We start from the raw sequence: 230,686 nt of genomic DNA on the forward strand, positions 1-230,686 counted from the left end.
CAGTCTACGCGACGCGCGGCGGGCGGCGCGTCGAGCCCCTTGCCCGCGCGGCGGCGGCCACCACAGCGATGGGCGCCGCCGCAGATCTGGCAGCCCGGTGGCCGGGGCGCGTGAAGCGCCAGCGCCGCGTGGCGGCGGCGTAGGTCACTGGGTCGCCGGGGATGATGGCTCTCGCAACGCGACCAGCAAGGCGTCGAAGTGCGCCTGAGCGGTGGCGGCCTCCTCGGCGTACCAACCCGCGTTGACGGAGTCTTCGGCGTTCTGGGCAAATTCGCGGCAGGCCAGCGCGTAGAACCCCAACGCTTGCTGGACCTCCGTGTTGGCCTGCTCGGCCTGCCCTGCGCCCCGATGCGCTTCGGCGGCGGCCGCGCAGCGCTGTCCGAGCGCCAGGTAGCACTGGCCAGCCGCGCCGTGATCTCCTGCTATCTTGAAGTTCTCGGCGGCCTGCTCGTAGTCGAGCACCTTCATTAAGGCATGCCCTGCGCCCACGTAATCTTTCGCCGCCCAATGGGCGAACGCGGCGTTCTGGCGGGCACGCCAGGCTTCCATGAGGGCGGCCTCGGCCAGCGCGCGTGCACCGGCCTGATGATGCCCTTGTGCGATGTCGACCCAGATGTCAGCGATTGCCTCGAGGACGGTCGCGGTCTGTGCATACATCTCCAAATCCGCGAAGGCTGAGGCGGCGACTGCGCCCACGACGACGGCAACCGTGGGCAGCCCCAAATCTCCGTAGAGGGCGCTCACTGCCGCAAAATCGTGGGCGGCCCGCGTCATGGCGTCCAGAGACGCCGCCGCGTCGCTGGGTTGAGGCTGCGCGTGCGCGGTGAGGACGAGCGTCTGCTCGAGATCAAGCCTGCTGGCCGTCAGGAATTGCTCGACGGCGGCCATACAGTCACGGCCCTGCGCGTGCGCGTCGCCGGCGTAGCGATGGAGGTCGGCCACCCACGTAGCCTTACCCGGCACATGCGCGAAGCGGTTCGCCGCGCTCTTGAAGCAGGTGGCAGCCTGCGCGTACTCGCCTCTGGCCCGGCAGGTCTCCCCGTCTTGGCGCCACACCTCGCCATCCAGATGCCACCGGTCCTGTTCCGCAAGGTGCTGGGCGAACGTGTTGGCAGGGGCGCTGGGGTCGAGGCTCCGCCGCAGCGCCTCCGCGCCGGTGGGCGAGAGACGGCGCGCCAGCCTCGCCAGCACGGTCTCGCGCAGCTCCAACGCCTCGCCCGGCGGGTGCCCGTCATCGGCGTGCTTGTGGAGCATGAGTTCGACAACGTCGGCGCGGACTTGGTCGACATTCGTGCCGTCAAAGGCCTCGTCGCACCAGCTCCGCAGCGCAGGCGCCTGCAGGAGCGCCTGACGCACCGCAGTCAGCGCCTCGCCGTCTTGGAAATTCAGGCTAGAAGGGATGACCGGCATCGCGCCCGGGTCGGCGACGGGGGCGTCGATGGGCATGAGCTGGCCAACCGGCGGGGAGCCGGGACCGGTGACATTGTTGTTCCACATTGGAAAGCTCCTAGGGCAGGCCTCAGCGAAAGCCGCAAATAGGCGGCACGCGGCCGCCGACAAGTCTGACAGCATAGGGGGCACCGCCGGTCGCAGGCTTCCGGCCAACACCTGAAGTCATGCCCGGCCGAGACGCTCACGTGCCGCAGGCCGCCTCCCCGGCGGGGCGGGGTGACCGGCCTACCTTGTCATGGCGAATCCGCTCGGACAAGGCGTCCTCATGGCCGTCCCACTGTGGTCCAGCACCTAAAGGTGGCACGCAGCATAATCATCGTCGCCATACTGGAGGCTGCGGATCCGTCGCGAATGATCTGCGATGTAAGGAACGTCATGCTCCAACCAATTCAGCTGCTGTCGCTTCCGCTTATCGGCTACCGGATGGCTGGTGCGCCGCCATCCTGCTGCGCGTGCGAAGTGACGTCGCTGAAGCAACGTCAGCCGCCTATACGCTCCATGCGCTCGACTATTTCGATAACGAAATGCAGGCGGTTCCGTCGCAATAGGGGTAGTCAGGTAGACTCCAAGGTTTCGAGCGCCGGGAACCCAGTCGATGAAGCGCGCAGCCAAACCGCCGAGAAAGCCCTTGCCCGCAGGCATCGCCAAGGTCCTGAAGCGGTTACACTACCCGTTGGAGGTTATGTTGCAGTGCGTGCGCTGGTACATAGCCGATTCGCTGAGCTCGCGAGATCTGGAGGAAATGATGGCCGAGCGAGGCGTGGCGGTGGACCACTCGACGGTCCATCGCTGGGTGATCAAGTGGCTGCCGGTTTTCGAGAAAGCGATACGTCGCCGCCTGCGCCCAGTCGGTGAGAGCTGGCGCATAGACGAGACCTATATTCAGGGCAGAGGCCAGTGGAAATACCTCTACCGGGCGGTGGACAAGGCGGGCCACACCATTGATTTTCTGCTATGCGCACGCCGCGATACCGCCGCCGCGCGCCGGTTCTTCGAAAAAGCCACCGCCGGGCGGGGCACGCCGACGACCGTCACCGTTGACAAAAGCGGGGCGAACCGCGCCGCGCTGCAGGCGCTGGGCGCCCAGCGCGAGACGCCCATCGAAATCCGCCAGAACAAGTACCTGACCAACCTTGTCGAGCAGGACCACCGCGCGATCAAACGGCGCGTCAGACCGATGCTGGGTTTCCAGAATTTCCGTTGTGCCCGCATCGTCCTGGGCGGCATCGAGGCCATGCACATGATTCGCAAGGGGCAGATGCTTGCCCCAAAGGGACGCCGTGCGTCCCCTGCTGAGCAATTCTATGCACTGGCCGCGTAAAAACCAACGCGCCCCTGGCTTCGCTTCCGCGCAACTTCGTTATCGCGACAGAACCCAAGCAACTGCATCTCAGCTACCGGGTCACTCATCGTTTTCTTCTTTCCTCGCTCACTTAAGCAGACGCATCCCGGCTACTCTCGCCGCAGTCCCGTCAAAAGTGACGGTGTATTCGCACTCGGCAGCGTGACCGGAACGTTCAATCAAGCAATCTGCGAAATCCGCCTTCGCAGACGCCACGAAAACGCGTAGCGCTTTGCGCACAGTGTCTGCACTTTCGACAACCAACTCCTTCGTGGCGATCATCGAATCGATGATGTCTTTCATCTGCTCCCGATCGACACCGTAGCAGCGCCCGAGCACCCACACGACCTCGACCAACGCAACCTGAGAAACATATCCCGGTTGTTCCGCCGTGAGAGACTCCATCAATGCCGTCGCCTTCCTGGACTGCGTGACGTCGTCCTGCGCGAAGTACCGGACCAGAACGTTCGTATCCAGTCCGATCATCGTGCCGATGCTCCCTGCTGGGCGATGGCAAGATTCATGTCTTCGACCGACACCGGTTTGGTGGGCTTCTTGACGACGCCTTTAAGCGACGTGAGCGAGCGCGTGGCGGGATAGACCTCGTACCGACCCGTTGCCTCGTTGAAGCTAAATTCGATCCGGTCGCCGGACTCTAGGCCCAACTGGTTCCGCACGTCCACCGGGATCGTGACCTGGCCCTTCGATGTGATTGTTGCTGCTGTCATTGTGACACCTCCGATATTCCTTACTCTAATGTAAGGAATATCAAAATGCAAGGTCCCGCCGCACGATGAGTAGGCTTGATCTTGACCATTTAGGCTTGTCAGCCCCAACCTTCTCCCAAAGCTGCGACGGCCTCTCTCGCCTCCCGTGACGTCATCTCCAAGGGACGGGAACACATGGTCCAAGTGGTGTGACCGAGAAGAATTTTCACCGTCTCAATCGCATGGCCCTGCGCCAATCGACGACTGGCAAACGTACGGCGTCCCGAGTGGCTGCTGTAACCCTTCCCAAGCCCTGCGGCGCGGTACAGGGCGGTAACATAGCTCTGCAAGCTGTCCGCCGCCAAGTACTCGACCTGCTCCCCGGCATCATTCGTCCGGCGCTTGACGCTCAATTCGTAACGGCTCCCTTTATGAGTCAGGATCAGCGACGTCTGAGACATCAAGCCGCGCCACTTCTGGCGATCCATCGCAGTGCCCTTGCCTTTCTCCCACCGCCATTCGATGTAGCGATCAAGCGCGGCAAGCGTCTTCGGATGGCTGCGGTACACGCAGCGCTGGCGACAGCCTTTCGTGATTGCGGCCCGCAGACTCACCTCTTCTCGAATCAGTCCCGAGGGCTGAAGCTGGTCGGCCACTTCGTTGCGGGCAATCTCGGAGATCCGCATGCCGCCGGCGTCACTGAGCCGCAGAATGAATGGGGCACGCTCAGGGTGGCGACTGGTCGCCTCTGTGACGCGGAGCAGACCGCGGATTTGGGCAGGTTTGAGGGTCTTGGCGCGTTTGCCAAGCATGGTTTCTCGGTCCTCGTAATGCGCTCGACATTGAGCCTGTTACGAGAGAGAAACGGCGGGCGCTCCTTTCCATCATAAACGCCCGTGTTCCCTGCCGTGCTCGGAAAATCGCGCTTCGACGTCGCGGCGCACGCGTCAATCACGCTATACACCCAGGATGAGCAGCGTCTGCATGCGCCGTATTGAGCCCATGGCCGCCTGCCCGTCACGGGATGTGACCATGTGGAACTTGCTGTATCACGTCGCGCGCGAGGTCTGGACCGTCTTGCGCTTTTTCGCCTTTCTGGCCGACGGACTCTTCGAGGGGCTGCGACTCGCGTTGCTCGGCTATGTCCTTTTTCTGACGTTACGCAGCGCTGTGCCGCCGCCGGGCTGATACAAGCGACCCCGTCATTTGGCGGGGTTTGATGAGACCGGCTTGCAAGACCACGCCTGGGGGGATACTTCAACGTGGCGCCGACGGATCTCGATCTCCTCGACGCCAGCGTAAATCACCCTTCATCGTTGAGTCGAACGGACTGAACATTGTGCAGTGTAGGCAACAAGGGCACGCCGGATGTCTGGCCGCACGCGGCCAGGGTCATGGCCTTGACACGCAGTTGTTTGCCCGACCGATAGCCACCGGCGTAGGACCAGCTGCACAGGTGGCCGCACACTGACGAACTCGCCTCGTAGTCCGCCTTGGAGAGCTTTTCGCCTGCGCGGCGAAGCCGTTTCACGTCGACGAGCATGATGGATACTGTGCACTTATACAGTGCTATATATAGGCAGCGGAAAATGGCAATCACAAGCGGCCGTTCGACGTGACCGAAACCGCCCGCCGGACGATGCTGCGTCCATAAGGAGGCTTAGATGCGCTGCTCGGCTCGAATTGTGGCGAGGTTCTGTCGGTACGAGCGCATGCCAATGAGGATTGCCGGCACCTCATTGAGAGTCGCAAATCACAGCGTCGCTCCTAATGAGTCGATTGACGCGGGGCAGTACGGCATATACAATCAGACATATACATAGGAGGGCCATGCCATGCCTACCCTACGGACGCCTTCCCGACCCAAGGAGGCCAAGCTGTTTCGCAACAACCGCAGTCAGGCGGTGCGGATTCCTGTGGAATTCGAGTTGCCAGGAGATCGTGTGCTAATCCACCGCGAAGGCAGCAAACTCATCATCGAGCCAGTGACTCGGCCAACAAACATCGTCGAACTGCTGGCCGAGTGGAGGAAAGAAGCGCCGCTTGGGCCAGAAGATCAGTTCCCGGCCATTGAGGACATTCCCGCCCAGCCGGAGGACATATTTTGAGCGGGTATCTGCTGGATAAGAACATCATCAGCGACGTGATCCGCAGCCCGGATGGGGCCGTTGCACGCCGCATTGAGCAGGTCGGACCGAAGAAGATTTTCACCAGCATCATCGTCGCAGCCGAGTTGCGCTACGGCTGCGCAAAGAAGGGCTCTTCCAAGCTGCTCACCAAAGTGGAGGGCATCCTTGAAACGCTCCCGGTGCTACCGCTGGATATTCCGGCTGACGCGGAATACGGTGCTATCCGCACCGAACTGGAAGCGGCTGGCCAACCGATCGGCATGAACGATCTGTTGCTCGCCGCACAAGCCTATGCGCTCGGCCTCACACTAGTGACGGACAACACGCGCGAATTCAGCCGCATTCGTGGCCTCAACGTAGAGAATTGGCTGGAAAGATAGCTACGCTGCACTTAGGCGCAACCTTGCGCCGCGTCAACTAGCTACCGAACACCTTGTCCATGTCAGCCGCACGCCGGCGCTTCTCCGGGCGCAGGTATTTCGAGGTGGTCGCAATGCTCGCGTGCCCCATCAACTTCTGCACCACTTCGAGCGCGGCGCCGTGCTCGAGCGCATGGGTGCCGAACGTGTGACGCAGCCAGTGTGGCGTGGCCACGGCGAGCGACGCGGCGGCTTCCGGTGAGGCCGTCGCCAACGCCTGCGCCGCGGTGCGGTAGCCGCGCTGGATCACCCGGCGCAGTGCAGCTGGCGTCAGAGGCGCGTGCTGCGAAATTTCCCCGTTTGCGTCAGGCGCCCCCCTGCCCGGCTTGCTCGGCCCGTCCTGGCGAACCTCTTCCGGAAGTCGGCCAATCAGCGCCACGCAAGCCAAGTCCGGATTCGTCACCATCTGGCGCAAGTCCGTGCCGAGGCTACGCCCGGCCAAGTGCGTCTCGATGCGGCGCACGAGCGACCCGGCCAGCTCGACATCGCGCCGCTTGCTGCCCTTGCCCACGACGCTCAAACTCCATAACGGCCCCGTGTTCGCCAGCATCGTACAGCGCAAATCGCCCACGGTCGCACGCGCGAGCTCGGCAAGACGCAATCCCGTCGTGCGACCCAGCTGCAAGACAAACAGCGTGCGCTCGGCCGACGCGTCGTGAATGGCCCGCGGCCGCCAATAGGCTTCGAGCGCATCCCACACGGCGTCGGTCAGCGCGTGCTCGACGTGCATTGTGCCGAACGCCGCTGCGTCCACCGCGCGCGGCTTGGCCACGAGTTCGAAGGGGTTGAAGCGCAGGTACTGAGACTTCACCAGCCAGCCACACATGCCCTGAAGCACGGTCATCGACAGGCGCACGCTCGCTTCGTCGAGCGGTTTCGAGAACGGTCGCCAGGCGGCCGTGAAGCGGGCGGTACCGCGCGGTGCGATCCAGTGCGCGGGTGGCGCGGCGAGGAACGCCCGGTAGGCCGTGACATCCTCGACGGTGAGCGCGGCAAGAGGCCGCCGGCACACGGAGGCGAGCCAGTTCAAAAAGCGCTCGGCGTGCTGCCGGTAAGACTGCACGGTCCCGGGAGCCCGTCCGGCCGCCACCGCAGCGAGCCACACCTTGACCGCAGCGAGATCGTTGCCGGCGCGGATCTGTCGGTTGGGCGCGAAGGCAGCGACATCCCCCCGAGCCGCGCGATCTCGCGCCCGGTACCACTGTCCGCCACGCTGTCTGACAGGCCGCCCGCCATCGCGTCCCCTAACACGGCCGCGCTCTGGCGACCGGCATTGGCGTCGAAAGATTCGACGATCGCGCGCCGATGCGGGAGTTCCCTCGAAGTCCGGCCATATCAGCCACTCGAGCGGCGCCACGCCGTCGACGTGAACACTGAGTCCCCTGATGGCGCGCTTGGCCTCGCCGCTCAGTTGGCGGCGCGGCGTGAGTGCGATCGCGGGCAGCGTGCGTCCCAGCGAGTCGGCATGATCGGCGAGCCATTGCTGCAAGCGTTTGGCCCCGATTTCACCCAGGCTGCGGACCTTGGTGTACCAGCGCGGACCACGTTGGGTGATGATGTCGAACAGATCTGCCAGTTGCACGACGCCGGCGTGTTCAAGGCGGCGTGCGAGCGCCGGATGAAACCAGCCTGCGCAGTGGTGGTGCTGGGCTGGCTCGACCGCGAGCAGCGCCTGCAGCGCCCGCAGCGCCGCGACCTGGCGGCGGCGCAGCCGCTCGTTACGCTTGGCGCGCCGATCGGGTCTGGCCTCGGGGTAATGCTCGGCGAACAGCGCCAGCAGCTCACGCTGGCTGTAGAAGCCGTCCGGATCATGCGCTTCGGCAAACTCTTCGAGGCTCGGTCGCGTGAGGGCCACGACTGACGGTCGACGAAACTCTGCCGTTGGCGGGGCGCCGTTCGCAGCCGCTTCCTCAGTCGAAGCCTGCTGCGCGGGCGCAATGGCGAGTAGTCGTGCAGCGCTGTAGTTTTGCGCGCGGCGCGCGCCGGCGATCAGTCGCTCCTGGATCCACACGAGCGTCGAGCGCGCCATGCGCAGATCGAGCCCCGTCTCGAGGTACTGGTCAGCCAGCTTGTCGAGCGGCAGGCGCTCCAGGTAGCCGCTGAAGAACGCGAAGTGATCGATGCCCAGGTGTTCGCGCCGCGCCCACTCGGCGCGTGTGCGCGCCCTGCCCCGCACGGCACGGTTCTCTGGTGTTGTATCCGGTGACGGCGTGCCGCGCGACTCGACATAAGCGACGTCTGTCACATCACCCGTGCGCGTGGCATGTCGCCCTGGCGTTAGATTGTCTTTCGCTACCTCTTGCATTTCGCCCCCCGATGCCTGCTATGCCCCGCGCGGCGTTGCCGAGCGTTCTAACTCTGCGATAACGGGGGCGAGGACAGCCCCAGGCACCACGCTCCCCCCACTCCGCGACCGAGCAACGCTTGCAGCCGTGCCTCGTCAAGTTGGCCGCTGGTAAAGTCCGCGATCAGTTGGCCCTCGAGCGCGTGCCGAGCGATTTGTAACGATGCCTCGGCCCCCTGAGACAATCCGGAGGGCGAGGACTTGTCGCGAGCAACCAATTGGTCGAATAGCCCGGTCGTGCCACGCAGGCCTTGCTGCTGTTGTTGCGCCTTTAGTCCGTCAATGCCAAAGGTCAACATGTTCCATACGCGCTGAATCTGTCGATCGACCAGTTCGCTCACCGCACCGGCCAACTTCGCGGGATCAGCCGCAGCCGCATCGGTGAGCCTGGCGTGCTCGACCTGTGCGGTACGCGTCAGTGCATGCTCCTGGATGCGTTCCAGCAACAAAAAAATCTCGTTCTCGGTCACCGTGCGGGCTTGCCTGATCTCCTCGGCGTCGGTCTGCGCGGTAGGCACCTCGCGGCGCGATGCCGCACTCTCGCGCACCACCGTTCTCCGATCGGCAGGGTGACCGGCCGCGAGCGGATCGATATCGACGCTCACCTCTCGCGATGCGCTTACCTGAATGCCGCGCGCAAAGACCATCGCGGCGTGGAAGGTGGAGAACAGTGACACTCACGCATACGCGACACCCCCGCCCTCTTCGGCCCCATCGGCCCGTTCGGCCGCACTGGCTCCCGCCTCGATGCCGACCGTCACGCGGTGGCCGAAGTCGTACGCGTTGGGTGCGCCGTGGGGATCGTCAGCGCACGATCCATCCGCATTGCCAGCGGGCCACCACCAGCCGATCGGCCAATCGCCGCCGAAGGCCGTCAGACTGGCGTCAAGTGCAGTCTGCGCCGCCAGAACCTCGGGGGTCGCGTCGACCTGCTGCGTGTCCAACGGATCGCCGCCGGCTTTCACGACGGCACCGCGCGCGCGTTCTCTGGCACGCTCGAGCTGCGCGGCCGCCCAGGTGAAGTCGATGAACGGACGAAACGCCGCGCTTCGCACCGCCTCGGGGAATTGCTCGGCGAAGTGGGTCTGGGCGATATAGGCCAGCGCCGCGAGGGTACTGCGGTCGAGGCGAAGCGCGATCGGCATCATGGGCAACAAATACTTGGTCCTCGTGCCCTTTTGCGGTGCGCTGGCGAGCGCCCCTTGTGATTCAAGCTTGGTGATCCAGTTCGTGCCGGCTGCGCGTGTGGCGAAGCCCATGTGCAGGGCCGTGCCTTCGGCCAGCGTTTCCTGATGAATTAGCAACGGCTGGGTAAGTTCGCTCGTCGCGGCCGAGAGCTTCACGCCTTTCGGCCCGTCGGGCACGTCAACCAGGACGGACTTGGGCGCCTTGGCACGGTCCGGCAGTCCGGCGCACGAATGCGAAGACAGATGGTGAAACACCTACCCGATTAACTCCCAAACACCTTATCCATGTCGGCCGCGCGCCGGCGTTTCTCCGGATGCAGGTACTTCGGGGTGGTGGCAATGCTGGCGTGCGCCATCAGCTTTTGCGCGACCTCGAGCGCCGCGCCGTGTTCGAGCGCGTGCGTACCGAAGGTGTGACGCAGCCAGTGCGGTGTGGCTCGGTTGAGCGTCGCCACTGTCCCGGCCGCGCCGGCCTGCTGCTGCGCAATTGCCCGGGCAGCGCCCCGATAGGCCCTGCTCAATGACCTGGCGCAACGCGGTCGGTGTGAGCGGTGCGTGCGGCGGAGAGCTGCGCCCCATCGTTTCTCTATTCGTTGGCCATGTAGTTCGTACGAGTACTCGAGATGGCAGCGGTCTGCGACGAACCACTGCCCTTGACTTCGCGGCCTCGGAAAATGGCACGAGCACGCCAGGTTTTGCCGACTTGCATCACCCACACGTCGATCGTCTCTTCAGCGGCTTGGATTTGAGGACTTTGCGTGCTGGCCGGTCATCTCGGAGTCGGTTGGCCTGATCGACTCGGGCCCGGTCGATTACCTCGCGCCCGTACTTGGCACCGACATGGAACAAGTCATAGACGATCTCGGCTTGCGGGCAATTCGCTTTGATTTCGAGTTCGTAGGCCGTTGTCATGTCAATCGCAACCGCCTCGATACGCTCGGCAACGCCCACTGGAAGCTGCTCAAAGAAGGCACGGGCAGTTTCGCGCGAACGGCCATTTCCATTCCATAGCACCTGCCGACTAAGCGGCTCGACCACGATCGTGGCATAACGATGGCCTTTGTGCAGAGCGAATTCGTCCATCGCCAAATAGCGAACCCGTGCCCAATTCGGTTCGGCAATACTGGCTTGCAGACCCGCCTTGTCGATGGCTTTAACGGTGTGCCAATGCAAGTCGTAGAACGCTGCTACGGCTTGCACATTGGTTGACTTAAGCAGAATTTCACACGCCTTGGCGAAGCGTGCCGTAACCCGCTGGTAGCGCCCGAGCCAGTCCAACTTCTCCAACCTCGGGCCACCACAGTGTTCGCACCCCAGCCGACGACGGAAGCGGCACATGCAGCACCACTCGATATTCAAACAGGGGAAGATCCCGAACCCGGCGCATCGTTGTCTCGTCGATCTGCGAGCAACGCTTGCCGCATTGCTCGCACAACAATATCACTCGACTTGATGGCTTCAGATACAACGACAGCGTTCGACTGTCCTGCGAAGGCCACTCCACTCGCTCAACTCGGTATCCCGTCCAGCAACCGAGGGCTTCCAGCGTTTTTCGATCTAGCAATTTTTCCTCCGAACACCGTCTCTACTGGCGTCAGATTTGCAATTGCATCGAAAACGTCCACGGTTTTCCACGATAAACCCAAATCCCGGTAAGGGCGGGATGAGGAGCGCCGCGAGTGCCGCTCATGCGATACATCGCGCCGTGCGTTCGCCGCGGGTGTCGGCAAATCGATAGTGACGTCGGCCGAGCGCCATGGCGCGCCCCGCGCCCGCTCAACCATCGGAGGGCCGATCTCGGCTTGTGCGCCATCGCAATATCGATGGGCACTGGCCGGCTTGCCGCTGTTTGTCGCTGCTTGCCGGGCGTTGATCCCGGCGCTCGCCCGGGCACCAGCCGGCCGTGAAAATCGGGTGTTCGCCCGAGGCGGTCTGATCCGGCGAGGTCGATACTTCACTCAACGACTAGCGCAACCCAGCGCAAGCCGCCCGATCAACCCGAACCACTGACTTGATGAAAAAGAACCCTCATGTTTGCACCCATCGTCTACGTCATCCTCACGTTCCTCGGTCTACTCGGCCTCCTCGCCCCGGAGTTCGAGCGCCTGCTCACCAACGACGCCTACGTCGAAACCGGCATGCACTGCGCAATCACGGTCGGTCATATCTTCAGCTACTGATCCCGGGTGGCCCATATGGATTTCGCTGACGCGGGTCTCAGCTAATACGCGAACTCTAAGTTCACGACTCTTCTCAGACGCGCCTCGACCCGGTCCGACCTGCTAGCCATCAGGCAACGCTTTGCTTGCGCTCCTTGGTGAGGGAACCTACCACCGGAAATGTGCAGCCGCGGCGCAGTTTTTTCGCGTCGACAGGCGCCTCGTACCGGGTTTGGCGGAATAGGACGGCCAAGACGGTCCCGGCCAATTTGTTGGCTACTGCGGCAACAACGACATTGAAGGGGCGCCGCGCCAGCAAGTCGTCGAGCCACGGTGTTCGACGGGCCACGGAGTATCACCGATCGCGCACCGTGCACCGGCAGCGCTCGAAGGTAGGTGTTACCTCGTTTGCTCAGGCCACGCTGTCGTATGCGAGCGCCACTTCCGGTTTGCCGCGGAACCAGGCCGAGCCACGCGGCAAAATCCCGGCCGCAGCGGAAGGTAGCGGGAGTGCCAAACGCAATCTCAGCCTGATACAGCTTCAGACGCACACGCACTCGTAAATTGATACACCGATGCCGGTGGTTATGCATCGAATGGCTGGGTGCTGCCTCCTTGAGATTTCGTTTTCGTTCGACGTCATCGGCCTCGATGGACGACGGTGGAATGCGGTTGATAACACCGGCTTGCCGCTCCTCCCTGAGTCGGTAGGAGTCCCCGGAGATGGGGATTACATGAGCGTGGGGCAGTAGCCGATCAAGGAGTGCCGCGGTGCGCGTCGCGTCGCCGGCAAGCGTTTGATCCCACTGGCCAAAATGCCGCTGCATCACTCGGGACCGATGGAAGGCGAAAAACCGAGGGAAGCTCCGCTCCCAATAAACGGATTTTTTCGTACGCTAGCAGACAGCGATTGCAGCGACCCCACCATCGTGGGCTGCCGGGCAGGCTCAATTTGCTTCTATTCGATACTTCGATTAATAGCGAACTATGCAAACGAAACCGGTTGTTGTGGCCTTGGCAGCCCTGGCCCCTGAATCCCGTCGGGCCGTGTTTCGTGCGCGGGTCCAAGCCGGCCCGGAAGGTTTGCCGGCCGGGCGAATCGCGGGCTGCTGGATGTTCCGCGCATTGCGTATCCCATCGCAGCCAGCGAAGCCGGCGCGGGCCTGCGCAGGCTCGCTGAGCCATGGGCCGACACGACAACGCCGGCCGCGTGGTGTCGACGGTATTCGAGAGCATGGCCGAGTTCGAACGCAGCCTGATTGTTGAGCGTACTAGGAGCGGCCGAGCTGCTGTAAAGGCGCGCGGCACGTAAGCGAGTCCAGGGTACCGTCTCGACGGTCGGCCCAGAAGTTGCCAACGTCGCGCTCACCGCACCGCGTGGCGGGAACTACGCCGAACACCGAAGCCCCAAAGAAAAGGAGCCACAAAGGCGTTTTCATGCGCCTGTGCATCACTCCCTTCACTGGGCCGCTCGCCAAGGCCGCTCCGTTATCCCCATCCCAATGTCCAAGGCACGTGCATTGACGATACACAGTTGGTCCTGCGAGACGATGGCCTCGACCTCCATGTGGGGCTGGCCCACAAACATGCCGAGCGCCCGGAGGAAGCCGTTGTCCTGCATGCTTAACACGCAGTTCGGCGCGAGCCGCGCCAGGTCCGGCCTCAGTCGGTGGCTCTGCTCGGGCTGCTTGCTTTCCTCGAGCTCCCTGCGCTCCGGGTCCATGGGGTGGTCGACCACTCCGAGCGCTTCGGCTAGCGCCGCGCGCGTCGCCGGAGCCGCGAACTTGGCTAGCAGGTTCTTTTGCGCCAGACTCATGCGCTCGAAAACGGAGGCTTCCGTGAAGTTGCCGGCCTGGAGCAGCGCCTCGACTTCGTCGGGTGCCGGGTCAGGCGCATTTCGGAAGTTCTCGGTGGCGGCCCTGGCGGCGTCCCTTGGCTCCACTTGCATGGTGAGCGGGGCGGCGTCTACGCCGCTGAGGGCGATCGTCACAGTGTCATGAGCAATTTCCTGGTACTCGAACTTGCTCTGATCTTCAGGAATCATTTCCCTCCTGACGCGCTCAAAGAGCTTGAGTACGTCGGGCAGGTCGTCGTTGCCCGGGTGAAAGAAGCAATACAGTAGCTCCCGAGTCAACGCCGTCTGGTGGGGCATCGAGGAGAACAGGTTGGCGAAACAGCCTTTCGAGCGATTGACGTCTTCGAAGGACGTAGCCGCGCGGGCATCCTCAACGTCGCCGACAGTGATCGGCGAGGAGGAGCCCTTGAATTTTAGAACCTCCTCTTTGCGTGACCTGACGGGTGCCGGGTGCCCTGTTCCAACGGTGGTCACAGGTCCGGCGGTGTTGAACTCCATGTGTGTTCTCCTGCAAGTTCGAGGTGGATGGCATAAGTTGCCGCGAAACAGAACGGCCGCGGCACCCGGCTCCCCCCACAAAGCCAATGGGGCGGCGTCAATGTGGACGGCCGCCACCCCGTATGCTCCCGAGGCGCCGCGTAAAATCGGCTGTTCACGTTTGGCGGCCGGCCCACAGCGGATGTTCTGCAGCCATTGTGGACTTCCCCCAGGAAGGCCGTCCTCAGGCGAACACCTGAGGTGGGCGACGGCGCGGAGGCGGGGTCCGGGGAGCAACGGAACAATGAGTCAGTTAAGCTCGGCGAGCTCGCCCGAGGCACTTCATAGATCGCTTCCTCTTGTCAAAGGGCGCAACGCTCCGCGCGTAACGGACCCGGGTACGCAGAACGAATAGCGCCCGAGCCGGTTGATGGGCTCATGGCCGAACGGCGACAGCCGTGCCTCGTTCTCGGGCAGCACCGGGTAGCCCTCGCTGCGCAATTGCGCCAGCACCGCGTCCATGTAAAGCGCGTTCCATAGCACGATCATGTTCACGACCAGGCCGAGCGCGCTCAGCTGGTCTTCCCGCCCTTTGCGGCAGCGCTGACATAGCTCGCCGCGCTTGCCATGGAAGACATCGCGCGCCAGCCTGTGGCGGCCTTCGCCGAAGTTGAGTTGCAGCAGCGTGGCGCGGCGACGGGACTTATCCTCGATGAAATTCAACGTGTAAATGGTGTTGTCGATGCGGCCGATTTCGGCGATCGCCTGATCCACGCTGTGGACTGCTGCCGGGATCGTAAGCACTTCTGGCCTATGATTTGAGCATAGGAGGAAGTCACTCAGTCTAAGATCGACTTTGAACGTCGCTCCGATCTGACCCGTGCTGGGATTGGCAAAATTGCCCTGGAGTTGACCTGTCGATCAGGTGCCGACGTTCCCCAAGCGTTGCTGGGCCCAGCGTCTGTGACCTGATAGGAGCCTTGTTCTGCACCGTGAGTGTCCTGTCCTGCGAATGGGGTTGGCGATGCGCCCACTACAAAGGATGCTCGCATGGACAATCGAACGACGGAAGCTGAAGTCATTCTCGGTGTCGACACACATCTGGACGTGCATGTTGGGGCCGTGATCAATGAGGCGGGAAAATGGCTCGGTACGTTGTCTGTGCCTGCCGATAGCGCTGGTTATCTAAAACTGTTGATCTGGGCAAATTCATTGGGGCGTGTGCTACGCGCTGGCGTCGAAGGCACGGGCACCTACGGCGCTGGCCTGGCACGTGCTCTGCGAGACCACGAGATTGAAGTCCTCGAGGTCAATCGTCCTGATCGAGCAGCTCGGCGATTACGAGGTAAGTCGGATCCGACCGATGCAGAGAGCGCCGCGCGATCAGTCCTTTCGGGAAGCGCTCGAGCTATCCCAAAGACGCAGTCCGGTGCCGCCGAAGCGATGCGTGCGGTCTCTGTTGCGCGACGCAGTGCCGTTAAGGCGAAGACGCAAGCGATCAATCAGTTGAGGGCATTGCTTATTAGCGCTCCCCAGGATATCCGTGAGCGCCTCTGGAAAAGCAAGCCGGCTGATTGTGTCGCGGCCTGCGCACGCTTGCGCTCACTAGGAAACACGCCCTTGCTGCAAACGCTAACGGCCACATTACGGCTGCTTGCCAAACGCTGGCTGGCACTGGCTGATAAACTCCATTCTCTTGATGAGATGCTCGAAAGCCTAACGAGTCAGCACGCCAAGCGACTGCGGGAGAGATTCGGCGTCGGGCCTCAAACCGCTGCAGTCCTAGTGGCCGTCGCGGGTGACAATCCGGAGAGACTGAGAAGCGAAGCTGCTCTTGCGGCACTCTGCGGTGTAAGTCCTTTGCAGGCATCGTCAGGAAAGACGGTTCGGCACCGATTGAACAGACGCGGCGACCGTTCTGCAAACAACCCGCTACGGACTATTGCAATGGTACGGATGCGCAGTGATCCACGAACACGCTAATATGTTGAGCGGCGTTCGAAGGAGGGCATGTCGACTAAAGAAATCCATCGCTGCCTGAAGCGCTACATCGCCAGGAAGTTGTACCCTCTCATCTTGGCGGATTTAGCGGATTCAACACGATGCTGTTGACATAGGAGCGTCAACGCGGTTGCCGAGTCCTTCTTCAGCAGTCTGAAGAAGGAACGCGTGCGAAAACGCGTCTACAAAACCCGTGATCTGGCGCGCGCCGACATCTTCGATTACATCGAAGTCTTTTACAATCGAACCCGCCGTCATACCCATCTGGGCGGCATCAGTCCCGAGGCCTTTGAACGTGCCTTGGCGTGAGGCTGGAAAGTGTCTTAATTCCGGCAGCAGCCCAATTCAACCGGTCAGTGCTACGCATCTCAGGTGTTCGCCCGAGGGCGCTCTTAGCGATGCGGACGACAATGACAACACGACGTCCGTCACGACTGAGGCGCACTCAGACCCACCCCCGGCGTCAGAATAGTCGTCGCCTCTGAACTTTCTTCTCAAGTAAGGTCATGCATGACAACGCCGACGTTTTCGATTTCATGCGTCGCGACGTGCGGCCCTGGCGCGCCCTGGCGCATCGCTACAACGGAGACATGCCTTGTTTCGCCTGGTCCTACTTCTACTCGGTGTCGACTATCTGCGCCGTCGTTCGCGCGCTCTGCGCTGGATCGGCGTGCTGTTCTTTGCTGCCGGCTCCGCGCTGATCTTCGATGCGCTCGATGGCGTGGTGCACTTCCCGCTGGAGGTGTTTGCGTGGATGATGCTGGTCGAAGGGCTCGCTACACTCTCCATCGTCACCATTGGCGTGGGGGGGCAGCGCCTCGTGCGCGCCGTTAAGGGTGGCACCTTCACGCTGACAGCGGTGCTGGTGCTGTTCTTCGACCAGCACGTGGGCAACTTCTGGCTGTCGATGCTGTTTGGCACGCTCTTCCTGGCCGATGGCCTGCTGCAAAGCGTGGCGGCGTACGTCGTGCGCTACCCGCGCTGGCCGCTCGCCTTCGCGGGCGGGCTCTTCCAGATCCTAATCGCTATCATCTTTTACCAACCCTACCCGACGCACTATCGCGGCACCCTGCCATACGCGCTCGGTCTGGGGCTGGTCTTCACCGGCTGGAATCTCCTACTGCTAGCGATGCGGGCGCGATCGATGACCTCGCAGATGCGCATGGAGGAGATTCTCGCCAGCCCCCAGGAGAAGCGTGAGCTGTGGCATCGGCGCAAACGTACGCCGGCGCCGCAGTGGGATGGGCCGCCGACTGCGGACGAACCCGCCCTGACGGTCCACGTCTGGACGCCGTCGGGGTCGTCACGGGCGCCTGCGCGCCGGCACCCGGTGATCGATCGCTACATCGCCGCGGTCGATCGCAATGGCGTGATCTCGACCGGCCACGCGGCGCTGGAGAGCCCCGAAGGCATCTACATCAGCCTTTACCCCGCCGTGGAAATCGATCGCTCCCCTGACGCCTTTGCGACGCTGCTGCGCGCCACCCATGACAACGACGTGGCCGGCATTTTCCAACCGAGCTATGCCCATGAATCGCAGGCGTGGTGTCCTTCGACGGTCAAGGTGCGCATCCGCAACTACAGCCCCGAACAACTGGCCACGTTCTGGCAGGAGTACCGCACCGATACCACCTACAACCTGACGCACCGCAACTGCTCCAGCAGCGTGGCGCTGGCGCTCGAAGCCGCGCTCGAGGGACGGATCGGACGCCTGACTGGCGGCGACGATGCTGGCTGGTGGACGTTCCTGCGCCTGTGGATGACGCCCGAATTGTGGGTTGCCGCGCAGTTGCGCAAGCGGGCACAGACGATGGCCTGGACACCCGGTCTCGTGCTCGATTATGCACGGGCGGTGAGCATGCTCGCCGATCCACGGCCGTTCGGGTGGTTCAAGATGGCGACCGTGGCACTGCGCCGCATGCGCAGTTCGCGACGTGCGTGGCGCGAGGCTGCCGATCAAGCGGCGCCTGGCGTGGCCCCGCCAGGCACCGGGGCCCAATAAGCGGCGTTCCCGCAGACCCCGTGACCTGCCGCGGGCGGGCCCGGTCCCTGATGGCTTTGCCGCAATAACGACGCGTAGGTGAACGAGAGCCGCGATCGCCTGGCGCGCTTAGAAGGCGAGGGTACGCACGAGTTGCAAATTTACTCCCCCAGGCACTGTCACGTTCGCGGAGAGTTAGCGTATCTATGGACTCCACCCGTTTTGCAAGGAAAGGGTAGTAGCGACTATTGCGTTCCTCGTCAACATCAAAACCTTCGTTATCCGAATATGATCGCCTCAAGTCGGCCCAACACTTCATCCATCACAAAGTCGGGATCGGTTTCCTTGAACTTGGCTTTACGCACGCCTCAATCCAGCGATTTAGCCTGATGACAACGCATAGCACCTTGCGTAGCTGTTCCGTTGCCCATGAGCGTTACCACGGTTCCATAGGTCCGACGTCTCCCCCGATTTGAGTAGCGCGGCGATTTAGAGTCCGATCACGTAGTTAGGAGATTGGACATGAAGAAGAGACTCACCGACGAGCGAATCATCGGCTTCCTGCGGGAAGCTGAGACGGGGATACCGGTGAAAGAACTATGCCGCCAGCACGGCTTCTCGGAGGCCAGTTACTACCTATGGCGCAGTAAGTTCGGTGGCATGAATGTCTCCAACGTGAAGCGGCTGAAGGATCTGGAGGCTGAAAACGCCCGGTTGAAGAAACTGCTGGCGGAATCGGTGCTGGAAAATGAGGTGACGCGCGAGGCGTTGCGAAAGAAGTGGTGAGCGCACTATCCCGCCGAGAGGTGGTGCGCCATATGACCGATAGTGGCTTGAGCGAACGCCGAGCCCTACGGGTCATCGGCATGAGCGCCAGCGCCTATCGTTAGGGGGTGCGGCTAAAAACTTGGACTGGGTTACGCCGCAGGGCCGAGGCTCTCTCGGTATTCGAGCGGACTGAGTGAGCCAAGAGAGACCTTGATCCGCTTTGCGTTATACCAGCGGATGTACGAGTCGACTACTTCGACGAACTCGTCGATGCTTGTGGCCCGCCAGTCCCGAGAATAGAACAGCTCCGTTTTCAGCCGGCCGAAGAAACCCTCGCACGCAGCATTGTCGGGCGAGCAACCTTTTCGCGACATCGAGCGAACCAGTCTGGCCTCGTGCATCCGCGACAGCCACCCGGGCCAGCGATAGTGGGCGCCTCGATCGGAGTGAAGGACAGGCTGGGCGTTAATATCCGCCACCGTCTCGACCGCCGCATCCAGCATGGTATTCACAAGCTCAGCGTCCGGACGCGTGCCGATCGACCAACTGACAACGAGCCCATCGAAGCAGTCGATCACAGGCGATAGATACACCTTGCCGGCTGGAATCTGGAATTCTGTAATGTCGGTAAGCCACTTTTTATTCGGCGCCGCCGCTCGGAAGTCGCGATTGATGAGGTTCTCTGGCGCGGGGCCTATTTCTCCTTGATAGGAGCCGTAGCGACGCCGGCGGACAGTGCCAGCGGCCAAGCCTTCTTGCCTCATCAAACGCCGTACGACCTTCTCCGATATGACGACCTGCTGCTGACCCAGTGCCGCGCGTATCCGGCGATAGCCGTAGCAACGGTAATTGAGTTGGAAGATGTCTGTGATGACACGTCGCACGCCAGCATACTTGTCAGCGACGAGCAGCCGCGCGCGATGGTAAAAATAAGAACTGCGGGCAAGGCCCAATACGGCGAGCAGCTCCGGCAGCGCGTAGGTTTGTCTCAGGGCGTCAACCAGCGTCGTCTTCTCCCGATTGCTCAGGAGCCGCGGATGGACGCCCAGGCCTTTTTTTAACAGTTCATTGGTAGGTTCAATGGGTCGAGGCAACACCTTCCTATTAATATCGAATGAGGGAGGGTTGAGGAATGGCACAAATGGGACGGCCAGGTTTGCCGCCGGAAGGCAAGTCAGAGGTTTGGCGACGGTGGCGAGCAGGTGAATCGTTTCTTGGCATCGGCAAGGCGTTAGGCAAGCCTGCCGGCTCCATCTACGGCGTGATCCGACTATGCGGAGGGTACACCCCTAGTGTTCGTAAGCGGTCGTTGCGGGCATTGAGCTTGAGCGAACGTGAAGAGATCTCGCGGGGCGTCTCGGCTGGGCTTTCAGTTCGAGCGATTGCCCGCCAGTTGAACCGCGCGCCTTCAACAATTTCCCGTGAGATTGCGCGTAACGGCGGAACAGGCCACTATCGAGCTCTGGAAGCGCAAGAGCGAGCCTTGCAGGCTGCTCTGCGACCCAAACGCTGCCTCCTGGAGCAGAACCGGCGCTTGCGCTATGCGGTCGAGCGCAAGCTCTACCGCGAATGGTCTCCGGAGCAAGTGAGCGGTTGGCTTAAGAACCGATATGCCGATGACGAGGCGATGCGCGTGTCTCACGAGACGATCTATCGCAGCCTGTTCGTGCAAGCGCGCGGCGTTCTCAAGAAGGAGCTGCAGTATCACCTGCGGACCCAACGGAAGATGCGTCACTCACGCTTTTCCAGCACGAAGGGAGCTCGCAATAAGATTGCTGACGCGGTTTCGATTCACGAGCGACCACCTGAAGCAGCCGACCGTGCGGTACCGGGGCATTGGGAAGGAGATCTCGTCAGTGGCGCCAACAATACTCATGTCGCCACTTTGGTCGAGCGGCGATCGAGGTTCGCCATCATCGTCAAGGTAAAGGGGAAGGACACGTTGAGCGTCGTGGCGGGCCTGAAGCGCGAGGTTAAGCGGTTGCCGCAGCATCTACGCAAGTCGCTCACCTGGGACCGAGGAATGGAACTGGCGAACCACAAAGACTTCACGATCGCCACGGATGTGAAAGTCTACTTCTGCGACCCGCGAAGTCCTTGGCAACGCGGCACCAACGAAAACACGAACCGACTCCTGCGTCAGTACTTGCCCCACGGTACGCAACTTGATCAATACTCGCAGGCGGAGCTGAACAAAATTGCAGCGCGGCTCAATGAAAGGCCCAGAAAAACATTGGGCTTCATGTCTCCGGCCGATAAACTACGCGAGGCTGTTGCAGCGACCCATTGAACCTACCTTGGCCTTCTTCAGGATGTCGTGTTCGAGTTGCAACTGCCGTATGTCCCGTCGAAGCGATTCGACCTGCCGCTCGAGCTCGGCCTGTTCAAGGACCGGTGTTGAATTCTTATCGCGTTTCATGGATGCCGGGGCCTCGCGGCCGAGTAATTTGTTTTTCCAGTTGTATAGCGTTGGCCTACTTACACCTATCTTCTCGGCGATCTCGCGCGCACCACCGTTTCTGGTGCATAGCTCAATGACCGCTTCCTGCTTCAACACCGGGGACAACGGCGCCTTCGGAGCATTGCTGACAAGGCGTTTCCGAACATCGGGGCGCAGCTCGTCGACCCACGCGGCCAGCACGGTGTCACACGGATATCCCAGTGCTCGGGTGGTCCCAGCAAGGCTACGGCCATGACTCAAATAATGCTCGACCGCGATCTCTTTCTGTTCGGCCGAGTACCTTGGCTTGGAGCGGCGATAGGCCGCCGGCAGATCGCCCGCCTCAATGAACGCACGGTACCATCGCGCCAAGTTCTTGCGCGAAGGATATCCCAGCTCGCGGATGGTCGCCGCTGCGCTCCTACCGTACTTGATGTAGAGCTGAACCGCTCGAACGCGGTCTTCGTACGAGTACATGAACTACCTCCAGGTAGTCCAAGTTTTCGTCCGCACGCCCTTATGCCGGAAGGTGGGTCAGATTTAAACCGGCGTTGACAACTACAACGAGCCAAGACCGCACAGTGCACTGAACTACCTTGCGCCGTCAGAGTTTGCGGCGAAACATCGGGCAACCGCGGAGGCTCCTGCCGCTTTCCAGGAGCTGGTTTCAAGGGACTTTGCTAGACGCCCATTGGCCCTAGACGGTGGCAGGTCACGAGGCACGCAGGTGTGCGACGGCGCGCGCTGTAGTCCCCTACGGTCCGGGCAGTCAAGTGCCGACACGTCGCGGATCCGGCGCGGGGCGGGCCGAGGCCGTCGCCGGACGTTGATGGCCCTTCGACTCGCCGTTCGCGATGCCGAATTCGCTCTTTCCGCTCGTCGTACGCACTTTCCACCCGCTGTGCGACAGGTGTGATTTCAATGAGCTCCGCGATGCGGTCAATAGGCATCTTTGCGCCCAAGGAGCCGTGTGGCCGACGCCAGTTGTCGTTGACCTGCCACTCTTCGATTCGCAAGACGACTCGATCGCCGAGTCGGCGGCACGGTCTCCAAAATCTCTTCCGCCTTTGCGGCCGAATCGACACCTGCGCCGTGCCACATGAAGATTATGCCAACTACGTTGACAAGCACCGGCGGAATTTTCGGTGCTGGTGGCATGGCCCCTCTTCTCGGCGCGCTGTTGATCGATGATCAGATTCCGTACGTTAGTAAGCGAGTCCCGAGCACCGTCTCGACGGTCGGAGGATAAATTGCCAGAGTAGAGCCCACCACTTCAAGTAGCGGGGACTACTTTGACCACAGAGGCACCGAAGAGAATCGGCCGCAAAGGCGTGCCGAATCATCCCATCGAATTCCGTCGGCAACTGGCAACGCTCGCCTGTGAGCCTGGCGTGTCGGTCGCACGCTTAGCGATGGAACACGGCCTGAACGCGAACCTGGTCTTCAAATGGCGCCGTTCGTTGCGCGCTGGCGAATATGATTCGATGAGCCTGCTGCCGGTCAAAGTGGAAACGCCAGCGACCGAGATCGCACTACCGGCGCCGACGCCAGTGCCGAGACCCGCGCCGACCGGCACCATCGAAATCAGCGTTGGCCATGCCCGCGTACGCATTGACGGCGTGCCCGATGAGAGCACGTTGACGCTGGTGCTTCGACTGTTGCGCGGCGGATCTGCATGATCGGCCTGCCCAGTCGCACGCGAGTCTGGCTGGCAGCAGGCGTGACCGACATGCGCTGCGGTTTCAACATGTTGGCGGCCAAGGTCCAGACCATATTGGAGCGAGATCCGTTCAGCGGTCACGTGTTTGTGTTCCGGGGCCGGCGCGGCGACCTGGTCAAGGTGCTGTGGTGGAGCGGCGATGGTATGTGCCTGCTGATGAAGCGGCTTGAGCGCGGTCGTTTCGTCTGGCCGCGCGCTGATGGCGGCGTGGTCTGCCTGAGCCAAGCCCAGCTGTCGATGCTGCTCGAAGGCATCGATTGGCGGCAGCCGGTCCGCACCACTGAACCGAGTTCAGCGTTGTAAACCATCCAGCGCCCGCGTAAACTGCGGGCATGACCACGGCGAACACCTATCCGGACGATATCGACGCGCTCAAAGCTTTGTTGCGTGAGCGCGATGCACATATCGGCCATCTGGAAGACCTGGTCGAATCGCACGAAGCTGTGGTGGCGACAGGCAAGGCCGAGATCGAACACCTGAAGCTGCTGATCGCGAAGCTGCGCCGCATGGCGTTCGGACGCAGTTCCGAGAAACTGGATCGCCAGATCGAACAGCTCGAATTAAAACTGGAAGATCTCGAGGCCGATGAAGGCGCCACACCCATCGAACTGCCGAAGACGCCGCGCACAGCGGCAGAGCAGATCCAGCGCAAGCCACTGCCGGACCATTTGCCGCGAGAAGTGCTGACGCATCTGCCTGAGTCAGGCAAAACCTGCACGGCCTGCGGTGCCACCATGAAGTTGCTCGGCGAAGACTTCTCCGAGCAACTCGAATACATCCCCGCCAGCTTCCGCGTGGTTCGTCATGTGCGGCCAAAGCTGGCTTGCGCATGCTGTGATCATATCGCCCAGGCACCCGCGCCGAGCCGCCCGATTGAACGTGGCCTGGCCGGCCCCGGCCTGCTGGCGCATGTGTTGGTGGCGAAGTTCGCAGACCACCTGCCGCTATATCGTCAATCCGTGATCTATGCACGCGAAGGCGTGGAACTGGATCGCTCGCTGCTGGCGAAATGGGTGGGCCACGGTGCGAACCTGCTGCAACCGTTGGTCGAGGCACTGCGCCGACACGTGATGGCGGCCACGAAATTGCATGCCGACGATACCCCGGTGCCGGTGCTCGCTCCCGGCAACGGCAAGACGAAGACGGGACGGTTGTGGGTCTATGTGCGCGATGACCGGAACTCGGGCGACATCACGGCGCCCGTAGTCTGGTTCACCTACACCCCGGACCGCAAGGGCGAGCATCCGCAGCAGCACCTGACCAAGTTCAAAGGCACGCTTCAGGCCGATGCCTATGGCGGCTACCAGAAGATTTACGAGCGCGGCGATGTCGTCGAAGCTGCGTGCTGGGCGCATGCGCGGCGCAAGTTCTACGACCTGCATGCCGCACGGCCGAATGCCCTGAATACCGAGGCGCTGGAGCGCATCGGCGCGCTGTACCGCATTGAAGACGAGATCCGGGGCCAACCGCTCGATGCCCGGCAGGTCCGTCGGCAAACGCATGCCAGACCACGGCTCGACGAACTCTACGCATGGCTAACCACCATGTCGGGAACGCTCTCGCGCAAATCCGACACGAGCCAGGCGATCCGGTATGCCCTGAACCGGTGGACGGCGTTGACGCGCTATTGCGATGACGGACACCTTGAAATCGACAATCTGCCTGCCGAGCGGGCGCTACGCGGTGTGGCTGTCGGCCGTCGCAACTACCTGTTTGCAGGCGCGGACTCGGGCGGCGAACGGGCCGCGGCGATCTACAGCCTGATTGGCTCGGCCAAGCTCAACGGCATCGACCCCGAGGCGTATCTGCGTCATGTGCTCGGGCGCATCGCGGATCACCCGATCAACCGGATCGAAGAATTACTGCCCTGGATGGTGACCATTCCCGTACAGTGAAGGGATAATGCCATCGACATTCCAGATACCGGAGATCAGATGGCCAAGTCGTTCCAGCGTTATACCCTGCACGTGCAATTGCTGCATATCGAGCCGCCCATCTGGCGTCGCGTCACGGTCGAGGGCCCCGACACCCTGCGCAAACTACATCACATCCTGCAAGCCGCCTTCGGCTGGGAAGACACCCATCTCCACGACTTCCTGATCGACGGCAAGACGTATGCCCAGCTCGATATAGACGCAGGACTGGAGTTCATGGACCTGACCAAGACGTTTGATGACCGGAAAGCCAAACTGAATAGAGTGCTCCGGCCTGACTCGCACATCATTTACCAATATGACTTCGGTGACGGTTGGTATCACCAGATCGTCGTCGAAGACATTGAAACGATTGAAGGCGAATCATGGGGCGAGTCCAGGGTTCTCGATGGCGCGCGTGCCTGCCCGCCCGAAGATGTCGGTGGTCCGCCCGGATATGAAGTGTTCCTGAGTACCTTGCGCGATAACCCGGACAGCGAGGAAGCCACACACTACCGCCAGTGGGTTGGTCCAGGGTTCGATTCAGAGCGACTCGATATACGTGCTGCCAATGCAGCATTGATGCGACTGGCGGCCAATCGATGGGGGAATCGATAGCCCGTCAAGACGGCTTGGGGGACACGCTTACCTTTTATCGCCGTCGATTTGCACATCTCACCCCAGGACGAATATGCGGTTCATCCCCTTTTCCCCTTTTGCACCAGACCAAGCGTCGCTGCTCCAGACGATGCTGAATGCTCAGCCAAAGCTTGTAAAAAACGAAAGTCTAGCCGGGGTCTGTGCTCACCTCGCTGAACGCTATCTCGGCAGCGCAGGCCACCCGGCAGAACCCTTGTCGATCTCGAGAGTCGGGGAGGATCAGCCCACGACCATCGATTTCACGGACATCTTAGACAAACCGTTCACGCCCGAGAAGCGCGGCCAGGCGGTGCTGGAGCGCATCGTTGAGCGTCTCATGCCGGCACTGCAAAGGAATGGTGCCGATGAGGAGGCAGCCCTTTGGGCAGCGCATCAAATAGCTGCCCAGTTGGGCGACCGGCAGTTCGCGACGCTGGAACAGACCGCCATCCAAGGCGCCACCGGTAATCGGATGAGGGGGGAGCCAGTCAGCGCAACGCACATTGCGCTCGAACCATGCGGTGAAGTACTAGTGCACAAGGCAACACATTGGGCGGGCTATGTCGATGACACAGGCAAGACCATCGAATTCGAAAGCAAGGGGCTTCCTGTGCTCAAGTTCAATTTTGTGACCGCCTTTTCCTTGTCGCTTGAGCGCGCCGATCGCCGCATACAACAAGCGGGAGATGGCGGAGCGGGAGCTCGCATGGTATTTGCCAATGCCGATGGGACGAAGCAGTTCGCACTGCACGCCAAGGTACAGCGCTGTTATCTGGAGACGCCTGACGCTGCTCTCAAAGCCATGCTCACGGGTCGCGCCACATCGCTTACGGATATCCTTCTCTACGGGACCGCGAGAATATTGGGTTGGGCGGGGATTTATATTGATCCGCCCGGTCCGCTCCATGACGCGCTCTGGGAACGTAGCCGTCCTCAAGATCCACGAGATGTCGTGCAGCAACCGCCTCTCAACCTTCTCAATGTTGCCACGCATCGGGTTCAGGCTTCCTATTCGGGTACACAAGAACGCGACGCAGCCCTCGCCCTAGGCGCGTACTGCCAATCGATGGCCAGCCGCCTGGTTACTCACTCACACACAAGAGCCCTCGTTGACGCTGGCAAAGTACAAGGAGAAAGAAAGGAAAAATTGCTGGCGAATTCTGGCGAGTATGGCGCTGACATCTATCGCGCCCGAAAAACAGCGAAGGAAATGGAATCGCGCACCGAACGAATGCTATACGTGCTGAAAAGTGCATTGAAAACTTCGTCGGGAGATTGCTTAGAGCTCGCATTGCTGACGTCCGTGATCATTCAGGAGAAAGCAAAACGCGTCCTGTCAGCACAAGGTTTTCCGAACGCAGACGTTCGCACTGAGATATACAAAGCCGATGAGCCCGGCGACCATGCATTTTGCGTCATGACCGTGCGGATCGACCCTTTCAAGTATCGGATTGCGGTCGATCCATGGGTACAGGTTTCCATGCCTTATGATCAATACGTGGATTATGTGAGGTCCCTTCCTGAGAATGATTTTCTTCGGAAAGACACCACTTTTTCCATCGCCGAAACGCAAAGCAAAATCATAAATTCCCCCGATTACAAGGCAGAAGCCTCAGCTGTTTTACAATATTATTTGTTGCGCTGGCGTAAGCCCCAATAAACGACTACCCGATTTCGGCTTTCATGAAGTCGTAAGCGATGCCATCCGCCCAATGGTATCGATTGTGGATTTAACCCGTTGCAGTTATCCGACACGCCCGTATGTCAACGACCGCGTCTCGACTTCCCACGTTTTTGATGATCATGTGGCGGTCATTGAGGAAAGCGCTAAATTATCACTGGGTTTCACCAAGTGAGAGGAGAGCTGAGATGGCGACATCGCTCAAAATAACGTGTGCGATCCGCAGACATCGTTTCACTTTTTGGAAGTCCGTTTCTCGGGTTCGACGGAAACCGTGTCGGCTATGGGGGCCAAGGTTTCCGACACGCGCCGATGATGTTCGCTGAGAATTTTGTCAACTCGCCATTCGCGGTGCCGAATTCGCTCTTTCCGCTCGTCGTACGTGCTTTCTCCCTGCTGTGCCAGAGGTGTGATTTCAATGAGCTCGGCGATGCGGTCAACAGGCGTCTTTCCGCCGAGTGAGCCATGGGGCCGACGCCAGTGGTCGTCGAACTGCTACGCTTCGATTCGTAAGTCGACTGCCTGCTCCGCCGGGGCATGCTGAAACCAGTACCCGTTCAGCTCAGTGAGCTGTGAGCGTTCGACTTTGCCATTGAGGTGCGGCGAACGCGGTGGAACTGGGCGGAATTTTATGCACTCGCTTATCCGACGCCGCTGCACCGATTCAGCGAAGAACTCCCCACCGCGGTCGGTCTGGAGACGTGGGACCGGAAACGGCCTCTCCTCAATGACGCGATCGAGGAATAACAGCGTATGTCGGGCGTTTCTAAGAGCGTAGACGGCCAGCACACGAAAGCGCGAACAGTCGCCGATGGCCGTGAACGGGTAGACGCCTCGCGCACGCTTCATCGTGTCCCTCTGGACGCGGTCTGCGGGAACCGGACGACGGTAGCGCTTCGGCCGCGCAGGCCTTCCGGGGCTGCCCAGCGGCTTCACAGACGCTTCGCACAGAACTTTGTGAATGGTCGCGAGGGATCGCTCTCTTTGCTCGTACAGACGCATTTCGCTCTGAATCCGCCGCGTCCCCTTGCGCTCAGTGCGCAGGCGAAGCATCGTTGCCCGATCTGCGTCAGAAACCTTTCGATTCAGGCGGCTCAGCGGGCGACGGCTTTGCAAGCGAAGACCGTCTTCTCCGACTGGCTGAGGCGGCGTAAAGTCGTGGACCAGCCAAGTGGTCGAGCGACGCGATGCGCTAAAGACGCGCGAGCGTTCAGAAGGACAGGCCAGTCTGCCCGCGCCAGCCGGATTGTTCCGCGTCTCGGCGTGCGTTTTTCGCCTTCTTCGCTTCCTCAGCCCGCGCACGGGCTCGTGCCGCCCGCTTGGGCAGACCAGCCTCGTCGTAAGCTTTTGCTGCCTTCTCGTAGGTTTCGACAGCTCGGTTGTCCTGAGACGCTCGCGCGGCGGCCTTCTGCGCCTTCTCGTTGGCTCGTACGGCCAGCAAGGAAACTGCTGTGGCCTGCTCGTGCAGACCAGCGTCCGCGTAGGCTGTTCTCGCCTCCTCGTAGATTTTCGCGGCCCGCGCGTAGCCTTTTGCGGCCTCCTTGGCGGCTTTTTCGGCCCGCTCGTAGGCTTCCGCCCTCGTAGGCTATTGCGACCTCGAGATACTTAGGCGCTCGCTTCTCATCTTCCGCAGCTCGCCTGTGACTTTCCGCGTCCCGCTGGTGGGTTTTTCGGCCTGCTCGTGGGCTTGCGCGAGCCGCTCGGTGGCTATCGCGGCCAGGTCGCGCCGCCCCGCGCGCGTGTAAGCTGTTACCGCCTTCTCGTAGACTTCGACAGCCCGCGTGTCGTGAGAAGCTGAGTAACCTTGCCCTGCCCTCATGTAAGCGTTTGCGGCCAACTCGTACTTGCCCGCGTTCTCGTAAGCTTGTGCGGCCCGCTCGTCGACTTGCGCAGCCAAACTATGCAGTCCGAGCGGCTTCGCCGCGTGCTCTTTTGCGGCCATCTCGTAGGTTGTTCCGGCCATCTCGTAGGCCGCGCGAGCGTCGCTGGCCATCGCGAAGGCCTTTTGGTCCAGACCAGCCCGGTTGTCTGCTTTCGCGGCCTGCTCGTAGGCCGTCGCAATTTGAGTGCAGATCTGCGCGACCCTCATGTAGGTGTTTGCGGCCTCCTCTTGCCGGCCGCCCTGCATATAGGCCGCTGCGGCCTGCGCATAGGCGGCCGCGACCTGCTCAGGCAAACCGGCGTCGTCGTAGATTCTCGCCGCCATCTCGTAGGCTTCTGCAGCCAGGCTGTGCCAATTGGGCCGGGTGCCGGGTGCTGCGACTTCCAAGTCGCTTTTTGCGGCGTGCGTGCAGGCTTGTGCAACGCTCAGGTAGATGGCTGCGGCCAGACGGGGTTCACCAGCCTGCGTGTAGACTCCCGCGACGCTCGCGCAGATTTCTAGGCCATGCGCGTACCGTCCGTCCCGCGTGTAGGCGACTACGGCCTGTGCGTAGGCGTCCGCGGCCAGCTCGTCGCACTCTGAGGAGGGGTCGTCCCCCCCCTTACCGAGATACATCGCGCCAGCCATACAATATCTGTCCGACTCCGCGAGGAATTGTAAAAACTCATGGTTTTTAGGCTTTGCGCCAAAGGTTTCCAGCAGCGCAGCTATCCCGCTGGGCGAGAGTCGTCCGGCCAGCGTGTTCACTGCCTCTTGGCGGCTTCCCGGAATCCAGTGAGTTTTCTGCTTCCGGTCATCCGCGAGCTTGCAAAGGGTTAAGGTGGCGAGGGCGCGCAGGTTCGTGGTTTTATCGCCGAGGTGGAACACCCAGTCGCAGAAGCTGTCAAACCCTCCCATGTGGGTGATTTTGTCATAAGCCGCGAGGACGGCGTCCTCATCATCGAATTTAAGGTCGGCCAGCGCAACCTCGAACTCCTTGTGCCGGTCAGGAGACACGAGGGGGACGGTACGAAAGAATCGGCGAATTGTGAGAAGACCGTCTACCATAAGTGAATTCTTGCACACGCCGCAGGAATGTCGATGGCGACCCACATGAGCCGCCATCCGCACGACGCCATCTTGGCGCCGCGCGTGTAACGCTTGCGAAAAAGCGCTGCTTCCGCGGTGCCGTTGCGCAGACCGTGACGACAGTCATGCGGTCATTGTCCACATCCCCGGTCCGCGCGGCCTCCGGCGGACACCTGAATTCGTTCCCGACGCGCGCTTCGGCCCGTGGGCATCGATGGCCTTCGTCTGCGCTGTGTCGGCGAAAAAGACGGCGCGAGGGCGTGCGGCCTCAATGATCTTCATTATGTCCAGTATTGGCGCGCGCGTTTCGCGCCCGCCTCGTCAATGAACACGACCGGCTTGCCGTCGATATGCTTGTCTTTGGCCTTGAGCATCGATTGCCGTGTGCGGGCCTCGATGCGTTCGCCTTCAAGGGCCGTCTTCTGGCTCCCGTAGGGCGCAAGCGCCGTCACGCGGTAGCCGCGTTCCTCGAGTCGCGCCTTTGCCGAATGTGTCATGAAACTTTTGCCAATGCCCGCGAAACCGGGCACGGCCATCCATCGGTTGCGCGTATCAGCGATGCGCACAACGGCCTGCGCCCGCTCGGGGATCCCGCAGGAAGGAGCCTCGACACGAGGCTCGGCGCGCCGCGCAAAAACCCGCCCCGACACTTTTGCGACCGAGACCGCCTGCACGCGGGTTTTACGCACGACTTCCAGGGGGTTCGCCCGCCGTACCCCGGCGAAGAGCGCGCCGTCCCGCTCTCGAGAGGCTGTCCAAGCCAGGGTGTGTGGGAACGTCGGCAGGCCACTCATCAGTTATACCGCACCGCCAAGCGGCGACAGCTGCCGCACCGAGGGGGAGGCCACTGTGATTTATCTCAGGTGACGGCGAGTGGGCCCCCCACTATTCTGGCGTCGCGTCAACAGCCACCGTCTTGAACCGCACGTCTTTGAAGTAGGAGATACCTCATGTCTGAACTCCTCATGGCGGAATCCACGCTCCGCGACGAACTTGGCAAGTTTTTCATCCCCACCGGAGATGCGTTCACGTCCTTTGTGCCAAGCGTCGTCGAACACGTCCAATATGCCGCTCAGTATGTGGCGGCCATGGGGATCGGCTGACGGGCACACGCACGCGCGTTGCGAGGCGAGCGGCGCGGCACCGTCGGCGCCGCGCCACTCACGACAGCCGGTGTGCGCCAAAGTATCGGCTCGCCTGATTGCAGGGGAAGAGCCAACCCGCTGGCGCGATAAGCAGCTTCGCCGACGGCTACGGGTCATCGCGCTAGCAGCACTGATGACCGTCGAATTCTATGAGGGTCTGGTATCTCTGCTGTTTAGGGTTAAGCAGACGCTTCACAACGATTCAACATCATGAGTATCAAATCAGCCGCACCCGCGGTAATCGCAATCGCCATTTTCGCGGCCGCATCGGCGGGATGCGCCAAAGACCCGTGCCAGTCCCTCCTTTGCATGACGGGGAAAGTGCAGGGTGGGATCATCGGCAATGGCAGCATCAAGGACGGTTGCGCCCAAGGCATCGCCGATTTCGAGTCCATCATCAAGATGCGCGACGGACACATGGACCGTGCCGCGACGGCTGATGCCCGCCGCGCCTATCTGAATTCGTGCGGCGACGCGGCGTCCAACGCGGCAGCCATCGACGAGATTATTTCTCGTTTCGGAACTGCCACCCTGGAAGGGGATCCAGGCCGGGACCGCCGATAAGGATATCGCCCTCGTCTGCCTCTTCGAGTCCGCGCTCGGCGCACGCAAAAGCGGGAAATGCCTGCCCCCGTCATCGAGGTCGCCACGCCGCCACTCGCGCACTTCGGACATTCACGCAGAAGCACCATCAAGAGCGTTTCGCGCCTGGGGCATACCAATGCCTGCGCGTCGCCTTCTCGAACGGCTTTCCAAAATCGCGGTTGACTGCGTCGCAAGCCGGGCACCGCGTCGCAGTAGTTTCGTGCTTCGACGGCTGCGACGCACACTGCGAGGCCACCGCCCCTCGTCAAGGCCTACTTCGAGCCCCACTTCGAGGCCCGCGCCAGCGCAGACCGGCAGGCCCCCCCCTCCTCTGCCTGTCGCGCCGGCCACTCACTTCAGGTGTCCACCCGATGGCAGCGACTCAGCGACGCCCGACAATAAGCGCAGGGCGTCGCGGCGTTTGCCGCGCGCGTCACCGCCATGGAGCTCGCGCACAGCGCCCGCGACCTCGTGTGCTCGACGCCAGCAGGCTTGGGCACCCGCACGCAAGATCGGCTGGCCGCCTTCGTGTACAACACGATCGCCACCGTGCTTGGCGGGCGTGCGTTGCTGCGCGACGACAAGCGCGCGCACCCCGGCGACGCTGCCGCGCAGCATCCACTCGGTGACCGGCGCCGCGCTTGGCGCCAGGCCGAGCGACCCGGCGAACACCGGGCGCTGTGAACAGCTTGCCGCCCCGCGGGGTTTGCCTGACGTCCCGCTGTGCAGCCGCGTATGTCGCGCCAATGGGCTGGGCCGTGCGTGCCTAGCGCCCGTTCTCTTCTTAGCATCCCTGACCCGAACCATGGACGTGGAGTTCAAATTGCACCGAGCGCCCCGGCTCCGGCCCCAGGAAGGCGAAAACCCTGACGAGTCGTATGCGAAGACAGTCGATGTGACCAGCCAGGCACTGAATGACCTTAAGTCGGAACTGCCCACGTTTGTCGCGCAATTACGGACGGCCCTGGAGGACGTGAAGGATGACGGGCGCAGCCACGACCTTGTCAGTCTGCAGGACTGCCAAGACAAGCTGGCCAAGCTCGAGGCTGCGCTCAAAGACGTGACGCCCGAGCACCCCATCGGTAACCGTGATGCGCCGGAGCGGGCCAAACCCACCTTTGAATCATTGTTTGAATCACTGTCTGGCGCGGCAGCCGCGTTGGACAAGGTTCGTCAGGAAATAATGGATAAGGGCAAGCAAATGGAGCCGCAGGCGCCGGGTTGGGCGACAAAGTTGCTCAAGAAGGTGGGCGCTTTCCTGGGTCTTGTCGTCGCCGCGTGTGTTTTCGTGGGCGTTTTCGTTGGTGTATCGCACCTCGCCATTCCGCTCACAGCGGCATACGCGCTCGCCGGCACGGCGGCGACGCTCATCGCTGCCGCGGGCATCGCGTCACAATGCAGCGCGGCGAGTCGCCTGACCGACTACGCCGCCCGTCAGGTCGAGTACGCCAACCGCCAAAGGGCGTACGCTGAGTACCAAATGGACAACGCCGAGCCGCTACAGGCGCGGGACGCGCAACTCAACAGCCTCAGAGCGTTAATGATTCGTGCGGAAAGGGATCTGACGATTGCCAATATTCAGGGCCTGCTGACGGAGAAAGCCCGCCAATATTTTTCCGCCCTGCTCACGCCCTGCGAAGTTGACTCGTTGGGCAACCCGTTGGCAGCGGGTGAGCGAACTGGCCGCGGCCCCAAGACGGTGGCGTTGGGTGATGGCGATGGAAGTGACTTTCGCGTGCTGCTGGCAGCGATTTTGAGCGGCCACGTGTCGCTCCCCGCAGAGGAGCAAGCTGTTTTGGCCAAGTGCCTGCAGGCGGAGGCGGATTGCCGACGAACACCTGACGGACTTATAGCGTTTCAGAAAAATGGAGACCTTCATGCGGCATTGGACCGCCTGGCGCACCAGGCGGTCTACCGAGACGGGCTCGATACCCTAATATTTATCGGTGATGTATGTCACGACAGATTTTCGACGAACAGGGACGCCAGTCGCGTCATCCGAGAGGCCCTGCACGCGCGTGGAGCCGTCTTTCTTCTGGGCAATCACGACGATTATCGCTCGACGGCGGCGAACGATTCCGAAAAAACGCCGATGTTTGGCGACTTTGCCAAGAATAAAGAAACCGCTAAGGTGTGGCACCAGCACCAAAAGGACGTCTTTGTACGCATTTATTACTCGCCGGACACCGGCCTGTTAGGCGTGCACCACGGACTACGTTTGGCACCGGGCCCTACCATCCAGACCCCGTGGGGCTTTGTCAAATTCACCGACAACCCAGAGGTGCTCGTGAGGGCCATTCAAAACAACGATTTTCTGCCCATGCCAACCGCCGCGCGCGATCTCACCCTCCACCAAAAAATCCAGTTGCTGATGTCGTTAAGCGAAGATGATGCGGAACGTCTGAACGTTGACTTGAATGACATGGAGCGCACGCTGCCCGCCTGCACGGCCGCCGGCTGGGACGAGAAGGCCGAGAAAGAGGTGAAAGAGTGGTTAGAGGACGCAGAGAGGAATTTGCTCGGTGGCTGGACAGCGGTGTTGGAGCGCTATCATTCCGACGAGCACAAGGTTTTCCAGCTAACCAATTTCCGGCCCACTATTGCACAGACTCGGGCACTGGCCAAGGCCTTGAAGAACCCCGACCGTCCGGTAACCTTTCTCAAAGGCCATCATGAGTACCAAGAAAGCGGCGATCAGGTGATATCGGGCAATGCGCGCGCAAAGGCTGTCGCGTTCCGTCCCGTTGCATACGCGATCCTTTGCGGCCCCGCCCCGCCGCCCGGGGCGGAGAACCCCCTGGCCAAACGCGCAGGCAATCCGTGGGAAGCATTGCCGCGCTTCCCCGCTGAGAAATTGGTCCGGGAGTCGAGCGGGAAGGTGGCCGGTTGACGCACAAAGCACTGCCGCCTTGACGGTATGCCAGCGCTTCATCGGGAACAGCCCCCGTGAATCCATGTCCGACGCCATCCTCAAGCAGGACACATCCAGAGCAACCCGGTCGGCGTGCCGGCCAGGATCCGGCAGACGGACTGCCGTGCAAAAGGCCCGCGACAAGAAAGAGTACACCGCCGCAATCCTCACGCCATCACGACGTACGGCTTTCCCTCGGGCTTGCCCCACAAGCGCGCTCCCCGGCTCCCACAGGCAAGCGCCGATGTGATGGCATGATGTGCCCCGCCACCCCTAGGCGGGTCGTGCGCGGCGAAATACGAGCCACGACCAGATCGCGCCCCCCGCCACCTTGGCAAGGAACTGTAAGCCTGCAATCGTCGGGAATACCGTGCCGAACGCGATCAGAGGGAAAATCAAAGAATCGAGCGCTGCGCCGGCAACGTTCGCGCCATTCGCACGCGCCAGCACCGGATAGCGCCGCGTACTTTGAAACACGACGGCACTCGCTGCGGCCGCCGCACTAAACGCCACGAGCGAGGCCACGGAAACGATCCCCGAGGCCGGATTGAGCAGATAACTGATGATCCCCGCACCAGCGATAAGGCCGGCCATGCGGGCCCACAGCGCACGCCCACGCCAGTCCAGATGCAGCCGGTCCCGGATAGCGAGGTCAAGACCAATCAGCAGGAAAGCGTTGAACGGCGTGGAGACAGGGCCGAAATGCGCTACGCTCAGATTGGCCGCGGCGACGGCCGTAATATAGATCAAGACGTACATAATTTCGTTGTAACCCTTCGTTTTCACAGACTGGTGGCGTGACGCGTGGGATTCGCGGGCGTCGTTTCGCTCAGGCGGTATCGGCAAGTCGGCGATTGGCCGAGCGCGGGAGCGCGTGATGTCGTGGCGAACGCGGCTGGCGTCCGACGGATGCACTTGGCCGCCGTTGCGTGTCTGCCCGCACGCCATCGGCCATCACATCGGCCAAAAAATCGGCACGAGCGCGACAGTGATAACCCCAGCAATCACCGCCATGGGCGTGCCGATCCTGATGAAGTCCCACAGCTTGTAATTGCCCGCACTGCTGACCAATGCGTTGACCGGCGTTGCGATGGGCGACATGTATGAGGCGCTCGACGCAATAGCCACGGTAATCGCGAACGGGTACGGCGACCAGCCCATATGCTCGGCCATCGTGACCGCGACCGGCGCCATGAGCACCACGGTCGGCGTGCTGGCGATCACCATCCCGACTCCGAGGGTCAGCGCAAACACGGCGGCCACCATGCTGCGCGGGCCCCACTGGCTCGTGACCTGCACCAGCGTGTTGACCACCAGATCGACACCTCCGGTGTGCTGCAAGGCGATCGCAAACGGCAGCATCCCGACGATCAATATGATGCTGCGCCAATTGATCGCACGATACGCAGAGTCCAGCGTGACACAGCCGAACAACCCCATAAGCAGGCAGCCCACCAGTCCCGCGAGCGCGGTGGGCACCCCCGGGGTGAGCATCAAAATTACCGTGAGCGCCAGACAGCCGAGCGCCTGAAGCGATTTGTGAGGCACGGGCACCAACGTTTCACTCTCGACGGGCATCGCCAAACATACGATGTCGCGCTCGACCGACTGCATCGCGAAGATGCTGTTCCATGTTCCCACGACCAGCAACGTGTCACCGACTTTCAGACGCACCGTTCGCAGCCCTTGTTTGATCGGCCCTCGCCTGCGACGCAGCCCCACAACGGTCACGCCGTGACGTTGCAACACCGATTTGCTCGCCAACACGCCGATCAGCCGGGAGTCCGGTGGCACGATCACTTCGGCCATGCCGACGTCGTGCGTCTGATCCATGAAGTATGCGCCCGACATCGGCAGTTCGGACAGGCCGTAATGTGCACAGAACGACCCGACATTGAACGCGGCCGCGTCCGCGTCGAGCAGCAACACGTCGTCCGCAGCGATCGTGGTCTGCGCCGTGCCCAACATGACGAGCTCGCCCATGCCAACGTATCGCTCCACGGCGACCACGTGGGCGCCGCCGTCCCCATAGTCCAGATCGAACGTGCCAAGCGTCTGCCCCACGAGCGGCGAGTCGCTCCCCACGCCAAGCCGGAACGCGCGACCGGCAAGCGAATAGCGCTCGACCCATGCTTGCATCGTCGGGCGCGGCTGGGGGCTTGACACCTTCTTGCCGCTCAGCGAGCGCCGGGTGACCAACATGTAAGCAATGGCGGCGATGAGAATCGGCCCCCCGACGCACGACAAGGCAAAGAAACTGACGCCTTCATGGCCGCGATAGATCAAGGCGCTATTGGCCACGAGATTCGACGACGTCGCCAGCGTCAGCATGCCGCTCGTCATTGCCGCAACCCCAATCGGCATGACGAGGCGGCTATAGGCGATGTTCGACTTGCGCGCGATGTTCAGCACGATGGGCAGGAAGATCACCACAACGGCCGACGGGCTCATGATGGCGCCCAGCATGCCGACGATGCCCATGAGCAACGCGACAAGCCGCGACTCGTTCGCCGCGCCGCGCCGCACCAGATATTCGCCGAGACGATGTGCGACGCCGGCACGAACAAGACCGTCGCCGATCACGAAAAGCGTCGCAATCAGCAGGACGTTTGGATTCGAAAAGCCCGCGAGCGCTTGCGGCAGGCTGACAATGCCCAACGCGGGCAGCATCACGATCATGATCAGCGCCACGGCATCGGCGCGCGGACGCCCCACAATAAACATTACGAGGGCGCTGCATAGCAGGCCGAAGGTCAACAGGAGATCGCTAGGCATGGTGGGATGAGCTGTTCGATGTCGCGAAATAAAGCGGCGCGATACTCACGGCATGGCCTTGCCGGTGCGCGTATCGACGTACGGTTCCACAATGCGGAATGGTACCCGCCCGTCTGTGTCGACGGGCCGAAAACCTTGTCCAGTTCGAGGGCTCATCGACGCTTCGCTGGCCACCCTGCCGTCAACGTGGTGGCGAGGCGCGAATGCCTACCACCTTTGGTACGACCTTAAGCGCGGCGCAGCGAATGTTGTGCTGTCATTGTGGGCAAACGCGCATTAGCCGCCCACGGGTAAATACTTGAGTGTCCGTCCTCGCGATCCCAATTCCCCCGATCGCGCGAAAATCCTGGGTCCCCATGCGCAGTCAGGCTCAACGTTTGTGTGGCAACGCCTGACCGGCGCTCAGTGCGGTCTGAGCGCGGCGCTTATGAACACGTGGAGATGATCGAGATAGGCGTCCACATCGGGATTGCGCTCCTCAGTCACGGCCTGCTGCACGGCTTCGGCACTCCAAGGAACCATCGTGACCGCGTTGTTGATGGCATTGAGAAGATCACGAAAAGCAACGCCGGCAAAACGCGAATGGAGTTGCTCGGTTCGCACGACATAGGCAACAAGCATCGGCGATAAGCATCCAATGTTCGTCAGGTCCGTCGGATCCTCGATCGCACCGAGTTCCTCGTACGTCATTTGCTTGATTTCCTCGAAAGTTAGCCGTGCCATATCGAATTGTTTTTTCGGTTAGCTGGGTTTGGCGAGCACTCGCGCGACCTGCGTTTCGCGCTCGCATTGTTAGGGGCAATCCCCGGGCCCCTCGGGTGTCATCTGGTCGTCTCGCCGCGCGCCGTCGCATTGTCCTGCGCGAGCCGAACCACGGTGGGGGACTTGCGGTTATTGTCGGCCGCCTCGCCAAGGCCACCATCAGGCGGACACCTGAAGTGAGCCGCGTCGGGTGAGATTTCCGAACCGTCGGAGGCTGGCCAGTATCGACGTCTTCGCACAGCGCCTCGGGCGCATCGCCCGGGGCCCCCCGATGGCCCGTCGAGCCCACGCCCGCGTGAGCCCGCCTAGGTGCGAACCGCAGCAGAGAGGCTGGATGACTTTTCTTCGGCATGAAGAACCGGATGGCAGAGAAACCGGTACCGAAAAAGCCCTACACGGGGGCGTCCCCGCCATTGCCACTGGCTGCTTGGCGTTTTTCCGCCAGCTCAAGCATGGAATGGCCAGAGATGGGATTGGCGGGATAGACCAAACTGAAACGGACACTCCGAATCACAGGTTCGCTCTTAGAAGCTCTAACAAAATGATTTCCTGAGATGGCGCCAGCAGATGATGCAACCAGCCATTTTCAGGAAATCATTTTGTTAGAGCTTCTTAGGGTGCGTCACTGACAGCGACCTGCCAGGCGGGTCATGCCACCGCTGCCCCCATGCGCCGCCGCGTGCGCTGGTGCCCGTGTGCAAGCGCGAGAGGCCCGAGGAGCATCGCGACGGCGCATCTCAGGTGTCCACCTGATGGTGCCCATGGCGGTGGCGCCGACAATGACAGCAAAGCATCCCCCGCCGCGGGGATGAAAATATCCCAAGAATGTTGTGCATTTTCGAAAGCCCGATGTCGTTACCGGGATTCGTCGCCCTCTGATGTCGCAACGAAGACATCGCAACCGGTGCACCAGCCATGGGAAGCCGACAATGCACGTCGATGGGCGGCTGGCGCGGGAAACCTACCGCGTCTTCAAACGATAAACTGTATTAGCTGAGACTTGATCTGACAGGTAGTCGGAAGGATTAAGCGGTCACGGCAGCTGAATGAGGAATGAGTTTCTCCTTGGCGAGCGAGAGAGAATCGAGGAAAGTCTGCATGGGCGTCTTGCCATAGCACCATCGACCTTGATGTTCTCGCCGCGTGTTGTACTCGTCAAGCCAGTGGTCGAGGTCGGCCTGCAGTGCGGGGATGCAGTCGTAGATTTTCCTGCGAAAGGCGATGCGATAGAACTCGTTGAGCATCGTCTTGTGCAACCGCTCGACGATACCGTTGGTCTGGGGCGACCTGGCCCGAGTACGGGTGTGGTCGATGTTTTCCACCGCCAGATAGAGCTCATACTCGTGATGCTCGGGGTTACCGCAATATTCGGTGCCACGATCGGTCAGGATGCGCATAAGCGGGATGCCGTGGCTATCGAAGAAGGGCAGAACGCGGTCGTTGAGCAGATCAGCCGCCGGCAGTGGCGTCTTGCGATCGTAGAGCTTGGCGAATGCGACCTTCGAGTAGGTATCGACGAACGTCTGCTGGTAGACCCGGCCCACCCCTTTGAGCGTGCCGACGTAGAAGGTGTCCTGAGCGCCGCAGTAGCCGGGACACTCTGACTCGAATTCGCCGTGCGTTTCTTTCTCAAGCTTGGCCCGCTCGAGCGAGGCGAGCTGGGTCTCGGTGAGCACCAGCCCTTCCTGCGCAGATTTGGCCTCCAACGCCGTCAGGCGTTTGTTCATGGTCTCGAGGTCGTGACGTAGCCAGATGCTGCGCACGCCCTGAGGCGAGACGTGCAGCGCATGACGCTTGAGCACCTCATTGGCGATGCGGATCTGGCCGTACGCGGGCAACTCCAGGGCCAGCTCGACCACTGCGGCTTCGACCTGCGGATCCACGCGATTCTTGGGCTGCGGGCGCCGCCGAGAGATTTCCTGCAGGGCGGCTTCGCCGCCCGTCTCGTACAGTTCTTTGAATCGGTAAAAACTGTCGCGTGAATAGCCCATCACGCGACACGCTTGACTGACATTACCGAGCTGGCGGGCTAGCTCGAGAATTCCGACTTTGGCACGAATGACTTTCTGATCTTGCGTCATGGTGGACTCCTTGCGGTTCAGGGACCGCAACGTTGCCGTCACTGGATGCGACGAACAACGCTGTGCCCCGGGAGAAACCGACAGCTGTCAGATTTAGTCTAGGCTATTACAGATAAACCGACCAGCCGGCGGTCCCGCGGACTCGCGGGCGGTAGCGCATTGACGCTATCAGCCTGCGTTCGCACCGCCCGCGAAGCCCGCGACATGAGACCAGAATTTAATCGCCTGCCAGGGAATGCCATGCCCAATGCTTCGATTCGAATTGCCATCGCTGACAATCATCCCGTTGTTTTGGTCGGGCTCGCGCAGGAGTTGCGGGCGCTCCAGGACGTCGAAGTCGCCGTCATGGCGCAAAGCTCGGACGAATTGATCCGGCAATTGAATGAACGCCCGTGCACCGTGGTGTTGACGGACGATACGTTGCCCGACCCTCAGGCCAAGTGCGGCGGGGGCTTGCTCGCGCTGTTGCGCGCGAGTTATGCCGCCGCCACGGTTGTTGTCCTCACCATGGCAGACCATCCGGAGGTGATTCACGCGTTACGCGAGCAGGGCGTGGCCCACATCGTCAGCAAGTCCGATGCCACCGTTCATATCGCTCGTGCGGTCGAGGCGGCACGTACGGGGCGTCCGTACTTGTCGCCGAAAATCACAAAAATCATCGACGAGAGCGGGCGGGCCGCCGCATAGAGGCGGCGTCCCCTTCGGCACGAGGCCGAAGTCTCGCGCTTGCCTGTCTCGGGCCTGACAGTCAACGCGCTGGCGGCGCGACTCAATCGCACGACGCGCCACGGAACGCGGCAAAAAAGACGGCAGTGAGAAGGCGCGGTCGAACACGTGATATCGATGGAAAAATAACGTTCCGAGATCGCTTCGCATCGCCTCGAGAGGGAACCCGTTCTCGTCGAAACTTGTGAATTTTCGATCTTTTTTCGCGAGCCCGATGAGAACCCTCTTCCCGCCAGGCAAGCGGCGAGTGTAGCAACGCAACGATAGCCGTGTCACCGGGACACGACAGCATCTCACACGTCTGACTAATCGTGCTGCGGCGGCTGGCGGCGTCTGAACACACCCATGCGCGCACGCTCGATGGCCCACCCTGGGGCAGGGGGGATCATCGGTGGCGCGACTTTCGACGACTTGTATTTATCGCAGTTTCGCACGCGACGGGCGACGAGGATACTTCAGGCAACGGCTAACGCAACACGCCAAAAGCCGCCCCATCCACACTGCACCACTGCCTTGATTCAGGAGAAACAGCATGCTTGCCTTCATCGTCTACGGCATCCCCGCCTGCCTCGGTCTGCTCGGCATCCTCGCGCCGGTCCTCGAGAACCTGCTCACCCCCGACGCCTGCATCGACACCGGCATGCAATGCGCCATCACGGTCGGTCATGTCTTTGGCTACTGATCCCGGCGGGGCCTCCCCCCACCGGCGCGCTGCGATCAGCGCTTGGCAGACCTCGTCCGGGGCCTCGTCCGACTCGCTCGCCTGATTTGCGTCTTATCGGGCGTGACCGCCTTGACCCCGCTTGTAGAGGCTGTGCGCCGAGACGCCAACACGGACAGATACCTCTGCTATGAAGTGGCCCCGCGCGACGGTCGAACGGACCGCTTCTTCCTCATGCTCGGGTGTCAACCGTTCTTCACTCATAGACTTCCTCCCAGGCGCACACCTTAGGCCAGGGGTGCTTACGCGCCCGCCAGCAGGTCAGTCGTTATTTGACCGGCTCCGGTTGTCAGACCGAGGGCGCGACCAGCAGTGTCAGAATAGGCTTGGGTTCACGCGCCGAGCTCGCGGTTCCCATCACGTCCACCCTAGTGTCTTCGGCCCAGGCATCCGTGGCCCTCAGAATCGGAACTGCGCCATGCGCCAACGCTGCGCTCAACGCGAGATTGAGGCCGTGCCGCCTCGTTCTGCGCGGCGGTGGCAGCAGTATTACGCACGCGGAGTATCCGCAGCTTCCGCCCACGTCGCTCACCGCCTGATCGGTGGTGTCGCCTGCGATGGAGAACTGCTCGGTTTGGCCTGGAAAAGGTCCGTGGACGACGCGTGGCCACTCAACCCTTTCGTTCATCGGGGAAACGGCTCGTCCGCATGAAGACTTGGCACGCTTCTCGTCAATCCGGCGCGCCTAAGGTCCTGGAAGTGGTCACCGATACCCCCGAATCAGGTCTCCGCGCGCGGCACGACCCCGGCATCGATCGGGCCTTCCTGCTGGGACACCCTACGGATCGCTTCCGACTGCGGGTAATACCTGGTTCGTGAGTGGAAACCAGCCGCCGAGGACCCGCTCATTCACCGCGGTCCAACGATCAAAAGACGCTCGGCATACGATGATGTCGGCTCCCTTACGCTCACGCACGATCCGGCAGCCATCGGGTAGTGGCGCCGTCACAAGAATCTTGGGAGGCACCGCAGCTGCGGCCGCATACGCGCTCAGAGAGATCGCCGCGTTGCCCGACCTGGCGCAAACGACGGCTGTCTTTCCGATGCCGATAGCTCTCGCCAGGGCCAGCGGCGTCATTCTCTCCTGGCTGCCCTTATTGACCAGATGCATAGTCTCGATGCCGGCGAAGAATTAGGCTGCCGGCTCGAAAGATTTGAACCCCCTCGTCGTTCTGACGCATCGCTTGATGGCTCGATGGTCCTGATCGACGAGGTGGTTGCGCTCGTTGTTCTGGCGGATTTCGTGGGGTGTCTTGCATGGGCGCCCCGCGCCTGTGGCGCGGCGCAGTTCATACCGCTTTCGTCAACGGTGCCGGCCTACGGCGCGCCCCCGCGTTGCCCGCCGCCCCGTAAAGGTATTTCCCCTGGCCTCGGGTCCGTACATAGATCTGCTCCATGCGTGGGCTGTCGCTGATGGTGCGTAGCCGGCCACGCATCGCCTTCTCGAAGACCGGCAGCGATTTTGTCACCCAGCGATGGTTCGTCGACGGATCTACCGCCACACCTCGCTCGGCCATCCTCCCCGCCAAGCCTCGCTAACTCCCCGCATCGGCTACGTACCGGCCACGCACTGAACACTCATGTCCAATGGATTGTCCAACCGCGACAAAACCCGTGGCGATGTCGGCGGACACCGGCTTTCTCGACGGTTTCGCTGCGCAATTCGTTGACTTACGCTTTCGACGCTCGCAATCGCTACGTCTACCCAGCTGTCGCTATTGCGGCACGACCGTGATTTTCACCCGGGCGCCCCTCAACCGCGCGGCCAGCCATACGACGAAGGGCTAATTGTAAATGATTCTCATTTTTATTTGAATACTTGCCCTTCCGCGGCCGACGAGCTATCGGGCGGCGCGCTCTCCCTTTCGCCCGTATTTATCTCAGTTATGCCCACCAAGGTCGACCTCGATGCTGCGGCGAGCCGTCAAGGCAACACGGCGAATGCCGTCCCGCGAAGCGGTGAAGGGAAATCTCTTGTTTAGGGGCCATCGGCGGGAGATGGGGGTGATGTCGGCCGCGGAGGCTCGATCGGGAACGTCACTTTTCGCTTAATAAAACCATTTCCCACAGGGGGACCGTATGACGTGGTTGAAAACATCGAAATCCGTTAGTGCACAACTATCGAAATAGGAGCGCTAGTCATCATGGATACGCTTCTCTCGATTCTCGGCATTGTAGTGTCGTTGATCCTATTCTTGACCGGCTATCGACACACGGTGGGGCTAAGAAAGAGCGCATCGCGACGTGTAACGCAGAGATCGAAAAAGTGCTTTTGCGCCGGCGCATTCTGGAAAAATACGAACCGGTTCGACTCGATATTGAACGGCTGCTGGAAGGAGAGTCGCGCGAATTTCGGTTGTTGACAAGGGACCTACGTTCAGTGGCGCAGGTGTTAAACGCGCTATACGCCCGTATCGTGGAAAGCGATTTGCTGCCGTCAGACGAAAGAGGCGCGATGGTTGAGCGTATTCTCCCAGCGTTAGCGGAAAGCGAGACCAAGCAGGTTGACGTGACCAAGCGCGACATTCGAAAGTACGAGACAAATTCGTCGACGGCCACGCGCTAGCGCACGGTAGCGGTGATGGGGATTCTCGCATCGCTGGTCGGCGCGCTAGTCGCCGTGATTCCAAGCGGGACGAACATGGAAGCAACGACGCGCAGTGAGATAGTCATGACCGTGCGCGTGACCGCGATCGTGAGCCTGGCGCTGATTTCGTTGGTCGCCTCGGTTTACCGCTTTCGCACCGTTCAAGAGGATCTAGATAGCATGAGCGCCGAAATGGCGCAGTCTATGATCTTTGAGAGAAGTGTCTTTAAAACGCTGAAGAAATCTGGCGTCCGCGAGGTCAAGTTGGTCCTCGGCGACGCGCTGGGGGACTTCCTGGTCGACACGGGCGGACGGAGGTATTTGATTGAGGTCAAGCGCTGGCGCCATAAGGCTCCGATCTCTCTGCTCGCGCAACTGGCCAAGCGCCTGAGCGTATCGGCCAACGAGTCGGGCGCTCAGGAAAGCTTGGTCGTCACACCGCGCTCCCTGGGCCCCGCCGCTAAGCCTGGCCAGTTTCCAGGGGTCGTTTTTGTGACCGAAAAGCGTTTGGCCGCATACTTGAAGCAGCCCCCCGACGGTGTGCAGACTCCGGCCAAGCCGAACAAGTTGGCGGTCAACGCTGAATAGATGGCCGCTTGCTTCGGTTTGCGCACGGGCTTGAACATCATACCGTCAGCCATCGATCTTTCGGAAAAAGGGGGCTGATTGCTTTTTGGCGCTCGGCGCCGCCACTGACCCACCCGATAGCAGGGTGCGTCAGAGCGTCGCCTGCGCTCGGACGGGGGGCGGTCGATTCCCGCGCTGAGCACGTGGCGCTGCGCTTAGAGAGAAGGCTCGGGGCCGCTCGGCCTGATCGCAAGGTCTCATGCGGCCTTGGTGCACGGGCTCAGGCACTCGCGTGTGGGTAGGTTTTTCTAATGCCGTGGGCGCACGGCTAGTTTCAACGAGAGGCTTGCGCTCTCGCTCGGGGTTGTGCCCGTCGGCGTCCATAGTATGGACGCAAGCCCCCAGGAGCCGCGACGCTCGTTTTTGTGGGACCCTCTCATCCCCCCAGAACCCACCCTGGGACGCCCAAGATTAGAGAGCCCGTCCATAGTATGGACGCGTCCCTCAACGAGCGATTCCACCGACATTCAACGGTGTCCACCAATCTCACGCGATATCGTCGCGCGCCCGGCGCCCTTCAACAACGACGCCTCACCGCGCGGAACCCGCCGTTCGCGACCGCGGTCCGCTGCGGTGGACTCGGATCGGGTCCCGCCCGCCCCTCACATGGCCGTCGCGCTACTCATCGATGACCATCGACCGCGCCGTTTTGCGTCATTCGACGGCCTGGAATCATCATGGCCCGCGTCACGGGACATCGCGCGCCCTGAGGCGCCTCGAGCCGGGGGGCCGTCCATACTATGGACTTGGCCATTCTCGGCCGGCCTTCCCCGAACCACCCTCGGAGAGCCGGAAATAACGCAGCCGTGGGCGACGCCATGACGCAGACCAAAAGCACTCGGTCCGAGTTGTCAACGCGCCCGCAGCGCATGGCACCGCAGCTACGCGATGCCATGCGCGGTAAACCAGGGGAGGCGAAAGATGCATGCCTGGCCGGCACGCACCGGCCGCGGTGGAGGGGGCGATGGCGTCTCGTGCGGTGCGCGCTTTCGCGGGGCGCCAACGAGCGAGAGAGTGGTCCAGCTGGCGATCAAGCGATCGCTGCGGGCAACGACGGCGGAGCGCGCACGTTGGGCTGTGCCCGCCGATCCTCTCGTCGACGCCTGCCCGCACTCTGTCGCAGACGCGCGAGTCTCCGCGCTCACACGGCAATGGCGCGCGGGATCGGGGCAGGGGCGTGGTGTCGGGGGCCGCGACGGTGAGCGGCAAGCGCGAGGCCTGAGCGAAACACCAAGAAAAATGGCCCGCTTCTGCGGGCCATGCATTTCCTGTCCGAGGTGTGGCCCCGCGCAGCGGGCGTTAAGCGCGCACGGCGTGGCTCATTTCGGCTGCGAGGCGAACATGCCGCTAATCAGTGCGCGAATTTGCTCCTCTTGCGCTTCGGTCAAGTAGCCGTCCTTGATCTTGATGGTAAAGCTATTCACGTCCTTGGTGATTGAGCCGGCGTGCTCCTTGCCGGCAAAGAATTTATCGATCGTGCGCCCCGTTGACGCGCCCGGCGCGCTTGCGCGACGCGTGGCAAGCGCTTTGATCGCGTTGGCGACTTTGCCCTGTTCAAGCTGCCCGCGCACCAACAACGGCCACACCGACTTTGCCGCCTCGATGCCGGCGTCACCGAGCTTGCGCAGGGCCGAGACGATGGCATCGGCAGCGTTGCCGCCGAGCAGTCGCGGGTTCACATTCAAATCCGCGAGCATGAACTCCGGCAACTTCTCGAACGACAAAAACTGATACAACCCGGTGCGCGAGAGCCCCAACGCTTCTTGAAGACGTTTGCGATTGGGAAACTCCTTTTCCGAGCGACGAAGCGACATGCCGATCTCGAAATCGGAGAGATCGTCGCGGGCGACGTTTTCCACCAGCGCGAAGATGACCATATCCTCGTCCGAGCACTCGGTGACGATGGCACGGATCTTCGGCAGTTGCAGCACCTGATGGGCTCGCCAACGGCGCTCGCCCGCGATGATCTGATCGCCCTTGGCCGTGCGTCGCACCAAGATCGGCTGCATCAACCCGATTTCTCGGATCGACTCGGCCAGCTCCGTCATCTTCTCCGGCGAAAATACCTTCCGAGGCTGCCACGGGTTCGGCGACAGTTCAGCGACGACCGCTTCCATCTCGACGCCCTTGGACTCGAGCTCCTGAATCCGCAGTTGCGCTGACGCGAGCGCCGCAGCCATCCCGGGCGCGGTGCGCGGCGCGACTTTGTGCGGCACATCTTTCGCTTCGATCTCAGCGGTGGAGCGCAGGTTGGCGGTTTTCTCAGCCATGCGAGCACGAATATTCATTGTCCAGTCCTCCACTTCTCGACATACATATCGTCTAACCACCGGCAGTATTCCATCAATGGCTGCCGTACCCGCTGCACCGTTTTTGCGACACCATCGGACTTGCTGATGTCAAACACGGTCGACAGCGCCAACGCTCCATTACTCATCACCGAACTGGCCGGAATCTCGATCGTGTTCAGCCACTCCCCATACGCGCGTTGCACCCAGGAGCGCACAATCGGCGCCGACGAGGTAGCCCCGTAGTCCACCTTAGAGAGCAACAGCGAAATGAAGTCATAGCTCTTGTTCGCCTCGAACTCCATGAAGTTGCGAGCGATGTCGGAGAACAGGCTCCAGAACGACACCGAACTGATGAAGTCGAGGCTCTCCGGGACGAGGGGCATCACCATCGAGTCGGCGGCCATGAGCGCATTGAGTGTCAGATAGGACAGCGACGGGGCGGTATCGAGGATGATGTAATCATACTGTTGCCGAAGCGGCGCCAAGCCGTTACGCAGGATCGCCCAAAACTTAAATGCCGGATTGAGCTTAAGCATTGCTGGCATGTGAAACTCAGCGCCGAACAGCGACGGGTGGGCCGGAATCACATCGAGACCGTCCCAATACGTCGGTTGAATGACGCCCGCGAGCCCGCCCTCGATGTTCTGATCGTAGATGTAGGGCAATACGGTCGCGTCCTCGTCGACCTCTTTTTCGGCATATAGGCCGCACAACTCCGAGAGCGACGCCTGCGGGTCAAGATCGATCGCCAGCACTTTGCGCCCGCGCAAGCTCAGCCCTTGCGCGAGACACATGCTCGTGGTCGTCTTGGTGGAGCCTCCCTTGAAATTGGCGACGAGAATGACCTTGCCGTCGGCCGGGCGTGAGCCCGTGACGAGCGGCGAGGGATAGATCTCCGCCACCTGCTGCACGTAGGCCCGCGTTTCCGCCAACGTGAAAACCCGGCTGCGCCCACTGCCCGATGCCGCGCCCGGCGGCAACGTGCTGCCTTCGCGCGTCGCGAGATAATGAATTTTGCTTCGATCCAAGCCGCAAAACTCCGCCACTTCGGACGTGGTGTAGACCGGCGCGGCCTTTCGTGGACGTGGGGCCAAGATTTGTTCGCGAAGCTCGTCAGTCAGCGTCGCGACCTTTTCCGAGAACTCCGCAATCTCGGCCAAACTCACGCGCCGATCAATCACTGGCAATTCGCTTTTTTTCTTCATTTCTACACTTTTCGCCAAAAATTTAATAAACCGTAGAATACTGCAAACGCTTTAAAAAGTCGTTGTTTGTACGCACGCCGCGCTCTCATAAATGGCGCCTGCGAGCCATGCCGCCGGCTTGCCCGGTCCAGGCGCCCGAGTCACGCGCTCAGTTCGCGGCATTTGCCGCACATCGCCCCGTCGTGGAACCCCAGCGGCCCCGCGGGCCGGGCCGGCGCCCCACGACCCTCAGGGTGAGAAAAATTGTGGTTTCCCAAGGCAACACACGCCCGCGCCGCACATTTTTTCCAACCGCAGCCCCGGCTCTGCAACAAAACCTCTCACCTTGCCTGAACCCAAAGGCCTCACCACAGGCAAAAGCCCTTGGCGATAGCCCGCCGGTCCACAATTCTCCTCACCTAGTCGCGCAGCGTCGCCCTCCTTATTTCATAATGCGGTAAATACAGCGTGGCGCACAAAAAGGCTCACCTATTTGCGGAATTATGCTCACCCCAAACACCCCCTTATCCACAGCAAATCCGTTGATCCATACGCCCAGCGCGCGCGCTGAGCCGTCTTCTCACAAATTACCTCACCATGAAGGAAAATCTGACGAGCCGCCACATTTGCTCTCACCTTGAACCGCAAAATAGCTCACCGTCATCGTGAAAAATGTCTCACCCTGCACAGGGAATTTGGCTCACCTCTGGCACAAAAAGGCTCACCTCAAGCGCTTTAAGTGCTTGAATTCACTCAATATGCGCTGTCCCTAGTTAGTCAGTTCGTAGGTTCTGTCTATAAAAACAACTTACTTACCCCACCCCACGTCGACGGTACCCCCGCCAGCGCGATGCCTTCGCGCGACCGCTCGCCCGCGTGCAAACCTAGGTGAGGATTTTTGTGGGTCATCGTGGACAACCAAGGTGAGGGAATTTGTATTTGTGTTCTCACCGACACGTGGTAGATTCCTCGGCATTGCGAAGGGGAGAGGACGATGACAGACGAAATCCAGGCGAAAGCGACGTCGCGTCAAATGTCATTGGCGCTGTTCGAGGATATGCTCGCCGAAGGCCTGCCCATCAGCGACGCCAAACAGGAAATTGGCTACCAACGCAACAACGTTTTCATCGACGTCTCGGACGTGGGCATCACGGCGCGCCGGCTGATCGATGCGGCGCACTTCATCGTCGCGCAAGAGACCACCACGCCGAAATACTACGATGTCGAGCTCAGCTTCTTTCGCTGGCTGATGCGCTACGACAGCTACAACTACAAGCACTTGCGCAAGGTGATTTCGGAGGCGCAAAAGGCGCTGGTGCAGGTGAGCGATACGCCTCCTGATCGCGCGCCGACCGAAGACGATCAATGGGTGTCCGTGCAGCTGCTTGGCATCGTGGCGATTCGCCGCGGACGGATTTCGTTCGAAGTGCCGGAGCCGCTGCTGCGTCACATCAAAGATCCGGACAAATCGCATTGGCTGAGCCTGCGTATCACGTCGGCCTTCACGCTCAGTTATGCGCGCGCGATTTACGATCACGTGTTGCCCTTCGTTGTTGAGGGCACGACCGGATGGATTGCGTTGGATGAGGTGCGCGCGTGGCCGGGAAAATCGGGCTCTGGGGGAGGGGCGTTCAAGTACTTCAAGCGAGATTCGCTTGAGCCTGCCGTTCGTCAGATCAACGAACTTTCGGACATCGATATTTCCTACGAAACCCGTACCGAGAGTCCGAAATCCAAAAAGATCGATCGAATTCGTTTCCGTCTGGCACGCAAGACGCAAGCGCATGCGATTCGCGCCAATTTGCAAGATGCAAAGGACATCTATCTCACGCTGAAGAACGAGTTCGGACTGACCGAGCGTCAGTTCGGCATCATTTCGCAGAACCGCGCGAGCTGGACCGACGATCGGATTTATTCGGCCATCGAATATACGCGCACGCGCCTGCTGCAAGGCAAGATCACGCAGAGTCCGTCAGGGTATCTGATGAAAGCGTTGCGCGAAGGGTGGAACATTTCCCCGGCCGAGAAGACGATGACGAAGGTGCTGGAAGAGAAAAGCGCGATCGTCAGCGACGAGGTCAAGAAAGTCGCCAAAGCGCAACAGGCGGTGCAGCACAGCAACGCGGTACGGGAAACCGAAGCGAAAAACAGGCTTGCCGAGGAAGTGGCGACGGGGCGCCAAGTGTTCGATCTGGCCGATGAAAAAGCGCGCAAGGAGCTGCTGCGGGCGTACTTCGCCTCGGCGGCAGGCAAGCTGACGGTCAAACGACTGAAGCTCGAACCCGCGAGCTTGAGCGAGAGCGACGTTCTGGCGCACCCCGACCTCGCGTGGGCGTTCTGCCAATTCGTCTATCTGCGCAATAAACCCAAGACCAACGCCGCCGGGGCTCGCCGCACACGCGCTGCCTGAGGGGCACGCTCGCTTCGCGGGCCCACGCGGCGCGCGGCGCGGCAGTGTCAGCGGCTGGCTGAGCGCTACCTACTACGAGAGAAACGCCCCGGCGAGGCGACCGATTTGAGCTCACAGGTGCACCGTGCGGCGCGCGCCGCCGCGTTCGATGGTAAGGGTCAGCGCGCCCACCGGCGTGGTGTTCAATTGGTCACGTGCATCGGCAATCGCCGCGGCTTCCAGCCGCTGGCCGTTGATGTCGATGAGCACGTCACCAGGTTGGAGGCCATAACGATCGAGGTCCTTGGGGCCGTTGCTGAAGAACTCGACATGGTCGTCAACGAAGCGAATCGCGATGCTGCGCAGCGGCTGTCGCTCCTCCTGGGTCACATGGCTCGCCTCGTAGCAAAACTCCATGGTGCTCGGCACGAACATGTAACGATCGAGCCGTGCGAGGAAATTCAACCCGAGCATGTTTTCGCTGCCTTCGCTCACGCGAAAGCGGCCCAGGGCTTGACCGTCGAACGACAACCCATTGACAAGATGGTCGCGCGACTGGGAAACGCCGTTGACGGTCGCCGTGGGCGCGGCGGCGCCCACAGGCGTCGTCGCCTTCTGGCTCATGAAATGCGCCAATGTGGGCTGCTCAGCCACGATCGAATAGCGCGCCCCGGTATCAAAGCGAAACGTTGCCCAAGCCTCACCAAAGTTGAGGACGATACCGGGCGACAGCCCGAAGCTGTCTTCGTAGGGCACGCAATGGCCGAAGCGCTCGGCGCCTGGGCGGTGGCGCCAGACCGTCAACACGCCGCTGCGATTATCGGCCACCCAGTTCAATTGACGAAAAGCGTCCATGCCAAGCATGCCGTCAATTTTTCTCCCGGCGGCCTGTGACACCAACGAAAGATCGAGGCCGATCCATGGCAGGACGCCAGGGATCTCGTAGCTGCCCAGTCCAATGGGGAGCGACTGCCACAGGCGGACCTGCGCGCGGGTAAGCTTGCCGTTCGGCGTTGACAAGCCATTCTCCAGCATCTTATGGAAAATGACGGGAATCTGCGCGTCGTTCGCCACGCGCGTGATCGACGCCGCGAGCTGGTTGTCGATCACCGAAAAGCTTGCGCCCGTGTCGATGAGAAAGTGATAGACGGCGCCGCCGATGGTGACGGGGACAATGAATCCGGTGTTTGCCTTGAACGAGGCGTTCATCACCGGCGTGGCGTCGCTGCGTGCCGGCTCGGTCCGCTCGCCACAGCCCGCTGTGAACAGTGCTACCGCGCCCATGAGCACGAGCGTGGCGAACCGCGAGCCGCGACGGCGGCCTGTCAGGGTGATGCTGTGGGTGGGGCGATGGCGTTGTTCAGGATTGACGGAAGCGTTGGTCATAACGGTGAAATGTCCGGAAATGCCCGCTAAGTGGGGCCTAAAAAATTGATTCGTCGCTCGACGGCGTGACCCGGATGCGGAAGTCACTGGGCGCCGTTTATTGGGGCCGCTCATTGGAGCAGCTCATCGGGGGGCGCCCGGCAAACTGCCCAGTGTACGCCCGACCGCGCCCGAGGCGCGGAGTCAATGCGGCCGAAATTCGGCATGACGTTTGTGCGTGTGACGGCCATTGTCTTGGCGACCCGCTATCGAGCCGGTGATTGCCCGCCGTATTCGTCATTCGGCGGCGCCGTACCATGTGGCCGTGTGGTGGCCACCGTCGGCGTCATCGGCTCGGTTGGCGCGACGTGGTTCGCCGGGCGGGCAGGGTCTCGGACACGGGGGAACAACGCGCTGCGCCTGGCCTCGCTGCCCGGCGCTGCCCGCCGCGCAAGGCCGTTGTCTGACGGCCTTACGCAAATCGGGCGCCCCGTGGAAGTGCCGGTGGCCACGAAGGCACCGTATCGCGGCTCGATGACTCTACCAGCTCGCGCTTGAGCCGGGCCCACGGCTGTGCCAAGGGCTCAGGCTCATTCTGGGACTCCTTCGTCGCTTCCCACTCGAGGGCGGCGCGCACCAGCCCGACGCCCTCCACCGGGTCGCCGCGGAACGAGAGGCGGCCGTCTGCGAGCGCGCGCATCAGGGTGCACTGACTGCTCGGGGTGATGTAGAGGCTCTCCAGCGTCGCGTTGATCTGCTGGTCGGTGGGCCGGGGCTGCGCGAGTAGGTTGTCCAAAGTTCTGTCCGCCGCTTGGGTCAGATCCTTGCGAATGGCGGCCATCGTCGTGGTGCCTATCACCGCACATTTCACGCGGCGGTTCGCGCACGCTATCTCGTTCTCAATCGATTCCAGCCACGTCTTCATCTCGCCATGATTCGACACGCGCTCGATCGCCGCGGCTTGGGCTAACATGCTCCCAGTGATGCCCCCGAGTAATGCCGCGACGCCGACGGTCGTCGTCCATGGCGGAATCACGCCATGCGCGACCGCGACGAGCACGGCAATGCACGCGGCCACCGAGAGCGCGAGACCGAGCCAAATGGCCGCCTTATCAAGGATGTCGAGCACCCGGCTCGGCTCGAATTTATGCTGGTTCTCCTGTATGTCCTCAACTAGTGAGTCGAACGCCGTTACCGCGCCAATCAGCGTCTCAAAGGTCGGCTCGCCCGCCGACGCATTTTTCAGCGCGGTTAGCTTGTCTTGACACACTTTCAAATTGTCGAGCTCGAGACCGCTGTCCGGCGTCTCTTTCAATTCCTGCGTCAGCGCATCCAGCGCATCCTGAAGCTTGCCGATCTCCCCGAAAATCTCCTTTTTGAGGCTTTCCGGCACCACCAGCGGGTCTGCGGGCCCTTTCACCGAATCGTGCGCATCCACGGTCGGTGAGCGGCTATCCGCTAACGGTGCGTAGCCGAATGCAGGCGGTAAGCCCACAGTTAATGCGTCCAGGTTCCCCATAGCGGTATAACTCCTGAAGGTCGGGTGCACGACAACGGTTTGCGCCGCGGGCGCGAGATGCGCCCGACCCGAGCGCGCCACACCTATCGGTGCGCGGCACGGCTTTGGCCACCGCCGCGGCGGATCGCGGACGGGCTCTGGCGCCGGCCTGGCGCAAACAGCGGCGTGCCGGCGGGGCGTTGGGACGCTGCCGGCGGGGGGGATCGTGCTGTCGATTATGGGCATCGGCGCGCCGGCTCGCCTAAGGTGAACACCTGAAGTTGACGTGCCCGGCGGTATATAGCGTCACGCCGGGGTTCGAGCCCGCCGCTCTGGCGCCGCGCGAGGAATTCCGGACCGTTGCGAGCGTGTTCGGCCAACCGTAACCTCGCAGCGACAGCGTTTTTCCGTCGAACCGAGGGGCGCGGTGCGCGAGCCCGCGGCGACCGGCATGCCGGTGGGGCATCGGCGTTGCCCGCCCGGCTGCGAGCCCACGGGCTGCCCGGGTAAGACGCCGTGCGTTGGGACGTCGTGGGAGCGCGCACGGGAGCTCACGCAGTCGCAGACCGTGTTGAGAGACAACCACAATGTCAGCCAACGTTTCGAGAACTCGCGACCCGACGGTACGGCGGAATCGAGGTCCCAAAGCGGACGATGCGAAGGCGCGCCGCGAGGCCCGGTCAACGCGGTATGGTCAACGTGGTACGGGAACGGCGCGAGGCTGTGTCGCCACCCGCCCGAGCACTACACTATCGCTCCCAAGGTTGACGTAGGCCCTCGGGGGGCGCGACGAAGGCGGGTAAGCGCTCCGTGCTGAAACCAGGAATCGCTCGCCGAAAATGGCGGCCGAGCTCGAGCGCCGTGCCAAGTGTGAAAGGCTCTGGGTGATCCGCAGCGTGACCCCGGCGGCGTCGCGCCGATCCGCAAGATCTTGCGGTCTGCCCTCGTCGGGTTACCGCCGCCGTGCGCTCCGTCGAGGTCCGTCTTGGCGCGGCGTGCGTGTGCAATGCGACGAACTTGTGCAAAGCGAAATCAAGCGCGTCTGACAGGCTGACCTGAAGGCGTATGGCGCGCCGAAGGGCTGCAAACCGATGAATCGGCATTTGCACGGCGTCCATGATCGACGTGTTGGCTCGCAGTCTCGTTGGCTGGCGCGTCGGTTCGCCGTTGACACGTCGCCTGTCGCGTGGCGCTGCACGGCTCGTGAGTGCCCGCGGGCCTCGGCGGCGCACGGCGGGAGCCGTCAAGCCGACGATCTTCCTCACGTTGGCCCGGAGTGGGGTGGGGCTGCCCCAAGCCAGTCACCGCTCAAGGGCTCGCGTGCTCACGCGCGCTCCGATGTTGATATCGGATATGGCTACAGGAGGTCCTCCGCCTGAAACGCCTGGTCCTGGCTGCGTGCCCGCCGGGCCGCTTCGGAATGCAAATACTGGGACGTGGTCGAGATATTCGCATGTCCCATCAGGTCCCGAACGGCATGCAGATCCGCGCCCCGCTCCAGGGTGTGGGAGCCGAACGTATGGCGCAGCCAATGGGGGGTTGCCTCACGCAGTCGGGCTGCGTCGGCCGCCGAGACAGGTTCGATGAAAGCGGCCGCCCCCGCAAAGCACTCACGAAACAGCTCGGCGATTCGATTGCGCCCCAGGCCGGCCGCAGGTGTGTACGCGCCGGACACGCGGTCATACGAGCCGGGCGCCACACGCGCCGCGTACGGCTCGCCGTCAGCGACCGCGAGCCGCCCGATGATCGGCTCGTCCTTGTGAAGCGCCGAAAGCACGCGACCCAGTCCGCGCGCCTCAAAATAGTCCTCCAACAGCGGCACGGCGGCGGTGGGAAGCTCGACTTCCCGCAGTTTGTTGCCCTTGCCGCGGACCACCAGCACCCATCGCTCGCCCAGATCGGCGAGAGACCGGCGCGCGAGCTGGCCGGCTTTGGCCGCTGAGATCTCGGCGAGCCGGGTCCCCGTGACATAGGCGAAGCGAACCAGAAAACGTTTGCGGATGGCCGCGGGATCGTCAGGGTTCAGGGTCTTGAGGTAGTCGCGCAATATCTGCCACTGTCGCTGGCTCAGGCTTCGGCCGACATCAATCTGGCCCGCCTGACGCGACGCGTTGGGCTTCTTCACGGCGTCAAACGGGTTTGACGCAAGATAACGGGTGGCCGTGAGCCATCGACACATGGAGGACAGCACGGTCATCGCGTGACGCACGGTCGTGGGCGAGGCCTTGCCGGCCAACGGCCGCCAAGCCGGATGGTAACGCGGCAGGTTTTTGCGAGTGGCCACCCACGTCGCATGGGGTTGCGGATCGGCTAAAAATTCGCGAAACGCGGTGATGTCTTCGATGCTCAGATCGGAGAATGCCTTTTTTCTCTCGAACACGGCCCACAGCAAGAGGCGCTCAGCGTGGCCGCGGTAGGAAATCCAGGTATTGCCGCCGGGATGGGCCAGTGTATTGAGCCAGGCCTGGATGGCGCCGAGATCGTCGGCGGCCGTCACTTGGCGAGCCGCCTCGCCGACATAGCGATTCCTGCCGCGCGCGCCGTTGAGCTCAGGAGGCAGGAGCAGATACTCCAGGGCGACGATCGCGGCCACGCGTGGGCGCGTCGCCCGTAACCGCTGGTGCTCCGCGCTTCGCGCGGGGATCAGCGCCTGGGCGCTGATGGCGCGCCCGAGCGCGTCCTTGTGCTCATCAAGCCAGCCACGGATGCGCGTCGCGGTGACTTCCCCCAGGCGGTCAATGGGGGCGTACCAGCGTGGCCCGCGCGATTCGATGAAATCGGCCAGTTCGGCCAGCGTGAAAATGCCGGCGCTCTCCAGCCGTGCCGCCACGGCCGGGTGAAACCACCCCGCGACATGGTGGTGCGGTTCAGGCCTGATCGCAAGGAGTTGCTGCAGGCGAAACAGCGCCTTGACTTGCTTTTGCCGCAGTCGCTCGTTGCGCGCTTGCGCCCGGTCGACGCTGCCGCCGGGAAATTCTGCTTCGAAAAGCGCGATCAGCTCGCGTTGGCTGAAGCACTGGTGAGGATCCCTTTCTTCGGCAAATTCCTCGAGCGTCGGCACGGCGCTGACGGTAGCAGGCCCGGCAGGGGCGGGGAGAGACGCCAGGCGTTGCGGCGCAATGGCGAGCAGTCGGGCGGCCGTGTAATCGCGCTCGCGGCGCGCCCCAGCGAGCATCCGGTCGCGGATCCAGCGCAGCGTGGACTTGGCCATGCGCAGGTCCAGGCCGGTCTCCAGGTACCGATCCGCCAGTTTGTCGAGCGAAATCCCTTCGAGATAGCCGCGAAACATCGCAAAGTGCTCGAGACCGAGGTATTCCCGGGTCGGCATGGCCCGGCGCGGCGTGCTTCGCACCGGCCTGGGCAGTGTCGATGCCGGCGCGTTGGCGCGGCGGGTTTCGAGGTTCGACATAGGCGAAGGTTTCGGATTCGAGGAGCAACGCACGTTTAGCGTCGGGTGACGCCACGTAAGTCGTTGAAAAGATGTCCCAAAAGTCGCCTCCCCCGGGGAAAAGCGTGAGCCGTAATTTTTTATGCCAAAGATACCACGCAAAACTCGCCATTGCCATAACTACAGTTATAGACAGAGCTGAATTTAATCCACTGGGGCCGCAGCGCGCGCTTTGCGGGTCGGCTCGCGAGAAGCGCTCGGCGTGAGGCCCGCCGGGCACACGCACCCCGAGCCGCTTTTGCGCAGGTCGTCGGGCGGGTAGGGGAGATCGGTAGACAGTCGCCCCAGCAGGGCACCTCCGATGGCTTGCCTCGGACCGGCAGGCCGTGCCGTTCGCCCATTGATGAAAAATTATCCTCAACAGACGATTTGCAGGACCCGAAACGACTGGCCGGTGCTCGTCAGTGACCGCGATGACGAATAGGCCACGATCGACCATTGGACGGCTGTGTGGGCCCGCGGCCCGCGGTGCCCGGCCGACGTCACTATCGGGTCGGCTATGCGAAATTTGGGCGAGCGCTTCGCGCCGCGCGCAGCCCAACCGTGTCGCGAGCCGAATCACGTGCGTCAACGCCGCAGCGCATCGAAATGGCGAGCACATGTACGCCAACCCGTTATTGCTCCGGGCGGGCTTAGCGACACGCACCCTCGATCCGTTGTCGCTGTTCTCGACCATCCCTTCAGGCGTTCACCTGATGTCGACCTTGCTTTGCACGCTGATAATGATGGCAAACCGTCAAACACCGCGTGACCGTAAAAACGCCGGGACGCCTCCATTCGCGCGTTCTCCCCGCTCAAGCCACTCACCTCCAGGAGTCTCGCCGTTATGCCAACTTTGGGAGAACTCATCAGCCCGAGATTAACGAAAAGCCCTACGGGCCCCGCGTCCACAGAGCCGAACGACCTCGTCATCGACCCACAGTACACCAACGCACTCGACACGTTATCGGAAGCGCTGGTTGCGTTGGAGGATGACATCAATCGGTCTGTGAAGAACGATTTTGATCGCGGAGGAGTGCGTCGTTGTAACGACACAATCGACAAGTTGAAAGCACAGTGCACGCAACCTGCGGTGAAACGCGACGCCCTAGTCACCTCCCTGGCGAGCGTGGCGGCATCTGTAGAGGATGTGCGACAAGAAGTACAGACCCGAAAAGACACGCTGGCGCCAGGCGTGGCGGAGAGGTTACTCGGGAAGCTGGGTATCCTATTGGGCATATTGGTCGGCGTAGCTGTCTTCACCGCTGCACCCTATTTGGCGCCAGGCGCGGCAATACTGGGCGTGGCCAAAGTGGGGGCGGCGAGCACGCTCGTGGCAAGCGTCATCGGGCAGGGCTGGGCGATGGCTCGCGCGAACAAGTACCAAAATGTTGCGGAAATTGAGTCCAAGCTGGAATCCATGAGAACCGCGATGATTCGCGCGGAAGCCGAGTGCACCATGGAGGGTATTAAAGCGTCTTTAAAAGATGATCAACAAGCTTTAACCTGTTTTGAATCACTGCTCGATATCCCTGACGTTGACAAGCCCCCGGGCAGCGTTGCCCCACCCAAGATCATCGTGAGCGGCGATACTGACGGCAGTACACTGCGCGCGATTTTGCTGGGCATTCAGGCCGGCGTGATCCACATAAAAACCGATGAAGGCCGGGCACTGCTATGCCGCCTTCTTAAGGCAGAAGCTGCAGCGGCGGCGCAGATTAACGCTGAAGGTACTCCGCTTAAGGATTTTCAGAAAAATGAAGATTATCAAAATGACCTTGCGGAACTGGAAAACCATCTGGATTTCCGCCGAGGCGTCACGGAACTCATATTTGTGGGCGATGTTTGCCACGATCGTTATTCTTTAAATAAAGATGTGGATTTCTCAATACGTAAGAAGATGCATGACTGCGGTGTTATTTACATTTTCGGCAATCATGACGATCCTCGGGTGCTGCAGCCTTATAGAAGACCGGATCGGCCAGATGCATTAGATGAGATGTTCGGAGAATACGCGAAGAATGGCATGACCGTCGACGCCATGGAAGCCCACGCAAAAGAAATATTCTGGCGGCGAGCTTACTGGTCGGAGTCCACGCAGACATTGATCACGCATCAAGGCTTGGAACCTGGCCCGGGCGGCACATTAAAGCACCCAGACGGGTATTTCCGCGCCGACAATTACAAGGGCAAGGGAAAAAAACTTGCTGACGATATTAACGCAAGGAAAGGCATCAATCTTGTCAAGAAAAATAACGATTATACCTTTGAGGAAAGAATGATGGTTCTGGATAGATTCTTTCAACATCCAGCATCATCTTGGTATCAAGCACGGGGAATTATTCCTTTTCCTCAACGAATGCCAAGCTACAATTGCCCAGTGCCGGGGATTCCTTGGTACCAAAATTTGGATAAAACGAAAAAGGGCCATGAGGAGTGGCCAGAGTTTTTAGAATGGGTGAAAACCGCTGACGGGATCGATTGGCGTGTTTGCGCACAACTTGCCGAGGACTGGGAGGCTCAGATTTATATCCAAACAGCCTGCCGACCTAGCTACGACCATATGACCTACCTTGGCGGTCTGATACAGGGCCGTGCGGTGCGAGGTCACGAGGGAAAAACTGTGTTCGGCGACGTCGCGGTGGACTTAAATGCGCGGGCTGGAGCTGACGGCAGACAAGTTAAGGCCAGCGCTGCCGCATTTTACGGTCCGCGCCCCCTCGCTCGCCCCGCTCCCCCTGTACACGGCTACGCGTGAACCGACCAAGGATCTGTGAAGCACCCCGTCCCCCATCTTCACATTATCCTCGAGCGTCGGCCTATTGCGACAAAACGTTGCTGACGCCTTGCTCTCAACTCCGGCGCTATCTGCTGAGAAATCCGCGGTTTGCATTCGAAAGCTCGTTGGCTTCTTCGGCGTGCTCATGCATTCCCGCAAGCATATAGCGGTGCCCTCAAGAAACGGATTTTTACGTACGTTAGCGGCAAGCTGAGACCACAGCTCGTCCTGACGGCCTGAAAAGATCCTTACTTCCCCTGACCGGCCGCCTGGCATCCTGTCCTGTCGCGCCGGCAATGTCCGACACAATCGTGTACACAGGGGTAGGCCGTACTGGATTCGAACCAGTGACCAACGGATTAAAAGTCCGCTGCTCTACCTGCTGAGCTAACGGCCCGGTTCGCCCCGATATCCATCCCCTACCGGCGATTTTCTTTGCCCCTAGCCGATATCGATGGTGCGGCTCGCGGATCTCGACGGCTCCGATTTCGGTACGGTCAACGTGAGCACGCCGTTGTTGAACTTTGCCAGGGCGTGATCAGGGTCGGTATTTTCCGGCATCGGGATCGTGCGCACGAAGCTTCCATAGGCGCGCTCAAGCCGGTAGCAGCCGTCTTCCTCGCTGTGCACGTCCTGCTTTTTCTCGCCGCGCAACACGAGCGCCCCATCCTCCACGGTGACGTTCAGATCCTCCCGCTCCATTCCGGGCAGTTCGACGGTTACGCGCAGCACCTGCCCCTCATCGACCACGTCGATGCGTGGCTGGAAGCGCGATGAACTGAAATCGCCAAACCATCGTTCGAGCGCACCACGGCCTGCAAACGGGTCATGAAAGAACTCCTCCACTGCACGCCACGGGTCGCGCGAGAAAAGTCGTGGAATGTCAGGCCACGAGGCACGCCACTGTTCGCTCGGTGGGGGACTTTCCGGTCTGTCCGCATCGGACTTGCGCCCCGCGCCACGAAGGAACTTGAAGGGGTTCCACTTCTTCAGGTCAGTGTTCATCATATCCTCCTCTACGGTCTGGCAGGGGGGGATATTGAAGCCGCGACTCCGCCGCCTACCGACACTTAACGTCCCGCATCCGGGCCTCCCCGGTCGGATGGTGGCGGTCAGACGACCGCCACCGGTTTTCTCCCTGTCATTGCTGCCCGCGTGCTGACTTCAGTTCGTACGCACTTCGATCCGGCGCGGACGGGCTTCGTCGCGGCGCGGTATGGTCAGCTTCAGCACGCCGTCCTTCAGGTTTGCGTCGATTTTCGTTGCGTCGAAGTCGGCCCCAAGAGAGAACGCCCGGGCGAAGTGAGGTTGGCGAATCTCCGCGTGTTGCAGGCGCAGCCCCGCCGGCGTGGGCACGACCGCCTCGGCCTCGATGTACAGGGTGCCATCGTGTACCTTCACATCGAGCCGGTCCTTTGTCACGCCGGGCAGATCTGCCCACAGGGTGACGCCCTGGCTATCCTCGAAGATGTCCACGGGCGGCGTTAGCGTGATCCGACGTTGCGACTGGTCGTCTTCGCGACGGGCCACCGCCGTTTCATCTTTCCTGGCAAGTTCTGTCGTGTCGTTCATGATGTCCTCCTCGGTTCTGCGACAGGTTTCATTGAACGGTGATGGCTCGCGGTTTTGATGTTTCCCGCTTGCCAATGCTCACGGTCAGGCAGCCATTGCTGTACTGCGCCGTGGCCTTGTCGGGGTCCGCATGCTGTGGCAGTTCAATGACGCGCCTGAAAGCGCCGACGAACCGTTCCTGCGCATAGGTACGGGCGTCGTCGCTGGCCGCGTCCGGCTGTGCGGTCTGGCGCTCGCCGCTGATGGTCAGCAGCCCCTTGTCGATCGATACGTCGAGGTTTTTGGGATCGACACCCGGCGCGAACGCGACGACCTCGATAGAGTCGTCAGTCGAGCCGATGTTGACCTGCGGGAAGGCACCGAGGCGCCCGGAACGGATGCTGGAAGGGAAACCGCCGAAGAGGCTCGCCATCTGCCGTTGCAGACGGTCGAACTCGCCGAAAAGGTCGGTCCCGAAGTAGAGATCGCTCATGGTCATTTCCTCCTTCAAAACCAGCAGGAAGACGAACCGGCCTACGCGCTCCAGTCCGTCTGCCGTGCTGCGGGCAAACAAATCGAAACACGCAGCGCGCCGAACTGCTGGCGCGACTGCCTGAACGGCATTCAAGATAGGATCTTGCGCGGAAATTTCAAGGGGTATTGTGATTTTCTGTTCTTGAATTCGGATGGCCAAATCCCTATCTTCAGGACGCTCCTGACGGACCATGCGAGGACACCATGGAATTCGAATACGATTGGCTGACCCTTGGCCAGCACCGAATCCGGTTGCGCTCAACAAAGGGTTTCCCGACCGAGACGATGCGCACGGCGGTTGAAGTAATCCGACTGGCGATCGACAGCAACATGAGCGCCCGTGCGCGGCTGGTTGAAGTGGTATTGCGGCAGGAATCCGCTTACGAGATTGCGGTTGGCACCACCTTCGCCGAGGACCGGCTATGCGCGCCGCAGCTGGAAGCGGCGATCGCGACGGTGCTCGGCCTGCAACTGGCGCAAATCAACATTGTTGTGACCGTCGTTACACAGGAGGAGGTCGACTTGCACTTCGGTGTGTACGAAAGGATGCTAGCGGAAAAGCTTGGCGTGGTGCCGCCGATCCAGTGACGCGCGCGGTAAGCATTGGAGCAGCGGATCGGCAAGAGGTCGATTGTCGGCGAGGCAGGCCGGCCCCCGTCCTGTGGCGAGCGTCGTGGGTCGGCTCACGGCCTTTGTCCGCAGGCAGTTGTCAGATGAAGCATAGCCTAACTGGACGTCAGGCGGGGCATGTCAAAGATGTCAGGATAGGGCCGTTCCTTCGATTGTTTGACGCCGGTCCGTCAAAGTCATAGATTCCAGCCTGACACCATTGCTGGAAACTCGCCATGAACGGTCAGCGCGTCGGCTACGTACGGGTCAGCACGTTCGAGCAAAACGCCGGGCGCCAGCTCGACGGCGTTGCGCTGGACCCATTAAACCTACCGCGGCCCTTTTTAAGATGTCGCGCTCCTCCTCGGTACGACGCAGTTGCGCCCGAAGTCGCAAAATCTCGCTCTTGGCCTCGACCAGCTCGCTCGCCTGCTTTTCGGTTTTGTCCGGGGTGACCGCCTTGACCCACTTGTAAAGACTGTGCGCTGAGACGCCAAGACGGGCGGACACCTCTGCAACGGAGTGGCCGCGTTCGACGATCTGGCGGACCGCCTCTTCCTTAAATTCCGGTGTAAATCGCTCTGCACTCATGGACCTCCTCCTATGCTCAAATCATAGGCCAGAAGTGCTTACGATCCCGGCAGCAGTTCACGCCGCGCTGCAGGCGCTAAACGCCGAGCGCGAGATACCCATCGAAATCCGCCAGAACAAGTACCTGAACAACCTCGTCGAGCAGGACCACCGCGCGATCAAACGGCGCGTCAGACCGATGCTGGGTTTCCAAAATTTCCGTGGTGCCCGCATCGTCCTGGGCGGCATCGAGACCATGCACCTGATTCGTAAGGGGCAAATGCTTGCCCCCAAGGGACGCCGTGTGTCCCCTGCTGAGCAATTCTATGGGTTGGCCGCGTAAAATCCAACGCGACCCTGGCTTCGCTTCGGCGTAACTTCGTTATCGCGACAGAACCTCATCTGCAGAACTCCCTCTTAACGAGAAAATTCTACTTCTCCTAGCCGTGGATTCCAGGGGGCATTACCGACGAACAAGCACGGCAAGCGCTATTTTGGCTACAAGCTCTCAGGCAGCGGGGCCAACGTTTAAATGATTTACCGAAGACAGTGCGCCACTAAGTTTATCGGTTTCGATTGTACCATCGGTCACAAGGCGCAATGACTCAAGGTTGTTTAGCTCCCGCAAAGGGCCTTCTAGGTGATCAAAGCCCTCTTGGGTGAGCTCTTTGCTGTCGCGCATATCGATCTCGACGTTTCTCAGGCTTTTTATCCCAGATATTCCGTTGAACAGAATTTTCATTTCATCGTCAGTTACGGAATTTTCCTCCATGATTATTTGAATTTTTTCTAAATTATTAAATTTCCCCAATTTTTCAAGTGACTTCCCCAAAGAACCAAAAACGTTTTTATCATCAAAAACGTAAGCCGTCCATTTAAAAACCAATATCAACTCTTTTAAGTTGGACAAATGCTTTAAACTATCAAAAACTAATTTTGAGCTTGCGAAATGATGTTCAGCGTGATATTTGGCGTTGCTACTCAAGCTAATATTCAAACCCAACCTTTCAATTTTTCGGCAGTCTGACCCCAAGATTTTCCCAAGCTCTTCATATTGCTTAGTCGAATTTATTTTTTCTGCTAATTCGACAAAAAGTTCGCGCAAGTTCGCCAATGAATAACCGGCGAAGAGTTGTTTTTTTAAAGTCTCTTTGTCGTTAAGCCAACCAGTACAGCACACCGCGGTCAGACTACTGACTTTCACTTGATGAATGGCGCGTCTCTTATCCATTGGCGGACTTGGCAACGCCATATCGCCCGGCGCCGGGTCAGTGTAGGCCTCCTTAACACCAGCCTCTCCTATCACAGCAAAATGGCCGTTGTGCTGCGGCGGAGCAGCTTCCCAGTTTTTACGGTTTATGGCTGCCTGTTCCAGGTCGTGTTTATTTTTCTCGTTCTCATCTACATCCGGCCCAGAAGTTTCGGTGGCGTTCTTGTTTTCTGTCGGGATGGCTAAATTCATCTGGTGATTAACAGCTTTGTATATTGTGATTGACATTTGTTTTATATGGCCTATTAAAAAACGAAATTTTTCAATGTGGTACACAACTCAAGCGACTGCCTGGCAACGCGGACATTGTCGTTAACTTCGCACTCACCATTAGAGGCCAGCACAAAGCCCTGCAACGGGGCGTTTAAATTTAACTTCAAGCTGTGAAGGACACCTGAAAAGCGAAAACCTAAGGATAGCAGCGCCAGATTGACGACATTCTGTGCCTCCTGATCGAACCTCTACTGCCAGCGGCGAAGCTCAAGCGAAAAGCAATCAACGTCGCCCGCGACTGCCCGATTGGGCAGCTTTGGAGAGCGTCCCGCTCGTACTCAAGGTCAGCAATCGCCGGGCATCTTTGCCGACTCGATTGTGCTTTAGCAGCGTCTCGGAATTTTTGTCAGCCAAGCCGCAGGCATGTTTTACAGCCATTGTCGGCCGCCCCGCTAAGGCCGCCATCAGGTGACCACCTGATATGACGCCGGTACCGGTGTACCGCGCGACGCCCCACCGGCCACGTTCGCGCGCTGCCGGCGTGAGCTCGATCCGATCCGGGCCGTCTCTGCCGGCTTCGCGGGTCTTCGTGGGGCTCCACGCCGAAACCGCCTATGAAAGGATCCTGCGTCGGATGTTTGTGACTTTGATTGGCACCGATTACGAGGACGGATCGAACGGCTTACATCACATCGTCCGTGATCGCCGTGGGCTTTGTTCAGATGGGTAAGAGTTTCCGTATTGCGGGTGCAACTATCCATTTTTGACGCAAACACAGGTTCCGTCGCAATAGGGGTAGTCAGGTAGACCCTACGATTTCGAGCACTGGGAACCCAGTCGATGAAGCGCGCAGCCAAACCGCCGAAAAAGCCCTTGCCCGCAGGCATCGCCAAGGTCCTGAAGCGGTTGCACTACCCGTTGGAGGTTATGTTGCAGTGCGTGCGCTGGTACGTGGCCTATTCGCTGAGCTCGCGAGATCTGGAGGAAATGATGGCCGAGCGAGGCGTGGCGGTGGACCACTCGACGATCCGTCGCTGGGTGATCAAGTTGCTGCCGGTTTTCGATAAAGCGATACGTCGCCGCCTGCGCCCAGTCGGTGAGAGCTGGCGCATGGACGAGACCTATATTCGGGTCAGAGGCCAGTGGAAATACCTCTACCGGGCGGTGGACAAGGCGGGCCACACCATTGATTTTCTGCTATGCGCGCGCCGCGATACCGCCGCCGCGCTGCAGGCGCTGGGCGCCCAGCGCGAGACACCCATCGAAATCCGCCAGAACAAGTACCTGAACAACCTTGTCGAGCAGGACCACCGCGCGATCAAACGGCGCGTCAGACCGATGCTGGGTTTCCAGAATTTCCGTTGTGCCCGCATTGTCCTGGGCGGCATCGAGACCATGCACCTGATTCGTAAGGGGCAAATGCTTGCCCCCAAAGGGACGCCGTGCGTCCCCTGCTGAGCAATTCTATGCACTGGCCGCGTAAAAACCAATCTGCCCCTGGCTTCGCTTCGGCGTAATTTCGTTATCGCGACAGAACCCTTCATCAGCGTGCCCACGTGCCGGCGCCCCACCTCGATGCCCTCGCGCCGCAGCAGACGAGCCAGCATGCGCGCTCCCGCGAACGGGAACTCAAGATGCAGCTCGTCGATACGACGCATCAAGCCGCGATCCCGGACATTGCCGATCCGACGGTAATCATTGCCATCCACGGTTGGCAATGTGTGAACTATGGATTACAATAACGGCATGATCCTAATCCGTACCACCGACGTATTCGACGCATGGTTCGAGAGCCTCAAGGACCGCATGGCAAAGCGCCGCATCCAAGCTCGCATTGATCGTTTGGCGATGGGCAATCCCGGCGATACCAACTCTGCCGGAGCCCCGATTACCGAATTGCGGGTTGATCACGGTCCCGGCTACCGCGTCTACTACGTGCAGCGCGGCGCTGTGATGGTCATCCTGCTGTGCGGTGGCGACAAATCAACGCAGGCATCGGACATCAAGGCCGCGCATCGGATGCTGCCCCACCTTGACATGGAGTGAGGGATGGAGAAAATCAAAACCCGGCCGTGGGATTCGGCCGAATATCTGAAGACCGAAGAAGATGTCACCGAATATTTTGAGGCATGTCTTCTAGAAGGCGGTGACGATCCCGCATTCATTGCTCAAGCACTTGGCGTGATTGCCCGCGCACGCGGTATGACGCAAGTTGCCCGCGATGCTGGTTTGACACGGGAAGGCCTGTACAAGGCGTTGTCGAGCGATGGCAACCCGAGCTTTGGAACCATTTTAAGAGTCATCAAAGCGCTTGGGTTGCAATTGCACGCAACGGCACATGCCTGAATGGCACTGTCACGTTATCGGTAAGTTCGCGTACGATGAAGCGATGAGAAAACCAAAATCGCTCTATCGCGGCCACCGATTCCCAGCGTCGGTCATCAGCCGTGCCGTGCGTTGGTACTTCCGATTTCAGCTCAGCCTGCGCGACATCGAAGCGTTGCTGTTCGAGCGCGGGGTGATAGTCAGCTACGAGACGATCCGCCGCTGGTGCGACAAGTTTGGCGCGGGTTTTGCCCACCGGGTCAAAGCGGCACGCTGCAAGCCCGGTAGCACGTGGCATCTCGACGAGATGTTTGTAAGCCTGCGCGGTGAGCAGTACCTGCTGTGGCGCGCCGTCGACGCGCATGGCGCGCAACTCGCATCCTGCTGCAGAAGCGGCGCGATAAGGCGGCCGCCAAGCGCTTCTTCAAGGGCGTGCTGCGCTCGAACCCGGTGCCGCACAAGATCGTGACCGATCAACTGCGCAGCTATGCGGCGGCTAAAGCCGACATCCCGGCGCTGGCCAATGTGAAGCATGTGTTTGTCAAAGTGTTAGCGCCGATGTAAAACTGACCCCCACGCGCCGAAGTAAACCTGACCCACCTGGGAGAGGATGGCGGTTTTTGCCGCCGATGCTGACTCAGGAGCAAGCAGTGGAAATCAAGGTATTGGCAAGACGCGGGACGTCGGTGCGGGAGATAGTGAGGCAGATGGGTGTCTCGCGCAACACGGTCCGGCGATACGTGCGTGACCAGCAAGCGAGCCGGTACAAAGAGCGAATGCCCCGGGCAACCAAACTGGACCGGTTCAAGGAATATGTGCAGGGTCGCATAGAGGCAGCACGGCCACACTGGATTCCAGCAACAGTATTGCTGCGCGAGTTGCGCGATGAAGGCTATGAAGGCGGCATCAGCCAGCTCAAGGCGTACCTCGCGCAATACAAGCTGACCCTGCCTCGATTTCACGTACACCAAGAAGTGGTTAACTTCTGAGGTACGGAGAATCGAAATGAAAGATGGGAAACTGCCCAAGCGGCAGTACACAGAGGAATTCAAGGCTGAAGCCGTCAGGCTTGCGGCGTCGGTAGGCGGGCACGAGGCCGCACGGCGCCTTGGTGTGCCGGTGGCCACGGTGGGCAACTGGTCAAGGCGCGGCGTTGCTTCGTCCGGCCCGGGCGGTGGGCCAGCCGCTGGAGAGGCGCCGGCCCGTCGCCCCGTCAGTGAGCTGGAGGCGGAGAACAGTCGCCTTCGTAGGGAATTGGCCGAAGCGAAGCTGGATGTAGAAATCCTGCGAAAAGCGACGGCGTACTTCGCCAAAGTGTCGCGATGAAGTACGCCTGGATCGACAAACATCGCGACCAGTACCCTGTCAACCGCTTGTGCCGCGTGTTGGGCGTATCGCGAAGCGGCTATTGCCAGTGGCGTGTGCGTCCACCGAGCTCCCGGGCGTTGGTCAATCAGGCCCTGGATGCCGAGGTGGCCGCCATCCACCAGGCCAGCCGCCGTAGCTAGGGCCGGCCTCGAATCGTCCAGAGACTGCGCCAGCAGGGCCAGATGGTTGGCGCCGAGCGGGTTCGCAAGAGCCTACGGCGCCAAGGGCTGAGGCCGGTGTACAGAAGGCCGTTCGTGGTGACCACCGACTCGGCACATCCTCTGCCGGTGGCCGCGAACCTCCTGGATCGGCGCTTCGACGGCTGGCAGCCCGATCAGGCCTGGGTGGCCGACATCACGTACGTGCCCACGGGCGAGGGCTGGTTGTACCTTGCGGCAGTGATGGACTTGGCTGGCCGGCGGATCGTGGGCTGGTCAATGTCCGAAGCGATAGATGCGAGCTTGGTGTGCGCCGCTCTGAAATCGGCATGGTGGCAACGCAAGCCGGACAAGGGCCTGCTTGTGCATACCGATCGCGGGTCGCAATATGCCAGTGGGCGCTACCGAGCGCTGGCTGGCGACCTGGACAACACGATGTCCATGAGCAGGAGAGGCAACGCTTGGGACAACGCGCCGATGGAGAGCTTCTTCAAGACGCTGAAGGTCGAGCGCATCTACCAGGTACGCTACGAAACGCGGGCGCAGGCCAGGCTGGATATCGTGGACTGGATCGAGGGTTGGTACAACCGCCAGCGCCTGCACTCGGCCAACGGCTTCCTTGCCCCTGTGGCGTGGGAGAATGCCTGCTTGGCTGCATGACTTGATGTACGTGGAAACGAGACAGGGTCATTAAGCCGGTTTAACCGATGAGCGCTGGGTAGCAGGACGATTAATTTTTACAGGATGACACGTCGAAAGGTTGCGCTGGCAATCGTATGTAATGACAAGACAGGTCGGACCGGGACTCGCTAAACCTGAATTTTCGGATGAGCTTCGAGCTCGCTAAGGAAATGAGGTGCGGGTCCGCGGATTTCATGGTGGGCCGCAGCGTATCAGGCTGCAAACAAGCCCGGATATGAAGCTGCAACCCCTCCTGTCACAGTCGGAACACACGAAAAACCGTCGCAAACGGGAGGCGTTCATATAAGCCGAAAATGAAAGTCGCCGTCTTAAATTTCAGCGGGAATCCGGGTAAGACCACGCTGGTTGATCACCTGCTCGCGCCGCGCATGAACGCGCCGAGGTTCGAGATCGAGACTCTCAATGCCGGCTCGGCCGACACCGGCGCGCTGCGCCTCAAAGGCCGCGACTACGGCGGGCTGCAAGAGGGCCTGATGACGCTCGACTCGGCCATCGTTGACGTGGGCGCGTCCAACGTCGCGGAATTCATCAAACAGATGGGCCAGTTCGAAGGGTCGCACGATGAGTTCGACTACTTCGTGGTGCCTGCGGTGAGCGAGAAAAAAGCAACAAACCGACACCGTGAACACGATTGAGACACTGGCTGGCCTCGGTGTGCCGGCACAGAAAATACGCGTGGTGTTCAACAAGGTCGAACTCGAAGACGCGAGCGACGTGCCGCGTCTGTTTCGGACGATCTTCGGCTTGCACGAGGGCACCCAAAGCTTCACGCTGCGAGCAGACGCCGTGGTGTTCAAAAACGAGATTTTCGAGCGGCTGCGGGGGCTGAACAAGTCCGTCGCCGACGTTGTCGCGGACGACACGGACTATCGGGCCATGCTGCGCGAAGCGAGCGACGACGCGGCCCGCTCGCGCGCGGTGAGCATGATCTCCGCTCAGCGCCTGGCCAGGTCGGCCCACAAGAACCTCGATAACGTCTACCGGGCGTTGTTCAGGTAATCGGGAGAATGAAATGAACGCGTCCCACCCCGTGACCGAGTGAGCAAAGGAAGGTGGATCCTCACGGGCCAACGGCATCGATGTGCCCAAAGTGGAAAATACGAAGTTTTCCAAAGCAACCGGAGGATCCGAGTGAATTGTACGGCAGTGGGTGTAGACATCGCGAAAAGTGTGTTCCAAGTGCATTACGTCGATCAGGAAACTGGCGAGATCGTGAACAAGCCGATCAAGCGGGCAAAGTTCCTTGAGCATTTTGCGAACCGAGCGCCGTGCCTGATCGGGATGGAAGCGTGCGGTGGTGCGCACCACTGGGCCCGGCAACTCGCGAAGCTGGGCCACGAGGTGAAGCTGATGCCGGGGGAGTTCGTAAAGGCTTTCAACATCAGGAACAAGAGCGATGCGGCTGATGCGAAGGCGATCTGGCTGGCCGTGCAGCAGCCGGGCAAGCCGGTCGCAGTAAAGACCGAAATGCAGCAAGCCATGCTGGGGCTGCACCGGATGAGACAGCAACTGATCAAATTTCGCACGATGCAGATTAATGCTCTGCGAGGGCTGCTAACGGAATACGGTGAAGTGATGGGCAAGAGTCGGGCGAAGCTCGATAAGGAAATACCCGCTGTGCTCGAACGGATTGCGGAGCGTTTGCCTGCCGTGCTGATCGATACGTTTCGCGCGCAGTGGAACGGACTGGAGAAGCTTGATGAGCAGATCGCTGAGATCGAGCGTCGGATGCGCGAGTGGAAGAAAGAGGATAAGGCGGTCAAGGCCATCAGCGAGATTCCCGGTGTTGGATTACTGACGGCAACAGCAGCTGTCGCGATGATGGGAGATGCGAAAGCGTTCAGTTCGGGACGAGAGTTTGCCGCGTGGGTTGGGATCGTGCCGAAGCAGACGGGTTCGGGCGGCAAGGTGAACTTGCATGGCATATCAAAGCGCGGCGACACATATCTGCGCACCCTGCTGATTCACGGTGCACGATCTGTGCTGACGCATGCGAAAGAGCCCGGTGAGTGGGTCGAACAAATCCAGAAGCGGCGGCCAAAAAATGTCGTAATCGTCGCGTTAGCCAACAAGATGGCGCGAACGATCTGGGCAGTTCTTGCCCATGACCGGCAGTACCAGAAGGGATACGTGAGCGTGAAACCCGTCTAAACGGGCAGCGCTTGCGTAGAGGATTAACGTTTAAACACAGGGTGAACGTCGAAAGGTTGCGCAGCAATCGAGTGTGATGACAAGCCAGGTAGGACCGGGACTCGCTAAACCTGAATGATGCCTCGAGCTTTGAGCTCGCCGGGAGAATGAGGTGCGAGTCAGCGAATTTCATAGGGGCCCGCAGCGACTGTACCGACTGCATCGAGGCCGGATATAGAGCTGCAGCCCATCCTGTCTATCAAAACACGCGAAAACTGTTGCAAACGGGACGCGTTCATATAGGTGTCATGGCCACTGATGTCTCCACCGCGCGCGAAGCGCTAATGGCCGAGTTGCTACAAGAGGCGGACGCGCTCGTGCGGCGTTTAGAGCAGGCTGACCAAGCGCTGGCCGCAAAGATGGAGCAGGCAACCACGGACGCGGCCGGTAAGGCGTTTCTGGCCGCCCGGCTCAATTTCGAGTCCGTCATCGACAAAAACGCTGCGAAGCTGACCGAGGCGGGCCGCCACGCGGCGGCGCAGATCGGCAACCAACTCAATCATGGCGCGGCGCAACTCGTCGCAGCGAACCTCGCGCTTGAGCGTAAGGCGCGGCGGTTCGTGCTGCTGCTCGGCGGCTTCGCGCTCGTTGCGGGAGCAGTGGGGGGATTCGTCGGGGCCTGGCTGGCGGGCTTTTAAGGCATGGATGCTGAACAGGTACGGCTACCATGCTGACGCCACATCCACGCCCCCATCTTTGCGAGTGCTTACTCACGTGCGAGGCATCGAGCGCCAGCCCTCCAGCCGGGTAAGGGAGGTGCGAGAAACGGACGCGCTCAGCCGCGTAAAGGGGGTGGGACAGTGCCGCTTCACCAACCACGAGAGGCCGGTGATGGCCTAAGGGGCGCCGCGCGTCCATGTGGCCGCGAGCACGTCAGCGCTAACTTAATGCGTGCTCGGCTCAAATCGCATAGCGGTCGAAAACTTTCTGAACGGGCTCGGTGAAATCCGGATGACTTATCGCATAAGTCATGCCTTTCTCCATTACGAATATAGTGTCCGGTTGGGTAATGGGGGGAATCGGATTGTCTTTCAAAGCCCTAATATAGGCGTCAAATGACATGAAATTCCACATCCATGGATCGACCGCCATCTTGTAGAGGTTCCCGTTCACCGCAAGATTTAACACGCAAAAGAAATGATCCGCTTTGCCTTCGAGCTGCGGGTCATAAGACTTCGGACCATAAATTTCCGCTTTCACGCCGTCAGAATGATGGCCTCGCATCGAAAAAAAATCCCGTGACTTTAACTGCGCAAATGCGGCGGCCGTCAACGCCATCTCCACGCAGTTACCCGTCGAATATTTCAATGCCCCTAACACGAAAGCCAGGTATTTTCTCGGCAGCGGGAGCAGTTCGGGAATGTCCTTCCGATAGGCAACGTTGGCCATGTTATAAAATTCAAATCGCTTCGTCGCAAATTGATGCTTCATTCCCCCTGAATCGAAGTCTTCTTCTGTAGCTGATTTCAAAATCAGTTGGCGAACCCTAGTCACGCAAAAGTCACAAAAGTCGTGAACGGCTAATTGTTCGTGGATGAGCGCGGGGACGCCCACGCCCCTTACACCCGAAGTTTCGGACGCCGTCGTGATTTCCACCGCGCGAGGGCGGGCGGACGTGCTCGTCGCGTAGGCCGCTATCCGTCGCGCGACGCCGTGCCGAATCGGTAAGGGCGTTCGCGACCAGCGGGCTTCGGGCGTCGGCGGCTCGAGGCGAATCCGCGCCTTGTCGAATACTCTGGCCAGACGATGGACGATGTCATCGTCAATCCTCGACGGGTAGCGCGTGAGCATCGCTTTGAGACCCGCGTCAAGCGTGTCCAGATAACAGTGCTGCATGTTGCCGTGCAAGGCAAACTGCTTCGTTGCGCTGGCGGGCAAATCGCTCGCAAGGGGCTCGACCCAGAAAGCGGCGACAAAACCGGCTTCGAGCACCGGCGCGCCCGCGTTCTCAGATTCGACTGCCTGTCCTTGCCCATCCAAATACGCGGCCCATTGCGAGCGCTGATGCACGAGCACTTTGCCGTCGCCCTCGAGTGCGATGTGCGTGGTGCTTAGCGGCCCACCCACCATGCGATCGTCCACCGCGCGCTGCACGGCAGTCGGCCCCAGCGCCGCGAACTCGGCGTCGCCCAATTGCGTCGCAATCTGAAGCGCTGCCGCGTAGGCGATTCCCATGTCGACGCAACTGAGTAGCAGCGGCGGCACGATGTGCTCGGCGATACGCTTGAGCACCGCCTTTCCGCCCGCCTCGTGCGCCAGCAACGGGTCGTTCGCAATGTCCGTGAAGTCGAGGGGACCGTCAGGCGCTTCGCCGGATATGGAAATCGTCAAGCACTCAGGCGCGCACGCTTCGGTGCCAAGAAAGCGATCGGCTAGACACCCACAGACCGCCGGGAGGTCCTCGATCGCTCCCAACGTCAAGGGGGCGGTCAGGATGTCGCGGAACACGGAAATCTGCTTGAGCTGGTTGAGCTGGTTGAACCGGTGGTTGCCCAGCGGTCGGGGGATGATGAAGGGCATCTCTTTCAGGGTCAAAGTCACCGACAATCACTGACTTATATACCTTAACCGCAAGCCCGAGACTTTCGAAATTAAGCGCAGACTTTTCGAATTCGACATGGGCAACACCGCCGAGCGGCTCACTGAAGTTAACCGGCATCGGCGGCACGGGAGCCTGTCGCAGCCAATGCCTCACGTGCGCCCTTAGCTGCGCACTTTCCCACCTGTGAGGCGATGCGAGCCACCGCCGGCCGGCTCCACCTAACTACACCTCATTTGGCCGCGCGAATGCGGGTGGGGGCACCCGTCGGATTCGTCAGGGTGCGTGCTGGCGAATTCCTCGTCGATAAAAAACCCGGCCGAAGCCGGGTAAGTCTCTATACGTCACGACAAGTTTCGCGGGATGCGTGTTCTCTTATTGCGCACAGCCCGGGCAACGTTATCCGGCGATTCCGCCAGTGTCCACCTCCGCGACAGCGATACGTGGCGTATGAGCATCGGCGTCCGAATTTGCGGCCACCTCCAAGTCGGCTCCGCCCCCCTCGGGCCCGTCTTCCGGCTCGGCGGGCTGCTCGGTCGGCTGTTGTGTTTCGAACATGGTGGGCATCCAGCCGGTGCCTTCGGCGAGCCGTTCCGCCTCGCTGGCCATGTCGGCCTTCTTCAACTTCGACAGACGGGTAACGTGCGCGGGCGCGTACTGGCTGACGGCCGCCAGCGTTGCCGCCTTTGGCACGTGCAGGAAATAGCCCTTGGCGGTTGGCTGCCACCATGCGGTCATGTCCAGCCCCACCGCCTGCGCCAGTGCTGCACCCGGTTGCGGCAGCATCGCGCATGGCGTCACCACATCGACGGCGGACGCCACACACACGGCTATCAGCCGCACCAACTCGTCTTGCGGCTTGCCATCAACGCGGCGAACAATTCTGCGCTGTCCTGCGGTAACGCATCTCTGAGGGTTTCCTGTAACGCACGCAACGCCACAGCGGCAGACGATTCCGGTTCCTCGGGCGTCAGCCTTTCGAGCCGGTCTTGCCCGGTCAGACTCACGCCTAGCGGAAAGTCGCCGCCTCGCAAGCGTCCTTGCAATACGGTCTGCACCATGTCATGCGCCAGCGCGGCCAAGGCGACGTGCGGATGGCGCGCCACTTCGATTTGCAGTGCCGCCGTGCGGTGGGCGCTTAACCGTTGCGCCAGCCGCTCGGACAGTCTCTCAACAGTGTACGCATTGTCACCGTTGTGGGCTTCCTCGTCGTTTTCGTCGCCCTCACCATTCACACCGTTCTTACCCCCACCTGCGCTCAAACCCTGCCGCAGCTTTTCCAGCGTGCGCAGCGCCTTGGCCTCGGGCTCGCGCAGCAGACCGCGATGAACCACGGCTTTGCCTTCGGGGTCAAGCGTCACAATGGCACCGGCCACGGCGCGCACGTCCGGGGCATAGTCTTGTAAGCCATCCTCCACAGCTTGCAGTTCCTTGGCCACCTGTTCGCGGCGCGATTCCACGTCGCTGACCTTATCCTCGTCCTCGGTGTCGTAAGCGCTTTCCAGTTCCCGCTCGATCTTCTCAAGCCGCGCTTGTAACGAGGCAATGCGGCGGGCTTGGCGTGCGCTCGGTTCGCGGCGCTGGCGCGGCGCGTTCTGAAACGTCTGGCGCTCGGCGTGGCTCATGTGCGGCATCGCTTGTACCCACGCCCAATCTTCGGCGCGCACCGCTTCAGCTAGAACGTCCAGCCGGTTACCCGCCAGCGTCTCCAACAGTCCGGGGTCGGTCAGATAGGTGCCGTCATCGCCTTCGGCGAACAAGTCGCGACGAATGCCGCCGCCCGCTGCGGTGTAGGCGTCCATGCCGACGAAACGCGCCAGCGGATCCGAGGCGTTGATTTCGCGCTCGGTCAGGCGTGCGCGCAGGGCGGATGCGCCTCGCTGCCACTGCGGCGCACCGTAGAACGCGGCTTCCGGTGCGCCGTGGTCATCGGTCATGGTCAGCGCCATTAATTGCTCCAGCGTCGGCGCGTCCGGCGTGTTGCTGCGATAGTCGTCCAGCAAACGCGGCGAGACGTTCGCGAGCTTCAGGCGTCGCTGCACGACCAGCGGGGACACACCGAAGTCAGCCGCAATGTCTTCCGCGGGGCGGCCTTCCTTGACGAGCGCGGCGAAGGCGACAAACTGGTCGGCCGGATGCATGGCCTCGCGCTGCCCGCTCACGTTACGGGCCGACGCATCGGCGACGAGCAGGCACGGCACGTCGTGGTCGGCGGGGATGCGCTTTTTCTTCGCCAGCAGTTTCAAGGCGCTCAAGCGGCGATCGCCCGCGACGACTTCGTATTGCTCACCCACGTCGTCGGCGCGGCCGGCGGCAATCACGATAAGGTTTTGCTGCAGGCCAATGCGCGAAATACTCGCGGCAAGTTCGTCTATGGACAGACGCGGCGTCGTGCGTACGTTGCGCTTGGACCGGCGCGAGCGCAGCCGGGACAGCGGAATCAGCATCAGGTGCTGGGTCGGGTCGAACGCTTCGAGCGCTTCGGCTTCGGCGTCGTGTTGGGTCTGGGAAATTGCGTTCATGGTGATATCTCCTAGCGGTTCAGTGGGCAGCACCGAGAGAAGCGGCAAGGGCGGCTGCCTGCCCCTGCCACATGAAGAAGACAGCGAATCAGCCTTTCAATCAGGACTTCAACTGACGCAGGCCATCGGCCAGCAACCACAAGGCACGATTGAGGCGAATACCGGTATCGATTCCCTGCACCGGGCGTGTGGTCTGGCGGCGACCGTTCGCGGCGCGCCCGGACAGACCGCCTTTGAGGAGATTTTCCTGCGTGCGGTTGAATACGTTCCACAGATCGCGGTGCTCGTCGTCGTGACGGCGGGGCGTGAGGAGTTGCGATGCCGTGATGGGGGCCGACTCGGCGTCGTCGTACTTCAATGCGAGCGCGGCACGGGCGAAAACGTCGGCCTCGCCGTCCTCGAGCGTGACGGCCTGCATGGCATCGCGGGAAGCTTGCGCCCGCTCGAAACCGTGCAGGATCTCGTAAGCGCCATCGATAACGTGCTCGGCTACGTTGCCCTTATGAGGCACGCGCACGTCAGCGATGCAGTCACCACAAACAAGGCCGTTGCTGCACACGAAACGGAGCATTCCCGCGAGCATTTGATAGCTGCTCGTGCCGTCATGCGAATTCAATAAAATGACCTCGTTCGCTTCGCGGCCGTTGATCTGGCTGGCGTGGCGCAGCCGGATCATGTGCTTGGTAGTGTTGCGGCGGTCGTCGTGCGGCACGCGGGTCTGACACACCATGAATGGCTCGAAGCCTTCGCCGCGCAGTGCATGCAGCACGGTCGCGGTGGGGATGTAGCGGTACCGCTCGGAACGGCTTTCGTGCGCGGCCGGTGCAAAAATGGACGGCGCAACGGCACGGATCTGGTCGTCCGACAACGGATATTCGGAGCGCAGCGCCGGTGAATGGGAAGCAAAGTGAGAAGCGAGTTGCATGGCATGTCTCCTGACAAAAATGGGGCCATAGCTTTCTGAGACGACTTCAAGTAGGAATGCGCCGCCTTGGCCAGCGCCATCGTTTGGGCGTTGGCACTGCCCGGGTGACGGAGGCGGCACGGTGGGTGCGGCCGCGCGGGTGCGGAGCTTGGTCGGCATGTCGAACGCTGCCTGTCAGCACCACACGACGTGGCCAAAATCGACGGTGCGGCGGTAGTGGTAGCGGCCATCCCAAGGCGTGAACGTGTATTCCATGTACGCGCAACTCAGCACGACGATCCAGTGATGCAGTGAGCGCGGTGGCATATCGGCCTCCATCAAAAAGGGGTGGGATTCACCGCTACCGGATTCCAAGATTCGGAGCCCGCTTTTTGGGGTTTCGGTGCGGTCGGCACGAGGAGCCCGGATGGCCTGTTGCCGCCGTCTTTCCTGAGTTCATCGCCCGCGACGGCCAGGGGTGCGCGGCGCGGCGCCGTCAAGGAAACCAGCGCAGGGTGGGTGCGGCCCGCAGGCGCAGCCGAGGACACGGCCCTGCGCGCCTTGAGGGCAGCGGGCCGTGCGCTACAGTCGCGGACAAGGGGATGAAGTCAGGAAAGATGGCTTAACGGGAATTGGCAGTGCTGCATGCCGAGCGCATGCAAGCGAAGCGCGCAGGTCCGGAGGGAAGCATCCGGGCCGTAGGCGTCATATCAGCCGAATAGAGTGAGGGACGAGGGAGGAATGCCGAGGCTAAGAGAATGTGGCCACCACGATGTATTACGCTATTTATCTTGGTCCCGTAATGGCGAGGATCAGGCCGAAGGTCGCGCAGGAAACCGTTTGGACATGTCCGCATCGGATGAGCTATCGCCAACACCGGTAGCCCTGGTGCCAAAAAATTCATTCAGATGGCGGTACTGGCGCGGAACTGCCCACCCGATTCTCACTCTCCTGGGGCGAGCAGCCCGACCAAGCGCTCCATTATGGTTGTGGGAGCACAGGATATTTTTTCGGTCGCCGAGCCGACGTTCGAGCCGCTCACTTGAAGGGTCACGCAGGTCTGCTGTCCGCGAGGGACGCAGACTTGTCTTGGAGCGCCGAGCCGCGCGGTGCCGTGCCCATCAAACCGAGGGCAGGACAGTGTCCTTTAAGATGTTTGATGATATTAATCATCGGTCCATAGACCAGGGAGCCTACTTTATGATGCTTACCCCTATCTCATCTGGGGTTGTTCGACACGCTGACCTGCGCCCCGAAGACCACGTAGCACGCAACTTATTCTTATCGCACGTCAAGTAAATATTAATTGATTGCTCCAAATTTACAAATCAAATCATCCTTGTATCAGACACCAAAGACACTGAAAACATTGATAAATTTCTTGAAAATTGTCATAACGATAAAGAAACCGCTTTACTTGAAGACAAAAAAACAAAGCACGAAGAATTCATAAAAAATATTAACTGGCAATCAGCCGATCTTGCCAATGAGGAATCCAAAGAAAACGCGTTCGTTTTATTGTTTGTTTTTTCGGCAAAAAATGTTTAAAATTCAATGTTTGGAACTGTATCGAACAGGCGATGATCAGTATGGCCCTCTGTAAATTGACTATCGAAACGCGCTTGTCGGCACAGGGATGCTCCGTCGATCAGATAAGAGACGCCAATATCACTACCTCCATTGCTGCGAATATGCAGGACGGAGGGAATCACGTGGTCGGAGTCGTTAAACTCTCAGTTAATGGTATGGAGGAGCAATTTATTATTGATCCCTGGAATGACGGTGCCATTATTACGCCAAGCGAAATCAAGAAATTCTACGGAGAAAACAGAAGTCGTTTCGCCGATGAAAATGCTAACTTTGAAAAAAATGACAGGCTAACTGATGTTATTAATGATTCATTGTATTTAAATGCCGTTGCCACGAGCATGCGTGAAATACATCGCATTGACATTGATAATACTAACTGGAGGGCACAACAGTTGGCGAGGTGAACGGTTCAAAGCCCTCGCCGCGCAGTTCTTGCGGCACGCCGGTGGTCGACGTCTGTCGGCAGCTTGGTGTGTCGGGGGCAACCTTCTACACGTGGAAGAAGAAATACGCCGATTTCGGCATTAGCGAGATGCGCAAGCTCAAGCAACTCGAAGACGAGAACGCACGCCTGCGGCGTATCGTCGCCGACCTGACGCTCGATAAGCAGATCCTGCAAGAGGTGGTGCGAAAAAAAGTCTGAAGGCCGCCAAACGGCGCGAGCTGGCGGCTTGGATGCAAGAGCGCTTTCAGATCAGCGTGCAACGTTCCTGCGCGCTGGCGTTGCTACAGCGTTCGACTTGGTACGCGAAGAGTCATGCGCGAGATCAAAGTGCGCTGCGCCAACGCATCCGGGACATCGCCTTAAGTCGCCCGCGGTTTGGCTACCGGCGGGTGCTGGTGATGTTGCATCGCGAGGGCTGGGAGGTGGGCAAAAAGCGCGTCTATCGGCTCTACAGCCTGGAGGGGTTGCAGTTGCGGATGAAGGTCAAGCGGCGCAAACGCATCGCCCTGCTGCGAGGCAAGCCGCCGGTGCCCACTGGGCCGAATCAGCACTGGAGCATGGACTTCGTTCATGATCAGATGCTTGATGGGCGCCGCTTTCGCATCCTGACCGTCATCGATCAATGGAGTCGCGAGAGTGTCTGTCTGGAGGCCAACTTTCGACAGACCGGCCGTGCGGTTGGCCAAGCACTGGATCGTTCTGCGCTCCTTCGTGGATGGCCCGAATCCATCACCGTGGACAACGGCACAGAGTTCACCTCCCGCGCTCTAGACGACTGGGCATACCGGCGTGGGGTGAAACTCGACTACACACGCCCCGGTAAGCCGACCGATAATGGACTGATCGAGTCTTTCAATGGTCGATTGCGTGATGAATTCCTTAACGTGCATGAATTCGTCACGCTATACGACCTCCGAGAAAAAATGACGGCTTGGCAGCACGACTACAACCATCATCGTCCCCACAGCTCGCTCGGCCATCTGACCCCAAGCGAGTTCGTCCAAAAGTGGTCAGTACAACCCAAAGAGGCAGCCCCTCTCCAGTTTTAAACTGTCCAGTTTCCGGGGACACGTCAGCCCGAAGATAAGCGCTAAGCGCCTGGTGTCCCAAAGGAACAGCCCATTCCCCCGCCTGGGGACACCTCGCATGCTCCCCTTGACAATGGGCTGCCAAGGATGGCAGCGCGTTGAACCATATTCAGGCTGGCAAGCCGCGGCAGAACGCCTACGTAGAGCGATTGAACCGGACGGTGCGCTACGAATGGCTGTCGCGATACTGCCGGGACGACCTTGCGCACGGGCAGCACTTCGCAACCGAATAGTAAGCGTGACTTGAAGGCCGCATGGACAAAGGTTCCTGCGGTATCCAAAGTGATGTCCGTTACTTCAAGTGGTCGGGACTACTTTGGACACACGGAATGTAAAGCCTTCGAACCGTAAAGGCAGAGCGACCTACACACCGGAGTACCGAGGGCAAGTTGCCGTCGCGGCGTGCGAGCCGGGTATTTCGGTGGCCAAGCTCGCGCAGGTGCACGGGCTGAATTCGAATAGGGTGTTCAAGTGGCGTCGGCAACTGCGGGCGGGACTATTTGAAGGGACGGGGCACAGCACAGCGGTGTTGCTGCCCGTAGCGCAACCTGATGCACCGAGCGGCGAGAGAGCAGAACCGGTGTCGCCCACTCTACAGTCTGTCGGGCCACATCGCGAGAGGGTACCGGCCGCATCGGGCATCGAGAATGAACTAAACGGTGCCCGTGTACGTGTCACGGGCATGGTCGGCCCCGTGCAGTTGCGCCTCGTGCTGCGCTGCCTGACGCCAGCATGATTGCGCCGCCAGGCGGTACCCGCGTTTGGCTGGCAGCGGGCATTACCAATATGCGCCGCGGCATGGATGGGCTTGCCGCACTGGTGCAGTCAGCACTCGGACGTGACCCCTTCTCGGGGCACTCGCGTCCTGCCTTTCTTGCTTCCTGCCAATGACCCGCTTGCGTCGCCGATCCGGGTGACCAATCGTGAAGCGAAGCGTGCGGGTGCGCGAGTGGCCTTTGGCCGCCGCAGAGCGAACCGTCGTCGGTGGGGCCGCCGGCGGGCTTCGGCTCGTACGTTGCGACTGGCCTGCCTTCCCCTCGCTTCTCTTGATTCTTCTCGGCTCTCTTTCATCAGCTTGAGTCAACTGCAATCGGCTTCGCGCGCCTGACGGGTAATGGTGGATTCACCATGCTCGCGTGCGGGAGCCATGCGGCGTAGGCAGTCGCTGTTCGCCGCAGGTGCCTACGTGACGCTGCGGCGCCGGCGAATGAGCGGAAATAACACTTCCTGAGCATTGCAGATTTTACGGAGCGCAGCGGTGTCTTGAGAATGATTTCATGGGAATTCCGGTGCCGGAATAGAAAAAACCTCCCAAGCGATTGGGACAGAAAGCGGCTGTCGACGCGTGTGCGCGCTCAGGAGAAAAATGCCATGAAAAGTATTACCTTCCGCCGCAAGTTCGGGACCCGCACGTTCGGGGCCAAGCGCAGAATTCCGCCGCGCTTGTTGTTGCTCATGCTGTGCAGCGCGGCTGGCGTGTTTGGGGGGGCGGGGAACGCGAACGCCACGACCTTCATCGTGTCGCCCGGCACCTCCCACACGGGCGGCACGTATGGTGGGATGTTCATCTACGCGGGTGGCACCGCGATCAATGTCAATCTGACCGGCTCAGGTGATGCGGGTGGATTTCCCGGTCCCTATGTGGGCGGGACCGTCTTTTTGGTGGTCAACGGCGTTGCCAGCGGCGTGAGATTTCATGATTTTGTAGACCCACCAGCCCCCTTGACTTATCCCACCATCGAGGTGAATTCGGGTGGGGTGGCGTACAACCTGAGTGTTTCCCAGACAAGTGGCGGAAGCACCAATACCCTAGTTGACATGATAGTGAGAGGTGGAACGGTCATTAACCCGTCCATTTCAGGCGATGTCCGAGTGAGCATTTTAAGCGGCGGTGTTCTCAGCGGGGGAACCATCAGCCGTGGCTCCATCGGAGTCGTCAGCGGATCAGGCGGCGCCCCTGGGGTGTTGAGCGATACGACTGTCGTCTCCAGCTTTTTTACCAATCTGAACGGGGGCGCATTCCTCCTTGGGAACCGGATCACGGGCAGTGGACCTATGACCTTGTTCCCGAGTAACGTCGTGTCGGGTAACACGATTCAGGGGATGGACGAAATTATCAATCCCGGCGTCAGTGCCACTGGAGAAACTATTCTGGCGGGCGGCTCGCAGACTTTGCGGGCGGGCGCGAGCGCCTCGAATACCGCCGTGGGTTCTGGCGGCACCCAAAGAATCCTTTCAGGCGGAATTGCCACTGGGGCTGCCATTCTGAGCGGCGGCGTGCAGGCGATTTCCGGTACGGCTAGCGGCACGCAGGTGAGCAGCGGCGGCACCGAGATCATCTCATCAGGCGGCCAGGCGGTCGGCACAATGGTCAGTAGTGGCGGCAATCAGGTGCTGTCGATTGGCGGTCTGGAGTCCAACACACAGATCCTCGCTGGGGGCAGCCAAACGCTCACCTCGGGCGCCGTGACGAACTCGACTTCGCTCGTGGGAGGCAGCCAGTTCGTGCAGGCGGGCGCCTCGGCGAACCGGTCGACGCTCGCAGCGGGTGGCTTGCAAGCCGTGCAGTCGGGGGGGACGGCCAGCGGCACTGTTGTGAGCAGCGGGGGCAACCAGAGCATATCGGCCGGGGGGACGGTGTTGAACGCACAGATCCTGACGGGCGGCAGCCAGACGCTGAACTCGGGTGTCACGATGACCTCCGAGACCCTTTCGGGCGGCAACCAGTACGTCCTAAACGGCGCCGTGGCCAACGCCACGGGCGTCACCAGCGGCGGCATGCAGGTGGTTTCCTCAGGCGGGCGCGCGAACTCCACCACCGTTTCGGCAGGGGCCTCGCAGCAGGTATCTTCCGGCGGGCAGGCCAGTGCGACGACGCTGCAAAACGGCGCGACGCTCGACGTCTTTGCGGGCGGCGCAGCGATGTCCGCACTGGTGGCCGGCGTCGAGAACGTGCGTAGCGGCGGGACCGATACCTCGGGCACAGTACGCAATGGTGGCGCACAGAACGTGGCAGGCACGGCGAACCAGACTGCCATCCAAAGCGGCGGGATCCAGACAGTGCAGTCGGGCGGGGTGGCTAATAACGGCACGGTCTCCGGCGGCGGCACGCAAACCGTGCTCGCGAGCGGACAGGCCAACAGCACCCTTGTCTCGAGCGGCGGTTTCCAGGTGGTAAGCTCGGGGGGCACGGCCAATGGAGCGCAGCTCTCGGGAGGCGTGCAGCAGGTCCAGGGCCTGGCCTCGAACACGGTGGTAGGCGCCGGCGGCGAGCAGCAGATCCAGGATGGTGGGGTCGCCAGCAACACCACCGTCAACGATCAAGGCAAGCAGACGATCAGTTCGGGCGGTTTGGCAGTGAGCACGACAGTCAACAGTGGCGGTCTTCAGACGATTCTCTCGGGCGGCTCAGCGAACTGGGTCAACGTCAACAGCGGCGGTGAGCAGCAGCTGTTCAGCGGCGCGGTCGCGCTTAACACCACGATCAGCGGCGGGGGCGCGCAAACGCTCATGTCCGGCGGTATTACCAGCAACTCGGTGCTCTCCTCGGGGGGCTTGCAGAACGTTTCCCTCGGCGGCCAGGCCTTCAGCTCGACGATCAACGCAGGCGGTAAGCAGCAAGTGTTCTCGGGCGGGCTCGCGCTTGACACCGTTATCAACAGTGGCGGGGAGCAGTTTGTTTCCTCCGGGGGGGTTGCCAGCGGCGGGGTGATTCATGACGACGCCAAGCAGCTCATCGGCGTGGGGGGCTCCGCACTGGACGCCTCGCTCGCCGGCGGCGGACAGTTGGTGGCGGGTTACTCGTGGCGCACGCAAGTCTCCAGCGGTGGTGTGGAAGGCGTGCTCACGAATGGTAAGGCGAGCGGCACAGTGGTCTCGGGGGGCGGTTCCCAATATGTGCAGGAGGGCGGCACGACCTATGACACTCAGTTGTTGGCAAACGGAAAACAGTCCGTTGAGGGCAACGCCAGCGGCACCGTTATCGGCAGCGGCGGTTTGCAGGAAGTCGACTCGGGGGGCGTGGCGTATCGATCCCTGATCAACGGCGGTGGCCTGCAAGACGTGCTCGCCGGCGGCACCGCAAGCGGCAGCACGGTCTCGGGCGGCAACCTCTCGGTTGCGGGGACGGCAACAGGTGTGTCGATCCTGGCGGGCGGGGTCGAGTCGATTACCTCGGGCGGCGTGGACACGGGCGCGAGCATCTCGGCGGGGGGTTCTCAAAACGTCTCCGCGGGCGGCAGCGCTCTGGGAGCGATGATTTACACGGGCGGCGTGCAGTCGGTGAGCTCGGGCGGCTTCGCCAGCGGCACAGGCATCGACAGCGGCGGCACCCAGCAAATCCTGGGCGGCGGCAGTGCGCGCGACACCGGGGTCAATACCGGCGGCTTACAGACGCTGACCTCGGGGGCCTCGGCATGGGGCACGACGCTGTTTGGCGGGCGACAGGAGGTGGGGTCAGGCGCGCTTGCGCAGAACACCATCGTTCACTGGGCAGGCGAGCAACTGGTCTCGGGCGGCACGGCCTCATCGACGACCCTCAATGCCTCGGGCACGCAGACGCTCAGCGCAGGCGGCGTGTCCTGGGACACCGTGGTCAATAACGGCGCCAGACAGGATGTCCTGGCCGGCGGTGAGGCGAACCGTACCACGGTGAACTACGGCGGCCTGCAGTACATCGACGGCGATACCGAGGGCGTAGCCAACGACACGGTGGTCAACGGCGGCGGCGAACAGCAGGTCGCCTCGGGCGGCACGGCCAACCGCACCACGCTCAATGGCGGCACGCAAACCGTATCCTCGGGCGGGCTGGCCAATTTCACGACCGTCAACAGCGGCGGCCTGCAAGACGTGCTCGCCGGCGGCATCGCCAGTGCAACGCAGGTCAATTCCGGCGGGATATTGACCGGCCTGGGCACGGTCTTTGACGCGTCGATCAACGCGGGCGGCGAGCTGCTGGCCGACCAGCTCGGCTCGGGGCTCACGGCGCAGAACAAGCTGACGTTTGGCGACGGCGGCGCATACCGGGTGGTAGTCGATGCCGACGGCAGCAACGGGCGCACGCGCGTGGTGGGCGACGTGTCGATCGGCAATGGCACGTGGCTGGAGGTCGCGCCCAAACCGGGCAACTACTCAGCCAAGACCGTCTACACCGTGCTGACCTACACGGGCGCGCGCACCGGCACATTCACGAACCTGAATTCGGACTTCGCGTACCTGACACCCACGGTGCTCTATCCGGATGGCGCGGTGCAACTTGAGCTCGATCGCAACGACATCCGTTACGGAGACGTCGGCAGCAGTTGGAACCAGCACAATGTCGGCGAAGCGCTTGAGGGCATCTACGCGCAGGGTGGCAATGCGGTGACGGACAACCTGAACGTGATGAACGTGCCGCAGGCACAGCAGGCGTTAAAGATCCTTGCCGCCGATGAAATACCGACCTATCTCGGCGTGGCCGAGCAGCGCATGAACACGCTGTACACGACGGTGGGTAACCGACTCGCGCAGGCGTCGCGCGAGCCGCAATCGGCCGCGGTACGCCACGGGCTGTGGGCGTCGATGCAGTACAACGGGATGCACACGGGCGGTCAGCTGCCACAGGGCTCGCCGTCGGTGACGGCGAATCTGGGCTCGATCGCAGCGGGCTACGATCGGGCGCTAAGCGATGAGTGGCGCGTGGGCGCGGCGGTATCGGTCGACCTGGGCGGGCTGCAATTTAAAGATCGCAACGCTAACGGGCGCAGCACCGGCGCACAGGTGCTGGCGTACGGGGGCTATGAGCCGTCGGCCTCGCGCTTCTACGCGAACGGTATGGTGGGCATGGGGGCGTGGGGCAACCGCCTGGATCGCCAACTGAGTGTGGCCGCGCTCTCGGAGAACCCGAGCGGCTCGTTTGTGACCGAGGCGGCGGGCGCGTACGCGGAAGGTGGCATGAAGCTGAATTACCGTGCGCTGGACGTCCGGCCGTATGTCGGGGCGCGGCTGAACTGGATCCGTCAGGGCGGCTTTAGCGAAAGCCAGGCGCCGCTGATGGGGGTCAATGCCGCGAGCATGAGTCAGACCAATCCGGCGACGCTACTGGGCATACGTGTGGCGCGTGAGGCGGGGATCGACAAGCTGTCGTGGGAAGCCAACGTGGCATGGCAGCACCGCTACGGCAGTACGGAGCAGCAGGCGCAGCTCGCGTTTAACGGCAACCCGGGTCAGAACTGGACGGTGTTCGCCACGCCGCTCGATCGCGACACGGCACACGTCGATGCGACCTTGCGGTACGCCGTCAAGCCGAAGTCGGTCGCGTTCCTGCGCCTGGCTACCGATGTGGGCGCCAAGAGTGCGGTGTACTCGGTCAACCTCGGCGCGCAGATCAAGTATTGAGCCCGGAAGTGCGCTATGGGGAGGGGCCCCCCGCCCGCGAGGGCACTCCCCGCGCCCCGGCCGCGTCGCGCTCGCGGGGCGCGGCTCGAAGCGCGCCGCATGCACGTCAACGCCTAAGACGAGGTCTGTGAGCGGCCCCTTGGCACGCACAGGCGCGCGTGGTTTGCGGCGCACGGCGTCCTTGGGCGATAGCGGTGGGGCGGCGACATCGGGGCGCGCAGCAGGGATCAACAGCGGTTTCAGAGGTTTTGTCATGTCCACAGACTCAGGCAGCGCACACGCGTGTGTGCCCGGCAGCACGCTTGAGGAGATGCTCGGTGCGGTCTTCTCGGGTTTAGCTCACCCCGTCATCATCAAGGATGCGCAGTTGCGCTTTGTCTATGTCAACGCTGCGGCGTGCGCGCTGCTCGGTCGCACCGCGCGCGACTTGCTCGGTCGCACCGACGAAGCGGTCGTGCCCGCCGCGCAGGCGCAGCGGATCATGGCCGTGGACCGCGAGATTCTGGCCAGTGGCGAGCCTCACATGTACGAGGAGTCGATAACGACACCCGAGGGCGGATGTCGGCAGCTTCTCACGCACAAGTACCGCATTGCGCTTCCCGGCGTGGGACCGAAACTCGTGATCGCGGTGACGATCGACGTGACGGAGCTTCGGCAAGCCGAGCGCCGGCAGCGTCGCAGCGAAGAGCACTACCGGGCGCTAGTGGATTTGCTACCGCAGGTGGTGTGGGTGGCTGATGCGAGCGGCGCGGTGATCGAGATTGGCCCGACATGGGGTCGCCTTTCCGGGCGAGCGCCTGAAGCGGCATATGGTTCGGGCTGGGAGGCCGCGGTGCATCCGGAGGATCTGCCGCGTGTGCGCCAGCAATGGCATACCTCGGTCGCCAGCGGCGCGCCCTTGGACGTGCAATGCCGGGTGCTTGCCGCCGACGGCAGCTTCCGTTGGGTGAGGAATCGTGCCGCTGCCCGGCGCGACGAACAGGGCCGCATCGTCAGCTGGCATGGGCTGCTTGAGGACGTTCACGAGAGCAAGAGCGCGGAAGAGGCACTGCGCGAGAGCGAGGGGCGGTTTCGGCTGATCGCGGACAACGTGCCGGTCATCATCTGGCTCGCCGACGCGCAGGGCGCGACCACCTATCTGAACCGAAGCTGGCAAGAAACCACGGGACAAACGGCGCAGCAGGCGTTGGGCCGCGGCTGGCTGGAGGCGGTGCATCGCGAAGATCGGGCGGCGCTGCTCGCGAGCATTGCGCAAGCCAGCGCGGCGCGCGAGCGCATGCAGGCGGAATACCGACTGCGGCGTGTAGACGGCAGTTGGGCCTGGGTCATCGATATCGGGCAGCCGCGTGTGAACGCTGAGGGTGATTTGCTCGGTTACGCAGGATGCGTGCTCGATCTATCGGAGCGCAAGGCCGCCGAGCTCGCGCTCGAGCAGAGCGAGGCGTTGGTGCGCAGCATCGTCGAGAGTACGCCGGACTGTATTCAGTTGCTCGATGCCGATGGCGAGCCCCTGTTCGTCAATCCGGCCGGGCGCAAGCTGTTCGGCCTGCCGGAGGCGGCGGATGTGCGTGGCTATCGCTGGGGCAAGACGTTGGGTGCCGGTGACTTTGCCAAAGGGGAGCAAGCGCTTGAGCAAGTCCGCGCCGGGCAGGTTGCTCGATTTGAAGCGTGGGTCACGACCTGCGAGCGGCAGAGCGTGTGCATGGATATCATCGCCGCGCCGGTATTGGGCAGTGATGGCAAGCCCGCTCGAATGCTCACGATCTGGCGCGACATCAGCGGGGCGAAGGCGGCGCGCGACGCGAGCGAGGCGGCGTGGCGCGCCGCCGAATCGGCGGCAGCCAAACTCGCCTTGGTGTTGGAAAACACACTCGATTGCGTGGTAGTGATCGATCGCGAATGGCACCTGACCTACCTGAACGCCAACGCGAGACGGCTGCTCTCGCTCGGCGACGAGGCGATCGGCCAGAGTTTGTGGACGCTGTACCCGCACGAGCGCAACGGTGTGTTTGCCGAATGCTACAGAAGGGCCTTTGCGACGAACCAGCCTGTCACCTTCGAGGAATACTTGCCGGCCCTTGGCCGATGGCTTGAGGTGCACGCGTCGCCCACCGACGAGGGGCTGTCGATCTTCTTTCGGGATACGTCCGAGCGCAGGCGCGCCGAGCATGAGCGCTTCCAGGCACAGGCGCAAGTGTTCCATATGTCGCGCCACGACGCGCTGACCAACCTGCCGAACCGCTTGCTGCTGCGCGAGCGGCTCGAGCGCCATCTGTCGGAAGTGCATGTGGGCGCACCACTGGCCGTACTCACGCTGGACTTAGTTGCCTTCAAGCAGGTCAATGACACTTATGGGCATCCGGTCGGGGACATGCTCTTGCGACAAATGGCCGACCGACTCAATGCCTGCGTTCGCGACGAGGACACCGTCGCGCGTGTGGGGGGGGACGAATTTGTGGTGGTCGCCCCGCGCGTGCGGTGCGAGGCCGATGCGGAGCTGCTCGCCACACGCATCATCGAGGCGCTGCAGCGACCCTTCGACCTGGAGGCGGTGTCGGTCGACATCGGCGCGAGCGTGGGCATCGCCTTTGCACCGGACGCCGGGACGAGCGTCGATGCGCTGCTGCGTGCCTCCGACGTGGCGCTGTATCGGGCGAAGGCGGAGGGCAGAGGCACGTTTCGGCGCTACGTGCCCGGCATGGATGCCCATTTGTTGACGCGCCAAGCGATGAAGGCGGCACTCAAAGGCGCGATCGCACGCAACGAGTTCGAGCTTTTTTTTCAACCGTTGGTGGATTTGCTTTCCCAAAAAGTGAGCACCTGCGAAGCGCTATTGCGTTGGCGTCGTGGTGATGCGGGCATGGTGTCGCCTGCCGAGTTTATCCCCGTGGCGGAGGAGTGCGGCCTGATTCATTCGATCGGCGAATGGGTATTGCGCAGGGCCTGCCATGAGGCGGTGAGCTGGGGGGAGGGAATCGCCGTGGCCGTGAATTTGTCGCCGTTTCAATTCAAGGACGTAAATCTGGTAAGCATGGTCGCCGAGGCGCTCACGCGCTCAGGGCTCGCCGCGGCGCGGCTGCAACTGGAGATCACCGAGTCGGTCATGCTCGACGAAAGCGATGCCAACCTGAGGACGCTGCAGGCACTCAGACGCCTGGGCGTGAAAATTGTGATGGACGACTTCGGCACGGGCTACTCGTCCTTCGGCTACCTGCGTCGCTTCCCGTTCGACAAAATCAAGGTAGACCAAGCCTTCGTCGGCGACTTGCCCGACGGGCGGGAGTCATTGGCGGTGGTGCGTGCGGTCGCCGGTATCGGACGCAGCCTTGGCATTACCACGGCGGTGGAGGGCGTTGAGACGCAGGCGCAACTTGACGTGGTGAGCGCCGAGGGCTTTGACGAGGTGCAAGGTTACCTTTTTTCCAGCCCGGTGCCGGCGGCCGAGGTCGGCGCGCTACTGCGACGACTGGTGCATCAGTGAGGCCGCCGGGGTCGACCCGGTGTGGCGAGCCCGACGAGTTACACCCTTCGGACAATTAAGAAGAATCCCCCGGACTACACGAATCGCACGAATGTCCCGAATGACGCTTCATTCAGCGTACCGCGCGACGCCCGCGCGGCAGAGCGCCTGGTTAAGGCGTGACTGTTTGACACGCCCTGCGACCGTCTTCGGCTACCTGCGAACAGCAGGGCAGCGCGTCTACCCCGGCCGTTGTCATTTCTCGCCCCGGATGCGCGCTCGGTAGGAGCGCTTCCCTCCATTGAAAGGCCTATTGTCCAATGACATTTCCCAAGCGTCCGCTCGCCTTTATTCTCGTCGCCTCGAATCACGGCCCTCTGATCGTCAATCGTCACGATTACAACATCCCCGCGTGCGGGAGCCCCTACGGCGTCGGGCACGATCTGTTGCAAGAGTCGAGTTATGCTGCACCGGAAGTCGCATTCGCGTGTGCGCTGCTTGCGCAGCGGCGGCGGTATTTCGGCGATGGCGTGGTTGCGCTCGATGGCGGCGCCAATATCGGCGTGCATACGATTGAATGGGCACGTCATATGCATGGCTGGGGGCGCGTGCTGAGCTTCGAGGCGCAGGAGGTCATCTACTACGCGCTGGCCGGCAACGTCGCCCTCAATAACTGCCTGAATGTCCGCGCAAGCCTGGCCGCGCTCGGTGAGTGCAGCGGCGAATTGACGGTGCCCCGGCCGGACTATTTCGCGCATGCGAGTTTCGGCAGCCTCGAGTTACGCCAGCGGGCGCACACCGAAGATATCGGACAGCGTATCTCGTACGATCCTTCGCAGGGAACGAGCGTGCCGATGATCTGCATCGATTCGCTCAGACTCGAGCGTCTAGATCTGTTCAAGCTTGACGTCGAAGGCATGGAACTCGAAGTGCTGCGCGGCGCGCGGCAGACGCTTTTGACATGCCGACCGATCCTGATGGTCGAAGTCATCAAATCGGATCGGGCCGCAATCGAAGGCATGCTCGCGGCACTGGGATACCGCTATTTTCCCGCCGGGATGAATCTCATCGCGGTCCATAGCGGGGACCCGGTACTGCAACACCTGAGTCATCGGGATGGCGTGACCTGCCTCGCGTGAGCGTCACGTGAGCACCCCACGGGTTCGGGGCCCCGAGGCGTAACCCGGCGCATGCGAACTCACTGAGCCGCTGAACGTGCACGGGGACGCCGCGTGCTTAAGCGAATCCTGCCGCAGCGCATACAGCGCAACACCGGTGAGCGTGGGCGAAGGTCGGCGGCAGACTTCAGGTGTTTACCGGAAGTCGACTTCCGGCACGGCGCCGATAATGGCAGTCAGACAAGCCGGGGGGCGAGACCATCGCAATTGACGACGCGGCGCATTTGTCTTTCAGCGCTGTCCGCGTGCGCGGCACTGCAGCTTTACCCACTGGGGAGCGTCGCCCGCTGCCCCGGTGAGGTGGTTGCACCAAAGCAATGTCATGCCGGCGCTTGCGCGAATCGAGAAGCTGGCGACGCGACACGACGCTGAACGCACGCTAATCGAACGCCAACTCACCGCTGACGTAAAGCGGGCCCGTCGCGGCGCTGCGATCGTGTGAGCCGGGGCCGATATGCTGCTCCGCCCTTTGGGTCAGAGGCGATCCGTGCGGACGATAAGACACTTAGGACGACAAGCAATGAACAATAAGCCAATTCTGGCGCTTTTCGAAAGCACGAACCGATGGCTTCCCGCCATTGATCGACGGATGACTGAGGCCGAATTCCACGAGATTGGCAACGCGCGACACTTCAGAGAGATCGCGAGCTGGACGAGCGCGCTCGCCGACTGGCTCTGCGGCACACGAAAGGAAGCGGCCAAGCGCTTGGCTTACCACATTCTGCACGCGAACGATCCGCAGGTCCGTATGACGAGCGGCGTCGCACTGCAGAAGCTGGTGGCCGCGCCCTACAAGGCGAATTTCCGATTCGAGAGTCTCGATGACGCGACCGTGAAGTTCCGTGTTGCGGGTCGGAGCGTGCGGCAAGACGTGACCGTCACGCCCGCGGGTACCTTGACCGCTGTGAGGGATGCGATCGTCAACGTCAGGAATGCCGCAGCGAGGCATGCGGCGGAGTTGGGGCGAATGGCAGTTGGCATGGGCGTGCCGACGGTCGAGCCGATTGAGCTGAGCGCATGCGCGCACTATCAGGACCTCAAGCGCGGCGGCGCACACGCAACGATCGTCGAGCTACTTGACTCGCTGGCATCCCCCGCGACATTCTGGGCCATCAAAGCCGCGCTCGAAATGCAACGCACGACGGCGATGCAGCGGGACTTGCACTGGCGAGAGTGGCCGGTGGCGGCCGGTGGCGTGACCCGCCGCGCGGTGCCTGACACGCTTCACTTCGCCCCCACGCTGGAGATCACGCAGCCGAGCGCAGGCGTGTTTCAACTGGCCTGGCACGCTGAGCCCGAGGCCCCGGCCCACAAGTGTGCCCATCGGGCGTTTGACGTAGTGCTGCTTGTGACCCGCGCGCATATGCACTGCATCTACGCCCGGTAGCCAACTCACGACGTCGCGCGCGAGCCCATCGGTACGATGCTTGAGTCAGACGCATTTCCACCAGAACCTTCTCGAGATTTTGCAGGGCAGCGCCTCTGCCAAAGCGCCGGTCGCCGTATCGCCGATGTCCTCGCAGCGGTCGACGCAAATGGCCAGCGCTTTGAGCCCATCCATACGCGTCAATTGAGTGCACATTTTTTCCAATACCCGCTCATCGAGTTGTTCGCTCGAACTCAGGTCGAGTCTGACTGGCTCAAGTTCTGAGAATTTGGAAATTTCGACGGCAAGTCACGCGTCGCGCGCGGTCGGGGGGCGTACACCGTCCAAGTGGCACGCATTTGAGGGCGCGCGCGTTTCGGCGCGTCGGGTCAGGGTGACGCTTCGCGCCGCATCGGCCGCGCTGGTGGCCTGCCATGGCGTGCTGACGTTGTCAAAACGTACTTGACGCATAGATGTACAACGCGTCCCTCCGGCAAGGCCTGGATGGACAGCGAGGCGGTATGAATGTCTTATTTATAGAAAGTGTTCGCGGTTACCTCTTTCGTAACGAGGCTACAACGCCCGTTTTCCGCATATCTCTGTTGCAGGCGCGCTATGCGTGCGCACGCGTGGAAGAACAGGGCCCGTCGCGCGCTAAACAGTGATTTTCTTCCCTAAGGCAAAACAATAGGGCCATGCAACAAAACGATGGCCTCGTGCGTGCGGGTTCAATCCGTACACTGGGTCGGGTTGCCGCGCCTGTGCGGCGCTGTGTGAGCCCTGGGGCAGCAAGCCCGTTGGCGCATGGCGGTCACGCCGCTCGCGCACCGAGCGAGGAAACCGTGGGACGACAGCGGCGCGCTGTGCACCGAGGCGGGGTTGTGCGTCCGCGCCATGGCGTACGCCGGGCCGAGGTCCCCGGGGGGCGGACTCACGGCGGCACCGCCCGCGGGCGCGGCGCGACGAGCGGCCCTAAGGCCCCAAACAGAGACAAATGAGGAAACACATATGCGGAAGTTTCTGCTGGCCATCTCGAACTGGAACTTCTGGTTCGACTTTCCGATTGCGACCCGCTGCCCATGTTGCGACGAAAGTAACATCCTGCTGTTCAGCGAGCTGTCGGCGAGGCGGCACGAACGATGGCGGTGTGTGCACTGTGGCGAGACGTATGCGCCGTCGTCGCACGAGCTTGATCACGCCATTACCGCGATGTTCAGTACCCTCTTTGGCATCTGAGAGACGCGCTACAAACGGCTGCGTGGGGGGCCACCCCGGTTCTGAGGTGGATGCGCAAGAGCGATCGCCGTGGACGCCTGGTGGACTGCCGATTCCCCGAGGTTGCCGCGCGATGGCCCCGCATCGCTGAAGTGATTTTATGCATGATTACGAGAGTCGAGTCACGTTTATGAATGCCAAACCACGTCCTGCACCTCGTTATGCGTTCCGTCGCGACCTGCTGGTGGCAACGGCACTCGGTGTGATGCTGATCGCGGTGGGTTACGCCGGGTATCGGGCGCATCTGGTCGGCACGGCCTGTGAGCGTACCGGTGCAACGTCGGCGAAGGCCCGTGCGGCCGCTAAGACGCCCAAGGTGCTCGCGACGATCTACTCGCGCGCCCAAATGAGCGCAGATCGCAAAGCGAGCGGGGAGGGGCAGCCGGTCGTGGCGCGCACACCGATGGGCGCGGATGGCTACTATATTCCTCCTTCAGAGGCGGACATCCCGGACGGTCCCTACGGGGATGCCATTCGGCGAGGGAGCAACATTTTTACGCGAACCGGATTGCATGTGAAAGACCACGTTGGCAATCAGTTGTCATGCGACAACTGTCACCTCGATGCCGGTCGCCGTGCGAATGCGGCGCCGATGTGGGCCGCATATGGCGCGTATCCGGCGTTTCGCGCAACGACGGGGTCAGTGAGTACGTTAGAAGACCGGATCGCGGCGTGCTTCACGTACTCGATGAATGCGCCCGGATCGGTGTCAGGCAAGGCGCCGGCGCCGGGGAGCCAGGTGTATCGTGACTTGGTGACCTACATGGCATGGCTGGCCAATGGGGCACCGGCGGGTGAGAGGCTGCGCGGTGCAGGGTATCCACGGATCAGTAAGCCGTCCGACGGTTACGATCTGAACCGTGGGCGGGTCGTTTTTCGACAGAACTGCGCGCAATGCCACGGTGTGGACGGTCAGGGCAGTCGCGACGGCCAGGGGCACACCACGTTTCCGCCGTTATGGGGGCGAGGGTCTTACAACTGGGGCGCCGGGATGGCGCAGGTTGATATGGCAGCCGCGTTCATCAAGGCCAATATGCCCTTCGGACGGCCAGGCTCGCTCACAGATCAGCAGGCTTGGGATGTGGCCGCCTATATCGATAGCCACGAGCGGCCCAAGGATCCTCGCCAGAACGGTACCGTCGCCCAAGCGGCAAGGAAGGACCATGCAGGGGAGGACAGCTTCTATGGGACGACGCTGCGCGGGCATTTGCTAGGGATCGGAGTCGGTGCGGGCGGGGCCGTTGAGCCGGGTTGATGTGGCCCGAACTCAGCGAGGCGCCCGCGCGTGCGGGGGCGCTTGCGCGGCCCTCCTTCATTGACGCACAAACGCCTTGGGCACCGGGTAGTGCGTCCCGTCGTACTCGATCGGTACGTTAGGGCGTTTCGATGTGTTTTCCTTGCTCTGGCAATCGCCGCGGGTGGGTCGGTTCGTCGTCGTGACGGTCTTCTCACTGACGACGAGTGTGGCATAACCCGATTGACCCGCCGGCCCCACTGAAATCACGCGGGCCGTATCGGTGAAGCTGCCCGCGCAATTGCCATCCCATTGACCGCCGCTGGTTTGTATCGCGAAATTGTCGACGACCTTGCGCAGTGTCGCGCCGTCAATCACGTAAAGGTCCAGTGTCGTTTGCGAGAACGGATTTACGCGCGATGTCCCCGCGTGTTCGGCGCGCACGCCGAACGCCACCACTTGCGGCGCGAGACGCCACGGCGCCGTGTCGAGCGCGAGGCTGCGCAGCACGGTCGCGTCGGACCGGAACGCGGCCTTTTCAAAGTGATGCGCCACGACTTTGCCCGACTCGCTGTTCGCGACCACGATTTCCACGTCATACACCGTGCCCTCGTCAGTGCCGCCCTTTTGCGGCAATGGCAGCACGGCGAGCGTCTGCGAAGGATTCGCTGGCCAGACCTTGCATGCAGCCAGTGCGGTGTCGAGCGCACGCCCGGGCTGCAGTGTGTTCGTCCAGGCGTTCAGGTGGTCCTTGCACTCGGCGAGCGCGAACAAGGGCAGGCAGAGCAGAGTGGCGGTAAGCACAGTACGCATGAGAGGCGGGCCCGTAGCAGAGTCATGATGGCTCTAGTGTGCATGCGAATGAGCTTGACCGGAAGCAAAATCGATGATCGCGCTGCCAGTGTTGCCACAGGCCGTCAGGCTAGGGGCTGCCGAGGGCAGAGATGGTGATGCATAGTGATAAATCGTGATGCGTGAAGATTTGCCGCGGGCTTCCCTATGCGAGAGCATGAGGGCTCCAACAGACAGCCCGTACCAGCGCGATCGTGATGTCGTCCGCAGCCGCCACGGTGGCAGAAAGGCGGGGGGCCTCTCCGCGACGAGACTGGTCGTGCCTACAGCGCGAGGAGCCTTTGATGTCGAGCGTCGATTCTTCCTCACCCGAGGCGGTTTCATTCCAGGGGCAATGTGTGCCGGCCTTTACGCAGGCCCCCGTCGTGCCGCAGTGTGCGAGTCCACTTGGCCCTGGGCAGGCCCCGGCTGCTTCGGCGCCGCTTGCTCCCGCGCCCGGCCCCGTGCTGACATCGGCGGGGGCGCCCGGCAAGGCACCCTATCCGCCGGCGCCAACGCTGCCCACGCTGTCCGGCCCGCAAGGCAGCGGCATTCGTTTCGATTTCAACGAAGGCTGCCGGGTTATGGTGCCCAAGGGCGACTGGAAAGTTTGTCTAAGTGATAGCCATACCGGCAATATCCTGTTCCACACGTCAATGGGAGAGGGCTGTGTGATGAGCGCGAAGAAGTATTTCGTGCCGTTCGAGATCGAGATCAGCAAGAACGGCAAGACAGTCATGCGTCATCGGTATGACGCGCGCGATAAGGACGTGTTGATTATGTTTCCGGTCGGCACGTTAGGCGACCTCGTCGGATGGTTTCCCTATGCCGTGAAGTTCCAGGAAAAGCACCAATGCCGGCTGACGGTATCGATGTCGCCATTGCTCATCCCGCTGTTCAAGGGCGCGTATCCGCACATCGAATTCACCACGCCCGAGCAAGTGAAGGTCGAGCGGTATTACGCGACGTATCGCATCGGCCTGTTCTTTGACGACCACGAATGCGTGTTTCAGCCAAGTGACTTTCGGCATGTTGGACTGCATCGCACGGCCGGGCACATCCTCGGCGTCGATCCCACGGAAATGCCGCCGCTCCTGTCATTGCCTGACGATACGCGTCCGATACAGGAAAAATACGTATGCATCGCGGTACAGGCGTCGACACAATGCAAGTACTGGAATTATCCGGGGGGCTGGAAGGAAATCGTGCAGTTTCTCAAGGAGGCTGGCTACCGGGTGATCTGCATCGATCAGAAATCGACGCATGGTGTGGGCACGACCTGGAACCACATTCCTTGGGGGTGTGAGGACGCAACGGGCGACAGGCCACTGACTGAGCGTGCGCGGTGGCTGCGTCATGCGGATTTTTTTGTCGGCTTGTCGAGTGGCCTGGCGTGGTTGGCGTGGGCGACGGGGACGCCGGTGGTGATGATCAGCGGCTTCACGCACGAGTCAAATGAGTTCGCGACGCCGTATCGCATCATCAACCATCACACCTGCAATAGCTGTTGGAACGACGTAAGGCATCGTTTCGACCATTTCGATTTCATGTGGTGTCCGCGACACAAGGGCACGGCGCGCCAGTTCGAGTGCACTGGCCTGATCACGCCGACCTATGTCAAGAATGTGATTCGTAGCATACCGACCTTCGTCGAGCGTGGTCGGCTTCATCCAACCAGCGTCATGCAGCGTGAGAGCGCTGACACGAACGCGCATCCGGCGCCATACCATGAGAAGGAGGAAGAGACCGTCCAGGCAGTCTAAGGCACGGGCTGCTTGGCATGGGCGTCGCGTCGCGTCCCGCCTGTGTCATTTCGCTCCCCCGTAAGCACGGGCGGGTTGTCGCGTGCACGCCCCCCGTGCACGCGACTTTTTTCGCGCATTCGCTGCGTCAGGCGCCTCTGCCACCCTTCGCCGCCGGGGGCTTTCGGGTCGGTGACGCGTCGGCCGCAGCGGGACGGCATTGTCGCGCCAGCCCGGGGGCACTCGTCCCCCCTCTTACTGTTCAGGATGTCTGCCGTCGTGGCACTGACGCGCGGTCGGGCAGGCCTTCCGGCCATGTCCGTCATACCGACACTTGTTCCGACGCTGACGGTCGGCGTCTCATCGGCGCGTGCGCCGCAGATCGTACCGCGTAGCGAAAACGACGGTTTTACCCGGAGAAGGACTTATGGGATTGCTCGATCACGGCGACTTCCAGTCGGAACTATCCGCAGCCCTCGGGACGCCGCAGAGTGCCGGCGCGCCGTTCGCGGTGTTCACGATTCGACTGCGGCGCGTGCGCCGGATTCGGTTGGCGCTCGGCGATGCCGTTGCCGATTCGCTGTTGCTGGAGGCGGCATTTCGGCTCAGCACGCTCATCGCAGGCACTTCGATGGCGCACCTCGAGGGTGAGCTGTTCTGCTTCTACCGGACACAGAGCGGGGAAGACGAAGCGCGACAGTTTGCGCGGGAGTTGCTCGCGGCATTCCACACGCCGCTGCACACGCATGGCATGGACGTCGTCATCGGCATCAACGTCGGTGTGAGCATCGCGCAGGCGGGAATGAACGGCGCGCAGGCGTTGATGCGCCAAAGCCGTTGCGCACTGGATCGCGCCGCGGCAGGTGGCGAATATTCGATGGAGATCTATACCCCGCGCTTGCAGGCATCCGCGGCACGCCGACTCACTCTGGAGATCGCCCTAAGGCAGGCCATCGAAAGCAATATTGGGCTGAGCGTGCATTACCAGCCGAAAGTTGGCTTGACGTCACGCAAACTATACGGCGTCGAAGCGTTGTGCCGCTGGAATTGTCCGCCGCTCGGCGCGGTGCCGGCAGACGAGTTCATCCCGGTGGCGGAGGAATCGGATTTGATCGAGATGCTCGGATGGCGGGTGTTGGACCAGGTGTGCCAACAGCTGCTTGGGTGGGGGGCCAGCGGTTTTGTACTACCGTGCGTGTCGATCAATCTCTCGGCCCGCCAGCTAAGTAATTCCGATCTGCCCTCAAAGATTCTGCAGTGCACGTCTCGCCATGGCCTGGTGCCGTCCTTGTTCGAGTTCGAGGTCACAGAGTCGGCCATCGTGGAAGATATCAATGTCGCCGCTACCACGCTCGCGCGCTTCCGGTCACTGGGCTTTCGAATTGCCCTTGACGATTTCGGGGCGGCGCACTCGAACCTGCACTATCTTCGAAAGCTCCCGCTCGATAGTCTGAAGATCGACAAGCAGTTCGTCGACGACCTGAGCGCGGAAGGCAAAGGCGAGGCGCTATGCCGGGCGATGTTTCTGATGGCGGACATGCTCAAGCTGCCGGTGATCGTGGAGGGCATCGAGACCGAAGCACAGTGCGCCACGCTGAGCCGGTTGGGGTTCGAATGGGGTCAAGGCTACTACTTCTCGGCCCCGCTGCCCAGCGAGGCGCTGGCGCAACGATGGCTGACGCGCCGCTGAGCATGGTCATGGACCGGAGTTCGACACTCGTTCGACGTGTCACGTTGATGCCGACATAGGTCGTACGATGCGCTCAGCGCCGCGAGCCTGGCGTGTCGTGGCCAGCGCTATGCGTCGTCGGTCCGCGCGGGGCCGTCGATGCGTGCCGTGGTGCCCGGCTTTGACGCCAAGTCGCCCGAGTGAAGTCCGAGCAGGTGCGCAAGCGTGCTTTGCAGCTCCGAGAAGTCGATCGGCTTGCGCAACACGGCGTCGAACGTCGGGCGGCGCAGCGGCGCTTCGCCGGCAACAGGATAGGGCAACGCAGATAACAGCACCACCGGCAGGTCTGGCCGCCAAGCTCGCGCGGCACCCAGTAGCTCGAGGCCGTCCGCGCGAGGCATCAAATGATCGGTGAGCAGCAAATCGGGTCGGCAAGTGAGCGGTGCCGACATGCGCTCGATGACCGCAAGTCCGTCTTGAAAAACCTCAACGGTAAAGCCCAGGGTGCACAGATGGTCTTCCAACAGATGGCGAATGTCGGCCGTATCATCGGCGACCCAGATGAGGCGCCCCGCTCCGTCGATGTCGCGTCCCTGCGCCCTGACGGCCGCGAGGTGATGCTGAGGGACGTCTGCTTCGCTCGCCACGCGTGAGCGTACCGTCACGTGCACGGTGGTGCCGGCGCCCAGCTCGCTCTCGATGCGCAACGTGCCGCCCTGTGCGCTGACCCATTGCTGGGTGATCGCCAGGCCCATGCCGATGCCCGGCTTCCCCTGAGCATTGGCGAGTCGCTTGAACGGCTCGAGTACGCTGCGATGATTTTCCGGTGCGATGCCCGGCCCCGTATCCGAGACCTGGAAGTGCAACGTTACCGAGGGCTCCGGTGCGCCGCCCTGATGGACCGCGACGGCGAGGGTAATGTCACCATCGCTGGTGTACTTGCTTGCGTTGTCCAACAAGTTGACAAGCGCGCGATAGAGACCCTCCGCGTCGAGCACCACCACGGGCGGCGCCTCGGCGTCGATGCGAAACGCGAAGCGATTGCCGTGCCGACGGGCCAGCTCGGCACCCGCCTGTGCGACCGTGTCGAGCAGCGCGTAAAGATAGACGGCGGCGCGTGCATGCGGGTCGGGCACGTGACCACGCGCATAGTCGATCAGATTGTTGACCATGGTCAGCATGTGTTGCGCGCTGCTGCGGATCATACGCGCGCGCTCGGCGCTCGCTGCGCCGTCGCACTGGAGCAGTTCGGCAAAGCCGAGGATCGTGGTGAGCGGCGTGCGAAGATCGTGGCTGATGCTAGCAAGGAAGTCTGCCTTGGCACGATTGGCCTGATGGGCCAACGCCAGCGCCGCGCGCAACTCGGTGGTGCGCTCGAGCACGGCATTTTCCAGGCGCGTTTGTTCGGCCGCGTGGGCGTCCAGAAAGGCATCGAGCGCTGCGGCGTGCGCCGCATACATTTGCGCGGAGCGCCGTGTCGCCAGCGCGCCGACCATCCCGATGACGCACAGTCCAGGAAGCCACGACGTATGCACCGAGCGCAAGGGTGGCCAATCGACGACCGCGTAAAGCTGCAGGAAGTTGAGGACGACGACGATCCAGACCGGGGCGTAGGCGATCAGGAAGACGCGCGCATTGGTGAGATGTCGCCGCCACGCGTCGAGCAGCGAGACGAACCAGCTCGCGTAGAAGAACAGGATGATGCCGTTGGAGTAAATGGTGCCGGAGCGGTAGTCGCCGAACGCGGTCCACAGTGCGCCAAGCAGCAGCAGTACGATAAAGAGTCGGTAGACCCAGTTCCACAGTCGCACGCGCTCCAGGCCGACAAAGGCGAGCGTGACCGCCGCGTAGCAGACGCTGGCGAGGGTGCCAAGCGTGGCCGGTGCGCGCAGCGCCCATGGGCCGCCGCGGTCGAAAATGAATCGATAGAGATATCCCTGCGAGGCCATCGCATACAGCAGCGCTAGCCCCATCCAGATTGCGAGCAGAAGGAAGCTTCGGTCGCGCCAGCTCCAGGCCTGCAAGACGGAGAACACCGCGGCCAGCAGCGCAATGGCTGTGAGCAGGGCGGCGCCCACCAGATCTTCGCCTTCACTCTGGCGATAGGCCGCGGGCTCCCATAAGGTTGGGATAATCTCCACTGCCGAGGCGCTGTAGACCTTGAGTACCCACTGGATGCGCTCACCTGGCGCTAAGGTGATGGGAAAGATGGGCAGCAACGCTTTCACAGGGCGCGCCGCGATCGGGCGCGTATTACCCGCCAAGATTGTCTGTGCCGGGCCGGTCCCGTTGGGGAGCATACGGAAGAAGCTGACGGACTGTAGCCGCGCGGCCCCAACCGCTAGCCAGCGCGTGACTGGCGCCTGGCTTGGGTTGCATAGTGTGCCGGTGAGCCAGATGGTGTCGGAGGTGAAGCCAATATTGAGCGCCGACGCAGGCACCACGCGCCAGTCCTCGCGTGCGAGGGCATCGGCTACCGTCAGGCCTTGGCCGTCGACTCGCAGCATCGCCATACGCGCCGGCGCGAGCGACGGTGCCTCGGTGACAACCGTGCACTCGGGCTGCGCCGGTGCGGCGGCCATCACTGCTGATGGCCACAGCCACAGGCCGATCCAAGCGACCCGGCGTGCCCAAACGAAGGCGTCGTAAAGCCGCCGAAGTCCACGGGGGGGGGGCGAGCGGGACGCAGTCGACGATGTGCAGCAGGCTGCAGGCGAGTTATCCCGGGGCGCTGCGCAGGTCCTTGCGGAATTGACTGGGGGCAAGGCCGAAGCGTTGGCGAAATGCGGTGGCGAAATTGGCCGCGCTGCCATAGCCGAGTTCATCGGAAATTTGTTGAACTTCCAAAGTGGTATCCGACAGCAGGCGCAACGCTGTCTTCATGCGCAACTCCCGCAGATAGTCGAACACGGTGACCCCGACACATTGTTTGAACGCCGCATTCAGACGCTTCGCGTTGGTACCGATCGATGCCGCGAGCGCTTGTAGCCCTGGGGGATCGGCGAGGTTCTCGAGCAGACGCGCGCGCGCCGCTTGGTAGAGCACAACGTCGAGCCGGCAGGAAGAAGCGAGCATCGGCGCCTGCGTGGTGTCGTCGGGGCTCTCGCTGGGGCCTGGTCGGAGGTGAATGCACAGGCGCAAACGCAGCTCTTCCAGATCGAACGGGCGGGAGATGTAATCCACCGCCCCGACCATCAAGCCGGCGACCCGTTCTTGGGGAAGCGTTGCCGCCGTCAGAAAGATCACGGGGATATCGCAGGTGGCTGGCGTCGCCTTGAGCAAGCGGCAGGCGGTAATGCCGTCACAACTCGGCATACGCACATCCATCAGGATGGCATCCGGGAGAAGGATCTGCGCCTTATGCACACCCTCGTATCCATCGCTGGCCAGCAAAACGCGGTATCCGAGCACCTCGAGGAACTCGGAGAGCAGTATCCGGCCCCCCTCGTCGTCGTCGACCACAAGGATACGCTGCCCCTGCGAAGCGCTTCGGGGGGGCAGATGGAGAAGTTCGCTCATCTATTGACTAGAACACATCTGGCACGGCCTTTCCCGGGCAATCTCAGCGTAATTGTCCAGGGTCATTCAGGCGAGCCGGGCGTCGAAATGAAGCGAGTATGGTCCGCCGCTGATCGATCCGAGGCCGGTGTGCGGGGCGCACCGAACCTTCGCGGCGCGCTTCCGGTTGGCGGCGCCGGCTTCCGCACGAGCTGCGCGAGCGGCAGAACGTCGTCGTGCGCGTGCCCGTTCCGCGCTCAGTCCCCGGCCCAGTTCCCGGCGTTGGCCACGCTCCAGCTTCGGCACCCACAACTCCCCCCCCCGACTTGACGCTCGACCCTTCACGCTCTGGCACGCCTGTCACGAGAAAGTTCAACCTCGGAGCTCACGGCGATCCATGTGACCGCCGCAGAGCCGCTCGCGCTGATGAGAAAAGATTGCCAGGCGCGCGGCGAGTTCGTGCGTCTCCCTGCGAGGGTTCGCAAAATATTTCCCCACCGCAAAAGTTTTCGACTTGCAGCAAAAGTCTGGGGTGCGCCTGCGCAAATTCGGCGCTTACGCTTGAGCTAGCACGAAACCGGTTGTGGGGCGTAGTCGCTGGCGGGGCGAACTTACGGTCGGCGAAAAAAGTGGAGAAGATCAACATGGATCGCGAATTTATGTCCGAATTCAGGGTGAATGGGAGTGCAGTTTTTTCCCCTAAAGATAATGTGTTCATCAGCGCTGGCATGGGCCGCGCCTTCCCGGTCGCACCGGTGGCGTCGAGGTTGATGCTGTTCCTGTGCTGCCACCCGAATTTGATCGTCAAGCGCAAGGACATTTTTCAGGCGGTTTGGGAAGACTTTGGTTTTGAGGTGTCGCAGGGCAGCATTAATCAGACGATTTTCGTGTTGCGAAGCACGCTCGACGATGTGGGGGTTGGTTCAAGGTGCATACGAACGGTTCCCAGGATCGGCTATTGCCTTCTTGCCGAGGTGGAAAAAATCACGAGCGGCGTCTGCAGCGCACTCTAGTATGCGTACGGCGCGCGAAGTCGTCCAGCAACAGGGAGCACGCCGAGGCGGCCGGGCCCGGGTCCGGAGGCACCGCTTGGCGAGGCGCGCATTACCGCAGGGTGCGAGAGGCACGGCTCACGGTCGACGGCGGCTGAGTCGACCACGGGCAACGCGCCCTGGCTCGACATCAGTCCCGATAACGGTCGACCATCTCGCACGGTAGCCCTGCAGACGACGCTTACAACGTAGCACCGCATAACAGCAAACCGTCGGAGACAAAGCGCGAGAGGCAAACCGCGTCCGTATCGACGCGGCACCGTTTTCAACATGTGTACGAATATACCCGAGCGCGCGCAGGCGGGCTCGAGCGTGCCGATTACGCGCGCACCGATGTATCCGGTGCCGTGCCGGCCTCACCGCTGCGTTGTCGCTACGTCGCGGCTGCCGCCGCGCCATGCCTATTACGCGTGCGTGATGGCTGCGTGAGTGCGTTATCGCCGCCAATTGATGCGAGTGCGGTGGCTGGTGCCGTTGCGGGCGCGCAGGACATTTGTTCGCCCGCGCGAGTTGTGTCAAGCCGCGCCAACGTATCCTCTGCGGCCCGAACGTTGGGAGTCACGTTCCGTGCACACCTTTTGCCGTCGATGGCAGGGCCCGTGTCGCGGCTGGGTAGCCATTTGCCGCGTGCAGCCGCGTGCGGTCGATCAACGGGAACACCCGCTGCGCGGCACGCTGGATGAGCATCATCCGATGCGCAACCGCTAGCGCTTGCGCCGACGGGGAGGTCTCGGGCATCGCCCGCGACGTCACCGGCGGGTCGTGCGCCATGCGGCGCGCTACATCTAACCGGCGGCATTGCAGGGCTATCGAGTCGGTGTTGCGCTGGACGGGACGTCCTTGGCGGATCGCTTCGATCATTGCGCGCGCGAACCAGTCAGCGATGGCAACGACATTCTGTCCTGCTGGCACCTGAACGAGTCCTTGCGCCCCCGAATGGCCGGTGGTCCGCATCATGCGATGCCCGGTGGCCTCTTGGACGGTGGTCTGCTCCGGCGTCGCGAACTCCTCGTCGCCGAACAGGGGAATAGTCCGGTGCGCCGCGAGCAAGGCAGCATGCGCATCGGCACCACTCCTTTGCAATGCCGGCACGAGGCACTCAGCGATTTGATGCACTATTGCGCGGCCGTGATCTTCGTGCGTGCCTTGATGGGACGCTTGGAGCTTCGAAAATTGAATGTCACGTACTCGTCTTCCTTGAGGCCCGAGAACGACAGAACTTCAGGAGGACGGTTTGAGTTTGGGTCGCCGACAAAGCGCCTGGCGAGATAAGCATAATTTTCGCGGCGATTGTTGACGACGCCAAGATTCGGCTGAGCCGTCAGAAGCGTGTGGCGCCTATCACCACGCTCGCTGCAAGGGTTTGCGCGCACGCCCGTCGGCCGTGGCGGCATTTCTGGGTCTATCGTCCGCTCATGAAGCCGGCCAGCGATTCGGCGACGTGACGCCGCGGAGCCCGTGCGCGACGCGAGTGGGCATTTCGGGCACGCGCTCTGCCGCGTCGTCTTCGCCGGAGCCATGCGCCAGCATGGCCGGCGCTTCAGGCGCAGGTGAGTCGGCGCAACGCATCTATACGAACAAAAACGCCGGTGGGCGCTCGAAGGGCGCCGCTGGCGAGAACGGGGGACGACCGCGACGCACCTTGGCGCCGACACACAGCGCGCGAGCACCGCGTGCCTTAATAGGTGCCTTGAGCAAGCTCGGGACGAAGCCCTCACGACGGTGGCCGCGCATCTCTCGTCCGCGGGGATACAGGCGGTGTTGGATAGCTATTGGAACAGACGCAGGAGCGAACTCCTTTTCCCAACATCTAGCACAACCGGACAAGCAATTGCGGGTCGGGCGTATGTTATGCGCACAAGCTGAGACCTACAATATCGCGGCCATCCTCCTGGATGCCGCGGCTAACGGCAGTACGCGCGAGAGGTCTTGGCACTGATCGATCCTGAGCGTGCCAAGCGCGTAGACGCTCTCAGTAGGGCGCAACACGCGCTCGTTCGGGCACAAACCGCTCGCGTTGAGCCCGAAACACCCCGCCGCCTGACGACGACTGCACAAGCCCACAGGTAGATACCTTCGCCAATCCTCCTTTGGCGCAGCGACCTTCGATCGACGGTGCAACTTCTCCTCGGCCACCACCGCCGTGATGCGAGGGATGGACCGGTTCGCCGAGATCTCTTCGCCACGGACTGAAGCTTCAATGAAGTAGATACATGTTGAAACATCGAGAAAATGCGTTTATACTTGTCGATACATTTGGAGGTGAATCATCATGGCAAAGACCGCAACCCTCACAATTCAACAGTGGGGAAACAGCCTGGCTGTTCGTATTCCTGCGGCAGTCGCACGCTCAGCGCACTTCGAAGTTGGACTTGAGGTGGAGGTAACGACCGATGAAGTTGGCGTCACCGTAAAGCCTGTTGGTCCTCGGAAACTCACGCTAGCTGAGAAGCTCGCTAAATTTGACCTGTCAAAGCATGGTGGCGAAGCTATGGCGGCGACACCGGTTGGTGCGGAGGTTCTTTGATGTCGAAGGTTGCTTGGGCACCGGATCGAGGCGACATCATCTGGATCGACTGCAATCCGCAGGTGGGCAGAGAGATGAAGAACATGCACCCGATGCTCGTTTTGTCACCCAAGGTGTTTAACGAGACAACGAGCATCGTCATTGGCCTGCCTATGACAATGGCCGAGTACAACGATACCAATCCGTTCGCGATCAAATTCAAGGGACCGAAGAACGTGACCAGTTACGTACTAGGTCATCAGCCCAAGTCGTTCGACTGGCGCGCTCGCGGTGCGAAGCCTCATCCGTGGAAACAAGCGCCACATGAAGTGTTCGTGGCCGCTTGTGAGCAGTTGAACCAGATCATTTCGATCTGCGAGTGAGAATCTGTCTGGCGTGACGTCGCCCCGCGCCGACCGGAACTCGGGTAATTTTTCCTCACGAGGATTCACATGCGTTTGCTGCTTGCTCTGATTCTCCCCTGGCTGCAATTCTTTACGATCGGACGACCGATGGCCGGGGTTATCTGTTTGCTGCTGCAGCTTACCGTGATCGGCTGGATTCCGGTCGCGATCTGGTCGGTGTATGCGTTGAGCCAGTACAAGGCCGACAAGAAGATCGAGCGCGCGCTCGCGAGCCGTGGCTAACCAAACGGGGAACAAAATGGAAAAAAGCCTTCGCTCACTACGCTGACATATTCGGGGTTTCCTGACAGCCACGCTGGACGCCGGTGACGGGGCGAATTTCACCTCTCAGCAGGTGTATCGTGGCATGGAGGATGGAACGTGGTCTGAGGAGCTGGATAGCGCTGTGCCTGTTGATTTGCGCCGAATGTTGCCCCCGGGGATGGGGCCCAGTTGAGAAGCGTCTGAAGGAGTTTCCGCGACGGGGGCGCTTAGCCCCGCCATCCGCTTCAGCCGTGCCGCTTAATCCAACTCGCGGCCATGCCGGTTTCGCGCGTGCGTTGCCAGATCGTGGTGCGGTGTTCGTCACTCAGTGGCGCAACTTTGAGCACGTCTTTCCATTTCCGCATCGCCGCGTCGACCGTCTCGGATATCGTCCGGCGAAGGATAGCTTCAGGAAGCCCCCACGCGTTCGCCCACGCGCGCACCACCTTTGGCGTGATGACCCGACTCGCCACGTCCGCAGCGAGCTTAAAGCCGTGACCGCTGAACCGGAGCCAGGCGCTGTAGGCAACCATGTCATAGGCTGGCGATAACTCGGCATCCCGAGAGGTGCGGTACAGGAAGCCAAAATTTTTGAGGTGAGCATCCGGGTTTCCCAGCAACTCGTTGACGGTCAGGCGACGAAGGAACTCATGCAGATCGTCCTCGCCCCGGACCGATCGCGCCAGCAGGATCGTGCCGATGTCGGTATAGGAAAGTGCCTTGCTGTACTTGTCGTGCGGCGAAACGGAGGTGACCTGAGCCATGTCCTCGGCGTGCAGCCGACCGTTATGGGTGTTCGCATCCCGATCGAAGCGATGGGCCAGCAGGAAGCGTGTCGAGTCGGTACGCATTTCCTGATCCAGTTGTCCTGCAATGTCACTAAGTGGCAGTAGCGCGTGCTCGCATGTTGCCACCCCCGCGGCCGCGGCTAACAGCAGCGACGTGTGCTCGACTTCCGGCATTTGCGGGTAGTCTGACGCGGGTAGTTTGCCGATGTAATGGCCTCCCTCGTACTTTGAGCGCATAACGTAGCGGCCACCGGCTTCACGCACGAGTGCCACCTTCGGTTGTACGCCTGACAATGAGGTCGATGTCGGCGCAGGCATCTGCACCAAACTCATTTCGTAGCTGTCTCTGCCCTGTGTCAGAAGACGCCCCAACGCCGCTTCGCTAAGCTGCTCTTGATGCGCCTGGACGTTGCCGGGCAGATCGGAACCACATAGGGATAGCAGGCCCAGACTGTCGCTCGGTGCCAGATTGGCCATGTCGACGAGCTGTTTGCGCAATCTGCCCTCGGGCAGCAGGTTTTCGAAGAAGGGGGGCAGCGCCCCCTTGCCATCCCCGCGCGTCTCTTCCAGTGCCGGATCGAGCAACTGGCGGCGGGTGGCAAGTTCGTTCTCGGCTTCGAAGGCCTGCGAGAGGACCGGACGATCGGCCGCTGGCATCTTCGCGTAAGCGTCGTCGAACCGGAAGTAGCTGCGGCCGTCATCAAGGGCGAACAGCGAGCCGACGTCGACGGTGTCAATCTTGATGCGCAGGGAACGGACCAGACTCATCGATAAATTCCAGGAGTAGAAATTGAGGGATACCGGCGCGGTGGGACGGGCGGACACTGGCTGGCCCGCCGGCACGCTCACGGAACTGCGGCTCGTGGGCCGTCGTCGTGGCCGTTGGGGTTGTTGCGCGGGTCGCCGTGGGGCAAAAATTTGGCACGGCTATTCCTCGTCATTTTCGGCCGGCGGCGCGCGTGTTGCGAGCAAGCGCTTGAGCGCGCCGGTGCGCAGGTTCTGGTCCTCGCGCACGATCGCTCCCAGCCCTTGGGGCAAGACCGTCAGATCGAGCTCCAGGGCGTGACACACGGCCAGCAAGGTGCTCAGGCGAGGATTACCCGTGCCGGCCTCCAGCTCACGCAGCGTGACTCTATTGACGGCAGCCTTGGTCGACAGTGCTTGAGCACTCATCTTCCGTGCTATCCGAACTCGCTTGATTTCGCGGCCCAGCGCCGCTGAAGTGGTCATTAGGATAACCAATAAATTGATATGGACATTATGATAACGGGGCTAATATAGTATCGAAATACTATTTTTGGCAAATATGTTGACCATGTTGAATGAAGTGCGCCGGGGGGCGCCCGAGATGTCGGCGCCCGACGGTGAGTTGGACGAACGGCCCATGACGACGATGATGGCAACCTTAGGCCTCTGCACGGGTCAGCAAGACTTCATACCGCAGCACGCAATAGACGCGAGCGGGCAGCCGTTGCCGGGGGGCCGCAAGTGTCCGTGAGCCCGCCCATCGCCATGCACACGGCGGCACCCAGGTGCCGGGTCCGGATCGAACGTCGGGCGTCGACGATGGACTTGGCGCCTAACAGCGCACGTGCATGTGAGCCGACAGCGGATCAGCCCATCCACACGACATTTCGCCACAACCGCTGCGGGAGAGCGGTCTGCCAGCCTTTTCCCGGTCATGCTGACTGTCGGGCTGGTGCGCCCGCGCCGCCCGGGCCACACGCAAGCCGAGTTGGCGAATGCTGCACGGAGCAACCCATGATGGGCGAGCGGGCGCAAAGTGGCTTCGGCTCCATTGGGCAGAGCGCCGTACGTCAACGTGTCGCGGTGCTGGTCTCCAACGACGGCCGCAGTTTCCGCCGCAGCGTTTGCCGCCGCGAGCGGCGCCTCGAGTCCGGCGATGTTCGATTCGAGTATGGCGATCTGCGCATCCGTGGCATCGGAATGGGAACTTGCTCCACGGGGCGAGGAGGACATCGCAATTCGGTGGCCAATCGCTGGGAACGAATAGCGGCGGAGTGACTGTGGCCCGGCAGGTACATTCGGGCGACGCGCGCCCGTGGTCACTGGCAAATACTCACGATAGAGAACACCCGTCGCGCGATGCGTCCCGATACGTCTCCCCGTCCAGCGTTGTTGGCTCCGGAGGACGCTGGCCGGTGGCGCGTCGGTGGGGCCCGCAGCGCGCCGGTCGCTGCCGCGCTGGCGTGCCAATTCCAGCTCGCGCGCGCAGAGCAGTGGGAGAGCAGTGCACACGGCTATATGCTTGCCGGCCTGAGTGAGCCGCAAGCGTACGAGGCGGCTGCAGACGAGTGCGTGTCGGCGCGTCGATTCAAGGCGGCCGCCGCGGCGCACTTACAAGCCGCGGAACGCTACACGTAGCACGGCCACTATTGGGCGGCGGTGCTCGCCTACAAGGACGCCGAAAAAGCCTACCAGTTGGCACAACTACCCCAGGAGGCTGCACCAGCCGCGCGTCAGGGCGTCGACGCCACCTTGAATCTCGCGCGCGCCTATGCGCGAGGCAGCTCGCACGAGAAGGCGAAAGGACTCTACTTTGAGCTCGCGCCAATGCTCGCGCAGGATGGCCAGTGGGAGCGCAGCGTAAACGTCTTTCAGCTTGCCGGCCTGAGCGAGCAGGAAGCCTACGAGGCGGTAGCAACAGCGTGCCGGTTGGATCACCAGTACCTATTGGCCGCCGAATCGTTCAGGCGTGCGGGGCGGCCCGATCTGGCCCAAGCGTGCATCACCGCCTCCCTCGACCGCATTGCATGAAGCATGCCCGGGAGACTGAGAAGACGGGGCGGCGGCGGGATGCTTGAAGTGATTTTTATGGCCACCCGAAGCGCCCCCGGGTTTCCATCGAACGAAAGGCGCCAAGCGAGAACTTGGTTCGTTTCTCGTTATAGTCGCGAATGTGCGAGTCCACGACCTCAATGGACTTGGTCGGTGCTAGCCGTCTGGCATCCCGAAAGTCACGCAGGTGCGCTGCTGACACCGTTGGCAGCCGCCCAAAGCATCCTTCGTTCGCCGCGTTCGGCTCCGGGCTGGACCGGCCAGCGTTTCGTCGACACACACGCGCTGTTTAGCCGAATTGGCTAGAACTCGGTTCGGCCCCATCGGTGACATCGCACCTGCTGAGGCCGAATCGAACGGCATATGGTCGTTACCCCGAAGGCAGTTCAGACCAACAAATACTGGGCGCTGATCGCCACCACCGGTTCCGCGAGATCCATCATCGCGAGACCGAAGTCCCTGCTTAGCGAGGGCTGCCCAGGATTTCCCTAATGCACTGAAGTAAGGCGTCCATTTCCATTCCTTTTCATCTGAAGTGAGTTCTCAGAACGATAGTTGCGCTCGAGATTTTGGCGCACACCGACCGTCGTCAGGGACGCGGCGCGCCGACGGTATCACCTGCTGGTCCCCTTGTGCGCGTTGGCCGTGAGTCAGCCGATCCCCATGGCCGTTACATACTGAGCGGCATACTGAGCGTGTTCGATGACGCTTGGCACCCAGGACAGCAGCGCGTCTCCGTCCGGAATGAAAAACTTGCTAATTGCGTCAGGAAGCGTGAATTCAGACATGAGGTATCTCCAGGTTCAAAGACATGCGGTTCAAGACGGTTGCTGTTGATGCGAAGCCAGAATAGCGCGGCGCCCCCTCACGGTCACCTGCGATAAATCGCAGCGACTGAATCCGCGACGCTATTCCGTCGGTGCTACTACAGGAATGGCAGCGACGCCGGCTTCATCCTGTACATGAGGACGCAGTGCAACGCCAGAGCGATGTCGACGCGCTGTGCGACGCTCTGAAGAACGCGAAGGGCAACTTCCGCAACCCATTCATGTACGCGCCGAACCGCAAGAAGGACGGCATCCGGATCCTGCCGCTGTTGGAGGTGGCTGCGAAGGATGAGCCGCTCAATATTACGAACGTGACGCGCGACGGTCTGCTCGCCGCGCATCGCGTGCCGCCGCAGCTAAACGAACCGCTCAGCGAAGCGCACCGGGCACGCCCACCGCGGCGCGAGGGTGGGAGAAGCGCGGAGCGGCCCAGACGGCAGGGGGCGCCGGGCTCGCCGGTGAGGCGCATTCCGAAAATGTCAGGTATTCACCGGAGTCCGGCCAGGCCGAGGATGCCGACAATGACAGCACCGCTGGCGTCACGGCCTGAGCGTCGGCAACCAAAGTACGGCGCGATTTCGCCCGCGCCGGGCGCGTCGGACACCGCCCTCACGCGCGGCTTTTGAACTCATTTCCCAGGACAGACACCGCATGCCAATCACGACAGGGATTCGCCCGTGGAACCCACCGGACATGACAGAGATCGAGAAAGCGCTGGTCCCGCAAACCGAACTCACCGCCCGGACCGACGCCCAGCTCGCCGACGAATTGGAGGCACGATATTTTGCGCCGCGGGATGATTTGCGTGCCCCGATCGCGTTGAGCTTGGATGGCGATCTGGTGGCAGGCCTGGTGGTTGGGCAGCCCGGCGAGCGCGGCGCCGCGCTCTTGCGCCTACTGGTCTCGCAGATTCGCGCGACCTTGGAGGAAGACGGGGTGCAATGCGACATCGCCCACGTTCAGGCCCGCGATATCGTGAGCTTATTGGCAAGCGCAAAGTTCGTTTCGGCGTATGAACCGCTGGTCACGCCGGATCCAACTGAAGCGCAAGTGAAGTATCAGCAGGCCATCGCCGTGAACCGCATCCGCGGCGCAGTCCGCTTCCACACGACGACCACGTACACGGACAACGCGGCACCGATTCGGGGTCAGGACACCCGGGTGACGCAGGTCGTGGACCTGGCGGTGCTGGTCACAAGCACGCCCGGTGGTTCCCCCCTCAAGCGGGGGCTCGAGGCAGAGGTGACCGCGGCCACAGTGCAACTGGCCGACCCATCTCAACGCGCGGCGATGATCGAGGAGACGGAGCGTCGACTCGGTGTACCGGCCCCGGCGAGCAGTCGCTGGGAACGCCTGACCCGAGCGCTATCCAAACTCTTTGGCGACCGGGGCATTCGGTTCGTCGTGGGCAAGGTGAACGAACTCACGGACCCGGAAATGCTCGCCCGCCCGGCCGGAATCGGTCTCAGCCTCGATGGCGTTTTCGACACACAGGCCTGGTTCGTGCGCTCCGACCTAGCCTACGGGCGCCGGAGACACCACGTGGCCGACTACCGCACCAACGACGTCTACGTCGTGCGCCGAAACGGTACGGAGGTGGACGCCGAGACGCAACGGGCAGTCAATGCCGTGTGCGCGAGCACAATTGCCGAACACCGGGCGGCCTATTTGCGCGACGATCGCTACTTGAACATTCCCGGTTCCTTCTTTCCCTCCTTTACCTGCTGCGTGCTTCCGCTTGAGCAGCGCACCACTCCGCGGGTGGCTTCGCTTGACCCGCGCACCTATGAGCCTGGCAACGCGCGTATCCAGGAGCTCGAACAGGCACAGCCACAGCCCGGCGCCGGGAACGACCCGCTGGTGCTCGCCGTGTGCACCACGCTGGTGGGCGCGCTGTTCCCCGCGCCTGACACGCTGCCTCTTGTCATCGAAGTCAACGGTGAGAACGTCGTGGACCCGCCGCTGCGCGCAGCCTGCACGGCGTTCCACAATCTGGAGCAGATGGCGCTGCCGGGGACACAGGACCACGCGGCCCTCCTTGAGCCGTGGCTGGCAAACCACCGCTTATCGAACTTCGTCGCGCCGGAGCCGCTTACTATAAGGGCGGTGAGAGCGGCTCTGTACGTGTGCGTGATCCATAAGATTTTGAGGGAGCTTCCCGACGACCTTGCGCTGCGACGGCAGGTGCTCGCGACGATCGCTGGCGTGAAGGACGCGGTGCGCCTCATCTGCGATGCCAACGGCCTGCCCAACTTTGTGAACGGGCGCACCCAGCGCAAAATTACGATCTTCGCGCCCCGAGCACATCCGCATCTGCTTGCCGGGCCGGTCAAGGTCAAGTTTAACGAGTCGCTGCACGGGCTCAAGGACCACGGCGGGGTGCGTTTCGGCGACAATCCGGCCAATGTCTTCCCGGAGAATTTGCTGCGCACCGCGATCCAGCTGGTTGCGGGCTCGTTTCGCGTCACTAGCGAGCGCTCCCAAACGACATCGATAAAGTACGAGGCGCGGATAGTGATGAACAACAATGTAAATAACGCCGCCCAACCCGTGCAATGGCGCGCAGGTTGACGACCGATCGACGCTTTCGCCGATGAGGCGAAATGAGGCAAAACGAGGGAAAGTTGACGCTGTGCGGCGCTCCCCTGAAGCACACCCCGAGGTGACCAACCCGCTGCGCGCACTTGTTGGGGCCACCGCCGGCATCTTGGCGGTTGCCCCCAGACGTCGTCAGCGGTGCGGTGACGGCACCGCATGGCTCGGCAACGCGCCACGGCTGAGCGCGTGGACGCCGTTGATTGCACGGTCCGCGATGCCCGCCCCGGTCGCTCGCCCGACGCTGCGACGTTCGTTCGCGCGGCAACCGCTGAACGACACGTCATTCGCCTGCTTCGGCAACGCTCGTACGCCGCTCCCGGCAACGACATTCCCCGTCCTACGATGGACTGCTGCCGGGATCGTAAGCACTTCTGGCCTATGATTGGACCGCTGCCGGAATTAAGACACTTTCCAGCCTCACGCCAAGGCACGTTCAAAGGCCTCGGGACTGATGCCACCCAGATGGGTATGACGGCGGGTTCGATTGTAAAAGACTTCGATGTAATCGAAGATGTCGGCGCGCGCCAGATCACGGGTTTTGTAGACGCGTTTTCGCACGCGCCCCTGTTCAAGATTGCCATTTTCTTTTTCTATGGCGGACGCGATGTGCACGTCTGGCCCACGCGATCTGGGGAAGTCCCATCCATTGACAACAGCGCGTGACACTGGGGGCAATTCAGGCGTTCACCCGGGTCCGGTCGGGGGGCGGGGACGCCCACAATAACAGTCTGACCGTCGCCCTGGTCTGCGCGTCGGCACCCAAGGCACGGCGCGATTTCGCCCACGCCGGGCACGTCGGACACCGCCCTCACGCGCGGCTTTTGAACTCATTTCCCAGGACAGACACCGCATGCCAATCACGACAGGGATTCGCCCGTGGAACCCGCCGGACATGACAGAGATCGAGAAAGCGCTGGTCCCGCAAACCGAACTCACCGCCCGGACCGACGCCCAGCTCGCCGACGAATTGGAGGCACGATATTTTGCGCCGCGGGACGATGTGCGTGTCCCGATCGCGCTGAGCGTGGATGCCGTGGTGGTTGACGCTGTGGGGGGGCTGATCGGCCGGCTGGCGAGCGCGGCGCCGCGCTCTTGAGCGCGCTGATCGTGCAGATCAGCGCGGGCTTGGAACAGGGCGGGGTGCGGCCCGACATCGCCTACGTCCAGGCCCGTGATATCGCGAGCTTGTTGGCATGCGGAAAGTTCCTTTCGGCGTATGAACCGCTGGTCACGCCGGATACAACTGGAGCGCAAGCGCCGCATCAGCAGGCCATCGCCGTGCGCATCATCCACGGCGCAGTTTTCATCCATACGACGGCGACGTTCAAGGACAACGCGGCGCCGAACCAGGATCCGCCCCGGTTGACGCAGGTCGTCGACCTGGAAGTGAAGCTCAGGAGCATGCCGGGTAGGTCGCGCAGCGTGGGGCGGCTCGAGGCAGAAGTGACCAAGGCCACGGTGCAACTGGCCCGCTCGTCTCGGCACGACGCGCTGATCGCAGAGACGAAGCGTCGACTCGGTGTGCCGGCCGCGGCGAGCAGTCGCTGGGAACGCCTGACGCGAGCGCTATCCAAACTCTTTGGCGACCGGGGCATTAGGTTCGTCGCGGGCAATGTGAACGATCTCACGGACCCGGCATTGCTCGCCCGCCCGGCCGGAATTGGCCTCAGCCTCGAGGGCATTGAGGACCCATCCTGGTTCGTGTGCGCAGAGCAAGCCTACGGGCACCGGCGCCATGCCGTAGCGAGCTACCGCAGCGACGAAGACGGTTACGCTTATGTCGTGCGCCGAAACGGTACGGAGGTGGAGGCCGAGACGCAACGGGCAGTCACTGACCTATGCGCGCGCATACTTGCCGCAGATCGGGCAACCCTGTTGCGCCTGGATACTTACGCAAACATTGGAGAACCCCGGTCTTTCTGCGGCGTGCCCGAGCTTGCCGATCGCACCTCTCCCCGGGCGACCCCGCTTCACCCCTACGCCTATGGCCGTGGCAACGAGCACGTCCGGGAGCTCGCAGAGCTCGGTGCCCAGAACGACGCGATGCTGCTCGACGCGGTATGCACCGCGCTGAATGGCGCGCTGTTCCCCGCTCCTGGCACGCACCGTCTTGTCATCGAGGTCGACGGTGAGGACATCGTGGACCAGCACTTGCTCAAGGCCTGCGAGGCGTTAAGCAATCTGGAGCAGCTGGCGCTGGCTAGGCCTCAGGAATTGGCGCCGTCCCTCGCCGCGTGGGTGACAGACTCCGGCTTACCGGGCCCCTGGCCGGATGAGCTTAACATGGCGGCGGTGAAAAGGGCCGTGGTCGGTAGCGTGATCGAGCGGATTAAGCAGGCGCTTCCCGACGACGTTGCTCTGCGACGGCAAGTGCTCGCAACGCTCGCTGGCGCGGACGTCGCGATGCATCGCGTCTGCCAAACGCATGGCCTGCCCACGTTTGAGAACGAGCTCGAGCGGCGCCAAATCACCCTCTCCGCCCGACGAACAAACCCGCGTCTGCTTGACGGTCCGGTCGATATCGCGTTTAACTCGTGGCAGCACACGCTCAGCCCGAACGGCCGGGTGTGTTTCGGCGACGAACCGAACAATGTCTTCCCGGCGCATATGCTGAGCACCGCGATGCTGTTGGCAAAGGCATCATTTAGAGTCACGAACGAGCACTCCAGACTTACCTCGGTCCAGTACGAGGCGCAGCTGGCGCTAGTCGTCGCGAGGAATAACGCCGCACAACCCGGGCAATGACGCCCCCGGTTGGCCGACCTCCGCGGCGAGGGCCGGCGTGCAGGTTGACGACCGTTCGACGCCTTGGCCGTTAACCGGAAATGAGGGGGAGCAGACGCTGCGTGAGCTGCCCCTGAAACTTCGCCTTCCCACCGCTCGAGGATAACCTCGACGCAAAGGAAGGGAATCAGGGATGGTCAAAGGACCGAAACAAATGTACACGGCAGAGTCCACGATGGCTCCGTCCAGCGCGTCAAGCAAGGCCCGGGCTTCATCTTAATGGGCCGGGAACGGGGCATGTCGGAGCAGACGCTTCGCAATTGGCTGAAGACAGACGCCGAAAAACTCGCTCTGGATTGGGTACAGAAAACCCAAGCGGATCACCGTCGATTCCTGCAGCGGTGCCCGGCTGATCCGGAAATCGCCGGGCAGGTCATCCGGGCAATGCGTGTTTGCGGGCAGTTATGGAGCGGCCCCACGTATCTGAGGACACGAGGACTCTCTTAAAATAAGGGATAGTCTCGTGCCTATCAGTCAGCCTAGTGATCACGTGGCGCCCGATCGACGCAAAGAACCTCCCGGCTTCGTTGTCTGGCCCATGTCGACGCGTTCGCGTGAGCGTCCACGCGAGCCCACCGGCACGGTCGTAGTTCCGAGCAAACCTTAAGCGTTGTTTCCCCGCGGTCAGGAGCCGAGTATGGAACGTACCGCTGTGCCCGTCGCGAACGTATCGCTGGTTGAGCGTCGCTCGATCGACGCCATTCCCGACGCCGAGCGCCACGGCCATCTATTCAGTCAATTCACCCTGTGGCTCGGCGCGAACCTGCAAGTCACCGCGGTCGTCGTCGGCGCGCTCGCGGTCGTACTGGGCGGCGACGTCTTATGGTCACTGGTCGGCCTGTTCGTCGGGCAGATTTGCGGCGGTGCGGTGATGGCGCTGCACGGCGCGCAGGGGCCGCAGCTTGGGCTGCCGCAGATGATCTCATGCCGCGTGCAGTTCGGCGTGTATGGTGCGATCGTGCCGCTCTTGCTCGTCTGCGTGATGTACGTCGGCTTCTCGGCCGGTGGAACGGTGCTGGCCGCACAGGCGGTCGCCGAACTGTTGCATGTCAGTCACGCCGCGGCGATTGTGATTTTCTCGCTGTTCGTGACCCTGCTCGCGGGGCTCGGCTATCGCACGATTCACGCGATGGGGCGCCTTTCGAGCATCGTCGGCACGCTCGCGTTCCTGTACCTGTTCGCGAGCCTGCTGAACGGACATGCGTTCGCCGCGCTGCTCGCTAACCGCCATTTCACGCTCGCGTCGTTCCTGCTCGCGATCTCGCTGTCGGCATCGTGGCAGATCGCCTACGGACCTTACGTCGCCGACTATTCGCGCTACCTGCCAAAAACCACGTCACCGGCAAAGACTTTTCTGGCAGTGTTCTGCGGCACCGTGATCGGCGCACAGGTGTCGATGACCTTCGGCGTGCTGGCTGCAGCGCTCGCTGGTGATCGCTTTTCGGGGCATGAGGTCGCGTTCATCGTACAACTCGGCGCAACAGGAGCCATTGCCGCGGTGCTCTATTTCACGGTTGCGCTCGGCAAGCTGACGGTCACGACGCTCAACGCATACGGGAGCGTAATGTCGGTCGCGGCTATCTTGACCGGCTTTGGCGGTCGGTGTGAGATATCACCGCGCACGCGGCTCATATTCGTGCTGCTGAGCGTCGCAGCGTCGAGCGGTATCGCACTCGCTGGTCAGCACGATTTCCTGAAGGCATTTTCGGCGTTCCTGCTGTTCCTGCTCGTGTTCTTCACGCCGTGGAGCGCGATCAATCTTGTCGATTACTACTGGATCACGCGCGCGCGTTACGACGTGCCGGCGCTGTTCGAACCGGACGGGCGCTATGGGCGCTGGAACGTGACGGGCCTTGCTGTCTACGTGGCCGGCGTACTTGTGCAGATGCCGTTTGTCGCGACCGGGTTTTATACGGGGCCGTGGGTCGACGCGCTGGGGGGCGTGGATGTGTCCTGGATCGTCGGCATCGTCGTGCCAGGCCTGCTGTACTACGCGGTGTTGCGCCGACCGCACCGGCGCGGGTGATCGACTGCTTCACGCGCGAATCGCTCGGCTGGCATCTCGTTTCACTCGCCAGCCTCGGTGAATCATACATCCTTGATCCGATTAAAGACCTTCGCCCCATTTGCCCTAACTGCATTCGAGGATCCACCGACCCGATCCACCATCAGCGCCAGTTGACCAGCCCTTGCTTTGTGCATGGGTGGTAAAGGCCTGGCGTCAGGCAACCGGTCGCGAGTGGTAAGCACCGAGCTGTCGCCAGTTCCTGCTTCGACGCCCGCGTCCCACTGATGTGCGTGCGGTCGGTGTCAATAATGTCGTCCACTTTGGCGTCTCGCGCCTTCTTGTCCGGTCCAGCGTGAGCTTTGTTGAAACGTGCGACTTCGCGGTTGTAGAAGGCGATCATGCGGCTCATGTTCGCTGCCATACCATCTTTTGATGCGTTGTAGCACCAGGACTCTCTCGCCGTCGTAACGCCCTGCGTGAAGTTGTGAAACAGTTTTTTGTTATCCCTCTGGACCGGACCCCCTTTCGTAGACATCTACGAGCCATCATTGACGGCCACCGAAGCGCTCAGTATGAGCGGCGAGCGGTATGCAAATGCGTTCAAGACTGAGGCAGTCAAGCAAGTCACCGAACGCGGACACTCGCCGGCGTGGTGACCGTCGCGCTCGTGCCGATTTTCTGGCTGATGAGCGCGCCTACGCGTGCGCGCCGACACGCGAATGCGGCCGGGCGCATCCCGCACGCGCGCCGCTTTCGCCCCGGCTTGCCTCGATGCGGTGCCCGTCAAGTCGCCCACCCACCGACCCCGTCTGCCCACGCTCGCCGTGAGCGCTGTACGCCGCGCGCGCCATTGCGCGCTGAAGCGCTCGGCGGAGGCAATTTCAGGTATTCACCGGAGTCCGGCCGGGCCGAGGACGCTGACAATGTCAGGTGTCATCACGGCCTCCGCCTCGGCATCCCAGATGCGGCGCTTTTTCGCGAGCGCCGCGCGCGCGGCCCTGAGGAGGCGTCGTCCGGTTGTCCCCGCGCGAGAGCGCGAGCGCTAAGTCGAAAACCACCTTGGCGTGGTGCTTTTGAACCAAGCGCCAAGCACAGGCGTGGCATGCCTACGGCGTCGGTGTCCCGCCGGCGCCAATCCAGGACACCGACGGCCCGGGTGCGAAACACGCCATTCGCATAGGGCGCACCGCACGACGCCGAGGTTGGCAATGTACTGAATGGGGGTGACGACGCCTAGCCGAGGGGGCGCCGGCCTGCCGGCGATCGGCGGTGCCCCCGAGCCTTGCCCCCGGTCGTCGCCCCGCGACGTTCAGGCGTCAATAGGAATACATGACAGTCCCGCCGAGACCGCTATGGAATGCGCGGACGACCATGCGCAAAATGCTCCGCCCTAATATCATAGGCGTGCAACCCGTCCATCTGAATAGGTGAACGCTACCGCCTCCGAACACTCGCAGCGCGCGCGGCAAGCGGCGTACGGAACTCGGGACGAGCAGGAAAGAAGCGCCGGCGCATGCGCTTTTGCGTCGGAATACGCATGTTTTGGCGGCACGGGGGAGAAGGGTGGCGGCTCACCGTGGGGGCCATCGAGCTCACGAATGCTTGTACAAGGAACTTTCTTATGACCGGTGGTGTTCACGGGCTCACAACTCACGCCGCCTCTAACGCCCCTCTCGTACCCGGAAATCGTCCCACGGACATCGATGCCGCGCTGAAGGCTGTTAACTTCGACAATGAGCAGGAAGTCAGGGAACTCCATCGGAAAATGTCAGACCAGATGGGAACGCTGGAGCGCTTTTTGGACTGGGCCTTTCACAACGGTGAGCAACGCAAGGCCATGGAGGCCTTCGCTACCCTGGCGCTTTGCAAGGCCGCCGATGACAGGCGGCAGCGGACTGACTTGATTCCGGGAAGCCGTAAAGACGCACTGACGACGTTGGCCGCCTGTATCACGTCCACCGGGGAAACCGCGCTGGTGCAAAGCCTGGACGACAACTATGCAGGCAATGGTTTCGCAAAATGGCTCGCTTATCCCGATCGACTTTGTATGGCCGGCCATGTGCACCGTGCACGAGTTGCTCCCAACGACGCGCAGGACGCGCAGAAGGCCGTGAAATACTACGGCGAGGCCGCAACACTATACGAGAAGGCGGATCGGCACGAGCAGGCGGCAGAGTCCTCCGCGGCGATCGCGGATGTCCACACACGCGCGGGTGCGTACCAGCAGGCCGTGGAAATCTACAGCGAGCTCGTAACAGTCCACACGCAGGCGGCCCGGCCGGTGCATGCCGCCGTCTTGGCGGCCCTCGGGGATGTTCACACGCTGCAGGGTGAGCATGAGAAGGCCGCAAGCGCTTACAAGCAGGCGGGTCGGCCCGAGCTGGCTCAAAAAGCTTTCGAGGCGGCCGCGCAAGCCCACATGGAGACCGCAAAAGTCCATGCGGCGAACGATTCGGTGGAGAAGGCCGCAGACGCCTGCGACGCGGCGGCGCGATGCTACCTAGAGGCGCGGGTGCCCGGGAAGGCCGCCCAAGCCTGGGACGCGGCCGCGCGACTCTACACGGCGATTCATTTGCCGGAGAAGGCCGCACACGCCTATGAGAAGGCCGCAGAGGTCTACATGCGGGCTGGGAAGTACGAGCTGGCCGCAGACGCTTACCACGCGGCCGCGGTAGCCTACAAAGACGGTGGTTTGGCCGAAAAAGCCTCACAAACGTACGCGAAGGCCGCACAAGCCTGGATGGCGGCCGCAGACGCCTACCTGCGGGCGGGTGAGCGCGCGCACGAGCGGGCTGCACAAGCCTACGAGAAGGCCGCCAGAGCCTACGTCGGGGCGGGTCCGCTCGTGCCGGCGGCAGACGCCTACGTCAAGGCCGGACAAACCTATGCGGGGAATCGTCAGCCTCGCCTGGCCGCAGTGGCCTTCGGGCTGGCCGCAAGAGGCTACGCAGAGGCCGGTTTGGACGAAAAGGCGGTAAAAGCCCGCAGGATGGCCGCAGACGCCTACGTAAAGGCCGGGCAAGCGTACGGGGGGAATCGTCAGCACGATCTGGCTGCCGACGCCTACGATACGGCCGCAAAAACCTACCAGTTCATGGGTGCGAAGGACGAGGCGCGTAACGCCTTCAAGATGGCCGGGCAAGCCTACGAAAGCGCGGCAGCAGCCTACGCGGCGAATCATCAGCCCGATCTGGCTGCCGAGGCCTACGATAAGGCCGCCAAAGCCTACGAATCGGCAAGACAGCCGGCGCTGGCTAAAGCAGCCTCACAGCGGGCCGCAGACGAATATGAGAAGGCCGCAGACACCTTTGCGAAGGACCACCAACACGGTGAGGCCGCAAAAAACCGCATCAAGGCCGCAGACTCTTATCTACGGCTGGGGGAACTCAAGAAGGCTATCGCCGCCTACAAGGGGGGCGCGCAAGCCTACGGAAGGGTCGCGCAGGCGTGCGAGAAGGAACATCAGTACAGTGCGGCTGCAGAAGCTCACGAGCACGCCGCCGAGGCCTACAAGCGGCTCAGTTGGTACGTGTCGACACCAGACGTTTCCAGGGCGGTCGCAGACGCTTACAAGGCTGCCGCAGCCGCTTACCAATTGGCTGGCGAGCACGAGCCGGCCGCCGATGATTACAAAGCGGCCGCCGACGCTTATCGGGAGATTGGCGAGCACGAGAAGGCCGCAGATGCCGACAAAATGGCCGCAAAAGCCTATTGGAGCGCTGCAGCCGATGCAGGGGCATTGGGTCTGAATGGTCTGGCCGCACCCGCCTATGACAAGGCCGGTGCCGCCGACACGCGCGCTGGAGAACACGCGCTGGCCGCCAAAGCCCACGAGGCGGCCGCGCGCGCTTACCGTGACGCGGGATTGCCCGAGAAGGCCAAGGACGCCGCCACGCGGGCGGCGGCAGCGTTGGTGCTCGCGGCGGCAAACCCACCCATCGAGAATCCGGACGTTATCGGCCCAGAGGCGACACCGCTGCACCGAAATGACAGGAGCGTGGAGTGGTAGCGAGTCAGGGAGAAGGGCAGTGCGGCGCCGATAGCGCCGGTCGATGCTGATCTGTCGTGGACCTTCTGCCCCCAAGGGCCGGCATACAGGCGTACGCGCTTGGCGTGCGCCCCGCCGCACACGACCACCACCCAGCCGTTTTTGCCCGAGTCCCCGAGGGGGCGACGGTAGGAAGTTTGCCAATATGGCACTCACGATGGCGCGCCCGGTCCTCCGTGAGCGAGTGATCGAGCCATGCCGGTGAGCGCGGCCCGCCGTTGGCGATCCGCCGCGTCATGACCTGGTTGCGCCGGTTCATGTCGTACCGGCAGACGTGGGATCGGCGCTGCCAGTTCTTGAGGAAGTTCCGGGTGGGGTCTGACGCGCGTGGCGGCTTTGCCCCCTGACTTACGGCTCGGCGTCTCCGCGGTCGTTGAGCAGCGTGTCAGCGGTGGCAATGCGAGCGCGACGGCGCGTGACGATGTCGTGGGGCCTGCTCGTTAGCGACGCGGCGGGTGGCGTGAGGTGCCTTGAGGGCGAACAGCGGTGCCGGCACGGCTTGGGAGCAACGCGGACCGCACCGTAGACGCCCAGGTCCCTCGAAGCCAGCATTTGCGCCGCACAGCGCCTTGACGTTCTCGTCGCTCCGCCCCCGAACCAACGTCGCGGTGGCCGCATGACAACCTCCTGTCAAGAGGCTTGAGACACGGGGTATCGCGCGCCGTGTGCCAGGGCACGACAACCCTCGAGACATTTGCCTGCCGCGACTCTCGGCAAGGCGCGGGCATCGCGGTTTGGGTTCCCCCCGCGGTGGCCCCCCGCCGCGTTTCAAATTTCACTAATCAATTTACTGCCCGATTTACTGCCCGATTCCTGGAGCGATGCAGCTCCCAGAATCTCCAACTCTCGTTTTACGATTTTGGAGAAAGCGCACGCCAGCAGTCCGTCATGGAGTGACCATTCTTTGTCAGCTTTGATCGCAGCTAAATTGGTTTCCAAGTTTTCGAAGTCGACGCGAGACAGGAGGGCATTTTGCATATCCGTGTCGTGGGGGCACAACTTCTTGCTATATTCCTTGAGAACCTCTTCGATAGGCTTGCGGGGAAACAGTTTTTCTGCAAGGTGTGTTATTTCCGAGAGTCTGATTATGGTTCCTGTCTGAACGTTTTCAATGACTTTCATATCTCTTTTATGTTCACCATGACTCAGAGTCGGCGCACCTATATTTTTCAATTCTGCATTAAAAGCATGCTCCATCAGCTCGTTGCGAAATTTATTGTAATATAACAAGCCGGAGTTGCCATGCATTTGAACGGCTTTATTCTTGAACACCGCCATCCAGCTTTCTATCGTGCAATTTCCGGAAACTTGAAAGGTTTGGTGCACAGTCCGGTAGTTAGGCTGCGCATCGTTTTTTTTGGGAGGCGCCTTGCTTTCATTGTGAAGAATGATATCGTAAAAACCTTTAACATCAAGTTCCTGGCTATTTACAAATATGTCATGGAGGTAATGAATTTTAGCGGCATCGTAATAAACGGTCAGGCGCGTTTCGAATTTTCTGGTATTGACAATGTTATTGTGATGTTCCAAGCCATCTCCGGAGTTGAAGATGGTAACGGCGTAGCGCCCGCCGTTTGCTTTGGGCGGCAATACTTCAACTTTTATCGAATGACGGGGAATAAGTGGGGTGAAGAGTATGCCATTGCCACTAAATTCCATATTCTTTTCCCACGCAGGCGAGCGGTCCTGTCGGTGGCAGAGCATCCATTGGTGGGCTTGATCGACAAAACCGAGCATGGCTTTCCGATAGCCGGTATACTCGTTAGGGCTTAGGTTGGTATTGAGCGATATATTGTCGGTTTCTTTTGCGATGTGAAGTATGGCGATTTCGGCATACCCACTCGGCGAACTATTGGTAGCGCCCAGCAACATTTGATGGAAGCAGTCGAAGTTTTCTTTGCCTTCGGCGATTTCGATGCAATGCTTGTTCTTTAAGGTTACGTCGATTTTTACACCATCACTGTTGTGAGCTACTCCCTTGCCTCGCGCCACGCCTTCAATCCACGTCCCTTCGAAGCGACTCCCATCGCGCAATACCTGGATGCCCGGCCCGTTCTTTTTGTCCGATCGCCACTCTCCCTTGTAGTGAGTCCCATCCGGATCAGTCTGGCTGCCCGATCCATGCCGAAGGCCATCAATCCAATGTCCTTCATACACGGTTCCATCATGAAAACGAAGCTCGCCGTAGCCGTGTGGTTTGCCGTCTTGCCATTCGCCTATGTACATGCCTGCCCCGGCGACTTTCGCGCGAACACGTTTTGAGGGTAAATCGAGCGTCAGAATTAACGATTTTGCTCCGGAGCGCGTAACATAATCTTGGTGATTTTCTGCGCTTGCGTAAGGCAATATGTTTTCAAGTTTAATTAAATGGTGTTCTGATGTCGATCGAAGCTGGCAATAGTCCTGATCAAGAAAATCCATCTCGTCGTCGTGAAATTCGGCGCCCGACAGGTAGGTGTCATGCAAACATTTATGTAAAGCTGTTATGGTTTCTAATTGACTTCTAGCGTCGGCAATGGTTTCCCTTACATCTTGAACGTCTATCGAACGACATTTGTTTATCATGTTGAAACATTCTTCTAGTGATTCATTCACATCTTTTTTGACGGCTTGATACGCGATTTTTGCCGCCTCGAACGCAGCCATGTTGGTCGTGCATGTTTGTGTTCTTCGGGAAAGCGCTTTTAGGTTTTTTGTAAAAATTTGTGTTTTATGGTTGAAGTCATATTCAACTTGATTCCGTTCACGAGCGTGAGATACACTTGCCGGGTCATCTGTGATGCCCAAGTGTTCGTAAGCCATGTGGGATGCCAACACGTTGTCATGCGCCGCTCTCAATTCGTCAAATTTTTCTCTGAAATCCATGAGAATAAAAAACGCTTCATTCTCTTGTGGCGGTATATCGTCGGCGGGCGGAAGATCGTAGAGTTTGATGGCTTCTATTTCGGCATTTTCATACCGGCTTTTGGCAGTTTTATACTGCGCAAATGATTCGCACAGTCTTTCATGTTGAGCTCGGCGGTTTTCTTCTACCGTAGTGTCATTTGTCGGGCCGCCCTGGGACAGTTGTTGAGCGGCTGCGAGACTTATGCTGTCTGTGATCACGGATCACCCCTTTGGATGGCGCGGGGGCGAAGGCCCGCGTGTTGTCGTGCTGTGCCAGAGCTCACTGCCGGATGCCCGGCGAGCTCCCGGCGCGAACCTTGCAAGTGACTTGCCTACGACGCGGCGGCTTCGGCGCGACAGCTCGGTCGCGGCGACTGGGATGCCGTCTATTGTCGGCATGATCGGGCCGCGCAACTTCGGGCGAACACCTGATTTTGGCGGTGGGCAGGCCGGTGCCTGGGCAAGTGCCGTCGTCAACGCTCGGGAGTCCAGCGGGGAAACCGGGAGCGGGTGGCGGCGAGTCGTGTCCGGCTTATCCGGATCCGCCCGCGAACCAGGCGCTTGCGGCTTTCCCAGCGGTTTGTTCGGTCCTCGCGTCGGCCCTCGTGTCGGCGTTTGTGAGCCCGTCCTGCCAGCAAGCCTTCATGCCGTTCTCTGCGGCCCACGCGGAGGTTAATACGTCCGGTGCCGGCCCCCTCACGGAATTTTTGAACTGGCCTGTTCGTCTCGTCAACGAGGCGTTCATCGAATCCGTGGCTGCCCGTCGTCGGGTTGGAGTAACGCACTAACACGACAAGGCGGCGACCCGGCGCGACGCGGGCACGACCGAAAGCGGAACTTATGGTACGCGACACGCAGTGAGGTCACCTCATGGCTCTGACGAGGCGGCGGTGCAACGGCGCTGGCGTTGGCATGGTGAGCGCGGATCGCGCTGGCCCGCGCCCACGGCGTCCAGAACCCAGCGGTCGCCGCGAAACCGCGGGTCACTGAGCCAACGGTGCCGACGCCGCGTGGGCACGACGGGGGAACCGGAAGGGCAGGGGCTACTCGACGCGTGTGCTCGGATCGATCGACGACGCACGGCGTGACACGCCGGCGGGCGCCCGCGATGCAAATGCGCCTCGCGCCGCGTGCGCCGTTGTGGATCCGGCGAGCCTTTGCGCCTGCCACCGCAGCGCCGAGCAACCTGCAAACGCGCGTGCGATGCGCTGTGCGTCGACACGGTTTGTGCGATCGCACGGCCTGTGCCTCGGTCCGCCGCTGAAGGTGAGGGGGCCGTGCGTCGAGCGGACGCGCGGGGCCCCGGCGTTGGACCGTACGCGGACCGGACTGCGTTAGCGCGCGGCGTTGCCTAGCGCCATACGCACGAGGTCATGTGCCCCGCCCCGCATGATTTGCCACGCTGGACACGACATGGGTGAATGACATCCGTGAACGACATGGGTGAACGACATCGGTGAATGGCCTCGGGTCGTGAATAACGACGGCACGCCTCAGACGCCTTCGATCCACAACGGCTCCGCTCGACATTCGCGTGTGCGTATTCACTTCCCCCCACATCCGCTTCTTGGCGCAACCGCGGGGAACGCGAGTTCGCGACGCTTCGGCCGTTCGTCTGGCAGTCGCCGAGTGTGGACGCCATTCACCGCCCCCGGCGATGAATGGCGCGGCTCACGCCGCAGGCGGCGCACGGGGTGGGCGTCAGAACGTCTGACGCAAGCGAATGGTGCCGCTTTGGGAAAGGTATCCCCCCCCCACTTGCAGCGTGTAGCCGAGGCTGAGCGACAAACGATTGGCCCGCACGAGCGCCACGCCGAGTGCAATGTCGGCCAGATTCGCCACGGGCGGTGCGCCCACCGTGGTGAAGGCCGTCTCGCCCAAAGGGTCGGCGACATAGACGGCGCTGACTTGCTGGCGCTTCGTCACGAACTCGTGCAGCCATTGCACGCGCGCGAACGGCACGATATCGCCGTAAGGACTCGCAAACGTATGCTGGATCTTTAACCCGAGCGCGCTGCGCAGCGAGTTCGTATCCGACGTGCCCACCGCGAGCGCGGCACCGTTGCCCCCCGTCTCCTCATACGATCCTTGCATCAGATAGCTGTAGGTCAGGCTGGCCAGCGGCGTGAGGGTCGTGCGCCCGAGCGCCAACGGAAAGCCGAATTCGGCGCGCGCCATGTATTGCTGTCCCATGAATGACGCATTGGCGCTGCCCTTGAACCCTGGGAAATCCGCCAAGCGAGTGCCGGTGTAACGCTGCCGCACGGCGCCTGCCGAGAGAGTCACATACCAGGGATTGCCGGTGAAGCTCGCATAACCGAGCAGGCCGTAGCCGGTCACCCGCGTCGTACTGCCGGAATTATCGTCCGAGCCCTTGATGACCGCACTGCTGAAGGCGAACGCGCCGCCAGCGACCCAGCGCCCGTCGAGGTCATGGTCGAAGCCGATCATCAAGCCGCCGTAGTTCGCACTGTAGCCACTGACCGAGTCGAGCATGCTCTGGCTCGCGTGGCCGCCGAGCGCTTGTCCCCACACGCCATACTGCGGCGTATTGTCTCCCGTTGCCATGCCGGAGCCAGCGCCGGAGAGGGTGCGCAGTTGGTCGATGTGAACGCCGAGCACGCCGAGCGTGTCGAGCGCGATAGCCCCCGCCGCGCGCGACGCCCCAGCGTGCTGGCCCGGTGCGAGTCGCGCGCCAGCGCGGTTGGCGTCGGCGGTGTTGCCAAGCGCGAGAGAGGCGTTGTACAAATTGAGCAACGCCAGATCCGAGACGCCAGTGTAACGCTGCAGCCCCCCCAGCGACGCCATCGCGACGGGCGTCGTCGGACGCGCCGGCTGCGGAATTTCGGGCACGGGCTGTACCGGGGGTGTCCGCGTCTTGATGGCGGTGTCATCCCCATTGTCGACGGTTTTTCCCGCCGCATTGCCGCCGGTGTCCGAATCGCCGTCGGTGTCTCCATCCTTATCGGCAACGGCTTTTCCATCGGTCTTGGCGCCGGTTTTTCCGTCGGCTTTCCCATCGGCCGTGGCGCCGGCTTTTCCGTCGGCTTTCCCATCGGTCGTGGCGCCGGTTTTTCCGTCGGCTTTCCCCTCGGCAGTGGCGGCGGCTTTTGCATCGGTGTTTCCGTCCGCATGGTCGGCGGTTTTTCCGCCCGGGTTGCGGCAGGTGCTGGCCAGCGGATTCGCGCTGGGGTTTCCTTCCGCGTTGGCGCCGGGATTTTTACCGGTGTCTGTTCCCGGCTTGCCGTCGCGGCTCCCCTGCGAATTGCCGCCGGTAATTTTGCCCGTGTTTCCGCTCGGTTTGCCGTCGGTGTTTCCCTCTGGAATCCCGCAAGGGAGTGCACCGGAAGTGCCGGCGGTGTTGCCATCCATTTTACTGCCGACGGTTGCGCCCGGCTTGCCGGCGATGTTTGCGCCCGGAGTGCCCCCGGGGTTTGTACTCGGGCTGCTGGCGATGGTTGCGCGGGGGCTGCCACCGATGTTCACATCCGGATTCTCGGTGGTGTTTCGCGCCCGCGTTTGCGGCACTTTGACCAGCATGAGCTCGTGATCTTGCGAGCCCGATACCGCGTCGCGCACGACTGCGGCAGCGCCGCTCACTTTCAGGCTGGCAATCCTGTCACTCGGATTGCCAGCCGTGTTCCCCCCGGGCGTTTGCGCAACGCTTTGAAGCGTAAGCACGAGATTTCGCGTCCCCGATGTCGCGTCGCGGACTTCTGCGCCGACGACCTGGGCGTTCATGCCGACAATCCCGTAATTCAATTGCGAGGCGCGGTAATTGACGTCGGGCCCGGCCGCCTGAATGGCCACATACCGTTGCCCTGCCGCGAAGCCGTAGGGCGCACCGGTGCTGGTCAACTTGACACTCGAACCAGGGTCGATCATTGCGTTGCCTGCGACCACGAGTTGCCCATACCCGGTGTCGGACCCAGCGCCTGTCGGCTTCGCCCCACTGGAAACCCCGATGAGCAACGTCGCCCCGCTGGCCTGCGTATAGTCCCCCTCAATGCGCGTCGGCTGGTTCACCTGCAGCGTCGCGCTGACGTTCCTGAGCGCGGGCGCACTGACCGTGTCGTTGAGCAGCAAGTTGCCCGAGGAGAAAAGTACATCCGAGGCGCTTTTGATTACGCCCACGCTCTGATTGAGCCCGGTCAGCGTACCGAACGTCGTGCCCGTTGCGCCCCCGATGGTGAAGGGGGTGGTGCTCTGGTTGACGATCGTCCCGGCGATCACGCCACTGTTGATGAGCTGGCCGATGGTGCCGCTAACGTTGTTGTAAAGGGCCGCCTTCGAGCCCAGCAGGGTGCCGTCATTGACAAACCGCTGTATCGTGCCCGAATTAACGACGCCGTAATCACCGCCTCCGATCACGCCCTGGTTGCTCACCGCACCGATGTTGGCCGTGGCGATGGTGCCGGAGCCATTAACGATAGCCCGACTCCCATTGATCGTGCCGGTTCGCGCGTTGAGGATCTGCCCGATCCCCCCCTTCTCATTGACGATGCCGACCGCATTGGCATGAATGGTCCCGGCATTGGTCAGGGTGTTGATCACTGCCTCGTTCCACACCCCGACCGCGCCCGCCGACGTTGTGTCGCTGCGCCCGATCGTGCCGCTGATGTCGTTGATGAGCGTTGAGATAGTGGCATTGAAGAGACTGCCGTTCTTGAGAGAGGTGCTTATATTTCGAATGGCAATGCCGCTCGCGTCGATTGTCCCGGTATTGATCATTTGCCCGATCGTGCCGGTATTGCCGATGCCCCGCCCCTGGGGGCCGACGATCAGGCCGCTGTTGATTAACGTCCCGAGTTTGGAACCTGTCTCGGCGAGGTGGATGGCGTAGGCGTTGGCGTCCGCCCCGTACCCTGCGATGGTGCCTTGATTGGTCAGTGCACCGATGGTCCCCACGTTCACCTTGACGCCCGCCGAGGTGCCCGAAATCGTGCCGCTGTTCGCCAGCGAATCGATGTTTGCATTTTTATAGATGCCGCTTGCGCCATACCCGGTGCCATCGAGCAGAACGCCGTACTGCGCGGTACCGCCGATGACCGCACCGGCCTGATTGTTCACGGAGGTGATGGTACTACGCTCGTTTACCGTCAGTCCGCTGACAGTGCCAAGAATATTCCCGGCGTTCGTCAGCGTCCCCTGCGAGCCCGAAGCGACGATGCCGTAGGCCACGTCGAGTGTCGAACCCATTGGCGTTACCACGAGCGTGTCGCCATCCCACGCGTACGATTCGAGTCGGTTATTGGAGATCGTCCCTCCTGAACTTCCACGCGTGTTGCCCCCCGTATTGGCGCCAGTACTGCCCCCGGTATTGCCGCGGGTGTTGCCCCCCGGCGTTTGCGAAACGCTCTGTACCGTGAGCACGAGATTTCGCGTGCCCGATGCCGCGTCGAGAACCTCCGCGCCGGCGACCCGGGCGTTCAGCCCGACAATCCCGTAATTGAGGTTCGACGCGTTGTAAATGACCGACGGCCCACTCGTGCGAACCGCTACAAACCGTTGCCCGGCCGCAAAGCCGTAGGGCGCACCGGTGCTGGCCAACTGCACGCTTGTGCCCGCGGCGAGCACGGTGTTGCCTTTGACCACGAGCTGGCCGTACCCCGTATCGGACAAGGCGCCTGTCGGCGTCGCCCCGGCCCAGACCCCGAGCAGCAACGTCGCCGCGCTGGTCTGCAGGTAGTCGCCTTGAATCGTCATCGGCCGATTCACCTGCAGCGTCGCGCCAAGGTTCTTGAGCGCGGGCGCAGTGACCGTGTCGTTGAGCAGCAAGTTGCCTGAGGAGAAAACAACATTCGAGACGCTTTTGATCACGCCCACGTCCTGATTCACACCGGTCAGCGTACCGAATGCCGTGCCCGTTGCCCCCGCGATGGTCAGCTGAATTTTGGATTCGTTGGCGATCGACCCGGCGATCACACCGCTGTTGGTGAACTGGCCGAGGTTGGCGTTAGCCGCGTTAAAGAAAGCCGTCGTGCCCTGGAGGGTGCCGTCGTTGACAAAGCGCGGCATCGTGCCCGAGTTGACGATGCCGAAAAGTTCGCCGCTGATCACGCCTTGGTTGGTGAGCGTACCGATGTAAGCCGAGGAATTCACGATCGCCTGACTCGCATTGATCGTGCCGGTTCGCGCGTTGACGATCTGCCCGATCGACCCCTTCTCATTGACGATGCCGACCGCCCTGGCATTAATGGCGCCGGCATTGGTTAAGCTACCTATGGTTGCCGCCTCATTCCACACCCCGACGCTCAACGCCTTGTCGCTGCGTCCGATGGTTCCGGTGACGTCGTTCACGAGCGACGAGAGCGGGCCCGAGTTTCGCACGCCGCTCACCCCCCCGGTGATCACGCCTCGGTTGGTGAGCGTACCGAGGGTGCCCGAGTTATCGATCGCCCGGTCCCCGTGGATCGAGCCGGTTTGCGCGTTGACGATCTGCCCGATAGTTCCCTTCTCATTGTTGATGCCGAACGCCCCAGCCTTGATCGCGCCGGCATTGGTCAGGGCGTCGAGCGCGCCCTGCTCGAGCATGATGCCTGCCTGGGAGCCGGAAATCGTGCCGCTATTGGCAAGAGAGCCGATCGTTGCGTATTGGTCGACATGAGACGATGATAGGAGGCCGCTCCTGAAAACCCGGCTGCGATGGTTCAGGATGCCGTATTGCCCGGTCCCACCGATGATCCCGCCGGCCTGATTGATGAGGGTCGCGATCGATTCGGTGTTCGTCAGCCCGGCGGTCGAGCCCAGCATCCTCCCGGCGTTCGTGAGCGTACCGCCGGTCGCTATCGTGCCGCTTGAGTTCGAGTTGACGACGCCGTTTGCCGCATCGAAGATCGCGCCCGACGAGGTAATCGAGAGATCCGTTTTGGCGTCCCACGTATAGGTTTCGAATCGGGAATTGACGATCGTGGCGGCAGCCTGCGCCGCGCCCGGCAGCATGACCAATACCGAAGCGGCCGCTACGCTCGCGAGCACGCGCGCCCCCCCCGGGCGTTGCCCCCCAGAACTTGTGCGCTCCGAGACGACTTGCCACACGCCCCGGCATGCATTCCACACCACTCCGTACGTCTTGTTCATCAATCAGGTCCGTTGCTGTTCTTGCCGTGAGAGCGTCGCTCGGACGCTGGTTTCGGGGTTCATGCCGCTAGATGACTTTAGGCAGCCGCCTGAGGACGACGCGCCATGCTCGCCACTCAGCCTTGTCTCATCGCCGTTGCGGCCGCTGCGACGACGACTTCCCATGACGGCGTTCCAGGCATCATGTCCAGCCTGTCTAGGTGTCCGAACCACCCTGCGCACGTCGACACCAAGAAAAAATTGAGTTTCAACGATCGGATTTGGCGCCGCGCGTGCATCAGCAAAACCGCCGGCCCTCTGTCGGCCCCGACCCCTTTGTTTTCCCCCGCTGCCGCGGCGCGCGGCAGCAGCGCAACAAGCGTAGGGACATAAAGAAGCCGTGGCTTGCCGGGGATCCCGCGCAAGTCGTGGCCACGCTCCCCCGCACCGCGGGCCTCGCCTCGCGCGAGCTTGCCTGGCGCTAGGCAAGGCGAATCCATCCGTCGACGCCCGACGATGGTTGCGTGGTTTTGCAGGCGTCGCCAGATGCCCAAACGCCACATGGGTTGCGCGCTCAGGCTCGCTCGCCTTGCGTGACTGCCCACGGCCCTCGTGTGTGGGCGCGGTGCGTCGACGCTTGCCAAAACGTAGGCGTTCGCGCGGGGTGGCGATGCACGCGTGCCCCATGAGCGCGTGCCAAGCCGCGGTGCATGTCTTGCCGCCATTGTCGAGGCAGTGCCACTCACGCCAGCATCAGGCGAACACCTGAAGTGCGCGCCGTTGCCGCTGAGATCGCCCGATCCGTGGCGTGGGCCGCTCGCGCATCGCACGGGGCATCTTCGCGCGCGGCCCGCGGGCCCTGCCTTGAGCGAGCGCATCGAATCCCCGCGTGCGTGCGATTCTCTCGAGTGCCGCGAGCCGGAGCGCGAGTCTGCGGCGGTAAAGCGCGCCTGAGGGCGTCAGCCGGCGTGGGAGCATCCAGCGGCCATCGTTATCGAAATGGAGCCCGCGGGGTTCGTCAACGGCGCTCTCGCGTCATTTCAGGGCCACGGCTTTCATGGGCGCCGTTAAATCGGCACACGCCAGCGCTCTCACCCCTTTGGGCGCGTTGTTCTCATACGCCAGTCAGCCGATGCCCATGGCCGCCACATACTGAGCGGCATATTGGGCGTGTTCGACGACGCTTGGCACAAAGGACGTACACGCATCGCCGGTGGGGAGGGAAAACTTGCCAAGTTCGTCGCGGAGCGTGAATTCGGCCATGAGGAGTTCAGACATGAGCTATCTCCCACTTCAAAGACGTGCGGTTCAAGACGGTGGCTGTTGACGCGACGCCAGAATAGTGGGGGGGCCACTCGCCGTCACCTGAGATAAATCACAGCGCCATCCCGCCGGGGAGACTGAGGATCATGCCCGGGCTAATGGGGCGGGAAAATATGCCAGGGCGAAAGCTTCGCCGCACCGGTGTCGGCGTGAGCGTGGCGACCACCACTCAGTGGGCGCAACGCAGGTGCTTGCTACCACGCTCGGTCGCTTAGAGCCGGTTTACGATCTCCTGAGCAGCAGTGCCAAAAAGGCGAGATGGACAAACTGCAAGCTGGTGTTGAGCAAACGCTCACAGTTCTTCCATAAGCGCCGGTTCTTCTCCAGCCAGGCGAAACTGCGCTCGACGACCCAACGCTGCGGCAGGACCTTGAAAGTATGCAGTTCGCTGCGTTTGGCGATCTGCACCGTGACCCGCTCGCCCAAGATCTCGCGCACGCCCTGCGCGAAGGGTTCGCCCACGTAACCGCCATCGACCAGCACACTTTGCACCTGTCCCAAGCGAGGCTTGCCGTGCTCGAACGCCAGCAACGCTCCTTTGCGATCGTTCACCTCGGCAGTGGTTACCGCCACGGCGTGCGGTAAGCCCTGCGTGTCTACGGCAATATGACGCTTGATGCCCGACACCTTCTTGCCCGCGTCATAACCCTTATGCGCTGCCGTGTCAGTGTTCTTCACGCTCTGCGCGTCCACGATCAAGAACGTCGTGCTGGCGCTGCGTCCCTGTCTTGTGCGCGCCGCGCCAACCTGATTTTTTGAGTGCCTGCTCCAGCACGCTCACGCCGTGCTGGTCAGGCTGACTCCATTTGCTGAAATACGCGTAGACGGTTTGCCACTTGGGAAACTCGCTGGGCAAGAAGCGCCATTGGCAACCGGTACGCAACAGATACAGCACCGCGCAAAACACCTCGTACAAGTCCACCGTCGTGGGCTTCGTGCGCCGGCGCACGCTGCGCAACAGCGGCTCGATCTCCGAGAACTTCTCTCGGCTTATGTCACTCGCGTATTTCTTTCTCGTCATCCTCGAATTATCAGGGATGACCAGAAGATCGCAAACACGTTCTTAGGCCCCTGAGCCTTTACCCCTGGATTTGCGCGTTGCCGCGCGTCCGCCGCTTGTATGACGCCGCGCGCGTCACAGGCCCCGTGTCGGACCCCCGGGAGCGACCTGCACGCGCGCCGTTCGGCGCGATCAAACCACCCGCATATGCGCGGCGATCCGCTTGCCGTCGCCGTAAAAGGGACCGTGCCCGTTGGACGGGACGTGCCGCCCGCAACGGGCGATATCGGAGTGAATCTCGCTAACGCCGGGGCGTGCACGCGTGTCTGCTCCCGCGTCATTCGAGGTGCGCGCGCGCTCACGGTAGTGGCCCCCGCCAAATTCCATAAATCCGGCTTTCCCACCGAATTCCGAAAGAAATGCCCCGTGTCATGGCGTAGAACGGAATCACATGCCGTGTGTCGTGTGTCGTGTATCGCGCATCACGGGCTACGGGTTACACGCTGAGTGCCTGTCGGCGCCCGCCAGCGCCTTGCCGGCCCGAGCGCCGCACTGGCGGCGCGCTGAACAACGCGCGGTAGTCCGCGCGCCTCGGGCATGGGAATCGGATCGTGCCGAAGGCGCTATCGCTGGAGCCTGACGTTGATCAATCGGGCAAAACGCAACGATGGACGGGCCCGTCGAAAAATCCCGAAATGAGGAAACGTGTAATGGGCACTTGGCTGGCAAGCACAAGACTTACCAACTTTTCTGTTCGGGTTGGGGCAATACCGGATACGGCAAACTTGGTTGGGGTTTGCCTCGAGGGGGCACGCGATGTGGGTGTCCGAGGCGTTGCCGGCGACGAATTCAGGTCTTCACCTTATGCCGTGCGCCTTGGTAACGCCGACAATGGAGCATAGGCCATTGAACGCGGCCCGCGCTTCACTGAGTGCTGCGTCGGGGCTACGGCCCGGCGCCGGACGCGTGTCCAGCATTCCCCAGAACTGAGACGAAGGAAGGAACCCCAATGCGTAAATCCCCTCAATCGGTACAGCCCCTGCTCCAGGAAGTCACTAAGCAAGCGCACGTCATCCAGACGCTGATGAATAACATCGAGGGCTTGCAGCAGGAGCTCGTGCAGCTTCAGGAACGTGCCAAGACCGACCCGCAGGCCCGTGCCCGCTTCGAGCGGGTGCAACACGCGTTGAACCACGGCGAACTGGCCGCGGTGTTTCATCGGCTGTCTGCGTGGGCGGACGCCCTTGAACAACATCTTAAGACGGCGCCGAAACAGCTGTCTTCCCCCACTGCCGCGACGCCTGACACGCCGGCGCCGGCGCGCAAGTCCGGCGCCAAGTCCGGCCCCAAGTCGGGCCGCACTTTCGTTTAACTGCCTCAGGAGCGCAGCCCCATGCCCAACGCAATCTCCAGCGCTCACGCCGTGAGCGTCGCGCAACCCGTCGATAAACACGCGAACCTCGCGACCGTCGAGGGAGCCGTAAGTCTGTGCAGAAGAGTCCTGGAGGTGATGGCAAAGCTCCAGGACTTCCATAACGTCAAGGTGCTCGACACAGCTAATCGTCTGGAGAAGGACGCAGAGCGTGCCAATGCCTCCAAGTCAAAGGCCAACGAGCTCGACGCTATCATCGCCACCTTAAAGGAGCCCGGTAAAACAGCCGCCCTGCCGGGCTCCGTGGAGAAGTATATGGAAGACTTTGGCATCCTGGTCCGGGCGGCGCCCATTACCCCCGCAGCCCCGTCGGCCACCCCCGCCCCGGCGGCGAGCGCGGGCCCGGCGGACGACGCCTTTTTGCAAGGGTTGAAAGGTCCGGCGAGCGCCGCCCCTGCGGCAGGGGCCACCGCGCTGGCGCCAGCGCCAGCGTCCGGCGGCACGTCACTCCGGGAGTACCTGGTGGAGATCAAGCAGGACAAGGGCCCGCACCAATTGACCCTGGCGCAGTTCGGGATGATCAAAAGCGCGCTCGACGCCGACTCCCAAAAATGGGGGGACCTGAACGCGAAGAACATGATGTTCCTCCAGAACTATTTGCAACAGAGTAACACCCTCATGACCGCGCAATCGAACACCGCCAATGCGACCAATGACATGAATAAATCTATCGTGGCCAACATCAGGTAAAGGGGATGACGATGTCCGAACCCGACGATCTCGCGCCGGTGGGTGCGCACGTTCGCGCAGCCGGCACGACCCTCAGCGCGACCGGCCTGGACCCGGGCGACCTCGATTGCGTCTACGCCTATGCTTGCCAGTTGTTCGACGCGAGCGATTACGCAGGGGCTAAGCGCTTCTATCTGCTGCTCGTGCGGCTCTCGCCCTGGCAATTCGACTACTGGTTGGCACTGGGCCTCGCGTGCCAGCGGAGCGCGGAGCACGAAGACGCCTTGTTCTGCTTTGGTCAAGCCGGTCTGCTGCGCCACGACGACCCGCGCCCGGCCTACCATGCCGGACTTAGCCATCAACTTGCTGGCGACCCCAAGCGCGCGCACGAGGCCTTTACCGCCGCGCTCAAGGGCTGCGCCGAGCGCCCCGAGTACGCCGGATTCGCCGCTGAAGTCGAGCGGCAGGCGGGGTGCGCGCTTCTGAAGGCAAGCCTATGAAATCGACCTCCCTCGAGTCGCCCGCCCTGCGCGCGCTCGGCGCTGCGCCCAGCCGCGGCGGCGCTACCGATGCTGAGGGCCTGCCGGTGGGCGCCGGTGCGCTGCACCCGCGCGCCCCGCTCGGTGCGTACGAGCCGTCGGCTCAGCGCGCCGACGGCTTGCACAGCCCGCCGCCGCCGCGCGAGCCCGTGACGCTGGTGGGGGCCGAACAGGCCCTCGACCGTCTGCTGCACGCCGCTTTCGACGACGACGCGCGGGGCCTGCGCTTGACGCGGCAGCAGCTCGAAGGGCTGACGCCCGAGGGCTGGATCACGTTCCTCGCGCTGATGAACACGGCGCAAAATGGCCAGCTCGCTCAGCTCGAGGCCAAGGCGATGGAAATCCACGCCAACGCCATGCAGATGTGCCGCGCCGAACAGGCGAAGGAGCTGCTCAAGCAGGGCGAGAACGGCAAAGCGCAGGCGGCTAACGCAAAGAGCAGCACCGACTGGGCCTTCATCGCCAACGTGGCCCTGGCTCTGGTCACGCTCGTAAGCGGCACGTTAAAAACCGCCGCGGGCGCTAACCACGCCTCGGGCTTCTGTGAGCTGTTCGCCGGCGGCTTCGCCCTGGCGAAGATTGTCGCCACGTGCAGGGCACAAGCGGCCGGGAACGCAGAAGAGGCGAAGCATTGGAACCAGGAAGCCGAAAAGTTCAGCGATCTGGAGACCAAATTCCTGGGCTTCAGCATGGCAATTGACGTCCTCTCCGTCGGGCGTGTTGTCGCGGCGGGCAAGCTCATCGCCGACGCCACCAAGACGCAGCTCGGCAATGCGACCACGTTGAAAAACATCGTCGGGGATTCCCTCACCGCCAGCAAACAGGTGACCCGCGACGCCATCAAGCTCGAGGCCGCGAACGTGGGCCAGGCCGTGGCGGGCACGGTCGAGGCCGATGTCACCGCGAGCATCCGCGCGTCGTTTGGAACGATGGGCAGGAGCCTCGGAGAGGCGCAATTTACGAAGCTGTTCAACCGGATGGGTATCGAACAAATGGTGACGCGCGCCGTGCAGGGTGCGGTGACCCGATCGGTCAAATCCGCGGCCACGACCGGCGTCGCCGAGACCGAAAACCTGGTCAAGGAGATCGCCAGGCAGGTCGAGCGCCAAGCCTGGGGCGCGGGCGCTCGTGCCGCCCTGTGGAACACGCCAAACACCATCAAGCGCGTCGCCAGCGCGGGCATCGTGGGCGGGCGCAGCATCGCGGAAGGTGTGATCGAACTGCGCCAGAACAAACTGCAGTTAGAACTGCAGAAGTCGCTCATCGACGCCCGCTTCCTGCAGTATCTGATCGACGATTTTCAGCAAGCCAGCAAGAGCGCTTTGGACGGCCTGAAGCGCGCCAATACGCGCACCACCGATATGCAGGCGTCCCTGATGGAGCAGTCGGCCCTACACGGCAGAATGCTCCAGGGCATTGCCGGCGTCGCCCACACCACCGCTTAATCTCTCAAGGACATCGCCATGACCCGGATCAATTCCAACTCCAACGCCAGTTTCAGCCACAGCATTGCTGAGCCCGCCCAGGGCAGCGGCCACGCCCCCGCCGCCGCTGCCGCGCGCAACACCGCCGGGGTCGGCACGATCACGGCGGTGGCCGAGCAATACCGCGACGTGGTAACCGGCGCCCAAATCAACGCATCCCAGATCATGGAGTTCGTATGCAAAGTCAAAGGCGCTCAGCGCGACATTGAGAACCTGAACAAACAGCAACTGCAAAAGGCTTCGACAGAAACGCGGGTTGAGATGGTCCAGGCGAGGATCGCGGCTGCCGAAATCGGCACCGAGGGCAGCAACAAAAGCGCCAAGGGCCAGATTATCGAGGGCGCCATCCAGGCAGGCGTCGGGGCGTTGTCGACCGCGGGGGCGGCCAAAGATTCTGCGATGCAACATATCGCCCCCGTTGGCAGCGGGGCCAGCAGCCTGGTGCACGGCGTGGTAGCCCTAAAGGCCAACGCGGACCTGCTCAAGGACAAGACAATTCAGGCGCAGGTCAGTTTTTTGGAGAAACTCGACGAAATCCTCACCGTCGGCGTGAGGGACGCAAGTGAGGGCTCGAAGGGCTCTTCAGAGAACGTCCTCACTGTCGCGAGGGACCTGACGCAATTCACTCAAGGTTTTTTTAACGCCATCATTATGAGAGGTTAGCGTTACGAGACTCACGCGCGCGCCACCGGGTGCCGGGCGAGCGCAGCTCGCGCGGCTGACCGGCGCGTTCGCCGACGCGGCAGCGCATGCCATATTTTCGCCACACGCTCGAGCGGCTCAAGGTGGCGCGCGGCGCTGGAACCGATGTCGGGCGGGCCGTCGAGTCCGTCAAGCGTGGTGGGCGTGAGGGGCATGATCGCGTAATCAGGAAAGGCGCGTGGCCCGCGTATCTCCGACGCACCCCCAGAATGAGACGGCACGACCGGCGCGGCACGGGAAGGTCAGGGCAAACGCCGCGAGCGTCGCGGCCGCGCGGCTCGCGCCATTCGTGGTGCTTCGTTCGTAGGGCGAGGCGACGCCGCGCGTGCGCTCCGCCGTTCGTCTTGTTCGCCGCGGGTGGGGGCGCGGCGCGCCAGAGCACCCGTGAGTGCCGCGCGCGCGGTGTGCCCCAGGCGCGGCGGCGCGGGAGCCCTGAGACGCGACGTTCGTTCGTCGCGCTGCCGTGGCGTTCGCCTCGTCCACTCCGTCCACCCGGTTTAGCTCGTCCGACGCGCACGATGCGCGCGCAACCCCGCGCGCGTTCGGCGGGGCTCGTGATATGCTCGATGCAGTTAACAGTCAAGCGAGGGCGGCGTGCTGCCCAAACTCTGCCTACAGATGACGGAACTCGACTTGTTTGCCCCGGGGGTGGGGGACTGGGAGACCGACCCCCTCGCGGCGTTCGAGGCGTGGCTCGCGGCGCGTAAAGGCCGCAAAGGGCCCGCCGGTGCCGGCCTGCGCGCGTCCTCCGCGAGCGTCTATCGCGCCCAATGGTCGGCGTTCGTGCGCTACTTGGCGCAACCTCCACGTACGCAACTCACGCACGTGGGCGAGGCCGACATCAGTCGCTATCTTGCCGGCTTACATCTCGAAAATCGACAGCAACGCGCACGCATTCGCAAGTTGATCGAGCGTGTGCTGGACGAGGTGTATCGCGCGCAGGCCCGCTCGGGGACGCCCAATCCTGCGCGGCGCGCGCTGGTCGAGCCGTCGTGCGTGTGGAAAGACGTGCAAGGCAATCGGCCGACACCGTTCTTGCGTGCCGACGCGTTGGAGCAGTTGTGGGGATATATGGAATGCGCCCCGATGGCTGCTGAACATCATGGGCAATGGAAGGAGGCGAGAGATGTAGCGCTTACCGCAGCGTATCTAGGGGCAGGGGTGAAGGTGGGCGATAGTCTACGTTTGACTGTTAACTGCATTCATGAGGATCTGGCGTGGCTCGACGTGAAGCATCCCGGCTCCCAGTACGCCTATCGCGCCAAGTTGCTGCGCGGCGCGACGCAGGTGCTGGCCCGCTGGTTGCGCGTGCGCGCGCACGCCGGTACATTGGGCCCGCTGCTTTTTCCCGGTGGACTCGACGGGCGCCCCATGCATAGTGTGACGGCGCTGCGCGCGGTGCGCGCCACCGCCACACGTGCGGGCATCGCCTGCGAGCATACGGAACGCCTGAGCCCCCAAACGCTACGCAATACCTACGCGGCGACGCTGCTCGCCCAAGGCGAGACCGATTTAGCACTGTGCAACACCTTGGGATTCGCCGAGCTGGTGAGCGCGACTCGATTGCGCGCGGCGTGGGACGCGTGGCGAGCGCAGCCGGCGCCCACACCGTAGCCCTCACCCGACGCCGCTGGACGAACGCGAGGGCGCTGCCCCCACGGGCGGCCAGATGCCGTACCGGGGGCATGGCATGCGGTTAGCCTTCGGACGTCGCGCCTTGCCGCGCCAACGCCGAACCACTGCGGGTGCCCCGCGCCCCGGGCGCACCGTTCAGACGTCGTGCGTCCGGGTATTCCAGGCGCCCCGCCACGGGAGGTCAGGGCGAGCGCGGCGCTACTCCTGCTCGGGCTGCTCGGCGGCGATCAGTGTGAGTTTCTCCTGCTCGCGCAGGTTGCGACGCAGCGCCGCCTCCTGTTCGACGCGCGTGCGCGCGAGCTCGTGCCGCGCCGCGATCACGCCGTCGCGCTCACGCGCCAGGGCTTGCCCTTCGCTGTCAAGTCGGGCGAGCGCGGCGCGCAGCAGGTCGAGTTCTCGAGGCTCGTAAGCCCCGCCTTGCCCGGTGCGCGTGCGCAACTCGCGATACACGGCCTCGCGGCGCACTTGCAACGCCTCCTGGCGCGCACACAGGGCCTTTTCCTCGTCATCGAGCTGAGCGAGCGCGCGATGTATATTGCGCTCGCGCCGGCGCTTGATCTCCAACAACTGGCTCAGCACGGCAACCCCACCGTGTCCGAGAGCGCCGCGCACGTGAGTTCGAAGTCGACGTGCTCATCCACGCGTTGGCACAACAGGGCGGCGATCTGCGTGCGGCGCGCGATCGCGTCGTCGGCATCGGCGTCTTGCCCGGCCCGGTATTCGCCCACGCGCACCAGTAGCTCGATCTCGCGCCACGCCGCCATGAGTTGGCGCAGGCGCGCGGCGGCGGCGCGGTGCTCAGGCTCGGCCACCTGATGCATCACGCGACTAATGCTGGCCAGCACGTCGATCGCCGGATAGTGATTGGCCTCGGCGAGCTTGCGCGAGAGCACGATATGGCCGTCGAGCAGCGAGCGCACCTCTTCGGCGAGCGCGTCCGCCTTGTCGTCCACCAGGACCGTGTAAAAGGCGGTAATACTGCCGCGTGCCGCCGGGCCCGCACGCTCGAGCAGCCGCGGCAGGCGCGCGTAGAGACTCGGCGGGTAGCCGCCCGCGACGATCGGCTCGCCCGCGGCCAGCGCGATCTCGCGCACCGCGCGCGCGTAGCGCGTGAGCGAATCAATCAGCAACAACACGTTTTTACCCTGATCGCGAAAATGTTCGGCGATGGCCGTGGCGGTGGCGGCCGCTTTGAGCCGCTCGAGCGCCGGGCGGTCCGAGGTGGCCACCACGGCCACACTGCGCGCGCGCGTCGCGGCGCTGAGCACATGCTCCAGGAATTCGCGGACCTCGCGGCCGCGCTCGCCGATGAGCCCGAGCACCACCACGTCGGCGTCGCTGCCCGCGGCGAGCATGCCCAGCAGCGTGCTCTTGCCGCATCCGGCCGGCGCAAAGATGCCCAGGCGCTGGCCTACGCCCACGGTGAGTGCCGCGTCGATCGCGCGCACGCCCATCGCCAGACGCGTGCCGATCACCTGGCGCTGCATCGGGTCGGGCGGCTCGGCGTCGATGTCGCGGCGACGCTCGAACTGCGGTGTCGGTAGCCCGTCGATCGGGCGACCCAGCGCATCGACCACGCGGCCTAACAGCGCGTCGCCCACGCCCACGTCCGCGCGCCGGCCCGTGGGCTCGACCCACTGACCGGCCGTCATGCCCAGCGGCTCGCGATACGGCGAGAGCAGCGCCTCATGGTCGTGCACGGCAATGACTTCGGCAGGCTCGCCGTCGGGCAGCGTGCACAGCTCGCCCAGGCCGACGCCGGGCAAGTGCGCGCGCAGCAGCGTGGCACCCACCTCGGAGAGCCGGCCCTCAAGCCGCATGGGCGGCGCGGCGCACAGCTCAGGCGGCTCCAGGGCACCCAGCGCCTCGAGCGCATCGCACCACTCAGGCAAACGCATCGGCGTCTCCTTCCCCTATGAGTTCCACATGACCTAACACCTTGAGCTCGGCCTCGTCCTCCAGATCCTGGAACGAGAGCACCGGCACCGCGAACAGGTCCTTCTCAATGAGCTTGCGCACGAAGCGGCGCACGTCGATCGCAGTGACCAGGGCCAGGCCCGCCGTGCCGCTTTGCGCCAGCGCGCCGCGAATCTCGGCGACGATCGCCTGGTTCTCCTCGGGGGCGAGCGCGGAGTATGAGCCGGCCGAGGTCTGGCGAATCGATTCGCGAATGGTCTGTTCGATATGATTGCCGATCACCCAGGCGCGCACCCACGGCTGACCGCGGCGCTGACGCCCGACGATGTGGCGACGCAACCCCAGCCGAGCATATTCCGCGAGCATCAGCGGGTCTTTCTCGCGCGGGGCCCACTCCACCAGCGCCTCGAACACCGCGCGCAGGTCGCGAATCGATACGCCTTCGGCCACCAGCCGTTGCAGCACGTCGGCCACGCGGCTCACGGGCAACTGGCGTTGCAGCTCCTTGACCAGCTCGCCGTAGCGCTGCTCCATCTGGTCCATCAGGTAGCGGGCCTCCTGCACACCGATGAGCTCGGAGGCGTAGCGATCGAGCGCGAGCGACACCAGGTACACCACCCGGTCCGCCCCCTGGTGCACCGTATGGCCCAACGCCGCCAGACCGTCGGCCTGGTCCGGTGCGACCCACTGCAGTGTGATGCCGCCAAACGGCAGCGTGTCTTGCGCGGCCGCCTGCGGCAGCGCCGGCGTGCCCGCGTCGAGCAGCAGCCAGGGGCGCACCTCCAGTTGCAGCACCGGCTCCTGATACAACAGGAACGTCATGTGACGCGGCGCCAGACTCGCGTCGGCCTGCAATTGAATGTCCGGCAGCGGCAACCCCGATTGCTCGAGCTTACGCGTGCGCAGCGCCGCCAGCCCGAGCGCGAGCGCGCCGTCTTGCGCGAGCTCCGGATGCACCCGCAAGAGCAGCGGCACGGCCCCGATGTCGGGCGTGGCACCCGCACCCGGCGCGTCCTCCTGCGCGTCATCGCCGCCGGAGGCCGACCCGACGCGGCGCGCGCGGCGCTGCACCCACCACGTGACGAGCGCGACGCTCGCAGCCAAGGGCAGGAACACGAACACGGGAAAGCCCGGCAGCGCGGCAAACAGCACCAGCACCGCGGCGACGATCCACAGCGCTTCGCGCTGGCGCAGAATTTGTGCGGAGAGTTCGTCGGCCAGATTGCGGCGCGTCTCGCCCGGCACGCGCGTGACGATGATACCGGCGGCGATCGAGATCAACAGCGCCGGAATCTGCGCAATCAGTCCGTCGCCCACGGAGAGAATCGCATACGTGGCCACGGCCTCCTCGGCGCTCATGCCGTGCATGAACACCCCCACGCAGATGCCGCCGAAGATATTGACCAGGATGACGATGATGGAGGCGATCGCGTCGCCTTTGACAAACTTCATCGCCCCATCCATGGCGCCGTACAGCTGGCTCTCCTTTTGCACCGTCGCGCGCTGACGACGCGCTTCGGTCGCGTCGATGACGCCCGCGCGCAGGTCGCCGTCGATACTCATCTGCTTGCCCGGCATCCCGTCGAGCGAGAAGCGCGCGCTGACCTCCGCGACGCGCTCGGAGCCCTTGGTGATGACGATGAACTGCACAATGGTGATGATGGTAAAGACAATCAGCCCCACCACCAGATTGCCACCCACGGCAAACTCGCCGAACGTGTAGACGATCTCGCCCGCGTCGTGCTGCAACAAGATGAGCCGGCTGGTACTGATGGTCAGCGCGAGCCGGTACAGCGTGGTGATGAGCAGCACCGCAGGGAAGGCGGAAAATTCCATCGGCTCACGGATATAGACCGCCATCATCAGCAGCGTGATGGACAGCGTGACGTTGATCGCGATCAGCACGTCCACGAGCAACGTGGGCAGCGGCACGATCATCATGAAGATGGCCATCAACAACATGGCCGCGAGCATCACGTCTTGACGGGCGGACAGCCCTTTGAGCAAGTTATTGAGCGTCTTCATCGGCGGGCTCCGTCACACGATCCAATAAACGTCGCTGCTGGCGCGCGAGCTCCGCCCACAGTTCGGCGCCGCTGTCGGGCGGCGCGGTGCCGGCCAGCCACAACTGGCCACGCGCGAGCCACGCGCGCAACGGCACGCCCCCGCCGGCTTCGGGCATGAGCAGGCCCAGCAGCTTATGCAGCGCAGCGACGCGCTGCGCCGCCGGCAGCGGCCGCGACAGCGCCACCTGCGCACGCTCGGCGTGCTGCTCCAGGTAATGCGTGTCGACGCCATGCGGCACGGCCAGATGCGGCGCGGGCGCCATGCCGCGCGCGTCCATCAGGCGCAGCCACAGCTCGGCGCGTCTTTGCCATTGCAGATCCATCGTCTTTTCCTTGGGCACGATCACCGCATGTTGCGGTGGCGCACGCCGAGCAGCTATCGGGCCAACACCTGAGCTCGCGGGTCGTTATGGTGCCCCCCCAACCGCGACGACGCGCAGCGCGCGCAGGGCAGACCGGTGCGCCGGGCGTGCCTGCTCCGTACACGCCCGGTGCGCGCCTAGCCACCCAGGCGCGCGCCGTGAAGCGCGTGGGGTTGGGTGCAGCGGTGAGTCCGGGCGCGCTCGCCTGCGTCGACGGGCGGCACACGCCAACGGGAGGTCGGCGTGGCGCGCCGCGCCTCATTGCCGCCCACAGGGGCACGCAGGGCCGCAAGCGCGCACGTGAGGGAGGGCTCGGCGCAGAGTCGGGAAAAACCGGGGCAGGAGACGGGCCGAGGGGATGCCTCTCTCGGCCCGCATCGGCGAGGTACCCAAGCACCAAGGGTGCCACCGCAGCGACCCGCCCACCCCCGTGGCGCCCGTTGCTCGAGCGCGACGCCCAGTAATGGGACGCGAGCCTTCGGGCCCCTCCGCCCACGCGGGTGCATAGCGTGCGGCGCGGTGAGGGCGGATTTCAGGTGATGTCACGTAATTTCAGGTGTATACCGGACATCGGCCGCGCCGGGGACGCCGAGAATAACCACACCATAGCCGGCACAATCGGGGCGTCGGCACCCGAGGCACCCGCGGTAAGCTTTTTCCTAAGCGTCGCGGTCGTCGCGGCCCGCGCAGCGCACCGGTTCGTCGTCGCGGCGCGTCGCACGCAGCCGTGGGGCAGGGTGGTTGAACCGCAGGTTTTTCGGAGCCGCAACATGAACGAAGTGACTAACAATCGCAACCCCTTTACCTTTCTCCGACCCGCTGTCGCTGAGAACACCCCTGTCATTACCCCCCCTCCTGTTGCTCACGATATCCCTGCCCCGGAGAACCGCGCTGTCATTGACGACACCCCTGTCGAGCAACTGTATCGCCGGGAAAAAAAGGGGGCCGATCCTGTGCATCCCAACCGTTTCACCGTTGAAATACGTCCCGAGCATTTCAACCCGGCATTTACGTTGGCGCAACACGCTGACTTGCCTGTTGAGGACGTGCAATGGCATCACGTCAGATTCGATTTGTCAGGATGTGCTATTACCGAGGAGCATCTCAATGAAATGACAAAGAGTCTCGCATCCCTGACATATCTGACGCGTCTGGAACTGAATTTCTCGGGATGTAGTTCCCAGTTAAGCATTGAGGACATGTTAATAGCCGTGCAACAGGCAGAGCATCTGCAGGTTCTTCACATTCATCTAAACAATTCGGGATTCCTCGAGAAGGATGATCTTCCTGTTCAACTCGGAAGGGTCGTGTCGCAACTCCCTAAGCTCAAGAGTTTCTCGCTTGAAGCTTCAAGTAACAAGTTTTCAAACGACGAACTGCGTAGGCTTTTTTATCGGTTGTCACGCGCCAAAAAACTGGAGAACATTTCCGTAGATCTCTCTGGCGGCAAAAACATTACAGGCATTACATTTAAAGAATTATTAAATTCCGTCAAAAAATCTGCTTCTCTTAAAAAGCTATCTTTCGATATTTCACGTATTAACAAAATTAATGATATCGCAATCCAACATTTGTGCAGCGTGATTGAGAAAAGCGCAATAAAACTCGAGGAATTTAACGTGAACATTGGGCGCACACAATGTACCGACGGTAGTATTATGGAGATGGCTCATCGCCTGAACGACATAAAGATCCAAAGATTGAACATCTGCGCCGTGAATGTCGCGCGCCTTACCCCCGAAGCCCACCAAATGATCGATCATTTGAGAAAAAAATTCGGCGTGCGAGCGCACCTTTTTACGCAGTCTGATCCTGCCAATTTCGCCTGATAGGCCGACCATAGGAAAATCGTGGCCGTACGCGCGATTAACCTAGATGCGGCCAGGCTTGCGCAACGGGCGGCCTCGGATAGCCGGAATTGCCACGATCACTGGCAGAAGCGGGGTGATGTCGTTACGGTTTGCGCCAGTCAGGATGACCGCGTTCGGCGGCGCGACACTTGGCTAGAAGGGACTCGTGCAACCGATCCCATACGCCGGCGCCTTGCCAATCGCGTAGCGGCGACGAAATAACCGCCGTTCCATGCCGTCTTGTATTCCAGCTGGCGACGCAACTCGCCCCAGCCCTGATCCAGAATGGACTTGGTGAGGCCCGACTTCGCGCGGACATCGCGTCCCGGCGCGTCGGCGGTGCCCTTTGCAGACTGGCTCATGTTGCGGACCTGCAAGTCCTCGACGGCGATCATTGCGTGGTTTTTGCTGAACGTGCTCGATGCCTTGCGCAGGAAGTCTGCCCGCGCGTTTGCGATACGCGCGTGAATGCGCTGGATTCTGGCCTTCGCCTTCTTCCAGTTCGCGGAGCCTTCGACCTTGTGGGCCATGCGGCGCGGGCACTTCGCCAGACGTTGCTCGTGTTTCTTGAAGCTGGCGAGCGGCGCGATGTACGTGCCATCGCTCAGCGTAGCGAAGCGTGCTACACCTACGTCGATACCGACAGCAGGGCCGTGCGGCACCGGCTGATCGACTTCGCGTGCCGTGAGGATAGACACGAACCACGTGCCCGCGCGCAGTGACACGGTCGCGCTGCAGATTCACCTGGCACCGTGCGACTGTCGCGATAACGCAGCCAACCGAGCTTCGGAACCTTGATGCGACCGTTCTCGCGCTCTACCGTGATCTGGTTCTTGTCGGGGTAGGTAAACCCATCGCTATCGCCTTTGCGCTTGAAATTTGGTCCTCGTGACGAAATATCGTCGCGGAGTGTTTACGAAGGAAATTCTGGACGCCCTACGGGGCATGTTCGTCAGCGTGTGCACTGACTTCGAATCGGAGCTAGTGGAGTTCGATGGCGAAGACGACCCTGTTCACCTGCTGGTGAACTACCCGCCGAAGGTGGCCGTCTCGGCGCTGGTGAACAGCCTGAAGGGCGTGTCGAGCCGAATGATTCGCCAGAAGGACTATCCGAGCATCGGCAAGAAGCTATGGGGCGGCGCACTATGGTCGCCGTCCTACTTTGCGGGGTCGTGCGGCGCGCCCATCCAGATAGTGCGCCAGTCCATCGAGCAGCAGCGAACGCCGCACTGAGGCAGTAGAAGGACAGCTACCCTGTGCGCGCTATCCTTCCTACCCCTGAACGAGGAGGATTGCCGCGCCCCTGTTCAAATTACCGCCCGCTGCGCGAGTTAACAGCACCGACTCAGCAACCTTAGTTTGACGGTATGTCTATGTGCTGCGGTATTCCGGGCACACCTGGCGCCGGGTGGGCGTCCGGCTTGGCCTCGTTCTTGTCGATCTTCGCGGGGTGCAAGCGCGGCAATGCCCGCCAAGGGTTGTCTAAGGGTTTGGCAATGGGTTGGGCAACGGGTTCGCCCGTCGCGGGCCAGCGTATTGCGAACGCAGTTGGCTGTATATTTGTCTCTGTCTCTGTCTCTGTCTTTGTCTCTGTCTTTTTCGTCACACGCGCATTGAGGGACAGCAGATATTTGCCACTTGCCTGGCTATCATCATGACCTTTGAAGAAGGTGACCGGATGGCCGGCCGTCGCATAGGCCTCGGCCAGTGCCCGATTCTCGTCAATGGTGGGCCGGAAGTCGGTTTGGTAATCAGCCTGATCCATACCGGAATGATGGAGATCCAAAAGCTCTTGCCAGACATTGGGCTTTAGGCGGCCCTCGCGCTCTTCGGTTGCCAGCCACGTTGCCATGGCGTCCTTTTGCTCATCGTCCCACCGCTTGAGCGTGCGCGTGCAGCTCGGCAGCGTGCTCAGGATCTGCTCCCGACGAAGACTAACCGTGGCACTGCCCTGTTGGCTTAGCATCAGCAGCAGCTGTATTTTGTGGTGGAGTTGCAGCTTGCACGCATCGGTCGGTATGGGCAAAAATCGCTTGTTTCGAATGGCCTCGACGAGATCCGTGGGGTTTCCTGTGAATGTGACAAATCCCCATGCGGTCTGGATGGTCCCGTCCGGTCCCGCACGCATCCCCTGGTGGGTGCCTATCAGTTCGACCCCTGGAATGTAGCAAATGTTGGCAAAGACGGCGGCCTCGTGCCGCTGCCATGTCTCACGCGTTGCGTCATCCTTGGCATAAGTGCCAAATGTAGCGCTGTCGCACAGTCGGCCGTTTGGGTCCAGCATCGATCGCCAATCATCATGATTGCCGAACAGAAAGACGACCCCACGCGAGGACAGGTCCTCCCGGATGGTACGACTGACATTCTTGTTCGTCGAAAGTCTGTCGTGACATACATCACCGGCAAATATCAGGGTATCGATGCCGTCCTGGAATTTCATGCAGTCGTATAGTTCGCCTAATGATTTACGAAGTGTTTCATTTTTCTGATATTCCCTATAATTCCCATTGCCATTTTTCATGAAATCCGCCTCCGCCTGCAGACGCCTGGCCAAAATGGCTTGCCCCGTTTCGTTGAGCCAGACGTGACCGCTCTGAATCCCGGCCAGCAGCACGCGATCGTCACTGCCATCGCCATCGCCGATCATCACCACCTTTGGGCCGAGGTCAGTCGTCGCACCGGGTGCAACAGGCACCTCATTGCCCTCCTGGTCAACTTCACGTAGCGTCAGCAGTTGGGCATGATATTCGGCAGCCTCAGGCGAGAGTTGGTCCCGAATGTTGGCAATCATCATGTCCCGTTGCGCGCGAATCACCATCGCTCTGAGACTATCAATCTGGTCCGCGCGCGCGCGTAGCTGGACGGCGCAATCCGCCTGATATTTGTCGTAGTCACTCATTCGAGCCGCCGCTGCGCACTTTAGCGCGGCGCCCGCGACGACGGCGAGCGTCGCAGCGGCGCCGCCGAGCGCCAGCGCCGCTGCGACCGGGATGGCCAACTGAAATGCACTCACGAAAAGACACGCGCCGACGACGACCCCCAGGAATGTGCCCAGGTGCTTGAGCATCTTGGTCGCCCAGCCCGGCGCCAGCTCATCTATTTGCTTCTTTTTCTCCTTTAGTTCCTGCCTGACCCGGTCTAAAGAGGTTGCCGCGTTAGAAAGCGATACAAACACCTTTCTGAATTCAGACACTTCTTCATTGTCTCCCCCCTTCGTGTGAAGACGATAGGTGTGAGCGGTGCGCTTAGTGTCCACGTCTTTGAGGTCCTGTTCCAGCGTCCGCATCGTCTCATAGCAGCCCCGCAGGCTCTCGAGGTCTGGACCGCTCTCCAAGCCCTCCCTTAATTGCGCCGTAAACGCCGGCAGCTGTGTGTCGTGAATATCTTGCAGCGCCGCGCTGGCCAATTCAAGTGCGGAATCAGTCTTTCGCCCGCTCAGCGTTTCGCCGTCGCGGGCCACGCGAGGGGCATTCTTATGAAATGAGAATTGAACGTAGTCCATTTCGGGGTAGGCGCTAAGCTGAACGATTGACGAACCCGCGTGGATGTTCGGGGGCGGGGCAGCGCCCCGCATTCGCCGTGTCGTTCAGCGCGCTCGCTGTGTCGTTGGGCGATGCGCCCGTCACCGCCTTCATGCTGCGATGGCGCGTGCTCAGGTTCGCGGGCTCGAACCGCGAGAATTTCGTGAGCTCGACGAGCGCGCGCGGACAGCTGTGCGCGCGCGCGTCATTTTTCTGCCGCCGGCCGCAGTGCCCGAGCGTTTGGGGCGTTAGCGGCCCGCAGCCCGAGTGGGTCGCGCGCCCCAAACCGTCCCGCGTCAGTATCCAGCGAACGCGCTCGCCGTTCGCTTCGCCGAGCTCGATGACCGGCCGCCCGCCCTGACGCGTTTGCGGGAGGACTGAGAACCGCGCTTGGCGCGCCACGCGTTTGCGCGCCTTGACGCGTCTCCTCGAGAAGACGCGGTCCAAGGCGCTGCGCGCGAGCCCCATGGCGCTTGCGCCGCACGCAGCGACGCGCCTGCGGCTGGGCGCAGAGGGCGCTTCAGGACATCGACGCGCGCGGCGCTTCGCGGCAGCGGGCGGCATAACAGAAGGGCACCTCGAAAAACCGCCGATACACAGGCATGATGTTGTAATCGATGGGCAAGGCACGAGGATGTTGGGATGATCAAGATCAGTCTGTTTGCAGAGCAGGAACGAGAGAGCAAGCTGGACCAGATAGGGGATGCGCTGAGCAAGCTAAGCGAACACGTGGACTTTGTGGCACTCGCCGCGCAGATCGACGAGGCGGCGCCGAGGCCGGGCCGCGAGCGCGGTGGCCGTCCGCCATTTCCCACCGAGCTGATGGTGCGAGTGCTGGTCGTTCAGCAACTCTACAACCTCAGCGACGAGCAGATGGAATTCCAGCTGCTCGACCGGCTGAGCTTTCAGCGCTTCGTGGGGCTGCGCCAGAGTTCGCAGGCGCCCGATCGTACGACGATCTGGACGTTCAAGGAAAGGCTGATCAAGGCAGGCGCCAGCGAAAAGATCTTTGAAGCGGTGAACCGCCAACTCGAGCGTCACGGCTACCTCGCGCGAGGCGGGCAGATGATCGATGCGAGCATCGTGCCGGTGCCAAGGCAGACGTTGAACAAGGACGAAAAGGAAGTCGTCGGGCAGGATGCCATGCCCGCGGGGTGGGCGCCGTCGAAGCGGCGCCACAAGGACGTGCAGGCGCGCTGGACGAAGAAGCACGGCAAGAGCTATTTCGGGTACAAGCTCTCAGGCAGCGTGGACCGGCGCTACAAGCTGATGCGCCGCATCCACGTGAGCCCGGCCAGCGAGCACGACACCTTGCACTTCGAGCAGGTGCTCGACGCCAGCAACACCAGCCGCGACGTCTGGGCCGACAAGGGTTACGTCGACGGCGAGCGCGAACAGCGCCTGGGCAAGCAGGGATGGCGTGTGCACATTCAGTGCAAAGCCCAGGCGGGCAAGCCGCTGTCCGAACGCCAGGTGCAGCGTAACCGGCGCATTGCCAGCACCCGTGCCCGCGTGGAGCATGTGTTCGCTAGTCTGGCGCAGATGGGCGGCAAGGCCCTGCGTAGCATCGGCCTGGCGCGCGCGACGCTGCATCTGCACTGGAAAGCTGCCACGTACAACCTGCGGCGCCTGTGCTCGCTCAAGCACACGGGCCCGCGTCCATTCTGAGGCCCAAAGTGGGCCTGGAGCGGCCCAAAGCGGCCCGCTTCGGGAGCCCAGGGGGCGAAAAATCGCCCCTCCACCCCTCGCGTAGCTCGCAAATGCGCTCGAGCGTGACTCCAGCACGGCGAGCTCAGATCAAACGCCGGTAATTCGAGGCGCCCGGCAGCTTCGTTAGCAGCGGCGAGCCAGGAAGTTCACCAGAGCAAAGACGCATTGCACCGGGCTGGTCGCTCAAGATACTCGAGGACCTAGGCGCGGCACTGGGACTGGTCGCCGCCTGTTGTGTGGCGGCGGCGGCGTCGCTTTTGGCGCTTCCGAGCGCGGCGGTGATCTCGGTCGCCACGGTAGGGACATTGATCGCGCTGGCGGCAGGCGTTATGGGCCAGACGTGGGCGCAGGAGCGCGTGCGCTGGTACGGCGGCGTCACGCGCGCGTCGGTGCACCCACAAACAGGCATTTTCGAGGAGGAACTGCAAAAGGTCAGGGCCGCGGCCATTCGCAGCGAAGCCGACTACACCCTTGAAACGATTCGAGCGAATCTGTCAGAACCGGCAAAAGAATTTTTCGCGCCACTGTTGGCTATCAAGGCGAGTGCCAAGACGATCGCGAGTGGACCGACTTACGGTAGTACCGGGCACGCGATATTACTCGGCATTCGGGCCGGCGTGTTATCGCTGAAGTCCGACGAGGGGCAGGCCCTGCTCTGTGAGCTGCTGAACGCGCAAGCCACGGCGGCCCAAGCGCCTGACGACCGCGCACTGAGGAAATTTCAGCAGGATGAGCGGCTGCACAATGCTTTGAGAGCGTTGGAGGCGCATCTGGTCTACCGCCCGGGCGTCAGCGAGCTGATATTCCGCGGCAATGTCTGTCACGGCCCATTGTCGTGGGAAAAGGATGTGGATTTCAGGATACGGGAACGCATGGCCGCCTGCGGGGTGATCTACCTGCGCGGCAACACCGATGCCCATCGAGGACTCCACTATCGGGACGAGACGGGCGCGGCCACCATTGAACCGAGTGCGGAGTACGCGCCCAATACGCTCACGTATGCGCAGTGGCAGGCCCATGACAAGATCTTCCGCAACCATTGGGACTCGCCCGCCACGGGCGAAAAATTTTCGCCCATCGAAGGCGTAGGGGGGGCAGAGGGGACGACCGAGGCGCTCTCACGCCAGCAGAAAATGGACCTTATCGGGCAATCAAAATCCCTATGGGGCGAATTGCTATACTCCCTCGAGGGCCTGCCGGTCCACCCGCGTCACGGGACGGGCTGGGACACGAAGAATACGGAGAAGACGTTTACACATCCCCCGCGTTGGGAACACTTTCTCAACTACATGGAGGGAGAGCCTCTGAAGAACATTTGGTGGCAGCCGGACACGAATCCGCTCTCTCTTTTTCCCCGTCCTCCGCAGGGAGAATGGGTCTCGCTCGAGACTCATAAGCGGCCCACTTTCGGCGCCAGTTGGGCCGAGTTGAAGGCGCGCGGGGACGGAATAACCAGCGGGCATGCGCGGCCATACGCGAATGTGTACCCGTCATCGGACGACCACCCCGTCTGCACTTACCAAAACTATGCCTGAGGACCTTTGCCAAGGCGTCGGGCCGCCGGCCCGGGACCTATAGACATCCATCCGGCAGGCGACATGCTGTTGCGTCAAATCGCCGATCGCCTTCGCGCCTGCGTTCGACGGGAGGACACCGTCGCGCGCGTGCCCCATGCGCTTGCACCCCATGTCTGCGGCAGCGCCAGACGCGAGCGCTTGGGTGCCAAAGATGTCACGCCGCCCGGGGGGCGTCGCGGGCGGTGCCCAAGCATGGCTCAATGCCCCGTGTGGCGTCCCGACCGGTGCCATGCCAGGAGCACCGCGCTTGCGGCGATCACCGACAGCGCCGACCAGGCGACCTGTCCGACGGGGAACGTGCTCAGCGACGCGAGCACCAGCATCGTGTCGATGCCGATCTGCATGAGCCCGGCGTTCATGCCGAACTTACGTTTCACCCACAGCGTGAAAATGCCGGTGCCGCCCAAGCCCACCCCATGGCGCGCGAGCGCCAGAACCCCCACAGCACACAACGTGCCGCCCGCCAGCGCTGCGAACATCGGATCGACGAAATCGACGTGCAGGACGCGCGGTAGGAGATGGAGGGTCAAGCCCAGGCCACCACTCACGACGAGCGACTTGAGCGCGATGGGTACGCCCATCGTAAAACATGCGAGCAGGAAGAACGGTAGGTTCACCAACGCGTAGACCGCGCTCGTCGAAAACGGAACGACGTAGGCGCCCAACAACGCGAGGCCGGCCTCGCCGCCGGTGAGCAGCCCGCCCGCTTTGAGCAGCACCAGGCCGACCACCACAAACGCCATGCCGGCGAGCATCGCATGGACATCGTCAGATATCGCGTGCGCCGTCCCGGGGGAGCCGCCGACAGCGCCCTCGCCCGCGACAGCCTGCGTCTCGGGCTTGCTGCCCAGCGCGCTCTGCGCTCGCTCGGGGAACGCCGAGAGCGCCCCCTCCCCCGCGGGCGAACACAGATCCGGCTGCGCCGGCGGCTCTACCCCGCGCGCGGCTCGCCGATTGGCGCCCTCGTCGATGGGCCGTGCCAGCACCTCGAAGTCAGCCAAGTCGAGGGCTGACTTCGCGCGATGGCGCCCCTTCGAGCGCCGCGCGGCACCCGGGTGGCGCGTGGGCCCCGCGGTGGTATTTTTATCTAACATTCGGCTTTCCTTGGGGGACTGCTAGATTGTTGAATTGACGACGGGCCAAAACGGCAACGGTAGGAAACGACGCCCCGATGCCGTCAGGCCCACGCGGTGGGCACGGCAAGCCCCATTCCCAGCCGCCAAAGCGCGAGTGCGGCACGGCCCGACGGCTGACCATGAGAATGGCAAGCGCGCTGCGTGGCAGGGCGCGAGCGGTGTCGTGAATCCTTACTAACATTCTCGGGTACGCCGACCAAATCACTATCCGGTGAACACCTGAAGGGTGCGCAGCGATGAGAAAAGTTTCCACCTAGTGCGCTGTCCCAAAAATAACTTTATGTAACATATCCTTGCCTTATGATCGAGTTATGGTGGACTGGAGGTGATCATGGGGCGCAAAGGAATCGAGATTGTGATGTCGGAACTGGAGCGAGAACAATTGTTATCGATGAGCCGCTCTCGTTCGCTGCCTCATTCCCTGGTCCGTCGGGCAAAGATCGTCTTGATGGCCGCTGACGGTCATACGAACCAGGAAATCGCAATGCGGTGCGAAGTGACGTCACCGGCGATCACGCACTGGAAGAAACGGTTTGTCGCGCATGGCCTTGCCGGTCTGCATGATGAAGCCCGCCCGGGCCGACCGCGCGCACATGACGACGAAGCAGTGGCCGAGTTGTTGGCGAAGGTTCTGCATGAGAAGCCGGCTGGCGCAACGCACTGGAGTGTGCGCTGCGCTGCCGCGCAAACGGGTATTTCGAAGAGTTCGGTGGCCCGGTATCTGTCGTTGTTTGGCGTGCAGCCTCATCGTTCGAAGAGCTTCAAGCTTTCTACTGATCCGTACTTTGTCGAGAAGGTGCGCGATATTGTGGGTCTGTACCTGAGTCCGCCGACCAATGCCCTCGTGCTGTGTGTCGACGAAAAGAGCCAATGTCAGGCGCTCGAGCGTACGCAGCCGATGTTGCCGATGGGGCTGGGCTATCTCGAAGGAGTGACGCATGACTACGTTCGGCATGGCACCACGACCTTGTTCGCGGCGCTCAATGCAGCAACGGGCGAAGTCATCGCGCAATGCAAGCCGCGCCACCGGCACCAAGAATTCCTCGCGTTCCTCAAACATATCGACCAAGCGGTTCCGGCTGATCTCGATGTGCATTTGATCGTCGACAACTATGCGACACACAAGCATCCAAAGATCAAAGCGTGGTTGGCCAAGCATACGCGCTACCACATGCACTTCACGCCGACCTACTCGAGTTGGCTCAATCAGGTTGAACGCTGGTTTGGTCTGATTACGCAGCAGGCGATACGCCGAGGCTCGTTCAGAAACGTACGCCAACTCATTACCGACATCGAGCGCTATATCGATCAGTACAACCAGCACAAGCGGCCGTTCGTATGGACCGCGACAGCCGATTCCATACTTCAGAAAGTGGCCCGCTTATGCAAAGTTATTTCTGGGACAGCACACTAGGGGGCGCCTGCCGAGCGAGGACAAGCGGGCCATTTCCATGACACGCCCTCGCCCGCCACGCGCTCGACGCGCACGCCCATCACGCGCCCATCGCACGCCCATCGCGCACGCTCGAAAATCCGAACTCGCGGCGGCGCCCAGTCGCGGAGCATGGGCGCCCCGCTCGCGGTGCCCCCCGAGCGGGAGTAACGCCCCCTGAAATCCCTCGCGAGGAACAGGAGCGCTTTTCTCGTTAAAGAGGGGGTTCTGCCCGTGCAAAGGTTCACATTCACGCATCGTCGGAAACTGCCTTCTAGCGCGCACCGGCGGGTCTTGCCGTGCCGGCGCCATGTGCCGTGCGCGCGCCAGACACCGGCCCCCGCAAGCGTGCGATGGCAGCGCCTTAACGGCCACGCTGCATCCCATTTCAGACACCGGGACGACCGCCATCCACTGTGACAAATCGCAGTGCCCAAGAAGTGCATGTCAGGCGACACTCCTTGCTGGCGTCGGCTCGTGAAACCGTTGTAGCGCGACCGTCCGTTGGTCCTGACGACGGGGACCTTTCGACTGACGTTGCGAACCCACCAGCCCAACGGCGCTTTTGCTGCCGGTGCCTGAACCCGGCACCCTACGCGCGAGTGGTACGAGGCCCGCGCAGGCAGAGCGACGCACGACACACCGTTTATTGGTCATATCGCGATAGCTGATAAGAGAAAAGAGATGAAGACTACGCATTCACCGCACCCTAAGATCGCTGCCTCAGCGTCGACGTCGCGCGCCTTGCACGAAGCGCTTGCCGAAACAAGCGCGGCCGATATCAATCTCGCCAAAGTGACGTCGATCAAGGCAGCGATCGCGAACGGCCGGCTCTGTATCGACATCGCCAAGATTGCTGACGGCCTCCTTGCGAGCGCGCACGATCAGCTCTCGACGCCATCGAAGTAATGGCCAATGGCGCCTCGCTTGACGCGCTGGCTGCCCAGTCGAGCGTGATCGCCAGAGCGATAGCGCGCGCGATCACCGCTCAAGTTGAGGGTCGATTCCTTGTGCCCGGCCCCCGCTTACCTGTCGCTTCACGTCCTCGGAAATCGGGGGAATGATCGGCAGATATCGGGGGATGTTGCCGGCAGATTTCGCAGACGCTTCGGCGGACTAAGAAGCTCTAACAAAAGGATTTCCTGAGATGGCGCCAGCAGATGATGCAACCAGCCATTTTCAGGAAGGCTTCGTGAATGATTGCGAGGCGCTCGAAGCGGACTCGCAATCGCTTGAAGTTGTGCAGCCACGCGATCGTTCGCTCGACAACCCAACGCGTCTTGCCAAGACCGCTGCCGTGAGGCTCGCCGCGGCGAGCAATCTCGGTGGCGATGCCGACGGCGTGCAGGGGCTTGCGGTACTTGTCGTGGTCGTAGCCGCGATCACCCTGAACGATGTGCGGTTTACACAAGGGGCGACCGCGCTTGCCTCGAATCGGAGGAATCGCCTCGATCAGTGGCAGCAGTTGGGTAATGTCGTTGCGGTTGGCGCCCGTGAGTATCAGCGACAGTGGAATGCCTTGGGCGTCGGTCAGGACGTGGTGCTTTGAACCTGGTCGCGCGCGATCTGTGGGGTTAGGTCCTGTTTTTGACCCGACCCCACTGCCCGGATAGAAGAGGAATCGACGACTACACGAGACCAGTCGATGCGATCGGCCGCACGGAGCTTGGCCAGAAGTACCTCGTGCAGACGATCCCAGACGCCAGCCTTCTGCCAGGCATGTAGCCGTCGCCAGCAACTCATGCCTGAGCCGCAGCCTATTTCCTGCGGCAGCATTTCCCAAGGGATGCCGGATTGCAGAACGAACAGGATGCCCGTGAGCACGGCACGATCGTCCAGCGGCTTGCGCCCGGGATAGCGGGCGCGCCGAGGCTTCGGTGGCGGCAGCAGTGGCTGGATGATTGCCCACAGTTCGTCGTCGAGTATTGGTTTGGCCATGTCCTTTGCGCAGCGATGACTGCGCAAAGGTTAACAAAAATCACTTTGAGTTAACAGCCCCCGTAAACTCATTTTGTTAGTGATTCTAAGCGCAGATGACACTATTACCAACGAAATAGCGACGGATGTCATACGGTCTGGGCCAGACCGCGCGATAACGCGACTCGCGGGCGCCCCCCGCCCGACGCCCATGGTCCGCTCACTCACCAGCGGTAGCGCAGCCCGACCTGAGCGAAAAGGGTGCGGCGGTAGGTGCCCCCGAGGTTCTTCCCGTACCCGAGATGGGCATACAGTTTCGAGGCTTTGCCGAGCCCTGCGCTCGCGCCCGCGCCGAGTTCGTACCAGGTCCTCGCTGGCGACATGGTGAGTGACGCGCTGCTAAGCGTGGTTGCCCCCGGCGAGAGGAAGTCGCGCACAAGGCTCGCTGTCAGGTAAGGCGTGGCACTGCCGATTCCGGTTTCATTCTGAAGATCGGCGCGGAACAGGCGCAGGCCGAGGCGACCCCGCAGCGCATTGTTCGTGTTGGCCGACACCGGTGAGATGCCATCGTTGAAGTCGTTCAGATGCAAGTACTGATAGGCCAGTTGCGCCTGCGGTTCGATCGCGATCGCCGTCGAGCCCAAGGCCCACGGCTTGCCGATCTCGAGCGAGCCTGCCGCGCCGAAGCCGTTTTGTGCAGCGCTGGCGCTATAAGTGTCCGTGTACTTGTTGTAATAGTGGGTGAGCTGTACGACCGCATCGACGTAGGCGCCATCAGCGCCATAGCGGGTCCAATAACCGCCCACCGACTGCGCCTGCGTGCTCAGTGTGCCGGTCGACGCGCTGAGCAACAGGTTCGAGGCGCGCGCATTGTCCGCGATATTTGCACTCTGCGTGCCGACCGTAAAGGTCACCCCCGCATGGGTGCGGCCTCCCGTGTCAGTGCGCGACACGATCCAGTCCCTGCCGAACTGTGCGAAGTACGCGCGCGCGTCGGAGGCGAAACGTTCATTGCCCGCCATGTCGAGCTGGCGCCCGCCGACACGTCCCCAGACCGCGCCGCCACGCCCGGACGGCGTATCGTCAATATTGACCTTGTCGCCGATGCGCTCGTTGCGTTGACCCAGCACCGAGAAACCGTAGTCCATGTTCAGCAAGGGCGACATCGCATAGCCGGCCACGGCCGGTCGATACGCGATCGGTCCGTTCGGATCCGACGTCAGTTGGGAGCGCAGGTACCAGCTATTTGCCGTCGTGCTGCCGCCACGGTAAAGCAGATATTCGTACGCGCCCGCCTGAACCGCCCCCGAGAGCTGGAACGCCGTCGCGTTGGAAGTGCCGCCGACCTGCACGAGTGGGATGCCGTCGCCGGTGGTGCGCGTCCCCCCGACCGAGCCCGCCACGCGTATCGTGGTGTTGCCGCTCGCATCGCCTGCGATCGTGAGCAGGTCGGTGTGCCCCACCGTGCCACCGGCCCCCGGCACGGCGTTGAGCACGAGCGTGGCATTGTTGCCCGTGTAATTGCCAAACACATGCGCCACGTTGCTGGTCTGCGCGTTGGCAGCGCCGAGCACGAGAGCGCCCTGGTTTTGCAAATTCCCCCGCACGTTGACCACATTGCCGCTCGGCCCATAGGCCGCCCCGAGGGCGAACATTCCGTGGTTCTGCAAATTCCCCAGCACGTTGACCACGTTGCCGCTCGCCCCGTAGGCCGCCCCGAGGGTGAGCACGCCCTGGTTCTGCAAATCGCCACCCACGGTCAGCAGGTTGCCGCTCCGCCCGTAGGCATCTCCGAGGGTGAGAACGCCCTGGTTCTGCAAATTACTCACCACACGGAGCACGTTACCGCTCGCCCCGTTGGCAACGCCGACGGTGAGAAGGCCCCGGTTTTGCAAATTCCCAAACACGGCCAACACGTTGCCCCTCGCCCCGTTGACATCTCCGAGGGTGAGAAGGCCCTGGTTCTGCAAATTGCCAAACACGTTGACCGCGTTTCCCTTCTGCCCGTAAGCCGCCCCGAGGGTCAGAACGCCCTGGTTCTGCAAATTGCCCCCCACGTTAAATGCGTTGCCGGTCAGCCCGTATACCGCGCGCAGCGTGATCAAGCCTTGGTTCTGCATATTCCCCAGCACGTTCAACGTATCGCCGGTCTGCCCATCTGCGGCCCCGAGGGTGACCTCCCCTCGGTTCAGCAAATCGCCATTGATCGTCAGCGAGCCAGCGGTGGCAGTCGCGGGCGACGACAGCGCGCTCGCCACCAGGATCGTGCCGGAGTTGTTGACGGCGCCCGGCACCGCCCCGTAGCCCCCGAGCGTTGCGCCAGCGGCCACGCTCACATCGCCAGCGCCGAGCGTCGCGGCGGGGTGCGACGCATCGCCGACGACCAGCGTGCCGGACTGCACGGTAGTCGTACCGGCGTATGTGTTGCTCGCGTTCAGGATGAGGGTGCCCGCGCCCTGTTGAACCAGTGCGCCGTTGCCCGATATGAGGCCGCCCATTGTCGCGGTGTCGGCGCGGTTGAACACCAACGTCCCATCGTCGGTGATGTCCCCCGCGACAGAGCCCGCGCTCCCGCGATTGCCGAGCTGCAGTGTCGCGCCCGGCCCAACGGTCGTCCCGCCCGTATAGGTGTTATCGCCGGCCAGCACTTGCCACCCCCCGGAGACTGTCACGCTGCCGGCGCCGGAAATGACCCCAGAAAAGACACTGCCGGCCTGCGTCAGCGTCAGCGCACTCGGGCCCAGCACCACTGAGCCGTTGCCCGCCAAACTTTTGATGGCAGCGTTCGTCGCGGTCATATCGAACGTGCCTGTGCCGTTCACGCTCAGCAAGCTCGATTTCTCGATCGATGCCCCCGCGCGCAATGCAAGCATGCCGCCATCGACCGTGGTGGTCCCCGTATAGGTCGACGTGCCGAATAGCGTCAGCGCGCCAAGTCCGGTCTTCACCAGATTGCCGGTGCCGACGAAATACCCGAGCTGGGCATAGTTCACAGCGTTCACGAGGTCAAGGGTAAGGGTGTGCGCCCCCAAGTCCATGTAGCCGCCGCTCCCCAATTGGACAAAGCTACCACCGGCTGCGTTGGATACCCGCCATGTCTGGTCGGCCGTGATGCCGATCGCATTGTAGAGCCGCGCGACGTAGTTGTTTTGGAGATCCATGCCGACGCCATTGATACCGGCAATGAAAAGTAGAGACTGGGTCGGGAAAGACTCGTAACTGAAACTTTGTGCCAGCGGGTTGCCCGTCCAAAACAGGGCGCCGACGGTGGTGGTCGCGGGAAACCAGAGCTCGCTACCGCTAGCGGCCGTAAAAACAACCCGATCTGTCGCGCCGGGGAGAACGCCCCCCACCCATGCCGAGGGGTTTGACCACGCCATCACGTCGGCGCTACTTCTTTCGATGTCGGCAGCCTGGGCCGAGGCACCCGCCATCACGGCCAGGGCAGCCGCGACGATGTGACGCAAGCGAGGCGCCCGGCCGCGCCCGTGCGCGCTATGGGTGAGAACATGGCGAAGGCGCCCGACCTGCGCGGTTACCTTCGCACTCGAGATCAGGCCGACAAACGTCGCGGCGATCCGGGGCGATCCCCTCGATCCTCGGTTGCTCCGCTTTCCCGGCTCCCCCACGAGCTCTTGCCAAACATTGCGCATGTTTTTCTTTTCTTCCGTTGTCGTTTTGATACGTCCCGCCGCAAGCGCACCGCGCTACGACGTCCCATGCAGAACAAACCAAGGCCTAACCGCGTGTGGATGAACGTCGCGCTGCATTGCGCCGTGCTCACGCGCAGGCCATACCTCCCAACCCTCGCCTGACGCGGTAACGCGTCTTCGCGCGCGTGTCACGCGGCGCCGCGAGAGGCCGTACGCAAGGTCCACTCTTCGATGCCGCTCCCGTCGTCGATAAAGGCGTGGCGCGCGAGGCGCCGTCGCGCCGGTCCCGGCGGAGATCTTGCTGTCATTGTCAGCGCAGTCCCACGCAGATCGCCCTCGGGCGAACACCTGAAGTGTCCGCCATGGGAGGACGTCGCGCGCGGGCGGCATGGGCAGCTTCGTGCGCGCGGCGGGTATTGTCAGGTTGTTTGGTTGACGATGCGCCAATAGGGAGTTGCAGAAAACGATGCTCATTATGCCGCCATACGGGCGGAGCAAGCCCATTGCCAGGCGGCGAAGGCTTGGGTGCGTACCGCGCGTTTATGCTCGGCATTGCGGTGATAGCGGCACGCCATGAATAGGTTCGAAACCTGACCGTGGATTGAGGTGAAGCGCTGCAATTGGCGTGCTGACTTAAAGCGGCGCATCACCTTCTCCCGCACCCGCGTAGGCTGATGCGAATTCTCCGCACGGTTGTTCAACCCTTTATGCTGGCGGTGTTCGGCGCTTAGCCCGAGCTCGCGGTGGGCCGCCGCATAGCTGCGCAGTTTGTCTGTGACGATCACGCGTGCACCGCCATGGCGCTTGAGCAGGCGGCGCATGAGCCGTTTGGCGGCGGCCGTGTCGCGACGGCTTTGCACCAGCACCTCAAGCAGCGCGCCGTGTTCGTCCACCGCCCGCCACAGCCAGTGCTTTTTGCCATGGATCGTCACGACCACTTCGTCAAGATGCCATTTGTCGCCGCGCCCCGCGGACCTCGCTCGAATACGCCCCGCGATGGCCAGACCGAACTTCGTCGCCCAGCACCGTACCGTTTCGTACGTGAGTTCGATCCCGCGGGCGGCCAGCATCTCCTCAACCATGCGCAGGCTCAGCGGGAATCGGTAATACAGCCACACTGCGTAGCTGATGACGTCGGGCGGAAAACGGTAGCCTTTGAATGAGATCACGACCTCGCTCGAGCGCGCGGGGCTGACTGAGGTTTTTTTCATGTCGCATTCTATCCTCTACCGCTAACAACCTGACAATACCCGTTGGATAAAGACAATCCCGCCCCAACACAATTGGGTGAGGACATGCTTGACCCGGCAAACCTCGAGCGCGCCGAAATCAGTGCCTCTTCGTTCTGGAGTGTGACGCCCGCAGGGTTCGAGATGAAAGATGCGCGCTTCAAGGTGTGGGTGGTGCGAAACTGAGCGTGAGCAAGGGGCCGACGCGGACCGATGTGTTCGACTATGTCGAGCGGTTCTACAACCCGACGCGCCGGCATTCGACGCTCGGCTACGTCAGCCCGATAGCGTTCGAAAAAGTCCAAGATGGACTGCTGCCGGAATTAAGACACTTTCCAGCCTCACGCCAAGGCACGTTCAAAGGCCTCGGGACTGATGCCACCCAGATGGGTATGACGGCGGGTTCGATTGTAAAAGACTTCGATGTAATCGAAGATGTCGGCGCGCGCCAGATCACGGGTTTTGTAGACGCGTTTTCGCACGCGTTCCTTTTTAAGACTGCTGAAGAAGGACTCGGCAACCGCGTTGACGCTCCTATGTCAACAGCATCGTGTTGAATCCGCTAAATCCGCCAAGATGAGAGGGTACAACTCCCTGGCGATGTAGCGCTTCAGGCAGCGATGGATTTCTTTAGTTGTAATAGCCTAGACTAAATCTGACAGCTGTCGGTTGCTCCCGAAACGGGCTCGAAAGCAGCGACTGCCGAAATCGAGTGACGATGACACTGCGATTTATCCCAGGTGACGCCCCTGTTGCGGGACGATATCCTTGCGTCGCAATAGCGCTGAGGTGTTTGGCTCCCCCGGCGCATGTTGTTTGGTCATCTGCTCACCGCCCCCTAAATTGGTGTTGCAGATTTGCCCGCAGCTCATCGCTGCGGGCTTTTTTTGCCGTACATTCAGCGTCTGTCGTTCGCTTAATGGCCTTGAAGCCTCCCCATCCAGGGCTCGTGCACTTCGAGCTCATTCCGCTCTTTTGTGGGGGTCTTTGCCGCCCCTGCGGGGGCGGTTTTTTTTCGGCACGCTCGCTCCGGATGACGCAACGTACACCCCCACGGGGTCACGATCCAGATCCGTTCGCGCTGGCCCATCCAAAAAAGTCGTGACAGGTTGCCCCCGCTAAGTCTTTTGTTTCGTTTGATTTGCCGAGTCTCAGCCTCTGCGCGCTTCCTTTGCTTACGCACCGCTTAGAATCTCTAACAAAATGAGTTTACGGGGGCTGTTAACTCAAAGTGATTTTTGTTAACCTTTGCGCAGTCATCGCTGCGCAAAGGACATGGCCAAACCAATACTCGACGACGAACTGTGGGCAATCATCCAGCCACTGCTGCCGCCACCGAAGCCTCGGCGCGCCCGCTATCCCGGGCGCAAGCCGCTGGACGATCGTGCCGTGCTCACGGGCATCCTGTTCGTTCTGCAATCCGGCATCCCTTGGGAAATGCTGCCGCAGGAAATGGGCTGCGGCTCAGGCATGAGTTGCTGGCGACGGCTACATGCCTGGCAGAAGGCTGGCGTCTGGGATCGTCTGCACGAGGTACTTCTGGCCAAGCTCCGTGCGGCCGATCGCATCGACTGGTCTCGTGTAGTCGTCGATTCCTCTTCTATCCGGGCAGTGGGGTCGGGTCAAAAATAGGACCTAACCCCACAGATCGCGCGCGACCAGGTTCAAAGCACCACGTCCTGACCGACGCCCAAGGCATTCCACTGTCGCTGATACTCACGGGCGCCAACCGCAACGACATTACCCAACTGCTGCCACTGATCGAGGCGATTCCTCCGATTCGAGGCAAGCGCCGTCGCCCCTTGTCTAAACCGCACATCGTTCAGGGTGATCGCGGCTACGACCACGACAAGTACCGCAAGCCCCTGCACGCCGTCGGCATCGCCACCGAGATTGCTCGCCGCGGCGAGCCTCACGGCAGCGGTCTTGGCAAGACGCGTTGGGTTGTCGAGCGAACGATCGCGTGGCTGCACAACTTCAAGCGATTGCGAGTCCGCTTCGAGCGCCTCGCAATCATTCACGAAGCCTTCCTGAAAATGGCTGGTTGCATCATCTGCTGGCGCCATCTCAGGAAATCATTTTGTTAGAGCTTCTTAGCCACGTGCGGTTATCCGAGGTCGCACGTAGGCGCTCGCCGCGCGGCGAACTCACGGCAACGGCGCAGGACTGCGTCAAATGGCGTGACTTGATACGGCGGAACGGGTTTGATCGCGGTAGCAGCAAGCGTCGGCAGGGCTGGGGTTATCCCGATATCACGATGTAGGACTTTGGCGTGAGGCGTGCGTCCGGCATGACCAGCAGCCTCGCTTCGATGACCGCACCCCCTTCGCGTCGGGCAAACCTGGGCAAGACATACACGCAATCGTACACGCGCTTCACCGTCGACTCGTCCCCGAGCTCTTCCGTTTGAAATTGCATGGAGCGCAATCGCTCGAGAAGGAAGCCGCGAACGTCCTGTTCCGAGAGCGTCGCGACGCCAAGCGTGCGAGCAAATTCGTCATGGGCGAATTTCCGAACGAGGTCCACGGCCTCATCAAGATTCGCTTGAATTACCACTGTCTTCATATTTTCCTGATGCCGAGTATCGTTAATCGGGGGTAAGCCGGACGAGGGTATTGTCAGGTTGTTTAGTTGAAACCGAGCCAAGGCACCATGGCAGAAAACGACGCTCGTTATGCCGCCATACGGGCGGAGCAAGCCCATTCCCAGCTCGCGAAAGCCTGGGTGCGCACCGCGCGTTTATGCTCGGCGTTGCGGTGATAGCGACAGCCCATGAACAGGTTCGACACCTGACCATGGACTGAGGCGAAGCGCTGCAATTGGCGTGTCGACTTAAAGCGACGCATCACTTTCTCCCGCACCCGCGTAGGCTGATGCGAATTCTCCGCCCGGTTGTTCAAACCTTTATGCTGGCGGTGTTCGACGCTTAGCCCGAGCTCGCGGTTGGCCGCCGCATAGCTGCGCAGTTTATCCGTGACGATCGCGCGCGCGCCGCCATGGCGCTTGAGCAGGCGGCGCATGAGCCGTTTGGCGGCGGCCGTGTCGCGACGGCTTTGCACCAGCACCTCAAGCAATGCGCCGTGCTCGTCGACCGCTCGCCACAGCCAATGTTTTTTGCCGTGGATTGTCACCACCACCTCGTCAAGATGCCATTTGTCGCCGCGCCTCGGGGACGTCGATCGAATACGCCCGGCGATGGCCAGACCGAACTTCGTCGCCCAGCACCGTACCGTCTCGTAGGTCAGCTCAATCCCCCGCGCGGCCAACATTTCCTCGACCATGCGTAGACTCAGCGGAAACCGATAATACAGCCACACCGCATAACTGATAATGTCAGGCGGAAAACGGTAGCCTTTGAACGAGATCGCCGCGTCGCTCGAGCGCTGGGGGTGACTGAAAATTTTTTCATGTCGCATTCTATCCTTCCGCCTCCCCCATCCGAACAACCTGACAATACCCCTCCGAGAAAAAATGACGGCTTGGCAGCACGACTACAACCATCATCGTCCCCACAGCTCGCTCGGCCATCTGACCCCAAGCGAGTTCGTCCAAAAGTGGTCAGTACAACCCAAAGAGGCAGCCCCTCTCCAGTTTTAAACTGTCCAGTTTCCGAGGGCACTTCAGGTTCCACTTAAAAATCGCAGGACCCTGTCCAAACAAGTGGCGCCACCTCTCGCCGCAAGGAGCTTATAGCCCCCTTTGCCAGCAAGGTACTCGCGAACCACTTTCTCTTTAAACTTTACATCGAATTTCCTCACGGAACCTCCAAGGTCGTGTCCAACTCTCGGGGGTCAGTTCAAATCCGAGGCGGCTCACTGCGACCTGCGCGGGGGAGCCAGTATTCGCTTGCTCGATACCTCAAGCTCGTTTATCGCGAATAGGCAAACTGCGACGTCCTCCGGCTTCTCGAGCTTCCTGTAAAGCTTTTCGGCCTTCACATAGTCTGCGATGGCCTGCGCATTCAACCCTGCCTTCGCGTGGTTATATCCAGCCCGCAGGTAGGTTCGTGCAAGTGCGTCTTTCATATCCTCGCCGGCCCCCTCCAAGGCGTCTGCGCGCTGTCGGTAGGCGGTTGCAGCCAGGGCGTACTGACCCTCGAGCGTATAGTTGATTGCGGTGTACTCGCGGGCCCATGCCGCCGTCTTAAGCGCCTTGCGAGCCTCTGTGTTGGCGACGTCGGCCAGCCGCTCCTTCCCTTGGCGGGCGTATTCATCGCCTTGGCTGCGGCACTCCGAGCCTTGTGCCGTGGCCACCGTGTACGCCAGTGACCACCGGTCTTGATCAGAAAGAAAGAGGGTAAATTCGTTGGTTACCCCGGGTTCTTCAATGCTTCGCAGCAGGTCGGCTTTGCCCGAGGCCCCCAGCCATTGCGCCAGCGTGCTTACGAGCGCCTCACGGCTTGGGTGGGTACCTTCACCGCCTGCCTGAGTCAATTGCACCAGCTTCGCGAGCGACTCCTGGACGCTTACCGGAGTTTCCTTGAGAGTTCCCCGAAAAAGTTGCTCAAGACATTCATTCAGCTGCGTCACGGCACCGGAAAACTCCCGTGCCTTGGCCTGGTTGTGAAGGGACAGAATGCTGAAGATGAGCAGACTCACGGTTTTTCTATTGCCGTGAAAGACACGGTCGCAGAACCGGTCCATCCGGCCCATTTGGATGATGTCTCCAAGGGCGGCCACAATGGCTTCTGGCCGACTGAAATCAACGTCCTTTAGCGCCTGCTCGGCGTACTCACGACGTTTTTCGGATACGTGAGGCCCCCACTGGGTGTAGCGGTGAAGTAAGGCTGCGAGACTGTTCATGATAAAGCTCCTTGAACCCCCAGGGGGACGCTAATCGAGACCCTTGCTCGCCGCCCGTCCCCGATTCCCGGATTTCCGGGTTCCCGTGCCACTCAAAAGGCATCGAACGCCTCTGAGCCCAGGCGGCGGGCGCGAATGCCGACCGCCAGATTGTTCGGTTAACGGACCAACCCGTTGGCAGAAATAGAAAACCACGGCTCTACGCTGCGAGGCGTGCGGGGCAAACCTTTTGCCCAGTCGCGGGGGCCGCGCAGCGCGCGTTTCGACTCGGTATTGCAATGCGTGTCGTGCGCGCGGCACCCCAACAACCGGGACGAACCCTGGGCCGTCGACACAGACGGCGCGCTGCCAACCCGTGCCAACGTCACATGTGTGGACGCGAACGCGCCGCCCCGGGAGCGCAAGCCGCGATACACCCGGTGTTTCACGCTCAGCCCGCACGTATGCTGGAGCCGGCGCCGCCCCGCGTGCCCTTAAGCCGCGCTGCGGCTCGTCCCTCGGCGCACCCTACGCGCCGTCGCGGCCAACGCGTGAGTGATCTCGGGGTGAGAGTGTGGATGAAGGGGCTGCCGGCCGCCCTCAGGTGAATACCTGAGGTGGGCGGCCGCCGACCGCCGCTGTCCCCCGGCTTCGCCGCCCGCGCCCGGCTCGCGCCGCTCCCCGCGCTCGCGCGTCGGCTGATGGCTGCTCGGTAGCGACGCAGTTGGCTCGATAGCGAGGCAGTTGGTCTGTCACGATCGTGTGCGCCACCGGGTTCAAGCGCAGTATTGACCTGCCCCCTTCAATCGGGCCAATGGGCTTCTAGCAAAGTCCCTTTAAACCAGCTCCTGGAAAGCGGCAGGAGCATCCGCGGTTGCCCGATGTTTCGCCGCAAACTCTGACGGCGCAAGGTAGTTCAGTGCGCTGTGTGTCAGCGTCGGATAGATACTCCTCATTTTCGTCGAAGTAATTTTCCCCAGTTTTTGTCTGGCGCCGCCGCGTAAGCGGCGGCGCCCTCCCGATCACCGACCATATCCCACTACGGATCCGTCGAGGGGGTGTCGGTGATCGAGCTGGGAGAGGTTATGACGATTCTGGAATTGCACCGGCAGGGGCTGAGCATCTCGGCCATCGCCGCTCGACTGGGTATGGACCGCAAGACCATTCGCAAATACATCAAAGGTGGTGTGCAGGCGCCGCGTTACGGTCCACGTGCACCGCGACCCTGCGTCATCGACCCGTTCGTTCACTATGTGACCGAGCGTGTGCGGGAGTACCCGGACCTGAGCATCGAGCGGCTGCTGCGGGAGATTCAGGCCATGGGTTACGCAGGCGGTCGAACAGCTCTGGGCGACCTGGTTCGGGAAGTCCGGCCACCGCGACAGCGTGGCTTCGAGGTGCGCTTTGAGACTCCAGCTGGCCACCAGGCGCAGGTAGACTTCGCACACTTCAATGTTGAGTTCGACGATGTACCGGGGCAGCGACGCTCAATCTGGTTGTTCTCGATTGTGCTCGGGCACAGCCGCTATCTGTGGGGGCGTTTCGTCGAACATCAGGACCTGCAGACCGTCCTGCGCTGCCACATGGAAGCGTTCGAGCACATTGGTGGTGTGCCACGCGAAGTGCTGTACGACCGCATGAAGGCAGCGGTGCTGGGCGAAGTCGAGAAGCACATCGTCTACAACGCGAAGCTGGTCGCGTTTGCACAGCACTATGGTTTCGCTCCGCGTGCGTGCAAGGCGTATCGCGCCAAGGCCAAGGGCAAGGTCGAACGCCCCTATCGCTATATCCGGCAGGACTTCTTCCTCGCGCGACGATTCCAGAATCTCGCCGATCTGAACCGCCAGTTGCGCAACCGGCTCGACACGGTGGCCAACTCACGAGTACACGGCACGACGCATCGCGTTGTCATGCAGCACTTCCGGGAGGAACGCCCCGCGCTCCAGGTGTTGCCGGCCGGCGCCTTCAATGGCGTCATCAGACTCGAGCGGCGCGTGAGCCACGAAGGTCTGGTCTCGGTCGGCGGCAACTACTATAGCGTGCCCGAGCGCACCCGCAGACGCACGCTCGACGTCCATAGTCTGGCTCACGAGATCCGCATCTACGAGGACGGCGAACTGCTCGCAGTGCACCCCGTGCTGGAAGGCTGGCGACGAACATCGTTGCTGCCTGGCCATCGGAGCGCGGGCCAGCGCAGGCAGCAGGCGGCGCGCGACGTATCGTCGGGCACGACTGGTGTCGGACGTCGGCCGCTGTCGTTTTACGATCAGGTGGCCAGGCGTCTGGCTGATGCCGGGAGGCGCGCATGAACAGCGTTCCAACCTCAACCGTCGAACGGATACAGCGTTACCTCGTTGGCTTGCGTATGCCGCGTGCGCTTGAAGCGCTGGATGCCACCTTGAAGCGTTTCGAACAGGGCGACAGCTCGATGCTCGAAGTACTGGAGACGTTGCTGGGCGAGGAGTTCACGACGCGCGAGACGCGGCGCATCCGCATGGCGCTGCAGACAGCGAGGCTGGGCACCGTCAAGACGCTCGCCGGATATGACTTCAGCTTCCAGCCGAGTCTCGATCGCGATCGCTTCATGACGCTTGCGCAACTTAAGTTCATTGAACGACGCCAGACGGTCCACTTCCTCGGGCCGCCAGGAACTGGCAAATCACACCTCTCCATTGCACTAGGTGTCGAAGCGGTGCGCGCCGGCAAGAGCGTGTACTTCGGCTCACTGGCAGAAATCGTCAATTCGATGGCGAAGGCCGAACGCGAAGGCAACCTCGCCCAGCGTGTGCGCTTTCTTGCACGCAACAGCCTGCTCATCGTTGACGAGATCGGCTATCTGCCGATCGGCTCCAACGGGGGCAACTTGTTCTTCCAGCTCGTCAACGCATGTTACGAGCGCTGCGCCATCGTCCTCACGTCCAATCGCAGCTTCGGCGAATGGGGTGAGGTCTTCGGTGACACAGTCGTCGCAGCGGCGCTGCTCGACAGGTTGCTGCATCACGCGATTGTTGTCCAGATTGAAGGTTCGTCGTACCGGCTGCGGGAGCATGCCGATCTCCTGCCTGACCACCTGCGCAACCGACCATCCGCCCTAAAGCCGGCACCGGTCGAACCTGCTAACCGACGCCCGGGTCGCCCCCGAAAGAGCTCACCTGATCCATTCAGCGGCTGATCACCGCAAATACACAGGGTGGGGAAATTTACTTCGACGATTCTGAGGAAATTAAGTCCGACGTTGACAAAGCGCCCGAGCGCGTCGAAGGCATGGCGCAGGCGCGCCAGCAAGGTTGGCTGATTCTCCTTGGCGGCCAGCACGTAGTGCGCGCCGGCGGCCCCGATCCGGGTGGCGATATGGCGTTGGCAGCCCATGGCGTCTATGGTGACGATCGCGCCCTTGAGCCGCAACGCATCGAGCAACTCCGGGATGGCGGTAATCTCGTTGCTCTTCTTGGCCGTGCGCACTTGCCCGAGCACCACACCCAGGCCGCTGCCATAGGCCGACACCAGATGGATGGCGCGCTCGCCGCGCTGATGCGAGCCACGTACGGTCTTGCCATCGATGGCGACCACCTGACCCGCCAGTGCCGGGCACAGGCCGCTCATCCACCGCACGAAGCAGGCTTCAAATTGCTCGGGGTCGAGCGCCGCGAACACTCGCCCGAAAGTATCGTGCGACGGGATACCGTTCTTCAGCGGAACATGGCCACGCAGCCAGTCCAGCTTCGCTTGCCCCCATAACTCGGTGCCGTACCAACTGTCTGCGCCAGCGAGAATGGCGCACAGCGCCACCAGCAGCATCTCCGTCAGGCCGTGCACCGGCGTCCTGCTGCGGGGATCGCTCAGATCACCAAAAGCTTCTTCAATACTGAGGACTTCACTGGGCATCTTTCGCCGCGCAAAAGACAAAAGTAAACGACTTCGCCGCAAAGTTTACAAGCGAAATCTTAATCCCATGATTTCAAAGGGTAATTCCTTCGTGCGATAGCCCTGGGGGTGAGCAGGCTCACCGCTCACGTTCAGGCCTTGACCTGAGGTGCGCCACCGGTGGCACCAGGTATCGTCAGGATCACGCTAGCAGCATGCCGCCGCGTCACCATCACATCACTCACGCTTTTGCAAAGGACTTACTATGCGTTTCGATACTGCTCTGCCCCAGGTCAATTCCAGCTTCACGAACGCTGTCGGGGTGAGACCGCTCGACCAAAAAGTCGTAGACGCGCTGAAGACCCTGAATTTCAAGGACAAGGTGGCCGTCGAGAACCTCCATAGGGACATCGCCAACACCACCATTATCGAGAAAATCTGCGACGTGCTCTTTCACAAGGGAGAACTCAAAAAGTGCCGGGAGGACTACACCACTCTGCTCTTTCTCCAGGAGGCCGAAAAACGGGAGCAGCCCATTGACCACATTCCAGGCTCCCGCGAGGAGGCACTGGAGACGATGGCTACATGCATGGCACCCGCCGCACAGGAGAGGCTGCTGGCAGCGGTGGAAGACCATAAAATCAGCAACGAGTTTACCCAGTTCTTCGGCCGCCATGACCAGTATTATCTGGCCGCTAAGGTGCTTCTCGTCCAAGAGGCCGCCCTGCTGAACCCAGACGAGCCAATGGGCCCCGGGCAAATGTCGCACAGTCACTGGAAGTTCCAGAAGGCCGGGGACTACTTCGCGTCCGCGGGCTGGCAATACTCCAATAAGGCAAACAACCCATCGCTTGCCATCGCAAGCTACCAGCAGGCGCAAAATTGCTACCGGAACCAGGGTTGGCTGAGTCAGATCGCCCAAAACAAACACGCGGTCGGCTGCGTCCTCGGGAAAAGCGGATATAACTCGCAGGCGGCAGACGCTTTCAAAGATGCCGCCAAGGCCTACTTGGATACTGCAGCTGAATACAAGGAGCACGGAGAAAAAGAAGAATTCTCCGTTCGGACGTACACGGAGCAAGCGGCAATAATGTATAAGCTCGGCGCCGAATTCCTGGAGAAGGACTATAAGCATGAGGAGGCAGGTGATTACTACCGAGACTGCGCCGAGCTCTACAAGGCGATTGGCAAGTGGCCCTGGCGCACGGAAGAGTACTACCAGAAGGCGGCAGCCTGCTACGATACGGGGCACGCGCCCGAGAAGCATCTCATGGCGGTGGAACAGGCACGAGCCGTCCGCCAGCCGAGTGGCTGAAGCCACCGACGGCGGTCCTCGCCAAGGGCCGGACCAGGGCGTCGGCCCGCAGATGACGCAACGGGGTATTGTCAGGTTGTTTAGTTGAAAACAATCCAAGGCGCCATGGCAGGTGCGGTGTAGGGAGCGACGCCCCTTACGCCGCCATGCGGGCGGAGCAAGCCCATTGCCAGGTCGCGAAGGCCTGGGTGCGCGCCGCGCGTTTATGCTCGGCGTTGCGGTGATAGCGGCACGTCATGAACAGGTTTGACACCTGACCGTGGACTGAGGCGAAGCGCTGCAACTGGCGTGCCGACTTATAGCGGCGCATCACCTTCTCCCGCACTCACGTCGGCTGATGCGAATTCTCCACCCGGTTGTTCAACCCTTTATGCGGTTCCGTCGCAATAGGGGTAGTCAGACAGACTCCAAGGTTTCGAGCGCCAGGAACCCAGTCGATGAAGCGCGCAGCCAAACCGCCGAGAAAGCCCTTGCCCGCAGGCATCGCCAAGGTCCTGAAGCGGTTGCACTACCCGTTGGAGGTTATGTGTCAGTGCGTGCCCTGGTACGTAGCATATTCGCTGAGCTCGCGAGATCTGGAGGAAATGATGGCCGAGCGAGGCGCGACGGTGGACGGCTCGACGATTCATCGCTGGGTGATCAAGTGGCTGCCGGTTTTCGAGAAAGCGATACGTCCCGAAGGTATCGTGCGACGGAATGCCGTTCTTCAGCGGAACATGACGGCGCAGCCAGTCCAGCTTCGCCTGCCCCCATAGCTCGATCCCGGCCCAGCTGTCTGCGCCGGCGAGAATGGCGCACAGCGCCACTAGTAGCATCTCCGTCAGGCCATGCACCGGCGTTCTGCTGCGCGGATCGCTCAGATCACCAAAAGCTTCTTCAATATTGAGGACTTCCCTGTGCCTCTTTCGCCGCGCAAAAGACAAAAGTAAACGACTTCGCCGCAGAGTTTACAAGCGAAATCTTAATCCTATAATTTTAAAGGGTAATTCCTTCGTGCGATAGCCCTGTGCGGCCGTCGGCGACGGCGCACACTTCAGGTGTTCACCCGATAGTGGCCTGGCCGAGGCGGCCGACAATGACAGCAAAATACCCGCCGTGCTTAGCACGACAGCGCCTCACCCGTCGCGCCTTCACCGACGAGCGCACCGTCGCAAAATGGAAGTCGCGTGCGGCCTCTCGCAGGAACGAGTGACCGAGTGACGCCCGCGCCAAGGCGCGCTACCGAGTAAGAAGAGGGTTAGGATGTGCAGCATGACCGTGACCAAGGCGTTGTGCGGCCAGAGCGCGACGTTCGTCAAAGCGCTGGAGCACCAGTTTGAGCTCGCGCCGGCGCCCTATGAGCACGCTTGCACACGTGTGGCGCAACTTTATTTGCAGCCGTGCGACGATGCGCCACCCGCGAGGCCTGCGGGTCCCACAATCATGCTAACGGTCAATGGGCAGCCATTCGGCACGGCGTTCAACGCGTCAAACGGAGCGATTCAGGATCCCCATCTGCGCTTATACGGTCGCGACCTCGTGCGGGCGCTGGCCAAGGAGATCGAGCACGCTTTCGCGACGGCCCGTGTGCCGCGGGAGGTGGCTTCCCTACAGGCCGAAGTCATCGCCAGCCAGCTCGGACGTGACGCTGTCTTAAAAGCGGACGCCGCGCTGGGCGAGGTGCGTTCGAATCAATGCGTGTTTCAACAAGCCGTCGATGTGCGCATCGACGGCACCAACGTCCGCTTCCATAAGACGACGACATACGTGGAGGCGAAGTCCCAGTATGAGTCGGCTCCAGCCTTGGTGAGAGTGGTAGATGTCGCGGTGACGTTTTCGGCCAAGCGCGGCGATTCATGGTTATGGCACAGCGCCGTCAGGTGCTTTGGGGCGGACCAGAATTGGGTGATCCAGGCGAGGGATATGTACGCTGCGGTGCGTGAGCGCAACGAGCCTGGTGCGCTTGATGCGCTTAAGAGCGCACACGGGGTGCCGGCTACCCCCAATTTGTTCGGACGCCTAATCCAGTGGTTCAAGCTCACCCTGGGGGCGCAAGGCATTGTGATCGACGAGCGTAATCCTGGGGCGGGGCAAGCGCCCGCCCGCCCAGGGCTCGTTGGCCTTGCGGAGTTCGAGGCGGACGCAGTTTTCGTCTCCGCGCAGCAAAGCCGGAAGAGATGGTGTAATGGCATGGCCGAGTATCGTCTGCATCAGGCCATGGTGTCTCACAACAATGAGCTAATTCATGGCTCTCAGCGGTTGGACCCATGGGATTCGAAGGCGGAGAATGCGCTGGAGGAATTCAGGACGCGCGGGAACGCGCTCCGCAAACGCCATTACCAGCGCTTCCTGAGCGATCGCGAGGTGAAATGGGGGCGTCCGATTCCCACGGAGGGCCTTCGTTATGGCGAAATATTCATACGCAGCACGCAGCCCACTCCAGATGCAACAGCGTTGTCCGCTCAGGCGAAGCTTGACCTGCGCCGTGAGCTACTTTCGGAGCCTGACCACATCACGATAGACATGCCTAACCGATCGGCAGACCCGCAGGTCGGCAATGCCTACATGCAGGTCGATAAGGCCTATAAGGCGTTGCACGAATGGAGGAGCGCTAATCGAGCCGCGCTTGGAAAAGTGCGTCTACCCTTGGAAATTTGTGCGTTGCTCCAAGAGGTTGATTTGAAGGGTCAGGGCTTCACCGCCGAGGATTTCGCTGCCCGGGACTTCACCGCGCAGGACTTTAAGATCATCGCGGAGGAATTAGTAGAGAGAATGGCTGACGCGGTGATCGCTTGGATTAACGTCACATTTACCGACGATGTCATGCGACGGAGAATGCTCGAGGCGCTCACGCAGTCGGGCCCAGGCGCGACGCGCGAGGTCATTAAAGGTTATGGCGCCATCGACGTTGCGAGCATCGGCGGTCGAAAAGTTTGCATCAAGTGCGACCTGCCGAAGTCCGGGGAGGGGCCGCCCAGCGTTATGCTAGAGCACCATTGGAATCGCGAATTTGATCCAGACAGTGGCTACGCGATTATCTGGGAGGAGGGGAGCACAGTCAGCGAAGCAGACGAGATTGCGAGCGCCAACTTGACCGTCTTCGCGGCTTGGCGCTTGACGCCCGCGGGGATGGAACTGCGTGAAGCGAAATTCGAGGCACACGTCGTTTCCGCCTGGCCCGAAGACGCGGCCGCAAAATCCTTCATGCTGGATCGACAGCTCGACAAGGCGGTAAATGTCTACATGGAGGCCGCAAAAACCTTTAATCGAGATCGAAAGCACCACTTGGCTGCAGAAGCCTATATGAGGGCCGCCCGCCTCTACATGGGGGAGAATCGGCACACGAAAGCCGCGGAAATGTACGAGGAGGCCGCCCAAGTCTACTTGAAAGCGCCTCTAACCGTGCAAGCCGCAGGAGCGTTCGTAGAAGCGGCAGAAGCCTACCTACGGGATAACGAGTACTGGGGGGCTATAGAAGCCTACAAGACGGCCGCAGAACTCTATAAACGAGCAGGTCAGACCGACGACGCCGCGAAAGCCACCTGGAAGCTCGCCGCAGTCTATACGCACGCGGGGCGGGCCGATAAGGCTACAGAAATCTACTCGGATCGCGGAGACGAGTATGTGTGCACTGGTCATTACGAGCAGAGCCTAGAAGCCTATAGGCTTGCTGGCCTGACCGACCAGCAAGCCTACCAGAGGATCGCGACCGTGTGCATGCAGGATCGTCAGTACGAGGAGGCCGCACGCTTCTACATGCGGGCGGGTCTTACACGAGAGGCCGAACGCGCTTATCGGATGCTCGCAGACGGCCTCGTGGCAGCGGGTCGGTACGCGGAAGCCGTAATGCCCTATAGGTTAGCGAGGATGCGTGGGCACGCCGCAGAAGCCGATGAGCTTGCGAATGTAAACCGCGGATTTTTCAGCAGATAGCGCCGGAGTTGAGAGCAAGGCGTCAGCAAGGTTTTGTCTGGTTCCGTCGCAATAGGGGTAGTCAGGTAGACTCTGCGGTTTCGAGCGCCGGCAACCCGTCGATGAAGTGCGCGGCCAAACCGGAAATTTTCAAGCGAGTTGTCGCCTCAACGAATAGATTTCAGGCGGCCGTTCTCTCCTGGCTACGGCGTTGCGCGGCGACGCCCTGCCAGTTGGGCAGTGTCGCATTAAGTACTGCGGTAAAATCGTCAGCCTGACACCGGTGACGAACACGATGGCCAGGACGAAGAAGACACCACGTGAGACGCTTCCCGCAGGCATTGGCAAGGTACTGAAGCGGCTGCATTATCCACTGGATGTGATTCTGCTATGCGTGCGCTGGTATGTGGCGTATTCGCTGAGCCTGCCTAACCTTGAGGAGATGATGGCCGAGCGGGGCGTCGAGGTCGATCATTCGAGCGTGCCCCGCTGGGTCATCAAGCTCGTGCCGCTGCTTAAAAAATGCGTTTCGCAAACGCAAGCGTGGGGTGGGCCGGAGCTGGCGCGTCGATGAGACCTACGTCAGGTATTGTCAGGTTGTTCGGATGGGGGAGGCGGAAGGATAGAATGCGACATGAAAAAATTTTCAGTCACCCCCAGCGCTCGAGCGACGCGGCGATCTCGTTCAAAGGCTACCGTTTTCCGCCTGACATTATCAGCTATGCGGTGTGGCTGTATTATCGGTTTCCGCTGAGTCTACGCATGGTCGAGGAAATGTTGGCCGCGCGGGGGATTGAGCTGACCTACGAGACGGTACGGTGCTGGGCGACGAAGTTCGGTCTGGCCATCGCCGGGCGTATTCGATCGACGTCCCCGAGGCGCGGCGACAAATGGCATCTTGACGAGGTGGTGGTGACAATCCACGGCAAAAAACATTGGCTGTGGCGAGCGGTCGACGAGCACGGCGCATTGCTTGAGGTGCTGGTGCAAAGCCGTCGCGACACGGCCGCCGCCAAACGGCTCATGCGCCGCCTGCTCAAGCGCCATGGCGGCGCGCGCGCGATCGTCACGGATAAACTGCGCAGCTATGCAGCGGCCAACCGCGAGCTCGGGCTAAGCGTCGAACACCGCCAGCATAAAGGTTTGAACAACCGGGCGGAGAATTCGCATCAGCCTACGCGGGTGCGGGAGAAAGTGATGCGTCGCTTTAAGTCGACACGCCAATTGCAGCGCTTCGCCTCAGTCCATGGTCAGGTGTCGAACCTGTTCATGGGCTGTCGCTATCACCGCAACGCCGAGCATAAACGCGCGGTGCGCACCCAGGCTTTCGCGAGCTGGGAATGGGCTTGCTCCGCCCGTATGGCGGCATAACGAGCGTCGTTTTCTGCCATGGTGCCTTGGCTCGGTTTCAACTAAACAACCTGACAATACCATTTCCTGAGATGGCGCCAGCAGATGATGCAACCAGCCATTTTCAGGAAGGCTTCGTGAATGATTGCGAGGCGCTCGAAGCGGACTCGCAATCGCTTGAAGTTGTGCAGCCACGCGATCGTTCGCTCGACAACCCAACGCGTCTTGCCAAGACCGCTGCCGTGAGGCTCGCCGCGGCGAGCAATCTCGGTGGCGATGCCGACGGCGTGCAGGGGCTTGCGGTACTTGTCGTGGTCGTAGCCGCGATCACCCTGAACGATGTGCGGTTTACACAAGGGGCGACCGCGCTTGCCTCGAATCGGAGGAATCGCCTCGATCAGTGGCAGCAGTTGGGTAATGTCGTTGCGGTTGGCGCCCGTGAGTATCAGCGACAGTGGAATGCCTTGGGCGTCGGTCAGGACGTGGTGCTTTGAACCTGGTCGCGCGCGATCTGTGGGGTTAGGTCCTGTTTTTGACCCGACCCCACTGCCCGGATAGAAGAGGAATCGACGACTACACGAGACCAGTCGATGCGATCGGCCGCACGGAGCTTGGCCAGAAGTACCTCGTGCAGACGATCCCAGACGCCAGCCTTCTGCCAGGCATGTAGCCGTCGCCAGCAACTCATGCCTGAGCCGCAGCCTATTTCCTGCGGCAGCATTTCCCAAGGGATGCCGGATTGCAGAACGAACAGGATGCCCGTGAGCACGGCACGATCGTCCAGCGGCTTGCGCCCGGGATAGCGGGCGCGCCGAGGCTTCGGTGGCGGCAGCAGTGGCTGGATGATTGCCCACAGTTCGTCGTCGAGTATTGGTTTGGCCATGTCCTTTGCGCAGCGATGACTGCGCAAAGGTTAACAAAAATCACTTTGAGTTAACAGCCCCCGTAAACTCATTTTGTTAGTGATTCTTAATCATTGGAGCAACGGTGACGATATCGCGACGCGTCGCCCCTACAAAGTGATCAGCCGCCTTGCATAGCCGCTCTCAAACGGGTTAGCGCGCGGTACCCCGCCGTTACCGCCGAAGAGGGGCGTGAAGGAATTACAGCAGCCGTGCCTATTGGCGCGATCGTCCGGCACCAACGCCGGGCGAGCCTCCTCCTCTGCTCCGGCCCTACCCTGCCCCGGTTAGGCTCCGCAGGAAGAATGGCCAGCGACAAGCCGTTCGGCGGCGAGCCCGACGATGAGCGAGCGAAGCCGTTCACTCGCCCGCTCGGAAGATCTTGTCTTTGCAACCAAGCCGCAGATTGCACTGACGCAACTTCGGCAGGCCGTGGAATCGGGGATTCCTGCTGGGGTCGTGCTGGCCGATGCCGGGTATGGAGACGAAACGGCTTTCCGTGACGGCTCGACCAAGTTGGGCTTGCTTTATGCGGTGGGCGTGCGCTCTGGCACGAGCGTTCGGGCGCCTGGAGTCACGCCGCTGCCGCCCAAACCATGGGGTGGACGCGGCAAGCCGGCCCAATTACTGCGCCGCGGTCCGGGTCACGAACCGGTGAGCGTCAAGGCGCTGGCCATGGGATTGCCTGACGATGCTTACCAGAACGTCACGTGGCGAGAAGGGAGCAACGCAGCGCTGCAGTCCCGTTTCGCGGCCGTACGCGTTCGCCCGGCGCATCGCGATTACTGGAGCAGCGAACAACGTCCTGACCTTGCCTCGAAACGACGTACAGCAGAGAAGTTGGATAATCTGTTGAACGGAGGTGGGTATGGGCGAAAAAGGGGTACCGAATCGTCGCTACACGGATGAGTTCCGGGTGGAGGCGGCAAGACTGGCAAATTCGGTGGGACACAATGAGGCGGCACGCCGTTTGGGGGTGCCGATGGCGAGCCTCGGAAACTGGGCGCGCAAGCAGCGGTTCGATGAGCGCCCAGAGTGGGTCGTCGAGAATGGGTTTTGCCATGACCTTTGCGTGGAAGAGACTGGGCAAAGGTTAATAAAGATCTCGCCAAGTTAACAGCCCCATACGATCATTTTGTTAGGGTATCTTAGTGCAAGATTTTCGCGGCCAACGAAAGCCGTTCGGCCGTCGCAGTAAGACGCTTGTCTCTAGTCCACAAGGCGGCTCCCGGAGTCAGACGAGTTGCGGCAAGTAGATGGACATCAACATAGCCGATCCCCAAACCGAAGAGCGCTTGCTCACCGACGAACCGCAACACCTCGTCATCGGTGGCAACTGTGACGCGAGGTAGATCGCCCAGCGTTGAAATCACGATGTCGCGATTCTTCAGGCTACCCAGCGCAAGCTCTCCGATGACATACGGATGCGCCAACACTCGTCCACTCTCAAGCAACTGGACGAGTGCAGCATCACCTGATCGTAAATGATCAATCCAAACTGACGTGTCGACCAGAATCATGCAGGCTCCGTTTGGCGTCGAGGAATGTCACCAAGGTCAGCCTCGGTCCCACCCAAACGAGCCAAGCGGCGGGCGCTTTCGCGCTCGATCAGCGCCTTGAGTGCCTCACGGATCAGCGCTGATTTTTCCTGCAAGCCGGTGAAGGCTTGAGCCTTTGCCAAAAGATCATCGTCAAGAGCCAAAGTCGTTCGCACGGTTCACCTCGTCAACAGTTCAATGGCACGATTATAGCATCGAATGATGATTTATTTCATGCCAACCTGCCCTCGCCGTTCAAAGTCGCGTTCCCCATTCCAAACGAGAAGAGGCCAAGCTCCCGACCTCCCCCCGGATAACCGAGCACTTTGGCCTAGAGATTTCCGCCTTCAAGGTGGGCAAGTCGGAACTCACCCGGAGTCAAATCGCCTAGCGAACTATGCGGTCTGAAGTCGTTGTAGTCTTGTCGCCAGGTCGCTGTCAACTTAAGGAGGTAACCCGAAGCCGAGGCATGAATCCACTGACCTTGCCTCGTTTTCACGTACAGCAACTCACGCCGCTTGTAGCATCGTTTCGTAATCACACGACGTGCGGTACCCGATCGATGAATGGATGCGTTGACGATTGTAAAAGCCTTCGATCCAGTTCATCACATCCAGTCTTGCTTGGGCTCGTGTTTCGTAGCGGCATCGCGACGTCTGCTCGACTTTCAGCGTCTTGAAGAAGCTCTCCATCGGCGCATTATCCCAAGCATTGGCACGCCGGCTCATCGACATGACCATCCCGTACCCCTGAGCAAGCGCGCGGTGCGACCAACTCGCGTATTGCACGCCGCGATCGCTATGTACAATCAAGCCCCGAGGCGGCCGACGTTGCCCGTGCGCAGAGCGCAGCGCCGCACACACGAGCTTGGCATCGATGCGCTCGGACATCGACCACCCAACGATGCGCCGGCTTCCCAGGTCCAGAATGGCCGCCAAATACAACCAGCCTTCGTCCGTCGCTAGGTACGTGATATCCGCGACCCACGCCTGATTCGGCCCCCATCCATCAAAGCGTCGCGCCAGCAGGTTCGGCGCCACCGGCAAGCGGTGAGCCGAGTCTGTGGTCGTCTGCCATGCCCGCCGGTATGCCGGCCGCAAACCTTGACGTATCAAGCTGCGGCGCACGCGCTCTGCGCTCGTCTTCATGCCCTGGGCGGCCAGCGCCTTGACCAGTCTTGGACGGCCGTAGCAGCCGCGGTTCTGCGCGTGCAGACGGGCGACTTCGTCATCGAAGGCCGCCTGCCGCTGCCGCCGCTCGCTTGGCCGCCGTACCCGCCATTGGCAGTAGCCACTGCGCGAGACCCTCAGCACTCGGCACAGACGGCTTACGTCGCATTGGTCGCGGTGAGCGTCGATCCATGCATACTTCACCGCGACCCCTTCGCGAAGTATGCCGTGGTAGGTTCAATGGGTCGCTGCAACAGCCTCGCGTAGTTTATCGGCCGGAGACATGAAGCCCAATGTTTTTCTGGGCCTTTCATTGAGCCGCGCTGCAATTTTGTTCAGCTCCGCCTGCGAGTATTGATCAAGTTGCGTACCGTGGGGCAAGTACTGACGCAGGAGTCGGTTCGTGTTTTCGTTGGTGCCGCGTTGCCAAGGACTTCGCGGGTCGCAGAAGTAGACTTTCACATCCGTGGCGATCGTGAAGTCTTTGTGGTTCGCCAGTTCCATTCCTCGGTCCCAGGTGAGCGACTTGCGTAGATGCTGCGGCAACCGCTTAACCTCGCGCTTCAGGCCCGCCACGACGCTCAACGTGTCCTTCCCCTTTACCTTGACGATGATGGCGAACCTCGATCGCCGCTCGACCAAAGTGGCGACATGAGTATTGTTGGCGCCACTGACGAGATCTCCTTCCCAATGCCCCGGTACCGCACGGTCGGCTGCTTCAGGTGGTCGCTCGTGAATCGAAACCGCGTCAGCAATCTTATTGCGAGCTCCCTTCGTGCTGGAAAAGCGTGAGTGACGCATCTTCCGTTGGGTCCGCAGGTGATACTGCGTAAGCGCTCAAATAACGACGCCCCTCAAGGTTCGGTCAGAGCAGGCATACTCCATGGGGTAAGCGCTGCGTAGTCATCAGCCGTGGTAGCGAGCGGCAACGTCTTGAATAGCCAGACCAGGTATCGATACGGTTCGATACCGTTTGCCTTACAGGTCTGAACGAGTGAGTACAGGTTCGCGCTGGCTTGAGCGCCAGCAACGGTATCCGCGAACAGCCAGCCCTTGCGTCCGATGACAAACGGGCGGATGGCGTTTTCGCAGAGATTATTCGAAATCGGCCAGGCGCCGTTCTCTACGTAACGAACCAGTTTGGGCCACTGTCCGTGCATGTACTGCAAGGCTCGTCCAAGCTGACTCGATGGCACAACGCCGGGCAGGTGCTCGGTAAGCATTTGCTCGAGCACAGCGAGTACGCGAGCGCTGTAGCGGGAGCGCAGGCGTTGACGTCGCTCGCAGGCCCATGTTGTGCTGCGGGCCTCTGCAGCAAACAGCTTGGCGATCATCGCAACGAAACGCGTGGCCAACAAGTCTGGTGTGCGGGAGGCTTTCGGCACTGACTCTTCAGCCTTGATAAAGCCTCGGCGCACGTGCGCCCAGCATCCGAGATGCACGAGTTGATGCTCACGCGCAATGCCGTTGTAAAGTTCGTACCCATCAGACATCAGCGCAGCGCCGGTCCGCACACCAGCATAGAGTCGCTGCGCGTGCTGAGTACCCCGCCCCGGTGAGTACGAAAACATTCGCACGGGTGGGCCCGAGCCGTTGACCTGCGCCCAGAGATAACTCTTTGCCTGTGGTCGTCGGCCGGCTTCCTTTAGCGCCTGAAACGTCGTTTCGTCCCCATATATCAAGTCTGACTCGAGCAATGTGTCGCGCATTAAATTGATCACGGGCTGCACAGCCAGACCCACGCGCACGACACTGGCGGCGAGCGTATTCGACGAGATATCGCCGCCGAAGCGGCGCAGCAGCGTGGCCTGCCGATACAGCGGCATGCCGTACTGGTACTTGCCGGTGATGATCCAGGCGAGCGCCGATTCGGTAAGCAGCCCGCGCGGGATAATCCGCGTCGGTGCTGGCGTGACCTTGACGCCGAGATCGCAGCATGGGCAGGCGTATTTGACGCGCTGATGCTGGATCACACGAACCTGCTCGGGAATCACATCCAGTTGTTCGCTCGTCTCGACGCCAATTACCACTAGGGCGTGGCCATCGTGCGAGCAGAACTGCTCAGATGCGGGCAGTTCGTGTCGAACGACTTCGCGCGGCAGGTTTGGATCGAGCGGTTTGCGCCCGCGTTTGCTGCGCGTGGGGGCGGTGACGGTTGTGCCCGGCAATTCTTCGCGCGCGGAGCCAGTGCTTGAGGCCAGCGACTCGGCTTCGTTGAATAGACCGAGTTGGTCGGCATGACGGGCTTCACTCGATGCGCCGAACAGTTCGTGTTTGTAGGCGCGAAGCTTCTCCTGTGCGAGGTCACGCTGCGCCGTCACGAACCGAAGCTCGCCTCGTAAGGCGTCGCGCTCGGCACTGGCGGCGATCAGCGCCTGATATTCTGCGGCGCTGAGCATGATGGTGTTTTCTGGCATGGCCAGTTTGACCACGCGGTAAGCGCGACGTTCAGCTCATGCGCAGGTAATGGCGCTGAGGATGTTTCTGAATCACGGACAGATCGATTCCTTCGAGCAACCAGTGCAGCTGTTCGATACTGAGCGTCACGACGTCATCGCCCCCGGGCCAGATGAACCGGTCGGCCTCGAGTCGCTTCATCAGCAACCAGAAGCCGTTGCCGCCCCAGCCAAGAATCTTGATGCGGTCTCGCCGCCGATTACCAAACACGAACAGCGCCGGGGCCATCGGATTCAGGCGCATGGCTTGCTCCACCCGTATCGACAGACCGTTGATGCTCTGACGGAAGTCCACGGGTTCGCGGTGCAGGTACACTTTTAGCGCTTCGTCGAACCGGAACACGGCAACCTCCCGAGCATCTCGATAACCGCCGTCAACTGGGCCAGATCTGATTTCTCGAGATCGAGCTGCACGCCATTGGGCAGACGCACATGCACGCTGGCGATGATTTGCGGCTCAGGTGCAGAGGACTCAATCGTAATAGCGGGTGGTGTGCAGGCGATCGGTACGAATGTCGAGGTCACAGGCTCGGTGACGGGCGTCATAACGGCACCTCCCCGTTTGTGCTCACGAATCAACTTGCGCAGTTGGTTGGCGTTGATTTGGGCCTTAGAATCTCTAACAAAATGAGTTTACGGGGGCTGTTAACTCAAAGTGATTTTTGTTAACCTTTGCGCAGTCATCGCTGCGCAAAGGACATGGCCAAACCAATACTCGACGACGAACTGTGGGCAATCATCCAGCCACTGCTGCCGCCACCGAAGCCTCGGCGCGCCCGCTATCCCGGGCGCAAGCCGCTGGACGATCGTGCCGTGCTCACGGGCATCCTGTTCGTTCTGCAATCCGGCATCCCTTGGGAAATGCTGCCGCAGGAAATGGGCTGCGGCTCAGGCATGAGTTGCTGGCGACGGCTACATGCCTGGCAGAAGGCTGGCGTCTGGGATCGTCTGCACGAGGTACTTCTGGCCAAGCTCCGTGCGGCCGATCGCATCGACTGGTCTCGTGTAGTCGTCGATTCCTCTTCTATCCGGGCAGTGGGGTCGGGTCAAAAATAGGACCTAACCCCACAGATCGCGCGCGACCAGGTTCAAAGCACCACGTCCTGACCGACGCCCAAGGCATTCCACTGTCGCTGATACTCACGGGCGCCAACCGCAACGACATTACCCAACTGCTGCCACTGATCGAGGCGATTCCTCCGATTCGAGGCAAGCGCCGTCGCCCCTTGTCTAAACCGCACATCGTTCAGGGTGATCGCGGCTACGACCACGACAAGTACCGCAAGCCCCTGCACGCCGTCGGCATCGCCACCGAGATTGCTCGCCGCGGCGAGCCTCACGGCAGCGGTCTTGGCAAGACGCGTTGGGTTGTCGAGCGAACGATCGCGTGGCTGCACAACTTCAAGCGATTGCGAGTCCGCTTCGAGCGCCTCGCAATCATTCACGAAGCCTTCCTGAAAATGGCTGGTTGCATCATCTGCTGGCGCCATCTCAGGAAATCATTTTGTTAGAGCTTCTTAAGCGCCAGCCGGGCAATCGACACGCCCGGCCGACGGCATAGCTCGACCAGTCGCCGCTTGGCGATGGGGTCGTAGTCACGTTTGCCGTTCGAACGTATGCGTACGACCCGCAGCGGGAAACAGTCGGTTTCGTTGAGTTCATTCATGTTTGCGTCCGCAAAAGTCTTTGCGGACGCAAGCTTGACCCCTGTCGAGCTACCGCGATAGGGCGTCCTTTAATGACGGCTTACGATACTGCAGCTCCTTCTTGAGAACGCCGCGCGCTTGCACGAACAGGCTGCGATAGATTGACCTTGCCTCGAAACGACGTACAGCAGAGAAGTTGGATAATCTGTTGAACGGAGGTGGGTATGGGCGAAAAAGGGGTACCGAATCGTCGCTACACGGATGAGTTCCGGGTGGAGGCGGCAAGACTGGCAAATTCGGTGGGACACAATGAGGCGGCACGCCGTTTGGGGGTGCCGATGGCGACCCTCGGAAACTGGGCGCGCAAGCAGCGCGAAGGCGGGGCGGCCACGCCAGGCGCGGCAGCCTCTGTGAGCCGCGCCAAGCCCGGCGTATCGGAGCTGGAGGCGGAAGTCAGTCGGCTACGCAAGGAATTAGCCAGTGCGAAACTCGATGTGGAAATCCTCTCAAAAGCGACGGCGGATTCAACCGGTCGTCGCAACATCGGATTGTTGAACAGATTTTAGGTACTCGTCCAAGGCTTCCGCAGGCGTCTTCCAGCCAAGCATTTTGCGGGGCCTGGAGTTCAACGTGTTCGCAACAGCCTGGATCTCTCGAGCACTCCAGCGAGATAGATCCGTGCCCTTTGGAAAGTATTTTCGTAGAAGGCCGTTAGTGTTTTCGTTCGTACCACGCTGCCATGGGCTGTGCGGGTCAGCGAAGAACACCTTCACGCCGGATTCGATGGTGAAACGTGCGTGATCGGACAGCTCCTTGCCACGATCCCAAGTCAACGATCGCCACAAGTGGGCAGGCAGGTCCACCATGGTCTTCTTGAGTGCGTTGGCCATCGTGACAGCTCCGTAGCCGGCCAGCGCGGGTCCGTTTTTGGTGCGTGGAATAAGTCGATAGCCTTTCTCACGAGGTAAGTGCACGAGCATCGTGAACCGGCTTGATCTTTCCACCAGCGTCCCAATGGCGGAACGATTCAGGCCAATGAGCAGGTCGCCTTCCCAATGGCCCGGCACAGCACGATCTTCCGCCTCTGCCGGCCGACTGGAAATCATCACCTCCTCGCTGACAGGCGCCCACGCCTTGGCACGCGCTCTTGCTCGGGGAACGCGCAACGCGCGTCCGGTGCGCAGGCAGCCCACCAGCTCACGCTTGAGCGCGCCGCGCCCTCGAATATAAAGAGCTTGATAAATGGCTTCGTGAGAGATGCGCATAGATTCGTCATCCGGGAAATCTACCTGCAAGCGATTAGCGATTTGTTCAGGTGACCAGCCCTTGACCCACCTTCGGTCGCCGCGATGCGGTTTATTTCACCCCTTGAACGGTGCCTGCTTAGGCCCGGCAATTTCATGGCCCTCAGCGTCATGAACCTTGCCTTCCAGGCGCTCCTGCACATATTGACGCAGCCGCGCATTTGTTGCCAGCTTCGCTGGCTTTGGCCGTTTGGCAAACCGTTCCGCCTTCCACTGCGCGACCGAAGCACGATACTCGAGGCTACCGCCACGTGTCGCCGCATTGCGCGTGAGCTCTCGTGATACGGTTGACGCACTTCGTCCGATACGGCGGGCGATCTCGCGCACACCGAGGCCTTGGACAGAAAGCAATGCTATCTCTTCTCGCTCAGCGAACGACAAGTATCGACCCGAAATAGGTTTCGACATGAATAGTGGCATGCCGCCACGATAGCGGAACCAGCGCGAGCCTACCGCTTGAGATGCGCCCACCGCCTCCGCCGCTTTCTCGCTTGTAATGCCGGTCGCGATTTGTTGCCAAAAACGTCGCTCGATTTCATGTCCAAGCGAGGGTGCGCCCGGAGAGTACATCGCTGCTCGCCCTGGCAACCGATATACCTGCTTTGCACTTCTTCTCACGCAACACCTCGTCGATCAATGGTGTTGCGACGACCGGTTGAATCCGCCCAATACGTCAGCATTCGCTACAGCGAACGGCTGGCCGAAGCGGGCATCGAACCGTCGGTCGGCAGCCGGGGCGACAGCTATGACAACGCCTTGGCTGAAACGATCAACGGCTTGTACAAGGCTGAACTGATTCATCGCCGCACCTGGAAAACGCGGGAATCCGTTGAACTGGCAACGCTGGAGTTGGCGGCCTGGTTCAATCATCATCGGTTGATGGAACCCCTCAGCTATATCCCGCCCGCCGAAGCTGAGGCAAACCACTATCGGCAACTTGAAACAGCTGCCACTGAACCCGCATTAACTTAAACCAACCAGCCTCCACGATTTTGAACTGACCCCCGAGAGTTGGACACGACCTTGGAGGTTCCGTGAGGAAATTCGATGCAAAGTTTAAAGAGAAGGTGGTTCGCGAGTACCTTGCTGGCAAAGGGGGGTATAAGCTCCTTGCGGCGAAATTCGGTATTGCAGAAAGCATGGTGAGGCGCTGGGTCGCGGCATATCGTCACCATGGTAACGCTGGGCTCATCCGGCAGCGTGGTGCTTACACCATTGAGTTCAAGCTTGAGGTGGTGCACCGCGGCGTGGCTGAGAACCTTTCCTGTCGAGAGCTGGCTGCCATTTACAATATCGGCAATCCGCATAGCATCAGGATGTGGCAACAACAGAAAGCACGGGGGGAGCTCCGTTCGCTCAAGAGCATGCGCCTGTCGGGACGGGATGTTTCGGTGCCAGCCAAGAAAAAGACCTCGAACCAGTCGTTGGAAGCTCCGCGATCTGATGAGTCAGACCAACTGCTTCGTGAGAATCAGCAGTTACGCGCGGAGGTCGCGTACCTAAAAAAATTCAATGCCTTGGTTCTAGCAAAGAAGTTGGCTCGGCAGAAATAGCCAAAATAGTGCTTGAACTGAGGCAGGAATTCCCCTTGACCGATCTTCTCCAGGCTGCGAGGTTGCCACGCAGTACGTACTACTATCGGATCAAAACGCTGGCCACCCCAGACCGGCATGGTGGGCTCAAGGCGAAGATTCAGGCGGTCTATGCTGCACATCGCGGCTTGTATGGCTATCGTCGCATCACCTTGACTATCCGCAGTGATGGCGAGCTGGTCAATCACAAGAAGGTGCAGCGCCTCATGAACGAATTGGGAATCAGGTCGAGGGTGCGCAGGAAGAAGTTCCGGTCGTACCAGGGCGAAATCGGCGAGGCCGCGCCAAACCTGCTCAATCGTGAATTCACCGCGTCGGGCCCAAACGAGAAGTGGGTTACCGATGTGACCGAGTTCCGGGTCGCGGGGAAAAAGCTGTACCTTTCTCCGGTCATGGACCTCTACAATGGGGAAATTGTTGCCTACGAGTCGAGCTATCGCCCCGACTTCCCGATGGTCATGGGCATGCTCAGGAAAGCTGTCAAGAAACGCAGAAATGCGGCTACACCGATGCTTCATTCAGACCAGGGTTGGCACTATCGCATGCAACCGTACCGAGCGGCACTGGCGCGCTATGGAATGAAGCAAAGCATGTCGAGAAAAGGAAATTGCTTCGATAACGCGGCCATGGAGAGCTTCTTTGGCACTCTGAAGGCCGAGTACTTCCATCTCTCGGACTTCGAAGACGTCGACGCATTACGAGTAGGTCTGAAGGGCTACATCGACTACTACAACCGGCGCCGCATCAAATCGAAACTTGGTGGACTGAGTCCCGTGGAATATCGAATGCGAGCGGGAAAAAACTAACGCTTCAACGTCCAACTCTCGGGGTTCAGTTCACTCCCGGGGCGGTTCACCCTCGTCTCGGAATGGTTTTCGACGACGAACTTGGGGGGTGCGAACGCGCGTGTCAGCTGTATTAGCTGAGACTTGATCTGACAGGTAGTCGGAAGGATTAAGCGGTCACGGCAGCTGAATGAGGAATGAGTTTCTCCTTGGCGAGCGAGAGAGAATCGAGGAAAGTCTGCATGGGCGTCTTGCCATAGCACCATCGACCTTGATGTTCTCGCCGCGTGTTGTACTCGTCAAGCCAGTGGTCGAGGTCGGCCTGCAGTGCGGGGATGCAGTCGTAGATTTTCCTGCGAAAGGCGATGCGATAGAACTCGTTGAGCATCGTCTTGTGCAACCGCTCGACGATACCGTTGGTCTGGGGCGACCTGGCCCGAGTACGGGTGTGGTCGATGTTTTCCACCGCCAGATAGAGCTCATACTCGTGATGCTCGGGGTTACCGCAATATTCGGTGCCACGATCGGTCAGGATGCGCATAAGCGGGATGCCGTGGCTATCGAAGAAGGGCAGAACGCGGTCGTTGAGCAGATCAGCCGCCGGCAGTGGCGTCTTGCGATCGTAGAGCTTGGCGAATGCGACCTTCGAGTAGGTATCGACGAACGTCTGCTGGTAGACCCGGCCCACCCCTTTGAGCGTGCCGACGTAGAAGGTGTCCTGAGCGCCGCAGTAGCCGGGACACTCTGACTCGAATTCGCCGTGCGTTTCTTTCTCAAGCTTGGCCCGCTCGAGCGAGGCGAGCTGGGTCTCGGTGAGCACCAGCCCTTCCTGCGCAGATTTGGCCTCCAACGCCGTCAGGCGTTTGTTCATGGTCTCGAGGTCGTGACGTAGCCAGATGCTGCGCACGCCCTGAGGCGAGACGTGCAGCGCATGACGCTTGAGCACCTCATTGGCGATGCGGATCTGGCCGTACGCGGGCAACTCCAGGGCCAGCTCGACCACTGCGGCTTCGACCTGCGGATCCACGCGATTCTTGGGCTGCGGGCGCCGCCGAGAGATTTCCTGCAGGGCGGCTTCGCCGCCCGTCTCGTACAGTTCTTTGAATCGGTAAAAACTGTCGCGTGAATAGCCCATCACGCGACACGCTTGACTGACATTACCGAGCTGGCGGGCTAGCTCGAGAATTCCGACTTTGGCACGAATGACTTTCTGATCTTGCGTCATGGTGGACTCCTTGCGGTTCAGGGACCGCAACGTTGCCGTCACTGGATGCGACGAACAACGCTGTGCCCCGGGAGAAACCGACAGCTGTCAGATTTAGTCTAGGCTATTACATGTCAGCCTTCTTCCGGACGCGATCGTTTGCTGCTGTCTCTATGTCCCGTGTGCGTCCGGCGCCGTGCCGACGGGCAAGCCAAGCCGCGCCTTCACATGTCCGGTGTCACGGCGTATCCGGTCTTGCGTCGAGGCGGGCTGCTCACCGCAATCGATGATCACCTCCTCATGCTCGCGTAGGAGGCGCTCGAACTCCGAGCCCTGCGCCCAAGTTCCGTTTTCACCTGCGTCCCCCTCCCGGATCAACTGCATGACGGGGGGGCGATACTTCAAGAAGTCTAACAGTCTGAGGAAGTCCTGCCGAATTGCTTCGTTTTTTTGGAAGTCAGTTTCCAAGCCTTGCTGCTGAGCGAGCGCTTCCGCGTCAAGCAGTTTGCACAGCAGCTCGCGCCCTTGCGCGTCAGGGATCGATATCGCACCGGTCTGGATTCCCAACAGAATCAAGCAAAGTCGACTTTTCTCGGCATCCGCCGTCACGCGCCACTGAGGCAACGATTCCGTGCCGCTTAACGCGCCATTGACAGGGTTGCTCCGCGGTAAAGCCAGTGACGCCTCGTAGTGCGCTGCTGCAACCCTAGACACACGCGCCTTGATGTATTCAGTGGTATAGGCGCTCTCCGCGCGAACCGTCGCCGATCTGATCATTTCCAACTGGGGCGCGAATATTTCAACAAGGTTTTCGCGCGCGTCTTCGCGCTCTATCGCCCAGCCTTGCCCTAAGAAGCTGGTGATCAACAGCCCCCCCGCGGCTAGCGCCAAATGCGGTGCCGCGCATAAGATCGCCGCAGCGGCGATCAGCCCAAATAACAATCCGAAGTCCGCGAACAACTTTTCCGCAAAGCCCGGCACCAGCTCGGGTAGTTTATTGATGACTTCGTGTTTCGCAACATCTAATAATTGCGCCGCTTGAGCCAATTCAAAAAGGATTTCGGGGCGCTCCACCGGCCCAAGTTTGCACTTTTTCTCCACATGCTCGATGTGGCTAAGACAGTTGTGCAATGCGGCACAACCTGCAACACTGCCGCCGATCGTATCAAAATCGCGTCGGAATCTAGGAATGTTGTTCAGAAAATCGCGCAGTGCGCGTCTAAGCGTTGAATTAACAATGACTTGGTCCGGTGCTATGGACGCGGGGTGCTGGGTCCGCGCCAATGAGCGCAGCGCGTTGTTTCCGACTTCATTAACCATGGCAGAGTTCTTTCGGCAGTCCGTCTTGAACAATTCGTTTTTGCGGCTCTGTCGCGATAACGAAGTTACGCCGAAGCGAAGCCAGTGTCGCGTTGGTTTTTACGCGGCCAGTGCATAGAATTGCTCAGCAGGGGACGCACGGCGTGCCTTGGGGGCAAGCATCTGCCCCTTACGAATCATGTGCATGGCCTCGATGCCGCCCAGGACGATGCGGGCACAACGGAAATTCTGGAAACCCAGCATCGGTCTGACGCGCCGTTTGATCGCGCGGTGGTCCTGCTCGACAAGGTTGTTCAGGTAGTTGTTCTGGCGGATTTTGATGGGCGTCTCGCGCTGGGCGCCCAGCGCCTGCAGCGCGGCGCGGTTCGCCCCGCTTTTGTCAACGGTGACGGTCGTCGGCGTGCCCCGCCCGGCGGTGGCTTTTTCGAAGAACCGGCGCGCGGCGGCGGTATCGCGGCGTGCGCATAGCAGAAAATCAATGGTGTGGCCCGCCTTGTCCACCGCCCGGTAGAGGTATTTCCACTGGCCTCTGACCCTAATATAGGTCTCGTCTATGCGCCAGCTCTCACCGACTGGGCGCAGGCGGCGACGTATCGCTTTCTCGAAAACCGGCAGCCACTTGATCACCCAACGATGGATCGTCGAGTGGTCCACCGCCACGCCTCGCTCGGCCATCATTTCCTCCAGATCTCGCGAGCTCAGCGAATCGGCTACGTACCAGCGCACGCACTGTAAAATAACCTCCAACGGGTAGTGCAGTCGCTTCAGGACCTTGGCGATGCCTGCGGGCAAGGGCTTTCTCAGCGGTTTGGCTGCTCACTTCATCGACGGGGTTCCCGGCGCTCGAAACCGTAGAGTCTACCTGACTACCCCTAGGGCGACGGAACCGGATTTCCCGATAGTTGTTCGGTCACAAGGATCGCCCGCCAAGGTGCACGCCTCAGGTGTTCGCCCGATAGTGGCTTCGCCTAAGTCTTGACGAACTTCGCTGGCATCAGCTTGACCTGATGGCCCATCTCCATCAATCGTCGTGCCCAATGCTGGGTGCCGCCGCACGCCTCCATTCCGATGAGGCACGGTTCGCGATTCGCAAAATGCTCGAGGAATGCCGCGCGCTTCAACTGCGTGTTCACGATCTCGCCCGTGCTGACGTCCACCCAGTGAAGCTGGAAGACGTGCTTCGCAATGTCCACTCCGACCGTCGTCTACTTCATTTGGACCCTCCGGTTTGCCCTGTGAAGACCTCTATGATCTTCCATCTTGGCAGTCGTATGCTCGCGCCCGTTTACAGGACTTGAGTCGAGTAGCGCATTTTCGTTGCCGCTTGCGAGTTGCTGATAGGGTCCTGTGCGGCCCCCAGAGAACGCGCCGTCGCGGCCAATTCGCACTGGATCACATGGTGACAGTGTGGGCAACGGCCATGAAGGCCGCCCTCGGGCGAACACCTGAGATGAGTTACCGGGTGGCGCAGGGTAACCCCCCGCCAGCGCTCCCACAGAACCGTACGCGTGTTGATTTTCACCATATTTTTCTGACATACAACCCTCCGTACAAACAGGAAATTAACAAATTCCTCCTGTACGTGAAATCAGGGCAGGGTCAGATCGGTCACGATCTTGCGTGGCACCGGATTCGAGCCCAGCACGCGCTTGAAGAAGCGTTTGGCGGCCGCCGTGTCGCGCCGTTTTTGCAGCAGGATGTCGAGTTCCGCGCGATGCTCGTCGACGGCGCGCCACAGCAGGTATGGTTCACCGCGCAGGCTCACGAACATCTCGTCGGGTATTGTCAGGTTGTTTAGTTGAAACCGAGCCAAGGCACCATGGCAGAAAACGACGCTCGTTATGCTGCCATACGGGCGGAGCAAGCCCATTCCCAGCTCGCGAAAGCCTGGGTGCGCACCGCGCGTTTATGCTCGGCGTTGCGGTGATAGCGACAGCCCATGAACAGGTTCGACACCTGACCATGGACTGAGGCGAAGCGCTGCAATTGGCGTGTCGACTTAAAGCGACGCATCACTTTCTCCCGCACCCGCGTAGGCTGATGCGAATTCTCCGCCCGGTTGTTCAAACCTTTATGCTGGCGGCGTTCGACGCTTAGCCCAAGCTCGCGGTTGGCCGCCGCATAGCTGCGCAGTTTATCCGTGACGATCGCGCGCGCGCCGCCATGGCGCTTGAGCAGGCGGCGCATGAGCCGTTTGGCGGCGGCCGTGTCGCGACGGCTTTGCACCAGCACCTCAAGCAATGCGCCGTGCTCGTCGACCGCTCGCCACAGCCAATGTTTTTTGCCGTGGATTGTCACCACCACCTCGTCAAGATGCCATTTGTCGCCGCGCCTCGGGGACGTCGATCGAATACGCCCGGCGATGGCCAGACCGAACTTCGTCGCCCAGCACCGTACCGTCTCGTAGGTCAGCTCAATCCCCCGCGCGGCCAACATTTCCTCGACCATGCGTAGACTCAGCGGAAACCGATAATACAGCCACACCGCATAGCTGATAATGTCAGGCGGAAAACGGTAGCCTTTGAACGAGATCGCCGCGTCGCTCGAGCGCTGGGGGTAACTGAAGATTTTTTCATTTCGCATTCTATCCTCCCACCTCCCCCATCCGAACAACGTGACAATACCCCGTGATCGGATGCAAGCCCGACCCCATGAGCCGAGACTATCGATCCGTACTGGACCCGCATGTCGTTTGGGTTCGCATCGGCCCGGGCCAGAAAATGGTGGGCATGGTCGAACTGATAGAAGCCAGCGCCCATGTTCATGTCGCGAATCTCGTCGTTGCTCCCGCCTTGCAGCGGCGCGGCCTCGGAAGCCGGCTGCTCCAGTTGGCCGAGACGGCGGCACAACGCCGTCAGCGACCCCGAAGGTCGCCTGCTCATGAACGGCGAGAGGCAAACCAGCCAGCGCTTCGACGAGCGGCGTGGCGATGTGCTTGTCCGTACCGAGCGCATCGAGGGGCTCGATATTGCGGTCCTGACCATCCAGCCAGGAGGGGCTGCCCGGGCATGATCATCCGTCTTTCCAAAGCCGCCACGGTCAGCGCGATGGCCCTGCTTGCCTCGCTGGTGGCCTTCAACAACATCACCGATTACGCGACCAATTTCGCTTTCGTACGCCATGTGTTCCTGATGGATACAACGTTTCCTGGCAGCGGCATCCGGTATCGGTCCATCGACCAGACGTGGGTTCATCATGCGGGCTATATCGCCATTATCGTGATGCAGACCCTCACGGCGGGGTTGTGCTGGACGGGCGCAGCCAGGCTATTGCGCACACGCCACGCGGTTGACGCAACGTTCCGCTCGGCCCGGGCCTGGGCCGTCTCAGGACTTACGTTGGGTTTTCTGACCTGGCAGGTCAGCTTCATGACGATCGGTGGTGAATGGTTTGGGATGTGGATGTCGACGCAGTGGAATGGCCTCGAAAGCGCGTTTCGCTTCGTCGTGACGTTCCTGCTCGCACTTATCTATCTGATCGTGCCGAACGATGGCACCGGTGCGGACGCCACACCGCACTGAATCTTCCGGCAGAACCCGCCGGACTCAAGGCCATGCCCGGAAATTCGCCGCCACCGTGTGCGAGCGGCCACGCCGCGAAACAGGCGGCTGGCGACCCGTTCTCGAACGGAGCCCGGTCTGGTCGCAGATCGTGTGAGTCGGCGCAAACGCAATGCGCGCAATGCGGCGCACACATGAACTGGCCGCTTAATTTGGTTGGCTATTCCGTTGCTTCCCTGCCCCACCTGACGCGTCGGTTCGCGGCGGGAACAGCCAGCGTGATCCGTACGATGTCTATAAGAGGCTACGGGGAGTCGTCCTGCTGCTTGTGTTCGACGTGTATTTATCTCAGTTGCGCCTTCGCAGGGCGATGACGATACTCCCTTGACGATGATGACTGTCAGTCATTGCATACCCAAGCAGGGTTAGCAATCCTTAATGGGATACTCATTCACCGGTACATATTTTCCGAAGTTAAAACATGAAGACCCTACCGTTAGTTAGGTACAACATGACAATTCCGGAATGGGGCCCCGGTGAGTTGGCTGAGCTAATGTTGGATCTGGTGTACGGGAGTGGGTAGCGGAAACGGAGGGAGGCGGTGGCGATTGCAGGAGAATGTTGCTTTCCAAGGTAACAAACTCAGCAACCAATCCACCACCATGGTCAAACGTAATCGGGAAGCGGATGGCAGTCAAGCCGCGGCAGCAGAAATCAAGGGGCCTGTCGGGCTGGACGATCTGATCCAGGAAGGCGCGCGGCAGATTATCCGGCAAGCAATCGAGGCGGAATTGAAGGCATTGCTCGAGCGGTATTCGAACGTAAAGACGCTGGACGGCCGGCGTGCAGTCGTGCGCAATGGCTATCTGCCCGAGCGTGCCGTCGTCACGGCAATTGGACCCGTGGCCGTTCAGGTGCCGAAGGTGCGTGATCGCTCGGGTTCGGGCATCCGCTTCAATTCGGCGGTCGTGCCGCCGTACGTTCGCAAATCCGTGCGCGTGTCGGCCGCACTACCGCGGCTGTACCTGCGAGGCATCTCGACGGGCGACATAAGCGAAGCCCTGAGCATCATGCTGGGCGGCCAGGTCGGCGGCCTGTCGCCGAACGTGGTGAGTCGTCTGAAGGCGCAATGGGCCGACGAGCACGCTCGGTGGAACCGGCGGGACTTGTCCTCGGCACGTTGGGTGTACTGGCGGGCTGACGGCATAGACACCGGCGTGCGCAGCGACGATTCCGATGGCCAGTGCCTGCTGGTGATCATCGGTGTCAAACCGGACGGGACGAAAGAGCGCGTGGCGATCAGTGACGGCTATCGGGAGTCGAAGGCCTCGTGGAGCGAACTGCTACTCGAGCTGAAGAATCGCGGGCTGCCGTCAGGGCCGCGGCTGGCTTGCGGCGATGGTGCGACGTGATTCCGGGCAGCGATGGAAGAAGTGTTCACGCAGACGAAGCATCAGCGCTGTTGGTTTCACAAGTTGGGCAACGTGCTCAACGCGCTGCCGAAATCGCAGCAGGCTCGCGCCAAAAAGGTGATGCAAGACAGCTGGATGGCCCCACACGCGCTTGCGCAACCCCGGCGCGCCGCGACATCGATTTGTTCAGGACCGACTAAGAGGCCAGTTCAAAAAGTCAGTTGAGTGTTTCTGAGGATGTTCCAGCAGACGAGAGAACAGCCGAGTTTGAGGAATGCTTCGTGAATATCGGCGCGCCGATCGAAGCGGATGCGAAGCCGCCGGAAACGATGGAGCCAGGAGTGGGTGCGCTCAACGACCCAACGATATTTGCCCAGCCCGCTGTCGTGTTCGGTCCGACGCTTGGCGATCATAGGTTTGATGCCTCGCTCGCGCAGTGCGCGCCGGTGCCGGGTGGAATCGTAGCCGCGATCGGCATAGACGATACCGGGCTTCTGAAGCGGGCGGCCGCGAGCACCGCGAATCGGTGCAATCTCGTCAACGAGGCGCAGCAGCTGTGTGACGTCGGCGGCGTTCGCGCCGGTGAGGATCGCGACGATTGGGATACCGTTGGCGTCTACGAGGAGGTAGTGCTTGGAACTGGGTCGCGCCCTATCCGTGGGGTTCGGGCCAGTTTTTCGCCCGCCCCAACAGCACGCACCGACGACGAATCGACGGCGGCATGTGAGAGATCGATTTGGCCAGCTGCGCGCAGTTTGTCCAGCAGTAACTCGTGTAGCTGCTCCCATACGCCGGCCTTCTGCCAGGCGTTCAATCGTCGCCAGCAAGTGGCTCCTGAACCGAAGCCCAGGCGGGTCGGCAAATGGTTCCAGCGAATGCCGGTCTTGAGCACGAACAAGATGCCATCGAGTGCTGCTCGATCGGGCACGCGCGGGCGACCAGGATCGCTTTTCGCGCGAAGCTTCACCTCTGGCAGTAACGGTTCGATCAGTTGCCACAAATCGTCGTCAATGATCGGCGCTTGCATTCCCTCAGTCCCCGTTGCCTGGATACCTGAGGTTAACAGGTCGCCCCGAAAGTTAACAGCCCCTCTCGGGATTTTTGAACTGGCCTCTAAGTAAAATGGCATCGGTAATTTCTGAAAATCGCCAGAGCGGGCGGCTGGGTTCAACACGGGGGTGAGGCAATGAAAAACATTCGAATGGCATGCGTGGCGTTTGCGGCGCTGTGCCTGATGGCGCCGGCGGCTAACGCCGAGGAAACCGAATATATTGAAGATTCGCGCGGCCAGCCGTTTATCACGGCGCGCTTCCTGAGCCCGGCCGACGGCGCCTATCGCTGGAGTGAGTCGACGCCGACGGTGGCCGTTGCTTCCTCAGGCACGATTTCGGCGATTCAGCACGCGCAGACGATGGCGGCGTTGCGCTATTGGGGGGGAGATCGTTCGGGTAATGCCAGGGCAAGGTCCCGCGATTATCGACATCGGCCTGATGAGCGATGACGGCGCGCACGCTGACAGCCCGTATGGCAGCAGCGGGACCGACCCGCAGACACTGGTGACGAAGGTGTTGATCGGCCACGGTCCGGTCAATCCTTCGCTCTTCGGCGCGCATGGCGAAATCTCCATCGGCACGATGAAGTTCTCCGCGGCCCCGTACATTCCGTCGCAATTGCCACTGAATACGGGGGCGGATGTGCCGGCGGTAATTTATCACGAAGTGGCACACACGCTGGGCGTGGGCGCCAACCTGATTACCACCAGTGATCCGGTCAGCGGCACGTACGCCGCGAGTTTTCCCTCGGTACTCGACGACTGGTCGATCCATCTGCGCGATGATAATGGCAATGCCCCGTCGCCGGGGCAGGCAATCATCACTACCGGCTCGACCTCGCCGGTGGCGGGCGGCTTCGATGTGCGTACCAATAAAGCTTACTTTACCGGCACAAACGTGAATGAAGTGCTCGACAACGCGATGAAGGGGCTCCCCGTCGAGGTGGATCCGAAAGACCCACCGTTCATGTCGCATATCGAGCTGAAGAACAGTCTGATGAGCCATCAGAACTACCGGAACTACACGGCGTTCATGGAGGCGGAACTGGCGGCACTGCAGGACTTGGGTTACGACATCGACCGGCGCAATTTTTTCGGTCGCTCGATCTATAACGATAACGTCACCACGGTCAACGACAGCCCGTTCTATGCCCGCAATGCGGATGGCACGGCATATGTGTCAGGCGCCTATAACACCGCGACGCTCGGGCTGGGCCTGCATATTTACGGCAGCTACAACCACGTCACGCAGCGCGCCGATCTCCTGTCGGCGGGCGCGGGTGGCGCCGGCATTCGTGTTGACGGGGCGGGCAACACGGTGACGATTTTGCCGGGCACGCGTGTGTATGCTGACGGTGCGTACGGGCGTGGCGTGATGTTCGCGTACGGCAAAGATCATACGTTCGTGCAGCGCGGCGACGTCCAAGCGCTCGGCGAGCACGGCATCGCCGCGAGCTTCGACTTCGGCCATAACATGCTGGGCGACGACACTGAATACCGGGGCTCCTATATTCGGAGGAATAACGCGGGGGCGTTGCCGATGCTGGCCGAGTTGGCGGGGCCGCTGGTCGGGCGGGTCGATGTGACCGGCCGGCTCGCCGGGAAATATGCCTCGCTCTATATGTCGGAGAGCGGCTACGTCGGACAGATCAACGTGATGCGCGGCGCTTCACTGTACGGCGACATTCTGTCGTCGTACGCGCAACGTGATAGCAGCAACGCTTGGCTTCTCACGCAGCTGAATTTTGGTCTGACGCCCGATGCGGCCGGGCGGGCGACCTCGCAGCCCGATGCGTCATTCAATCTGCGTTTTGACGGCAATATCGCCGGTCTCAACAATCTGTCGCTCTCGATGCTGGGCGGCACGACGCAGATCAACGGCGACCATCAGGTCTTCGATGTTTACGTCGGCAATGGCGCGACGCTCTCAGGCAACAGCCGTTATCAGCTCAATACCGGCGGTGTGTTCACCAATGAGGGCACGGTGGCGCCGCTGCTCGCTGGGGAGTTCATCAGCATCGCCGGTGACTATGTACAGACTGGTACCGGTCGTCTGCTGGCTTCGGTGGGGAGCAACGGCAACTTCAGCCGCCTGATCGTGGCGGGCCACGCGATGCTTGACGGTACACTGGCGATTGCGCCGCAACGTGGCTGGTACGCAAACGGCTTCAGTGTGAGCTCGGACCAGTGGCTGAATGCGACGAGCCTGACGGGCGCGTTCGCGTCGGTGACGACGACGCTCGCCTCACCGACGCTTAACGCCACTGCGACGGCACTGGACGCGAACACCTATCGCGTGGCGATTTCGCGGGCGGCGAACGCCTATGCGCAGTACGGCGTGGACGGTAATACGCGCCAGGTGGGCGCCGCGCTCGACAGGATCACGGGCAGTGGAGGTAGTGCAGGCAGCGCGGGAGCCGATATGCAGCCGCTGTTTGCGGCGCTCGACTTCTCGGCGGCCGACGGCAGCGCGATTGCGCCGGCGTTAAAGCAGCTCTCTCCTGTAGCGTATGGCGCGATGTTTGCGGGCGCTCTGGTGCGTGAGCGGCAGATGACGAATCTGGTCTCAGCGGCAGTGAACGCCGGCATGTCGTCCGCGCGCGATGCCGGCGGTGATGGTGATAGCGGCGGTAGTGACGAGGTACCCACCCGCCCGCTTGCCAGCAACTGGCGCACCTTCGCGATGCCGTTTGGCAGCAGCTACTGGCGCACTCAGAGCGGCAGTACAGTGGGCGCAGGTGGCTCAAGCGGCAACAGCTACGGTGTTGTCTTTGGGATGGAAAAAGTGACCGGAGAGGATCGCGAGTGGACCATCGGTGCACACGGGGCGATCAGCGGTCAGTCGACACGACTCGACAGCGCAACGCCGGCCACCGGCAAGACCACAGCGGTTGATCTCGGCGTGCATGCCCGGTATGCCCCGGATCTGACGAGCGGCCCGCAGGCGTTTGCACTGGCACGCGTGGGTGTCGAAGACGGCCGCATGGATCGCACGATCGCGGTGAACGGTTACACGGCCACGCCGCGCGGCACCTGGACGGGGGCGACGGTCTCGGCCACGCTCGGTGGCGGCTGGCGCTGGCCACTGACGAGTGCGGTGAGTGCGGGGCCGGTTGCGGCGCTCGATTACACGATGGTGTATCGGCCGTCGCTGACCGAGTCCAATGCGAGTGGCGTGAATCTGACGCTGGGTGACAAGACGTTTAATTCGCTGCGCTTGCGCGTGGGCGGTGAGGTGCGCTTTGCGCTGCCGCTGGCGGCGGGCAATACGCTCGTCGCGAACGTGCAGGCGACGTGGAATCACGAGCTGACGGACGGCTCGCTCACGCAAAGCGCGTCGTTTGCCGGCAATCCGTCAGCGAACTTCACCACGCGCAGTGAGGTGGTGGGACGCGACAGCCTTGGGTTGCAGGCGGGCCTGTCGTACCAGGTAGGTCAGCGCTTGGCGCTGGGTGCGGCGCTGTCGACCAATCTCTACAAGGCAGGCAATGCGGATATCGCCGGCTCGGTGTCGGTGGCGTGGAAGTTTTGAGTGGCCGATGGGTGTCAAACCGGGCAGGCCGGTATATGGCGGTGTGAGAGGAGAACGGCCGCAAATGCTGGTGGAACTGTCGTTGCCGACGTCGCAGCTGATGTCAGTTTTCGCAGAACCTGCCCGCGTCGAGCATGTGTTCGCCAGTCTGGCGCAGATGGGCGGCAAGGCCCTGCGTAGCATCGGCCTGGCACGGGCGACGCTGCGTCTGCACTGGAAAGCCGCCACGTACAACCTGCGGCGCCTGTGCTCGCTCAAGCAGGCGGGTCCCCGGCCATTCTGAGGCCCCAAATGGGCTTGGAGCGGCCCAAAGCGGCCCGCGGCGGGAGCCAAGAGGCGAAAAAATCGCCCCACCAACCCTCGCGTAGCTCGCAAATGCGCTTGAGCTTGGCCCCATCACCGCGAGTTTAGAACACACGCCGGTAATTCGAGGTGCCCTATAGCCGCACTGCGTAGCTGATGATGTCGGGCGGAAAACGGTAGCCTTTGAATGAGATCGCGACCTCGCTCGTGCGCTGGGGGCTGACTGAAAATTTTTTCATGTCGCATTCTATCCTTCCGCCTCCCCCATCCGAACAACCTGACAATACCGCCGCTCGCGCTCCCGCGTGGGCTGATGGCTATCTCAGCGCGGTTGTTGACTCGGGCCGCCGCTTTGACAAACACATGCTTCACATTGACTAGCTCCGGGAGCTCGGCTTTGGCTGCCCGATAGCTGCGCAGTTGATCGGTCACGATCTTGCGTGGCACGGGGTTCGAGCGCAGCACGTGCTTGAAGAACCGTTTGGCGGCTGCCTTGTCGCGCCGCTTCTGGAGTAGGATGTCGAGTTGCGCGCCATGCGCGTCGACGGCGCGCCACAGCAGGTAGGGTTCACCGCGCAGGCTTACACACATCTCGTCGAGATGCCACGTGCTACCGGGCTTGCAGCGTGCCGCTTTGACCCGATGGGCAAAACCCGCGCCAAATTTGTCGCACCAGCGGCGAATCGTCTCGTAGCTGACTATCACCCCGCGCTCGAACAGCAACGCTTCGATGTCGCGCAGGCTGAGCTGAAATCGGAAGTACCAACGCACCGCATGGCTGATGACCGACGCCGGGAATCGGTGGCCATGATAGAGTGATTTCGGTTTTCTCATCGCGTCATCGTACGCCAACTTACCGATAACGTGACAGTGCCATTCTATGCACTGGCTGCGTAAAAACCAACGCGCCCCTGGCTTCGCTTCCGCGCAACTTCGTTATCGCGACAGAACCGATCATCTACCGTTCTTCTCCTTCTCGGTGTCAAAGCCATCAAAACAGGGAACGGTGGCTTTTGGGGTTGGCACAGAGGACTAGCTATCGTACAACTGGTCGAAAAACATGAGGTCGCGTATGGCTTCAAATTTTCTACACGTTTTTTGAGGCGACTCGGTTTTCCAAAAGGAAAACGAAAGTTGGTCAGTGCGCAGCAACACTTTGAACACGGCTTTAACGTCGTCGGAGATCGGCGGGTCCGGCTCAGACAATTGCTTGGGCAACTCTTTGACTTTGCCCATCAAATAATGGGCCACGACTACGTTATAGCCGCGGTATTTTGGCGTGGATAAAAAGTCGGTTGCCCGCTCCAGGAAATCCCCGAGCCCCTCACAGTGCAGGATCATCATCTTTTGCTTATCTGGCAAGTTCTGGAGGCGCTGCTCAAATTCCGTGGTGTCCGGGGTGGAATCGAGATTGTGAGACGATGGGAAACCCGCCTCAACGTCTTGAGCCGCCCGTTGTCTCCACCAACCATGCACTCGCGCATCTAAGTCACGGAGTATTTCGATCGTTTTTTCAGGTGCCTGGCCTATCTCAGGACGTCTAGGTCGATCAGTGCGCAGCAGACTCTCAAGTATGTTTTTGACGTCTACGGGGATCTCCGTTCGCGGCTCATCCAAGCCGTTTGGCAAATCATCCCGTATGCCCATTAGAAACTCGGCTACGTCTTCGCTGCTGTCGCCATTGCCCGACTGCTCTATATAGGTGATGGCGCGCGGCAAAAACTCCTTTAGCCCCGCACAGTTCGCAAGCGACGTGGCGTCCTCGAGCGTCAAGGCCCGGAACCGCTCCTCGAACGTCTCGGGGACGGACGCGGTGGAGTCGGTGTCCAGGGTGGAATCGAGATTGTGAGACGATGGGAAACCCGCCTCAACGTCTTGAGCCGCCCGTTGTCTCCACCAACCATGCACTCGCGCATCTAAGTCACGGAGTATTTCGATCGTTTTTTCAGGTGCCTGGCGTATCCCAGGACGTCTAGGTCGATCAGTGCGCAGCAAACTCTCAAGTATGTTTTTGACGTCTACGGGGATCTCCGTTCGCGGCTCATCCAAGCCGTTTGGCAAATCATCCCGTATGCCCATTAGAAATCCGGCTACGTCTTCGCTGCTGTCGCCGTTGCCCGACTGCTCTATATAGGTGATGGCGCGCGGCAAAAACTCCTTTAGCCCCGCACAGTTCTCAAGCGACGCGGCGTCCTCGAGCGTCAAGGCCCGGAACCGCTCCTCGAACGTCTCGGGGACGGACGCGGTGGAGTAGGTGTACATGGTATGACCGAGCGGACCTAAACGACCTACATGCATGTTTTCTCCAGGCTTGGTGGCTAGCGGGCCGCGCCACAGGGCGCTGGCCCATGTTTTGGTGCATAGGGGCAACGTTCGCGAGACGATTCAAGCGTCGGGGTGTGAGACAACACCGACATCATAAGGAGCTTGCCGCGACATTGCCAGAGTGAGCTTTGAGGGTTCTGTCGCGATAACGGTAAGCGCCTCGCGACGACCGTTCTCGACGTCAGGGTAGCCGTTGGTTAATTTGGTGCCCACCCAATATGGGGTTCCGTCGCAATAGGGATAGTCAGGTAGACTCCACGGTTTCGAGCACAGAGAACCCAGTCGATGAAGCGCGCAGCCAAACCGCCGAAAAAGCCCTTGCCCGCAGGCATCGCCAAGGTCCTGAAGCGGTTGCACTACCCGTTGGAGGTTATGTTGCAGTGCGTGCGCTGGTACGTGGCCTATTCGCTGAGCTCGCGAGATCTGGAGGAAATGATGGCCGAGCGAGGCGTGGCGCTGGACCACTCGACGATCCATCGCTGAGTGATCAAGTGGCTGCCGGTTTTCGAGAAAGCGATACGTCGCCGCCTGCGCCCTGTCGGTGAGAGCTGGCGCATGGACGAGACCTATATTCAGGTCAGAGGCCAGTGAAAATACCTCTACCGGGCGGTGGACAAGGCGGGCCACACCATCGATTTTCTGCTATGCGCACGCCGCGATACCGCCGCCGCGCGCCGGTTCTTCGAAAAAGCCACCGCCGGGCGGGGCACGCCGAAGACCGTCACCGTTGACAAAAGCGGGGCGAACCGCGCCGCGCTGCAGGCGCTGGGCGCCCAGCGCGAGACGCCCATCGAAATCCGCCAGAACAAGTACCTGAACAACCTTGTCGAGCAGGACCACCGCGCGATCAAACGGCGCGTCAGACCGATGCTGGGTTTCCAGAATTTCCGTGGTGCCCGCATTGTCCTGGGCGGCATCGAGGCCATGCACCTGATTCGCAAGGGGCAGATGCTTGCCCCAAAGGGACGCCGTGCGTCCCCTGCTGAGCAATTCTATGCACTGGCCGCGTAAAAACCAACCTGCCCCTGGCTTCGCTTCGGCGTAACTTCGTTATCGCGACAGAACCGTTAATCTCGCAGTTGCCCTGGCTGCACAAGGCTATCGGGTGTGTTTGATCGATGCTGCCCCCCAGCGTTTCGCGCGGGCGCCAACGCACCAGGGCTGACGTATTCCGACGCCCCCGCCGGACCGATTACGCCCAGGGGTTCCAATCGGAGCGCTGCGAACTGACCATTGAGGTACCGCCGGTGAGCGCAGCCTCTGACGGCCGAAGCACGGAGCCCACCGGCGAGCACTGACGATCCACGTCGTGGCCAAACAACTGGACACCGAACACCCGAATTTTCTCGCAGATCTCCTCATCCGACTCGTTTCCCGAAATGGGCAGCAACTGCGGTAGTCGGCGTTTGACGTCGGCCGGGATGTCCGGGTTCGGTACGTCCAGCCCCGCGGGCAAATCATTCACGTTGCCGAACAAAAAATCAGCCACCTCCACGCCAAAGCGTTGCTGGTTTTCGCCCGACAAAAATTGTGTGGCCCGCAGCATAAACGTCCGAAGAGGCTGACATTGCGTGACCTGCGTGAGGTCGGGGCCAGCCCAGGGCGCGAGCGAGACAAGGTTAGTATTTTCTGCAAGCGGGAGAAGGGAATCTGCCGGCAGTAGGTTCTCCCCTAGCAAATAGGGGGCGTAGGCACCGTAATTGGCGACGAAATTCGCCGCTAATTTGTCGCGTACGGCCTCGAGGGTCCATTCCCTCAGCTCACATTGTTATCGGCATCCACGATTTGGACGCCCTCCCATGTTTCGCAAAACTTGATCTCGCGACCGCCTCGCGTATGCACGCTGACTTCAGCGCCAGGCCCTCTTTGCCTCGGCGAAGCCTCGATCGAGCGATGAAGTTTGACGGCCGCTTCGCGGAACTCCGCCCTTTTCGGGATCACGTTGCACCAGTCTTCCACCATATACAGGATGCCGTAGCCAATGCCCAGAGTGAGCACACCGATCAAGCCCTTGACGACTTTTGTGCAGGGGGTGTTTTCGTAATTGCCCGCCGCCTGACCGAAGTCGCTTTCCTCCGGGGCCGAGAGCGCGCGGAAAAAGGTGTTGCCAGAAATATGGTCCATGACGGATGCCTCCGTGAGAGGAGCGGTGAGAGAGCGTTTTTCGAGGGTCGACAGTGCGCGCAACGTATCGGCTGACCAACTTGGAGGGTGCGATCGCCCGAGGCCGGGTAGCGTGCGCTCCGCGCACCGTGAAGCCGCACCAACGACAAGGTGGGGGGCCTCGGTTCGCCAGCGATGTCGGAGGCAACGACGCCTGACGCCGGCCACCTCGAACGGCGCGGCGGTCTCACCCGTCCCATGGACCGGCTCAACCACCGGGGCAACTGGGAGATTTTTACCACAGGCCGTGGCGTACGTCTTTCGAAAACATGTCGGGACGCCTGATCTTTGGCAGGGTGGGGCGCGAGCGACGGCGCCGCCGAGGGAGCCGCCCCCGCGCGTCGAGCGCAGGGCGACGACGCTCGCGGGTGGGCCGGCGCTCGCGCCTGCCCTCGCCACGCAACTGTCGCGCGTAGCGCCTTGGCTTAGCGACAGTCGTCATCAGATGGGGACCATGATCAAAGGGCGTCGAGTGTCCGCGATGGACTGGCGTCGCTTCAGGTTGACGCTCGCGCGGCGCAGACAGCGCTCGTGTGGTGCCTCGACCGGTTGAATCCGCCCAACGACGCCGGCCACCCGACTACCATCGCGATTCCTAGGACTTCCGATGTCGAGCGCGAGGACTATTTCCCGCTTCGCGTGGCGCTCGGCCGCTTGACCAGGCAAGCGGCTAATAAAGCGACGGATCTGCTCATCGACCAGATTCGTGCCATCTCGAATAAAAGGCTGCTGGGGGACAAGCCCATCACGACCCTGGGCACGAACCACATGTGCAGGGTCGAAGACGCGTTGCGCCTGCTTCTCAGCCTGTGAGAACAGCATTATGGGGATGTAGCGTGTTCGAGATGCGCGAGCATTTCGGGCCACGCTGGCGCTTGTCCTACGCTCAGCACGGCGAATTGTTGATCGTGATGCGGGGCGGCGGTGACAAGTGCATCCAGCAGACCAAAATTTGGCGAGCCATGGCGTGGGCGAAATCCCCGGAGGGTGGTCGGTGACCAAGAGAATGACGGTTTCCGAACTCTCCGAGTTCGATGCGCTCGGCGATCGGAACGGCGAAGCGGAAGTGGCAGCGTACCTGAGCACGGTTCTTGAAGGGAACGACCCGGCAGGCAGTGGTCCAGCTAATACAGGTAAGGCGTGTGCAGACAGACGCTGAAACACCTTCCCGATTAACCGCCGAAAACCTTGTCCATGTCGGCCGCGCGCCGGCGCTTTTCCGGATGCAGGTACTTTGAGGTGGTGGCAATGCTGGCGTGCCCCATCAGCTTTTGCACGACTTCGAGTGCCGCGCCGTGTTCGAGCGCGTGCGTGCCAAAGGTGTGGCGCAGCCAGTGCGGTGTGGCGCGCGCTAAAGTGCTGGCCGCTTGCGCCGATTCCCCGCCGAGCGCCTGCGCGGCTCTCCGGTAGCCGCTCGCGATGACCTGACGCAAGGCGCCGGGCGTGAGCGGTGCGTGCAGCGACATGCGACGCTTCGCTGGATTTTCTGCTGTCGTTTCCTGTGCTTCCTTTGCCATCGGCCCGCCTTCTGCTGCACTGGCGGTGACCGGTGTGCGCGACGCAGGCACCTGCGGCAGACGCCCGATCAGTGCCACCCGGGCCAACGCCGGATCGGCCACGATCTGCCGTAGCGTGCTGCCCGGCGCGGCAGCAATGCCTCGCCCGTTCAGGTGCGCCTCGATGCGCCGCACGAGCGATCCGGCCAGCTCGACCTCACGACGTCTGCGGCCCTTGCCCAGGACGGACAGGCTCCAAAGCACCGTACCCCCGCGGCCACCGCTGTCGCCGCTGCCACCGTCATTGGTCAGCACCGTGCAGCGCAGATCGCCGACGGTGGCGCGCGCCAACTCCGCGAGCCGCAGCCCGGTGGTGCGCGCGAGTTGCAGCGCAAACAGCGTGCGCTCGGCCGACGCATTGTGAATGGCCCGTGGGCGCCAGTACGTCTCGAGCGCGTCCCACACCTTATCGGTGAGCACCCGCTCGACGTGCAGCGTGTCAAAGACATCGCTGCGCGGCCTCGCCATCAGCGCAAACGGGTTAAAGCGCAGGTACTGCGCCGCGCACAGCCACGAACACATGCGCCTTAATACCGTCATCGACAGACGCACGCTCGGCTCATCGAGCGGCTTGGAAAACGGCCGCCAGGCGGCCGTGAAGCGGGCAGTACCGCGCGGCGCAATCCAGTGTGCAGGCGGTGCCGCGAGAAAGGCACGATACGCGGTGCAGTCTTCCACGGTCATCGCGGCCAGTGGCCGGTAGCGCACGAACGCCAGCCAGTTCAGCAACCGCTCGGCGTGCTGTCGGTAGGACTGGACGGTCGTCGGACTCAGCCCCGCCGCCATCGCGGCCAGCCACGCTTTGACCGCCTCGACGTCGTTGCCCGCGCGGGTCGGTCGCTTGATTGCTATCGCGTCGACCGAGGGCGCCGAGGCACGGATCGGCACCCTTGCGTCCGTCCTCGCGGTGCCGTCGATGCCATCCATGCCGTCGGCAACGATCTGCCGCTCAGGCCAGGGCGATGCGGCCTGCGCGCTCGTGGACTCACCGCTTGTGGGGTGCGCGCGGGCAAAATCAGGCCACACCAGCCACTCCAGCGGTGCTACGCCATCGACTGGCTGGCGTGCGGCGCACCGTGCTTCGTGGGTCAACTGGCGACGCGGCGTGAGCGCATACGCCGGCAGTGTGCGCTTCAGAGCATCAGCGTGATCCGCGAGCCATTGCTGCAGACGCTTTGCGCCGGTCTCGCCCAGGCCGCGCACGCGCGTGTACCAGCGTGGGCCGCGTTGGGTGATGATGTCGAACAGATCGGCCAGATCGACGATGCCGGCGTGCTCAAGGCGACGCGCGAGCACCGGATGGAACCAGCCCGCGCAGTGGTGGTGCTGGGCGGGTTCGACCGCCAGCAGGGTCTGCAGCGCACGCAATGCGGCAACTTGGCGTCGGCGCAGGCGCTCATTGCGCTCGGCACGCCGGTCCGGTATGGCCTCGGGGTAATGCTCGGCAAACAGCTCGAGCAGTTCGCGCTGACTGTAGAAGCCATCCGGGTCGTGCGCTTCGGCGAACTCTTCGAGGCTCGGTCGGCGCGCGCTCACCGCCTGCGGCATTGTCGTTGCCGTTGCCGAGCCGCCGCTCGCGGGGGCAGCCGTCTCCAGCACAAGCTGCTCGGGTGCGATCGCCAGCAACCGAGCGGCACGGTAGTCCTGCGCGCGCCGCGCGCCGGCGACCAGGCGCTCCTGAATCCATAGCAGCGTCGAGCGCGCCATGCGCAGATCAAAGCCGGTCTCGAGATACTGGTCGGCGAGCTTGTCGAGCGGCAAACGTTCCAGGTAGCCGCGGAAGAACGCGAAGTGATCAATCCCCAGATATTCACGACGCTCCCACTCGGCGCGCGTCGGTGCCCTGCCCCGCACCGCCCGCGACACGCGCTCGCTGTCCGGCGCCGTGGCCGCTGACGCCGGCACTGCACGCGACTCCACATCGGTGACGTCGGCTACCGCCGGGTTGTCGTGGTGCTTCCCGCCTGCGGGCTGCGTCATGGTGTGTTGGCAAAGCGCATGGCTTCGTTAAGTGATTGATCTGCCGGGATTTTACGACAGAGGTAAAGCAAAACGCCAGAGTAAAATCAGAAAAATCACGCTATAGAGTATTGGGGTAATGTGGATAGATGGTTGAGAACGGTTCTTATCCGTGAAGCCCCTCGCCGGCCGCACGGGCGGGGCGGGGGAGCCGCGGCTGCGCGGTCCTCTGACTGGTCCTCACGCATGACATCAGGTCTTGGCCCGAGTCCAGTCAGCGCGGCGTCTGGTAATGTCAGGCGAATACGCGGTGCAGCGCGGCCGTTCGGCACCCGCACACTCCTCCACGAAACGTTCACGGACCTTCCTTTTTATGCTTAACCCCGTCTCCGGCCCCAGCACTCAACTTCCCGGCATCGGTCAGAACGCGCCAACTCATGACGCCACGCCCCGCGTGCCGGACAACCTGAATTTCAATGATGCCCAGGCCGTGCACGACGCGCTTCTGCGACCAGACCTTTGACGGTCAGGATCCTGCCGGGGTGCGGCGTGCCGTCGGCACCTTGATGCTGTACCGATGCGCCGCCGAACGGCACGCGAACCGTTTCACGATTCCGGACACCTACGTGGACGCAATGGAAATGCTGGCGGCACGCCTCTCGCCGACGAGCAAAGACGAACTGCGGCAAACCCTGGAGGCCAGCACGGGCAACAACGCGTTTTCCGAATATCTTGCGGCCGACCGGTTTCGTCTGGCCGGCCAAGTGTGGCTCGCGCAAGGTGGCGCGGACTACGCCTCGCAGGCATTCGAATCGGCCGCAGACGCCTGGGCGACGGCCGCCCAAGCCTTCCTGCTGGCCAATGATGCCGGGATGGCCGCCCACAGCTACGTGAAGGCCGCAGAAGCTCAGACGCGGCAGGGCGGGTACCGTCGGGTGGCGGAGCTCTATCAGAGCGCCGAAAACGCCTATAGGAAAGCCGGCCTGCTCGAGCGGGCCGCCGAGAGCTGCACGGCGGCCGCGGTCGCCTACAGGGCGGCGCCGCAGTCCGAGGAGGTGCACCCCGGCGAGGTGCAGGCCGCCTGGCAGCGGGCTGCCGACGCTTGGCGGGACGCCGCGTTTGCCAACCCGCAGAGCCTGTCGGGCGCCCACGCCTTGTACAAAGCAGCGGACGCCCTTATGGAGGCGGGCCAGCCCGGCAAGGCGGGAGACGAGTACTTCCTGGCGGCGAATCGCTACGGGCACACAGGCCAGCCAGAGGCGCAGGCACGAGCCGCGCTGGCGGCCGCAGACGCCCGCAGGCAGGCAGGTTGGCTCGAGGGAGCCGCCGCAGCCTGCCTGGTGGCCGCGCGAGTCTTTGCCCAGATGGGGCAGCACGAACCGGCCGCCCACGCCTATATGCAGATGGCAGACCTCTGGACGCGGTTGGGTGAGGGTGGGAACGTGCCGGCGGTACAGGGCTACGAGAACGCCGCAGACGCCTACACACGGGCAGGTCTGCCTGCCCAGGCCGCCCATGCCCGTCGCAAGGCGGCAGATATCTACGAGAGGGTCGCGAATGCCCACGTGCAGGCAGGGAACGTTAGGGCCGCCGCAGTCGCCTGGCACAAGGCGGCAGCCGCTTGGAAGAGCGTCGCAGCGGCCCACTTGGCGGCGGGGCAGCACAAGGAAGCCGACGACGCCTCGTGCAAGGCCGCAGAGGCCGAGCAGCGGCGTGCCGACGCAGCAGATCTCTGGCTGGCCGAAGCGCTTGCGAAGGCCAAAGGCAACACGCACCTGGCTTGGCACGAGGAGGCCGCTGCCGCCTGGTCGGAGGTCGCAACATCCTACGCGCTGGTGGGGGAGCACCCGTCGGCCGCAGCAGCCTGGCGCAAGACCGCAGAAGCCCGCCAGGCGGCGGGGCACGACCCGATAAAAACCCAGGAGGCCATCGACAACGCGTATGAGCAGGAGAATTTGTCAGGTAGCGCCTGAGGAGGGAGCATGCGGCAAACCGTCGAATCAACGTCACCGATGCCGTCCCACTTCGGTGGAGTGCGCTGACAATACCGCCATGGCTAATGACCGAGTCGGAAACAACGCGCTGCGCCCATCGGCGCAGACCCAATACCTCGCATCCGTGTCACCGGACCAAGTCGTTATTAATTCAGCGCTTAAACGCTCACTGCGCGGTTTTCTGGACACCATTCCGGGTTTCATGAGCGATTTCGATGCGATCGACGGCAGTTCTGCAGGTCGTGCCGCATTGCGCAACTGTCAGAACCACATCACGCGCGTGAAAGAGATGTGGAAAGACGGGCCAGTGGAGCGCCAGGAGATCCTTTCCACGCTAGCTGAAGCGGCGCAACTATTAGATGAAACGAAACAGGAAGTCATCGAAAAAATACCCGAGCTGAAGCCGGGCCGTGCGGAAGAGGTGCTCGCGCGTTATGGCGCATTATTAGGGTTTATCGCCTGTATGGCGATCTGCATCGCGGCACCATTTTTGGCGCCGACCGCGGGGGCGATAGCGGGGGCAGACTTTTGCGGGGGGATGCTCTTTTTCGCAAGCCTCATAGGGCACGCCTGCGCGCTAGCTCCCGAAGAGGCGCGCAAAAACCTTGTTGACACATTCGCGCCCCAGTTGGAAAAGGTCAGAGCGGCGGCGGTTCGCGCGGAGAGCGCCTATACCATTGAATACATCAAGGCGCGTGTGTCTAGGGTTGCAGCAGCGCACTATGAGGCGTCACTGGCTGCACCGCTGGGCGACCCTGCCAGTGACGCGTCGCGCGGCACGGAGTCGTTGCCTCAGTGGCGCGTGACGGCGGATGCCGAGAAAAGTCGACTTTGCTTGATTCTGTTGGGGATCCAGACCGGTGCGATATCGATCCCTGCCGCGCAAGGGCGCGAGCTGCTGTGCAAACTGCTTGACGCGGAAGCGCTCGCTCAGCAGCAAGGCTTGGAAACTGACTTCCAAAAAAACGAAGCAATTCGGAAGGACTTCCTCAGACTGTTAGACTTCTTGAAGTATCGCCCCCCCGTCATGCAGTTGATCCGGGAGGGGGACGCAGGTGAAAACGGAATTTGGGCGCAGGGCTCGGAGTTCGAGCGCCTCCTACGAGAGCATGACGAGGTGATCATCGATGTCGGTGAGCAGCCCGCCTCGACGCAAGACCGGATACGCCGTGACACCGGACATGCGAAGGCGCGGCTTGGCTTGCCCGTCGGCACGGCAGGACGCACACGGGACATAGAAACAGCAGCAAACGATCGCGTCCGGAAGAAGGCTGACACGCGCGTTCGCACCCCCCAGTTCGTCGTCGAGAACCATTCCGAGACGAGGGTGACAATTCTCGGAAAAGACGCGAAACCTCAAGACTACTTCGAATCGATCTGGGAAAAGATTGGCGAGTGGTTCGCCGTGGACGACCAGGACTCTGCCAGGGAGACGCTGGGCTGCGTCGTGAGCGAAAGAACGACCATCAACGACAAGCTGTCCAGCCTTGAACTCCTGAGGCATTTGGCCAAGGCAGAATACAAAGCGAATTTTGAATCTGAGTTTGACGACGACACCGTCTCGCTCGCCACCGAGGGCGTCTTTACGATGACCCTGAATCGACGCACTAGGGCCATCGAATTCCAACCGACCTGATGTTTCCCCTGCGTATTTCAGTGATGGTGATCAGCTGTTTCGGCGAACGTGCTCAGTCTGGAGGGTGGTGTTGCACAACTTAGGAGTTATGCAACGCGTGGCGATTCACCTAGCCACGGGCCAGTGTGGGGAAGCGAAGCCATTCAATCGCCCGCTTTACCCGCGTTGGTTACTTTCCACGTCTGGAAAGCTTTATCCCGTTTCATGTGTTGGATGAGTACGTGCTCGATGATGAAATCGAGTGTAAGCGCTCAAATAACGACGCCCCTCAAGGTTCGGTCAGAGCAGGCATACTCCGTGGGGTAAGCGCTGCGTAGTCATCAGCCGTGGTAGCGAGCGGCAACGTCTTGAATAGCCAGACCAGGTATCGATACGGTTCGATACCGTTTGCCTTACAGGTCTCAACGAGTGAGTACAGGTTCGCGCTGGCTTGAGCGCCAGCAACGGTATCCGCGAACAGCCAGCCCTTGCGTCCGATGACAAACGGGCGGATGGCGTTTTCGCAGAGATTATTCGAAATCGGCCAGGCGCCGTTCTCTACGTAACGAACCAGTTTGGGCCACTGTCCCTGCATGTACTGCAAGGCTCGTCCAAGCTGACTCGATGGCACAACGCCGGGCAGGTGCTCGGTAAGCATTTGCTCGAGCACAGCGAGTACGCGAGCGCTGTAGCGGGAGCGCAGGCGTTGACGTCGCTCGCAGGCCCATGTTGTGCTGCGGGCCTCTGCAGCAAACAGCTTGGCGATCATCGCAACGAAACGCGTGGCCAACAAGTCTGGTGTGCGGGAGGCTTTCGGCACTGACTCTTCAGCCTTGATAAAGCCTCGGCGCACGTGCGCCCAGCATCCGAGATGCACGAGTTGATGCTCACGCGCAATGCCGTTGTAAAGTTCGTACCCATCAGACATCAGCGCAGCGCCGGTCCGCACACTAGCATAGAGTCGCTGCGCGTGCTGAGTACCCCGCCCCGGCGAGTACGAAAACATTCGCACGGGTGGGCCCGAGCCGTTGACCTGCGCCCAGAGATAACTCTTTGCCTGTGGTCGTCGGCCGGCTTCCTTTAGCACCTGAAACGTCGTTTCGTCCCCATATATCAAGTCTGACTCGAGCAATGTGTCGCGCATTAAATTGATCACGGGCTGCACAGCCAGACCCACGCGCACGACACTGGCGGCGAGCGTATTCGACGAGATATCGCCGCCGAAGCGGCGCAGCAGCGTGGCCTGCCGATACAGCGGCATGCCGTACTGGTACTTGCCGGTGATGATCCAGGCGAGCGCCGATTCGGTAAGCAGCCCGCGCGGGATAATCCGCGTCGGTGCTGGCGTGACCTTGACGCCGAGATCGCAGCATGGGCAGGCGTATTTGACGGTAAGCGGTCCGGTAACGACGTCTACCCAAGGTCCTGGTGATGGAGGAGCATAGGTGTCCACCTACGGATGAAATACACAAGCCCCCCACGCCGTACTTCGCTCGTTCGCTATGTCCGCGCTTCCGGCCACCGTATCGGCGCGCTGTCTGATTTGGGGCGCGACTGCTTCCACCGGTTAAACAGTCTTTGATAGGTTCGCTCAGACTGCTCAGCCACGGCTCGCTCTTGCTGACGGACACTCTTCAGACTGTAGGCGGCAGCCGAGCCTTTTCGCGAGCCATGCTGCGCCGGCATTCCAGCCTGCAGTTCCAGCGCACGTAACTTGTGTGCGGTCAACGCGGGACGGTCCCACGCGAACGGCTCGTCGCGTGTCAGCACATACCATACGATCACTGCGAGTTTGCGAGCGGTCGCGACGACGGCGATTTGCTGGCCGCGGCGATCGCGCACGCGTAGGAAGAAGGCGCGCAGCGGCCCAGGCGCCTGCGTGGCGCCCCAGGCAGCCTCGACCAGCATCGCCCGTGCGTAAGAGCGCCCGCGCTTGGTGATGTGGCCGTGCCTGGCCGGTGTCGGGCCGGACTGATAGACCGACGGATTGAGCCCGAAGTAGCTCACCAGCTTCTCCGGATTCGGAAACCGCTCGATGTCGCCAATGGCAGATAGCAGCCCGATCGCTACCGTGGTGTTGACGCCGGTGATCGTCAGCATCACGCGCAATCGCGCGTCGTCGATGGTCGCTTGCGCGAGTGCTTGCTCCACCTCGCTCAGATCCTCACCGAGGCGGTCCAGTTCGCGCAGCCGCTGCTCAACACCGAGTCGCTCGTCCAACGGAAGCGGTTGAACGCCGAGCCAGGCACGCCCCTTCTTGCCAAACAGATCGGTGGCGGGGCATCGCTCGATCAGATGCGCGGCCAGAACCGCATGAATCTCGTTCTTCAGCCGCGTGCGCTGCCGCACCAGCTGTGAACGACGCGAGATCTGTCGACGCAACGCCAGCGTGTGCTCGTCCGGCATCCATACTTCCGGCAGAAAGCCGCTTGCATACAGCTGTGCCAGTACGGCTGCATCGATCTTGTCCGTCTTGACGCGAGCCTCCGCGATCAGCCGAACTTGCAGCGGATTGGCAATCGCCACGCGCGCGACGTGCCGACGAAGCACGTTGACGATGGCGGCAGTGTTGCCGGTTGCTTCGAGCACCACATGATCGGTGGCGCGCAGCTTCTCGGCAAAACGCTCCAGTTCGTCGCGTCGCAACCCGGTGCGGCCGCCTGCATGAAGCGTGCCATCCTCCAGGTACGCGATCTCGGCCACTGAGCGCGAGACATCAAACCCCACGATTCGCATAACCGTCTCCCGTATCAGATCACTGTTGGGAGCCGGTGGGACAGCACGACAACTACGGATTCGCGCTCACAGCGCAACCGGGCGGGTCGCAGGGGCGGCCAACTACTAACACGAGCTCGCGGCTCATCGTGTAACAACGGCCTGCCCACCCGAAGTGCTCCCCAGTGCCCCTGTCCCGGATGGTCACACCATACGCTCAAACCACTCGGCGCGGAAACGCGAGGCACCGGCTATATCATGCCGGTTACTATTGAACTGAATCCCGAAGGTTGGACTCCGACCTGAAGAGTTTATGGGAAAATACACGGATCAAGCCAAGTTGGCGGCCGTTAGAGATTACTGCAGCGGCGAGGCCGGCCTAAAAGCGGTTGCCCAACGGCATAGCGTCAATGTTTCATCGTTGCGTCAATGGATTGCCGGCTATCGGGCTCATGGTGAAGAAGGCGTGCGAACGAAGAAGCGGATTCCCACGAATTTCAGTGCTGAATTCAAACTTTCGGTGCTGAAGCGGATGCGCGAAGAAGGCTTGTCGCAGCGTCAAACTGCAGCACTGTTCAACATCCGCCGCTTCAACGTGATTGGCGAGTGGGAAGATAAATTCAATCAAGGCGGTCCGAAAGCTCTCGGGCGAGTGCCCAGAGAGCGCCGCAAGACGATGTCAAAAGCCTCCTCTGACCAAGCAAAGCAACCGAATTCCGACCATGACCGCAGTCGACAGGATCTGATCGACGAGCTCAAGAGTCTCCGAATGGAGAATGCATATCTAGAAAAGCTCGAGGCCTTGGTTCGGGCGAATGCTCGGCAACCGCAAAAGAGCGGACGCTGATCGTGCTTGAGCTGAGGCAACATTACCCGCTTGCCGGTCTGCTGCAGCTAGCCGGCCTTGCCCGCAGCACGTTCTACTATCAGCAAAGGACGTTGCAGGGAAATGACAAATATGCCGACTTGAAGTTGAAGATTCGGGAGTTGTCTGACCGGCACAAAGGGCGTTATGGCTATCGTCGTATCACGGCTGCTGTCCGCCGTGGTGGTGACCTCGTGAATCACAAGACGGTTCGCCGACTGATGGTGCAGCTTCAGTTGCGATGCCGGGTACGAGTGAAGAAATACCGTTCCTACAAAGGTCAACTCGGACACGTTGCCCCAAACGACCTGGCGCGTCAGTTTTATGCCAATCGGCCAAATGAAAAGTGGGTGACAGATGTGACCGAGTTCAACGTGGGCGGTCGGAAACTGTACCTGTCTCCCGTGCTAGATCTCTTCAATGGCGAAATCGTTTCGTACGAGATGTCCTCTCGACCACTTTTCGGCATGGTTGGCGGGATGCTCAAGAAAGCCTTTAGCAGGTTGAAAGCTGATGACCGGCCGATGCTGCATTCGGACCAGGGCTGGCAATACAAAATGCCCGAATATCGGCGGCTGCTTGACGCACACGCGGCGAAGCAAAGCATGTCGCGAAAAGGTAATTGCCTTGATAATGCCGCGATGGAAAGCTTCTTCGGCACGTTAAAGTCGGAGCTTTATTACCTGGAGACATTCCGCAGCGTAGAGGAGCTGCAAGCAGGCATTGATCACTACATCCGGTACTACAATCACGATCGGATCAAGCTGAAGCTCAAAGGCCTAAGCCCCGTCGAATACCGGATTCGCTTCGCGTGAAATTCGTTCAACCACCGTCCAACTTCTGGGGTTCAGTTCACTATTGAGGTGGACACCTATGGCTGACAAAGACTCAGAGTTGAGAGTCGTTCGACAAAGTCGCGACGGCCGCCGCCGTTACGATGAGAAAAGCAAACAGGCACTGATCGAAGCGGCATTGCGACCTGGCGTATCGGTGGCGAGGCTGGCACAAGAGCACGGGGTCAATGCCAACCTGCTGCGCAAATGGATCACGAAGTACCTGATGGCGCGTGAGCAAGGCATCTTGCCGAGGAAACGCGCTGGAGATGACGACGGGCTTTTGTCGAGCGAGATCGAGAGCGTGACCATCGACTTGCCGGATTCGCGCAGTCTCGCTCCAGCCACCGCGGCGTCTCCGGCTTTCGTACCGGTCGTTTCGACGCCAGCCGCATCTGCGCCGGTGCCAGCACCGTCGGCTGTGTCGATGCAACTCGAACTACATGTGCGCCTGGCCAACGGTGTCGAGCTCGAGATGGGGCGCGCCATCGCGTCGATCGAGGAGCTGACCACCCTGGTCCAGATTCTGGGGAGGATGCCGTGTTCCGGTTCGACGAAGGCCTGAAGGTCTACCTGCACCGCGATCCGGTCGACTTCCGCTATGGCATGAACAGCCTGTCGATCCTCGTCGAGCAGTCGATGCAACTGGGCCCGATGGACGGCTCGCTCTACATCTTTGGCAACCGGCGTCGCGACCGGATCAAGATTCTTGGATGGGACGGTAGCGGTTTCTGGCTATTGATGAAACGCCTGGAAGCTAGCAGCTTCATCTGGCCCGACAACAAGACCGATGTCGTCACGATGACGACCGATGTGCTGCACGCGCTGCTCGACGGCGACGACATCACCGCGATCCGGCGTCATACGCGGCAAGAATATCTGCGGGTAAGCTGAAACAGGCAAGTGGCATTCCGGTCTAATCGCGCATGCCGATCAACGTCACGATCACCGCCGATGAACTGAAAGCGCTGCTTGCCGAGCGCGATTCCGCTCGTGCGCTACGAGAAGAAAAAGAGGCATTGTGCAGTGCTCTTCGGCTCGTGACGGCAGAGCGCGATCTCGCCGAAGAACGGCTTCTGGCCTATCGCCGCGAGCTGTTCGGTGCAAAGAGTGAGGCGCGGGGCGACAATCAGCTCGGCTTGTTCAACGAAGCCGAAGTGCTTGGCAAGAACAGCGCCCCCGCGCGGGAAGATATTCCGGAGTCGACGGTCGCTGCGCACACACGCAAGAAGCGCGGCAAGCGCAAGCCGCTCGATCCGAGCCTACCGCGCGAGGTCGTGCGGCACGAATTGCCTGAAGCTGAACGTTTCTGTGCGAACGATGGCCATGCACTCGTCGAGTTCGGCGTCGAAGTCAGCGAGCAACTCGACGTGATCCCGGAGCAGCTTCGTGTGATCCAGCACCAGCGCGTCAAGTACGCATGCCCATGCTGCGATCTGGGCATCAAGGTCACTCCGGCACCGCCGCGCATCATTGCGCGTGGGCTGCTTACCGAATCGGCGCTCGCGTGGATTGCCACCGGCAAGTATCAGTTCGGCATGCCCCTGTACCGCCAGGCTGGCCTGCTGCGCCGCTTCGGCGGTGACATCTCGTCGAACACGCTTGCCGCGAGTATGGTCCGCGTCGGTCTCGCCACGCAGCCGGTGATCAACCTGATGCGTGATGCACTGCTCGAGGCCGGGATCGTTTATTGTGACGAGACCACGTTCCAGGTGCTCAAAGAAGAAAACCGACGAGCGCAATCGAAGAGCTATCTCTGGTCGCAGATGACGGGGTCGGGAACGCCGATCCGGTGTTTCACCTACACGCCCGGACGCGGCGCCAAACTGGCTGACAGGCTGTTCACTGACATCCGTCAGGGGGCAGTGCTGATGACAGACGGCTACGAGCCCTATAACGATATCGCGCGGCGTTACCAACTCGTGCATCTCGGATGCTGGGTTCATGCCAGACGCTACTTCGTCAAGGCGGAGGAGAACGTACCGAAAGTCGCGCGTACTCCTGAACTGCTTGCGACGCGCTTCATCAAGTTGATCGGCAAGCTGTTTGCCGCCGAGGCGCGCACTGAAATGTGGGAGGCCGAGCGACGACAGCGATTGCGACGACGATACAGCGTTCGGGTGCTCGACGTCATCCACGCACTGATGCTTGAGCAATCGCCCGGTGTTGTGCCGCAGGGCTTGCTCGGCAAGGCGCTTACCTACCTGCGTGCACAGTGGCCCAAGCTGGTGCGCTACGTCGAGAATGGCAGTTGGCCCATCTCGAACAATCCCTGCGAGAACTCGATTCGACCGTTCTGCGTCGGCCGTCGCTCGTGGCTGTTCTCTGACACCGTGGATGGCGCGAACGCCAGCGCCAACCTCTATTCGCTCGTCGAGACCTGCAAAGCGAACGACATCGATCCGTATCGCTATCTCACCTGGCTGTTCCAGCGTCTGCCACTGGCGCAGAGCGTCGACGACTACGACGCCCTGCTGCCATGGAAAATGCCTGCCGATCTCCGCTGACTCGCTGCGTTGTCACACCTCACGTTCCTCGTGATTTTTCTCTGAGGGACGTTTTTCGCGGACCGCTTACATTTGACGCGCGGATGCTGGATCACACGAACCTGCTCGGGAATCACATCCAGTTGTTCGCTCGTCTCGACGCCAATTACCACTAGGGCGTGGCCATCGTGCGAGCAGAACTGCTCAGATGCGGGCAGTTCGTGTCGAACGACTTCGCGCGGCAGGTTTGGATCGAGCGGTTTGCGCCCGCGTTTGCTGCGCGTGTGGGCGGTGACGGTTGTGCCCGGCAATTCTTCGCGCGCGGAGCCAGTGCTTGAGGCCAGCGACTCGGCTTCGTTGAATAGACCGAGTTGGTCGGCATGACGGGCTTCACTCGATGCGCCGAACAGTTCGTGTTTGTAGGCGCGAAGCTTCTCCTGTGCGAGGTCACGCTGCGCCGTCACGAACCGAAGCTCGCCTCGTAAGGCGTCGCGCTCGGCACTGGCGGCGATCAGCGCCTGATATTCTGCGGCGCTGAGCATGATGGTGTTTTCTGGCATGGCCAGTTTGACCATGCGGTAAGCGCGACGTTCAGCTCATGCGCAGGTAATGGCGCTGAGGATGTTTCTGAATCACGGACAGATCGATTCCTTCGAGCAACCAGTGCAGCTGTTCGATACTGAGCGTCACGACGTCATCGCCCCCGGGCCAGATGAACCGGTCGGCCTCGAGTCGCTTCATCAGCAACCAGAAGCCGTTGCCGCCCCAGCCAAGAATCTTGATGCGGTCTCGCCGCCGATTACCAAACACGAACAGCGCCGGGGCCATCGGATTCAGGCGCATGGCTTGCTCCACCCGTATCGACAGACCGTTGATGCTCTGACGGAAGTCCACGGGTTCGCGGTGCAGGTACACTTTTAGCGCTTCGTCGAACCGGAACACGGCAACCTCCCGAGCATCTCGATAACCGCCGTCAACTGGGCCAGATCTGATTTCTCGAGATCGAGCTGCACGCCATTGGGCAGACGCACATGCACGCTGGCGATGATTTGCGGCTCAGGTGCAGAGGACTCAATCGTAGTAGCGGGTGGTGTGCAGGCGATCGGTACGAATGTCGAGGTCACAGGCTCGGTGACGGGCGTCATAACGGCACCTCCCCGTTTGTGCTCACGAATCCACTTGCGCAGTTGGTTGGCGTTGATTTGGGCCTTAAGCGCCAGCCGGGCAATCGACACGCCCGGCCGACGGCATAGCTCGACCAGTCGCCGCTTGGCGATGGGGTCGTAGTCACGTTTGCCGTTCGAACGTATGCGTACGACCCGCAGCGGGAAACAGTCGGTTTCGTTGAGTTCATTCATGTTTGCGTCCGCAAAAGTCTTTGCGGACGCAAGCTTGACCCCTGTCGAGCTACCGCGATAGGGCGTCCTTTAATGACGGCTTACCTCGTAGACGCCAACGGTATCCCAATCGTCGCGATCCTCACCGGCGCGAACGCCGCCGACGTCACACAGCTGCTGCCCCTCGTTGACGAGATTGCACCGATTCGCGGTGTTCGCGGCCGCCCGCTTCAGAAGCCCGGTATCGTCTATGCCGATCGCGGCTACGATTCCACCCGGCACCGGCGCGCACTGCGCGAGCGAGGCATCAAACCTATGATCGCCGAGCGTCGGGCCTAACACGGCGGCGGGCTGGGCAAATATCGTTGGGTCGTTGAGCGCACCCACTCCTGACTCCATCGTTTCCGGCGGCTTCGCATCCGCTTCGATCGGCGCGCCGATATTCACGAAGCATTCCTCGAACTCGGCTGTTCTCTCGTCTGCTGGAACATCCTCAGAAACACTCAACTGACTTTTTGAACTTGTCTCTTAACGTTTGGCTGCATCGTCGTCGACCGCATCGCGAGCCAGATAGGTCTCTGTGACCTGCGGAAGATGAGCGAGCAGCCAGCGCGCCATTTCGATCTCCTGCGGAAGGATCGCTTCGCAGGTCTGGCGTACGTCGTCGCGCCCGCACTCCCGGGCGGCTGCAATGAGCGTCGTGTATGCGGCAATTTCGATGTTCTCGAAGACGAAGCCCGCCATCGCTCCCTTGACCACTTCGTCCGACGCGAGGCCACCGCCAAGCGCCTGTGCGAATGCGCCCATCCGGGCAGTGAGATCCTTCATCGCGGAAGGGCCGCTGTCCAGTCCTTCAAGGCACGTTTCGAGCGCCTTCTGTTGCCCGATCGTCTCGTCGATATGCTGCTCGATTCGCGCCTTCAGCTCGGGGTAGTGGTTAAGTCGCGACGCTTGCGCCTTGAGTATGGTTTCGGCATGCTTTTCCATCGCGTAAGCGTCTTGCAGCCAGTCGATCAGATGGTCTATCGATTCATTCATGTAAATCTCCATTTACGTTGGCGTTCGGTTTGGCAAAGCATCCCCGCCACAAACACTGCGGGCTCACGCCCCGCGTATCACGATATCCGACAACCATTGCTTGACGCTCGTCAGATGCTCGTTCTCCTGCGCCAGTGCATCCCAGAAGGCATCGGCCATTTCCGCCAGCCCCTCCGCCTGCGCCATCGCGATCAGTAACTCCCAGCCGCATTGATCTGTCGCCTCCACCGCGAGGAGCGCCGTCAGCGCCTGCGACACGTCGGTGCGCGGATCGGACATCACCTGCACAAATCCCAGGCTCGTCACGCCGCAAACATCCGCCGCCGGGGTCTGCGCCGTGGGATCCGCGCCCAGCTTGACGATGCAATCGGAGAGCAGCGCAAAATGCTCTGCCTCTTCAGCGCGGAAGTGTTCGAGTTGAGCCTTCATTTTTCCGTCGCCCTCGCCGTAGCTTTCCACCTTGCTGATCAGCGCTTCGTAAAGCCTCACGCCGCTACGCTCGAAAGAAAGACGCTCGCCGAGCCGGTCCAGGAACATCGGCGATACCGGGGTCGCAACCACGTCGGACGACGTGCCGGCGGCCACCATAACTGCCATGCCATCGACAGGTATAGAGCCGATGGGGACGGCTTCGGCGGCGCACGCCGCACGCATCGCGGCAATGGAGGTGGGCGGCGCATTCGGATCCGCCGGCTGTTCTTCGGCGAAATCGCGAAGTTTTCGGCCGTCGAGGGGATTGAAGAGAAACCCGGTTCGATCGACGTTCTCTTTTTGCAGAAGACTCATGGTGGTGTCCTCGGATGATTTCGCGGAGACGTAATGTGGCCCGCGAGTGATTTTCCTGGTGGGATTGGAGGCGAAACCAGAGACGGGACCGTAGACCGGCGATCCGTCTCACAGGGCCTTCGTATTGAGTTCGGTGCCGGGCTTCCATTGGTACCCGGCCGCGACGGTGTCGGTGGGAGACCCCTCGGCGTTCAGTCCATCGCGATAGGCATTTGAGGCATCCGAGGCGTCCGTGGATTGCACATACTCCGTTCCCTTAGCCCCCATCCGAACTTCCTTGTACAGCACGCTTCGCACGAAACCGCGCTGACTGCGCATGTCGACAGGTTTCGGCAGTGGCCCCGCCAGCACTTCCGCCGGGTCACGCCGCTCGTGTTGCTTGAATAACTCGCACACGAGGTTCAGATGGCCCAGTTCGTAATCCAGAAATCGCTCCCAGATCGCCTTGATGCGAGTATTCGGTTCGTGCGCGACGCAGCTGTAATACGTGTAAGCCTCCATCGCCTCGTGGACCAGCCATTTTTCGAGCGGCGATTCGTCCGGGTCCGATAGGCAGCCGTATTGCGTCACGTGCTGCTCTTCGATGGAAGCGATTTCGGCGTAAAGCGCGCGTGCTACCGGGTCGGCGAACGTCGGTCCGATGTTCATGTAGTAGTCGTGCGTCTGGTATTCTGCGCCCGTGAGCATTGTTGCATGGATCTTGGTGATCAGTGCGGCCTGCTTCCGGTCATAGGGCGTTCGAATATCGTCTTCCGGCGCGCGATGCTCGACGCGCGTCGGCCGTCCGGGAACGATATCGGTATACCCTTGCAGAATATTGTTGGCGTCTTTGCCTTCGACACGATCGAGCAATGCCGAATAGCGATAGAGGTGATCGAAGTCCTCCAGCAAGCCGAAGCGATACGTCTGCGCCTGATATGGGTCGGGCTCCGCCTGCGCAATCGCTGCGGTCACTTCCACAGCCACCTGCTCGTACGCGATCGTGGTCTCGATCGGCGAGTGGTCGGCAGATAGCAACCAGTTGACCATCGTCGCCTGATGTTGCTCAACGCGCCGGACCTGCGCCAGGGGCAGTCTGAGTTCGCCGCACATGCGCGAGAGAATATGCTTCAGACGAAGGGCGTCGCTTTCCACGCCGTTCATCAGAATGACACGCACGCGGGTGAACGCGTCGTCGTCCAGCTTGCTGATCGGCTTGCCGACCATTTCCTTCCACGTGAATGTCTGCCTGTCCAGCGGCGTGCCTTTCGCGTCCAGCAGGTTCGTCAAGCTTTCCATAACCTCTCCCATGGTCGGTTCGCGTGCCATGTACCGGACGCAATTGCCGTGCCATGGCACTTTCACTGCCCATGTGGAGACGAAGAAAGGTGTTTGTTGGAAAAAATACTCCTATCTGTAAATAGCGCTTCGCCGCAGCGCGCCGCAGTCTTCGCTGAGCATCCAGAGATAGCCGGCGGTAATCGAACTAGGGGAGGAGGGATTTGCGTGAGTACCTTGGGATGGTGGAACCTGCAGCAGAGCGAGACGCGAAGCCCAGGAGGTTCGGCAACCTAGCCGGGCGCTTGCCGCGGCTCGAGTACCTGCTACAGGAGGGCGACGAGGAAGAAACGGTCAGAACGTCGCGACGACACGACGGATTCAAAAATGCTGACGCCGCCGCTCAGCGGCCCCTCATTGGCCCGCCTCTACAATGACCGAACGCTAACTCCACGATGTATCTTGTCGGCAAACTTGTGTTGAGACGTTTCACGCTCCGCCAGCGAAACCACCCGCAGCACCGTATCTCGTTGCTCGGTTTTGCTTGGTGAAGCGGTCGACCGTGACTTCAAAAACGTGATGCTGCTTGTTAAGCTCGCCGAATGCGAATAAATATGAGACTGCGGGCGCATTGATCGTGGTTTCCTCATACAGTTCACGTCGAGCGGCAGAGGACGCTGCTTCTTGGCGTTTCAATGCACCGCCAGGAAGCGACCGACGGCCGCCATCACGAGCGACAAGAATCACCCTTGAACCTCGTCGGCATACGACGGTGGCCCGCTCTCTCACCCGCGGCTCCAGCAAATACGCTTAATTGGAATGCAGCTGCTCATGGGACGGGCCTCTTCTTTCGCTGCCCCCTGGGCAGCCACCGCGTCTAGCGATTCTGCGACCCAAAGCGCCCTCAGTACGCTCGCGATACATCCCCTCGATAGCGACGGCGCACGAGATGGCCCTTTTTCCACCAGTCTCTCACGCGAGGTAAGAAACCTCACAATTTTCCACACAGTGCGCCGCGCCCGCTGCATTGATGACCGCGCGCCGGCAGCGTGCTTTGATCGGATTTGTCGAGGTGAGGCAAAGGCCCCCACAGTGCGGTACGCGTCCCAAAGAGGGCATAGAAGACAGCCCCTGTTTGGGGCAGGGGCGCTCCTGCCGCTGGTCAGCGTCAGCGCCCCATTCAGCGCGTCCGCGCGCACGGGCCCGTATTTCCACCGTATCCGGAGCGTCAGCGTCACGGCGACAAAGAGAAAATAGCGCGGCAGGGCGCTCGCTGGCGTTGGACGGTTGCTGTCCGTGGACGCCTCTCAGGTCGTGTTCATTCTGTCTCCTCCCCCGTTTACCCGATTCAGCAAATGGCGGGCTAGCAGCGGCGGCACAATAATTGCATACGCTCTTATCCGAGGCCGTCCCCCACCACTGGCAGGAGATAGATATGACGACCCGCAAAATGCAATCCGATGACCCCGCTCTTCAAGAGTTGTTGTTTCAGGCCTACGAGACCGAAATCGGCGGGGAGCAGGTCTACACGTCAGCGTTAGCGTGTGTAAAAAATACAGATCTCAGGAAAGAATGGAACGAATACCTGGAGCAGACGAAAAACCATCAGGAGGTGTTACGCGAGGTGTTCTCCGCACTCGGGCTTGATCTAAATACGCGCGCGCCCGGGCGTGAGGTGGTCGCACACCACGGCGCGTCGCTCGTCAAGGCAATAGACATAGCATGCCAGGCCGGCGACGAAGTGCTTGCGCAAATTACCGCTGCCGAATGTGTCGTGCTGGCGGAAACCAAGGACCACCAAAATTGGGAACTGCTTGCCACCGTGGCGGAGAAAACCGGCGGTGAACTCGCCAAGGTGCTGCAAGAGGCTGTGTCTGCCGTGCAGACCGAAGAGGCTCATCATCTGTATCACACGAAGGGTTGGGCCCGTGAGCTTTGGATCGAAACGCTCGGTTATCCGGCCGTGCTGCCCCCGCCCGAAGAGAGAAAGCACGTCGAGTCCGCAATCGGCGCGGCGCGCGCGGAACAGGCAAGAGATAGCGTGGCCCGAAGCCGACATTGAACTGAAGCGTACCCGTTGGTCGAGCCCGGCGCGCGGGCTCGGCAGCTTAATGCCCGTCGGTCTGCGCGCAACGTCAGCAGGTGGCCAAACATGGGGGCTTGGTAACAAAAATTTCTTGCCTGTCCGTCATATTTCCGTTCGATAAACGCCTTCTTTGGTAAGACTGGCCGCGGCCTTCATCGTCGTCAGAATGCGCGTCGCGTCAGCAGAGAGCTCCCGCACGGCGGCATGCCACAGGATTGCATCTTCGTTCTCGCATCCGACGGGAACTGGCCCCGAACTGAGGCCGCTCCCCTGCTTCGCGGACTTCAAGGAAGCGGTCATCGCACGCCTGGCGTGCCTCAGGAGCCGTAGGTCCCGCTGACGTGCGGGCGTGATAAGTGGGGCCGTCAGTCCGGCCAGCCGCCGAAACAGGATGACTCGAAACCTTTCGTGCATTTCGCCAAGCACTTGTGTAGGGGTGCGATCAGCGAAAAATGAGGGCCCGTGCGCAAGCGTAGCGGCAGCACCGCCGATGAACAGGACTCGACCCCGCCCTGGAAGCCAGCTCGGTCGGCTCCCCGCATACCGGCGCGTGAGCACCGACACGCCTGCCCATGGGGCGGCGGAGTATCGACGACGGAGCGCCTGTACGAGGTAATCGCGAGATTCCCGTTGTGTTCTCTCCCGTGCCGGTCCTGCGTCTCGCCACGGGCTGTGTTCTTATGTCCACGTTTTTTCGATGCGTCTGCGCATCGGGTGGCCTGAGCTTTATGCCATGACCCAGACAACGACCCACGCGGGCGAGCGGCCGTTCCTCGACGCACTCGCTTTCACCTTTCGGCGCTGGCGTGCTCAGCCGTGGCGTCTCGCTGCAGTCTTCACCTGTGCGCTCGCCGTCGCGCTCGGCGACGTGCTCGCGCCGCTTTTCGCGGGCCGCCTGATCAACGCGCTGGCACACGACGCTGCGGGCGATGGCGCCCCCTGGCTCGACGCGCTGCGCGCGTTCTGCGCGTTGACTGGCTTGGGCCTTGCTGGCACCGTGCTGCGGCAAACGATGCTCGCCCAGATCATTCACCTCACGCTGAAGATGATGAGCGACATCGCGTGCAACGCTTCTCGACTGACTGGCACACGAACAGCTTCGCCGGCTCGACCGTGCGCAAGATCACGCGCGGCCTGTGGGGGCTCGACCTGCTAAACGACACGCTGCTGATGGCGCTCTGGCCGTCCTTTGCGATGCTTGTGGGCACGACGCTGCTGCTCGGCGTGCATTGGCCGGTGATGGGCGTGATCGTAGGTGTGGGCTCGATCGTTTATATCGTGGTGACGGCCATCATGTCGCTGCACTGCGTCGCGCCGGCCGCGCGCCTAGGCAATCATTGGGACACACGCCTGGGCGGTGCGCTCGCCGACGCGATCACCTGCAATCCTGTCGTTAAGGCCTTCGGAGCCGAAACCCGGGAGGAGGCGCGGCTTGAGCGCGTCATCTCGAAGTGGCGCGCGCGCCTGCGGCGCGCCTGGGGGCGCAGCATACTGAGTGCCAGCGTGCAGGGCTTGATGCTTGTCGCGATGCAGGCGACGATGCTCGGCGTGGCATTGTGGCTCTGGCGCGCCAGGCACGCGAACGTGGGTGACATCGCCTTCGCGCTGACAACGTTCCTGGTGATGCAGGGCTATCTGCGCGACATGGGGATGCACATCCGCAATCTGCAACGCGCCGTCAATGACATGGAGGAGCTCGTGGCGCTTGAACGCCAGCCGCTTGGCATCGAGAACAAACCGTGCGCGCGGCCCATCCTTATCTGCCGGGGCGAGATCCGGTTTGAGCACGTCACCTTCGGCTATCGCGGTACGCAGCGCCTTTACCAGGACTTCTCGCTGGAGATAGCCGCTGGCGAACGGATCGGACTGGTGGGGTATTCCGGGTCCGGTAAGACGACATTCATCAAGCTGGTCCAGCGACTATACGACGTGGCGGGCGGGCGCATCCTGATCGACGGGCAGGACATCGCGCAGGCCACGCAAGCGTCGCTGCGCAGTCAGATCGCGATTGTCCAGCAAGAGCCGTTGCTGTTTCATCGCACGCTCGCCGAGAACATTGCCTACGCGCGGCCCGACGCCAGACGCGCCGACATCGAGCGCGCCGCGCGGCTGGCGAGCGCGCATGAGTTTATCGCCGCGCTGCCCCAGGGCTACGACACGCTCGTTGGCGAACGCGGGCTCAAGCTGTCGGGTGGCGAGCGCCAGCGCGTCGCGATCGCGCGCGCCTTCCTCGCCAATGCGCCTGTGCTCATTCTTGATGAAGCAACGTCCAGCCTTGATAGCGAAAGCGAGGCGGCGATCCAGCAGGCCATGGCGCGACTGATGATCGGCCGAACGACGATCGTCGTCGCGCACC

At 61.6% G+C, this 230,686-nt stretch carries 161 protein-coding genes, 1 tRNA gene and 54 pseudogenes (1 of these 216 cut by a window edge); 108 read left to right on the plus strand and 108 right to left on the minus strand.

Translation table 11 applies throughout. The features are described 5' to 3' along the window. Nucleotides 1–144: 144 nt before the first annotated feature. A complete protein-coding gene (locus AB870_RS23045; RefSeq protein WP_047909270.1) occupies nt 145–1,497 on the minus strand; it encodes a hypothetical protein in 1,353 nt (450 codons plus the stop codon). A gap of 550 nt (nt 1,498–2,047) precedes the next feature. Here AB870_RS23045 and AB870_RS23050 point away from each other — a divergent pair. Then, nucleotides 2,048–2,773, plus strand: a complete 726-nt coding sequence (locus AB870_RS23050; RefSeq protein ID WP_047909271.1) for an IS6 family transposase — start codon at nt 2,048–2,050, stop codon at nt 2,771–2,773. Between the two features lie 108 nt (nt 2,774–2,881). Here the strand turns inward: AB870_RS23050 and AB870_RS23055 are convergent, their stop codons facing one another. The 3 genes from AB870_RS23055 to AB870_RS23065 all read right to left on the minus strand — a co-directional run bounded on the left by AB870_RS23055 (nt 2,882) and on the right by AB870_RS23065 (nt 4,313). Beyond that, complete coding sequence (locus AB870_RS23055; protein WP_047909272.1) at nt 2,882–3,280, minus strand: PIN domain-containing protein; 399 nt, start codon at nt 3,278–3,280, stop codon at nt 2,882–2,884. Then, on the minus strand, nt 3,277–3,522 hold the full coding sequence (locus AB870_RS23060; protein ID WP_047909273.1) for an AbrB/MazE/SpoVT family DNA-binding domain-containing protein: 246 nt from the start codon (nt 3,520–3,522) through the stop codon (nt 3,277–3,279). The genes AB870_RS23055 and AB870_RS23060 overlap by 4 nt, the downstream gene beginning before the upstream one ends. 98 nt (nt 3,523–3,620) lie before the next feature. Continuing rightward, nucleotides 3,621–4,313, minus strand: coding sequence for a site-specific integrase (locus AB870_RS23065; protein WP_047909274.1), 693 nt, complete (start codon nt 4,311–4,313; stop codon nt 3,621–3,623). Nucleotides 4,314–4,533: 220 nt separating this feature from the next. Here AB870_RS23065 and AB870_RS23070 point away from each other — a divergent pair, with 220 nt between their 5' ends. Beyond that, nucleotides 4,534–4,689 (plus strand): hypothetical protein, encoded by a 156-nt coding sequence (locus AB870_RS23070; protein ID WP_157112497.1) that lies wholly within the window; start codon nt 4,534–4,536, stop codon nt 4,687–4,689. Between the two features lie 115 nt (nt 4,690–4,804). Here AB870_RS23070 and AB870_RS23075 read toward each other — a convergent pair whose 3' ends face one another. Continuing rightward, complete coding sequence (locus AB870_RS23075; protein WP_047909275.1) at nt 4,805–5,044, minus strand: hypothetical protein; 240 nt, start codon at nt 5,042–5,044, stop codon at nt 4,805–4,807. A 292-nt stretch (nt 5,045–5,336) separates the two neighbouring features. On the opposite strand from AB870_RS23075, the gene AB870_RS23080 reads away from it, so the two are divergent. Both AB870_RS23080 and AB870_RS23085 read left to right on the plus strand, forming a co-directional pair. Beyond that, entirely contained in the window at nt 5,337–5,609 is a 273-nt protein-coding gene (locus tag AB870_RS23080) for an AbrB/MazE/SpoVT family DNA-binding domain-containing protein (RefSeq protein ID WP_047909276.1), read from the plus strand. After that, entirely contained in the window at nt 5,606–6,010 is a 405-nt protein-coding gene (locus AB870_RS23085; RefSeq protein WP_047909277.1) for a type II toxin-antitoxin system VapC family toxin, read from the plus strand. The genes AB870_RS23080 and AB870_RS23085 overlap by 4 nt, the downstream gene beginning before the upstream one ends. 37 nt (nt 6,011–6,047) lie before the next feature. Here the strand turns inward: AB870_RS23085 and AB870_RS23090 are convergent, their stop codons facing one another. The 5 genes and pseudogenes from AB870_RS23090 to AB870_RS23110 all read right to left on the minus strand — a co-directional run. After that, on the minus strand, nt 6,048–8,294 hold the full coding sequence (locus AB870_RS23090) for a phage integrase family protein (RefSeq protein WP_053059768.1): 2,247 nt from the start codon (nt 8,292–8,294) through the stop codon (nt 6,048–6,050). 107 nt (nt 8,295–8,401) lie between these two features. Next, nucleotides 8,402–9,070, minus strand: a complete 669-nt coding sequence (locus AB870_RS23095; RefSeq protein ID WP_047909278.1) for a hypothetical protein — start codon at nt 9,068–9,070, stop codon at nt 8,402–8,404. After that, complete coding sequence (locus AB870_RS23100) at nt 9,071–9,835, minus strand: hypothetical protein (RefSeq protein WP_047909279.1); 765 nt, start codon at nt 9,833–9,835, stop codon at nt 9,071–9,073. It abuts the gene before it with no gap. 8 nt (nt 9,836–9,843) lie between these two features. Continuing rightward, on the minus strand, nt 9,844–10,101 hold the full coding sequence (locus tag AB870_RS26840; protein ID WP_167362753.1) for a tyrosine-type recombinase/integrase: 258 nt from the start codon (nt 10,099–10,101) through the stop codon (nt 9,844–9,846). A 220-nt stretch (nt 10,102–10,321) separates the two neighbouring features. After that, a pseudogene (locus tag AB870_RS23110) lies at nt 10,322–11,144 on the minus strand (ISL3 family transposase); the annotation flags it as partial. Nucleotides 11,145–11,610: 466 nt separating this feature from the next. Between AB870_RS23110 and AB870_RS26540 the strand changes: the two are divergent. Then, nucleotides 11,611–11,760 (plus strand): hypothetical protein, encoded by a 150-nt coding sequence (locus tag AB870_RS26540; RefSeq protein ID WP_157112498.1) that lies wholly within the window; start codon nt 11,611–11,613, stop codon nt 11,758–11,760. 109 nt (nt 11,761–11,869) lie between these two features. On the opposite strand, the pseudogene AB870_RS25815 reads toward AB870_RS26540, so the two are convergent. Then, nucleotides 11,870–12,269, minus strand: a pseudogene (locus AB870_RS25815) (transposase); the annotation flags it as partial. Between the two features lie 129 nt (nt 12,270–12,398). Continuing rightward, nucleotides 12,399–12,554 (minus strand): annotated as a pseudogene (locus AB870_RS26990) (ATP-binding protein); the annotation flags it as partial. A gap of 172 nt (nt 12,555–12,726) precedes the next feature. Here AB870_RS26990 and AB870_RS27215 point away from each other — a divergent pair. Both AB870_RS27215 and AB870_RS27580 read left to right on the plus strand, forming a co-directional pair. Further along, nucleotides 12,727–12,860 (plus strand): annotated as a pseudogene (locus AB870_RS27215) (ArsR/SmtB family transcription factor); the annotation flags it as partial. Between the two features lie 113 nt (nt 12,861–12,973). Continuing rightward, entirely contained in the window at nt 12,974–13,051 is a 78-nt protein-coding gene (locus AB870_RS27580) for a hypothetical protein (protein WP_418304023.1), read from the plus strand. Nucleotides 13,052–13,198: 147 nt separating this feature from the next. On the opposite strand, the gene AB870_RS23115 is transcribed toward AB870_RS27580, so the two are convergent. Beyond that, nucleotides 13,199–14,092 carry a hypothetical protein gene (locus AB870_RS23115; RefSeq protein ID WP_047909281.1) on the minus strand — a complete coding sequence of 298 codons (894 nt, stop codon included), beginning with the start codon at nt 14,090–14,092 and terminating at the stop codon, nt 13,199–13,201. 321 nt (nt 14,093–14,413) lie between these two features. Further along, nucleotides 14,414–14,848 (minus strand): annotated as a pseudogene (locus AB870_RS23120) (Tn3 family transposase); the annotation flags it as partial. 273 nt (nt 14,849–15,121) lie between these two features. On the opposite strand from AB870_RS23120, the pseudogene AB870_RS25835 reads away from it, so the two are divergent. From AB870_RS25835 to AB870_RS23130, 4 genes and pseudogenes are all read left to right on the plus strand, one after another. After that, nucleotides 15,122–16,183, plus strand: a pseudogene (locus AB870_RS25835) (IS110 family RNA-guided transposase). 12 nt (nt 16,184–16,195) lie between these two features. After that, a pseudogene (locus tag AB870_RS25840) lies at nt 16,196–16,381 on the plus strand (IS3 family transposase); the annotation flags it as partial. A gap of 286 nt (nt 16,382–16,667) precedes the next feature. Continuing rightward, nucleotides 16,668–18,074, plus strand: coding sequence for an HdeD family acid-resistance protein (locus AB870_RS23125; RefSeq protein ID WP_047909283.1), 1,407 nt, complete (start codon nt 16,668–16,670; stop codon nt 18,072–18,074). Between the two features lie 501 nt (nt 18,075–18,575). After that, a pseudogene (locus AB870_RS23130) lies at nt 18,576–18,940 on the plus strand (transposase); the annotation flags it as partial. A 30-nt stretch (nt 18,941–18,970) separates the two neighbouring features. Here the strand turns inward: AB870_RS23130 and AB870_RS23135 are convergent. Next, nucleotides 18,971–19,903: pseudogene (locus tag AB870_RS23135) on the minus strand (IS3 family transposase); the annotation flags it as partial. Between the two features lie 50 nt (nt 19,904–19,953). Between AB870_RS23135 and AB870_RS23140 the strand changes: the two are divergent. Continuing rightward, nucleotides 19,954–21,111: an IS30 family transposase gene (locus AB870_RS23140; protein ID WP_047909286.1), complete on the plus strand. Its 1,158-nt coding sequence runs from the start codon at nt 19,954–19,956 to the stop codon at nt 21,109–21,111. Between the two features lie 9 nt (nt 21,112–21,120). Here AB870_RS23140 and AB870_RS23145 read toward each other — a convergent pair. Together AB870_RS23145 and AB870_RS26550 are read right to left on the minus strand one after the other, a co-directional pair. After that, nucleotides 21,121–21,738, minus strand: a pseudogene (locus AB870_RS23145) (transposase); the annotation flags it as partial. A 359-nt stretch (nt 21,739–22,097) separates the two neighbouring features. Continuing rightward, nucleotides 22,098–22,277 (minus strand): annotated as a pseudogene (locus AB870_RS26550) (IS481 family transposase); the annotation flags it as partial. Between the two features lie 276 nt (nt 22,278–22,553). Here AB870_RS26550 and tnpA (AB870_RS23150) point away from each other — a divergent pair. The 5 genes from tnpA (AB870_RS23150) (at nt 22,554) to AB870_RS23170 (ending at nt 27,193) form a co-directional block, all read left to right on the plus strand. Continuing rightward, nucleotides 22,554–22,940, plus strand: coding sequence for an IS66-like element accessory protein TnpA (gene tnpA, locus AB870_RS23150; RefSeq protein ID WP_047909217.1), 387 nt, complete (start codon nt 22,554–22,556; stop codon nt 22,938–22,940). Next, a complete protein-coding gene (gene tnpB / locus AB870_RS23155) occupies nt 22,937–23,284 on the plus strand; it encodes an IS66 family insertion sequence element accessory protein TnpB (protein ID WP_047909218.1) in 348 nt (115 codons plus the stop codon). The genes tnpA (AB870_RS23150) and tnpB (AB870_RS23155) overlap by 4 nt, the downstream gene beginning before the upstream one ends. Before the next feature lie 29 nt (nt 23,285–23,313). Beyond that, entirely contained in the window at nt 23,314–24,876 is a 1,563-nt protein-coding gene (tnpC, locus tag AB870_RS23160) for an IS66 family transposase (protein WP_047909219.1), read from the plus strand. Between the two features lie 39 nt (nt 24,877–24,915). Beyond that, complete coding sequence (locus AB870_RS23165; protein WP_047909220.1) at nt 24,916–25,512, plus strand: plasmid pRiA4b ORF-3 family protein; 597 nt, start codon at nt 24,916–24,918, stop codon at nt 25,510–25,512. 73 nt (nt 25,513–25,585) lie between these two features. Further along, the gene (locus AB870_RS23170; RefSeq protein WP_047909287.1) at nt 25,586–27,193 is read left to right on the plus strand and encodes a hypothetical protein; all 1,608 of its coding nucleotides are present in this window, start codon (nt 25,586–25,588) and stop codon (nt 27,191–27,193) included. A gap of 255 nt (nt 27,194–27,448) precedes the next feature. Here the strand turns inward: AB870_RS23170 and AB870_RS23175 are convergent. The 4 genes and pseudogenes from AB870_RS23175 to AB870_RS25850 form a co-directional block, all read right to left on the minus strand. Continuing rightward, nucleotides 27,449–28,357 (minus strand): annotated as a pseudogene (locus tag AB870_RS23175) (integrase core domain-containing protein); the annotation flags it as partial. A 67-nt stretch (nt 28,358–28,424) separates the two neighbouring features. Then, a complete protein-coding gene (locus tag AB870_RS26850; RefSeq protein ID WP_047909288.1) occupies nt 28,425–28,655 on the minus strand; it encodes a hypothetical protein in 231 nt (76 codons plus the stop codon). A 144-nt stretch (nt 28,656–28,799) separates the two neighbouring features. Then, complete coding sequence (locus AB870_RS23185) at nt 28,800–30,143, minus strand: soluble NSF attachment family protein (protein ID WP_047909289.1); 1,344 nt, start codon at nt 30,141–30,143, stop codon at nt 28,800–28,802. Between the two features lie 302 nt (nt 30,144–30,445). After that, on the minus strand, nt 30,446–30,958 hold the full coding sequence (locus tag AB870_RS25850; protein ID WP_084664275.1) for an AAA family ATPase: 513 nt from the start codon (nt 30,956–30,958) through the stop codon (nt 30,446–30,448). A 156-nt stretch (nt 30,959–31,114) separates the two neighbouring features. Between AB870_RS25850 and AB870_RS26555 the strand changes: the two genes are divergently transcribed. The 4 genes from AB870_RS26555 to AB870_RS23205 all read left to right on the plus strand — a co-directional run bounded on the left by AB870_RS26555 (nt 31,115) and on the right by AB870_RS23205 (nt 34,784). Further along, the gene (locus AB870_RS26555; RefSeq protein ID WP_157112499.1) at nt 31,115–31,267 is read left to right on the plus strand and encodes a hypothetical protein; all 153 of its coding nucleotides are present in this window, start codon (nt 31,115–31,117) and stop codon (nt 31,265–31,267) included. 252 nt (nt 31,268–31,519) lie between these two features. After that, nucleotides 31,520–31,873, plus strand: a complete 354-nt coding sequence (locus AB870_RS23195; protein ID WP_071386912.1) for a hypothetical protein — start codon at nt 31,520–31,522, stop codon at nt 31,871–31,873. 462 nt (nt 31,874–32,335) lie between these two features. Continuing rightward, on the plus strand, nt 32,336–32,578 hold the full coding sequence (locus tag AB870_RS26560) for a hypothetical protein (protein ID WP_047909292.1): 243 nt from the start codon (nt 32,336–32,338) through the stop codon (nt 32,576–32,578). Between the two features lie 121 nt (nt 32,579–32,699). Further along, nucleotides 32,700–34,784, plus strand: coding sequence for a metallophosphoesterase family protein (locus AB870_RS23205; protein ID WP_047909293.1), 2,085 nt, complete (start codon nt 32,700–32,702; stop codon nt 34,782–34,784). A gap of 294 nt (nt 34,785–35,078) precedes the next feature. Here AB870_RS23205 and AB870_RS23210 read toward each other — a convergent pair whose 3' ends face one another. The 4 genes from AB870_RS23210 to AB870_RS23225 form a co-directional block, all read right to left on the minus strand. Continuing rightward, entirely contained in the window at nt 35,079–35,564 is a 486-nt protein-coding gene (locus AB870_RS23210; RefSeq protein ID WP_053059783.1) for a VUT family protein, read from the minus strand. Nucleotides 35,565–35,759: 195 nt separating this feature from the next. Then, nucleotides 35,760–37,580 (minus strand): SLC13 family permease, encoded by a 1,821-nt coding sequence (locus tag AB870_RS23215; RefSeq protein WP_047909294.1) that lies wholly within the window; start codon nt 37,578–37,580, stop codon nt 35,760–35,762. A 402-nt stretch (nt 37,581–37,982) separates the two neighbouring features. Then, entirely contained in the window at nt 37,983–38,270 is a 288-nt protein-coding gene (locus tag AB870_RS23220) for a hypothetical protein (RefSeq protein WP_084664277.1), read from the minus strand. 1,097 nt (nt 38,271–39,367) lie between these two features. Continuing rightward, nucleotides 39,368–40,423 (minus strand): IS481 family transposase, encoded by a 1,056-nt coding sequence (locus AB870_RS23225; protein WP_047906141.1) that lies wholly within the window; start codon nt 40,421–40,423, stop codon nt 39,368–39,370. A gap of 240 nt (nt 40,424–40,663) precedes the next feature. On the opposite strand from AB870_RS23225, the gene AB870_RS23230 reads away from it, so the two are divergent. After that, complete coding sequence (locus tag AB870_RS23230) at nt 40,664–41,110, plus strand: response regulator (RefSeq protein WP_047909296.1); 447 nt, start codon at nt 40,664–40,666, stop codon at nt 41,108–41,110. Between the two features lie 571 nt (nt 41,111–41,681). After that, nucleotides 41,682–41,831, plus strand: a complete 150-nt coding sequence (locus tag AB870_RS26565; RefSeq protein WP_157112500.1) for a hypothetical protein — start codon at nt 41,682–41,684, stop codon at nt 41,829–41,831. 120 nt (nt 41,832–41,951) lie between these two features. Here AB870_RS26565 and AB870_RS27225 read toward each other — a convergent pair. Next, nucleotides 41,952–42,074: pseudogene (locus tag AB870_RS27225) on the minus strand (IS3 family transposase); the annotation flags it as partial. A gap of 2,377 nt (nt 42,075–44,451) precedes the next feature. Here AB870_RS27225 and AB870_RS23250 point away from each other — a divergent pair. Next, nucleotides 44,452–45,045, plus strand: coding sequence for a restriction endonuclease (locus tag AB870_RS23250; RefSeq protein WP_047909300.1), 594 nt, complete (start codon nt 44,452–44,454; stop codon nt 45,043–45,045). 1,358 nt (nt 45,046–46,403) lie between these two features. Here the strand turns inward: AB870_RS23250 and AB870_RS23255 are convergent. Together AB870_RS23255 and AB870_RS23260 are read right to left on the minus strand one after the other, a co-directional pair. Then, a complete protein-coding gene (locus tag AB870_RS23255) occupies nt 46,404–47,372 on the minus strand; it encodes a ParB/RepB/Spo0J family partition protein (RefSeq protein WP_047909301.1) in 969 nt (322 codons plus the stop codon). Continuing rightward, nucleotides 47,369–48,580 (minus strand): AAA family ATPase, encoded by a 1,212-nt coding sequence (locus AB870_RS23260; protein WP_047909302.1) that lies wholly within the window; start codon nt 48,578–48,580, stop codon nt 47,369–47,371. Before AB870_RS23260 ends, AB870_RS23255 begins: the two co-directional genes overlap by 4 nt. A gap of 973 nt (nt 48,581–49,553) precedes the next feature. Here AB870_RS23260 and AB870_RS23265 point away from each other — a divergent pair. Beyond that, nucleotides 49,554–50,969, plus strand: coding sequence for a replication initiation protein (locus AB870_RS23265; protein ID WP_047909303.1), 1,416 nt, complete (start codon nt 49,554–49,556; stop codon nt 50,967–50,969). Nucleotides 50,970–51,080: 111 nt separating this feature from the next. On the opposite strand, the gene AB870_RS23270 is transcribed toward AB870_RS23265, so the two are convergent. From AB870_RS23270 to AB870_RS23285, 3 genes are all read right to left on the minus strand, one after another. Next, nucleotides 51,081–52,334 (minus strand): aspartyl protease family protein, encoded by a 1,254-nt coding sequence (locus AB870_RS23270; protein ID WP_084664281.1) that lies wholly within the window; start codon nt 52,332–52,334, stop codon nt 51,081–51,083. A gap of 451 nt (nt 52,335–52,785) precedes the next feature. Beyond that, nucleotides 52,786–53,832: a hypothetical protein gene (locus AB870_RS23275; RefSeq protein ID WP_047909304.1), complete on the minus strand. Its 1,047-nt coding sequence runs from the start codon at nt 53,830–53,832 to the stop codon at nt 52,786–52,788. A gap of 1,336 nt (nt 53,833–55,168) precedes the next feature. Beyond that, a complete protein-coding gene (locus tag AB870_RS23285) occupies nt 55,169–57,220 on the minus strand; it encodes a phage integrase family protein (protein ID WP_047909306.1) in 2,052 nt (683 codons plus the stop codon). A gap of 865 nt (nt 57,221–58,085) precedes the next feature. On the opposite strand from AB870_RS23285, the gene AB870_RS23290 reads away from it, so the two are divergent. Continuing rightward, nucleotides 58,086–59,996, plus strand: coding sequence for a metallophosphoesterase family protein (locus AB870_RS23290; protein ID WP_047909307.1), 1,911 nt, complete (start codon nt 58,086–58,088; stop codon nt 59,994–59,996). 345 nt (nt 59,997–60,341) lie between these two features. Here the strand turns inward: AB870_RS23290 and AB870_RS23295 are convergent. The 4 genes from AB870_RS23295 to AB870_RS23310 all read right to left on the minus strand — a co-directional run bounded on the left by AB870_RS23295 (nt 60,342) and on the right by AB870_RS23310 (nt 62,061). Continuing rightward, nucleotides 60,342–60,414, minus strand: a tRNA-Lys gene (locus tag AB870_RS23295). Between the two features lie 44 nt (nt 60,415–60,458). Then, nucleotides 60,459–61,022, minus strand: a complete 564-nt coding sequence (locus tag AB870_RS23300) for an Hsp20/alpha crystallin family protein (RefSeq protein ID WP_047909415.1) — start codon at nt 61,020–61,022, stop codon at nt 60,459–60,461. Between the two features lie 159 nt (nt 61,023–61,181). Further along, on the minus strand, nt 61,182–61,589 hold the full coding sequence (locus AB870_RS23305) for an Hsp20/alpha crystallin family protein (protein WP_047909308.1): 408 nt from the start codon (nt 61,587–61,589) through the stop codon (nt 61,182–61,184). A 28-nt stretch (nt 61,590–61,617) separates the two neighbouring features. Beyond that, nucleotides 61,618–62,061 carry an Hsp20/alpha crystallin family protein gene (locus AB870_RS23310; RefSeq protein WP_047909416.1) on the minus strand — a complete coding sequence of 148 codons (444 nt, stop codon included), beginning with the start codon at nt 62,059–62,061 and terminating at the stop codon, nt 61,618–61,620. Between the two features lie 245 nt (nt 62,062–62,306). Here AB870_RS23310 and AB870_RS23315 point away from each other — a divergent pair, with 245 nt between their 5' ends. After that, nucleotides 62,307–62,690 (plus strand): hypothetical protein, encoded by a 384-nt coding sequence (locus AB870_RS23315; RefSeq protein ID WP_047909309.1) that lies wholly within the window; start codon nt 62,307–62,309, stop codon nt 62,688–62,690. A 257-nt stretch (nt 62,691–62,947) separates the two neighbouring features. Then, a pseudogene (locus tag AB870_RS27480) lies at nt 62,948–63,031 on the plus strand (recombinase family protein); the annotation flags it as partial. A 4-nt stretch (nt 63,032–63,035) separates the two neighbouring features. Here AB870_RS27480 and AB870_RS23320 read toward each other — a convergent pair. Beyond that, nucleotides 63,036–63,302 (minus strand): annotated as a pseudogene (locus AB870_RS23320) (transposase); the annotation flags it as partial. 19 nt (nt 63,303–63,321) lie between these two features. On the opposite strand from AB870_RS23320, the pseudogene AB870_RS23325 reads away from it, so the two are divergent. Next, nucleotides 63,322–63,624, plus strand: a pseudogene (locus AB870_RS23325) (DDE-type integrase/transposase/recombinase); the annotation flags it as partial. Nucleotides 63,625–63,789: 165 nt separating this feature from the next. Here the strand turns inward: AB870_RS23325 and AB870_RS23330 are convergent. Further along, nucleotides 63,790–64,743, minus strand: coding sequence for a hypothetical protein (locus AB870_RS23330; protein WP_157112501.1), 954 nt, complete (start codon nt 64,741–64,743; stop codon nt 63,790–63,792). A gap of 861 nt (nt 64,744–65,604) precedes the next feature. Here AB870_RS23330 and AB870_RS23335 point away from each other — a divergent pair. Next, a protein-coding gene (locus AB870_RS23335; RefSeq protein ID WP_418304019.1) for an IS6 family transposase occupies nt 65,605–66,247 on the plus strand; the annotation gives its coding sequence in 2 pieces (ribosomal slippage) (nt 65,605–66,204 and nt 66,206–66,247; 642 coding nt in all). 55 nt (nt 66,248–66,302) lie between these two features. Here the strand turns inward: AB870_RS23335 and AB870_RS25855 are convergent. Then, nucleotides 66,303–66,434: pseudogene (locus AB870_RS25855) on the minus strand (IS3 family transposase); the annotation flags it as partial. Between the two features lie 58 nt (nt 66,435–66,492). Between AB870_RS25855 and AB870_RS23345 the strand changes: the two are divergent. The 8 genes and pseudogenes from AB870_RS23345 to AB870_RS23385 all read left to right on the plus strand — a co-directional run bounded on the left by AB870_RS23345 (nt 66,493) and on the right by AB870_RS23385 (nt 72,145). Further along, nucleotides 66,493–66,810, plus strand: a complete 318-nt coding sequence (locus tag AB870_RS23345; protein ID WP_047909312.1) for a type II toxin-antitoxin system RelE/ParE family toxin — start codon at nt 66,493–66,495, stop codon at nt 66,808–66,810. Nucleotides 66,811–66,813: 3 nt separating this feature from the next. Next, nucleotides 66,814–67,110 (plus strand): addiction module antidote protein, encoded by a 297-nt coding sequence (locus AB870_RS23350; protein WP_047909313.1) that lies wholly within the window; start codon nt 66,814–66,816, stop codon nt 67,108–67,110. A gap of 43 nt (nt 67,111–67,153) precedes the next feature. Further along, a pseudogene (locus tag AB870_RS23355) lies at nt 67,154–67,644 on the plus strand (IS6 family transposase); the annotation flags it as partial. Between the two features lie 74 nt (nt 67,645–67,718). Next, nucleotides 67,719–68,030 (plus strand): annotated as a pseudogene (locus AB870_RS23360) (helix-turn-helix domain-containing protein); the annotation flags it as partial. A gap of 64 nt (nt 68,031–68,094) precedes the next feature. Next, nucleotides 68,095–69,275, plus strand: a pseudogene (locus AB870_RS23370) (IS3 family transposase). A gap of 335 nt (nt 69,276–69,610) precedes the next feature. Further along, nucleotides 69,611–70,316, plus strand: a pseudogene (gene stbB / locus AB870_RS23375) (StbB family protein). 132 nt (nt 70,317–70,448) lie between these two features. Next, nucleotides 70,449–71,468: an IS110 family RNA-guided transposase gene (locus AB870_RS23380; RefSeq protein WP_047905322.1), complete on the plus strand. Its 1,020-nt coding sequence runs from the start codon at nt 70,449–70,451 to the stop codon at nt 71,466–71,468. Nucleotides 71,469–71,791: 323 nt separating this feature from the next. Continuing rightward, a complete protein-coding gene (locus tag AB870_RS23385; RefSeq protein WP_047909419.1) occupies nt 71,792–72,145 on the plus strand; it encodes a hypothetical protein in 354 nt (117 codons plus the stop codon). 262 nt (nt 72,146–72,407) lie between these two features. Here the strand turns inward: AB870_RS23385 and AB870_RS23390 are convergent, their stop codons facing one another. The 4 genes and pseudogenes from AB870_RS23390 to AB870_RS27380 all read right to left on the minus strand — a co-directional run bounded on the left by AB870_RS23390 (nt 72,408) and on the right by AB870_RS27380 (nt 77,799). Then, entirely contained in the window at nt 72,408–74,048 is a 1,641-nt protein-coding gene (locus AB870_RS23390) for a hypothetical protein (protein ID WP_157112503.1), read from the minus strand. A 397-nt stretch (nt 74,049–74,445) separates the two neighbouring features. Further along, nucleotides 74,446–76,568: pseudogene (locus tag AB870_RS23395) on the minus strand (ParB/RepB/Spo0J family partition protein). A gap of 100 nt (nt 76,569–76,668) precedes the next feature. Then, nucleotides 76,669–77,493, minus strand: a complete 825-nt coding sequence (locus tag AB870_RS23400) for a DUF932 domain-containing protein (RefSeq protein WP_047909317.1) — start codon at nt 77,491–77,493, stop codon at nt 76,669–76,671. A 174-nt stretch (nt 77,494–77,667) separates the two neighbouring features. After that, nucleotides 77,668–77,799, minus strand: coding sequence for a hypothetical protein (locus AB870_RS27380; RefSeq protein WP_257786674.1), 132 nt, complete (start codon nt 77,797–77,799; stop codon nt 77,668–77,670). 1,253 nt (nt 77,800–79,052) lie between these two features. Here AB870_RS27380 and AB870_RS23405 point away from each other — a divergent pair. The 11 genes and pseudogenes from AB870_RS23405 to AB870_RS23450 all read left to right on the plus strand — a co-directional run bounded on the left by AB870_RS23405 (nt 79,053) and on the right by AB870_RS23450 (nt 95,504). Beyond that, nucleotides 79,053–79,466, plus strand: a complete 414-nt coding sequence (locus AB870_RS23405) for a hypothetical protein (RefSeq protein ID WP_047909318.1) — start codon at nt 79,053–79,055, stop codon at nt 79,464–79,466. Further along, nucleotides 79,439–80,556 (plus strand): IS3 family transposase gene (locus AB870_RS23415; protein ID WP_157112504.1). Its coding sequence is split into 2 segments (ribosomal slippage): nt 79,439–79,688 and nt 79,688–80,556, totalling 1,119 coding nucleotides; the frame shifts between segments, so codons are not numbered across the junction. The genes AB870_RS23405 and AB870_RS23415 overlap by 28 nt, the downstream gene beginning before the upstream one ends. 110 nt (nt 80,557–80,666) lie before the next feature. Beyond that, nucleotides 80,667–80,825: pseudogene (locus AB870_RS27385) on the plus strand (integrase core domain-containing protein); the annotation flags it as partial. A gap of 71 nt (nt 80,826–80,896) precedes the next feature. Further along, nucleotides 80,897–81,331, plus strand: coding sequence for an IS66-like element accessory protein TnpA (gene tnpA / locus AB870_RS25865; RefSeq protein ID WP_084664285.1), 435 nt, complete (start codon nt 80,897–80,899; stop codon nt 81,329–81,331). Continuing rightward, nucleotides 81,328–81,453 (plus strand): annotated as a pseudogene (tnpB, locus tag AB870_RS25870) (IS66 family insertion sequence element accessory protein TnpB); the annotation flags it as partial. The gene tnpA (AB870_RS25865) and the pseudogene tnpB (AB870_RS25870), both read left to right, overlap by 4 nt. A 513-nt stretch (nt 81,454–81,966) precedes the next feature. Next, nucleotides 81,967–86,970, plus strand: coding sequence for an AIDA repeat-containing protein (locus AB870_RS23425; RefSeq protein ID WP_167362754.1), 5,004 nt, complete (start codon nt 81,967–81,969; stop codon nt 86,968–86,970). A gap of 310 nt (nt 86,971–87,280) precedes the next feature. Further along, the gene (locus tag AB870_RS23430; protein ID WP_047909421.1) at nt 87,281–90,451 is read left to right on the plus strand and encodes a PAS domain S-box protein; all 3,171 of its coding nucleotides are present in this window, start codon (nt 87,281–87,283) and stop codon (nt 90,449–90,451) included. Nucleotides 90,452–90,750: 299 nt separating this feature from the next. Continuing rightward, nucleotides 90,751–91,569, plus strand: a complete 819-nt coding sequence (locus AB870_RS23435; RefSeq protein WP_047909322.1) for an FkbM family methyltransferase — start codon at nt 90,751–90,753, stop codon at nt 91,567–91,569. A gap of 559 nt (nt 91,570–92,128) precedes the next feature. Next, nucleotides 92,129–92,995, plus strand: coding sequence for a hypothetical protein (locus tag AB870_RS23440; RefSeq protein WP_064674946.1), 867 nt, complete (start codon nt 92,129–92,131; stop codon nt 92,993–92,995). 987 nt (nt 92,996–93,982) lie between these two features. Next, nucleotides 93,983–94,210: a hypothetical protein gene (locus AB870_RS23445; RefSeq protein WP_047909324.1), complete on the plus strand. Its 228-nt coding sequence runs from the start codon at nt 93,983–93,985 to the stop codon at nt 94,208–94,210. 139 nt (nt 94,211–94,349) lie between these two features. Further along, nucleotides 94,350–95,504, plus strand: a complete 1,155-nt coding sequence (locus AB870_RS23450) for a c-type cytochrome (RefSeq protein ID WP_237170174.1) — start codon at nt 94,350–94,352, stop codon at nt 95,502–95,504. Nucleotides 95,505–95,561: 57 nt separating this feature from the next. Here AB870_RS23450 and AB870_RS23455 read toward each other — a convergent pair whose 3' ends face one another. Then, complete coding sequence (locus AB870_RS23455) at nt 95,562–96,296, minus strand: PA3715 family protein (RefSeq protein ID WP_053059771.1); 735 nt, start codon at nt 96,294–96,296, stop codon at nt 95,562–95,564. 323 nt (nt 96,297–96,619) lie between these two features. Between AB870_RS23455 and AB870_RS23460 the strand changes: the two genes are divergently transcribed. Both AB870_RS23460 and AB870_RS23465 read left to right on the plus strand, forming a co-directional pair. Then, nucleotides 96,620–98,077, plus strand: a complete 1,458-nt coding sequence (locus AB870_RS23460; RefSeq protein WP_084664295.1) for an autotransporter strand-loop-strand O-heptosyltransferase — start codon at nt 96,620–96,622, stop codon at nt 98,075–98,077. Nucleotides 98,078–98,483: 406 nt separating this feature from the next. Then, nucleotides 98,484–99,746 (plus strand): putative bifunctional diguanylate cyclase/phosphodiesterase, encoded by a 1,263-nt coding sequence (locus tag AB870_RS23465; protein WP_047909325.1) that lies wholly within the window; start codon nt 98,484–98,486, stop codon nt 99,744–99,746. A 107-nt stretch (nt 99,747–99,853) separates the two neighbouring features. Here AB870_RS23465 and AB870_RS23470 read toward each other — a convergent pair whose 3' ends face one another. Continuing rightward, a complete protein-coding gene (locus AB870_RS23470; protein ID WP_053059772.1) occupies nt 99,854–102,307 on the minus strand; it encodes a hybrid sensor histidine kinase/response regulator in 2,454 nt (817 codons plus the stop codon). Nucleotides 102,308–102,443: 136 nt separating this feature from the next. Beyond that, nucleotides 102,444–103,244, minus strand: coding sequence for a response regulator transcription factor (locus AB870_RS23475; protein ID WP_047909326.1), 801 nt, complete (start codon nt 103,242–103,244; stop codon nt 102,444–102,446). A 608-nt stretch (nt 103,245–103,852) separates the two neighbouring features. On the opposite strand from AB870_RS23475, the gene AB870_RS23480 reads away from it, so the two are divergent. Further along, nucleotides 103,853–104,236 carry a winged helix-turn-helix domain-containing protein gene (locus AB870_RS23480; protein ID WP_047909327.1) on the plus strand — a complete coding sequence of 128 codons (384 nt, stop codon included), beginning with the start codon at nt 103,853–103,855 and terminating at the stop codon, nt 104,234–104,236. Nucleotides 104,237–104,833: 597 nt separating this feature from the next. On the opposite strand, the gene AB870_RS23485 is transcribed toward AB870_RS23480, so the two are convergent. Beyond that, nucleotides 104,834–105,367: a hypothetical protein gene (locus AB870_RS23485; RefSeq protein ID WP_157112505.1), complete on the minus strand. Its 534-nt coding sequence runs from the start codon at nt 105,365–105,367 to the stop codon at nt 104,834–104,836. A 1,180-nt stretch (nt 105,368–106,547) separates the two neighbouring features. Between AB870_RS23485 and AB870_RS25875 the strand changes: the two genes are divergently transcribed. The 3 genes from AB870_RS25875 to AB870_RS23500 all read left to right on the plus strand — a co-directional run bounded on the left by AB870_RS25875 (nt 106,548) and on the right by AB870_RS23500 (nt 107,428). Then, nucleotides 106,548–106,802 carry an AbrB/MazE/SpoVT family DNA-binding domain-containing protein gene (locus AB870_RS25875; protein ID WP_084664299.1) on the plus strand — a complete coding sequence of 85 codons (255 nt, stop codon included), beginning with the start codon at nt 106,548–106,550 and terminating at the stop codon, nt 106,800–106,802. Then, nucleotides 106,802–107,164: a type II toxin-antitoxin system PemK/MazF family toxin gene (locus AB870_RS23495; protein WP_047909330.1), complete on the plus strand. Its 363-nt coding sequence runs from the start codon at nt 106,802–106,804 to the stop codon at nt 107,162–107,164. The genes AB870_RS25875 and AB870_RS23495 overlap by 1 nt, the downstream gene beginning before the upstream one ends. A gap of 69 nt (nt 107,165–107,233) precedes the next feature. Then, nucleotides 107,234–107,428, plus strand: coding sequence for a YqaE/Pmp3 family membrane protein (locus tag AB870_RS23500; protein ID WP_047909331.1), 195 nt, complete (start codon nt 107,234–107,236; stop codon nt 107,426–107,428). Nucleotides 107,429–107,694: 266 nt separating this feature from the next. On the opposite strand, the gene AB870_RS23505 is transcribed toward AB870_RS23500, so the two are convergent. After that, complete coding sequence (locus tag AB870_RS23505; RefSeq protein WP_047909332.1) at nt 107,695–109,005, minus strand: type II toxin-antitoxin system HipA family toxin; 1,311 nt, start codon at nt 109,003–109,005, stop codon at nt 107,695–107,697. 159 nt (nt 109,006–109,164) lie between these two features. Next, on the minus strand, nt 109,165–109,467 hold the full coding sequence (locus tag AB870_RS23510) for a helix-turn-helix transcriptional regulator (RefSeq protein ID WP_084664301.1): 303 nt from the start codon (nt 109,465–109,467) through the stop codon (nt 109,165–109,167). Nucleotides 109,468–110,643: 1,176 nt separating this feature from the next. On the opposite strand from AB870_RS23510, the gene AB870_RS23525 reads away from it, so the two are divergent. Then, a complete protein-coding gene (locus tag AB870_RS23525) occupies nt 110,644–111,015 on the plus strand; it encodes a hypothetical protein (protein WP_047909335.1) in 372 nt (123 codons plus the stop codon). A gap of 671 nt (nt 111,016–111,686) precedes the next feature. Here AB870_RS23525 and AB870_RS26580 read toward each other — a convergent pair. Further along, complete coding sequence (locus tag AB870_RS26580) at nt 111,687–111,824, minus strand: hypothetical protein (RefSeq protein ID WP_157112506.1); 138 nt, start codon at nt 111,822–111,824, stop codon at nt 111,687–111,689. A 108-nt stretch (nt 111,825–111,932) separates the two neighbouring features. Here AB870_RS26580 and AB870_RS25880 point away from each other — a divergent pair. Both AB870_RS25880 and AB870_RS23535 read left to right on the plus strand, forming a co-directional pair. Then, nucleotides 111,933–112,222: pseudogene (locus tag AB870_RS25880) on the plus strand (phage portal protein); the annotation flags it as partial. 334 nt (nt 112,223–112,556) lie between these two features. After that, nucleotides 112,557–114,434 carry a vWA domain-containing protein gene (locus AB870_RS23535; RefSeq protein WP_047909337.1) on the plus strand — a complete coding sequence of 626 codons (1,878 nt, stop codon included), beginning with the start codon at nt 112,557–112,559 and terminating at the stop codon, nt 114,432–114,434. A 453-nt stretch (nt 114,435–114,887) separates the two neighbouring features. Here the strand turns inward: AB870_RS23535 and AB870_RS26585 are convergent. After that, nucleotides 114,888–115,025: pseudogene (locus AB870_RS26585) on the minus strand (IS3 family transposase); the annotation flags it as partial. A gap of 328 nt (nt 115,026–115,353) precedes the next feature. Between AB870_RS26585 and AB870_RS23545 the strand changes: the two are divergent. The 3 genes from AB870_RS23545 to AB870_RS23555 all read left to right on the plus strand — a co-directional run bounded on the left by AB870_RS23545 (nt 115,354) and on the right by AB870_RS23555 (nt 119,271). Continuing rightward, complete coding sequence (locus AB870_RS23545) at nt 115,354–115,557, plus strand: hypothetical protein (RefSeq protein ID WP_047909339.1); 204 nt, start codon at nt 115,354–115,356, stop codon at nt 115,555–115,557. Beyond that, nucleotides 115,554–117,206, plus strand: a complete 1,653-nt coding sequence (locus AB870_RS23550) for a hypothetical protein (RefSeq protein WP_047909340.1) — start codon at nt 115,554–115,556, stop codon at nt 117,204–117,206. The genes AB870_RS23545 and AB870_RS23550 overlap by 4 nt, the downstream gene beginning before the upstream one ends. Nucleotides 117,207–117,882: 676 nt before the next feature. After that, on the plus strand, nt 117,883–119,271 hold the full coding sequence (locus tag AB870_RS23555) for a purine-cytosine permease family protein (protein WP_047909341.1): 1,389 nt from the start codon (nt 117,883–117,885) through the stop codon (nt 119,269–119,271). Between the two features lie 142 nt (nt 119,272–119,413). Here AB870_RS23555 and AB870_RS23560 read toward each other — a convergent pair whose 3' ends face one another. After that, the gene (locus tag AB870_RS23560) at nt 119,414–119,788 is read right to left on the minus strand and encodes a type ISP restriction/modification enzyme (RefSeq protein WP_047909342.1); all 375 of its coding nucleotides are present in this window, start codon (nt 119,786–119,788) and stop codon (nt 119,414–119,416) included. Nucleotides 119,789–120,874: 1,086 nt separating this feature from the next. On the opposite strand from AB870_RS23560, the gene AB870_RS23565 reads away from it, so the two are divergent. Beyond that, nucleotides 120,875–123,262 (plus strand): tetratricopeptide repeat protein, encoded by a 2,388-nt coding sequence (locus tag AB870_RS23565; RefSeq protein ID WP_167362756.1) that lies wholly within the window; start codon nt 120,875–120,877, stop codon nt 123,260–123,262. A gap of 807 nt (nt 123,263–124,069) precedes the next feature. Here AB870_RS23565 and AB870_RS25895 read toward each other — a convergent pair. The 5 genes and pseudogenes from AB870_RS25895 to AB870_RS25900 all read right to left on the minus strand — a co-directional run bounded on the left by AB870_RS25895 (nt 124,070) and on the right by AB870_RS25900 (nt 135,590). After that, nucleotides 124,070–126,406: an MORN repeat-containing protein gene (locus AB870_RS25895; RefSeq protein ID WP_157112508.1), complete on the minus strand. Its 2,337-nt coding sequence runs from the start codon at nt 126,404–126,406 to the stop codon at nt 124,070–124,072. Nucleotides 126,407–127,888: 1,482 nt separating this feature from the next. Further along, the gene (locus tag AB870_RS23585; RefSeq protein WP_047909347.1) at nt 127,889–133,129 is read right to left on the minus strand and encodes an autotransporter domain-containing protein; all 5,241 of its coding nucleotides are present in this window, start codon (nt 133,127–133,129) and stop codon (nt 127,889–127,891) included. A gap of 6 nt (nt 133,130–133,135) precedes the next feature. Further along, nucleotides 133,136–133,267, minus strand: a pseudogene (locus tag AB870_RS27585) (ESPR-type extended signal peptide-containing protein); the annotation flags it as partial. A 1,104-nt stretch (nt 133,268–134,371) separates the two neighbouring features. Next, nucleotides 134,372–134,524 (minus strand): hypothetical protein, encoded by a 153-nt coding sequence (locus AB870_RS26590; RefSeq protein WP_157112509.1) that lies wholly within the window; start codon nt 134,522–134,524, stop codon nt 134,372–134,374. Between the two features lie 267 nt (nt 134,525–134,791). Then, nucleotides 134,792–135,590, minus strand: a protein-coding gene (locus AB870_RS25900; RefSeq protein WP_418303969.1) for an IS5 family transposase whose coding sequence is annotated in 2 segments (ribosomal slippage) — nt 134,792–135,320 and nt 135,319–135,590 — 801 coding nt in all. Because the reading frame shifts where the segments join, the coding sequence is not laid out codon by codon here. Between the two features lie 988 nt (nt 135,591–136,578). Here AB870_RS25900 and AB870_RS23605 point away from each other — a divergent pair. The 5 genes from AB870_RS23605 to AB870_RS23625 are packed head-to-tail and all read left to right on the plus strand — an operon-like array spanning nt 136,579 to nt 140,356. Continuing rightward, nucleotides 136,579–136,941 carry a hypothetical protein gene (locus AB870_RS23605; RefSeq protein WP_047909350.1) on the plus strand — a complete coding sequence of 121 codons (363 nt, stop codon included), beginning with the start codon at nt 136,579–136,581 and terminating at the stop codon, nt 136,939–136,941. A 21-nt stretch (nt 136,942–136,962) separates the two neighbouring features. Beyond that, on the plus strand, nt 136,963–137,691 hold the full coding sequence (locus AB870_RS23610) for a hypothetical protein (RefSeq protein ID WP_047909351.1): 729 nt from the start codon (nt 136,963–136,965) through the stop codon (nt 137,689–137,691). An 11-nt stretch (nt 137,692–137,702) separates the two neighbouring features. Next, a complete protein-coding gene (locus AB870_RS23615; RefSeq protein ID WP_047909427.1) occupies nt 137,703–138,170 on the plus strand; it encodes a type III secretion protein in 468 nt (155 codons plus the stop codon). Next, a complete protein-coding gene (locus tag AB870_RS23620) occupies nt 138,167–139,654 on the plus strand; it encodes a hypothetical protein (RefSeq protein ID WP_047909352.1) in 1,488 nt (495 codons plus the stop codon). Before AB870_RS23615 ends, AB870_RS23620 begins: the two co-directional genes overlap by 4 nt. 18 nt (nt 139,655–139,672) lie before the next feature. Then, nucleotides 139,673–140,356, plus strand: coding sequence for a hypothetical protein (locus AB870_RS23625; RefSeq protein WP_047909353.1), 684 nt, complete (start codon nt 139,673–139,675; stop codon nt 140,354–140,356). 11 nt (nt 140,357–140,367) lie between these two features. Here AB870_RS23625 and AB870_RS26595 read toward each other — a convergent pair whose 3' ends face one another. Then, a complete protein-coding gene (locus tag AB870_RS26595; RefSeq protein ID WP_157112510.1) occupies nt 140,368–140,550 on the minus strand; it encodes a hypothetical protein in 183 nt (60 codons plus the stop codon). A 439-nt stretch (nt 140,551–140,989) separates the two neighbouring features. On the opposite strand from AB870_RS26595, the gene AB870_RS23630 reads away from it, so the two are divergent. Beyond that, on the plus strand, nt 140,990–142,009 hold the full coding sequence (locus tag AB870_RS23630) for a tyrosine-type recombinase/integrase (protein WP_157112511.1): 1,020 nt from the start codon (nt 140,990–140,992) through the stop codon (nt 142,007–142,009). Between the two features lie 219 nt (nt 142,010–142,228). On the opposite strand, the gene AB870_RS23635 is transcribed toward AB870_RS23630, so the two are convergent. From AB870_RS23635 to AB870_RS23650, 4 genes are read right to left on the minus strand one after another with little or no spacing between them, the layout of a single operon-like run. Continuing rightward, entirely contained in the window at nt 142,229–142,609 is a 381-nt protein-coding gene (locus AB870_RS23635; protein WP_047909428.1) for a hypothetical protein, read from the minus strand. Further along, on the minus strand, nt 142,603–143,928 hold the full coding sequence (locus AB870_RS23640; RefSeq protein ID WP_047909355.1) for a FliI/YscN family ATPase: 1,326 nt from the start codon (nt 143,926–143,928) through the stop codon (nt 142,603–142,605). The genes AB870_RS23635 and AB870_RS23640 overlap by 7 nt, the downstream gene beginning before the upstream one ends. After that, nucleotides 143,915–145,972, minus strand: coding sequence for an EscV/YscV/HrcV family type III secretion system export apparatus protein (locus AB870_RS23645; protein ID WP_047909356.1), 2,058 nt, complete (start codon nt 145,970–145,972; stop codon nt 143,915–143,917). The genes AB870_RS23640 and AB870_RS23645 overlap by 14 nt, the downstream gene beginning before the upstream one ends. Continuing rightward, nucleotides 145,956–146,336, minus strand: a complete 381-nt coding sequence (locus tag AB870_RS23650) for a type III secretion protein (RefSeq protein WP_047909429.1) — start codon at nt 146,334–146,336, stop codon at nt 145,956–145,958. Before AB870_RS23650 ends, AB870_RS23645 begins: the two co-directional genes overlap by 17 nt. A gap of 578 nt (nt 146,337–146,914) precedes the next feature. Between AB870_RS23650 and AB870_RS23655 the strand changes: the two genes are divergently transcribed. Beyond that, nucleotides 146,915–148,204, plus strand: coding sequence for a leucine-rich repeat domain-containing protein (locus tag AB870_RS23655; protein ID WP_047909357.1), 1,290 nt, complete (start codon nt 146,915–146,917; stop codon nt 148,202–148,204). 54 nt (nt 148,205–148,258) lie between these two features. Here the strand turns inward: AB870_RS23655 and AB870_RS26855 are convergent. Together AB870_RS26855 and AB870_RS23660 are read right to left on the minus strand one after the other, a co-directional pair. Then, nucleotides 148,259–148,433: pseudogene (locus tag AB870_RS26855) on the minus strand (IS5/IS1182 family transposase); the annotation flags it as partial. A 1-nt stretch (nt 148,434) separates the two neighbouring features. Next, nucleotides 148,435–149,108: pseudogene (locus AB870_RS23660) on the minus strand (RNA-guided endonuclease InsQ/TnpB family protein); the annotation flags it as partial. Here AB870_RS23660 and tnpA (AB870_RS23665) point away from each other — a divergent pair. Next, the gene (gene tnpA, locus AB870_RS23665) at nt 149,105–149,458 is read left to right on the plus strand and encodes an IS200/IS605 family transposase (RefSeq protein WP_047909358.1); all 354 of its coding nucleotides are present in this window, start codon (nt 149,105–149,107) and stop codon (nt 149,456–149,458) included. The pseudogene AB870_RS23660 and the gene tnpA (AB870_RS23665) overlap by 4 nt on opposite strands. A gap of 121 nt (nt 149,459–149,579) precedes the next feature. Here the strand turns inward: tnpA (AB870_RS23665) and AB870_RS23670 are convergent, their stop codons facing one another. Together AB870_RS23670 and AB870_RS23675 are read right to left on the minus strand one after the other, a co-directional pair. Continuing rightward, complete coding sequence (locus AB870_RS23670) at nt 149,580–151,727, minus strand: metallophosphoesterase family protein (protein WP_047909359.1); 2,148 nt, start codon at nt 151,725–151,727, stop codon at nt 149,580–149,582. 13 nt (nt 151,728–151,740) lie between these two features. Continuing rightward, the gene (locus AB870_RS23675) at nt 151,741–152,214 is read right to left on the minus strand and encodes a hypothetical protein (protein ID WP_047909360.1); all 474 of its coding nucleotides are present in this window, start codon (nt 152,212–152,214) and stop codon (nt 151,741–151,743) included. A 174-nt stretch (nt 152,215–152,388) separates the two neighbouring features. On the opposite strand from AB870_RS23675, the gene AB870_RS23680 reads away from it, so the two are divergent. The 3 genes and pseudogenes from AB870_RS23680 to AB870_RS27590 form a co-directional block, all read left to right on the plus strand. Further along, the gene (locus AB870_RS23680; RefSeq protein WP_047909361.1) at nt 152,389–153,414 is read left to right on the plus strand and encodes an IS5 family transposase; all 1,026 of its coding nucleotides are present in this window, start codon (nt 152,389–152,391) and stop codon (nt 153,412–153,414) included. Nucleotides 153,415–153,713: 299 nt separating this feature from the next. After that, complete coding sequence (locus AB870_RS23685; protein WP_064674953.1) at nt 153,714–154,991, plus strand: hypothetical protein; 1,278 nt, start codon at nt 153,714–153,716, stop codon at nt 154,989–154,991. A 48-nt stretch (nt 154,992–155,039) separates the two neighbouring features. After that, nucleotides 155,040–155,123 (plus strand): annotated as a pseudogene (locus AB870_RS27590) (diguanylate cyclase domain-containing protein); the annotation flags it as partial. A gap of 107 nt (nt 155,124–155,230) precedes the next feature. Here the strand turns inward: AB870_RS27590 and AB870_RS27230 are convergent. After that, on the minus strand, nt 155,231–156,127 hold the full coding sequence (locus tag AB870_RS27230; RefSeq protein WP_237170175.1) for a YitT family protein: 897 nt from the start codon (nt 156,125–156,127) through the stop codon (nt 155,231–155,233). Between the two features lie 373 nt (nt 156,128–156,500). On the opposite strand from AB870_RS27230, the gene AB870_RS23695 reads away from it, so the two are divergent. Together AB870_RS23695 and flgM are read left to right on the plus strand one after the other, a co-directional pair. Next, nucleotides 156,501–157,583 (plus strand): IS630 family transposase, encoded by a 1,083-nt coding sequence (locus tag AB870_RS23695; protein WP_047906396.1) that lies wholly within the window; start codon nt 156,501–156,503, stop codon nt 157,581–157,583. A 702-nt stretch (nt 157,584–158,285) separates the two neighbouring features. Beyond that, entirely contained in the window at nt 158,286–158,510 is a 225-nt protein-coding gene (gene flgM, locus AB870_RS23700; protein WP_053059776.1) for a flagellar biosynthesis anti-sigma factor FlgM, read from the plus strand. A gap of 217 nt (nt 158,511–158,727) precedes the next feature. Here flgM and AB870_RS25905 read toward each other — a convergent pair. From AB870_RS25905 to AB870_RS23720, 3 genes are all read right to left on the minus strand, one after another. After that, nucleotides 158,728–159,539 (minus strand): IS5 family transposase gene (locus tag AB870_RS25905; RefSeq protein WP_418304020.1). Its coding sequence is split into 2 segments (ribosomal slippage): nt 158,728–159,212 and nt 159,212–159,539, totalling 813 coding nucleotides; the frame shifts between segments, so codons are not numbered across the junction. Nucleotides 159,540–159,742: 203 nt separating this feature from the next. After that, nucleotides 159,743–162,985, minus strand: a complete 3,243-nt coding sequence (locus AB870_RS23715) for an autotransporter family protein (RefSeq protein ID WP_167362757.1) — start codon at nt 162,983–162,985, stop codon at nt 159,743–159,745. A 659-nt stretch (nt 162,986–163,644) separates the two neighbouring features. After that, nucleotides 163,645–164,382, minus strand: coding sequence for an IS6 family transposase (locus tag AB870_RS23720; RefSeq protein ID WP_047909367.1), 738 nt, complete (start codon nt 164,380–164,382; stop codon nt 163,645–163,647). 42 nt (nt 164,383–164,424) lie between these two features. Here AB870_RS23720 and AB870_RS26605 point away from each other — a divergent pair, with 42 nt between their 5' ends. After that, nucleotides 164,425–164,586, plus strand: coding sequence for a hypothetical protein (locus AB870_RS26605; protein WP_157112513.1), 162 nt, complete (start codon nt 164,425–164,427; stop codon nt 164,584–164,586). Nucleotides 164,587–164,741: 155 nt separating this feature from the next. Here AB870_RS26605 and AB870_RS25910 read toward each other — a convergent pair. Continuing rightward, nucleotides 164,742–164,927, minus strand: a pseudogene (locus AB870_RS25910) (IS3 family transposase); the annotation flags it as partial. A 748-nt stretch (nt 164,928–165,675) separates the two neighbouring features. Between AB870_RS25910 and AB870_RS25915 the strand changes: the two are divergent. Next, a protein-coding gene (locus AB870_RS25915; RefSeq protein ID WP_157112514.1) for an IS5 family transposase occupies nt 165,676–166,487 on the plus strand; the annotation gives its coding sequence in 2 pieces (ribosomal slippage) (nt 165,676–166,030 and nt 166,030–166,487; 813 coding nt in all). Between the two features lie 154 nt (nt 166,488–166,641). Here AB870_RS25915 and AB870_RS23740 read toward each other — a convergent pair. Together AB870_RS23740 and AB870_RS23745 are read right to left on the minus strand one after the other, a co-directional pair. Beyond that, entirely contained in the window at nt 166,642–166,965 is a 324-nt protein-coding gene (locus AB870_RS23740; RefSeq protein WP_064674954.1) for a hypothetical protein, read from the minus strand. A 107-nt stretch (nt 166,966–167,072) separates the two neighbouring features. Next, the gene (locus AB870_RS23745) at nt 167,073–167,816 is read right to left on the minus strand and encodes an IS6 family transposase (protein WP_047909369.1); all 744 of its coding nucleotides are present in this window, start codon (nt 167,814–167,816) and stop codon (nt 167,073–167,075) included. 55 nt (nt 167,817–167,871) lie between these two features. Here AB870_RS23745 and AB870_RS27595 point away from each other — a divergent pair, with 55 nt between their 5' ends. Continuing rightward, complete coding sequence (locus tag AB870_RS27595; RefSeq protein WP_084664311.1) at nt 167,872–167,997, plus strand: integrase core domain-containing protein; 126 nt, start codon at nt 167,872–167,874, stop codon at nt 167,995–167,997. Between the two features lie 215 nt (nt 167,998–168,212). On the opposite strand, the gene AB870_RS23750 is transcribed toward AB870_RS27595, so the two are convergent. Then, on the minus strand, nt 168,213–169,202 hold the full coding sequence (locus AB870_RS23750) for a hypothetical protein (protein WP_047909370.1): 990 nt from the start codon (nt 169,200–169,202) through the stop codon (nt 168,213–168,215). Nucleotides 169,203–170,266: 1,064 nt separating this feature from the next. Here AB870_RS23750 and istA point away from each other — a divergent pair. Next, nucleotides 170,267–171,490 (plus strand): IS21 family transposase, encoded by a 1,224-nt coding sequence (gene istA / locus AB870_RS23755; RefSeq protein ID WP_047909371.1) that lies wholly within the window; start codon nt 170,267–170,269, stop codon nt 171,488–171,490. After that, complete coding sequence (istB, locus tag AB870_RS23760) at nt 171,487–172,353, plus strand: IS21-like element helper ATPase IstB (RefSeq protein WP_047909198.1); 867 nt, start codon at nt 171,487–171,489, stop codon at nt 172,351–172,353. The genes istA and istB overlap by 4 nt, the downstream gene beginning before the upstream one ends. Nucleotides 172,354–172,445: 92 nt before the next feature. Here istB and AB870_RS25925 read toward each other — a convergent pair. After that, a pseudogene (locus AB870_RS25925) lies at nt 172,446–173,066 on the minus strand (ISAs1 family transposase); the annotation flags it as partial. 244 nt (nt 173,067–173,310) lie between these two features. Between AB870_RS25925 and AB870_RS23770 the strand changes: the two are divergent. Beyond that, nucleotides 173,311–174,360, plus strand: coding sequence for a hypothetical protein (locus AB870_RS23770; RefSeq protein ID WP_047909373.1), 1,050 nt, complete (start codon nt 173,311–173,313; stop codon nt 174,358–174,360). A 136-nt stretch (nt 174,361–174,496) separates the two neighbouring features. On the opposite strand, the pseudogene AB870_RS23775 reads toward AB870_RS23770, so the two are convergent. After that, nucleotides 174,497–174,733, minus strand: a pseudogene (locus tag AB870_RS23775) (IS6 family transposase); the annotation flags it as partial. Nucleotides 174,734–174,797: 64 nt separating this feature from the next. Here AB870_RS23775 and AB870_RS26610 point away from each other — a divergent pair. Further along, nucleotides 174,798–175,034 (plus strand): annotated as a pseudogene (locus tag AB870_RS26610) (IS6 family transposase); the annotation flags it as partial. Between the two features lie 60 nt (nt 175,035–175,094). Here AB870_RS26610 and AB870_RS27235 read toward each other — a convergent pair. Further along, nucleotides 175,095–175,175 (minus strand): annotated as a pseudogene (locus AB870_RS27235) (hypothetical protein); the annotation flags it as partial. Between the two features lie 436 nt (nt 175,176–175,611). Between AB870_RS27235 and AB870_RS23785 the strand changes: the two are divergent. From AB870_RS23785 to AB870_RS23795, 3 genes and pseudogenes are all read left to right on the plus strand, one after another. Beyond that, nucleotides 175,612–178,272 carry a soluble NSF attachment family protein gene (locus tag AB870_RS23785; RefSeq protein WP_047909375.1) on the plus strand — a complete coding sequence of 887 codons (2,661 nt, stop codon included), beginning with the start codon at nt 175,612–175,614 and terminating at the stop codon, nt 178,270–178,272. Between the two features lie 274 nt (nt 178,273–178,546). Continuing rightward, nucleotides 178,547–178,838: pseudogene (locus AB870_RS23790) on the plus strand (IS6 family transposase); the annotation flags it as partial. A 40-nt stretch (nt 178,839–178,878) separates the two neighbouring features. Then, nucleotides 178,879–179,622 carry an IS6 family transposase gene (locus AB870_RS23795; RefSeq protein WP_047909369.1) on the plus strand — a complete coding sequence of 248 codons (744 nt, stop codon included), beginning with the start codon at nt 178,879–178,881 and terminating at the stop codon, nt 179,620–179,622. A 41-nt stretch (nt 179,623–179,663) separates the two neighbouring features. Here the strand turns inward: AB870_RS23795 and AB870_RS25935 are convergent. After that, nucleotides 179,664–180,484 (minus strand): IS5 family transposase gene (locus AB870_RS25935; protein ID WP_157112515.1). Its coding sequence is split into 2 segments (ribosomal slippage): nt 179,664–180,136 and nt 180,136–180,484, totalling 822 coding nucleotides; the frame shifts between segments, so codons are not numbered across the junction. 346 nt (nt 180,485–180,830) lie between these two features. Here AB870_RS25935 and AB870_RS23810 point away from each other — a divergent pair. Continuing rightward, nucleotides 180,831–181,313: pseudogene (locus tag AB870_RS23810) on the plus strand (transposase); the annotation flags it as partial. A gap of 58 nt (nt 181,314–181,371) precedes the next feature. Then, nucleotides 181,372–181,521: pseudogene (locus AB870_RS26620) on the plus strand (transposase); the annotation flags it as partial. 130 nt (nt 181,522–181,651) lie between these two features. On the opposite strand, the gene AB870_RS23815 reads toward AB870_RS26620, so the two are convergent. The 8 genes and pseudogenes from AB870_RS23815 to AB870_RS26625 form a co-directional block, all read right to left on the minus strand. Beyond that, complete coding sequence (locus tag AB870_RS23815) at nt 181,652–182,023, minus strand: type II toxin-antitoxin system VapC family toxin (protein ID WP_047909376.1); 372 nt, start codon at nt 182,021–182,023, stop codon at nt 181,652–181,654. After that, entirely contained in the window at nt 182,020–182,217 is a 198-nt protein-coding gene (locus AB870_RS23820; RefSeq protein ID WP_047909377.1) for a type II toxin-antitoxin system VapB family antitoxin, read from the minus strand. Before AB870_RS23820 ends, AB870_RS23815 begins: the two co-directional genes overlap by 4 nt. Nucleotides 182,218–182,372: 155 nt before the next feature. Further along, nucleotides 182,373–182,582: an integrase core domain-containing protein gene (locus AB870_RS27600; RefSeq protein ID WP_418304021.1), complete on the minus strand. Its 210-nt coding sequence runs from the start codon at nt 182,580–182,582 to the stop codon at nt 182,373–182,375. Further along, nucleotides 182,551–183,438 (minus strand): annotated as a pseudogene (locus AB870_RS23825) (IS3 family transposase); the annotation flags it as partial. The gene AB870_RS27600 and the pseudogene AB870_RS23825, both read right to left, overlap by 32 nt. Before the next feature lie 9 nt (nt 183,439–183,447). Then, a pseudogene (locus tag AB870_RS23830) lies at nt 183,448–184,032 on the minus strand (IS30 family transposase); the annotation flags it as partial. Between the two features lie 32 nt (nt 184,033–184,064). Beyond that, nucleotides 184,065–185,627 carry an IS66 family transposase gene (gene tnpC / locus AB870_RS23835; protein ID WP_047909433.1) on the minus strand — a complete coding sequence of 521 codons (1,563 nt, stop codon included), beginning with the start codon at nt 185,625–185,627 and terminating at the stop codon, nt 184,065–184,067. Nucleotides 185,628–185,658: 31 nt separating this feature from the next. Continuing rightward, nucleotides 185,659–186,009, minus strand: a complete 351-nt coding sequence (gene tnpB, locus AB870_RS23840; RefSeq protein WP_047909134.1) for an IS66 family insertion sequence element accessory protein TnpB — start codon at nt 186,007–186,009, stop codon at nt 185,659–185,661. Continuing rightward, a complete protein-coding gene (locus AB870_RS26625) occupies nt 185,985–186,212 on the minus strand; it encodes a hypothetical protein (protein WP_157112517.1) in 228 nt (75 codons plus the stop codon). The genes tnpB (AB870_RS23840) and AB870_RS26625 overlap by 25 nt, the downstream gene beginning before the upstream one ends. 153 nt (nt 186,213–186,365) lie before the next feature. On the opposite strand from AB870_RS26625, the gene AB870_RS25950 reads away from it, so the two are divergent. Next, a protein-coding gene (locus tag AB870_RS25950; RefSeq protein ID WP_157112514.1) for an IS5 family transposase occupies nt 186,366–187,177 on the plus strand; the annotation gives its coding sequence in 2 pieces (ribosomal slippage) (nt 186,366–186,720 and nt 186,720–187,177; 813 coding nt in all). Here AB870_RS25950 and AB870_RS26630 read toward each other — a convergent pair. Next, nucleotides 187,174–187,332, minus strand: coding sequence for a hypothetical protein (locus tag AB870_RS26630; RefSeq protein WP_335645739.1), 159 nt, complete (start codon nt 187,330–187,332; stop codon nt 187,174–187,176). The two genes, AB870_RS25950 and AB870_RS26630, sit on opposite strands and share 4 nt — an antisense overlap. Before the next feature lie 204 nt (nt 187,333–187,536). Between AB870_RS26630 and AB870_RS25955 the strand changes: the two are divergent. Then, nucleotides 187,537–187,824: pseudogene (locus tag AB870_RS25955) on the plus strand (transposase); the annotation flags it as partial. Between the two features lie 12 nt (nt 187,825–187,836). Here AB870_RS25955 and AB870_RS23860 read toward each other — a convergent pair. Continuing rightward, a pseudogene (locus AB870_RS23860) lies at nt 187,837–189,186 on the minus strand (IS30 family transposase). Nucleotides 189,187–189,279: 93 nt separating this feature from the next. On the opposite strand from AB870_RS23860, the pseudogene AB870_RS23865 reads away from it, so the two are divergent. Both AB870_RS23865 and AB870_RS26635 read left to right on the plus strand, forming a co-directional pair. Next, nucleotides 189,280–189,588 (plus strand): annotated as a pseudogene (locus AB870_RS23865) (integrase core domain-containing protein); the annotation flags it as partial. A 62-nt stretch (nt 189,589–189,650) separates the two neighbouring features. After that, a protein-coding gene (locus tag AB870_RS26635) for an IS3 family transposase (protein WP_237170176.1) occupies nt 189,651–191,014 on the plus strand; the annotation gives its coding sequence in 2 pieces (ribosomal slippage) (nt 189,651–190,125 and nt 190,125–191,014; 1,365 coding nt in all). A gap of 148 nt (nt 191,015–191,162) precedes the next feature. Here AB870_RS26635 and AB870_RS23880 read toward each other — a convergent pair. The 6 genes and pseudogenes from AB870_RS23880 to AB870_RS23905 all read right to left on the minus strand — a co-directional run bounded on the left by AB870_RS23880 (nt 191,163) and on the right by AB870_RS23905 (nt 196,100). Continuing rightward, complete coding sequence (locus AB870_RS23880; protein ID WP_047906141.1) at nt 191,163–192,218, minus strand: IS481 family transposase; 1,056 nt, start codon at nt 192,216–192,218, stop codon at nt 191,163–191,165. A 150-nt stretch (nt 192,219–192,368) separates the two neighbouring features. Beyond that, nucleotides 192,369–193,517: a hypothetical protein gene (locus AB870_RS23885; RefSeq protein WP_157112518.1), complete on the minus strand. Its 1,149-nt coding sequence runs from the start codon at nt 193,515–193,517 to the stop codon at nt 192,369–192,371. 99 nt (nt 193,518–193,616) lie between these two features. Further along, the gene (locus AB870_RS23890) at nt 193,617–194,309 is read right to left on the minus strand and encodes an IS6 family transposase (RefSeq protein WP_418304018.1); all 693 of its coding nucleotides are present in this window, start codon (nt 194,307–194,309) and stop codon (nt 193,617–193,619) included. A gap of 182 nt (nt 194,310–194,491) precedes the next feature. Beyond that, nucleotides 194,492–194,710, minus strand: a pseudogene (locus tag AB870_RS23895) (IS110 family transposase); the annotation flags it as partial. 410 nt (nt 194,711–195,120) lie between these two features. Further along, nucleotides 195,121–195,294 (minus strand): annotated as a pseudogene (locus AB870_RS26640) (DDE-type integrase/transposase/recombinase); the annotation flags it as partial. A 62-nt stretch (nt 195,295–195,356) separates the two neighbouring features. Beyond that, nucleotides 195,357–196,100, minus strand: coding sequence for an IS6 family transposase (locus AB870_RS23905; protein WP_047909143.1), 744 nt, complete (start codon nt 196,098–196,100; stop codon nt 195,357–195,359). A gap of 146 nt (nt 196,101–196,246) precedes the next feature. On the opposite strand from AB870_RS23905, the pseudogene AB870_RS27605 reads away from it, so the two are divergent. The 3 genes and pseudogenes from AB870_RS27605 to AB870_RS23920 form a co-directional block, all read left to right on the plus strand. Further along, a pseudogene (locus AB870_RS27605) lies at nt 196,247–196,369 on the plus strand (GNAT family N-acetyltransferase); the annotation flags it as partial. A gap of 156 nt (nt 196,370–196,525) precedes the next feature. Continuing rightward, nucleotides 196,526–197,038, plus strand: coding sequence for a DUF2165 family protein (locus AB870_RS27245; protein WP_047909145.1), 513 nt, complete (start codon nt 196,526–196,528; stop codon nt 197,036–197,038). 641 nt (nt 197,039–197,679) lie between these two features. Further along, nucleotides 197,680–198,570: pseudogene (locus AB870_RS23920) on the plus strand (IS256 family transposase); the annotation flags it as partial. A 68-nt stretch (nt 198,571–198,638) separates the two neighbouring features. Here AB870_RS23920 and AB870_RS25965 read toward each other — a convergent pair. Further along, a protein-coding gene (locus tag AB870_RS25965; protein WP_157112519.1) for an IS5 family transposase occupies nt 198,639–199,456 on the minus strand; the annotation gives its coding sequence in 2 pieces (ribosomal slippage) (nt 198,639–199,108 and nt 199,108–199,456; 819 coding nt in all). A 159-nt stretch (nt 199,457–199,615) separates the two neighbouring features. On the opposite strand from AB870_RS25965, the gene AB870_RS26645 reads away from it, so the two are divergent. The 3 genes and pseudogenes from AB870_RS26645 to AB870_RS23935 form a co-directional block, all read left to right on the plus strand. Continuing rightward, nucleotides 199,616–199,930 (plus strand): hypothetical protein, encoded by a 315-nt coding sequence (locus AB870_RS26645; RefSeq protein WP_157112520.1) that lies wholly within the window; start codon nt 199,616–199,618, stop codon nt 199,928–199,930. Then, nucleotides 199,881–203,012 (plus strand): autotransporter family protein, encoded by a 3,132-nt coding sequence (locus AB870_RS23930; RefSeq protein WP_047909147.1) that lies wholly within the window; start codon nt 199,881–199,883, stop codon nt 203,010–203,012. The genes AB870_RS26645 and AB870_RS23930 overlap by 50 nt, the downstream gene beginning before the upstream one ends. Before the next feature lie 121 nt (nt 203,013–203,133). Then, a pseudogene (locus AB870_RS23935) lies at nt 203,134–203,295 on the plus strand (transposase); the annotation flags it as partial. A gap of 306 nt (nt 203,296–203,601) precedes the next feature. Here the strand turns inward: AB870_RS23935 and AB870_RS23940 are convergent. Together AB870_RS23940 and AB870_RS23945 are read right to left on the minus strand one after the other, a co-directional pair. After that, a pseudogene (locus tag AB870_RS23940) lies at nt 203,602–204,149 on the minus strand (IS6 family transposase); the annotation flags it as partial. A gap of 198 nt (nt 204,150–204,347) precedes the next feature. Next, nucleotides 204,348–205,577 (minus strand): hypothetical protein, encoded by a 1,230-nt coding sequence (locus AB870_RS23945; RefSeq protein WP_047909149.1) that lies wholly within the window; start codon nt 205,575–205,577, stop codon nt 204,348–204,350. A 348-nt stretch (nt 205,578–205,925) separates the two neighbouring features. Here AB870_RS23945 and AB870_RS23950 point away from each other — a divergent pair. Then, nucleotides 205,926–206,651: pseudogene (locus tag AB870_RS23950) on the plus strand (IS6 family transposase). 181 nt (nt 206,652–206,832) lie between these two features. Here AB870_RS23950 and AB870_RS23955 read toward each other — a convergent pair. Further along, on the minus strand, nt 206,833–207,186 hold the full coding sequence (locus AB870_RS23955) for a hypothetical protein (RefSeq protein ID WP_071386924.1): 354 nt from the start codon (nt 207,184–207,186) through the stop codon (nt 206,833–206,835). Between the two features lie 209 nt (nt 207,187–207,395). Further along, complete coding sequence (locus tag AB870_RS23960) at nt 207,396–207,764, minus strand: hypothetical protein (RefSeq protein WP_053059761.1); 369 nt, start codon at nt 207,762–207,764, stop codon at nt 207,396–207,398. Nucleotides 207,765–208,334: 570 nt separating this feature from the next. On the opposite strand from AB870_RS23960, the gene AB870_RS23965 reads away from it, so the two are divergent. After that, nucleotides 208,335–208,616 carry a type II toxin-antitoxin system PemK/MazF family toxin gene (locus AB870_RS23965; protein ID WP_237170165.1) on the plus strand — a complete coding sequence of 94 codons (282 nt, stop codon included), beginning with the start codon at nt 208,335–208,337 and terminating at the stop codon, nt 208,614–208,616. A 359-nt stretch (nt 208,617–208,975) separates the two neighbouring features. Here the strand turns inward: AB870_RS23965 and AB870_RS23970 are convergent, their stop codons facing one another. Beyond that, nucleotides 208,976–211,339, minus strand: a complete 2,364-nt coding sequence (locus AB870_RS23970; RefSeq protein ID WP_047909153.1) for a phage integrase family protein — start codon at nt 211,337–211,339, stop codon at nt 208,976–208,978. A gap of 455 nt (nt 211,340–211,794) precedes the next feature. Here AB870_RS23970 and AB870_RS23975 point away from each other — a divergent pair, with 455 nt between their 5' ends. Together AB870_RS23975 and AB870_RS23980 are read left to right on the plus strand one after the other, a co-directional pair. Then, on the plus strand, nt 211,795–213,291 hold the full coding sequence (locus AB870_RS23975) for a hypothetical protein (RefSeq protein ID WP_047909154.1): 1,497 nt from the start codon (nt 211,795–211,797) through the stop codon (nt 213,289–213,291). 79 nt (nt 213,292–213,370) lie between these two features. Further along, entirely contained in the window at nt 213,371–214,948 is a 1,578-nt protein-coding gene (locus AB870_RS23980) for a hypothetical protein (RefSeq protein WP_047909155.1), read from the plus strand. A gap of 268 nt (nt 214,949–215,216) precedes the next feature. Here the strand turns inward: AB870_RS23980 and tnpC (AB870_RS23985) are convergent. Continuing rightward, nucleotides 215,217–216,317 (minus strand): annotated as a pseudogene (gene tnpC / locus AB870_RS23985) (IS66 family transposase); the annotation flags it as partial. Nucleotides 216,318–216,427: 110 nt separating this feature from the next. Beyond that, a complete protein-coding gene (locus tag AB870_RS23990) occupies nt 216,428–217,663 on the minus strand; it encodes an IS110 family RNA-guided transposase (RefSeq protein WP_047909156.1) in 1,236 nt (411 codons plus the stop codon). A gap of 292 nt (nt 217,664–217,955) precedes the next feature. Between AB870_RS23990 and AB870_RS25975 the strand changes: the two genes are divergently transcribed. From AB870_RS25975 to tnpC (AB870_RS24015), 4 genes are all read left to right on the plus strand, one after another. Next, nucleotides 217,956–219,322 (plus strand): IS3 family transposase gene (locus tag AB870_RS25975; RefSeq protein WP_157112521.1). Its coding sequence is split into 2 segments (ribosomal slippage): nt 217,956–218,430 and nt 218,430–219,322, totalling 1,368 coding nucleotides; the frame shifts between segments, so codons are not numbered across the junction. Nucleotides 219,323–219,380: 58 nt separating this feature from the next. Further along, the gene (gene tnpA / locus AB870_RS24005; protein ID WP_047909159.1) at nt 219,381–219,905 is read left to right on the plus strand and encodes an IS66-like element accessory protein TnpA; all 525 of its coding nucleotides are present in this window, start codon (nt 219,381–219,383) and stop codon (nt 219,903–219,905) included. After that, on the plus strand, nt 219,881–220,234 hold the full coding sequence (gene tnpB, locus AB870_RS24010; protein ID WP_047909160.1) for an IS66 family insertion sequence element accessory protein TnpB: 354 nt from the start codon (nt 219,881–219,883) through the stop codon (nt 220,232–220,234). Before tnpA (AB870_RS24005) ends, tnpB (AB870_RS24010) begins: the two co-directional genes overlap by 25 nt. 32 nt (nt 220,235–220,266) lie before the next feature. Continuing rightward, entirely contained in the window at nt 220,267–221,847 is a 1,581-nt protein-coding gene (gene tnpC, locus AB870_RS24015; protein WP_047909161.1) for an IS66 family transposase, read from the plus strand. A gap of 71 nt (nt 221,848–221,918) precedes the next feature. Here the strand turns inward: tnpC (AB870_RS24015) and AB870_RS24020 are convergent. From AB870_RS24020 to tnpA (AB870_RS24030), 3 genes and pseudogenes are all read right to left on the minus strand, one after another. Then, nucleotides 221,919–222,386: pseudogene (locus AB870_RS24020) on the minus strand (IS66 family transposase); the annotation flags it as partial. 31 nt (nt 222,387–222,417) lie between these two features. After that, nucleotides 222,418–222,768 carry an IS66 family insertion sequence element accessory protein TnpB gene (gene tnpB, locus AB870_RS24025; protein WP_047909134.1) on the minus strand — a complete coding sequence of 117 codons (351 nt, stop codon included), beginning with the start codon at nt 222,766–222,768 and terminating at the stop codon, nt 222,418–222,420. Continuing rightward, nucleotides 222,744–223,184, minus strand: coding sequence for an IS66-like element accessory protein TnpA (tnpA, locus tag AB870_RS24030; RefSeq protein ID WP_047909163.1), 441 nt, complete (start codon nt 223,182–223,184; stop codon nt 222,744–222,746). The genes tnpB (AB870_RS24025) and tnpA (AB870_RS24030) overlap by 25 nt, the downstream gene beginning before the upstream one ends. An 84-nt stretch (nt 223,185–223,268) precedes the next feature. On the opposite strand from tnpA (AB870_RS24030), the pseudogene AB870_RS25980 reads away from it, so the two are divergent. Further along, nucleotides 223,269–223,682, plus strand: a pseudogene (locus AB870_RS25980) (IS5 family transposase); the annotation flags it as partial. 9 nt (nt 223,683–223,691) lie between these two features. On the opposite strand, the gene AB870_RS24040 reads toward AB870_RS25980, so the two are convergent. From AB870_RS24040 to AB870_RS25985, 4 genes are all read right to left on the minus strand, one after another. Then, nucleotides 223,692–224,201 (minus strand): ferritin-like domain-containing protein, encoded by a 510-nt coding sequence (locus AB870_RS24040; protein WP_047909382.1) that lies wholly within the window; start codon nt 224,199–224,201, stop codon nt 223,692–223,694. Nucleotides 224,202–224,264: 63 nt separating this feature from the next. After that, the gene (locus AB870_RS24045; RefSeq protein ID WP_047909164.1) at nt 224,265–224,987 is read right to left on the minus strand and encodes a ferritin-like domain-containing protein; all 723 of its coding nucleotides are present in this window, start codon (nt 224,985–224,987) and stop codon (nt 224,265–224,267) included. 108 nt (nt 224,988–225,095) lie between these two features. Beyond that, complete coding sequence (locus tag AB870_RS24050) at nt 225,096–226,265, minus strand: hypothetical protein (RefSeq protein ID WP_047909383.1); 1,170 nt, start codon at nt 226,263–226,265, stop codon at nt 225,096–225,098. Between the two features lie 468 nt (nt 226,266–226,733). Then, nucleotides 226,734–226,991 (minus strand): NUDIX domain-containing protein, encoded by a 258-nt coding sequence (locus AB870_RS25985; protein ID WP_237170166.1) that lies wholly within the window; start codon nt 226,989–226,991, stop codon nt 226,734–226,736. A gap of 688 nt (nt 226,992–227,679) precedes the next feature. Between AB870_RS25985 and AB870_RS24060 the strand changes: the two genes are divergently transcribed. Continuing rightward, nucleotides 227,680–228,306, plus strand: coding sequence for a hypothetical protein (locus tag AB870_RS24060; RefSeq protein ID WP_047909384.1), 627 nt, complete (start codon nt 227,680–227,682; stop codon nt 228,304–228,306). 757 nt (nt 228,307–229,063) lie between these two features. Continuing rightward, nucleotides 229,064–230,686: pseudogene (locus AB870_RS24070) on the plus strand (ABC transporter ATP-binding protein); it runs 170 nt beyond the window's last position.

It is taken from the genome of Pandoraea faecigallinarum (genome assembly GCF_001029105.3).
Lineage (GTDB): Bacteria > Pseudomonadota > Gammaproteobacteria > Burkholderiales > Burkholderiaceae > Pandoraea > Pandoraea faecigallinarum.

What these genes read in the sequence shown, in the direction of transcription:
- AB870_RS23045 (WP_047909270.1), bottom strand. Translation starts at nt 1,497, where the DNA reads ATGTGGAACAACAATGTCACCGGTCCCGGCTCCCCGCCGGTTGGCCAG.
- AB870_RS23050 (WP_047909271.1), top strand. Translation starts at nt 2,048, where the DNA reads ATGAAGCGCGCAGCCAAACCGCCGAGAAAGCCCTTGCCCGCAGGCATC.
- AB870_RS23055 (WP_047909272.1), bottom strand. Translation starts at nt 3,280, where the DNA reads ATGATCGGACTGGATACGAACGTTCTGGTCCGGTACTTCGCGCAGGAC.
- AB870_RS23060 (WP_047909273.1), bottom strand. Translation starts at nt 3,522, where the DNA reads ATGACAGCAGCAACAATCACATCGAAGGGCCAGGTCACGATCCCGGTG.
- AB870_RS23065 (WP_047909274.1), bottom strand. Translation starts at nt 4,313, where the DNA reads ATGCTTGGCAAACGCGCCAAGACCCTCAAACCTGCCCAAATCCGCGGT.
- AB870_RS23070 (WP_157112497.1), top strand. Translation starts at nt 4,534, where the DNA reads ATGTGGAACTTGCTGTATCACGTCGCGCGCGAGGTCTGGACCGTCTTG.
- AB870_RS23075 (WP_047909275.1), bottom strand. Translation starts at nt 5,044, where the DNA reads ATGCTCGTCGACGTGAAACGGCTTCGCCGCGCAGGCGAAAAGCTCTCC.
- AB870_RS23080 (WP_047909276.1), top strand. Translation starts at nt 5,337, where the DNA reads ATGCCTACCCTACGGACGCCTTCCCGACCCAAGGAGGCCAAGCTGTTT.
- AB870_RS26540 (WP_157112498.1), top strand. Translation starts at nt 11,611, where the DNA reads ATGTTTGCACCCATCGTCTACGTCATCCTCACGTTCCTCGGTCTACTC.
- AB870_RS27580 (WP_418304023.1), top strand. Translation starts at nt 12,974, where the DNA reads ATGGCCGAGTTCGAACGCAGCCTGATTGTTGAGCGTACTAGGAGCGGC.
- AB870_RS23115 (WP_047909281.1), bottom strand. Translation starts at nt 14,092, where the DNA reads ATGGAGTTCAACACCGCCGGACCTGTGACCACCGTTGGAACAGGGCAC.
- AB870_RS23140 (WP_047909286.1), top strand. Translation starts at nt 19,954, where the DNA reads ATGGCACAAATGGGACGGCCAGGTTTGCCGCCGGAAGGCAAGTCAGAG.
- tnpB (WP_047909218.1), top strand. Translation starts at nt 22,937, where the DNA reads ATGATCGGCCTGCCCAGTCGCACGCGAGTCTGGCTGGCAGCAGGCGTG.
- tnpC (WP_047909219.1), top strand. Translation starts at nt 23,314, where the DNA reads ATGACCACGGCGAACACCTATCCGGACGATATCGACGCGCTCAAAGCT.
- AB870_RS23165 (WP_047909220.1), top strand. Translation starts at nt 24,916, where the DNA reads ATGGCCAAGTCGTTCCAGCGTTATACCCTGCACGTGCAATTGCTGCAT.
- AB870_RS23170 (WP_047909287.1), top strand. Translation starts at nt 25,586, where the DNA reads ATGCGGTTCATCCCCTTTTCCCCTTTTGCACCAGACCAAGCGTCGCTG.
- AB870_RS23185 (WP_047909289.1), bottom strand. Translation starts at nt 30,143, where the DNA reads ATGGTAGACGGTCTTCTCACAATTCGCCGATTCTTTCGTACCGTCCCC.
- AB870_RS25850 (WP_084664275.1), bottom strand. Translation starts at nt 30,958, where the DNA reads ATGAGTGGCCTGCCGACGTTCCCACACACCCTGGCTTGGACAGCCTCT.
- AB870_RS26555 (WP_157112499.1), top strand. Translation starts at nt 31,115, where the DNA reads ATGTCTGAACTCCTCATGGCGGAATCCACGCTCCGCGACGAACTTGGC.
- AB870_RS23195 (WP_071386912.1), top strand. Translation starts at nt 31,520, where the DNA reads ATGAGTATCAAATCAGCCGCACCCGCGGTAATCGCAATCGCCATTTTC.
- AB870_RS26560 (WP_047909292.1), top strand. Translation starts at nt 32,336, where the DNA reads ATGGAGCTCGCGCACAGCGCCCGCGACCTCGTGTGCTCGACGCCAGCA.
- AB870_RS23205 (WP_047909293.1), top strand. Translation starts at nt 32,700, where the DNA reads ATGGACGTGGAGTTCAAATTGCACCGAGCGCCCCGGCTCCGGCCCCAG.
- AB870_RS23210 (WP_053059783.1), bottom strand. Translation starts at nt 35,564, where the DNA reads ATGTACGTCTTGATCTATATTACGGCCGTCGCCGCGGCCAATCTGAGC.
- AB870_RS23215 (WP_047909294.1), bottom strand. Translation starts at nt 37,580, where the DNA reads ATGCCTAGCGATCTCCTGTTGACCTTCGGCCTGCTATGCAGCGCCCTC.
- AB870_RS23220 (WP_084664277.1), bottom strand. Translation starts at nt 38,270, where the DNA reads ATGACGTACGAGGAACTCGGTGCGATCGAGGATCCGACGGACCTGACG.
- AB870_RS23225 (WP_047906141.1), bottom strand. Translation starts at nt 40,423, where the DNA reads ATGACGCAAGATCAGAAAGTCATTCGTGCCAAAGTCGGAATTCTCGAG.
- AB870_RS23230 (WP_047909296.1), top strand. Translation starts at nt 40,664, where the DNA reads ATGCCCAATGCTTCGATTCGAATTGCCATCGCTGACAATCATCCCGTT.
- AB870_RS26565 (WP_157112500.1), top strand. Translation starts at nt 41,682, where the DNA reads ATGCTTGCCTTCATCGTCTACGGCATCCCCGCCTGCCTCGGTCTGCTC.
- AB870_RS23250 (WP_047909300.1), top strand. Translation starts at nt 44,452, where the DNA reads ATGGGGATTCTCGCATCGCTGGTCGGCGCGCTAGTCGCCGTGATTCCA.
- AB870_RS23255 (WP_047909301.1), bottom strand. Translation starts at nt 47,372, where the DNA reads ATGAATATTCGTGCTCGCATGGCTGAGAAAACCGCCAACCTGCGCTCC.
- AB870_RS23260 (WP_047909302.1), bottom strand. Translation starts at nt 48,580, where the DNA reads ATGAAGAAAAAAAGCGAATTGCCAGTGATTGATCGGCGCGTGAGTTTG.
- AB870_RS23265 (WP_047909303.1), top strand. Translation starts at nt 49,554, where the DNA reads ATGACAGACGAAATCCAGGCGAAAGCGACGTCGCGTCAAATGTCATTG.
- AB870_RS23270 (WP_084664281.1), bottom strand. Translation starts at nt 52,334, where the DNA reads ATGACCAACGCTTCCGTCAATCCTGAACAACGCCATCGCCCCACCCAC.
- AB870_RS23275 (WP_047909304.1), bottom strand. Translation starts at nt 53,832, where the DNA reads ATGGGGAACCTGGACGCATTAACTGTGGGCTTACCGCCTGCATTCGGC.
- AB870_RS23285 (WP_047909306.1), bottom strand. Translation starts at nt 57,220, where the DNA reads ATGTCGAACCTCGAAACCCGCCGCGCCAACGCGCCGGCATCGACACTG.
- AB870_RS23290 (WP_047909307.1), top strand. Translation starts at nt 58,086, where the DNA reads ATGCCAACTTTGGGAGAACTCATCAGCCCGAGATTAACGAAAAGCCCT.
- AB870_RS23300 (WP_047909415.1), bottom strand. Translation starts at nt 61,022, where the DNA reads ATGAACACTGACCTGAAGAAGTGGAACCCCTTCAAGTTCCTTCGTGGC.
- AB870_RS23305 (WP_047909308.1), bottom strand. Translation starts at nt 61,589, where the DNA reads ATGAACGACACGACAGAACTTGCCAGGAAAGATGAAACGGCGGTGGCC.
- AB870_RS23310 (WP_047909416.1), bottom strand. Translation starts at nt 62,061, where the DNA reads ATGAGCGATCTCTACTTCGGGACCGACCTTTTCGGCGAGTTCGACCGT.
- AB870_RS23315 (WP_047909309.1), top strand. Translation starts at nt 62,307, where the DNA reads ATGGAATTCGAATACGATTGGCTGACCCTTGGCCAGCACCGAATCCGG.
- AB870_RS23330 (WP_157112501.1), bottom strand. Translation starts at nt 64,743, where the DNA reads ATGAATTTAGCCATCCCGACAGAAAACAAGAACGCCACCGAAACTTCT.
- AB870_RS23345 (WP_047909312.1), top strand. Translation starts at nt 66,493, where the DNA reads ATGGATTACAATAACGGCATGATCCTAATCCGTACCACCGACGTATTC.
- AB870_RS23350 (WP_047909313.1), top strand. Translation starts at nt 66,814, where the DNA reads ATGGAGAAAATCAAAACCCGGCCGTGGGATTCGGCCGAATATCTGAAG.
- AB870_RS23385 (WP_047909419.1), top strand. Translation starts at nt 71,792, where the DNA reads ATGGCCGAGTTGCTACAAGAGGCGGACGCGCTCGTGCGGCGTTTAGAG.
- AB870_RS23400 (WP_047909317.1), bottom strand. Translation starts at nt 77,493, where the DNA reads ATGCAACTCGCTTCTCACTTTGCTTCCCATTCACCGGCGCTGCGCTCC.
- AB870_RS27380 (WP_257786674.1), bottom strand. Translation starts at nt 77,799, where the DNA reads ATGCCACCGCGCTCACTGCATCACTGGATCGTCGTGCTGAGTTGCGCG.
- AB870_RS23405 (WP_047909318.1), top strand. Translation starts at nt 79,053, where the DNA reads ATGATCAGTATGGCCCTCTGTAAATTGACTATCGAAACGCGCTTGTCG.
- AB870_RS23425 (WP_167362754.1), top strand. Translation starts at nt 81,967, where the DNA reads ATGAAAAGTATTACCTTCCGCCGCAAGTTCGGGACCCGCACGTTCGGG.
- AB870_RS23430 (WP_047909421.1), top strand. Translation starts at nt 87,281, where the DNA reads ATGCTCGGTGCGGTCTTCTCGGGTTTAGCTCACCCCGTCATCATCAAG.
- AB870_RS23435 (WP_047909322.1), top strand. Translation starts at nt 90,751, where the DNA reads ATGACATTTCCCAAGCGTCCGCTCGCCTTTATTCTCGTCGCCTCGAAT.
- AB870_RS23440 (WP_064674946.1), top strand. Translation starts at nt 92,129, where the DNA reads ATGAACAATAAGCCAATTCTGGCGCTTTTCGAAAGCACGAACCGATGG.
- AB870_RS23445 (WP_047909324.1), top strand. Translation starts at nt 93,983, where the DNA reads ATGCGGAAGTTTCTGCTGGCCATCTCGAACTGGAACTTCTGGTTCGAC.
- AB870_RS23450 (WP_237170174.1), top strand. Translation starts at nt 94,350, where the DNA reads ATGCATGATTACGAGAGTCGAGTCACGTTTATGAATGCCAAACCACGT.
- AB870_RS23455 (WP_053059771.1), bottom strand. Translation starts at nt 96,296, where the DNA reads ATGCGTACTGTGCTTACCGCCACTCTGCTCTGCCTGCCCTTGTTCGCG.
- AB870_RS23460 (WP_084664295.1), top strand. Translation starts at nt 96,620, where the DNA reads ATGTCGAGCGTCGATTCTTCCTCACCCGAGGCGGTTTCATTCCAGGGG.
- AB870_RS23465 (WP_047909325.1), top strand. Translation starts at nt 98,484, where the DNA reads ATGGGATTGCTCGATCACGGCGACTTCCAGTCGGAACTATCCGCAGCC.
- AB870_RS23470 (WP_053059772.1), bottom strand. Translation starts at nt 102,307, where the DNA reads ATGGCCGCCGCACCGGCGCAGCCCGAGTGCACGGTTGTCACCGAGGCA.
- AB870_RS23475 (WP_047909326.1), bottom strand. Translation starts at nt 103,244, where the DNA reads ATGAGCGAACTTCTCCATCTGCCCCCCCGAAGCGCTTCGCAGGGGCAG.
- AB870_RS25875 (WP_084664299.1), top strand. Translation starts at nt 106,548, where the DNA reads ATGGCAAAGACCGCAACCCTCACAATTCAACAGTGGGGAAACAGCCTG.
- AB870_RS23495 (WP_047909330.1), top strand. Translation starts at nt 106,802, where the DNA reads ATGTCGAAGGTTGCTTGGGCACCGGATCGAGGCGACATCATCTGGATC.
- AB870_RS23500 (WP_047909331.1), top strand. Translation starts at nt 107,234, where the DNA reads ATGCGTTTGCTGCTTGCTCTGATTCTCCCCTGGCTGCAATTCTTTACG.
- AB870_RS23505 (WP_047909332.1), bottom strand. Translation starts at nt 109,005, where the DNA reads ATGAGTCTGGTCCGTTCCCTGCGCATCAAGATTGACACCGTCGACGTC.
- AB870_RS23510 (WP_084664301.1), bottom strand. Translation starts at nt 109,467, where the DNA reads ATGACCACTTCAGCGGCGCTGGGCCGCGAAATCAAGCGAGTTCGGATA.
- AB870_RS26580 (WP_157112506.1), bottom strand. Translation starts at nt 111,824, where the DNA reads ATGTCTGAATTCACGCTTCCTGACGCAATTAGCAAGTTTTTCATTCCG.
- AB870_RS23535 (WP_047909337.1), top strand. Translation starts at nt 112,557, where the DNA reads ATGACAGAGATCGAGAAAGCGCTGGTCCCGCAAACCGAACTCACCGCC.
- AB870_RS23545 (WP_047909339.1), top strand. Translation starts at nt 115,354, where the DNA reads ATGACAGAGATCGAGAAAGCGCTGGTCCCGCAAACCGAACTCACCGCC.
- AB870_RS23555 (WP_047909341.1), top strand. Translation starts at nt 117,883, where the DNA reads ATGGAACGTACCGCTGTGCCCGTCGCGAACGTATCGCTGGTTGAGCGT.
- AB870_RS23560 (WP_047909342.1), bottom strand. Translation starts at nt 119,788, where the DNA reads ATGTCTACGAAAGGGGGTCCGGTCCAGAGGGATAACAAAAAACTGTTT.
- AB870_RS23565 (WP_167362756.1), top strand. Translation starts at nt 120,875, where the DNA reads ATGACCGGTGGTGTTCACGGGCTCACAACTCACGCCGCCTCTAACGCC.
- AB870_RS23585 (WP_047909347.1), bottom strand. Translation starts at nt 133,129, where the DNA reads ATGCTGCCGGGCGCGGCGCAGGCTGCCGCCACGATCGTCAATTCCCGA.
- AB870_RS26590 (WP_157112509.1), bottom strand. Translation starts at nt 134,524, where the DNA reads ATGTCTGAACTCCTCATGGCCGAATTCACGCTCCGCGACGAACTTGGC.
- AB870_RS23605 (WP_047909350.1), top strand. Translation starts at nt 136,579, where the DNA reads ATGCGTAAATCCCCTCAATCGGTACAGCCCCTGCTCCAGGAAGTCACT.
- AB870_RS23610 (WP_047909351.1), top strand. Translation starts at nt 136,963, where the DNA reads ATGCCCAACGCAATCTCCAGCGCTCACGCCGTGAGCGTCGCGCAACCC.
- AB870_RS23615 (WP_047909427.1), top strand. Translation starts at nt 137,703, where the DNA reads ATGTCCGAACCCGACGATCTCGCGCCGGTGGGTGCGCACGTTCGCGCA.
- AB870_RS23620 (WP_047909352.1), top strand. Translation starts at nt 138,167, where the DNA reads ATGAAATCGACCTCCCTCGAGTCGCCCGCCCTGCGCGCGCTCGGCGCT.
- AB870_RS23625 (WP_047909353.1), top strand. Translation starts at nt 139,673, where the DNA reads ATGACCCGGATCAATTCCAACTCCAACGCCAGTTTCAGCCACAGCATT.
- AB870_RS26595 (WP_157112510.1), bottom strand. Translation starts at nt 140,550, where the DNA reads ATGCCCCTCACGCCCACCACGCTTGACGGACTCGACGGCCCGCCCGAC.
- AB870_RS23640 (WP_047909355.1), bottom strand. Translation starts at nt 143,928, where the DNA reads ATGCGTTTGCCTGAGTGGTGCGATGCGCTCGAGGCGCTGGGTGCCCTG.
- AB870_RS23645 (WP_047909356.1), bottom strand. Translation starts at nt 145,972, where the DNA reads ATGAAGACGCTCAATAACTTGCTCAAAGGGCTGTCCGCCCGTCAAGAC.
- AB870_RS23650 (WP_047909429.1), bottom strand. Translation starts at nt 146,336, where the DNA reads ATGGATCTGCAATGGCAAAGACGCGCCGAGCTGTGGCTGCGCCTGATG.
- AB870_RS23655 (WP_047909357.1), top strand. Translation starts at nt 146,915, where the DNA reads ATGTCACGTAATTTCAGGTGTATACCGGACATCGGCCGCGCCGGGGAC.
- AB870_RS23670 (WP_047909359.1), bottom strand. Translation starts at nt 151,727, where the DNA reads ATGGACTACGTTCAATTCTCATTTCATAAGAATGCCCCTCGCGTGGCC.
- AB870_RS23675 (WP_047909360.1), bottom strand. Translation starts at nt 152,214, where the DNA reads ATGGGGCTCGCGCGCAGCGCCTTGGACCGCGTCTTCTCGAGGAGACGC.
- AB870_RS23680 (WP_047909361.1), top strand. Translation starts at nt 152,389, where the DNA reads ATGATCAAGATCAGTCTGTTTGCAGAGCAGGAACGAGAGAGCAAGCTG.
- AB870_RS27230 (WP_237170175.1), bottom strand. Translation starts at nt 156,127, where the DNA reads ATGTTAGATAAAAATACCACCGCGGGGCCCACGCGCCACCCGGGTGCC.
- AB870_RS23695 (WP_047906396.1), top strand. Translation starts at nt 156,501, where the DNA reads ATGGGGCGCAAAGGAATCGAGATTGTGATGTCGGAACTGGAGCGAGAA.
- flgM (WP_053059776.1), top strand. Translation starts at nt 158,286, where the DNA reads ATGAAGACTACGCATTCACCGCACCCTAAGATCGCTGCCTCAGCGTCG.
- AB870_RS23720 (WP_047909367.1), bottom strand. Translation starts at nt 164,382, where the DNA reads ATGAAAAAAACCTCAGTCAGCCCCGCGCGCTCGAGCGAGGTCGTGATC.
- AB870_RS23740 (WP_064674954.1), bottom strand. Translation starts at nt 166,965, where the DNA reads ATGAAGACAGTGGTAATTCAAGCGAATCTTGATGAGGCCGTGGACCTC.
- AB870_RS23745 (WP_047909369.1), bottom strand. Translation starts at nt 167,816, where the DNA reads ATGCGACATGAAAAAATTTTCAGTCACCCCCAGCGCTCGAGCGACGCG.
- AB870_RS27595 (WP_084664311.1), top strand. Translation starts at nt 167,872, where the DNA reads ATGACGGCTTGGCAGCACGACTACAACCATCATCGTCCCCACAGCTCG.
- AB870_RS23750 (WP_047909370.1), bottom strand. Translation starts at nt 169,202, where the DNA reads ATGAACAGTCTCGCAGCCTTACTTCACCGCTACACCCAGTGGGGGCCT.
- istA (WP_047909371.1), top strand. Translation starts at nt 170,267, where the DNA reads ATGACGATTCTGGAATTGCACCGGCAGGGGCTGAGCATCTCGGCCATC.
- istB (WP_047909198.1), top strand. Translation starts at nt 171,487, where the DNA reads ATGAACAGCGTTCCAACCTCAACCGTCGAACGGATACAGCGTTACCTC.
- AB870_RS23770 (WP_047909373.1), top strand. Translation starts at nt 173,311, where the DNA reads ATGCGTTTCGATACTGCTCTGCCCCAGGTCAATTCCAGCTTCACGAAC.
- AB870_RS23785 (WP_047909375.1), top strand. Translation starts at nt 175,612, where the DNA reads ATGACCGTGACCAAGGCGTTGTGCGGCCAGAGCGCGACGTTCGTCAAA.
- AB870_RS23795 (WP_047909369.1), top strand. Translation starts at nt 178,879, where the DNA reads ATGCGACATGAAAAAATTTTCAGTCACCCCCAGCGCTCGAGCGACGCG.
- AB870_RS23815 (WP_047909376.1), bottom strand. Translation starts at nt 182,023, where the DNA reads ATGATTCTGGTCGACACGTCAGTTTGGATTGATCATTTACGATCAGGT.
- tnpC (WP_047909433.1), bottom strand. Translation starts at nt 185,627, where the DNA reads ATGCCAGAAAACACCATCATGCTCAGCGCCGCAGAATATCAGGCGCTG.
- AB870_RS26625 (WP_157112517.1), bottom strand. Translation starts at nt 186,212, where the DNA reads ATGACGCCCGTCACCGAGCCTGTGACCTCGACATTCGTACCGATCGCC.
- AB870_RS26630 (WP_335645739.1), bottom strand. Translation starts at nt 187,332, where the DNA reads ATGAATGAACTCAACGAAACCGACTGTTTCCCGCTGCGGGTCGTACGC.
- AB870_RS23880 (WP_047906141.1), bottom strand. Translation starts at nt 192,218, where the DNA reads ATGACGCAAGATCAGAAAGTCATTCGTGCCAAAGTCGGAATTCTCGAG.
- AB870_RS23885 (WP_157112518.1), bottom strand. Translation starts at nt 193,517, where the DNA reads ATGGTTAATGAAGTCGGAAACAACGCGCTGCGCTCATTGGCGCGGACC.
- AB870_RS23905 (WP_047909143.1), bottom strand. Translation starts at nt 196,100, where the DNA reads ATGCGAAATGAAAAAATCTTCAGTTACCCCCAGCGCTCGAGCGACGCG.
- AB870_RS27245 (WP_047909145.1), top strand. Translation starts at nt 196,526, where the DNA reads ATGATCATCCGTCTTTCCAAAGCCGCCACGGTCAGCGCGATGGCCCTG.
- AB870_RS26645 (WP_157112520.1), top strand. Translation starts at nt 199,616, where the DNA reads ATGAAAAACATTCGAATGGCATGCGTGGCGTTTGCGGCGCTGTGCCTG.
- AB870_RS23930 (WP_047909147.1), top strand. Translation starts at nt 199,881, where the DNA reads ATGCCAGGGCAAGGTCCCGCGATTATCGACATCGGCCTGATGAGCGAT.
- AB870_RS23945 (WP_047909149.1), bottom strand. Translation starts at nt 205,577, where the DNA reads ATGTACACCTACTCCACCGCGTCCGTCCCCGAGACGTTCGAGGAGCGG.
- AB870_RS23955 (WP_071386924.1), bottom strand. Translation starts at nt 207,186, where the DNA reads ATGCTGCGGGCCACACAATTTTTGTCGGGCGAAAACCAGCAACGCTTT.
- AB870_RS23960 (WP_053059761.1), bottom strand. Translation starts at nt 207,764, where the DNA reads ATGGACCATATTTCTGGCAACACCTTTTTCCGCGCGCTCTCGGCCCCG.
- AB870_RS23970 (WP_047909153.1), bottom strand. Translation starts at nt 211,339, where the DNA reads ATGACGCAGCCCGCAGGCGGGAAGCACCACGACAACCCGGCGGTAGCC.
- AB870_RS23975 (WP_047909154.1), top strand. Translation starts at nt 211,795, where the DNA reads ATGATGCCCAGGCCGTGCACGACGCGCTTCTGCGACCAGACCTTTGAC.
- AB870_RS23980 (WP_047909155.1), top strand. Translation starts at nt 213,371, where the DNA reads ATGGCTAATGACCGAGTCGGAAACAACGCGCTGCGCCCATCGGCGCAG.
- AB870_RS23990 (WP_047909156.1), bottom strand. Translation starts at nt 217,663, where the DNA reads ATGCGAATCGTGGGGTTTGATGTCTCGCGCTCAGTGGCCGAGATCGCG.
- tnpA (WP_047909159.1), top strand. Translation starts at nt 219,381, where the DNA reads ATGGCTGACAAAGACTCAGAGTTGAGAGTCGTTCGACAAAGTCGCGAC.
- tnpC (WP_047909161.1), top strand. Translation starts at nt 220,267, where the DNA reads ATGCCGATCAACGTCACGATCACCGCCGATGAACTGAAAGCGCTGCTT.
- tnpA (WP_047909163.1), bottom strand. Translation starts at nt 223,184, where the DNA reads ATGAATGAACTCAACGAAACCGACTGTTTCCCGCTGCGGGTCGTACGC.
- AB870_RS24040 (WP_047909382.1), bottom strand. Translation starts at nt 224,201, where the DNA reads ATGAATGAATCGATAGACCATCTGATCGACTGGCTGCAAGACGCTTAC.
- AB870_RS24045 (WP_047909164.1), bottom strand. Translation starts at nt 224,987, where the DNA reads ATGAGTCTTCTGCAAAAAGAGAACGTCGATCGAACCGGGTTTCTCTTC.
- AB870_RS24050 (WP_047909383.1), bottom strand. Translation starts at nt 226,265, where the DNA reads ATGGAAAGCTTGACGAACCTGCTGGACGCGAAAGGCACGCCGCTGGAC.
- AB870_RS24060 (WP_047909384.1), top strand. Translation starts at nt 227,680, where the DNA reads ATGACGACCCGCAAAATGCAATCCGATGACCCCGCTCTTCAAGAGTTG.